Here is a 230,686-nt window from a genome sequence, read left to right as displayed (position 1 = left end):
AGCAGTTAACAGGCAAATGTATGGCAAGGGCGTCGCGTTAGCGACGCATCTGCCGTTATTTGTGCGCCAGCAGCGCCTTCACCAGCTTTTCGTCGATTTCGCCGGTCGCCTGCATCTTGTTGTCGGTCTGGAAAGCCATGATTGCGGTCTTGGTCTTGCCGCCCATCACGCCATCGGCGACGCCGGCATCGTAGCCGTTCTTGTTGAGGATGAGCTGGATGTTCTTGACCGCCTTCTTCATGTCGACGCTGGCGGTGGTCTGCGGCGTGCCTTCCTGCCAGGATTCAGGAATGTCGGCCGAGTTGGACGCCGGGTCGAGCGGCTTCGGCTTCCACAGTTCCGTGGCGGCGCGCGCCCGCTCCAGCTGTTCGGGGCGCAGCGCAGTGGCGACTTCGTCGCGCTTTGCAGCCGCATCCTTGTCGCCGGTCTTGGCGACGAGCGCGAACCATTTGTAGGATTCCTCCAGGCTCTGCTTCATGCCGACGCCCTTTGCCGCCAGGATGCCGAGATTGAACTGGCTGTCCTTGACGCCGACATCGGCCGCCGCCTGAAACCAGTGCGCGGCCGATTCATTGTCGGTCACGCCGTCGGCGGCCATGGCAAACAGAACGGCCAGATTGTGCATGGCGCTGGCATTACCCTGCGCGGCGGCGAGCTGGTAGAAGGTCTTTGCCTTCTTGACGTCGCGCGTGACGCCGATGCCCTTCTCGTAGAAATTGCCGATGCGGTATTCCGCCGGTGCGAAGCCGAGCTCGGCCGACTTTTCGTACCATTTGGCCGCTGCCGCCATGTCTTCCTTGACGCCGCGCGATTCAGCATAGCGCGAACCGAGCTCGAACAGCGCCTTGGCGTCACCGCCGGCAGCCGCGTCGCGCAAGGCTTGCGGGCCGGCATCGGCCGGAACGTCTATCTTGGCCACGACAGGTGCTACCGCGGCATCAGCCGGCGGAACGGCGCCGGTAGTATCCGAGGCCGTCGTATCCGAGGCCGAGGGCGCCATGACGGCGGCCGCAGGCTGCGCGTCGGCAGCCGCCGGTTCCGCAGTGGCGGTGGTCGGCAGCATTGCATTTGGCGCGGGGGCCGGATCGGCCAAAGCCATCGGCGCTGGCGCGGGCTCCACCGCCGGCACTTCGGGCCCGGCGACCGAGGCCGCATTCATTGGCGCATCGTTGCCAGCTGCCGGTTCCGTGGGCTCCGCCTGCCTGACGATCCGGGCCGGCACGTCCTGAACGGCCACCTGCTGTTCTGCCTTGGGTTGGCTGGCAGCGTTGACCGAGGCAGTCTCGACCGGCTGCGAGGCGACGATCGGCGCTGTATCGTTGCTTGCGACCTCGACCGGGTCGGCGAAGAAGGCCTTGCCCAACTGGAGGCCGGCAAGCGCCAGCATGATCGCGACCGCTCCCATCAGGATCGGCTTGCGCCGCGCCTTGAGCAGGTCACCGATACGAAGCGCCTTGACCGGGCCCTTCATGGTAGACTGGCGTTTCAACGCGTCGGCCTCGGCGGCCGCGGCCTGCGCCGCGCGCCTGGCCGCGGCAATGAAGTCGGATTTCGACGCATCGCCGGAGTTTTGGCGCACCGGTGGGCCACGTTCGTCGCGTACGCGCTTCATGATGGCGTTGAGGTCGGGCGCGCCGGAGCCCGGCTCCAACGGCCGGTTGGCGAGCTTCGGATCGAGCGGCTCGTCGAGATCGACGCTCGGCAGGTCGACATTGGGCCCCAAGCCGGCAAGCGGCAGCATGTCAGCCGGCTTCTTGCCCCTGAAGGCGCGCGCCAATCCACCGAACAGCGACTTCTTGGCCGTGCCTTCGCCTTTCTCGGCAATCCTGTCGGAACCGAGCGCTGCCTGGGCAGCGGCCGCGGCAGCCTCGGCTGGCGAGCGCCGCACGGGTTCGCTGCCCATGACCGGGTCGCTACGCGTACCCGGATCGCTGCGCATATCCGGCTCGCTGCGCATGATGGCGGCGGCGCGGCCGTCCAGGTCGGCCATGTCTCCGGTCAGCGGCAGCGGCTGGTCGATATCCATCGACGGCGCGTCCTGCACCGAAATCTTGGAGGCGCGTGCAGCGCGGGCCCGCCGCGCCGGCTCGGCCTGGGCATCCCGAAGCTCGCTCACCGCCTCGGCCGGTTCGCTGGTCTCCAGCGAGCCCAGACGATCGACGATCTTGAGCAACGTGTCGTGGATAGCCTCGAATGTCCGTGAATTGCGCTCGTCCGAACGGCGCGTCAGCGCTTCCAGCGTCTTCAGATCCTGGGCAAGGCCGGTAACGGCCGCGGTGTTGGCGTTGGAATCTGCCAGCGAGCGCACGGCGCTCTCGGCTGCTTCGCGTGCCGCGCCCATGATGGATTCGCGGGTTCCGGCCAGCGACTTCTCGATTTCGTTGAGGCGCGGGCTGATGTCCTCGAATTCCGGCAGCGGTGTGCCGGGCTTCGACAGATGCGCCGATAGGCTGGAGACCTGCGCCTCAAGGCTGCGGATCAGTGCCGGATCGATGCCGGCGACCTGCGCGGCCGACGATTCCAGCCGGCTTGAAATGTCTTCGAGCCGGCTTTCCAGGCCGCGGATCGCCGCCTCGTTGGCAGGATCGGGAATGCGCGTCTCCATGCGTTGGGCGAGCGCGGTGAAGCGTGCGTCGATGGCGTCCATGATGCCGGCGCTGTCAGCCTGCGGCTGGCGCTGGTCCAGCCGGTCGGCAACCTCGTCCAGCCGCCGCTCGAGATCGCGAAACAGCATGTTGCCCTGTTCGATGGCGTCGCCCTGCCGACGTTCCATCATGCCCGACAGCACGTCGAAGCGCTGTTCCAGACCCTGGAAGATATAGTCGGCGTCGGGCATGGCCGGGGCGCGATCGATCTTGTCGGCGATCATCGCGATCTGCTTGCCGAGGCGCTCCATCGCCTGTTCCGGCAGATTGGCGCGGCCGGCAAGCTCGTCGACCCTGTTCGACAGCGTGCTGAGACGGTCGAGAACCTCGCCGCTCGGACGAACCTGCACGACTTCCTCGATCTGCTGCGCCAGCGAGGCGATCCGCTTCTCGATGCGTTCAAAGGGTTCGGGGTCGAAGGAATTGGCCTGTGCGGCGACGGTCGAGGCGACGATGGCGCGCGAAATCTCGTCGAGCCGTTCGTCGATCAGGCCAAGCGTGTCGCCGCCGCGGTTGCTCTGCTGGCTGACGAAATGATCGACGGCGCCGGCAAGCGTGCGGACCTTTTCTTCCATCGAGCGCAGCGACAGCGATTCCGGCAGATTGTGGACCGCATTGCTGATCTGTTCGAGCCGGTCGGTCAGGGCCGAAAATCCGGGGCCGTCGGCGCGGTTGCGTTGGTCGGCGTCGACACGGTCCTCGAACGCGCTCCAGCGGCGGTCGAAATCGTCCCAGCGGCGGTCGACCTTCAGCACGCTTTCCTCGCGCGCCAATGTGTCGAGCGCCGTCTTTACCTGCTCGAGCTCGAGCCGCAGCATGTTGACGCTTCGGTCGTCGCTCTTCTCGGCCAGCGTCTGGATGGCGCCGGACAGCCGCTCGAATTCGACGCCGAGTTCGGCGCTGCCCTTGCCGGGCAAGCCGCCTGCCTGACCACCCGATTGGTTGCTCGCCTGGAAGGCCCGTTCGATGTCCTTGCGCAACGCGGCGAATTCGCGCTGCAGGCCGGCCGTCATCTGATGGCGCAGTTCCTCGCGCAGGCCACGCAATTCGCCGGCGATCTTGCCGACCACGGCGACGCTGTCTTCCTGGCCGCGCACGCGGTCGATGTCGCGCGCGATCGCCTGATAGTTCTGGTCGAAGCCGGCCGGCCCGGCGCCTTTCGGCCGCGGCGTGGGCTGCGGGTCCTCGTACCAGCGCGGCGGGGCGTAGGGCTGGGCGCTTGCGTAGCGCGGCTCTGCCGGCGGCCGGCGCGGATCGAAGCGCTCGGCGGCGTCCTCGCGCTTGCGCTCCAGCCGCTGCTCCAGCGTTTCCAGCGAGCGGTTCAATTCATCAAGTGTGGTGTTCGGCCTGCGCGGCCTGCCGGCGTTGAGTGTATCGAGATAGGACCGCTTGCTGTTCATCGATGCGTCCGTTTTTCAGAATGGCTGGCTTGCTGCCAGTTTCCCAAGTCCTTGTCGGGAACGAAGGCGGCCGCGCGGCACTGCTGCGGCGGAAGACGAGCTTCCCGGGCCAGGCCCGCTCTCCGAAAAACCGTGAAAAATTCGCTACAGGATAAACACGGGTGACCGACATCCGCACATTTCACCCATCGTGGTAAACAAGGTGTTAACCAACCTTAAGAAGTTACGGCATTGCTGAAATACAGGCGGTGCCCGTTCGGACCCGGCGCCGGGGGTGCGGCATAAGGTTTCGCAATCCCAGAACGCCCTTGCGTCATGCGGCGGCTATCGATATAGAATTGACGTAAACGTAAGAGGGGCGCCGTTCGTGCCTTTTGCGATGAATTAGTTGAAACCACGACTGGAAGCATGCCCCCGCTTCCACTCAGGCGTTGCAAGGTCCAAGACCGCGATGCCACGACAGGGGAAAGCCAGTGACTATGAAACTTGTTTCGCCCGGCGAAGCCGCGGCCAACACCAACAATATGTCTGCCGAAGCCGGCGAGGAGCTCGTGCGCATCGGCGAGATGGCCAAGAAATACGGCGTGACTCTGCGCACGCTGCGTTTCTATGAAGACAAGGGCCTGCTCAATCCAAAGCGCGATGGGGCGACGCGGCTCTACACGCGTCGCGACGAGGCGCGGCTGAAGCTGATCCTGCTCGGCCGCAAGGTCGGGTTCTCGCTACGCGACGTCAAGCAGATGATGGATCTCTACGATCCCACGGGATCCAACACCAAGCAATTACGGCTGGCTCTCGACAAGTCGGAGAAGCAGCTTGCCCGCCTGCAGAAGCAGCGCGCGCTGATCGACGACGCCATCAACGAGTTGAGCGGCTCGATGTCGGCCGTGCGCCAGATGCTGTCCGAGCGTTCGGCCCCGGCCAGCGCCGCCAGCTGATTTTGCTCCGCAGCTCCCGGCGAAAGCTTTGAACGGAAGAGCCGCGCGGCCGCCCGCGCGGCTCTTTTTGTTTGACCCCCCTCGCTTTGCGCAAAGCCATGCACCGCTCGTGCCGATAGGCTGGCATAGGTAAATTTTGTCCCGGCGACAAAATTGACGTTTACGCAAACGTCAATTTTTGCTATCTCGCTTTCGACATTGGCCGGCGTGCCGCCCCAACCTCATGTTCGGGGCCCGATCTCGCGGCCAAGACCCGCATGGTGGAGGAACACATGCCGATCTACAGGGCGCCGGTCCAGGACACGCTGTTCGTGCTCAACGAGGTGCTGGGTTATCAGCGATATTCCAACCTTCCCGGATTTGCCGACGCGACGCCCGACGTTGTCGAGGCGATCCTCGCCGAAGGCGCCAAGCTCGCCGAAAACGTTATGCATCCTCTGAACCGCGTCGGTGACATGGAAGGCTGCGTGCGCCATGAGGACGGCTCGGTGACGACGCCGAAGGGCTTCAAGGAAGCCTACGACCAGTATCGCGAAGGCGGCTGGATGGGACTGGCGGCGCCCGTCGAGTTCGGCGGCCAGGGGCTGCCCTATGCCGTGCACACCGCGGTTGCCGAATACATGGTTTCGGCCAACATGGCGCTGATGATGTATCCCGGCCTGACGCAAGGCGCGATCGCTGCGATCATCACACACGGCACCGACGAGCAGAAGGCGACATGGCTGGCGAAGCTGGTCGAGGGGTCCTGGACCGGTACCATGAACCTGACCGAGCCGCATTGCGGCACCGATCTTGGCCTGCTGCGCACCAAGGCGGTGCCGAACGGCAACGGCACCTACAAGATCTCAGGCCAAAAGATCTTCATCTCGGCCGGCGAGCACGACATGTCGGAAAACATCGTCCATCTCGTGTTGGCCCGCATCGAAGGCGCGCCGGCAGGCGTGAAGGGCATCTCGCTGTTCATCGTGCCAAAGCTGAAGCTCGATGCCTCGGGCAATCCGGGCGAGAAGAACACGCTCTCCTGCGGTTCGATCGAGGAGAAGATGGGCATCCACGGCAATTCGACTTGCGTCATGAATTATGACGAGGCCGAAGGCACGCTGCTCGGTGAGGCCAATGGCGGCCTGAAGGCGATGTTCACGATGATGAACGAAGCCCGCCTCGGCGTCGGCCTGCAGGGCCTGTCGCTGTCCGAGATCGCCTACCAGAACGCGGTCTCCTACGCCAAGGACCGGCTGCAGGGCCGCTCGCTGTCGGGCGCCAAGGCGCCGGACAGACAAGCCGATCCGATCATCGTTCATCCCGACATCCGCCGCTCGCTGATGACCATGAAGGCCTTCAACGAGGCCGGCCGCGCGCTGGCGCTGTGGACGGCGATCAAGTCCGACATCGCCCACCGCTCCGCCGACGACAAGGATCGCCAGGCGGCCGACGACTATACCGGCCTGCTGACGCCGGTGATCAAGGGCGTGCTCACCGACAAGGGTTTTGACCATGCAGTCATGGCGCAGCAGGTGTTCGGGGGCCACGGCTACATCGAAGAGCACGGCATGAGCCAGTTCGTGCGCGATGCCCGCATCGCCATGATCTATGAAGGCGCCAACGGCATCCAGGCGCTCGACCTCGTCGGCCGCAAGCTTGGTCTGAATGGCGGCCGCGCCGTGCAGGCCTTCTTCAAGGACGTCGGCGAGTTCTGCGAGGAGAACCGCGCCGACGAGAAGCTGGCGCCGTTCACCAAGGCGCTGAAGAAAGGCCTCAACGATCTGCAGGCGGCGACGATGTGGCTGGTGCAGAACGGCATGGCCAAGCCCGACAATGCCGGTGCGGCCTCGACCGATTACATGCATCTCTTCGGCCTGGTGGCGCTGGGCTACATGTGGGCGCAGATGGCCAAGGCCGCGCTCGGCAAGACCGGCGCCAATGGCTCCCAATCTGTCCACGAAAATGGGGCTTTCTACGACAACAAGGTGGTGACGGCGCGCTTCTTCATGGAGCGGATCATGCCCGAGACGTCGGCACATCTGGCCCGCATTTCCAGTGGTGCGGACACGCTAATGGCGCTGCCTGCGGAAGCGTTCTAGAAATGGCCAGCGTCCCCCTCCCCCTTGAGGGGAGGGTGGCCCGAAGGGCCGGGAGGGGTCCTGCGTGCAGTGCGCCGGCTGGTTGGCGCTTTGGTAGGAGATGATCGCAATGCCCCAAACCCGCGTCAATTCCGAAGATAAGGTCGAGCACGTCATCGGCGACCCCACCCGACCGCTTCGCGGCCACCCTCCCCTCGAGGGGGAGGGGGACGTTGGCGCGGGAGAAACGGCATGACAAATCCAGCCGAAGTGCTCTCTTTGCCGAAGCCCGCCTGGGCGGCGGACGAAGTCGGCATGCTCTACGACATGGCGCACCGCTTCATGTCGGAAGAGATCGCGCCGCGTTACGACGAGTTCGAGAAGAACGAGATGGTCGACCGCGAGAGCTGGCGCAAGGCGGGTGCCGCCGGCCTGCTCTGCGCCTCTATGCCGGAGGAGTATGGCGGCTCCGGCGGCACCTTCGCGCATGAGAGCGCCATCATCGAGGCGATTGGCCACGTCGGCGTCGACGGTTTCGGCATCGGCCTGCACAATGCGATCGTTGCCCCTTACATCCTTCATTACGGCTCCGAGGAGCAGAAGAAGAAATGGCTGCCGAAACTGGCGACCGGCGAATTGATCGGCGCCATCGCCATGACTGAGCCGGGCGCGGGATCCGACCTGCAAGGCGTCAAGACGCGGGCCGAGAAGGACGGCAACCAGTACAAGATCAACGGTTCCAAGACCTTCATAACCAACGGCCAGCTGGCCAATTTCATCATCGTCGTCACCAAGACCGACCCGGCCAAGGGCGCCAAGGGCACCTCGCTGATCGTCGTCGAGACCGACGAGGCCGAAGGCTTCGAACGCGGCCGCAACCTCGACAAGATCGGCCTGAAGGCCAACGACACGTCGGAGCTGTTCTTCAATGATATGCGCGTGCCGACCTCGAACCTGCTTGGCCACGAAGAGGGACAGGGCTTCATCCAGCTGATGCAGCAATTGCCGCAGGAGCGCCTGCAGATCGGCACCGGCGCGATCGCCATGATCGAACGCGCCCTGGCGCTGACCATCGACTACGTCAAGGATCGCAAGGCCTTCGGCAAAGCGATCATCGAGTTCCAGAACACCCAGTTCAAGCTCGCCGAACTGAAGACCGAGGCGACCATCGGCCGCGTCTTCTACAATGATTGCGTCACCCGCCACATCAATGGCGGCCTCGATCCGGTGACGGCGTCGATGGCCAAATACTGGCTCTCGGACCTGCAGGGAAAAGTCGTAGACGAATGCCTTCAATTGCATGGCGGCTATGGCTACATGAATGAATATCCGATCGCCCGCATGTTCCGCGACGCCCGCGTCCAGCGCATCTACGGCGGCACCAACGAGATCATGAAATTGCTGATCGGCCGCTCTCTCTGAGAGCCACGACCGGCAAAGCAAGGAGCAAGAAAAATGGCCGAAGCTTATGTCTATGACGCCGTGCGCACACCGCGCGGCAAGGGCAAGAAGGATGGCTCGCTGCACGAGGTGCCGGCGGTGCGGCTTGCGGCCAGGACGCTTGAAGCGCTGCGCGACCGCAACGGGCTCGACACCGCAAACATCGACGACATCATCTTCGGATGCGTGGACCCAGTGGGCGAGGCCGGCTCCGTCATTCCGCGTGCCGCCGCCTTCGAGGCCGGCTACGACAACAAGGCGCCGGGCATGCAGATATCGCGCTTCTGCGCTTCGGGTCTCGACGCCATCAATTTCGGCGCCGCCAAGATCGCTCAAGGCGCCGACGAGATCGTCATTGCAGGCGGCGTGGAATCGATGTCGCGCGTCGGCATGGGCGCCTCGGGCGGCGCCTGGTTCATGGACCCGTCCGTCGGCCTGCCCGGCTGGTTCGTGCCGCAAGGCATATCGGCCGATTTGATCGCCACCAAATATGGTTTTTCGCGCGACGACGTCGATGCCTATGCGGTCGAGAGCCAGAAGCGCGCCGGCAAGGCCTGGGCCGATGGCCGTTTTAAGAACTCCGTCATACCGATCAAGGACCAGAACGGCCTCACCATCCTCGATCATGACGAGCATATGCGGCCGTCGACCGACATGCAGTCGCTGGCCTCGCTCAACCCGTCCTTTGTCATGCCTGGCGAAATGGGCGGCTTCGACGCCGTCGCCGTGCAGAAGCATCCGGAAGTCGAAGAGGTCAACCACGTCCACCATGCCGGCAACTCGTCCGGCATCGTCGATGGTGCGGCCGCCGTATTGCTCGGCTCGAAGAGGGCCGGCAAGACGATGGGCCTGAAGCCACGCGCCCGCATCCGCGCCTTTGCCAACATCGGCTCCGAGCCGGTGCTGATGCTTACCGGTCCGGTCGACGTCACCGAGAAGCTTCTGAAGCGCGCCAAGATGAAGCTGTCGGATATCGACCTGTTCGAGCTCAACGAGGCCTTCGCCTCAGTGGTGCTGCGCTACATGCAGGCATTCGAAATCCCGCACGACAAGATCAACGTCAATGGCGGCGCTATCGCCATGGGCCATCCGCTCGGCGCCACCGGCGCGATGATCCTGGGCACGGTGCTGGACGAGCTCGAGCGCCGCGATTTGAACACCGCTCTGGTGACGCTCTGCATCGGCGCCGGCATGGGCACCGCAACGATTATCGAACGCGTCTGATTTTCGGCCGGAAGGAGAGAGACATGACTTATACAAACTTCACGGTCGACACCGACGCAGACGGCATCGCGCTGGTCACCTGGAACATGCCGGACCGCTCGATGAACGTCTTCACCGAAGAGGTGATGAACGAGCTCGAGAAGATCATCGACCAGGTGGTGGCCGACGCCGCCATCAAGGGCGCGGTGATCACCTCGGGAAAGGACAGCTTCTCCGGCGGCGCCGACCTGACCATGCTGCAGAAGATGCTGGCCGTATTTGCCAAGGAGAAGACCAAGGACCCGGAGAAGGCGGCACAGCTTTTGTTCGACAATGCCGGCCGCATGGGTGGCTTGTGGCGCAAGCTCGAAACGTCGGGCAAGCCTTGGGTCTCGGCGATCAACGGCACCTGCATGGGTGGCGCGTTCGAGCTGTCGCTGGCCTGTCATGGCCGCGTTGCCGCTGACTCCGAAAAGGTCAAGATGGCCTTGCCGGAAGTCAAGGTCGGCATCTTCCCCGGCGCCGGTGGCACCCAACGCGTGCCGCGCCTGACCGACCAGCAGCAGGCGTTGCAGATGCTGACCACCGGCCAGACGCTGTCGCCGCAGAAAGCCAAGGCGATGGGGCTGATCCACGAGATCGCCGAACCCGGCAAGCTGATCGAGACCGCCAAGGCGATGATCAGGAACGGCCTGAAAGCCGTCCAGCCCTGGGACGAGAAGGGCTTCAAGCTGCCTGGCGGCCAAATCTATACGCCGGCCGGCTTCAATCTGTGGCCGCCGGCCATCGCCATCCTGCGCCGCGAGACCTACGGCAATTATCCGGCCGCCGCGGCGATCCTGAAATGCGTCTATGAAGGCCTGCTGGTGCCGTTCGACACCGGTCTGCGGATCGAACAGCGCTATTTCACCGAAATCATGCAGTCGAAGGAAGCAGCAGCGATGATCCGCTCGCTGTTCGTCTCGCTGCAGGAGCTCAACAAGGGCGCCCGCCGCCCGGCCGGCGTGCCGGAGACCAAGTTCAAGAAGATCGGTATTCTCGGCGCCGGCTTCATGGGCGCCGGCATCGCCTTTGTCACCGCCAAGGCTGGCATCCCGGTCGTCCTGCTCGACCGCGACATGGCGTCGGCCGAAAAGGGCAAGACGCATTCCGACAGCCTGATCTCCGATCAGGTCAAGAAGGGCCGCGTCAAGCCCGAGGAGAAGGACAGACTTCTGTCGCTGATCACGCCGTCGGCCGACTATGCCGATCTCGCCGGCTGCGATCTGGTGGTCGAGGCGGTGTTCGAGGATTCGGCCGTCAAGAAGGCTGCCACCGAGCAGGCCGAAGCCGTGCTGAAATCGTCGGCGATCTTCGCCTCCAACACCTCGACCATCCCGATCACCGCACTGGCCAAGAATTCGGCGCGGCCGAAGAATTTCGTCGGCATCCACTTCTTCTCGCCGGTCGACAAGATGATGCTGGTCGAGATCATTTTGGGCAAGAAGACCGGCGACAAGGCGCTGGCCACCGCGATCGATTTCGTGCGCGCCATCAAGAAGACGCCGATCGTCGTCAACGACACGCGCGGCTTCTACGTCAACCGCTGCGTGCTGCGCTACATGTCGGAAGCCTACAAGATGCTGATCGAAGGCGTTCCGGCGCCGATGATCGAGAACGCCGCCAAGGCCGCCGGCATGCCGGTCGGCCCGCTGGCGCTGACCGACGAGACGGCGATCGACCTTGCCCAGAAGATCATGAAGCAGACCATCAGGGACCTCGGAGACAAGTCTGTCGACCCCAGGCAGATGGCGCTGATCAACACGCTGGTCGACACCCATGGCCGCTTCGGCCGCAAGAACGGCAAGGGTTTTTACGACTATCCGGCCAAGCCTGCCAAGAAGAAGCTGTGGCCGGGCCTGAAGGATCTCTATCCGCAGCTGGAGGCCGAGAAGGTCGACTATGAGGAACTGCAGCAGCGCCTGCTGGTAACCATTGCGCTGGAAGCGGCCCGGGTGATGGAAGAGGGCATCGTCACCGATCCGCGCGAGGCCGATGTCGGCTCGATCCTCGCCTTCGGTTTCGCGCCATTCACCGGCGGCGCGCTGTCCTATATCGACGGCATCGGCGTCGGGGATTTCGTCAGAATAGCCAAGGGCCTGCAGAAGAAATACGGCGCCGAGTTCAAGGCGCCCAAGCTGCTACTCGACCTGGCGGAGAAGGGCGAGACCTTCTACCAGCGCTTCGATCCCTATGCGAAAGGCGAGGTGCAGAAGGCCGCTTGAGCTAGCGCCCCATGTACGTCTGAGGGCGCCTTGCGCGCATGATGGCCACGGCAAGGCGCGCCGTGACCCTTACGCGGTCGGCAGCGAAAGTCGGCTGGCTTTTGCTGCCTGCCGACATCGACTTCAACCTCCATCTCAACAACGCCCGCTACATGATGCTCGCCGACCTCGCGCATGACCCCGAAAATCGGAATCGATTTTCGGAAAGGATCATGCGCCAAATCAAATGCTACTGCGTCCTTGGCGCGTCCGATAGGACGCTTGCCCGCTCCGTTCAACCGCGGCCGCCGACCGAGGCCGAGCGGGTTTGCATGACCTCCACCAAGGATTGCGCAGCCTGCCCAAGGCAGTTTGAGGCATCCATGACGACTTCGCCGCACGCAGCTTTTTGAGAGATCGGGCCGCGCGCCGGTGGACAATCGGATGACCGCGCGTTAGAAGGAAAAGGTATTTTTTCCTGTTTTGAGGAGAGCGAATTGCTCTCGCATGACCGAGTTTGGGCCGCCATCGACGCTCTCGCCGAGCGCTATTCGTTATCGGCCTCCGGCCTGGCCCGGCGAGCTGGTCTGGACTCCACCGCTTTCAACAAGTCGAAGCGGCTGTCCTCGGATGGGCGGCCGCGCTGGCCCTCGACCGAATCGCTGGCCAAGATCATCGAGGCGACAGGCGCTTCGCTCGACGAATTCACCGGGCTGGTCGAAGGCCGCGCCAAGACAGCTTCGGGCCCGTTAGCCTCGCAGCGTTCGGCGGTGCCGCTGCTCGGCTTCGCCCAGGCCGGCGCCGGCGGCTTCTTCGATGATGCCGGCTATCCCTCCGGCCAGGGCTGGGACCTTGTCGAGCTTCCGGCGCGGGCAACCGAAACCTCCTATGCGTTGAAGGTGCAGGGTGATTCCATGCTGCCGCTGTACCGCAATGGCGATGTGCTGATCGTCGAGCCGGGCGCCGCTACCCGCAAGGGCGACCGCGTCGTCGTCAAGACCAATGCCGGCGAAGTCATGGCCAAGGTGCTGGAGCGCCAGACGACGAAATCGATCGTGCTGATCTCGCTCAACCCCGACCACCCGGACCGCGACATCGCGATGCGCGATGTCGAATGGGTGGCGCGGATCGTCTGGGCAAGCCAGTAGGTCTCGCGGTGCGTCTGCTTCAAATCCTCATAGCCCTCCTGGCGATCCCAGTGATGGTCGCCATTGTCGTCGCCGGCGGTCGCGCGCTGCATCGCGAAAGCACCGCCATCACCGTCGACCAGATCGACCCGGACACCGAGGCCGTGCCCGAGGAGCCGGCGACGTCGGCGATCCCCGAGGTCCAGCCCGTCAAGCCTCCGATGCACTCGCCTCAGGTGCATTCGAGGGCGATCGATCCCGAGGCCATCGCTCCGCCGCCGCTGCCGGTAGAAGAACTTGAACGGGTTGAGCCACGCGCGCCGCTGAGCGACCTGGCGCTGGCCGGGCCGCCCAAGCCGCGTGGGCGCAGAGCGGTCGACGACTGGGGAGGAACAAAACTGTTCCAGCCGGTCGCGGCCGCCGCCGGCCTGATCGAAGCCAATGGTTATTCCGTGACGGTCTCCGGCATCGACATCGTCAGGCAAGACGAGACCTGCACCGAGGGCGGCAAGTCCTGGGCTTGCGGTATCAGGGCGCGCACCGCGTTCCGGTCTTTCCTGCGCGGCCGGGCCGTTGCCTGCAAGGTGCCGCCGGAGGCCGACCGTGCGCTGATCGCCGCCGAATGCCGCATCGGCAAGCTGGATGTCGGCCAGTGGCTGGTCGAAAACGGCTGGGCGCGCGCCACGGCAGGCGGCCCCTATGTCGAAGCGGGCGACAAGGCGCGCGCCGCCAAGAAGGGCGTCTTCGGCGCCGCGCCCGATCTTGGCGGCCTGCCACCGGCGCCAACGCCTGTTGCGGCACCGACGGCGTCGCAACCGATCCTCGATGCCCCGGCGATAGACACGCCGCCGGCCGGGACGGAAATTACGCCGCCAGCTGACCAGCCAGCGCCCGCTCAATGAGCGCGCGGGTTTCGGCGATGCCGTAGAGGGCTGCGAACGAACCGAAGCGCGGTCCGCGTTCCTGGCCGATCAGCACCTGGTAGATCATCTGGAAGAAAGCGCCCGAGACACCAGGGCCGCCGTCCGGGCTCTTCTTCGAATGGTCCTGATAGCGTTCGATCTTGCGCGCCACGTTGAGCGAAGCGTTCTGGATCGCTTCGCCGTCGGCGCCGGCCGGCAGGCCAGCAAGCGCGTTGCCAAGCGCTTCCAGCGCCACGCGTTCGACATCGTCGGCCGGCCGGAAGGTCTTCGTCGGCTTCACGAAATCGTCGAAGTAGCGGATGGCGAAACCGACCAGCTGGTCGAGTTCGGGATGCGTCGCCGGCGTCACGCCAGATGCATGGCGCGAGATGAAGCCCCACAGCACATCCTTGTTTTGCGCGTTGGAGGCGCTGACCAGGTTGAGCAGCAGCGAGAACGGCACCGGCATGTCGATGGAAGGCGGCTTGCCGTCATGCATGTGCCAGACCGGATTGCCCAGCCGCTCCTTCCAGTCCTGGCGCGGATAGGCGTTGAGGAAGGTGTAGTACTCGTCGACGGCGCGTGGGATGACGTCGAAATAGAGCTTTTTCGCCTGCCTTGGCCGCTGGTACATATAGAGGCCGAGGCTTTCGGTCGGCGCGTAGCGCAGCCATTCGTCGATGGTCAGCCCGTTGCCCTTCGACTTCGAGATCTTCTGGCCGTTCTCGTCGAGGAACAGCTCGTAGACGAAATGCTCCGGCGCGCGTCCGCCGAGAATGTTGCAGATGCGGTCGTAGATCACCGCATTGGTCTGGTGGTCCTTGCCGAACATTTCGAAATCGACGCCGAGCGCTGCCCAGCGCATGCCGAAATCCGGCTTCCACTGCAGCTTGACCTTGCCGCCGGTCACCGAAAGCGTGGTCTCGGTGCCTTCATCGTCGAAGGTGATGGTGCCGGCCTTGGCATCGACATGCTTCATCGGCACGTAGAGCACGCGCCCGCTCTTCGGCGAGATAGGCAGGAACGGGCTGTAGGTCGCCTGGCGCTCGGGTCCCAGTGTCGGCAGCATCACCGCCATGATCTGGTCGTAGCGCTCGGCTGCGCGCACAAGCATCGCATCGAAGCGGCCGGCCTTGTAGTACTGCGTCGCGCTGGCGAATTCGTAGTCGAAGCCGAACGTGTCGAGGAAGCGGCACAACATCGCGTTGTTGTGGTCGCCAAAGCTCGGATAGTCGCCGCCGAACGGATTGGGCACCGCCGACAGCGGCATATGCAGATAGGGCTCGAGCGCTGCGCGATCCGGCACATTGTCGGGGATTTTGCGCATGCCGTCCATATCGTCGGAGAAGCAGAGCAGCTTGGTCGTGACCTTGTTCCCGGTCAGCACGTGAAAGGCATGGCGCACCATCGAGGTGCGCGCGACCTCGCCGAACGTCCCGATATGCGGCAGGCCCGACGGGCCGTAGCCGGTCTCGAACAGGACGATCTCCGGGAAGTCGCCGCCCTTGTAGCGCTCGATGATCTTTTTGGCTTCCTCGAACGGCCAAGCCTTGCTTTCGGCGGCTGCCGCAAGCATTTCGGGGTTGAGATCGGCGATGTTTGATCCCGTCATGTCAAAGTTCCAGTCATGGCCGGCTTTCGCGGCTGGTAAGATTTTTCAACCGGGTCTCTAGGCGCGACAGGGCGGAGCGTCAACGATATCAGGCGTTTTCGTTGCGACGGCGCCGTAGCGTCCCTACCTTCGACCCTCACTATCAAGGAGTCTTGAATGCCGTTGCCGTCCACCCATGAAGCCCTGATCTACCTGATGGTCATCACCTCGGCTTCCGATCGCGACATGACCGATATCGAACTGGCGCGCATCGGCGACGTCGTCCGCAGCTGGCCGGTGTTCGAGGATTTCAAGCAGGACAGGCTGATCGCCATTGCGCAGGACTGCCAGAAGATGCTGCATGAAAAGGATGGGTTGGAAGGCGTGCTCGAGCGTGTCGCCGAGACTTTGCCCGAACGGCTGCACGACACCGCCTATGCCGCGGCCTTCGAGGTTGCCGCCGTCGATCTAGAAATGCGCATGGAGGAATTGCGAGTGCTGCAGTTGATCCGGCGTGAGCTCGATCTCGACACGCTGACCGCCGCAGCCATCGCGCGCGGGGCGAAGGCCCGCCTGCGCACGCTGACCTGATCCAGCCCCTAGAGGAAGCTGACCGGGACCGGATCAGAAAAAGCTGACCGGGAACCGGATCAGAAAAAGCTGACCGGGAAATAGCGCAGGTAGAATTCGGCGAAGGTGCCTTTCACCGATATCTCCTGCAGCGCGTAGTCCATGGCTGCGGCCAGCGCTGGGTCGCTGGCCCGGGTGGCAATGGTCATGCCGGACCCCAGATATTCCGGCGCGAGGTAGGGTCCACCGGCGAAGCGGCAGCAACCGGCGGCGTCCGTGCCGCCCAGCCAGAAGGAAAAGCGCATGCCGTCGCCGAAGGCGGCATCGATCTTGGCGCTCTTCAAGTCGCTGTAGAGGTCTTCCGGCCGTTGAAAGCGGATGATCTGCACGGTGCCGAAATAATCGCGCAGCATCTTTTCATGCGCCGAGCCGGCCAGCACGCCGACCCGCTTCGAGCGCAATTTGTCGAGGATCGGCTCGGCGAAGGCCTTGGTCTTCGGCATGATGAAGCGCGCCGGAAACTGTAGATAGGAGCGCGAAAAGCTGTACTTCGCCCGCGTCTCCGGCGTTGCGGCGATGCCGGCGATGATCGCCTCGCCTTCGCCCTTCTGCAACGCGTCGTCGAGTTCGGCCCAGGGCAGCGCCTGGATCTGGCATTTGTCGGCGATGTCGAGTTCGGCGCAAATCGCCCGCGCCAGGTCGATGTGGAAGCCGGACAGTCGGCCCGTGCCGTCGAGAAAATTGAAGGGCGGGAAATCGGTTGTGGTGAGGAACCTGAGCCTCGGCAGCGCCGAAAGGTCCGGCTTCGGCAGCCGCTCCTTGGCATCCCAAAGCACCGGCACCTGCGGTTCCGCTGCCCGCACAGCGCCGGCAAACGGCTGCACTCCGATCAGCATCGACAGCAAGGCGATGGTTATCCAGCGTGATGTCACAAAAAACTCCGCCCGTCTTGGCCGTTGGCTTGTGATACGAAAACGGCGCAGGCACAATTGTTTTTGATTTCAAAGGGCAAATTTCGGGTTATGCTTTGGCGAGGTTGCAAATAGCCGCACAGAGTCGGCCTGGGGTTGGCGGTCGCTGGCGTTAGAAAAGCTAAGGATGTGGCTTTGCAATCCGGGGTTGATGGCTAAGTGCGGGGCAGGCACGTAGCATCGGTCTCAAGAGCGGTAGGCAACATGGGGTAGATGTTGCGATGGGTTATTTTGACCGGACACTTGAATATATTGACCGGGTGCAGCGTGCCGACACGTCGGCTGCGGTGTGCGAGCAGCTACTTAGTGTCACCTCGAATTTCGGATTGACGGCCCTGATAGCCGCAACGGTGCCGCAGCCCGGTACACCAAGCAGCCAGACGAAGGACCATGTGCTGCTCTGCGATTGGCCTAGCGAATGGCTGGAGCGTTACTTATCGCGCAACTACGTCGACCACGATCCGGTCGTCAGCCATTTGAAGCAGTTTCGGGCGCCATTCCAATGGCGCGATGCCGTTCAAAGCATGCCCGCCGACAAGAGCAGCGCCGAGGTAATGCGCGACGCCCGCCAGTTCAAGCTGCGTGACGGCCTCGCCTTCCCGCTGATCACGCTCGAAGGCCAGATCGCGCTGGTCTCGGTGGGCGGTGAGGCGGTCGAACTGTCCGAAGCCGAATTCGCAATGGTCTCGCTGGCCTCCACCTATGCCATCGGCCGCGCCATGCAGCTTCAAACGACGGCCGGCAAATCTATCGATCACATTGAATTGACGCCGCGCGAGCGCGAATGCCTGCAATGGGCGGCGGTCGGAAAATCCGAGTGGGAGATTTCGCAGATCCTCGGCATCTCGGAGCATACCTCTGAGAAACACCTTCTCAACGCCAAGAGCAAACTAGGCGCCGCCAACCGTGTGCAGGCAGTCGCCGAAGCAGTCAGGCACGGCTATATCAGCTAGGCCGGTTCTGGCGGCCCGAAATTTATGGCCGCATTGTTGGCGTCATATCTTCAGAAAAGACCGGCCCCTGTCGTCCTCTTGAGACGGCTAATGCTTTCTTAACGCCAAAAGCAGACTCGGCGTCGCCAACAGGGCGCACGCCATCGCGGAGGCGTTTAGACGCAGCTATATTAGCCATGTCGGCTGTGGCAGCCTGGAAATCCTTGCCAACACCTTCGCGCAATTTTTTCGGGAAAGCCCGGCCGTATCTTCCTCTTAAGCCCAGGAGACGGCTAATGCTATTTTCCCTTACCACTCAACAACTGATGGAACGTCCCGACCTATGGGAGGCCGTCCATCGCCTGCGTTACAAGGTCTTCGTCGATGAGATGCGGTGGACCGATCTCGATCGCCCGGACGGCCTCGAAATCGATCAATTCGACCATGATGAGGCCGAACACCACCTTGTCATACGCAATGGCGAGCTTGCAGGCTATCATCGGATGCTGCCGACCACACGGCCGCATCTCCTCAGCGATGTGATGCCGGAACTCTGCGAGGGAAAGCGCCCTTCGGGACCGAATGTCTGGGAGCTAACCCGTTACGCGGTGGCGCCAGGCTTTCGCGATGGCAAGCGCGGCGTGTCTACGGTCGGCACCGAACTGATCGCCGGCTTCGTCGAATGGGGCCTTGCTCGCAATGTCGATCAGGTCATTATCGAGGTCGAGCCGGTGTGGGTGCTGCGGACGCTGCAGTTGCACTTCCTGGCGACGCCGCTCGGTTACCAGCGCACCTATGGCAACCAGCAGATCGTCGCCACACTGCTGACCTTCAACGAGCATACGCTGGATGTCGTGCGCTCGCGCCGCAACCATCACGCCCCGGTGTTGGCCAGGGGCACCCCCCACATGCTCGGCATGCGGCAGGCGTCGTGAGACTGTCTTCACCCGACGCGCTTTAATGCATGTCGCTCAAAGTGGCCCCGGTTTTGAGAGAACGACATGCATGAAACAAAGACCTAAAGCGCGTCGCGTGAATCCGTTCAAATGCGATGCGCTTTAGACAATGGCCACAGAGCCCACCTCCGTGTGGGGGTGGGCTCTGTAATTTCAGCCTCTGCCTATCGAGGCCAGTCTCTACTTCTCGAGAAACGACGGCCCTTCGCCGACGATCTTCTTATCTTCCTTGCCGATGGCGTCGAGATCGCGCCCATCATAGGGCAGTGACAACAGGATGCGCCGCATGACGGCCAGCCGCGAGCGTCGCTTGTCATTGGCCCGCACGATGATCCAGGGCGCGAACTGTTTGTGCGTGCGCTCGACCATCTGGTCGCGCGCCTTGGTGTAGTCGTCCCATTTGGTGATGCCGGCAATATCGATCGGCGAGAACTTCCAGTTCTTCAGCGGCGACCAGCGGCGGTCGTGAAACCGTTCGAGCTGGGTCTCGCGGCCGATGTTGAGCCAGAATTTGAAGAAATAGATGCCCTCATTGGAGATCATCCGCTCGAAATGCGGCGTCTCGTCGAGGAATTTTGCATGCTGTTCCGGTGTGCAGAAGCCCATCACCGGCTCGACGCCGCCGCGGTTGTACCAGGAACGGTCGAAGGTGACGAATTCGCCCGATGTCGGGAAATGGGCGACGTAGCGCTGGAAGTACCATTGCCCGACTTCGGTCGGGGTCGGCTTGGTCAGCGCCACGTTGCGCGCGGTTCGAGGATTGAGATACTGGCGCAGCACCGAGATGGTGCCGCCCTTGCCGGCGGCATCGCGCCCCTCGAACAGCGACATCACTCTGCTGCCGGTCGCCTGCAGCCAGGCCTGCGCCTTGACCAGTTCGATCTGCAGCCGCTCCAGCGTCTCGTCATACTCCTCGCTCTTCATTTTCTTGTCGTAGGGGTAGTCGCCTGCGGTCAGTTTGTGGTCCTCGATCCAGCTGGGAAGCTCGGGGTTTTCGATGTCGAACTCCCGCTCCTTGCCGTCCACCTTGATCTTCAGCGGCCCCTTTGCCGGCTCTGCGGCAGGACTTTCCTTGGCTTTTTTCATCGAGAGGAACCTTTCCAGCTTGCGGACTCATGCTATGGGGGGCCTCAAACCCGGTCCAGCGGAAGTTTCGGCGGGACCGGCGCAGAAGCACGGAAAGCACGAATGGCTGACACCGGCGCAGAGCGGACAACCACGGGGCAGGCCGTCGCCGGCCGGCTGTGGAACAGCCGATGGCTGCTTGCCGCCGGTGCGATCGCCATCATGGCCGTTTATGGGTTTGCCGGTATCTCCGCCTATGTCGTCCTGGCTGCGTTGACAGTGCTGCTGGCCGCCGCGCTTCTGCCAACCGGTGGCGCCAGCCGGTCTGCTGAGACCATTACCACGGTCGAGGCGAGCGGGCTGCAGCGGCTTTCCGGCGAATATCTTGCGGCTGCCGTTGCCGATCCGCTGATCATCTTCGACCGCACCGCCACCATCGTCCACGCCAATGCCGCCGCCTTTGCCGCCTTTGTCGGTATCGCGCCCGGCCTGTCGCTGTCGCTAAAATTCCGCGCGCCGGAAATGCAGGCCTTGCTGGACGGCGTGCTGTCGGGAACCGTCGCCTCCGATGCCGTCGACTACACCGAGAAGCTGCCGGTGGAACGGGCCTACCGGGTCAGCGCGTCCTCGGTCGGCCACGCCACCGATCTCTATGTGCTGGTATTCAAGGACCAGAGTGAGACGCGCCGCATCGACCGCATGCGCGCTGACTTCATAGCCAATGCCAGCCACGAGTTGCGCACCCCGCTTGCTTCAATCTCGGGCTTCATCGAGACGTTGCGCGGCCCGGCCCGCAACGATCCGGCGGCGCGCGAGCAGTTCCTGCAGATCATGCAGAACCAGACCGGCCGCATGGCGCGCCTCATCGACGATCTCCTGTCGCTGTCGAGGCTTGAAATGAAGCCTTACCTGAGGCCGGGAACCGAGGTCGATCTGCGCCAGACCATCGACAGCGTCATCGATTCACTAGGCCCGCTCGCCAGCGAGAACGGCGTCGTCATCGAACGCGACTACGCCGAAGGGCCGCTCGACGTGCCCGGAGACCGCGACGAGCTGTTCCAGGTGTTCGAGAATCTCTTGGAAAACGCCTGCAAATACGGCCAGCCTGGCGGACGCGTCACGGTGTCGATCGCGCGAGGCGAGGCCGGCCCGGAACCGGGCATCGATGTAACCATCAGGGACTACGGCCCGGGCATCCCGGAAGAGCACATACCGCGCATTACCGAGCGCTTCTATCGCGTCGACGTGGAGAGCAGCCGCACGCAGAAAGGCACCGGTCTTGGCCTGTCCATCGTCAAGCATATTCTGACGCGCCACAACGCCCGGCTTTCGATCAAGTCGGAGGTTGGCAAGGGCGCGGCGTTCACGGTCCATTTGCCGGCAGGCTGAGGCGGTACTATCTGCTAACTGCCTGTTTCTTCTTTCTGTCATCCGGCTAGCGTATCAGCACAGGGTCGAGGAAAACGACTCAAAAGGCCAAAGATTTAAGGAAGGCATTTCGCCCATGCAGTCCGTACACATTGTCAGCGCCTATGACGAAGAGCTGAAATACCTGGCGAAGCGCATCGCTGCGATGGGCGGCCATGCTGAGCGCATGGTCGAGCAGGCGATCCAGGCGCTGGTCAATGCCGATCCCGGCCTCGCCCAGAAGGTCATTCGTGACGACATCGTGCTTGACGATGGCCAGCGCGAAATCGACGACAAAGCCATCGTCATCATCGCCAAGCGCCAGCCCATGGCGACGGATCTGCGCGAGATCGTCGGCGCCATCCGCATTTCGGCCGACCTCGAACGGGTCGGTGACCTCGCCAAGAACGTCGCCAAGCGTGTGGTCAGCGTCATTGACGGCAGCCAGCCGACCAGCCTGTTTCGCGGCCTCGAGGCGCTGGCCGAACTCGCTTTGACCCAGCTCAAGGAAGTGCTCGACGTCTATGCCTCGCGCTCGGTCGAGAAAATAGGCTTCGTTCGCGACCGCGACGACCAGATCGACGCCATGTACACCTCGCTGTTTCGCGAGCTTTTGACCTACATGATGGAAGATCCGCGCAACATCACGCCGTGCACGCATCTGCTGTTTTGCGCCAAGAACATCGAGCGCATCGGCGACCACGCCACCAACATTGCCGAGACGATCTACTACATCGTCACCGGCGAGCAGTTGCCGGCCGAGCGTCCCAAGGGCGACAAGACCGACAAGATTGCCTTTCCGGCGCTGCCGGTGAAGTGATCGCGCACCCCTCGAACGCTTAATCATATTGCGCTAAACTACCCGGATGTTAGCGTCTCGGTTCCTGGCCAAGGCCAGGCGCTCAGGAGGCTGCGATGGAATATGTCCGAGAGTTCAAGCCGGCGCCGGCATCGTCCGGCATCATCGCGTCGAGCGTCTACACCGCCGGCAAGCGCATCGCCGACATTCCGATCGAGGAAGCCGGTGAATGGGCCAAGAAGTCGGGCCATGTCGTCTGGATCGGGCTGCTCGAACCCGACCGCGAGCTTCTGCTGCGCGTCAAGGCGCAATTCCATTTGCATGAGCTGGCGATTGAAGACGCCGAACATCCGCACCAGCGGCCGAAGATCGAGCAATATGGCGATGCGCTGTTCATCGTTGCCCGCACTGCACAGCTGATCGACGGACGCGTCACCTTCGGCGAGACGCATCTGTTCGTCGGCTCAGGCTATATCGTCAGCGTCAGGCATGGTCCCTCGACCTCATACGCCGCCGTGCGCCAGCACTGGGAAAGCTGTCCGCACTCACTGGCCAAGGGCGAGGATTTCGTCCTCTACGCCATTCTCGACTTCATCGTCGACAACTACATGCCGGTGCTCGAGCAGATCGAGGACGAGGTCGAGGCGATCGAGGACAGGGTGCTGCTGAAGCCGATGACCGGTCCCGACATCGAGCGGCTCTACATGCTGCGCCGCGATCTGTTGCGCCTGCGCAATGCGGCGCTGCCGCTGGTCGAGGTCTGCCGCCGGCTGACCAGCGCCGACCTGCCGCAGATCCATACCGCCATGCATCCGCTGTTTCGCGATGTCACCGATCATATCCGCACCGTGCAGGAAAAGATCGACAGCCTGCGCGAGGTTCTGGCCTTCGCTTTCGAAGCCAGCCTGCTGGTCGGCCAGAGCCAGGAAACCGCGAACACCAAGAAGCTGGCCTCATGGGCCGCGATCCTGGCGGTGCCGACGGCGCTCGCCGGCATTTACGGCATGAATTTCGACGACATGCCGGAGCTGAAGATGCAATACGGCTATCCCGTCGTATTGGTCTCGATCGCGCTGATCTGCTCGTTTTTGTATTGGCGATTTCGGAAGAGTGGGTGGCTGTGATGGTAGGCAGTAGGCAGTAGGCAGAATAAGGTAGCGCCTCACGAGCGCTACCCCATTCCCTACTGCCCAGTCCCCAATCCCTATTCCTAACTACCGGCTTCTGCGCCGCTCTGAAGCCGGCTGGAACGCCACCCTTGCGTGGTACTTGCAGTAAGGTCCGGTTTCAGCCGCCTCGTTGCCGCAGAAGTTGAAGTCTTCCGACAGCGGGTCGCCATTCGGCCATTTGCAGGTGCGCTCGGTGAGATCGGTGAGCTGCAGATGCCGCGAGATCGGCACGACGACGTTTTCGACCGGGCGGATGTAGTGGCGCGCCACTGGCTCGGCGTCGAACTGCGCCTGCAGCGCGTTCGCCCCGATCGACGTCGTGACATGGCGCTGCGTGGTTGCGGCGCGAGGCACCGATTTCTGGATCGAAGATCCCTGCGTTGTCTTCTTCTGACGCGCCGGCGTTGCGGTCGAGCGTCCGCGGCCCGACAGCTTCAGCCGGTGCACCTTGCCGATGACCGCGTTGCGGCTGACCCCGCCGAGTTGGGCGGCGATCTGGCTTGCGCTCAAGCCCTCCGACCACAGTTTCCTGAGAAGTTCGACCCGCTCGTCAGTCCAGTTCATGAGACCGCGCTCCTGCTATGTGTGCGGCAGCCGGAATCCGTTCCCGACCCGGCAATCTTTGCCGGGGCAGACACCACATATATTAGGTGATTAGGTCCGCCGCACGAAATCTAGTTATTTCCCGACTACAATTACCTCATGTGTTGACTCGGTGACAAGAGTCCCAGGTGCAACACGAATCGGTTTTTTAGGTTTTCCCCAACTTGCCCGGTCGCTTATGAGCCGGCGTCTCGTCGGGAGCTGGCCACGCGCCTCTGCACGACGTTTTCGTTGACTTCATGGCCGAAAAACACGATAAGCCGCAAAGGCCGCCGCTTTGGCGGCTTTTTTGATTTTTCCGGTACCGGAGACGCATATAATGAGCGGTTCGGCGCTTTACGAGACCTTTGCCCGCGCCCCTTTGGCCTTCGATCATGGCGAAGGCACCTGGCTGGTTACCGACAAGGGCGAGCGATATCTCGATTTCGCTGGCGGCATCGCGGTCAATTCGTTGGGCCACAGCCATCCGCATCTGGTCTCGGCGCTGACCGAACAGGCGGCCAAGCTCTGGCACGTCTCCAATCTCTACGAGATCCCGGGGCAGACCCGGCTCGGCGAGCGGCTGGCTGACGCCACCTTCGCCGACAAGGTGTTCTTCACCAATTCCGGCGCCGAGGCGCTCGAATGCGCGATCAAGACGGCGCGGCGCTACCAGTTCGTCAAGGGCCATCCCGAGCGCTTCCGGGTCGTCACCTTCGAAGGCGCCTTCCACGGCCGCACGCTGGCGACCATCGCCGCCGGCGGCCAGTACAAATATCTCGAAGGTTTTGGGCCCAAGGTCGAAGGCTTCGACCAGGTCGGCTTCGACGACATCGACGCCGCCGAAAAGGCGATCACACCAGAGACCGCCGCGATCCTGATCGAACCGGTGCAAGGCGAGGGCGGCATCCGCCCGGTGCCGACGCAATCCTTGAAACGGCTGCGGCAGCTCTGCGACCAGCACGGCCTGCTGCTGATCTTCGATGAGGTCCAGTGCGGTATCGGTCGCACCGGAAAGCTGTTCGCGCATGAATGGACCGGCGTGACGCCCGACATCATGGCGATTGCCAAAGGCATTGGCGGCGGCTTTCCGATGGGCGCGTGCCTCGCCACCGACGACGCTGTCGTCGGCATGACGGCAGGCGTGCATGGCACCACTTTCGGCGGCAATCCGCTGGCCATGGCGGTCGGCAACGCTGTGCTCGACGTCGTGCTGGAAGACGGCTTCCTCGAAGACGTCCAGCGCAAGGCATTGCTGATGAAGCAGGGCCTGGCGGCGGTCGCCGACGAATTTCCTGATGTCATCGAAGGCATCAGGGGCAGCGGCCTGATGCTTGGCCTGAAATGCGCCATGCCCAACACCAAGGTCAACATGGCGCTGCGCGACCAGCATCTGCTGGCGGTGCCGGCAGGCGACAACGTCATTCGTCTGCTGCCGCCGCTGACCGTCACCGACGCCGAGATCGGTGAAGCGCTCGATCGCATCCGCGCCGGCGCCAAGGGCCTGACCGACGCCATCGCCGCGGCCGCCGCGAAGTAATCCCGAGAACCATTCCCGATGAGCCTTCGCCATTTCACCGATCTTTCCGCCGTTTCCGAAGGCGATCTGCGCCTGATGCTGGACGATGCGGTGGTGCGCAAGGCGCGCCTCAAGGCCGGCGAACGGACCAGACCGCTCGAAGGCAAGGTGCTGGCCATGATCTTCGACAAGCCGTCGACGCGCACGCGCGTGTCCTTCGACGTCGGCATGCGACAGCTCGGCGGCGAGACCATCATGCTGACCGGCACCGAAATGCAGCTCGGCCGCTCCGAGACCATTGCCGACACCGCCAAGGTGCTGTCGCGCTATGTCGACGCCATCATGATCCGCACCACGTCGCATGAGCGGCTGCTCGAGCTGACCGAGAATGCCACGATTCCGGTCATCAACGGGCTGACCGACGACACCCATCCCTGTCAGCTGATGGCCGACATCATGACCTTCGAGGAGCATCGCGGTCCGGTTGCCGGCAAGACCATCGCCTGGACCGGCGACGGCAACAACGTGCTGCATTCGCTGCTCGAGGCCTCGGCGCGGTTCCGCTTCAACCTCAATGTCGCCGTGCCGGAAGGCAGCGAGCCGGCGCAGAAGCACATCGACTGGTCGAAGTCCAATGGCGGCAAGCTGCACTTCACCCGCTCGCCCGAGGAAGCCGTCGACCAAGCCGACTGCATCGTCACCGACTGCTGGGTGTCGATGGGCCAGGAACACCGCGCCCGCGGCCACAATGTCTTCTCGCCCTATCAGGTCAATGCGGCGCTGATGGCGAGGGCCAAGCCCGACGCCCTGTTCATGCACTGCCTGCCGGCGCATCGCGGCGAGGAAGTCACCGACGAGGTCATCGACGGTCCGCATTCGGTGGTCTTCGACGAAGCCGAGAACCGGCTCCACGCCCAGAAGGCGGTTTTGGCCTGGTGTCTGGGCGCTTGATCTCCAGGCGCTTGCTCTCCAAGCGCTTGATCCGGGGCGGCGCGATGCCTATTTGCGCCCCATCACGCAAATCAAGCGCGTTTGGACGCATGCACCCCTCCGGGCCGCATGGCCGCGCCCTGGAGCTTTGTCATGTTGGAAACGCATCAAGTGACTGAACATCACCCCAAACTCGGCGAGTTCGGCTATGCCGGCGACGATCATGTCGTGCCCTTCGAGGTAGGCCCGCTCGACGTGCGCGGCCGCACCGTGCAGCTCGGGCCGATGCTCGACGCCATCCTCAACCGTCATGACTATCCCGAGCCGGTCGCCCGCCTGCTGGCGGAAGCCTGTGTGCTGACGGTGCTGCTCGGCACTTCGCTCAAATTTGAAGGCAAGTTCATCCTGCAGACCCGCACCGACGGGCCTGTCGACATGCTGGTCGCGGATTTCTCCACGCCCTCGGCATTGCGCGCCTATGCGCGCTTCGATGCCGACCGGCTGGAGGCCCTGGTGGCCGCAGGCCAGACCTCGCAGCAGACGCTGCTGGGCAGCGGCGTTTTGGCGCTGACCATCGACCAAGGCGCGCACACGCAGCGCTATCAGGGCATCGTCCAGCTCGACGGCGAGACGCTGGAAGACGCCGCGCGCACCTATTTCCGCCAGTCGGAGCAGATCCCGACCGACCTCCGGCTGTCGGTGGCCAAGCTGCTGACGCCCGGCCCCGGCGGTGCGCGCGAGCAGTGGCGCGCCGGCGGTATCCTGGCGCAGTTCCTGCCGCAGTCACCCGAGCGCATGCGCGTGCCCGACATTTCGGGCGGCGACGGCGATCCGCGTGACGTGACGCAGGAGCCGGCCGACAATTCGTGGCGCGAGCTGGTGGCGCTGCTCGGCACCATCGAGCCGACCGAGCTGATCGACCCGACCATCGGCGCCGAGCGGCTGCTCTACAGGCTGTTCCACGAACATGGCGTGCGCGTCTTCGGCGGCGTGCCGGTCGCCGACCAATGTTCCTGCTCAAGGGACAAGATACGCGGCATCCTCGAGGGGTTTTCCGCGCAGGAGATCAAGGACAGCACCGAAGATGGCGGCATCCACGTCGCCTGCGAGTTCTGCTCGAAGCAGTACGACTTCGACCCGGCGGAGTTTGCAACTCAGTAGCATCTCTTCCTTCTCCCCGTTCACGGGGAGAAGGTGCCCGAAGGGCGGATGAGGGGCAGCGCGAACTTTGGTGAATGGCCGCGCATAGCCTACGTCATGTGCGTGGAAGATAACCTCATGAGTCCGGCGGCGCCCCTCGTTGCACTGCCGGGCATTCCTCCCCGTATAGAGATGGGGAGAAAACCCCTAATTCACCGTCCGCCGCGTCCCCGGCAGATCCAGCGAAAACGCGGGAATAGCGACGTCGAACGTCTCGCCCTTTTTGTTGCGCATGGTGTAGTGGCCGACCATGAAGCCGGAGGGCGTCGAGAGCGGGCAGCCTGACGTGTATTGATAGCTGTCGCCGGGATTGAGCTCAGGCTGGTCGCCGACCACGCCGGCGCCGCGCACTTCCTCGATCCGGCCGCTGCCGTCGGTGATGTGCCAGTAACGCGACATAAGCTGCACGAAATCGTCCGACTGGTTGTCGATCGTCACCTGGTAGCCCCAGACATAACGGTTCTCCGCCGGGTCCGAGCGGTCCTCCAGGTAGAACGGTCTGACCTGCACTTCGATGTTGCGCGTGACGGCGCGATACATGGGCTGCTCCGGTTGCGCGGCAAGGAACATTTGTCGCGCTATGCGGTTTGATACGCGCACAACGGCATGTCCTGCCAGCCTCAAAGCGGAGGTGCCGACAAACAATGTCATTTAAGTGACACATGACAATGTTGGTGTGCGCAAACCTTGCCGGCGACTCAAGGCCCATCTGTCGACTGACAAAGCAGCCGCGAGCGGCCTTTCCGGAGTGACCAGATCTCGATGGAACCAGCTCTCACAGCCGCCTTCGCCTCCTCCGCTTTGCTTCTTTCCAATCTCGCCAGCATCCTGCTTGCTTCGTCGAAACTGCAAGCGCGCCGTCTCATCCCCCCGCCGTCCAACGAGCAGCCACCGGTCTCGATCGTCGTGCCGTCGCGCGGCGTGGAGCCGTTCACACAAGAGACGCTGCAGCGAGCCTTCTCGCTCGACTGGCCGCGCTACGAACTGATCTTCTGCGTCGCTCACGCCGACGATCCCGTCGTCAAACTGATAAACAGGGCGATCGTCCTGTTTCCCAACGTGCCGGCCCGGCTGCTGATCGGCGACGACCGCGTCAGCAGCAACCCGAAGCTCAACAACTGCGTCAAGGGCTGGGAAGCGGCGCGCAATCATTGGGTTATTCTGGCGGATTCCAACGTGCTGATGCCTAGGGATTACGTCCAGCACCTGATGGCGGCCTGGCGGACCAATACCGGGCTTATCTGCTCGACGCCGATCGGCTCGCGGCCGGAAGGCTTCTGGGCCGAGGTCGAATGCGCGTTCCTCAACACGCTGCAGGCGCGCTGGCAATATGCCGGCGAGGCGCTTGGCCTCGGCTTTGCCCAGGGCAAGAGCATGCTGTGGAACAAGCCGATGCTCGATACCAATGGCGGTATCCGCGCGCTGGCCGCCGAGATCGCCGAGGATGCTGCTGCAACCAAGCTGGTCAACGGACTGGGCCTGCGCGTCAATCTCGTTGCCTCGCCTTTCGAGCAACCACTGGGGCAGCGCCGACTTGCCGACATCTGGTCGCGTCAGGCGCGCTGGGCGCGGTTGCGCCGCGTCACTTTCCCGCTGTTTTTCGCACCCGAGATCCTGACCGGCGTCGCCGTGCCGTTGGCGTTGGCGCTGGTGGCGGCAGCAAGTGCCGGCATCAGCCTGCCGGCCACGGTGTTGGCCGTGCTGGCGGCGGCCTACATTCCCGAATGCGCGCTGGCCGCGGCCAAGGGCTGGCATCTGTCGCTGCGCATGGTCCCGGCGATGATGGTCCGCGACATGATGCTTCCCGCCATCTGGGCGCGCGGCTGGCTGAGCGGCGCCGTCGATTGGCGGCAACACCATGATCATCGGCACCAAGACGGCCGAGCTGGAAGAGGCTTCGTCGGGAGCGTGACGCCTCGCGGCCTACCCGGCTGCCTTCAGCGCCTGCGCAACGTCCTCCAGCAGATCGTCCGTATCCTCAAGACCGACCGACAGCCTGAGCGTTCCCGGCCCGATGCCAAGCTCGGCGCGAGCTTCGTCGCTGAGGTTCTTGTGCGTGGTGGTCGCCGGATGGGTGATCAGGCTCTTGGCGTCGCCGAGATTGTTGGAGATCAGCACGATGTCGAGCGCGTTCTGCAAGGCGAAGGCCGCCTGCTTGCCGCCCTTCACGTCGAGGCAGATCAGCGTCGATCCGCCCGTCATCTGCTTCTTGACGATGTCGGCCTGCGGGTGGTCGGCGCGGCCGGGATAGATCACGCGGGCGATTTCCGGCCGTCCTGCCAGGAAATCCGCGATCTTGGCCGCGCTTTCCGTCTGCTGGCGCACCCGAACCGGCAGCGTCTCCAGGCCCTTGAGCAGCGTCCAGGCGTTGAACGGCGACAGGCTCGGGCCGGTGTGGCGGAAATAGTCGTGCAAATTCTCGTCGATCCATTTCTTGTCCGACAGGATGATGCCGCCGAGACAGCGTCCCTGGCCGTCAATGTGCTTGGTCGCGGAGTAGACGACGATATGGGCGCCGAGCTGCAAGGGCTTCTGCTGCAAGGGCGTGGCAAAGACATTGTCGACGATCAGCCTGGCGCCGATCGAGGTGGCGAGCGCCGCCACCGCTGCGATGTCGACCACTTCCAGCGTCGGATTGGTCGGGCTTTCCAGGAAGAACAGTTTCGTGTTCGGCCGCACCGCCTTTTCCCAGTTGGCGATGTCGGTGCCGTCGACCAGCGTTGCCTCGATGCCGTATTTCGGCGCCAGCGTCTCCACCACCCAGCGGCAGGAGCCGAACAGCGCGCGCGCCGCAACGATATGGTCGCCGGCCTTGGCGCTGCACAGGAGCGCTGCCGTCACCGCAGCCATGCCGGACGCCGTGGCGCGCGCATCTTCGGCACCCTCCAGCGCGCACATGCGCTTTTCGAACATGTCGACGGTAGGGTTGGCATAGCGCGAATAGATGAAGCCCGGCTCCTCGCCCTTGAAACGGGCCTCGGCAGCCTGCGCCGTCTCGTAGACATAGCCTTGGGTGAGGTACATCGCTTCGGACGTCTCGCCGAACTGGGAACGCAGCGTTCCCCCGTGCACGAGTGCGGTCTGAGGTTTCCAGTTACGCTTCTTGGTGCTCATCGCTTTTGTTCCAGACACAAAAAAACCGGCCGCGAAAGTCGCAACCGGTCCATATGGCCTTGCGGCCCGACGGTCCTTTAGCGACTTGTTTAACGTGGCTGCAAGCCGACCGGCCAAATCACCACGGGATAACGACCCTTTAGACCTCACCTGCGCTTGCGTCAATTGCCGGCTTCATTAAGAGGTTTGTACTAGGCAGGTTCCGCAACAATATCCAGCGGTTTTGCGGCAAGAACCTGCCACAAAGAGACCGACCTTGGAGCGGAGCCAGCCTTTTGCGGCAGACAGGCATTCTTCCCGATCAGGACATTTCCGCGCTGTTTCAGTCCGGCGCGCTGAAGTCGCCGCGCGCGCTCGATGTCGACCAGGTGCAGCCGGCGAGCCTCGATCTCAGGCTCGGCGACAAGGCTTTTCGCGTGCGCGCCTCCTTCCTGCCGGGTCCCGATCATCTGGTGGCCGACAAGCTTCACCGGCTGAAATTGCACGAATTCAGTCTCGCCGAGGGCGCGGTGCTGGAAACCGGCTGCGTCTACATCGTGCCGCTGCTCGAAAGCCTGGCGCTGCCCGCAAACGTGTCGGCCTCGGCCAACCCGAAGAGCTCGACCGGCCGGCTCGACATCTTCACCCGGGTGATGACCGATCGCGGCCATGAGTTCGACAAGATCGCCCCCGGCTATCACGGGCCGCTTTATCTCGAAGTCAGTCCACGCACCTTCCCGATCGTCGTACGCGCCGGATCGAGGCTGTCGCAGATCCGCTTTCGCACTGGCAACGCGCTGTTGTCGGAGGCAGAACTGAACGAATTGCACCGCGCCGAGATGCTGGTGGCGACCGAGCCGCCCAACATTTCCGGCGGCGGCATTGCGCTGTCGATCGATCTTGACGGCGACCAGAACGGCCTGGTCGGCTATCGCGGCAAGCATCACACCGGCTTGGTCGATGTCGACAAGCGCGCCGCCCAGGATGCCGTCGATTTCTGGGAGCCGCTCTATAAGAGCGGCGCCGGCGAACTGGTGCTCGACCCGGACGAGTTCTACATCCTGGTCAGCCGCGAAGCCGTGCACGTGCCGCCGCTCTACGCCGCCGAGATGACGCCCTTCGATCCGCTGGTTGGCGAATTCCGTGTTCACTATGCCGGCTTCTTCGATCCGGGCTTCGGCCATTCGGCCTCAGGCGGCACCGGCAGCCGGGCGGTGCTCGAAGTGCGCAGCCACGAAGTGCCGTTCATCCTCGACCACGGCCAGATTGTCGGCCGGCTGGTCTACGAACACATGCTGAAGCGGCCGCAGGCGCTTTACGGCACCGATCTCGGCTCGAATTACCAGGCGCAAGGCCTCAAGCTCTCCAAGCATTTCCGCCCCGCCGGCTGAACCTTCGATCACCGTCAGGCAAAATACTTGCCTGCGCTGCCTCACCATGCTTGGCTGCCTTTCGGTGGCCGGCAAGAGAACGGCGCGCAAGGGGAACCAAGATGCAGATTTCAAGATGGATCATATCGGCAGCGAGCGCTGCCATGCTGGTGATATCGGCCGGCTCGCTGGCTGAGGCGCAGGAGAAATTGAAGATCGGCACCGAGGGCGCTTATCCGCCCTTCAACACCATCACCGCGGACGGCAAGATCGAGGGCTTCGACATCGACATTGCCAATGCGCTGTGTGCGCAGATGAAGGTCGAGTGCGAGATCGTCACCCAGGACTGGGACGGCATCATCCCGGCGCTGCAGGCGAAAAAGTTCGACGCCATCATCGCCTCGATGAGCATCACCGAGGAGCGCAAGAAACAGGTCGCCTTCACCAACAAATACTACACGACGCCGCTGGCGCTGGTGGCGCCGAAGGACAGCGACCTCACTTCCACCGAACCGGCAGCCCTTGCCGGCAAGACGGTGGGCGCGCAGGCCTCGACCACCCAGGCCGACTATGCGCAGGACGCCTATGGCAAGGCCGGCGCCGAGGCGAAACTCTACCCCACCCAGGAAGAGGCGATCACCGACTTGCAGAACGGCCGTCTCGACGCCGTCATCTCCGACAAATTCGTGCTGATGGACTGGCTGAAGAAGGCGAGCGACGGCTGCTGCAAGCTTGTCGGTGACGTCAAGGGCACCGAGACGCAAGCCGGCATCGCTGTCCGCCTGGAGGACACGGCACTTCGCGACAAGCTCAACGCGGCGATAGACGCCATCGTCGCCGACGGCACTTACAAGAAGATCCAGGCCAAGTATTTCGATTTCGATATCTATTGAGTCCCGTCCGCCGGCGTCAGCCGCGAAAGAGATACGATTTCGCGGCGCCAAGGCAGGCATGAAAATGGCCGATAAACAGCAGTTCGCGTGCGGCCAAACGTTTCCTGCCCCAAAAGCCTTCGGTCAGTTTGACCTCGTCGAGCGAAGCGTTTGAGCCGCGCTTCAACGGGAACAACTGCTTGTCGAGGCAACCGAGGACATGGGCCTTGGCGGAGTCGATGCCGCAGACCTTGCCATTGTTGTTCAGCCTGTCGCCGCGAAGCGCTGATGTCATGTGATCCGTGTTGCGCATCAGAAAGCTCACCTGGGCTTTCGAATAGCCGGTTGCTAGAAGACGGCTCGTCATCGCCAAACGGGCTTCACGATAGGACTTCGGGCTGCACTGGCCGGCGCTAAAGGCCACCGACGGTTGGGTCAGGAACAGGGCCACGCCCGTGAACACAATGACAAGCCGCATTCCGTTCATTTCCGGCTCCCGAATTGTGATGCTGCCTCAAAGCGCCTTCACCGCCACCTTAACCGGCTGCTCAATCTCCAGCGGGTTGCGCAGCGGCAGGCCGAAATCCGCGGCCTCGATCTCGAAAACGTCGCCGGCCTGAGTCTTGATGCCGTCGGCAAAGGACAGCGTCGCCGTGCCGAACATGTGCACATGCACGTCGCCCGGCTGGCGGAAGGCCGAATATTTGAAGTGATGATGTTCGAGATTGGCGATTGTGTGCGACATGTTCGCTTCGCCCGACAGGAACGGCTTTTCCCACAGCAAATTGCTGTCGCGATAGATTCGCGATGAGCCCCTGACGTCGGCCGGCAGGTCGCCGATCAGGATTTCCGGCCCGAACGAGGCGTTGCGCAGTTTGGAATGTGCCAGGAACAGATAGTTCACCCGCTCGGTAACATGATCGGAAAACTCGTTCGACAGCGTGAAGCCGACGCGGAACGGCGCGCCGTCGTCGCCGATGACATAGATGCCGGCGATTTCCGGCTCCTCGCCGGCGTCCTGCGCAAAGGCCGGCGACATCAGTGCGGCGCCCGGCGCCACCGCCATGGTGCCGTTGCCCTTGTAGAACCATTCCGGCTGCACGCCGGTCTGGCCCTTGGCCGGCTTGCCGCCTTCGAGCCCCATGCGGAACATCTTCATGGAATCGGTAAGCTGCTCCTCGCCGCCATCGCTGAGCTTCTTGTGCATGGAATCGCGTGTCGCCGCCGAGCCGAGATGGGTCAGGCCGGTGCCGGTCAGATGCAGATGCGCAGGATCGGGATGATTGATCGGCGACTCCAGCCGGCCCTTCTTGTAGATGGCGTCGAGGTCTATCGCTTCACCGAACCCCTTGCGTTCGATCAGCGCGGCGAGGCCCGTTCCGGTGCGCGCGGCTTCCAGGGCCAGCGAATAGACGCTGCGGGCGCCGTTGATGATCCTGGTCTTGCCGCCGCCATTGCGGGCGACGACGCGGATGGTCTCGGCGTCGTCGAGGATCTGGGAGATTAGCATGATGAAATCCTCTCTCATGTGCTTGGCCTTGGATGCCTCTTGGCAAACCTTGACCTGCGCGGCTCGGACCTAGCCGCGCCACGGGTTGAACTCTTCGTCCGGATTGCGCTCGCGAGCTTGATCCCTCGGGGGACTTCTTATGCCGACAATTTGCCGGCTGCGCCGCGATCGTATGCCTCCTGCTTGCCTCGCCTGAAGCTTGTCAGGCCTTGTTCTTGTTGTAGACGTCGAAGATCACGGCGCCGAGCAGCACCAGGCCTTTGACCACCTGCTGCCAGTCGACATTGACGCCCATGATCGACATGCCGTTGTTCATCACGCCCATGATGAAGCCGCCGACGACCGCCCCGATAACCTGGCCGACGCCGCCCATCGCCGAGGCGCCGCCGATGAACACTGCGGCGATGACATCGAGCTCCGAGCCGAGACCCGCCGCCGGCACCGCCTGGCCGAGACGAGCCGCGATGATCAGGCCGCCAAGCGCCGACAGCACGCCCATATTGATGAACACCATCAGCGTCAGCCGCTCGGTGTTGATGCCCGACAGCTGCGCCGCCTTGGGATTGCCGCCCATGGCGTAGATGCGCCTCCCGATGGTCATGCGCTTGGTGACGAAGACGAACAGCGTGATCAGCACGCCCATGACCAGCAGCACCACGGGCAGGCCGCGGTAGCTGGCAAACTCATAGACCAGGAACAGCGCCAGCGCGCTGGCGACCAGCGTCTTGACGACGAACAGGGTGAAGGGCTCGGCCTCATAACCATGGCGTTCTCGTTTGCGCCGGGTGCGGACCCCGAAATAGGCATAGGCGAGCACGGCGATCAGCCCCAGCACGACCGTCGTCATGTGCAGGGTCACGCCGCTGCCCATGATGGTCTTGCCGGCTGCGTTCACGACCGGCGGGACGAGCGTCAGTGGGCCGATCACATCCGGGATGAAGCCGGAACTGAGCATCTTGAAGTCGTCGGGAAGCGGACCCACCGACGAGCCGCCGCCAAGCAACGCCTGGCAAATGCCGCGGAAGATCAGCATTCCGGCCAGCGTGACAATGAAGCTCGGTATCCGGTGATAGGCGATCCAATACCCTTGCGCGGCGCCGATCAGGCCACCCGCGACCAGGCAGACGATCGAAACCACCAGGGGATTGCTCAGCGGTCCGAGTTGCCAGATGACCATCATGTTTGCCGCCAGCGCGCCAATGAAACCGGCGACCGATCCGACGCTGAGGTCGATATAGCCCGATACGATCACCAGCAGCATGCCCAGCGCCATCACGATGATGAAGGAGTTCTGCTGCACCAGATTGCTGAGGTTGACCGGCTTGAACAACGTCCCCGACGTGGTGAACTGGAAGAACAGCATGATGACGATCAGGGCTATGATCAGTCCGTATTCGCGTAAATTCGTCGCCAGCGCCGAGACGGCGATGCGCGGGCGCTGTTCGTCGGCGACGTTGCCCTGCGGGGCGGGGGCGCTTTCGGTGCTCATGCTGCTTTTCCTTCTCCCCGGACGATGGCGCGCATTATCTTTTCCTGGCTTGCTTCCGCCGCCGGCATTTCGCCCACCATGCGCCCTTCGTTCATGACGTAGATGCGGTCGGTAATCCCCAGCAATTCCGGCATTTCCGACGAGATGACCACGATCGCCTTACCCTCCGAGGCAAGGCGCGCGATGATCGTGTAGATTTCATACTTGGCGCCGACATCGATGCCGCGTGTCGGCTCGTCGAGGATCAGCACGTCAGGATCGGCAAACAGCCATTTCGACAGCACCACCTTCTGCTGGTTGCCGCCGGAAAGATTGCCGGTCATCTGATAGACGCTTGACGCACGGATATTGGTCTTCTTGCGATAGTCGTTGGCGACCGCAAGTTCGCGCATGTCGTCGATCACGCTGTGGCGCGACACGCCGTCGAGATTGGCCAGCGTAATGTTATGCTTGATATGGTCGATGAGGTTGAGGCCGTAGGTCTTGCGGTCCTCGGTGACATAGGCGATGCCGTGTTGGACCGCCTTGCTTACCGAGGAGACATCGACCGGCTTGCCCTTGAGCAGCACTTCGCCGGTGATGCGGCGGCCATAGGAGCGGCCGAACAGGCTCATGGCGAATTCGGTGCGGCCGGCGCCCATCAGCCCGGCGATGCCGACCACCTCGCCCTTGCGCACATTGAGGTCGATGCCCTTGATCACCTGCCGCTCGGCATGGAGCGGGTGATAGACCGACCAGTTTTTCACCTCGAACACGACTTCGCCGATCTTGGGCTCGCGCGGCGGATAGCGGTCGTCGAGCGAACGGCCGACCATCGAGGTGATGATGCGGTCTTCGGAGATATCCTTCTTGGCCAGCGTCTCGATGGTGCGCCCGTCACGGATGACGGTTACCTTGTCGGCGACCCGGTTGATCTCGTTGAGCTTGTGCGAGATCAGGATCGAGGTCATGCCTTGTCGCTTGAATTCGAGCAGAAGATCGAGCAGCGCCTGGCTGTCTTTCTCGCTGAGCGACGCGGTCGGCTCATCGAGGATCAAAAGCTTGACGTCCTTGCTCAGCGCCTTGGCGATCTCGACCAACTGCTGCTTGCCGACGCCGATATTGGTGATCAGTGTCTTGGGGTCCTCCTTGAGGCCCACCTTCTTCAACAAGGCAGCGGTGCGCGCCTCGTTGGCATCCCAGTCGATGACGCCATATCGGGCGTTTTCGTTGCCGAGGAAGATATTCTCGGTGATCGACAGCATCGGCACCAGCGCTAGCTCCTGGTGGATGATGACGATGCCCTTGTGTTCGCTGTCATGGATACCTTTGAACTGGCATTCCTGACCCTGAAAAATGATCTGGCCGTCATATGTGCCGGCGGGATAGACGCCCGACAGAACCTTCATCAGCGTCGACTTGCCGGCGCCGTTCTCGCCAACCACGGCGTGGATCTCGCCTTCCTCGACGCTGAGGTTGACGTTCGACAGCGCCTTCACGCCGGGGAACGTCTTGGTGATGTCGCGCATCTCCAAAATCGTCGTCATCAGGGCAAGCTCCTCCTGTTGCATGTCGCTCAAAAGTGCTTGCGGTTTGAGACAACGACATGCACGGAAACAAAGTCCGGTAGAAACAATACCGGGGTCGCTTGTGAACGGAAAGGGGTCCTGCGTCGCGCAGGACCCCTGTCTTTATAAACGGATTACTTCAGTTCGTCGGCCTTGATGTAGCCGGAGTCGACGACCAGTGCCTGGTAGTTCGACTTGTCGACCTCATGCGGCGTCAAAAGGATCGAGGGGACGACCTTGACGTCGTTGTTGTAGGTCTTTTCATCGAGGCCGTCCGGCTTGCCGCCCGAGAGCACCTTGTCGACGAGTTCGACGGTGGCCTTGGCCAGTTCGCGGGTGTCCTTGAACACGGTCGAGTATTGCTCGCCCGTGATGATCAGCTTGACCGAAGCGGTCTCGGCGTCCTGGCCGGTCACGATCGGCCACGGCTGGGCGTCGGTACCGTAACCGACGGCGCGCAGCGAAGCGGTGATGCCGCGCGACAGGCCGTCATAGGGCGAAAGAACGCCATCGACGCGGCTGCCGTCCGAGTAGTTGGCCGACAGAAGGTTGTCCATGCGGGCCTGGGCGGTAGCGGCGAGCCAGCGCAGCGTGCCGACCTTGTCCATGCCGGTCTGGCCGGACTTGATCTTGATCGAGCCGTCATCGATCAGCGGCTGCAGCACCGAGATTGCGCCGTTGTAGAAGAAGAAGGCGTTGTTGTCGTCCGGCGAGCCGCCGAACAGTTCGACGTTCCACGGCTTGGTGTTCGGGAAGCGCTCCTTGAGACCCTTGACCAGCGAGTTCGCCTGGATCACGCCGACGCCGAAATTGTCGAAGGTGGTGTAGTAATCGACATTGGCGGTCTTCTTGATCAGGCGGTCATAGGCGACGACGACGACGCCGGCGTCGGCGGCCTTCTGCAGCGCGTCCGAAAGGGTGGTGCCGTCGATCGAAGCGATGATCAGCGCCTTCGGGCCCTTGGTGATTTCGTTTTCCAGCTGGCTGAGCTGGTTGGGGATGTCGTCCTGCGCGTACTGCAGGTCGACCGTGTAGCCGAGAGCTTCGAGCTGGGACTTGACGGCATCGCCGTCATTGATCCAGCGCTGCGAGGTCTTGGTCGGCATCAGCACGCCGACAAGACCCTTGTCGGCTGCGTGCGCCGAGTAGGTCATGGCAGCGATGCCAAGGGCCGCGACGGCGGCCAGTGTCTTGATGATTTTCACGTAAAACTCTCCCTGGTTGATGGACGCGACACCTCGGGGCTTCGCGGGCCGCGCAGTCGGACGGATGCGCCAAAGCGCTGCCGCCGTCATAATCGATCTCCGGTATCCTCCCAATCGGCCCTCAGTCCTGATTTAAATCGATACGATTTTGCTCGTCATCGACCGTCAAGTCTTGAGGACGCGCGAAAGTGTGACCCTTTGCCATAACTGTCAAATGCGATCTTCGGTGGTTGCTATACCAAAACCGGTATATGACTCGACCGGGCTGGAACAGTGGCGGAAGCGGGAAAAGGCATGGCGGCTTTACGAGGTCCTCAGGGAATTTCAAGCGGTTACGATGAATTGCCGGGCGATGGCGAGACACTTCTGCGTAGCGGCTTGAGCCTGCGTCACATGCGCATGATCGCAGCACTCGACGATCACGGTCGGGTGAGTGCTGCCGCCCAGGTGATGAACATCTCGCAGCCGGCGGCCTCGCGCATGATTTCCGAGATGGAAGCGGTGCTCGAGGTGAAGCTCTGCGAAAGGCTGCCGCGCGGCATCACACTCACCCCTTACGGCAAGGCGCTGGCCCGGCGCGCGCGCTCGATCCTGCTCGAAATGCGCGAGGCCGACCGCGAAATATCGGAGCTCAAGGCCGGCAAGGGCGGCTCGGTGTTCCTTGGCGCGGTGACGGCGCCGGCGATCGAATTGGCGGTCCCGGCGATCCGCGAGATACGCCGCCTCTATCCGCGCATCGAGATTACCATGCAGGTCGAGACGTCGAATGTGCTGGCGCGCGAACTGATCGCCACGCGCCATGATTTCATCATCGCCCGTGTTCCCGAAGACCTCAATCCGCGCCTGTTCGAATCCCGTGTCATCGGCGTCGAGAAGGCCTGCCTGATCGTGCGTCGCGGCCACCCGCTGAGCAATGGCCATCCTCTTAACAATGGGAGGGCGGTGCGGCTGGAGGACACCGCCGCCTTCGACTGGGTGTTCCAGTCGGGCGGGTCGCCGCTGCGCCAGGCGATGGAGAGCAATTTCCTGAACCGCAACATCGCCCTGCCGGACCGCATCCTCAACACCTCGTCGCTGCTGCTCACACTGGTCATGGTGGCGCAGTCCGACGCCATCGCCCCGGTGTCGATCCAGGTGGCAAAATTCATCCAGAACCCCGACGGTCTCGCCGGCGCCATCGATGTCGTCCAGACCGAGTTTGACATCGAGGTCCGCCCCTACAGCCTGATCACGGTGAAGAACCGCGTCCTGTCGCCGGCAGCCAAGATGCTGCACGATTTTATCTTGCGGGAGGTGGGATAGGAACTGGAGCGGGTAGAGGGAATCGAACCCTCGCGTTCAGCTTGGGAAGCTGACAAGCTACCATTACATCATACCCGCATTGGCCTCTCGATATCATGACGGGCGTGCTTCGGGCAATCGCCCTTGGACAGCTCTTCGGAAACGGCTGTTGGAAACCCCGACCGATTGCGCCAGTCCGCCTGCCTTGATGCGGGCGCAGCAAGTGCGTATTCGTGGGTTTGTACCCCGAATCCGGGCATACCAATCTGGAGGCAGCCCCTTGTCCACAGTGACGCGCTTTCTCGGTGACTCGCCCGTCAGGGTGATCGTCAAGCTGCTGGTCGTGTCGTTCCTCGTCGGCCTGGTCATGAATGCGTTCGGCTGGACGCCGATGGACGTCTTCTACCGCATCCAGGGTTTCTTCATCGATCTGTGGAACCTCGGCTTCAACGCGGTCTATCGCTTCTTGGGCTATATCCTGCTCGGCGCCGCGATCGTCGTGCCGGTGTTCATCCTGCTCAGGCTCGCGAACTACCGGAAGTGAAGCGGAGGCATGATCCCGAAAAGTGGCAACCGGTTTTCGGAAAAGATTGTGCTCAAACCGAAGGCCACTCAGGCAAAGTCCGACGCCACCTCGAACAGGATGGCGTGGCGCGCGGCCAGCGCTGCGACATCGGTCGAATAGCCGCCGCCGATGACACCGCAGACCGGGATGCCCAGCGCGCGGAAATGACCGATCACCATGGCGTCGCGGGCACGCACGCCGTCATCGCTGAGCGATAGCCGGCCGAGCCGGTCCTCGGCATGCACGTCGACGCCGGCATTGTAGAAGACGATGTCCCAGTGCGCCTTGGCCGAGAGCTCCGGCAGGAGGACACCCAGCCGTTCGAGATAGGCGCCATCGCCGGTGCCGTCCGGCAGGGCAACGTCGAGATCGGAGGCAATCTTGCGCACCGGATAATTGCGCTCGCCATGCATGGAAAAGGTGAACGCGCGTGGCTCGTCTCTCAGTATATCCGCCGTGCCGTCGCCCTGATGCACATCGAGATCGATGATCAGGATGTTTTGCACCGCGCCTTCGGCCAGCAGCACCAGCGAAGCGACGGCGACATCGTTGAAAGTGCAGAAGCCCGCGCCCTGCGCACGCCGCGCATGATGGCTGCCGCCGGCGCTGTTGCAGGCAATGCCGTTGATAAGCGCCAGCCGTGCTGCCAGCACCGTACCGCCGGCGGCGAGTTGCGCCCTGAGCGAAACGCGCGGAACCACGGGAAAGCCGATCTCGCGCTCGATCTTCTCAGGCACCGAACAAGCGATGACCTGGTCGACATAATCAGCCGCATGGGCAAGCTTCAGCCAGGAGGCCGGCGCCGGCTCGGGCATCGCCAGCGCCTCGGCGCGGATCAGGCCCCTGATATGCAAGGCCTGCATCAGCAACGGATACTTGCTCATCGGAAAGCGATGATTGACCGCGAAGCCGGCATCGTAGTCGGGGTGATGGACGATCTGCAAAGGCATGGCTAAAGCAATTCCAGGAAAAGTGGGCAGCGGTTTTCCCGGGAGAAGCGCGTAGCGCTTCCCCTTGGGAATTGCTTAAAACCAGTACTCGGATCCGGCGGGCTCGCGCCAGAAGAACATTTCGGTTGGCCGTCACGGCAAGAGTGATTGCGCGGTGGCCGGAAAATGGGGCACATCGGCTGTTCGATCAAGCCGCAATCAGCAAGGCAGCAGTCCCCTGGACACGGGTGCAATCCCAGCCGACGCGAGACCCTTCGCCGTCACCAACCGTTCGGTGCTCGCCATCGCCGTGCCGATGACGCTCGCCTACCTGACGACGCCGCTGCTCGGCATCGTCGACACGGCTGTGGTCGGGCAGTTCGGCGATGCCGCCCTGCTCGGCGGCCTGGCGGCCGGGGCGCTGGTCTTCGACGTGGTCTTCAGCACCTTCAATTTCCTGCGCTCCGGCACCACCGGCCTCGTCGCCCAGGCGTTTGGGCGCGGCGACGAACTGGAGGAGCAGGCGGTGTTCTGGCGCGCCGTGCTGATCGCGGTCGCCGCCGGCATCGTGCTTGTCGTCCTTGCGCCGCTGATTGCCATCGCCGGCCAGAAATTCATCGGCGGCGAAGCGCGCGTCGGCGAGGCGATGGGCGTCTATATCCACATCAGAATGCTCGCCGCCCCCTTCACGCTGATCAACTACGCCATCCTCGGCTATGTCCTTGGACGCGGCGAGGGCGGGCTTGGGCTGATGCTGCAGGCGGTGCTCAACGGCATCAACATCGTGCTTTGCATCCTGCTCGGCCTGAAGCTTGGCTGGGGCGTCGCCGGCGTGGCCTGGGCGACCGTCACCGGCGAATGTCTGGCCATGCTGCTGGGTCTCGCCATCGTTGTCTGGCGGTTCCGGGCCGCACCCCGCCTGCCGCGGCATCGCCTGCTCGACATGCCCGCTTTCCTGCGCATGCTGTCGCTCAACCGCGATATCATGATCCGCTCGTTCTCGCTGCTCGCCGCTTTCGCGCTGTTCACCCGCCAGGGCGCGCAGTTCGGCACGCTGACGCTGGCCGCCAATGCCGTGCTGATGAACTTCTTTCTCGTCGCCGGCTATTTCCTCGACGGTTTTGCCACAGCCGCCGAGCAGTTGGCGGGACGCGCGATCGGCGCACGCGCCGAGACGGCGTTCCGCCGGGCGGTGCGTCTGACCTTGTTCTGGGGGTTCGGCCTCGCCGGAACCGCGACGCTGATCTTCTGGCTCGGCGGCGCCGGCCTGATTTCTTTGATCACCACGTCGCAGGACGTTCGTGCTGCTGCCGACATCTATCTGCCGTGGGCGGCACTGACACCGTTGAGCGGCGTGCTGGCCTTCCAGATGGACGGCGTCTTCATCGGCGCCACGTGGTCGCGCGACATGCGCAACATGATGCTGGTGTCGTTCCTGGCCTTCAGCGCCGCATTGTTCAGCTTGGCGCCGTCTCTCGGCAATCGCGGCCTGTGGGCGGCGCTGCACGTTTTCCTGCTGGTGCGCGGCTTCAGCCTGCTGGCCATCCTGCGGCTCAGGCTGCGCACGGCTTTTTAGAGCGCCTTGGCAGCCCACTGATCGAGCCGGCTGTCGCGCAGTTCGCGCAAAGACGTCAGCCTTTCCTTTTCTGCAAAGCGCACCATGCCTGAAAGAATGCGGCCTGGCAGCGCGGGGCCGGCATAGATCATGCCGGTGTAGAGTTGCACCAGATCGGCGCCGGCGCGGATTTTTTCCAGAGCCGTCTCGGCAGAATCGACACCGCCGACGCCGATGATGGCGCACTCCGGCCCGAGCAGTTTGCGCATCTTGGCCAGCACGATCGTCGAGCGTTCGAACAGCGGCTTGCCGGAGAGCCCTCCGGTCTCGCTGGTGGTGCTACGCAATCCGGTCCGCGCCAGCGTCGTGTTGGAGACGATGACCCCGTCGATCTGCTTTTCGCTGACCTCGGCGGCGATGTCTTCAAGCTCGGCCTCGACCAGATCGGGCGCAATCTTGAGGAAGAGGGGCGGCTGCGCCGAAGCTGCTGCACGCACCGACATGACCCGAGACAACAGTTCGCCGAGCTGTTCGCGCGCCTGCATGGTGCGCAGGCCGGGCGTGTTGGGCGACGAGATGTTGACGGTGAGATAGCTGGCGTATTTCGCAAAACGGGAAACGCCCAACTCATAGTCACGGACACGATCGGCGCTGTCCTTGTTGGCGCCGATGTTGACGCCGACAATGCCGCCGCGTCCCTGGCGCGCGGCAAGGCGTTTTTCCGCCGCCTCGTGGCCCTCATTGTTGAAGCCCAGGCGGTTGATCACCGCATCATCCTCAGTCAGCCGGAAAATGCGCGGCTTCGGATTGCCGGCCTGCGGCAGCGGCGTCACGGTGCCGACTTCGGCAAAGCCGAAGCCGAGGCCAAGCAGCGCGTCGGGCACCTCGGCGTTCTTGTCATAGCCTGCGGCCATGCCGAGCGGATTGGGGAAGGCGATGCCACAGAGGCTGAGCTTCAACCTGTCGTCGCGCACCGTCCGCGCGCCGACCGGCAGACCGCATCGCAGCGCCGCGATCGACATGCCATGCGCCGTTTCCGGATCGAAGGTGAACAGCAGTTTCTGGCCGATGCGATCGAACACGATCATTCGGCCTCCAGCGCCGGGAATTGATGGGCGCCGTCGGCCCCGAGCGGCAGTGGCCGCACCCACAGCACGGCGCTCATATCGAGCACGCCATAGAGATGCGGGAACAGCGCGCCGCCCCGCGAGACCTCGTATTTCAGCGCGTCACCGAGCAGCGCCCCGTCGATGGCGATCAGCAGCAAATCCATCTGGCCGGCGAAATGCTTCGCCGCCGTCTCCCTGACCTGATCAGCGGTGGAGAAATGGATGAAGCCGTCGGCGATATCGATCGGAGCGCCGGTGAAACGGCCGTTTTTCTCGGCCTCGCGCCAAAGCGCTTCGGGCGCGATCTTGTAGATAATCTGAGACATGGTTGCGCTATAATCCGAACCGATCATGCGGGGAAGGGCAACTCGTCCGCATTTACGGCGCAAAGCTGTGATAGGTTGCGCATACTGGCTCGTGGAGGATGGAACATGCGTCTGCAGCACATACTGATCCCCGCCGCACTGGTCTCGCTGGTTGCGGCATCGGCCTGGTCCGAAGAGACCGACCGCTACCGGCTGGAAAAATCGGCCAACGGCTATGTCCGCATGGACACCCGGACCGGCGCCATGTCGATCTGCGAGGAGCGCTCCGGCCAGCTCGTCTGCAAGATCGCGGCCGACGAACGCGCTGCCTTCCAGGACGAGGTCGATCGTTTGCAGTCCTCGATGAAGGCCATGGACGAACGCGTCACCAGGTTGGAGAATTCGCTGTCGGCCCGTCTCGAATCGAAATTGCCGAGCGAAGAGGATTTCGACAAGACGATGAGCTATATGGAGCGCATGCTGCGCGGCTTCATGGGCATCGTCAAGGAGATGGACAAGGATAATGGCGACGGCGCCAAACTCAACTCGCAAAAGACCTGAACTGCCCGGCGGGGAAATGCCCCGTCCGGCCATTGCCGCTTGAAACAAAGCGCTTCGCCGCATAATCGTCCGGTCCCGTAAAAGCCGATAATCGATAAGGGATTTGGGAGGAAGATTTGCCGTCGGGTTACACCTTCGTCATTGCCGACGACCATCCGCTGTTCCGCGGCGCCTTGAAAGAGGCGCTTGCCGGCGTCGGCGATGTCGCCGCCATTCACGAGGCCGGCGATTTCGAAAGCGCCAAGGCCCTGGTCGTGGCCAATGAGGATGTCGACCTGGTGCTGCTCGACCTGTCGATGCCGGGCGCCAGCGGCCTGTCCGGTCTGATCGCGTTGCGCGGCATCCACCCGGCGGTGCCGCTGGTGGTGGTATCGGCCCACGACGACCCGGTGACCATCCGGCGCGCGCTCGATCTCGGCGCATCCGGCTTCATCTCCAAATCGGCCAGCATGGAGGAAATCCGCAGCGCTGTGCAATCGGTGCTGGTAGGCGATATCGCAGCCCCCGTCGGCATCGACCTCGGCGTCGAGCGCGACCCGGAAATATCCGACCTGATCAAGCGGCTGCAGGCGCTGACACCGCAGCAGACGCGTGTCCTCGGCATGCTGGCCGAAGGCCTGCTCAACAAGCAGATCGCCTACGAGCTCAGCGTCTCCGAAGCGACGGTCAAGGCGCATGTTTCGGCCATCCTGCAGAAGCTCGGCGTCGACAGCCGCACCCAGGCGGTGATCCAGCTGTCCAAGATCGGCAGCGATCCGTTGCAGCCAGCAGGCTAAAGCGCATCGCGCTGAACGGATTCATGCGACCCGCTTTAGCTCTTGTTCGATGCATGTCGTGGTCCCAGAACCGGGGCACACTTCTGGGCGACATGCATTGAACCCTACTCGGCCGCCGATGCCAGCGGCCTGACCCTTGCCATCATGGAACGCAGCACGGCCGGCTTCAGCGGCTTGTTGATCACCGGCACGTCCAGGGCGGCGGCAGCGGCACGGACCTCGGTGGAGCGGTCGGCGGTGACCAGCACGGCCGGCAGGTCCGAACCATGGATGTCACGCAGGCGGGCGATGATGTCGAGGCCGCTTCTGCCATCGAGATGATAGTCGGCAAGCACGATGTCGGGACGATCGGCCCTGCCAAAATCCTCCGAACCCGAAAACGTGCCGATGCTGCAGCCCCAGCCCTCGAGCAGAAGCCGCATGCCGTCGAGGATGCGGGCGTCGTTGTCGATGCACATGACGCGCAGGCCGGCCAGCGAATTCGCGGTGCGGGCAGGCGCCTTCGGCTCGACCTCGCGCCGCGGCGCCTCAACCGCCGCAACCGGCAGGATAACGGAAAAGCGCGTACCCTTGCCCGGGTTGGAAAAGATCTGGATCTCGAGCCGCAGCACCCGCGCGATGCGGTCGACGATGGACAGGCCAAGGCCGAGACCTTCGGCCTCGCGCACGCCTTCGTCCAGCCGGGTGAACTCGTTGAAGACCGTGTTCAGCTTGTCGCCGGCAATGCCGATGCCAGTGTCGATCACCTGGATTTCGGCGAGTTCGCCGCGCCGTCGCACGCCGACCAGGATGCGGCCATGGGGGGTGTATTTGATGGCGTTGGAGACCAGATTCTGGATCAGCCGGCGCAGCAGGTTGCGGTCCGTCAACACGCTGAGCGACGAGGCTATGATCGTCAGATCGAGTTTCTTTTCGGCGGCGAGCGGCTGAAAATCATTGCCGATCTGGCGCAGCAGCCCGTCCAGGCGGAAGGCGCTGTCGTCCGGCTTCATTGCGCCGGCGTCGAGGCGCGAAATGTCGAGCACGGCGCCCAGGATCGTCTCGACCGATTCGAGCGAGGATTCGATGTTGACGGCAGCCTTGCCCGCCGGCCCCTTGCCGGCTTTTTCGATCAGCGACGAGCAGTAGAGACGGGCGGCGTTCAAAGGCTGCAGGATGTCGTGGCCGGCGGCGGCGAGGAAGCGCGTCTTGCCCAGATTAGCCTCCTCGGCCAGCATCTGCGCCTGCGCCAGCTCCTCATTGACCCGGGTCAACTCCTCGTTGACTCTAGTCAGTTCGATGGTGCGCGTCTTGACCCGCTGCTCCAGCGATTCATTGGCCCGCTTCAGCGCCAAATCCTGTTCGACGCGTCCTGATATGTCGGCATAGGTGGCGACGATTCCGCCGTCCGGCATCGGGTTTGAGCGCAGTTCGAGGATGCGGCCGCTGGTCTTCAACTCCATCTGCCACGGGCTGACGAAACTGGTCAGCCGGTTGAGCATCGCCACGCGCTGGTCGGCCGGAATATCGCCGCGCTCGGCGAGGTGGCGCAGGATGCGGTCGAGCGAGACGCCGACCTGGCCCATCTCGTCGGGCAGGTCGAACAGCGCGCGATATTGTCTGTTCCAGCAGATCAGACGAAAATCGCGGTCGAATACGGTGATGCCCTGCTCCATCTGGTCGAGCGCGATCTGCAGCAGGTCGCGATTGTGCTGCAGCGCTTCGGTGGCGTCGTCGAGCAGGCGAAAGGCGTCCTTGGACTCGCGGTCGTTGCGGCGAAACAGCAGCGACAGGATCAGCCGCGCCGAAGACGAGCCGACCGCGCTCGCCAGCAGCTGCTCGGAAAAGCGGATGACATCCATGCTGGCCTGCTCATTGCCGTGCAGCGAGACGCCATTGCTTTTCTCGAAGGATTGGAAGGAGCGCTCGGTGCGCTCGACGCCGAGGTAGCGCGAGATGGTGTCCTTCAGCACGTTGACGGTGATGGCGGTGCGGAAGCGGCGCAGGCTGGGCATCGGGCCGGATTCGCGCGGCACGAAGATCGACGCCTGGATCCGCTCCAGCGGCACTGACGCGCGCGACAGCGAGCCGAGCACGAAGAACAGCGTGTTGACCGACAGGCTCCAGAGCACGCCGTGGTTCAACGGTTCGGCGACGGTGCCGAACAGAGCCTGCGGCCGCAGCGCCTCGAAACCGAACAACCCCTGCACGACGATGTCCGCGTCGGCTGCCGAGAGCGACGGCAAAAGCAGCGTATAGCCCCAGACGAGGATGCCGGCGACCATGCCAAGGGCCGCGCCGCGGCCATTGGCGCCGCGCCAGATCAGCCCGCCGATCAGCGCCGGCGCGAATTGGGCGATTGCCGCGAACGACATCAGGCCGATCGACGACAGCCGCGCCGAGTTGGTGCTTTCGCGGTAGTAGAGGAAGGCGATGAACAACAGGATGAAGATGGCGCCGCGCCGCACGTTGAGGATCAGCGTCGACCAATCCTCATTCTCAGAGGTCGTGGTCTTGAGCAGGCGGCGCACGAACAGCGGGATGACGAGGTCGTTGGAGATCATGATCGACAGCGCCACGCTTTCGACGATCACCATGGCGGTCGCCGCCGACAGCCCACCGATGAAGGCGGCCATGGCGAGGAAGTCATGGCCGCCGAACAAGGGCAGCGCCAGCACATAGAGGTCACTGGTGGTTTTGGCGCCGACCAGCGCCAGGCCGGCGAAGGCGATCGGCAGCACGAACAGGTTTATCGCCACGAGATAGAGCGGAAACACCCAGGTCGCGGTGCGCAGTTCGGCCTCGCCGCGGTTCTCGACGATGGTGACGTAGAACTGGCGCGGCAGCATGATAATGGCAAAGCCGCTCAGGCAAGTCAGCACCAGCCAGGTGGCGAGCGAGGTGTTGTAGCCCATGGCTTGCCGCACCTGGCTGTTTTCGGCCAGCTTGTCGATCATGTCGCCCGGGCCACCGAAGATCAGGAAGGTGACCATCAGGCCGATCGCCAGGAAGGCGGCGAGCTTGACCACGGTTTCGACCGCCACCGCCAGCACCAGCCCGTCCTGGTGCTCGGTGGCGTCGGCATGGCGGGTGCCGAACAGCACCGCAAACAGCGCCAAGAGCATGGCCACCACCAGCGAGATGTCGCTGACGAAGGGATCGAAGGAGGGCGGCGATCCCGTATAATGCTCGACCATCAGGCCGACCGAACCGGAGATCGCCTTCAATTGCAGTGCGATATAGGGCACCGCGCCGATGGTGGCGATCAGCGTGGCGATCGCCGAGACGGCAAAGCTCTTGCCATAGCGGGCGCCCAGGAAGTCGGCGATCGAGGTGATCTTCTCGCTCTTGGCCAGCCGCACGATGCGATTGAGCAGCGGAAAGCCGAACACGAACACCAGCACCGGGCCGGTATAGATGCCGAGAAATTCGAGGCCGCGCTCGGAGGACAGGCCGACCGAGCCGAAAAAGGTCCAGGAGGTGCAGTAGATGGCGAGGCTGAGTGCATACATGAAGGGCCGGGCGTGGCCGGGTCCCGACGCCGTCGACCGCCGGTCGCCAAGGCTAGCGATGGCGAACAGCAGCGTCACATAGGCGACTGCAATGATGACGATGAACCAGCCCTGCACGGCCCGAAAATCCTCCTCGGCCAGCTTTCACCCCGGCCTGCCCAGAGGCAATCACAGCTCTAAGGTCAAGTCCATCGCGGCTTTCGGCGCATGGTCGCGACGCTGCCCTGTCGAACCGTGAACCAAGGTAAGGAGAAAGCGGTGTTTTCCAGCTTTTGCTTCTGTTGCAACCGCAGGTTTTTGTTATGGTGCGCACGGGCCGACGCCGGAGGGACGGCGGCAGCGCGGTCCGTCATGACAAGGAGGGTCGAATGCTGAAAGAATTCCAGGAATTCATTTCCAAAGGAAATGTGATGGACCTTGCGGTCGGCGTCATCATCGGCGCGGCCTTCAGCAAGATCGTCGATTCTCTTGTCAACGACATCATCATGCCTTTCATCGGCGCACTTGGTGGCGTCGACTTTTCCAACTACTTCATAGGCCTCTCATCAACAGTGCATTCGACCAATCTTGCCGACGCGCGTAAGGAAGGCGCGGTGTTCGCCTACGGCAATTTTATCACCGTGGCGCTGAATTTCGTCATCCTGGCTTTCATCATCTTCCTGATGGTCAAGGCCGTGAACAACATGCGCAAGCGGCTCGAGCGGGAGAAGCCGGCCGCACCTGCGGCTCCGCCGCCGGCTGACGTCGCACTGCTCACCGAAATTCGCGATCTCCTCGCCAGGAAATAGACAAGGCCAGATTTCTGGACCAAAACCCCGGTCGTTCGCGGCCGGGGTTTTCTGTTGCCGCATCTGCTAAGACCATCCGCCAATGCATGTCGCCCAGAAGTGTGCAGCGGTTCTGGGATAACGACATGCATCAAAGCAGACATCAAAACGGATCTGTCCATGACCCTGATCGATAGCTTGCGCGGCGAAGCGGTGGCCGCCCCCGAAAGCGGCATTGTCGCCGTCGTCAATTACGGCCGTACGCGCGAGGGCATGATCCCGCTCTGGGCCGGTGAAGGCGATTTGCCGACGCCTGCCTTCATTTCGGAAGCCGCCGCCAAGGGGCTCGCCAATGGCGAGACCTTCTATACTTGGCAGAAAGGCATTCCGGAGCTGAGGCAAGCGCTTTCTCGCTACTATGCCAGGCATTTCGGCAAGAGCTTCGCCGAAGAGGAATTCATCGCCACCGGTTCCGGCATGCATGCCATTCAGTTGGCATTAGCCGCGGTCGCCGGCAGCGGCGACGAGGTGGTCTATCTCTCCCCGGCCTGGCCGAATTTCGCCGCCGCCGCCGGTATTTCCGGCGCTACCCCGGTTGCGGTCACGCTCGACCAGTCGGGCAATGGCTGGTCCTGCGATGTCGACAAGATTGCAGCTGCGGTGACGCCGCGCACCAAGGCGCTGTTCGTCAACACGCCATCGAACCCCACCGGCTGGACGGCCGATAAGGAAACGCTGCAGGCGATCCTGAATCTCGCCCGCCAAAAGGGCCTGTGGATCATCGCCGACGAGATCTATTCGCTGTTCCACTACGGCCACGGCCGTGCGCCGTCCTTCCTCGACATTTCGACCGCGGAAGACCGCATCCTGTTCGTCAACTCCTTTTCCAAGAACTGGGCGATGACCGGCTGGCGCGTCGGCTGGATCAAGACCCATCCCGAGCTGCAGCAGGTGTTCGAGAACCTGATCCAGTATTCGACCTCAGGCGTCGCCCAGTTCATGCAGCGCGGCGCCGTCGCGGCGCTGGACCACGGTGATGCGTTCATCGTCGAACAGGTTGAGCGGGCGCGAAAGGCGTGCGACCTGGTCTGCGATATTCTCGGCGCAACCGGCAAAGCGCGCTTCACCGTGCCGCAAGGCGCGTTCTATTTGTTTTTCACGGTCGACGGCATCACCGATCCGCGCCGGGCCGCTTTCGACATCGTCGACAAGGCCAATGTCGGCCTGGCGCCGGGCACCGCCTTCGGCCCTGGCGGAGAGGCGTTTTTGCGCCTGTGCTTCCACCGCCGCCTCGACCAGCTCGAGGAAGCGGCACATCGCTTGGCGGGATGGATGAGGACGGTTTGAGATAAATGGGCGGCGGCTTCAGCCGCCCGACTTCGGCACAAGCAGCGGCACAATCCGGTCGCTCTTGGCGACAGTGGGCCGCCCTGCGGAGCCATAGGGAATGCCGAGCGCATCCCATGTCTCGACCAGCGCGTCCTGAAGTCCCGCAATCAGCGCATCGGTATGGAACGGCGTCGGCGTGATGCGCAGCCGCTCGGTGCCGCGCGGCACGGTCGGATAGTTGATCGGCTGGATGTAGATGCCGTGCACGCCGAGCAGACGGTCGCTGGCCATCTTGCAGAGTTCGGGGTCACCGACCAGCACCGGCACGATATGCGTCGGCGATTCCATCACCGGCAGGCCGGCTGCAGAAAGAACCTCCTTGGTCCGCGATGCCTGCTGTTGCTGCGCATCGCGCTCGGCTTGCGAGCGCTTGAGGTGACGGATGGACGTGGTGGCGGCGGCGGCGATCGCCGGCGGCAGCGCCGTGGTGAAGATGAAGCCCGGAGCATAGGAGCGCACCGCGTCGATGACGGCGCTGTTGCCGGCGATATAGCCGCCCAGCGTGCCGAACGCCTTGGCCAGCGTGCCTTCGATGATGTCGATACGGTCGGCCAGCCCCTCGCGCTCGGTGATGCCGCCGCCGCGCGGTCCGTACATGCCGACGGCATGGACCTCGTCAATATAGGTCATGGCGTTGTAGCGTTCGGCCAGTTCGACGATCTGCTTGATCGGCGCGATGTCGCCATCCATCGAATAGACGCTCTCGAACACGATCAGCTTGGCGCGTTCGCGGCCCGCCACCTGCAGCAGGCTTTCGAGATGCGCGACGTCGTTGTGGCGGAAAATCTTCTTTTCGGCGCCCGAGCGCCGTACGCCTTCGATCATCGAGGCATGGTTCAACTCGTCCGAAATGATCAGGCAATTGGGCAAAAGCCGCGCAATGGTCGAGATCGAAGCCTCGTTGGAGACGAAGCCGGAGGTGAAGACCAGCGCCGCTTCCTTGTCGTGCAGGTCGGCCAGTTCCAGCTCGAGCTCGACGAGCGGGTTCGAGGTGCCGGAAATGTTGCGGGTGCCGCCGGCGCCCGAACCCATCTTGCCGGCTGCATTCTGGAACGCGGCAATGACATCGGGGTTCTGGCCCATGCCGAGATAGTCGTTGGAGCACCAGACGGTGATTTCCTCGGCGCGGCCGTTTGAACGCCAGATGGCGCGCGGAAACTTGCCGACAATGCGCTCGAGATCGGCGAAAACCCGGTAGCGCCGCTCGGCGTGGAGCTGGTCGATCGCTTCCTCGAAGAACCGCTGATAGTTCATGTCGCCTTCCCAGTTTTGCGCGGGATCATAATCGTTGGGCCATTCGTCGTCCACCGGGCCGTTTTGGTCAAAATGCCACGCCCCAAGCCTGTTCCTAACGATGCCAGATCGTGGCCTATTCCCTTGATGTGGATCAATTTTGTTTCCGTACGATGCCACAGGCCGGTGAGACTGTTACGGATTTAACATTCAGGCGTTTCTAATGGCCTTGCCGCAGGCTTTCCAGTAAGGCGGTGATTGAGACAGTTTCCGATAAATCATGAGTAAAAGAGGACGCGGATGACAGTTTTGGTAACGGGCGGCGCCGGCTATATCGGCAGCCACATGGTCTGGGAACTGCTGGATGCCGGCGAGAGCGTCGTCGTTCTCGACCGCCTTTCCACGGGCTTCGAATGGGCGGTAGCGCCGGAAGCCAAGCTTGTCGTCGGCGATGTCGCCGATAGGGAATTGGTCGGCCAGATCATCCGGGATAACAAGGTCGACGCGATCATCCACTTCGCCGGTTCCATCGTGGTGCCGGAATCGGTTGCCGATCCGCTCGCCTATTACGAGAACAACACCTCCAAGACCCGCACGCTGATCGAAACCGCCGTGCGCGAGGGCGTGCCGCATTTCATCTTCTCCTCGACCGCCGCCGTCTATGGCGGCGCCGGCCTGGAGCCGGTGCGTGAGGATGCCCGCCTGGCGCCGGAATCGCCCTACGGCCTGTCCAAGCTGATGAGCGAATGGATGCTGCGCGATGCAGCGCTTGCGCATCCCTTGCGCTACACGGCGCTGCGCTACTTCAACGTCGCCGGCGCCGATCCCAGGGGCCGGACGGGGCAGTCGACGCCTGGCGCCACGCATCTGATCAAGGTCGCCTGCGAGACCGCGCTCGGCAAACGCCCCTTCATGCAGGTGTTCGGCACCGATTATCCGACGCCGGACGGCACCTGCATGCGCGATTATATCCATGTCAGCGACCTGGCTGCGGCCCACCGGCTGGCGCTGCAGCGCCTGCGCGCCGGCGGCGGCAGCCTCGTCGCCAATTGCGGCTACAGCCACGGCTATTCGGTGCTCGAGGTCATCGACAGCGTGCGGCGCGCCTTCGGCCGGGATTTCGAGGTCAAGATGGGCGACCGGCGCCCCGGCGACGCCGCCGCCGTGGTTGCCAATTCGGACCTTGCACGCGCCGAACTCGGCTGGACCCCGCAACGCGACGACCTCGACCAGATCGTCGCCGATGCACTCGCCTGGGAGCGTATCCTCACCGGCAAGAACTCCGCGCGGGGCTGAGCCGGGCACTTCCGAGGGCTCGCAAGGCGCGCGGCGAAGCGCTATTGAAGCAATGGCGGTGCGGCGTGGAGGCGCTGTGCCGCGAAGAGGGGGTGGCATGAAGATAACGGTGCTTGGAGCCGGCGTTGTCGGTACCGCGGCCGCCTATTATCTGGCCGCCGACGGCCATGAGGTCACCGTGATCGAGCGCCATCCGGCGCCGGCGCGCGGCACCAGCCAGTCCAATGCCGGTCTGGTGTCGCCGGGCGACGCCACCGCCTGGGCCTCGCCGGCGGCGCTGAAGACCTTCCTGCGCGCTCTCTGGAACCATGATCTCGGCATCAAGGTCAGGCTGCGCTTCGACCCCTATTTCCTCGCCTGGAGCCTGCGCTTCCTGCGCCAGTGCACGGTGGAGCGCCTGCGCGCCAACAGCCAGGTCAAACTGCGCCTGGCGCTCTATTCGCGCGACTGCATCAACGCGCTCTCCGACGCCACCGGCATCCACTATGACGAGCGCAAGAAGGGCATTCTTTATTTCTTCCGCTCGCAGCACAGTCTCGACACCGGCACCGACAACTACCAGTTTCTGGCAAAGCATGGCCTACCGATCGAGATCGTCGGCCGCGACCGGCTGGTCGAACTTGAGCCCGGGCTCGCCGGAGTGAAGGTAAAGATCGCCGGCGGCGTTTATTCGCCAATCGACCAGACCGGGGATTCCAGGATATTCGTCGATGGGCTGGCCGCCTATGCCGCCGAAAAGCTCGGCGTCAGATTCCTGTTCGACACCACGGTCGAGGGGCTCGACATAGAGGGCGACTGGGTGCGTGCGGTCATGACGTCGGCCGGCCCGGTGACGGGCGACGCCGTCGTCATCGCCATGGGCCCCGAGAGCGGCCTGATCGGCCGCCGCTACGGTATCGACCTGCCCGTCTATCCGGTTAAAGGCTATAGCGCGACCATCCCGCTGGAGGACGAGAGCAAGGGACCGACCATGGGCGGCGCCGACGAGGACCGGCTGGTTGGTTACTCCAGGCTCGGAAACCGCCTGCGCATGTCCTCGACAGCCGAGTTCACCGGCTTCGACCGCAGCTTCAAGCCCAGCGACTGCAAGTCTATGCTGAGCACCGGCAAAGACCTTTTCCCTGGCGCTTTCGACGAGAAGAAGGCGCTGTTGTGGGCAGGTCTGCGGCCGATGATGCCCAACTCGGTGCCGGTCATCGGCAAGGCGAAATACAAGAACCTTTACCTCGACACCGGCCACGGCCATGTCGGCTGGACCATGGCCTGCGGCTCGGGCAAGTTCCTGGCCGACCTCGTCGCCGGCCGCAAGCCGGAGATCGACCCGCAAGGGCTGGTCTACGGGAACTGAGGGAGCTCTAGTCGTCGTGTTGGCATCGAGTCCATTCGCCGTGCACCCATTCGGCAAGCCATCCGCGCTCAAGCTGGCCAATCTGTGCCAAGTTTTCCTGCCTGGAGGTCAAATGGCCGAGACCGATAACTTCGAAATCTCCACAGTCCGCGGGATGATCATGTTCGCCGCAGGTCAGTTGCCACTCACCATCGAAATGATGAACGACCAGCGTCACCGGCCTCTCCGATCGAAAGACGTGCCCACATACAATTGCTCTGGTTTCCAACATTGAGGCCGTCACTGCGCAAAGTTAGACAAATATCGTACGACGATCTGGAAGATGCATCTGGCTGACAGATTCTACAAACCCTGAGTGACGAAATGTCGGGACCGCAAGTCGCTATCGACCTTGGCCGCATCGAGCGCAACGCCCGCACCATCGTCGAGCGCTGCGCGCTGTCCGGCATCAAGGTGTTCGGAGTTACGAAGGGCACATGCGGCATGCCGCAAGTGGCGCGGGCCATGCTGCGCGGCGGTGTTGCCGGCATCGCGGAATCGCGCTTCGAAAACATCCGCCGGCTGCGCGACAGCGGCATCAATGCGCCGGTCATGCTGCTGCGCAGCCCGCCCATGGCGCGCGTAGAGGAGGTCGTGCGCACCGTCGACATCAGCCTGCAGTCGGAACTGACCACCATCCGCGAGATATCGCGCATTGCCGAGCGCATGGGCCGCGTCCACGATATCATGCTGATGATCGATCTCGGCGATCTCCGCGAAGGCATCTGGCCAAGCGACCTGATCCCCACCGTCGAGCAGATCCTACAATTCAAGGGCGTGCGCATCGCCGGCATCGGCACCAATCTCGGCTGCTTCGGCGCCATAATGCCGACGCCGGAGAACCTTGGCCAACTCGTCGCCCATGCCTACAAAACCGAGCGCCTGTCCGGCAAAAGCCTCGACTTCATTTCCGGCGGCGCCTCGTCATCGCTGACGCTGCTGCTCGAAGGCAAGCTGCCGCCCGGCATCAACAATCTGCGCGTGGGCGAGGCGATCCTGCAAGGCGGTGTCGAAACCTTTCGCGACGTGCCGTGGCCCGAACTCGAACCCGATGCCTGCCGGCTGACCAGCGACATCATCGAGGTCAAACTCAAGCCTTCGCGGCCGATCGGCACATCCGGCTACGACGCCTTCGGCAACCAGCCGGTCTTCGCCGACGAGGGCGACCGGCTGCGCGCCATCGCCAATATAGGCCGCGAGGACGTGCTGGTCGAAGGGCTGACGCCGATCGCCAAGGGGTGAGGGTGCTCGGCGCTTCCAGCGACCATCTGCTGCTCGATGTGCAGGATGCCGATCCTCGGCCTACCGTCGGCGACCGTGTCGCCTTCCGCATGAATTATGGCGCCATGCTTCTGGCGATGACCTCGGAATATGTCGAGAAGGCGCCGATGCACGACGTCGCGGATTTCTCCGGCCGCAAGATGGTGTCGATCTCGGCCGAACCGGAAGCCGGCGGGATTATCGCCCGCGAGGGAACCGGCGCGCGGCTGGAGGCAATGAATTTCGACGTGGTCGAACTCGCCGACGTCGAGCGGCCGCCCTCGGGCCTCGTCCGTCTCGCCGCCGGCGCAGATCGCCGTATCGCCCACAAGGCGCTGACCGCAACGGCGCGCGCCACGCATTCCTTCGGCCTGATCTGGATCGATTCCCTCGCCGCCCTGATGCCCGAGGACGAGGAGGCCGAAGACATGCCTGAAGTCTCGGTGCTGGCCCGCGCGCTCGGTCTCGATCACAAGCCCGGCGCGCTGCAGCCGCAGCTGTCGCCGGAAAATGTCGTCATCGTCGGCCTGCGCCATGCCGATCCGGCGGAGGCAAGGGTGCTCAAGGATTCGCGTGTCTCGGCCTTCACCATGACCGACATCGACGCCATGGGCATGCGCGACCTCATGCATGAGGCGATCCGCATCGCGACGTCGGGCACGCAGGGCTTTCACGTCAGCTATTCGCCGACGGCGACCGAATTTACCGGCTGGGCTGCGGGCTCGGGCGGGCTGACGGTGCGCGAGACGCATCAGGCAATGGAGGCGATCTCGCTGTCCGGCGGTCTGCTGTCGATGGATGTTTCCGGGCTGACCGCCGGTCTGGAGCCGCGGATCGGCGCCGACGCCGTCAACTTCGTCATGTCGGCCTTTGGGAAGCGGATTTTGTGATCAGCCTTGCGCGTCGACTGCCGCGCGCCACGCGGTGACATAGGCCGCCCAGACCGGGTCGGTCTGCGGCTCAATTCTTTCGCCCTTGCCGTGCGTCACTGGCTGATCGGATGCGAGCAGTGCCGCGCCGATGCTGGTGCCGGTGGCCGCCTCGGAGGCGATGACGATGCGCGCGGTCGCTGCCGCCAGCATGCCGACAAAGAGCCGGTTGCGAGCAAACGGTCCTTCCACGGTGGTCGGGCCGTCGGCGCCGATCAGCTCGAGGCAGGTCGCCGTCATCAGTGCCAGATAGAAGGAAATGGCGGCGAACCGCTCGCCTTTGCTGATGCCCTCGGCACCAAGCCATGCCGCGGCATGGTGCGGGAACGGACCTGATCCCTGCTGGGTAGAAGGCAAAAGCAGCATCTTTTTTGTCAGAACGGCCAGCACCTCGCTGCCGCTGCAGTCCTGCGGCTTGTCCTTGGTCAGCTGGGAAAACTCGCGGCCACCCATGAACCGCGCCGAGGGGACGGGAGCGCCAAGCGCGCTGACATTGACCAGCGTGTCGCGCGCAGCATCGAGCGCAATCTCTCTGCCGCCGACCGCCATCGATACCACCCAGGTGCCGGTCGAGACGACCGAGAAGGGCGGCTCGTCGGACAGAAGATGCGGCAATAGGGAGGCGTTGGAATCGTGCAGTCCGCAGAAAACCGGGGTCTGCGGATCGAGCCCGGTGCGCGCGGCAAGCGCCGGCAGGATCGGGCCGAGCTGGTCCCTGGCCGGCCGCACCGATGCCATCAGCCTGCGCCAATCCAGCCTGTCGACCATCGAGGAAAAGTCCGCCTCCCAAGGGCTCCACAGATCGGTGTGGCAGCCGAGCGAGGTCACCTCGTTGGCGGCAACGCCGGTCAGGCGCAGCGCCCAGTATTGCGGATACATCAGCATCGCGGCGGCCCTGGCGAATTCGCTGGGAAAACGCTTCTCAAGCCAGAAGAATTGCGCACCGAGATTGAGGCCGAGCGGCAGGCGCGGCGTCCCGGTCTCAATGAAGGGCGGACGGATCGCACTATACTCTGTAGCCAGCCTGTCGGGGCCGTCGAACTCATAGTCGAGGACAGGCAGCACCAGTTCGCCCGCGGCGTCGACCAGCACGCCGGTCGCACCATGCGTGGTGATCGAAATCGCGTCGATACGCTGTTCGCGGTCGAGGCTGGCAAGGCTGTTGAGGATAAACGTCCACAGCGCCTCGACATCGTGATGCGGATAGGGCGCTTGTCGCAGCGGCGCGTTCGCCATGCGGCGCAACCCCACCTCGCTCAGCGTGACGAGATCGACCAGCGCCACCTTGGCGTTGGTCTTGCCGATGTCGATGACGGCGATGTGGCGCAGCGCACTCATGCCATATGGAACATTGTTTCCAGGGGGATGGCCACCGGTTGGTTGTCCGGCCTGGTCTCCATGATGTCGGCCATGTGCGCCCACCAGCGCTGCATCACCGGATGCTTCGGCAGGTCGGCCATGCCATGGTCGTCCCGCCGCCACAGCACGCCGAACAGGATGTTGGTGTCTTCATCGAGATGGATCGAATAATCGGCGACGCCGGCCTCTCTCAGCAGCGCCACCAGCGACGGCCAGATCTCATCGTGGCGCTTTTTGTACTCGGCTTTCATGCCGGGTTTGAGCTGCATCTTGAAGGCGTATTTCTCAGGCATCAGCTGTTACCACGCAGCTGTCGCCAGACGATCGGCAGCGCGATGACGAAGATCAAGAGCAGGCCGATGAAGATCGACATGACGATGCCGGGCACGTTGAGCAGGCCGAGGCCGAAGGTCACCAGCCCCATGATAAAGGCGGCGAGCACGACGCCAACAATGCTGCCGGAGCCGCCCAGAATGCTGACGCCGCCCAGCACCACCATGGTGATGACCTCAAGCTCGTAGCCCTGCGCGATGGACGGCCGCGTCGAGCCGAGCCGCGAGGTGATCAGCACCGAGGCGATGCCCGCCATCAGTCCGGTCATGCAAAACAGGATGAATTTGATGCGGCCGACGCGAACGCCGGAAAACTGTGCCGCGACCGGATTGTTGCCGATGGCAAAGACACGGCGGCCGAAGCTGGTGCGATGCAGCAGGAACCAGTAGGCGACGGCCGCGAGGAGGAAGAGCACCAGTTCGAACGACACCACCCACCAGACGTAACCCTGGCCCAAGAAAGCAAAACTCTCGGGATAGCCTTTGTAGGCCTGATCGCCCAGGATGATGAAGGCGATGCCGCGAAACAGGCTCATCGTGCCGATGGTGACGACGATGGAGGGCAGGCCGAGCCTTGTCACCAGGAGCCCGTTGAAGGCGCCGCAACCGAGCCCGACGACGATGCCGATAGCCACCAGCACCGGCGTGTCGGCGCCGGCCTGCACAGCCATGCCCATCATGGTCGAGGCGAGCGCTATGATGGCGGCGACCGACAGGTCGATCTCGCCCGAAATGATCAGCAGCGCCATCGCGAAGGCGATCAGGCCTTTCTCGGTGAAATTGAAAGTCAGATCCGACAGGGAGTAGGCGTCGAGGAAATAGGGCGAGGCGAAACTGTTGATGGCGAAGATGGCGACCGCCACGACGACCAGCAGCGCCTCCCAGGAAAAGATCGCCGAGGAGAGCGGCTTGTCGAGCCGGTCGGGAATGTGGCGCGGGGCGGGGGTGTCGGTCATGCCGCTTCCGCTTTCCTCAGGATAATCCGCCCCTGCTGACGTTCGCCACGCGCGTTGAGCACGACGGCCAGGATGATGGCGCTGCCTGAAATCGCCATCTGCCAGAAGGGCGAGATGTTGATGACGGGCAGCGCGTTGGAAATGATGCCGAGGAACAGCGCCCCTAACACCGCGCCCCCGACCGAGCCGATGCCGCCGGCAATCGAAATGCCGCCGATGACGCAGGCGGCGATGATGTTGAGTTCATAGCCGTTGGCGACCTCGACCGAGGCGATGACATAACGAGAAATCCAGAGATAACCGGCGAGCCCGCCGATCATGCCGGAAATGCAGAAGACGATGAATTTGGTTCGGCCGACATCGATGCCGGCATAGACCGACGCCGTCGGGTTGACGCCGATGGCATAGATCGAACGGCCAAGCGCGGTTCGCGTCATCACCACGAAGAACAGCGCGATGACCAGTATGGCGATCCAGGACAGAACCGGAATGCCCAGGAAAGCTGCGCGCTGGAAGCCGATGAACTCAGGGCTCATCTTGTCGGCATTGACCCATGCGCCGCCGGACAGGACGAAGGTGGCGCCGCGATAGATGGTGAGCGTGCCCAATGTCACCACGATCGAAGGGATGTTCAGCCGCCACACCAGCAGGCCGTTGATGGCGCCGAGCACCAGTCCGACGGCCAGCGCAATGACGATCAGCAGCGGGATCGGGATCGCCGGATGCGCGGCGTTCAGCATCGCCACCACCATGCCGGTGAAGCACAGGTTGGAGGCCATCGACAGGTCGATCGAGCGGGTCAGGATGACGACCATCTGTCCCAGCGCCAGGATCATCAGGATCGAGGTGTCGTTGAACACCTGGGCGAGATTGCCGGGGTCGGCAAAGGCCGGGAAGCGCGTCGAGATCAGAGCAATCAAAGCGACGATCGCCGCTGCCAGCCAGATCTCGCGGAATTTCAGGAGAGCCTTCATGCCGCGATCCCCGCTGCCGTCCGGACCAGCGTTTCGGCGTCCAGCCCCTTATTATCGTAGACCGCCGCAACCAGCCCTTCGCGCATGACGACGACGCGGTCGGACATGCCCAGAATCTCCGGCAGTTCCGACGACACCATGATCACCGACAGGCCCTGCGCGACGAGCTCGGCCATGAAGCCGTGGACGGCGGCCTTGGAGCCGATGTCGATGCCCTTGGTCGGCTCATCCAGGATGATCACCTTGGGCGCCGTCGCCAGCCATTTGGCGATGACGATCTTCTGTTGGTTGCCGCCCGACAGCGTGCCGACATCCTGGCTGAGCGAGGAGGCCCTGAGGTCAAGCCGCTCGGTGTAGGAGCGGGCGAGCGCGAATTCTTCCGACAATCGCAGCAGGCCGGATTTGGAGGTGCGCTTCAGCGAAGGCAGCGAGACATTCTGGAAGATCGGCAGGCCGATCACCACGCCCAGCTTGCCGCGCTCTTCCGGCACATAGACGATGCCGGCTTCGATGGAATCCGCCGCCGATTTCGGCGTGATCGTCTTGCCTTCCAGCGTGATCGTTCCACCCGATATGCGGGTGATGCCCGATATCGCCTGCATCACCTCTGACCGCCCGGCGCCGACAAGGCCGTAGAAACCGAGGATCTCGCCCTTGTGCAGTTCGAAGCCGATGTCGTTGAATTCGGTCGGGTGCGAAAGGCCAGCGACCGACAGCACCGGCGCGCCGATCTCGGCCTTGCGTTGCGGAAAGATGTGATCGACCGAGCGGCCGACCATCATGCGCACGATCTGGCTCTGGCCGGTATCCTTGATAAGGCCCTCGCCAACCATCTCGCCGTCGCGGAACACGGTGTAGCGATCGGCGATCCGATAGATCTCGTCGAACTTGTGGCTGATGAACAGGATCGCCTTGCCTTCCTCCTTGAGGAATTCGATCAGCAGGAAAAGCTCCTCGATCTCCTTCATCGAAAGGGCTGCGGTCGGCTCATCCATGATGACGATCTGCGCATCGATCGACATCGCGCGAGCAACCGCTACCAGATGCTTGTTGGCGATGCCGAGGTCTTTCAGCCGCGCATCGGCGTTGATATGGCCGGCATGCATGGTGTCGAGCACTTCGCGCGCGTGTTTTCGCATGGTGCGCCAGTCGATGGTGCCTAGCCGCGTGCGCGGCGCATGGCCGAGAAAAATGTTTTCGGCGACGCTCAGATCGTCGAACAGCACGGTTTCCTGATGAATGGCGGTGACGCCGTGGCCGAAGGCGGCATGCGCGCTGGGCAGGGTGACGGCCTGGCCGTCAATGCTGATCGTGCCGGCGTCGGGCTGGTAGATGCCGGTCATGATCTTGACCAGCGTCGACTTGCCGGCACCGTTTTCACCGATCAGCGCCGTAACCTGGCCGGGGTAAAGCGACAGGCTGACATTGTGCAGCGCGCGCACGCCGGGAAAGCTTTTGGAGACGCCGGACAGCGTCAGGCGCGGGGCAGGACCCGTGGGCTCCTCCTTCGCAATGCCGTGCTGGGCTGTCGTGTCCATATCCGTATCAAGCCCTGAAACAAGGTCCGTTTAAAGTCGCGGCGGGATTTTGGTCCCGCCGCGCTTGGTCCGAGACGTCCGAGATCAATAGATCTTGGAGAACTTTTCGATGTTGGACTTGTCGAACTGGAAGGGCGGAGCCATCGCAGCCGAGTTGCTGTCATCGAGCGTGACCTTGCCGACGCGGCCGATCGACAGCGTTGCGCCCGGCTTTGCCTCTTCCTTCTTCACCGCCAGATCATGAGCGAGGTAGACGGCGGAATAGCCGAGGTCGATCGGATTCCAGAGGGCAACCGCCTGGCTGGAACCGTTGTCGATGAACTTCTTGAACTCCGACGGCAGCGCCAGACCCGTGACATTGACCTTGCCGATCAGGTTCGCGTCGGTGACGACCTGGGCAGCGGCAACGACGCCGACGGTGGTCGGCGCGATGATCGCCTTGAGGTTCGGATAGGATTTCAGCAGGCCCTTGGCTTCGTCGGTGCTCTTGGCCGAATCGTCATCGCCGTAGACGGTGGCGACGAGTTTGATCTTGGGGAATTTCTCCGGCAGGATCTTCTTGGCCGCGTCGATCCAGGCGTTCTGGTTGGTCGCGGTCGACGAAGCCGACAGAATGGCGACTTCGCCGCCTTCCGGCAGATAGTCGGCGGCCAGCTTGATGATGGTCTCGCCGATCAGGCCGGTGTCGGACGGGTTGAGATGCAGCTGGCGGCCTTCCTTGGCGACGCCCGAATCCCACGAGATGACGGTGATGCCGCGCTCCATGGCCTTCTTCAGCACCGGCACCAGCGCGTCGGCGTCATTGGCCGAAATCGCAATGGCGTTGACCTTCTGCGCGATCAGCGAATTGACCACTTCGATCTGCGCTTCGGCGGTCGCCTTGGTCGGGCCGGTGTAGATGATGTCGACATCGCCGAGTTCCTTGGCCGCCTCTTCGGCGCCCTTGTTGGCGGCGTCGAAGAAGCCGTTGCCGAGCGACTTCACCACCAGCGCGATCTTGACGTTCTCGGCATAGGCGGCATTCACGAACATGGCGGCCGAGAACGCGGCCGTCACCATCAATTTCTTCAGAAAGCTCATCGTATTTCCTCCCTTGAGCGTTGCATTCCATCGTCGCTGCGGTTGGCCTCAGGCCTGCAGCGAGGATTCTTCCTTTGCCGACTTGCGGGCGACGATCAGCGTCACACCCGCGGCCTCCAGCATGTTGGCTTCGCGATCCTCGATGCCGTCATCGGTGATGACGGTGGCGATGCGCTTGAGCCCGCACAGGATCAGGCTCGAGCGCTGGCGGAATTTCGATGAGTCGACCAGCACCACCAGTTCGTCGGCCTGGTCGATCAGTTTCTGCTCCGCCTGGATCAGCAGCGGGTCGCCTTCCATCAGGCCAAGCGGCCCGAGCCCTTGAGCGCCCATGAACATGCGGCGCGCGTAGAAATTACGCGTCACGTCATTGTCGAAGGGCGAGAGGATGATGTTCTGCTCGCGGTAGATGGTGCCGCCCGACAGCATGACGGTGTTCTTCGAATGCTTGAGCAGGTGCTCGGCGATGGGGAACGAATTGGTGAAGATCGGCATGCGGCGTCCGGTCAGGAAATGCACCATCTGGAAGGTGGTGGTGCCGCCATTGATGATGATCGGTTCGCCGTCCTTGCACAGCTCCACCGCTTCGCGCGCAATCGCGCGCTTCTGCGAAGCGTTAAGCGTTTCGTTGACGGAAAAGGGCCGGCCGGCGAGGCCGATGAACTGCGGTGGCGAGATCGCCTCGGCGCCGCCACGCACGCGACGCAGGCGCTTTTGCACATGAAGAGCCGCGATATCGCGCCGGATCGTCGCCTCGGAGGAGTCCGTCAGGTCGACCATCTCCTGCACCGTCACCACAGGCTTTTCCTGGACGGCGGACAGAATGATCCTGTGGCGCTCTTTTTCGTGCATGGTTCCTCCCTGCATGGTCATGAGGCACTAGAAAACCACCAGTGTCAATCATTTCCGCTCATATAATTTCATTGTGCAGTGCAATATGATCGATCTTGATCGTTTATGATTGACAACCGAGATGCTTGCGTAGACATTTCCGGCAAAATGGACCGCGCCTTTTGCGTCCCAGGGAGGATAATCATGCTCGACAAGCGCTCCGGCTCGCGCCTTGCCAACCTTTGGGACGATGCTAAAGCCAAGGGGCTGAGCGAGCCTGAGCTTCTGGTCTATCGCTCCAACACGCTCGGCTCCGACAAGCGTGTCACCAATTATGGCGGCGGCAACACCTCGTCCAAGATCCGGCAGAAGGACCCGCTCTCCGGCGCCGAAGTCGAAGTGCTATGGGTCAAGGGCTCGGGCGGCGACAGCGCCTCGATCAAGCTGGACGGTTTCGCCACGCTTTACATGGACAAACTGCAGGCGCTGAAAGGCCTTTATCGCGGCGTCGCGCATGAGGACGAGATGGTGGGCTATCTTCCCCACTGCACCTTCAATCTCAACCCGCGCGCGGCCTCGATCGACACGCCGCTGCACGCCTATGTGCCGAAGCCGTTCGTCGATCACATGCATCCCGATGCCATTATCGCGATTGCCGCGGCCAAGGGTTCCAAGGCGTTGACCAAGGAGATCTTCGGTGACGCCATCGGCTGGCTGCCGTGGAAGCGGCCGGGCTTCGAACTTGGCCTGTGGCTGGAGAAATTCTGCGTCGAACACCCCGAGGCCAAGGGCGTCATCCTCGAAAGCCACGGCCTGTTCACCTGGGGCGACACACCCAAGGAGTGCTATGAGACGACGATCTCGGTCATCAACCAGGCGATCGAGTGGTTCGAGCGCCGCTCCGAGGGTCTCGCCATCTTCGGCGGCGAAGTCGTCAAATCGCTCGACGCCGCTGAGCGCCGCGCCATCGCGGCGAGACTGATGCCGAGGATTCGCGGCCTGATTTCGGAGAAGAGCCACAAGCTCGGCCATTTCGACGATTCCGCCGCCGTGCTCGAATTCGTCAACTCCAGGGATTTGCGCCCGCTGGCGGCGCTCGGCACTTCATGCCCGGATCATTTCCTGCGCACAAAAATTCGCCCGCTGGTTATCGAGTTCGACCCAGCGAAGCCCGACGTCGAAGCCGTTATCGCCCGACTCGCCGACGATATTGCTGAGTACCGTGTCGGCTACCAGGCCTATTACGACAGCTGCAAGCATCCGGACTCGCCCCCGATCCGTGACCCCAACGCCGTGGTCTACCTGATGCCCGGCGTCGGCATGTTCACCTTCGCCGGCGACAAGGCCACCGCCCGCATCTCTGGCGAATTCTACGTCAACGCCATCAATGTCATGCGCGGGGCCTCGACCGTTTCGTCCTATGTCGGCCTGCCGGCGCAGGAGGCCTTCGACATCGAATACTGGCTGCTCGAGGATTTGAAGCTGCAGCGCATGCCGAAGCCGAAGTCGCTCGCCGGCCAAATCGCGCTGGTCACCGGCGGCGCCGGCGGCATCGGCCGCGCCACCGCCAATCGCCTGCTGCGCGAAGGCGCCTGCGTCGTGCTGGCCGATATCGACGAGACCGCACTTGCCAACGCCAACGACGAACTGGCGAAAGCCTATGGCAAGGACTTCGTCCGGCCGGTGCTGATCAACGTCACCGCGGAGGAGCAGGTGATTTCCGGCTTCGCCCAGACAGCCGTCGAGTTCGGCGGCATTGATATTCTCGTCTCCAACGCAGGCCTCGCCTCCTCGGCGCCGATCGAGGAGACGACGCTGGCGCTGTGGAACAAGAACATGGACATATTGTCGACCGGCTATTTCCTGGTCTCGCGCGAAGCCTTCCGGCTGTTCCGGGCCCAGAAGATCGGCGGCAATGTCGTCTTCGTCGCCTCCAAGAACGGTCTTGCCGCGTCACCCAATGCCGCCGCCTATTGCACCGCCAAGGCGGCCGAAATCCATCTCGCCCGCTGCCTGGCGCTGGAAGGCGCGGAAGCCCAGATCCGGGTCAACGTCGTCAATCCGGACGCCGTGCTGCGCGGTTCGAAGATCTGGACCGGCGAGTGGAAGGAACAGCGCGCCGCCGCCTACAAGATGTCGACCGACGATCTGGAAGAACACTACCGCTCGCGCTCGATGCTGAAGCGCTCGGTGTTTCCCGAAGACATCGCCGAAGCGATCTATTTCCTGGCGTCCGACATGTCGGCCAAATCCACCGGCAACATCATCAACGTCGACGCCGGCAACGCGCAGAGCTTTACGCGCTGAGTTAAGGGCGGAGCGCTTCTCTTCTCCCCGTCACTATACGGGGAGAAGGTGGCCCGAAGGGCCGGATGAAGGGCAGCGCTGACTGAACGCATTGGGAGGAATAGCACTTGTCCGAAACCATCATCGCCGCCGATCTCGTCTCCAGCCACAACGCCCAGCGCAAACCCGACCTCGAGCGCGACTACGCGTCGCTCGGCGAACGCCTCGACCGCCGCGGCATCGCCATCGATGCCATCCGCGACAAGGTCGAGAAATTCGCCGTCGCCATTCCGTCCTGGGGCGTCGGCACTGGCGGCACGCGGTTTGCCCGCTTTCCCGGCGCCGGCGAGCCGCGCGACATTTTCGACAAGATCGAGGACTGCGCCGTCATCAGCCAACTGACACAGGCGACGCCGACCGTCTCGCTGCATATACCGTGGGACAAGGCCGATCCGAACCGGCTGAAGCAGGCGGCCTCGCGCTTCGGCCTCGGCTTCGACGCCATGAATTCCAACACCTTCTCGGATGCCAGGGACCAAAAACTGTCCTACAAGTTCGGGTCGCTGTCGCATGCCGATGCCGGCACGCGCCGCCAGGCGGTCGAGCACAATCTGGAATGCATCGAGATCGGCAAGACGCTGGGGTCCAGGGCGCTAACAGTGTGGATCGGCGACGGCTCGAATTTCCCCGGCCAGGTCAATTTCGCCAAAGCCTTCGAGCGCTATCTCGACGCGATGAAGGAGATCTATGCCGGACTGCCCGCCGACTGGAAACTGTTCACCGAACACAAAATGTACGAGCCGGCTTTCTACTCCACGGTCGTGCAGGACTGGGGCACCAACTACCTCATATCCAAGGAGCTGGGCGACAAGGCCTACTGCCTGGTCGACCTCGGCCACCATGCGCCCAACGTCAACATCGAGATGATCGTGTCGCGGCTGATCCAGTTCAAGAAACTCGGCGGCTTCCACTTCAACGATTCCAAATATGGCGACGACGATCTCGATGCCGGCTCGATCGATCCCTATCGGCTGTTCCTGGTCTTCAACGAACTGGTCGATGCCGAGCTGTCCGGCGCCGAGGGTTTCGATCCCGCCCACATGCTCGACCAGAGCCACAACGTCACCGATCCGATCGAAAGCCTGATGCTGTCGGCGGTCGAGGTGCAGCGCGCCTATGCGCAGGCGCTGCTGGTCGACCGCAAGGCGCTCGAGGGTTTCCAAGACGGCAATGATGCGCTGATGGCGACGCAGACGCTGAAAGCTGCCTACCGCACCGATGTCGAGCCGATCCTTGCCATGGCGCGGCTGAACACAGGCGGCGCCATCGATCCAGTCGCCGCATATCGCGCGGCGGGCTACCGGGCGAAGGTCGCGGCGGAACGGCCGGCGGTTGTGGGCGGTTCAGGCGGGATTGTTTGAGATTGGCTAATCTCCACCACAGGGGGAGATCAGCTTGCCTCTGCCGGCAGGCGAACATCAATATGTGTTCGCTCATATTGATGATGGACTCGGCCGCTCCATGTAGCTCTTCTAGGCACCGCACTTGGAGCACCGCCATGCCCTTGACCCGCCGGACGCTGATTGGCGTCACCCTTTCGCTCGCAATTGCGCTCGCGCCATCCGGCGCGCTCCATGCCGCCTCGCCACAACCGGCGAAGGGCGAGCACGGCATGGTCGTCACCGCCCAGCATCTGGCGTCGGAAGCCGGCGTCGAGGTGCTGAAGAAGGGCGGCAATGCCGTCGATGCGGCGGTCGCCGTCGGCTATGCGCTCGCCGTCGTCTACCCTAATGCCGGCAATATCGGCGGTGGCGGGTTCATGACCATCCGCTTCAAGGACGGCAAATCGACCTTCCTCGATTTCCGCGAGCGCGCGCCGCTGGCGGCAACCAAGACCATGTATCTCGACAAGGACGGCAATCCGGTGAAGGGCGCCAGCCTTGATGGCTACCTTGCGGTCGGCGTACCGGGTTCCGTGGCAGGGTTCGAGATGGCTCGTGAAAAATATGGCACGCTGCCACGCCAGGATTTGATGGCGCCGGCAATTGCCTATGCCAAGGATGGCTTCATCCTCGACCAGGGCGACGCTGCTTCATTCGCGAGCAATGCCGCACGGCTGGCGAAGGACCCTGCCGCCGCCGCCATCTTCCTGAAGCCGGACGGCAAACCCTATGGCGCCGGCGAGCGTCTCCTCCAGCCCGATCTTGCAGCCTCGCTCGCCGCCATCTCCGAAAAAGGCGCCGACGCCTTCTACAAAGGCGCCATCGCCGACGCCATCGTCAAGGCGAGCGGCGCCAAGGGCGGCATTCTGGCCAACTCAGACTTCGAGCAATATAAGGTACGCGAGCTGCAACCGGTGAGCTGCACCTATCGGGGCTATGAGATCACGTCCTCGCCGCCGCCAAGCTCCGGCGGCGTCATCATCTGCGAAATCCTCAACGTGCTGGAGGGCTACCCGCTGTCTTATCTCGGCGCCCGCTCGGCCGAGACCGTGCATGTCATGGTCGAGGCGATGCGCTACGCCTATGTGGACCGCAACTCGGCGCTCGGCGATCCCGATTTCGTCGACAATCCGGTCTCGAAACTGCTCGACAAGGGTTACGCCAAGGAGATCCGCGACAAGATCGACCCGTTCCGCGCCGGCGTCTCGCAGGATTTGATGCCGAAGGGCTTCGGCGAGTCGAAGGAAACGACGCACTATTCAATCATCGACGATGACGGCAATGCGGTCGCGGTCACCTATACGCTGAACGGTTCGTTCGGCGCCGGCGTGGTCGCCGACGGCACCGGCATCCTGCTCAACAACGAGATGGATGATTTCACCCAGAAGCCTGGCGTGCCCAACCTCTACGGTCTCGTGCAGGGAGAGGCCAATGCCATCCAGCCGAAGAAGACGCCGCTGTCATCGATGAGCCCGACCATCGTCGCCAAGGACGGCAAGCCGTTCATGGTTATCGGCAGCCCCGGCGGCTCGCGCATCATCACCATCACGCTGGAAGCCATCGTCAACGTCATCGACCACGGCATGAACATCCAGGAGGCGATCGACGCATCGCGCATCCACCATCAATGGCTGCCCGACACGATCTATGTCGAACCGTTCGGCCTGTCGCCCGACACTGAAAAACTGCTGGCCGGCATGGGCTACCACCTCGATCTCGCGGATTCTACCTGGGGTCAGGCGGCCGGCATTCTTGTCGGCGGCAAGAGCCTGGCGGAAATCGAGAAGGGCGGCGGCGCCCGCTACAACGGCGCCATCGACAGCCGCGCCGCATCCGGCGAGGCGATTGGCTACTGATCAAAACAAGAGATTGATCAGAGGACGAGCGTAAGCGTCGACCCGACGAGCATCAGCGCCGCGATCACGACGAACGCCGCGTAGATGCGGGGACGGTCGAGGAGCAGCGCATTGCCCGATATCCAGGCCGCGGTTGCGCCGCCAAGCGCAAACAGGAAGCCGTTCCGGTGACCAAAGGTCATGGAAGCGGCCATCAGCCCGCCAATGATCAGCGCGCCGAAGACGATGATCACGGCAACGGCGTATTTCTCGAAGTCGTTGCCGCCGCCCATGGCCGGGCCGATCGCGTTCAAATTCGTCAGATCGTCCGGATCGAACGGGTTGGTCGATCCATATTCATCTTGACCGACAGGTTCTCGCATCATTCATTCTCCGCTGACCGGCAACAAATCATCAACATCTGCCGAGCGCAACCGGATCGCGCCGTGCCGAAGGCCGCCGATGCGGTCTTCAACACTTTCTGATGCCGACTTGCCACGGTTTTTTTGCGCCGGTTCACAAAATCTACCCTGCTTTCGGGTCCACACGCCTGAATACCTGGAAAATGAATTACCTGGAAAAATCGCTGCGCACGATGCGGTGCCGCTGCAGCTTGTCGTAGAAGGTCTTGCGCGGAATGCCGAGCGCTTCAATCGTGCGCCGGACATCGCCGTCATTGCGGCCAAGCGCCTCGCGGATGACATTGGCTTCATAGCGTTCCAGCCGTTCCGGCAGTGAGCTGGCGTCATCCGGCTCCGCCGGGGCGGAAGGTGGCGCTTGCGCCGCTTCCTCGAGTCCCAGCACGAAACGCTCGGCGAAATGCGCGAGTTCACGCACATTGCCCGGCCAGTCGTGCTGGCTCAGATGGCGGTGCACTGAGGCAGGCACGGCTGGCATTTGCCGGCGGAAGCGGCCGGCTGCACGCTCGGCGAAGTAGAAGAACAGCAGGGCGACGTCGTCGCGGCGTTCGCGCAGCGGCGGGATCGAGATCGTCACCACATTGAGCCGGTAGTAGAGATCCTCGCGGAAGGCGCCGCGCCGGCTGGCGTCGCCGAGATCGACCTTGGCGGCGGCGACGACGCGCAGGTCGACCGGCCGGATTTCATTGGTGCCGAGCGGCGTCACCTCGCGCATTTCCAGCACCCGCAGCATCTGCACCTGGGTCGAGGCCGGCATGCTTTCGATCTCGTCGAGGAACAGCGTGCCGCCGCTCGAATGCTCGATCCGGCCGATGCGCTTCTTCTGTGCGCCGGTGAAGGCGCCGGCCTCATGGCCGAACAGCTCGCTTTCGATGACCGTGTCCGGCAGCGCGCCGCAATTCAGCGCCACGAAATTGCCCCTGGCGCGGCGGCTCCAGCGATGCAGCAGGCTCGCCACCACCTCCTTGCCGGAGCCGGTCTCGCCGGTCACCAGAACGTCGACATCGGTATCGGCGATTTGCCGCAGCGTCCGGCGCAATCGCTCCATCGCCAGCGTCTGCCCGATCAGCGGCAGGCCGTCCTGCGCCTGTTCGGCGCTTTCGCGCAAGGCGCGGTTCTCCATCACCAGCCGGCGCTTTTCCGCCGCCCGTGCCACACTTTGCGCCAGCCGGTCGGCGGCGAAAGGCTTGGTGATGAAGTCGTAGGCGCCATCCTTGATCGCCTTGACCGCAACCGCGATGTCGCCATGCCCGGTGACCAGGATTACCGGAATGTCGGCATCAAGCTGCAAGACGCGGTCGAAGAGCTGCAGGCCGTCAATGCCGGGCATGCGGATGTCGGACACCACCACGCCGGGAAAATTGGCGTCGAGCCCGGCCAGCGCCTCGTTCGCCACCGCAAAGGCCGAGACGGAAAAACCAGCGAGTTCCAGCGTCTGCCGCGTGGCCCTCCGCAATTCGCTATCGTCGTCGATCAATACGACCGGTGCGGTGTCCATCATGCTGCCCTGGCGAGGTGAATGGTAAAGCGCGTGCCGGCCTGGTCGCTCGCCACCTCGATGCGTCCGCCATAGTCGGCGACGATGTCCTGCGAGATGACGAGGCCGAGCCCGAGGCCTTTTTCCTTCGAGGTGTTGAACGGCGTGAACAATGACTTGAGGATGGCAGGCGAAATGCCCGGCCCATTGTCGGCGACGGCAAGCGCCACGCCGTCGGCCGTCTCCTGGGCCGACACCTGCACCCTGGCGCCGTCGCGCCCGTCCAGCGCTTCCAGCGCATTCTGGAACAGGTTGATCAGCACCTGTTCGAGCCGCAGCCGGTTGCCCATCACCTTGAGCGTTACCGGCGGAAGCGTGATATCGAGTGCGTCCAGCCGACCGGCAAAGCGGCTTCTGAGCAGCACCACGGCGCCCTCGATGACGCCGCGCAGTTCGACCGGTTCGGCTGCCGTGCGCCCCTTGCGGGCAAAGACCTTCAACTCTTCGGTGATGCCGCCGATGCGCTCGGTCAGCGCGGCAATCGCGCCAAGGTTCTCCTCGGCCGAGGCGGTCTGCTTGCGCTCCAGGAACACACGCGCATTGTCGGCATAGGCGCGGATCGTCGCCACCGGCTGGTTGATCTCATGCGCGACCCCGGCGGCAACCTGGCCGAGGGTAGCAAGACGGTTGGCCTGCACCAATTCCTGCTGCATGACCTGCAGTTTGGCTTCGGTGCTGCGGTGATCGGTGATCTCGGCCTGCAGCCGGTCGCGCGCCAGGCTGAGGTCATGCGTACGCTCGACGACGCGGCGCTCGAGCTCGATGCGCGCTGCCTGTTCGGCAGCGATGCGCATCTGCGCCGACTGACGGCGCCACAGGAGATAGCCGGCCAGCGCCAGCAACGGCACCACGACGCCCAGCGCCAGCAGCCGCATCTCACGCACCGCAGCCGCGATCGGCGCTTCGACCGGCACGAGATAATCGAGCCGCCATGGCGTCGATTGGACCAGTGTCGAAAGCCTGAGATATTCGGCATCGCTGCCGCCCGGTGTTATCGCATGCACCATCGACACGTCAGGGCTCAATGCCTCGGGGCGTGTGATCGGCAAGGGAATCAGCGGCGCGTTGCCGAATTGCTGGCTGCTCCGGATGGCGGCAGCCACCGGGCCGGCCAGCGGCGCGGTGGTCATGAAGCGCCAGGACGGCACGCTGGTGATCAGCACGACGCCGTGGTCGTCGCTGACATAGGCCGGCCGGTTGGCCTCATGCCAGTCGGCTTCAAGCTGGTCGAATTCCATCTTGACGACGACGACGCCGAGCGGCGCCGCCGCATTGCCGACGCGACGCGAAATGTAGAGGCCGGGGCGCTTGCTGGTGTTGCCCAGCGCAAAATATTCGGCCGTTCCCGATTGCATGGCGCCGGAGAAATAGGCGCGGAAGCCATAGTCGTTGCCGACGAAGCTGGTTGTTTCGCGCCAGTTGCTGGAGGCGATCGCAAACCCGTCGACGCCGGTGACGTAAAGCACCGAAGCCTTGGTGCCGGAGACCAGCCCTTCGAGCTTGCGGTTGAGCACGTCGATCGTGACAGCGCCCTTGTTCTGCAGGGCGTCATGCACCTGCTGGTCCTCGGACAAGAGCAGCGGCAGCGCCCGCGGGCTTTCCAGCACGGCGCGCAGCAACGCAACCTTCAGATTGGCATCGGTGCGGCCTTGCGCCGCCAGTGCCGCGACCTCGGCGCGGCGCGCGTAGAGGCCGGCGCCGGTGAGCGCCGTGGCAACGATCACCAGCGCGATCGCCGCAAACAGCAGCCAGGCGCGACGCGCGCGTTTGCCGAGTTGCTCGGGCGTCTGCGACAGGACCGCGGCAGGGCGTTGCAGCATTCCCTATTTGTGCATGATTTCGCACAAAGCACAATTCGATCATGCGGATGTCCGCACTTGCGGTTGCGGCGCACCAGCTCGGTCGACAAAAATCTCCAACAAAATCAATGGCTGCGGTATGCCGCACAGTCTGGCACGGCAGTTGCAGTGGCCAATACAGCAGTCGCAAGGCTGCGGAAAACAACTGCCCCGGGAGGTCGAGCTTTCGATCGGGGCGCCATGGAGGACGTCATGCAGCCAGCATTCGCTGCCGCCGAACCGCGCGGCAAGCTACCCTTTTACCGTCATCTCTACGTGCAGGTCCTGACGGCGATCGCCGCCGGCGTGCTGCTCGGTCATTTCTATCCCGAACTCGGTGCTTCGCTGAAGCCGCTCGGAGACGCCTTCATCAAGCTGGTCAAGATGGTGATCGCGCCGGTCATCTTCCTGACGGTGACGACCGGCATTGCCGGCGTTTCCGACCTGAAAAAGGTAGGCCGCGTCGCCGGCAAGGCGATGATCTATTTCCTGGTCTTTTCGACCCTGGCGCTGGTCGTCGGCATGGTCGTCTCCAACGTCGTCCAACCGGGCGCCGGCATGCACATCAATGCGGCGACGCTCGACCCCTCGAAGGTCGCCACCTTCACCGAGAAGGCGCATGACACGACCATCGTCGGCTTCCTGCTCAACATCATCCCCGACACCATCACCGGCGCCTTCGCGCAAGGCGACATCCTGCAGGTGCTGTTCTTCTCGGTGCTGTTCGGCATCTCTCTCGCTCTGGTCGGCGAGCGCGGCCGCCCGGTCGTCGATTTCCTGCAGGCGCTGACCTCGCCTATCTTCCGCCTGGTCGCCATCCTGATGAAGGCCGCCCCCATCGGCGCCTTCGGCGCCATGGCCTTCACCGTCGGCAAATACGGCATCGGCGCGATTGCCAACCTCGCCTTTCTGATCGGCACCTTCTACCTGACGTCGCTGCTCTTCGTGCTGGTCGTGCTCGGCGCTGTCGCTTGGTACAACGGCTTCTCGATCCTCGCCTTGATCCGCTACATCAAGGAAGAGCTGCTGCTGGTGCTCGGCACCTCGTCCTCGGAAGCCGCTCTTCCCGGCCTGATGGCCAAGATGGAGCGCGCCGGCTGCAACCGCTCGGTGGTCGGCCTGGTCATCCCGACCGGCTATTCCTTCAACCTCGACGGCACCAACATCTACATGACGCTGGCGGCGCTGTTCATCGCCCAGGCGACCGATACGCCGCTCACCTATGGCGACCAGATTCTGCTGCTGCTGGTTGCCATGCTGAGCTCCAAGGGTGCCGCCGGCATCACCGGCGCCGGCTTTATCACGCTGGCCGCCACGCTCTCTGTCGTGCCTACGGTACCCGTTGCCGGCATGGCGCTGATCCTAGGGGTCGACCGCTTCATGTCGGAATGCCGGGCGCTGACCAACTTCGTCGGCAATGCAGTGGCGACGATTGTCGTGGCGCGCTGGGAAGGCGAACTCGACCAGACCAAGTTCGCCGCCGCCATGGCCGGCACATTGTCCGAGGAAGCCGACCTGGCGCTGTCGCGCGATCTGCAGCCCGCCTGATTACTGAACGCAGACGTTCGCCACAAGGCCGCAGCCGGTTCGCCCGTTGCGGCCTTTTGTTTTGGCGCGCATGGCGGCTGGTGTTGGCCAAAGCTTCCCGGCTAGATGTCGGCGGTTTTCAACCGAAAGGCCGGCGAATGAGCAGTGCATACCCCGAGATCTATCTGGTCCGTCACGGCGAGACGGAGTGGAGCGCTTCGGGAAAACACACCGGCCGCACCGACATACCGTTGACGGCAAAGGGCGAGGCGGCGGCCCGCGGCGTGGCGGACCGGCTCAAGGATCTGTCCTTCCAGGCGGTGTGGTCGAGCCCGTCGCAGCGCGCCTACAGCACCTGCACGCTTGCCGGCTTCGGCGCTGCTGCCGTCAAGAAGGACGACCTGCAGGAATGGGACTATGGCGCCTATGAGGGCGTTAAGACCAAGGAGATTCTTGTGCAGCGCCCCGGCTGGCAATTGTTCCGTGACGGCTGTCCCGACGGCGAGTCGGTAGCGGATGTTGGCGCCAGGGCCGACAGGATCATCGCCGGGCTGCGGGCAATCGAGGGCAATGTGCTGGTGTTTTCAAGCTCGCATTTCCTGCGCGTGCTGGCCGCGCGCTGGCTCGGTCTGCCACCCGAAGGCGGTGCGCACTTCGTACTTGATACCGCGAGCCTCAGCATCCTCGGCTATGAGCACGATCTGAGCGAGCCGGTGATACGCAGGTGGAACCAGAAGTAGGGTTTCGCGGCAAGCCTGCCTCTTAACGCGCGAGCACCGCCAATTCCTCCGATGTCAGATGCCGCGCCTTGCCCTTGGCGAGTTCGCCGAGCTGCAAACCGCCGATCGCCACCCGAACCAGCCTCAGCACCTCGATATCGAATGCCCCGAGCAGGCGGCGGATCTGGCGGTTGCGGCCCTCGTCGAGCACGATTTCCAGCCAGGCAGTGCGGCCGCCGCTGCGCAGCAGTTCGATCGAACTTGCGGTCAGCAGTTCGCCGTCGACGATCGCTCCGTCGCGAAAGCGCGCCAGCATCGCATCGTCGGGCGCGGTACCGATCTGCACATGATAGGTCTTGGCGACATGCGAGGCCGGATCGAGCAGGCCGTTGGCCCAGCGCGTGTCGTTGGTCATCAGCAACAGGCCTTCGCTGGCCTTGTCGAGGCGGCCGACCGGCGACACGAAAGGCAACTCCAGATCCACCAGGCAGTCATAGACGGTGCCACGATCCTGCGGGTCATCGCGCGTGGTGACCTGTCCGCGCGGCTTATTGATCATCAGGTAGACTTTTGCCTCGCCGACGATCTGCTCGCCGTCGACAGCGATGCGGTCGCGGCCGAGATCGACACGCAGCGACGGATCGCGCACCACCTTGCCGCCAACCCGCACGCGCCCTTCGGCTATCAGCAGCTCGGCCTGCTTGCGCGAACACAGGCCGAGTTTGGAAAGCGCCCGGTTCAGGCTAACGCCTGCCTTGGCGGCCTGGTGTCGGGCGATGTCTGGTGGCCGTGCCATGTCCTGCTTGCCATCCCAATGATCGACAAATGCCACGCCCCGCATTGGCTTCGCAACCTGCCGCGGCATCAACATCACGGGTCGCGGGAGCGGGGCTGTTCTCAAATACGATGTGTCAGGGGGTCGGGCTCAACAGCCCGCCATGGAACGCTGCCCCGCGACGGACGTTGTTGCCGACGAGCGATTTGTCGCGAAAGGCACCGCCATGAAGAAAATCTACCAAAAGCCGACGCTCGTGAAGCGAGGCAGGCTCACCAGCCTGACGGCTCAGATCGTCGCTTCTGGGGTCATTCTGGGGGAATGATCCCCCAGATAACGGAAGGGATAAATCGATGAGCGAGCGCGGCGTTGATTTCCTGCAGGGCTGGATCCACGAGCACCTGCCGGGCGAACTGCCTGCCGACAAGGCAACGGCTCGAACCCTAACCACGCGAGCTGCCCTGGATGCTCGGCATTTAGGCCTTGAGGTCAGCGAGATCGAAGAGGATCTCGGTCCGCTGGAACGGGTGATTTTCGAGGCGCTGGATCAGCCCGATATCTGAGCCCCCGATATGAGCCCATTGCAGGCGATATTGGCCCATCGCCATCCTGGCGGGGGCTTTTCCGTGATGGCATCCGTGGGTGCGCAGCCCTAGGCAGCCCGCGCAGCTGACGCTCCCCGTGCCGGCGGCAATTCGAACACAGTGGCGCCGTTCTCTCGGCCGCGTTCGACATAACCGATGACACGGAACCATTTGCCGACGTCGGCCCGCTGCAGCCAGCTGCGCGAGTGGATGGGAAGGTTGCCGGCCAGCGCCTGAATGTGGCGGATGTGGCGCCTGCAGAAGCGGACCGTCGCGGCGCTGAAGAAACCCTCCTGCGCGGCAAACAGCGTGTCGGCGGCGTCGCTGTTCTCGTGCCAGGCGACGATCGCCACCGTCTTGTCGCCCTCGACCAGCGCGTGCGCTCGGCCTTCCTTCAAATTCATCATCAGATTGTCGTATGCGACCTTGCTGTCCTTGCCGGCGGCCACATACTCGTCCGACATCCGCGTGGACAGATCACGGAAGACACTTTCGAGATCGCCGATCGTAGCTGCGCGTGCTCGCATTTCTCCTCCTGCAGCCCCGGCAGGCAGTTTGCCCTAGGCAGAGGGGATCACCAAGCAAAGCGAATCCGCCATTTGGCCGATGGGCGCAAAGTGATTTCAGAAGGCGGGTTTATTGCGTTGGCAGATCGCTCCCGTGGAACCGAACTTGCCTCCCCCGAATTGACTCGCGATCGCGTTCGGGAGGGGAAGCATGCAAGATCAGCATTTCGATGAGCCGGTTCGCGTGGCGCTCGGCAGGTCCAGAAACACGATCTACAAGGTGGAGCGTGTCGCGCAGGCCGCTGACATCTTCATGAACCGATGGCCCGTGAAGACAGGCGGCTATCACGTTGCCGCCCGCAAAGCCTGCCTTGGCGTTCTGGAAGGCCTTCAAGAGGCGCGCTATGCCCGCGCCGCCTTCGTCAACGCGGCGATCGAGGCCGATATACTGGTCGAGCGCGACCGCGAGGGTTGAGCGGTCCATCGCCTCTTTGTTTGGCGTGAGGTAAACTGGCAGACCGGTCGGGAGCCTTCCATGTGCAACGACTATGAGCAGCATATTCTCTGGGCTGAATATTGCCGGATGCTGGAGTCGCTGGCACTTGAGATCCCGACCCATCAGACCGAACTTGACCTGCCGCGGGTTGATGACATCCATATCAACGATCCAGCCCCGATCATGCGCGCCGCCGGCGACACTGGCGTCGTTGAACTGACGTCGATGACGTTTGGATTTCCGCCGGCCGGCCCGAAAGGCGGACCAGTGTTCAACTTCCGCTCCGAAGGCAGGCAATTCGCCGGCAGCAAACGCTGCCTCGTTCCGGCATCCGCCTTCTTCGAGTTCACGGGCACGAAGTATCCGAAGGCAAAGCATCGCTTCACGCTCAACGGCTCGCCGTTCATGGCCATCGCAGGGCTTTGGCGTGAAGCTGCCGGCAACAAGCCGCCAACCTTCACCATGCTGACAACCGAGCCTGGACCGGATATTGCGCCCTATCACAGTCGGCAGGTCGTGGTGCTTCGGCCCGGCGATTGGGCGGCTTGGCTCAGTCTGATGAAGCCGGAAGCCGAACTGCTGCAGCCGCTTCCAGCCGGCTCGCTGCGCGTGGAGACCGTGCGCCCCGAAAGTTCATAACTCGGTTGCGCAGGCTTGCCGGCACAGCCGGCAGGCCGAAATCAGGAATCCGTCGGTGCGGCGCCAGGAAGTCAAGCCCTTGATGTTCAGAGAAAACTGGTGCCCAGAGGCGGAATTCAAGTGAAGAAAATCCCGTTTTGCTTTCAGATACTTAGGGGAATGTTAGCCGCATCTGCTACCAACATAAATACCAACAAAATATTCCTGTGGATTGGTTCGGTTCCTGCTATTTCTCTCAATGCCTTGCACCTGCACCTTGTCTCTTCCGGTTTAGTCTACATCCTTCTTGGTCATACCTCATCATGCGGGGTCGAGTGAAGACCACGGCTGGCCAAGACGACTTAATCAGAACGGATGGCCATTGCGCCCAATATCGGGATCGCTTTAGGCGGTTTCTGAAAGCCGACATCGTGCGAAGAACAGGTGGCTATTTACGGGTCCCGAGACCTTGGCCCATACACCGCTTTGTAGGGTGGACGCGGCGCAGCGAAAAGCGCGGCCAGCCGTTCCTCATGTTGCTTGACCAGTGAGGCAGCAATAACAGGTAACTCTGCGGCGGACCGGTGTAGTCGTCGAGGTCGATCGGATTAGACTTCATAGGTGCTCCGTCGATGCGTAGTAGACGGTCTCGTCCTACCAGCAGCCCAGCTTGGCCCAGTGCATTCTGGCTTTGCAGGCGCATGGCGGCAGAAATGATCTCGCGCCAGTGCCTGATACCGCCCTTGGCGATTTGGCCCTTGGTGAAGGCGAACTCCAATTCAACGCAGCCGAGAGACAGGATGTCGATTTGATGTCGGTCAATTGCGTAGCAGGCCATGGCATCGACCAACGCTGTCATATAACTGGCATAGTAGGATCGGCGCCTCGGAGGTGCCGGGCCACATCCACCCGCTTGGGCCGTCCCCAAGTCTGATATCTGTCAGGAGAGCCACAACTCGCTCCGGCTCACGATCGAAAGTCGCAATCGCTTGAAGGCCCTTTAAGCCGGCGACTACCTCGAACCCGGCCTCCCGGAGAGAGTTCTCGACGTCTCCACGATCAGCACGGAACCCGATGACATTGAAAGCCTGCTTCGTGCGCCCCAACAGTTGAACGGCTGCGAACTCTTAAGGTTCCTGGCGCGCAATAGCACTCGTTAATCCGGTGGAAAGCAGGTTGTGATCCAGCCGTTTCGAACAGGTTGCGGCAGGCGAAAAGGATTGAGGACAGCTGAACTTTGCGCGCATCATCGACGCACTGACCATTGGCCTTCGTCTCCTCTAGGCAGCGGGAACATTAGCGCCAACTAAAAGTTGGGAGCATACACGAACAGGTTCTTGATGGCACATGATCATTCTTTCAAAATGTTGATCCGCAAGCTCCAAGCCATCTCGGAACTCGCAGAATCAGACATTGCGACCTTGGGGAACATCTCGATTCAGGAGAAGAGATATCAGGCCAACGAAGACATTCTGCGCGAGGGCGATAAGCCGAGCCTTTCGTTCGTCGTTCTTGAAGGCTTAATAGGGTCGATCAAACTAACCGGGGAGGGGAAGCGTCAAATCTCCTCCTTTTTTGTTCCGGGCGACATTCCCGACCTGCATGGTTTGCATTTGTCGGTCATGGATTGCACTTTCACCCCTCTCATGCCCGCTAGGGTGGGCTTCATGCGGCACGACGAACTTCGCGCCGTTTGCGACCAGCACTCTTCGATAACGAGAGTGTTTTGGCGCTCGACGGTGATCGATGCGGCGATATATCGAGAGTGGGTCACCAACGTCGGTAGGCGCGACGCCTACTCGCGTATGGCTCACATTCTTTGCGAACTCATTGTTCGCCTTCGCTCGGTAGGCCGCATTGAAGATCATGTGGCCTATCTCCCCATAACGCAGGCTGCACTTGGCGACGCACTTGGCCTCTCTACCGTGCACGTGAACCGAGTGCTTCAGGACCTTAGACGCGACGGTCTGATATCCACCGTTGGCTCGCGTTTTCATGCGACCGACTGGGCAGGGCTCGTTCGCGCCGCAGATTTTGACTCTACCTATCTTCATCAAAGGGCTGCGCAGACGGGTGCCGGTTTCTGATCCTGCTGGGTCGCTCATGATCCGTTGAGCCCTCGCGATCCTCAAAACCGAATCTCCTGTAGAACCCGCACTCCAACAGGAATGTCGATCACCGCTTGAGAACTGGACCGCAGACTTACCTAGCGACGGCATGGCTTCTCAAAGATACGACCTCAGGAGGGACTCGACGAAACCTGAGCGGTGTTTGACGCGTTCACTGGCCAACCAGCCGAGGCGTGGGGCGATCCGGCTAAATATCTGGACGAGGAATATTCCCGCGATTTTGTAAGCCTTCTGACCGTGTCGACCTGAAGCGAAGTTTCGCCGGGAGGTAATCTCTAAAGTGCGACTGCCATGGAACACGTGCCGAGCGCCGGAGAGTGTCCAATTCCCCGGTCTGTGCATCCCGGGCACAAGCTCAGCCATAGTGGAGACGCGGCTTTGGCAACGTTCCTATAAATTGAACCCCAATTCGGTCGTTCCTGCGCCACCGCAGGACTGCCTGGTAGGCAACGCCGTCGGTCGGCACGTAAACCACGAACCGCTCAGGGACACGCGATTCCACCGGGACTTTGAGCTCAGCTCCGCCACTGTTTTGGTTCCGAATGGTGCAACTGATCTCGGAGTTTGTGATTCCGCTGATGATTGAGGCGCCTTTCAGCACCCGCTGCCTCCGTTCGCGGCGATGCTCTTCATCAACCATGTGACCTCCATCGGTCACCCGCGGCCCTATATGGTACGCGCACCGGCGAATAACTGTCCATCTAGGTCGTCGCTCGTTAGTGTCTCACTTTAAAGTTTGACGACGGAGACGGACAGCATAAATGCCCGTTGCGCCGGTGAATTCGCAACGCGAACAGACCCGAATGGGCTCGTCGTATAGCGTTGTTAATCCGGCAGCAGCATCTCCTCTTCATCGGCCGCGGCTTCGAACAGCAGCCGGAAGTCATTACCCGGCATTTTGCCATCCATCGCAGATAGGCAAGCTTCGGCCGCCAGCCGCCACTTGGGGCCACGATTGGACCACTTTAGGAGCTCCTCGGCGGCGGCATCAACCCGGTTGACACCAAGGCGAAGCCCCGGGCGCTCAGTCTTCACATAAACCGGAGGGTTGAACCAACGGTGGGGCATCACGCCTCTCGAACGTCAAAGGCGATGAACAGTCCCCAAACGGAGGCTGATTTGACGATCATTTCGACTAACTGGCAGTCAGTTTCGAGAAGATCGCCGCCGCGCTCACGGACCGCTACAATGGTCGCTTTGACGGAAATAATGTCGCCGGGTTGAGAGCCCAACAGGACCTCGCGGACCAGCTCCTTGGCCGTTTGCTGCGTAGGCCGAACAGGTGCTTGAATGTCCATCCCATCCTCCCAGAGAGATAGAACCTCAATCAGCTATTCTGTGGGTCACTTTCCGAAAAAGGCAAGAGTCGGAAACGTACAAAGTAGGTTCCCGCAAACACCGCCCTACGATGGCTAAATCCCGCGACAGGCGCTGATTTGCACCTCACCGTGTCAGCTGCCAGAGGCGGCCATACGGAGAGAGGACCGGCCTCCTCTCCCAAGTTCTCACGGACGAACGCGGACAACCGTCTTTCCTGCGCGTCGGTCCGTTGAGTTGAAGGTGCCGATGGCATCATCCAAGCTCGAAACCTTGCCAATGTTCGTCCGCAGTCGTCCATCGCGGATCCGCTGCACTATCTCAGAGAGCTGAGGGCGATCAGCCTCGACGACGAAGTCAACGGTCAGGCCATCGGCAGCTCGAATGTCCGTTGGTCCAACGACTGTGACAAGGATACCTCCGGCGCGGACGAGCGTTGCGGATCGCTTCTGGATATCGCCGCCGATGACATCGAACACCAGATCGACGCTGCCTACATCTTCAAGGGTGTCTTTTGCGAGGTCGAGGAATTCATTTGCACCGAAGTCGAGCGCTTTCTGGCGGTCGGCGGCCCGCCCGGTGCCGATCACATAGGCTCCGGCCTCCCTTGCAAGCTGCGCCACCATCGAACCGACGGCACCGGCAGCGCCATGCGCGAGAACGCTCTGCCCGGCCTTGATGCGGCCATGCTGAAACAGCCCCTGCCATGCGGTTAGGCCGGAGATCGGCAGGCTAGCGCCCACCGTAAAGTCGACATCGCCGGGCAGCTGATCCAGTTCAAGCGGATCGTGATCTGGTTGCTCGTGCCACATCACCTGGCGGAAATCGCGTTTGTCGACCTGCTGACCGATCGGGCATGCGTGAAATCGATCGTCACAGTCCTGCGGTTGGTGTGGCTTGCCGGGGATAGGCGGGTCCAAGGTCGGCTATTCTAGCCATGCGCGACCGAACAAGATGCTGCGGCAAAGTTCCGTCAGTTTGGTTTTCTCAGTTGGTGAAAGACATCGCACCAAAAGCGGTAGTCATCTGGTCGACCGTCGAAATGCGCCTCCAAAGCGCAGTGCGCCACGGCGGTCGGTGCTTCCATCCCATAAAGTTCGATCGCAGATTGAGCGGCCTGATCTCTGTCGACGAGATCGGCAATCTTCAAAGCGGCGAAATCAGCGCTCCGGATCGCGAGCCTCCGTGGACCAAATATTCCCAACACCTAAGGGTGACTATATGATCCCCTCATGGCAACTCTGCGGTACGACGAAAGGCAGGAACCGGATGGGACGTGGACGGTATTCGACGTGTTCACCGGGCTCCCGGCTATTGTAGCGGGCCACCCATCTGTCGACCTTCCCGACATGGAGTATGCCGAAGAGCTGGCCGCCATCCTGAATGCCAACGACCTGAAGCAGAGGCTATCTCACGGTAGGTTCCCCGGAGGGTTCGCCTGACCGAAGTGGCATTAGCACCCGATCGTATTGCCCATCCAGGTTGGTTCGTCCGATCCGAACAAGCAATTGTTATTGATCTACCGGCTACGACGGTTTTAAGTCGACTCGCCATTGCTTTTCGTAGGGAGGACGTGATGGGCAACGTGGTGCCAATCTGCAAGGCCGCGCCTTGCGTGGAAGTGGTCGGAGCCAGTGGCGAATGGGTCGTCCGCATCATTGAAACTGACCAGGAAATTACACGCTCATTCGCCCTGGAATCGTTCGCACTGGCCTTCGCAGAAGGCCAGCGGATACGCCTGCATCTCGACAAGGTTGTGCGGCTTTAGGACCCTCCTGCGGCTGGGTACCCTCAGGGCCGCGACGGTGATGGCCCATTGTTCCATTGCTGGTGAGGCTTGCGGTGTGACGTCTCTGTCGTCAGCCCGCGCGGCCGGAAGGGCGGCAGGCTTTTTATTGGTTGAGATCGAGCGGCTCGTGATCGGGCTGCTCGTGCCACATCACCTGCCGGAAGTCGTGTCGGTCTACCTGCTGGCCGCAGATGGGGCACGCATGGAAATGCTCCGGCCAGTCAGCGTCATGTGGCTTGCCGGGCTTAGGCGGTCCAAGGTCTGCGTATTTCGCAAAAACGGGACAGTCGTTCCGCTAAATCGCGGACAGCAGTTTCACTAACTCGCGGACAGCAGGATGGGGTCAGCCCTCGGTTGCCTGGTTGAACTCATTTGCGATTGATTTCGCCGTTTTCGGCGCCGGTCAAGAGCGGCGGTGTTTTTTGCTTTCTCATGCTGTCGCCTTCGAGGGTGAGGCGATGGGCGTTGTGGATGATCCGGTCGAGAATGGCGTCGGCGATTGTCGGCTCGCCGATCATGGCGTGCCACTGGGCGATCGGCAGTTGCGCGGTGATCAGCGTCGATTTCCGGCGATAGCGCTCCTCGAAGATTTCCAGCAGATCGAGACGCTGCTGGTCGGTTAGGCTGTGGGTGCCCCAGTCGTCAAAGATGAGCAGTTGCACCCGAGCCAGTTTGTCGATGAGACGGGGAAAGCGGCCGTCGAGACGCGCCAGGGCGAGATCCTCGAACAGACGCGGCATGCGCAGGTAGAGCACGGAATGGTCGAGCCGGGCGGCCTGACGTCCGAAGGCGCAGGCCAGCCAGGTCTTTCCGGTGCCGGTCTGCCCGGTGATGATGAGGTTCTCATGCGCCTTCAGCCAGGCGCCCTGGGCCAGCGACAGCGTATTGCGCCGGTCGAGCCCACGATGCGCGGCGAAGTCGATGTTCTCGATGCAGGCGTCGACAAAGCGCAGCCTGGCAACGGCGAGACGGTTGGTCAGACGCTTGTCGGCACGCATGGCGGCTTCACGATCGAGCATCAGGCCAAGCCACTCGTCGCGACTGAGATCGTCGGCGTTGCTCTGGTCGGCCAGGTCCCGATAGGCGGCGGCCATTCCGCCAAGGCCGAGAGCCTGCATCTGGTCGAGGGTTGGATGTGTCAGCATGGTTGGTTTCCTTCCTTCATTGATAATAGGAGCCGCCGCGGATGTTGGTGTGCGATGGCGTGGGCTTGACCGGCTCGGCCGCGGGCGGCACACGGTCGAGGCCGGATTTGAGGATGGCTTTGACGGAGGAGTAGGTGATCGCATTGATGGTCAGTGCCCGCGCGCAGGCTGCCTCGAGCCGATCCCGCTCGTAGCGACGGGCCAGCGAGAGGATGCCAAACGCGGAGCGGTATCCCTGCTCGGGATGGGGACGGTCGCGCATCATCCGCTCGACCAGGATGGCGGTGTTGGCGCCGATCCCGGCTGCCTGCCGGATCAGGTTCGCCGGCGTTGTGTTGGCATAGCGCTGGTGCGCCTTGGGCATGTGCTCGTTGACGGTGACATGGCCGCAGCGCTGCGAGCGGCGGACATGGCTGGCGACGCGCTTGTGATCATGGAAGAGCTCGACCACCCGGTGAGTGAGCCGCACATCCACGCGCCGCCCGATCAGCGCGTGCGGTACCGAGTAGAAGGTCCTGTCGATCTCGACATGGTAGTCGGGATGGACCTTCGCCGATTTCCACTCCGCATATTCGAACGGCGCCGGCGGCAATGGCGACAGGGCCGTTCGTTCGATCTCCTCGAACAGCTCCCGGCGGCTTTTGCCGACGTGGCGCATGGGGCGGTTGTTCAGATCCTCCAGCAACACCGCGATTGCGGCGTTGAGATCGCCGAGACTGAAGAAGCGCCGGTTGCGCAGCCGGGCCAGGACCCAACGCTCGACGATCAGCACCGCGCCCTCGACCTTGCCCTTGTCGCGCGGCTTGCGGCTGCGGGTCGGCAGGATCGTCGTGTCGTAATGTTCGGCCATGGCGGCGAAGGTCTGGTTGAGCGTCGGCTCGAACCACAGCGCCTTGGCGACGCCGGCCTTCAGATTGTCGCAGACGATCGCCTTAGTTACCCCGCCGAAGAAGGTAAGTGCCCGGCACTGGCCCTCGATCCAGTCCGGCAGTTTCTGGCTGAAGCTGGCATGGGCGAAGGTGAAGGACGACGCGCCCAACACCGCAACGAAGATCTGAGCCTGGCAGATGACGCCAGTATCGGGATCGACGACGGGCACGGTGTGGCCCGCATAGTCGGTCTGCATCACCGCGCCCGCCTCGTGGCGATTGCGGAACGTCGCGCTCGACCGGCGCTGGAAAGCGCCGAACCGGTCGCAAAACCAGGTGTAGCCATAACCATCGGGGTGCGCCGCGCGGTATTCCTGCCACAGAAGCGTCAGCGTTACGCCCTTGCGCTTCAGCTCGCGCGAGATCATCGCCCAATCGGGCTCGTCCAGATCCTGCGGCGGACGGCCAACCCGGCGAAACAGAAGCCGCTCGACCAATGCGTCATTGTCATAGCCCGGCGGCAGCGGCCAGCCTGAGATGCCAGCCTCACGCGCCCGCAACAGATAGGTCGAAACCGAAGTCTTGCTGATCTTCAGCCGTTCCGACACCGCACGCACCGAGAGGCCCTGCTCATGCGTCAGGCGCAGGATCGATCGTTGGTCTTTCACTGTCGTTCGTCTCGCTTGCTTCCGTCTTGGCATGGCCCCTCTCAACCGATGATGAGAGGGCAAAATGCCAGAACGGCGCTCCCGAGAACCGACCGTTATATCCGCCCCAAAAACTGTCCGGGAATTAGCGGAATCACTGTCCCGTAATTACTGAAATCGCTGTCCGCGAATTAGCGGAATGGGTGTCCGCGAATTTCTAAAACACGCACCAAGGTCAACAATTTTCGTCATCACCAACGAACACGGCGACCCGGCAAAAGTTCCGGGGGGTGTGTGTGCATGCGTTCGAAGGGCTGACAACAAGACCCCCACGCCGGAAGGTGAATGATGATCGCGACGCTAGCCTAGCCATTCCCCAACGGCTCGGACAAATCCGGTTCCCGGCGGCGTTCCCGTCGTTCTTCAAGGAACAGCTTCGGTGTGCTCGTCCCACTCAAGGGGCGTTGTCCCGCGCTCTTGACGAAACTTTCCAAACTCCTTGCGCAGGTCGGCAAGGTCCAATGCCCAAAGATGCTCACTGCTTCCGGGGTTCGACAAAGCGCTCACCAGTTCCGTCCGCTCTCTCGGAATTAAGTTGGCTTCGCGGTTGAGCCTTCAAGGTGGCATTGCGAGATAATTTGCTCGCTTGCTAATATGCCTATATCTTAGGCAGAGGAGTGGGGGTCTCATATCTTCCCGCAGTGGCCCGTGCGGTTAAGCCCCACAAGCACCCCCAACTGCACCGGCCATGTCCCACGGCAGGGTATGGTCTTTGCGCTCGGCATATCTTTTCAAGAGCTTCCGTGAAGCCTGACGCGAATTTGTTGCTGCTGCGAGCCGCACCCCCCGTTTGGCGGAGCTTCGTATATCTCTCGCTTTACGACGATCTTATCCGAAGTGATTAGGCGAGCTAGCCGCTTCAGCGAGCTGCCACTACCTCGTAGGCGTCCAAAGCTTCTTGGTGTGCCGATGCCGAAAAGCAACCCAGCGGCCGGTCAATAAACGGCCAGCAAGTCGAAGTCCTGGGCTCCATCCGTAGGATGGGTCGACGAGCGGGTCGAACAGTGGCGCGCGCGCCCCCGAGAGGAAGAGGGAATGTCTTATAACGGAGCGTCCGCAAGTGTCGGACGCTGACCGGGCTGCCCAGCGCAACCCTGCTGAACCCGACGCTTTGGTGTCACTTCCAAGTATACCCTGATGTGCAACAACAACATATGCGCAAATCGAAAGCCGTCCGGCTTACCGGTCAAGAACGGGAGCGCCGCTAAGACGAAAAAGCATCTCGCTGTAGGGTAGCCGAGCAAGGATCTTGCCGTGGTTGGCAATTGCCGCAGCTGTCATTCCTCTACATAGGAGACTGACGCCCCCTTGGGTTCGTTGGCAGATGGCATCCGGACTGTCAACGAGATGCAGATCCGGAACCCCATATACTATGGCAGTTACACCCTCAGGAATGGCTCCGATCGGTTGAACTACCAATATGCGCACACCGAGCAGCCACCCTATGATAATGGCGGCTACGCAACCAGTGCAGCCAAAGACTCCGAACTTCTTCATCGCATCGCACCTATTCCCCGCATCCCATCATAGTACCTGATGGCGTGATGGTGCATTCGTTGCCTTCAGTGTCCACGGAATGAGTTCCGGTGCTGTCTCTCCAGGAGCGAATGGAGTAGGAGTTTCCTTCGCTATCGCTACTGGTGACCTCTTGGCCTCCGTTCGGAAAGCGAAGAGTTTCGGTGTCAATCGAATAGTTATTCCCTTCGGTATCGTACGATCTCACATGTTGATCCCCATTTTTACCGGAATAGGAATCTGTGCAGACCCTGTAGTCGCTTTCACCCAAGCAATCAGCGTATGCGGAAGCGGTGCAGCCGAGTAGAAATGCTGCCGTCAATCCGATGACGTTTACTTTCATTGAATTTCCTCGATAAAAACACTAAAGCCCCATCAACAGTCATAACGGCTCTGGGCGCGAGGAACCGCAGCGGCTAGGTATCCTTGAAATTAAACCGCCTATCAAGCCAATCTGCGCCTCTGAAATATACCGCACTCGAGTGCCACGAGTTATTCAAGGTAAGCGTCCAGGCCCAAAGGCTTATGGATACAAGTGCACCAATCCACCCGTACAGCAGAGCTGCCGCAAAAAGCGATGGGGTCGACATAACGAGTATCCACCACTCCCAAATGAAGCGCAGGGTAATACCGACGCAAAAATAAACGGAGATGAAGAGTATAATCCCGACAACGACCCCTATAAATTCCATTATCCCGCCAGTATTTTTCTTTTTTGCTGTTCGAATTCTTGATCTGTGATGATTCCGTTCGCCTTCAAAGCGCCGAGACGCTCAAGCATTGACACCACGTCGGTACCCTGCGGTTGATTGTAGACTGGAGCTGGCTGCCTTCTCTGCTCCAGTGCATCCCTAACCTTATTGACGAATTTGACAACAGTCTTCTTCCAAACGTTGCTGATGTGCCGCTGCGAAGCTCCGTCTTCGATGGTGATCGAACCAAAGATGAGCCCCGTTTTGCCGCTAACAGCATTTACCTTGTCAAGGCCTATGCTGGCCTGCTTCAGGCCGTAGATCATTCCTTTGTCGAGAAAGATGATACGTCGGTCTGTCAGGGTGATGAGCCACGTGTCGCCGTCCATGAGCCCAGAAGTGAATGCCAATACCTGCTCACCGTCTGAAAGAATCTCCGGAAGGTGATTTAGCTCTTTCTTTGTAAAAAATTGATCGTCGCCGATTTCATCGGCGATACGTTTATACTCAATTCGAAGCTCCGCCTTGGACGCATTTTTAAAATCGAAGGTCATATTCTCTCCAATCGCTATCCGAGTCAGCAGCGCACAGATTGTATTTCTAAGATTTAGGCTAGGTTATCCCACCGGGCGAACGGCTTTCGTAATTTTCAACCAATCTGATGTTCTATTTTGTTTGAAACGCCGAGATATGGGAGCTTCGTGCAAGGTGGCTAGATGAAAAGAAGCCACCACATTCGGCGCGCTTGGAGCAGCTTGTGCACTCGTTCAAGTACGCATTTTTCCAGTCACTAATCGACCGCTTTGCATACTTGTGGATAGAGCCATCAAGAAGACAGAGCTGGTGATTGTAGACTGAAACATTGATCCTAGCCGCAGCCAGATATTGCACAGCCGCCCGCAACTCACTTCGATAGTCGTACGGGTCCATCCAGAGCTTATCCATATTTGCCCTTGTGAAGCCAGTGATCTCCAGTCCCATAAACGTCACGTGGTCTACGAAGGTGAGGTTTCTAAAAACGAAATCTGACAGGTCGACGAGACCTTCATAGGTCTGCTTGTGAACGACAACTCGTATCTCAACCTCACCCCCGACGGCCTTCAGGTTCATGATCCCGCGGATGGTCTCATCGAAGGCGCCTTTGGACTGAACCACGTAGTCGTGAACTTCCGGGTCGGCGGAATAGATCGGTATGCCGACCGAAAGACGAGGATGTCCAATCCCTTGATAGCGCTCTGCGAATTGCCGATCCTTGAACGTCCGGCCATTGGAAAGAATATGAACCGGCGTAGACGGAAGGTAGTCACGAGCTGATGACAAAATGTCAAAAAAGTCCTCACCCACCAGCGTTGGCTCACCGCCAGTGATCCCGAGAAACGGGGTCGTTACGGGCAGCAGGGGCAGCACATCCAAAATCTCCCTCGCCAACCAGCGATCATCAACGTCTTTGGGTGGCTGGGAGCACATCAAACACAGGTGGTTGCACCGCTCCGTTACGAGGAAATAGTTCGCGTTGGCATCCTTTCTGAACAGGACACGCACTGCCTTCCGATCCGGCACAAAGCGGATGACGTCTCCTTCGCTAAGGTAGTCGAACTCGTGGGGCAGAACGACTAGTCGTCGGTCTGAAAACAGTCGCTCAGCTTCCGGCCGATGCTCCTCAAAGGTGACAATCCACTGGCATTCAGGATGAAACGTCTGCCCCTTGAAAAGATACGCATCATGTTCTCGGTTAGGCGCTTGGTCAGCTTGGCCCGTCACGAGCCTAAGTGCCACTCGCTGTGAGAAATCACCGACGCTTGCTGACGCAGCGAAGCCACTCAGTCGCAACATCCTAATTCGCCCAACTTAGAAAGAGTTCTCGGGCGGTAACGTCCCTCTCCATAAGGTCGATCAGCCTCTTGGAGATCGACATATTGCGATTGCAGAATCCCGACCGCGTTTTGAGGCCAACAAAGTCGCCCTGCGTTGCGGTATGGAATACTGGATCGGAGCCACAGAACGGCTCGTAAGCGCAGTCGGCGCACATCGGTACGGAGCCTGCAAAAGATTGCTCGATAGGATCGAGGAGAGCGTCGGACCCGAAAATCTCGCCATAGGTGTTTTCGTGGACATTCCCGAGCAGAAATGTCTTGTCGCCCATTTCGGCCAACATTCGTGCTTCGTCGGACGCGTAGACGCTGGCGTCATAGTTATAGACAACGGCGGAGATACCGATGCCTGCCGGGCTCATAAGATCCACATATCCTGGCTCGAAAGGCGTGAGCATCTTTGTAAGGATGGTGGCCGCGTAAAACTCCTTGAAAGGAATGCCGTTACGGTTCAGTTCCAGGATGTAATTCAGCCCGTCGAAGTAGAAATCGAGCCAGCGGTCCACGTCATAGGCTGCGTACAATTTCGTCTTGACCGCGAAGCCGTAAGGGGAAAGCGGGCGAAGAAATATTCCGGGGAAATCTAGCCGCACGTATTCGTCAATGATCTCGCGCGCCAGTGGAAGACTGGCTTTGGTCGTTGTCATAAGTGCGCTGACGCGTTCATGGCCGAGAGCCAGTCTGGCCTTGTGGATACCTGCCACAGCCAATTCGTAGCTGTTCTTTCCCGGGCGCGGTCGATTGGCATTGTGAAGAGTGGCCGGTCCGTCGAGCGACGTTGAAATTAGAATCCTGTGCACGCGACAGAATTCCAAGGTTTCGTCGGTGATGACGGCGAGATTGGTCGTGATGACGAATTGCAGCGACCGCCCGGCGACCTTGTTGATCGCTTCAGCCCGATGCACGACGTGTTGGATCAACGGGAAATTCAGGAGCGGCTCGCCGCCTTGGAACTCGATCTTGATAGCCGGACTTGGAGACTGGAAAATGAGCGCCAACGCCTTCTCGGCAGTCTCCTCTGACATATCGAAGGCTGAACGATCTTCGCTTTGGCGAGATACCTGACAGTAGGGGCAGGAGTGCTCGCACCGCAAAGACACGACCATGATGTGAAGCGAGGTGAAGTTCTCAAGCCTTCTTGCCTTGGTCCGAACCTTCAGCGCCAGCAGCTCCTTGCCGATATTGGAGGATGCATCAAAGAGGAACTGCCTGCTGCGCAGGCGGGAGTAGGCGGGGTGTGTGCTGGGAAGCTCGTGCCTGATAAACGAAGCCAGCACGGCGCGCGGCAATACCAGATATTCGCCCGCTTGGTTGGTCAGCACATACCGCTCGTCGTCCAACTGGGAAAAACGAAAGTACGCGAGCTGATAAGTGTCGTCCAACGGTCGTTGGAACTCAGTTGCCGGAGCAAACTTAGTCATCGGACTGCAGGCCCGATCTGGAAAACGCAAGCGCCAGTATCGCGTTTCTAACAGTGGCGGTTTCGGCGGCGATGCTGCTACGCAGGTCCTGATCCAAGACCTCTAGCCGCAGTCTTTCTACCGCTGCGTCGGCCGAAGTTCGCGCGGCCGCCTTGCTGAAGTTGATCGTGCATACTGCGAAGCCGCCCTCGATCGTGATCTCAACCGCAGCGTTGCCGGTTACCCGATACGCTGCGCGCTTTACACAGTCGAGGCTGAAGACTGACAGATCAAACTTGACTTGGGCAGTCTGGACGAGCTCGCTCTCGCGAGGGGTGTCCGCCATCAACAATAGCTGTAGCCAGAGCAGTGAGACCCGTGACTAGCATGGCTCGAATGGCTGGTGTGGTACGCCATGATAACGTCCGTACCATTTGAGCGATCTAGCACCTCACCGTAGCCGAGGTCCGCCGGGACAGTGCCAGCTTCAGCGAGCTTGGTCGAAGGCTGATTTGCCGATTCGACAAGGACTGCAGCCTGAACTTGGCCGCCGAGAATCATCGTGGCCGACAAGGCCATTGGTGACAGGAAATTGCGTTTCGACATTATCCAAACCCCCGTTTGTACGGACTCAATAGCAAAACGCGCCAAGCCGGACAAGTACCGATTGTGGAGAAGTGCTTAAGGGACCACTAATGTTCCGGGTCAAATACTTGTATTGTGGAGTTGACGGGGTCCGTCTTCTGAGCGCAATCGATCGCAGAAGCGGCCCGACGATGCTATTGCAGCCGCTTCGGCTGCCGCCAGAAAGCGCTCGGATTTCAGCCCGAGACAGCTGTTCGGAAGGTTTGGTTCTGGGCCATTGGCGATCTCCGCTTGATGGGGGTTCGCCGCAACGCGGGCCATAGTCCTACATGCCACGCTGCCTGACCTCCGGGCCTACTCTCACGGGAGCGATAGGGCCAGGCGCCAAGCGCCACCATCAGGAGGGAAGCGGTCGTGCCGACCATGTCTCGCGCCTGTAGCGTCGCGGGCGCCGCATCAAGGAAGCGGGCTACAGCGCTGCGGCCTGATACTGGACTCCCGGCTTCAGACGATGCATTCTCGCCTCGGGGAAGGGATCATGGGCAATTCTGTTCATGCCAGGAGGTTGCAGAGGCGACGGCCTTGGTGGCGCTCGCTTTTCCGCTATCGTCTCGCCGCCGTTCTGGTGATGCTCGGGGCGACTTCCGCGGGCTATCTTGCAGTCGGCGACGATCGGCACGAGCTGCCGCGCGTTCACCATGGCGGCGATTCGTCGGCCAGCAACGCGGCTGTCCGCGAGGCGGGCTGCGATATCAAGGGCAATATTAACGAGCGCGGCGAGCATATCTACCATATGCCGGGGCAGGAATATTACTCTGCTACGCGTGTCAACCCAGCTCGAGGAGAGCGCTGGTTCTGCTCACAATGGGAAGCGTGGTGGGCGGGCTGGCGGAAAGCGAAAGTGTAGCCATTGCCTTTAGACTACACCTTCAGTTGCTCGATGCGCGTGCTCTTTATTGGAAGTTCGAACATCGCGCCGCCCGCGACAATTTCCGATTGCTTTTCGATCGTGCACCAAAGGGCGAGTAGCCGCTCCATTTGCTTGACGACCGGAGCCTTGTAGAGGCCCTTCGAAAGAAAAAACCCGACGAGCCGAGAGCTTCGAAATGCAGCATATTCGACCTTGTTCCGGGTAATGCGTCGATCGCCAGAGATGACGATCCAACGCCCCCTCCGTGCTCAGCTGGCCGATCCAGGCCACATCTTTCACGCCGGGGCCGAACTTCTCTCTGATATGGACGATCTCATGCTCCCCGGCGAACAGGGCATTTAGCGAACGGGCGAGAGCGGGCGACAGGTTTTCGTCGACCAGGGCTTTCACGCGGCACTCTGAAGGCTCTCTTCGAATTTCATGGCGTCTCTAACAGCGGTAGCTGAGACATCGAAAAGGCGCGCCACCTTTTCCACAAATCCTTCGGCTTCTACAGCTTGCGCAAGCGCCACGGTCGGGACGCCATATTTGGAGGCGATCGGCTGACCGAACGAACGATGGGGGTCGATCACGATGGACTGCTTGCCATTGAAGGGCCGCCAGCGCGCCACCGCGTCATCCTCGATATCCAGGTCTTTGAACGTCCGCTCTATGACCTGGCGGAAAACATACTGCCGCCTCTTCAGGTCGAGTAGCTTGGTTTCACCGGAACGCTCTATTCCTTCGAGGAAGATCGTTCTGCCGTCAGTCTGGAAGCGCCTGGTTGAGAACGGGCGCTCGTCATTGACACACTCACGTGCGTACTCGATGCAATTTCTAACCGCCAAAAGGCCGACGCCGGCCCCTGTGAATGCTTTGACAAAGCGGAGCTCGATCAGGTCACGGAATCCGATCTCGAGATGATTGTCGATGATCGGCCACTGCGATGACCATAGCGGCGCGATTCGATGCTCAACTTCTTCGCGGCGGAGGTGTAGCCCTTCATCCACCTCGAAATATTGAGCGCAGACGTCCCTATCAGGCGCGCGGCCTCTCCGACGGTGTAGGAGCCTACCCCGAAGAATTCTGCGTCTTGAATGTTCTGGCGTACCGACATGCCGGAAGAGTTATCCACCTTCCATAGACCGTGCAAGGGGTCACTGCCGCCGTCCAGCTGGCGGTATCTATCGGTCGCATCATCAGGATCGCAGAGGAGTGCACACGGTAGCCTGTGAGCAAGTTAATTCTGCCGGCGAGGGTTACGGCTGAAACACCATCGAAGTTTCGTCGATCTGAAAGGTGCCCTCGACCCGGACATTCATCGATGCGCCTAGCGTTGTTCGATAGGGTTTCTCGGCGTAGACCACTAGGGCCACCTCGAATTCAACAGGGACGATCGCCGGCGCGCCATCGTGAAAAGTGATGTAGACCGTGACATCGACGAAAGGCGGTCGCGAATTCCGGTCCTCCCATCCGTCTATGCGCACAATGCCTTTGATGGCCTCCTCACCCGAATGGCGTGCCAGTTGCTCGCCTGAGACGTTAATTCTGGAGATCGACATCCCGGCCGCCATCCGGCCAGCATCCATCCGGACGTCAAGGACGTCGGCTGGGACTTCCAGTTCACGATGTGAATGACGGCGTCCTCGAGGCCGTTTTTCACATGGGTCGCACTGAGCGTTGCCGGCGCGTAGCCCGGTGCGAATTCCGTCTGTCTGCGCTGCCCCGCAACTGACCTAGCAGCGGCCTGATCGCAACGGCGGCCGCACTCGCTGCCATCCATCCGCTTGCCGCGCCGATCCATTCTCGGGCGCAAATGGCGCCGCCTTGGCCATCTCGGCAGATCGTCGAGTAGTCGGGCTGCCTCCAAGCAGGAATGCAGCCAGAGCGACGCGGCAAAGCCCATCGGGACGCGCCAGCCTAGGTCTTCCTCCCCCCGCTGCATGCCAGACGTATTGTCCTTGGGCATCGCGCCGCTCCATCGGCGAGGCGTCAGTTCGTCTCGTCGACGATACTGTCATAGTCGCGGCCGATCAGTAGCAGCACGAAGCCGCAGGGCACTGTCACGCTGGTGAGGGCAATAAGGCCGAGCCATCCATAGTCCGGCTTCGCAAAATAGTAGTACCAGCTAATCGCCTGCACCAGCGGAGACACGATCAACATCCAAGCACCCCATTGCCATCCGTGTTGAGCCGGATCGTTGTCGTCGCTCGATATCTAATTGCCATACGTATGCCCTCCCGTTCCTCAAAAGGCAGCTTCGCGCCGGTTGAGCGCGAACGCAAGCGCCGGCCCGGCTACGGCTTTGCGAGCCTCACGCCGGCGCCTCCTCCATTCTGCGGAATGAGCTCAACCCCGGCAGCCTCCAGAGCGGCCTGCAGGTCGACCAACGTGCGGTCGTATGGCGTCCGCTTGCCAGCTTCGAAATTGGCAATGGTCGTCTTGGCCACCTGGGAGGCCGCTGCCAGCTGATCCTGCGACCATCCAACAAGCGCCCGGGCTGCCCGGCATTGAGATGGCGAAAGTGTCATTTTAGTTAAACCTTACATTAAAGTGACTGTACGATACGTGCAGCCTTATACCATTAGTGCAACGTTATCGCAAATGCAGACCCAAATGCCTAACACCCCTCTTCTGGAGGCCGGCGAAGCTATGGCCGCTGCCTTCCCTTAGAAGATTTTCCCGCGCCCTGCTCGGTGCCATCGCCTCTATTCCGGCCATAAGAGGCGCGGCCGCGGCGCATGTCTCGCCGCAACCGGCGCCTCTGCCCTCCGAGGAGGAACTGCTGCAAGCCTACAGTGAGTGGCTGTTCTTCGAACGTCTGCTGCTTATGCGCGACATCTACCCTCGCGAGCGCAACCCCTACCGCCAAACAGCCCTCGTGCCCTGCAACACTCTTGCGGCGCATTACCATTTCCCGCTACGATGACCGAGAGTTGTAGCCCGACATGGGAAACGGTGCCCTCGCCAGCCACGCGTGCGCTGCTCGTCTTGCAGACTGTCGGCGTTGACTTCAGGCCGCTGAGTGAACGGCAATGATCTTTCGTTCAGAAGGAAACTGCCATGCGAACGACCGAACGTGATCGACCGCCTTCCGGCTGGTTTGTGGTCGACGTGATGCGCCGCGAAGCCCGGAAGTGGGACTGGGCGGCGCTTGTGACCGATACGCATCCTGACGATCTAGAAGCTCGGATCTTTGCGAAGCAGTGCTGGGTCCCCATTCTCGGCAAGCACCGAAACCGAGATGCGGCTTGGGATATGTTCGAGGCGATGTCAGCCACGCGGCACTGACTGACTTTCATTCCGCATCAGAGAAACGAACAGCCCGCTGCGGCTGGTGGCGGGTTTTTCATGTCGCGTTTCATGTCGCGTCCATCAGCCGCGCACCAGTAAAAACCGTTGGAAACCAAGGATACTCAGTTGCAACATGAGCTGAATATTACAGAAACAAGCGGTGCCCAGAGGCATTAGGAAATGTCTGTGCTTTCAGATCTTACCACGCACATAGCATGCGGACAATCAACAGAAATAGCAACAATAGATTCCTGTGGGTTATTTCATTCCTCCCGGAATGTCCGACTGATTTGGTCCGACAGCGGCTTCACGAAATAGGAAAGCGCCGTACGCTCACCCGTCTGGACCATCGCTTCGGCCGGCATACCGGGCACGAGCGTCAGGCCCTTGAGCTTCGTCAGTTCCGCCTGCGGAACCGACAGGCGCACCAGGTAGTACGAAATGCCGTTTTTTTCATCCGTCGCCAGATCGGCTGCGATCCGGCTGACATATCCGTTCAATATCGGCGTGGTTCTCAGATTGAAGGCTGACATCCGCAGCACGGCCTTGTGACCAAGCTGGATTTGGTCGATGTCCTTCGGGGTGATTCGTACTTCAAGCGCAAGATCGTCGCCTTCCGGCACGATTAGCATGATCGGATCGGCGGGCGTGATCACTCCGCCGACCGTATGAATTGCGAGTTGTTGAATGGTGCCTGACTGCGGCGCGACGATATCGATCCGCCGCAGTTCCTGTTCAACCGCCACCTTGCGCTCAACATACTCCCCGACCTGCGCCTGAACCTCTCTGAGCTCCTGGCCCACTTCCGACTTGAAATCCTGATCGATCTGCGGGATCTGCAGGCGCGTTTCGGCTATGCGGGCTGCCGTCTGTGCCTGATCTGCGATCTTCTCACCGCGTTCGCCACCGAAAGTGGCAACCTGGATCTTCAGGCTGTTCAACCGTTGGTCCGAGACAATGCCTTGGTTGCGCAGCCCACTTAGAACAGCAATTTCCTTTTGGAGAACCTCGATCATTTTTTCACAGGCAATTTCCTGCGCCTTGAGTCCTTCGATCTCGTGGTGATATTGAGTAATGCGTTCCGCCAATTGCGCCTGCTTCCCGTCGCGGGATTGCCTGCGGAATTCGAACAGCAACGTCTCGCTCTCTATTGCCGAAGCTACGTCCGGAACATCTCTTCGGGCGAGTAGCCAGTCCGGGAAGGGGATTTCCGCGAGATCGTCACGCTCAGCATCGAGTCGTGCCAGGTAGGCGGCCAGCTCATCGAGCCGCTTGGTGACTATGGCGAGATTAGCGCGCGCCTGGGTGGCATCGAGCCGCATGAGGATGTCGCCGGCTTTTACCTTGTCGCCTTCGCGCACCAGGATTTCTCCCACCACCCCGCCAGTCGGGTGCTGCACCTTCTTGACATAGGAAACGACGACAAAGTGTCCGGACGCTACAACCGCACCGGAGAGATTCGTGAAGGTCGCCCAGGCTCCGGCTCCTCCCACAAAGATCACGCTCGCCAGAAAGCCCGCCACCAGGTGGCGGCGAATGGAGCTTGAAACGTCATTGTTCTGATGAATGCCGGACACCGGTATCCTCCATGTCAGCGCGCTCTGCCACGTTATCCTGTGTAGACTCGATGGCCTTCAGGACTTTGGAAGGCGCACCGAATGATCGCTGCCGTCCACCTTCCATCACCAACACCAAATCCACGGCGCGGATGACGCTCGGCTGATGGCAGACAACAACCGCAATGCCCTTGCGCTCGCGCACGGAGGCGATCGCCTTAGCGACTGCAGCTTCGCCTTCCGCGTCGAGATGGATATTGGGTTCATCCAGCACAACAAGGAAAGGGTCTCGATAAAGGGCACGGGCAAGACCGATAAGCTGGCGCTGCCCGGCGGAAAGTGCCGATCCGACCTCACCAATCGGAGTTTCGTATCCGTGCTCAAATCGGAGGATCAGTTCGTGCGTGCCCGCTGCTTTCGCCGCGGCGACAATAGCCTCAGGGTCAGGATCATGTTCAAAACGAGCAATGTTTTCGGCAATGGTGCCGTCGAACAGTTCAACACCTTGCGGCAGATAGCCGATATGGCGGCCTAGTGCTTCCCGGTCCCATTGATCGAGGCTTGCGCTGTCGATGCGAACCTTCCCGGCGACCGGCGTCCATGCGCCGACGATGGCGCGCGAGAGTGTCGACTTGCCCGAACCCGATGCGCCGATGACCCCAAGTGCGCTTCCCGCCTGAATGGCAAACGCAAGGCCGGTCACGGTCGGCTTGCTTTCACCGGGCGGAACGATTGTCACGCTTTCGAGGCGCAGTTCGCGTTCAGGTGCAGGCATAGGCACAACAGGAGCGGTTTCAGGAACCTTTTCCAAGAGGTCCTCCAGCCGCGCCCAACTCTGGCGCGCAATGAGGAAGGGTTTCCAGCTTGAAATGGCCAGATCGACCGGAGCCAGCGCACGCCCCATCATGATCGAACTGACAATCATGACCCCGGCCGTAGCCTCCTGCCTGACGACAAGGTACGCACCTACGGTAAGAATGGCCGATTGCACCTGCAGGCGCAAGTCGGCATTGCAACGCGCTGCTTGCAGCAGACCATTGCGTGCCATGTTGTGGGCAACGGTATCGCTTATCGGCCCTTGCGAGAGAGTGTTGGCAAGGAGTGTCAGAGATGTGAGACCGACCGCCCCGATAAGTGCCGTCATGCCGATCCAGAAATGAAGGAGGAAGCAAATGCCAAGATAAAACAGCATCCATGGCAGATCGAAGAACGCTGTCGGACCGTTTCCACCTAAGAAGCCGCGAACATTGTCGAGATCGCGAAGCGGCTGCAAGCCGTCGCCCGGCATGCGCGTTGAAAGCGGAAGGCGAACGATCGCATCGTGAACGCGTCCGGAAAACTGTCCATCGAAACGCTCGCCAATCCGCAGCAGCACGCGAGCGCGCAAAATGTCGAGCAGGCATTGGAACGCATAAAGCCCCGCAGCAAGCACGACGAGCCCCACTAGCGTGGATACGCTGCCACTTGCCAGAACGCGGTCATAGACCTGAAGCATGAACAGCGGCGAGATGAGCGCAAGCACGTTGACCACGCCGCTGATCAACACAATGCCCCAAATCGCGGAAGTCAGAGGGAAGGGTCTCAAAGCTGAATCCTTTAAGGAATGGTTGTCACGTAAGTCTCCGGAGGCTGGCGACCCAGCTCCCTATATTGCTCCCCGACCGGCAACCGACTGCATCCGCTCGCTGGTTCAGGATCAGTGCTCCCGCCGAATATGTTTGGTCCCGGCATTTAATGGAGCGCGTCAACAACACCGTCCGGCTGAAGGTTTGGAAGGGATTCATCGTGGTCGGCCGCAAGGGCCCGAACAGGCTTCCGCCTCCACACCTTCAGTGGGATTTCGGTGCACGACCAGCGCGACGCGCAGGGCTTCGTCACTGTACACGCTGACTGCTCCCGGGCGCCCCGGCCCATGGCAAGTAGCGGAAACGGGAAAGCGCCCGCCCAGGGGGGCGGGGCGGGCGCGGTTCCGTATGGGTTTTCTGGATCAAACGAAGGTGAAGTCGGACGCGGTCAGGCCCAGGTCTGCCACGGTGACCACACCGCCCAGGTGGGCGAACTCGTGCGCGCTGCCGTCGGCGGTGACATAGGCCAGAGTTGCGAGTCTGTCGGTGTAGCTGCTTTGGTAGACAATGATGTCGCCGGCGTGCTCGCCGGAGATCGCACTCGCCGCCTCATTAGCAGAGTTGAAAGATTCGCCAGTGATCACCACGACGTGTTCGCCGTTCGCACCCGAGGCCGCACCGCTGTAGAAGCTGCTCACCGGGTAGCCGGACTGTATGCTGGCGTTGTTGACGAAGTTCGCGCCAAAACCATCGTTGTAGAGGCCCACCGCATCGAAGGCGAACTTGTCCTCCGCCGGGTTGAAATCGGTGATAGTGGTAATGTCCGACGTCGACCCGACAACCCCAGGCACCGGATTGTGGAACTGGAACACGAACGTGTCACTGTCGCTGCCCCCGGTCAACGTGTCCTGGCCGTCACCCACGTAGAGGACATCCTGGCCGGGTCCGCCGCTGAGCCTGTCATTGTCCTCACCGGAGACGCGCGCGTTGAAGCGGCCGTTGTCGCCGGAGAGATCGTCCCAGCCATCTCCGCCGAAGATGCGGTCGTTACCCTTGCCGCCGATGGCTCGGTCACTGCCCGCGCCACCCGAGATCTCGTCGTTGCCGCCACGACCGTCAAGCCAGTCACCGCCCTGGTAACCCTCGATCCAGTCAACACCCTCGGTGCCGAGGAGTGTTTCGGAACCCGGGCCACCTTCGATAATCTTTGCCATTGAAAATACTCCTAATGATGCCCCTGCCTGAGTCGTTCATATTCGTCATCGGACAATTGGAGAAATCGATTGCTTGGATAGGCATACATTTACGAAATGGATGCATTCTCGTTCACTTCGCCCTTCTGCTGAGCAGTTGCGGGCTCGCAGGCGGCGGGGACACGCCCCAGGCAATCGGCCCGAACATTCACACTCAAAGAACGGTCCAGGAAAACTTGGCAACCGGTCGTCCTGGTTGGGCCGCCCTCGGAAGAACGGGCATGGGGCTGTGTTGCCGAGTCGCGCCGGCACTGCCCATTGCGAGCAATGGAACGTTAGGGAGCGCGTTCGCGCGAGCCGAGATCGGAACTGACAGGCGCACCAGGTAGTACGAAATGCCGGGTTCACCAGGATTTCTCCGACCACCCCGCCAGTCGGGTGCTGTATCTTCTCACTAGGAAACGACGACAAAGTGTCCGGACGCTACAACCGCACCGGAGAGATTCGTGAAGGTCGCCCAGGCTCCGGCTCCTCCCACAAAGATCACGCTCGCCAGAAGGCCCGCCACCAGGTGCCGGCGAATGGACTCGAAACGTCATTGTTCTGATGAATGCCGGACACCGGGATCCTCCATGTCAGCGCGCTCTGCCACGTGATCCTGTGTAGACTCGATGGCCTTCAGGACTTTGGAACGCGCACCGAATGATCGCTGCCGTCCACCTTCGATCACCAACACCAAATCGACGGCGCGGATGGCGCTCGGCCGATGGGCGACGACAACCGCAATGCCCTTGCGCTCGCGCACGGAGGCGATCGCATTAACGACTGCAGCTTCGCCTTCCGCGTCGAGATGGGCATTGGGTTCATCCAGCACGACAAGGAAAGGGTCTCGATAAAGGGCCCGGGCAAGACCGATAAGCTGACGCTGCCCGGCGGAAAGTGCCGATCCGGCCTCACCAATCGGAGTTTCGTATCCGTGCTCAAATCGGAGGATCAGTTCGTGCGTGCCCGCTGCTTTCGCCGCGGCGACAATAGCCTCAGGGTCAGGATCATCTTCAAAACGAGCGATGTTTTCGGCAATGGTGCCATCGAACAGTTCAACACCTTGCGGCAGATAGCCGATGTGACGGCCTAGTGCTTCCCGGTCCCATTGATCGAGGCTTGCGCTGTCGATGCGAACCTTCCCGGCGACCGGCGTCCATGCGCCGACGATGGCGCGCGAGAGTGTCGACTTGCCCGAGCCCGACGGGCCGATGACCCCGAGTGCGCTTCCCGCCTGAATGGCAAACGCAATGCCGGTCACGGTCGGCTTGCTTTCACCGGGCGGAACGATTGTCACGCTTTCGAGGCGCAGTTCGCGTTCAGGTGCAGGCATTAGCATAACAGGAGCGGCTTCAGGAACCTTTTCCAAGAGGTCCTCCAGCCGCGCCCAACCCTGGCGCGCCATGAGGAAGGGTTTCCAGCTTGAAATGGCGAGGTCGACCGGAGCCAGCGCACGCCCCATCATGATCGAACTGGCAATCATGACCCCGGCCGTAGCCTCTTCCCTGACGACAAGGTACGCACCGACGGCAAGAATGGCCGATTGCAGCAGCACGCGCAGCGACTTTGAAATGGCACCCAGCCCACCTGCCACGTCCCCAGCTTTCCGGTTGGCGGCCAGACACTTGGCATTGGCCTTTTGCCATCGGGCAGCGATCCGCTTTCCAAGACCGAGAGCTTGCACGACCTCGGCATTGCAACGCGCTGCTTGCAGCAGACCATTGCGTGCCATGTTGTGGGCAACGGTATCGCTTATCGGCCCTTGCGAGAGAGTGTTGGCAAGGAGTGTCAGAGATGTGAGACCGACCGCCCCGATAAGTGCCGTCATGCCGATCCAGAAATGAAGGAGGAAGCAAATGCCAAGATAAAACAGCATCCATGGCAGATCGAAGAACGCTGTCGGACCGTTTCCACCTAAGAAGCCGCGAACATTGTCGAGATCGCGAAGCGGCTGCAAGCCGTCGCCCGGCATGCGCGTTGAAAGCGGAAGGCGAACGATCGCATCGTGAACGCGTCCGGAAAACTGTCCATCGAAACGCTCGCCAATCCGCAGCAGCACGCGAGCGCGCAAAATGTCGAGCAGGCATTGGAACGCATAAAGCCCCGCAGCAAGCACGACGAGCCCCACTAGCGTGGATACGCTGCCACTTGCCAGAACGCGGTCATAGACCTGAAGCATGAACAGCGGCGAGATGAGCGCAAGCACGTTGACCACGCCGCTGATCAACACAATGCCCCAAATCGCGGAAGTCAGAGGGAAGGGTCTCAAAGCTGAATCCTTTAAGGAATGGTTGTCACGTAAGTCTCCGGAGGCTGGCGACCCAGCTCCCTATATTGCTCCCCGACCGGCAACCGACTGCATCCGCTCGCTGGTTCAGGATCAGTGCTCCCGCCGAATATGTTTGGTCCCGGCATTTAATGGAGCGCGTCAACAACACCGTCCGGCTGAAGGTTTGGAAGGGATTCATCGTGGTCGGCCGCAAGGGCCCGAACAGGCTTCCGCCTCCACACCTTCAGGCGCGTTCATATTCGTCATCGGACAATTGCAGAAATCGATTGCTTGGATAGGCACACATTTACGAAATGGATTCACTCTCGTTCGCTTCGCCCTTCTGCTGAGCAGTTGCGGGGTCGCAGGCGGCGGGGCATCGCCATCCATGCCTCCTCTCATAGTCGAGGGGGGGGCATTTTCTCAATTTGGGGACAACTGAGACGTCCGGTGCTCTTAGGCAGAGGAATCATACGAGATCCCTCCTGCAACATCATTTCCCGCATCCACAGGCTTGCCGGATCACTATTGTGGAGCGCAGGCCATTGAACGGCCTCCGTGAATGCGGGAGGAAGTGGCGGCGGAAGTTTGACAATCCGCAGGGGTGTTGTTTTTGCGAAATGCTGCGCCAGCCGTAAGGGCATGGTCCCGATGCGGCTGGTGCCTGATACAACGGGCGGGATCAGGCTAAAGCCGTGTACGACAACTTCGATGCGTCTCTCGAAACCGTGCTCGAGCAAATACCATTCCTCCATGGAGAGCTGCCGGGTGTCCCCGAATTTGAACACAACCTGCCCCATCGATAAGTATCGCTCCAATGTAAGTGGCTCTGACAGCTGCTTGTTCGTGCCGCAGCCTACGCACACGAGCATATCTTCGAACAGGGCTGCGCGAGGATGTTTCGACATGAATACTTCCGGCATAATTAGAAAATCAACGTCGCCGCGCCGGAGAAGCTCCTCGGGGTCGTCGGAAATAGGGAGACATTCAAAGCGGACGGCGGGAGCTTCCCGCGCAGCACGTTCTACGATCTTCTTAAAAAATACGAGCGTGATGTAATCGGAAAGGATAATCCGGAAGCGACGATCCGATTGGGCTGGGTTGAAGGCGTCCCAGGAAATAATCGATAGCTGGATGTGCAGCAATGCCTCCCTGACTGCTGGGGCGAGCCCCTCAGCGCGAGGTGTCAAAATGAGCTCGCGGCCGCTCATCGTAAATAGCTCATCGCTGAAATAGGCGCGTAACCGAGCAACGGCGGCGCTCATTGCCGGCTGGCTCAGGTTGATACTGCGGGCCGCCGCGGTGACTTTACGTTCCCTGACCAGAGCGTCCAACACGACGAGGAGATTCAGATCGAGTCCCTTAAAACGCATGTCTTGATCTAGGCGGCGTGTGAATGGGTTGCGACCAAACATTCAATTCGAATGGTGAGTAGCGTCAACGCATCAGCCTTCGACGAAAAAGAGCAATCGAAAAGAAGAAGGGCAAAACTGTGTATATGCAAAGCGCGCCGATATGCAGGCCCATTTTGTCAATCGGACGGCCAAGCATCGCTGGACGAATGAGGTCGATTGCATGTGCGAGCGGTAATAAGGAGGCAGCATACTGAAAAGCGCCGGGCAATTGGTTGACCGGAAACATCGCGCCGCAAAGGAACAGCATGGGTGTAATAACAAGCGTATTATAAAATATGAAATATTCATAACTGGGCGCAAGCGCCGTGACGACCATCGCTAGACTCGCGAAGGCGAGGCCATTGAGAGCGATGACTGGCAGCAAGCAGAGGATGGATGGCCACGATGCGTAGCCGAGCGTGGTAGCAACAATAGTGATTGCTGTGCCCGCCATGAGGGCCTTCGTGGCTGCCCACGCCAATTCGCCGAGTAAGATATCGCCGAGCGTCAGCTGAGTGCATAGCATTCCTTCCCAGGTGCGCTGGTCGCCCATGCGGCCGAAACTCCCGTAGACCGTTTCAGCGGTCGCCGATGCCATCACGCTTGTGGCAACCATGCCAGCCGCGAGAAACGCAATGTACGAAGTGCCCTCAACAGGACCTATCATTGTTCCGATGCCAAAGCCGAGACCGAACAGATAGATCATCGGATCGGCGAGGTTGCCGAGAACCGATGCAAGCCCGATTTTCTTCCATCCAAGATAGTTGCGGCGCCAAACCGCGACCCAATTCCACGCATTGGCGGGCATGCCCGCCGCATAACGTTCGCCCATTGTTCAGTCCTCCATCTCGCGCCCGGTTAACCGCAAAAACACATCCTCGAGATTGGGGGGACGCTGCAGAAGGCGTAGACCCGTGCGCCCGCGTAGCTGCGCCAGCACCTGCTCCGGATCGGGTGCATAGCAAAAAAGCGTCTCACCGCTCACCTCGATGCGCTGTGCGTACGGCCGGATCAGCGCACCCAGTTCATGCGGATTGCCGCCGTAGACCTCCACCACGTCACAGCCGATCTGCTCGTCAATGAGTTCGGACGGGCGACCTTCGGCGATCTTGCGCCCCTCCTCCATAACGCACAGCCGATCGCACAGCCGCTCGGCCTCTTCCATGAAATGGGTAGTCAAAAGAATAGTCTTGCCCCGCGCCAGCAGCCATCGCAGCCGATCCCAGATCAGGTGGCGGGCCTGCGGATCGAGGCCGGTGGTCGGCTCGTCCATCACCAGCAAGTGCGGGTCATTGATGAGCGCACGCGCGAGCGTCAGGCGCCGCTTCATGCCGCCGGACAGTTCGGCGACGCGCGCATCCGCTTTGTTCTCGAGGCGGGCGAACTCAAGCAGCGATGGTATGACCGCATCGATCTGGCGTCTGCTCATCCGGAAGTAGCGCCCGAACACCAACAGGTTCTCGCGTACAGTGAACGCGGCATCAAGATTGTCGAACTGCGGGACCACGCCGATGCGCATACGTGCCAAACGCGCGCGCGCCGGCACTGGAGCGCCGAGCACAGTAATCTTCCCCGCATCAGGCGATGTCATGCCGAGGACCATACGCGCAATCGTGCTTTTGCCCGCGCCGTTCGGTCCCAAGAGCCCGAAGCATTCCCCCGCCGCAACGCGGAACGACAGCCTGTCGACAACGAGCTTGTCATAAGTTTTGCTTACGTCAGTAAGGTCGATCGCTATCATGGACATGGGTTCATTTTACCGAGAGGGACGACAAAACTGGCGGTCGCTTGGTTCCCTGCCGATCTGAAACTGTGACTCGTCTTCGCCATCCCCGCCGTCGATAACGAACTGATCGACATCACAAGGATCTAGCCGCTGCTCCGCTAAAGCGGCGACAATTGCGTCGAGATTATCGATGGATTGGTAACGCGGATCGTTGTGCCGCTTTTCCTGGTCATCGCAGAAGACGAGCCGTCCATCCTGGACCAGGGCGATCGCCCCATCATGGGTCAGCTTGGTACCACAGATGCGCATAGTGTCTCCACGTTAACGGCGATAGATTCGAGATTCATCAGGAAGCGGAAATCGGGTTCCGGAAACGGACGAGCAAGCAGTCTTCGTTGACCGACTCGCCCCGACACTCAAGCCGCTCTACCTCGATCAACGTTTCGTTCAGCATGGCGATGACCGGCTCAGCACCAGCGGCGTGACCCCAGCGACGGCAATTAGCATCCCTTGCCGATCCGAAGATCAGATGCCCGCCTGGCGCAAGCACCCGCACCAGGTTTTTGACGGCCGCGCGCATCTCGGCTATGTCTCCGAGGTAGTAGAGGACCTCCGCCACAACGATCACGTCAAACAACTCGTCGGTCGAAAACTGTTGAACATCGCAGACTATCCAGTTGATGCGCGACGGCTCCTTTATCCGTTGACGTGCTCGAGCAATCGCTTGCGCCACGACATCGATGACGGTGAGCCCTTGGCAGTAGGGGGCTAGTTTTTCCGTGAATGCGCCGGCAGCGCACCCGACTTCGAGGGCATTTGTAATGGAGCCTTGGGCAAGCGCCAGCTGGAGCATTTGCGTGTGGCGCTTCCGCTCGAATGGATTGCCGTCGAGGCCCCACGGATCGTCGGCGGCCAATTCCCGATCAAGCAACTGATGATTCACGTTCTGGGTCAAACTCGTGCACCTTTCGTCCATTAGGTATTTGCGATCAATCGTCGCCGCAAATGTTGTCCGACAGGACTAATTCCGAAGAATCCCGCGCAAGACTGAGCCTGCGAAGCGGAGCCGAATGGGGCGAGAGTTCTGCCCTGCTGGAACCAGTGATCGGAGCTTGGGTGGGGGCCTGTTTTCCCCCAGTGTTCGATGTAGCGACAGCAGAGCTTCGCGACAGCCAATCGCTATTGCTCAAGGTACACAGCGCGTAGGCCTTCAACGGAAGCAAGAGAAAGACGTTGATGAACGTGTGCAGCGAAAAGCCAAGAAATCGAAATTGTCGAGCACGAAATGCTACCACGCTGCATCGGAGCATGGTCATGGACACAATCATCAGTCCTGTCCACCAAGGCACAGTGCCTGTCAGTGCGAAATGTGCGAGGCCCGTTAATACCGATAGGGCGAGGAGTAGCGCGCCGAGATTCTGTCCGACCACGTCCAACGTGAGATAGCTATTTAGGCTAGGCAGCAAGCGCAGCCCAAGCAGTGTGTCCCGGAATGTGCTTCGTGCCCAACGGAGTTGTTGGCGCAGATACGGTCCGAGTCTGTTCGGAACGACTGTGGCCGCGATGGCGCTCGGAACGTATTCGGTTCGAAAGCCTGCTTTCAGCATCAGGATAGTGAGATGGCGATCCTCACCGAAGTCGCTTGGCTTGCCCCGAAAAAATTGCGACTCGTACTGGTCCAGTAACAAAAGGAGCGCAGACCGGCGGTACATGGCACATGGGCCGCAACAGCACATAACGGCACCGAAGCGAGCCTGTGCCGCGCGCTCCTCGTTGCAAGCCAGCCAGTACTCCATGTCTATCAGCCTGGTCAGCCAGCTCTCGGTTCGGTTACTGGCCGTCAACTGACCCATGACTGCGCCGACCGCTGAATCTCGCATCTTCGGTACAAGCTTGGAAATGACGTCGGGCGCGAGTACCGTGTCTGAATCAACGTTAAGCACCAGATCCCCTGATGAGCGTCGTATCGCGGCGATCTGCGCCTTGCGCTTTCCAACATTCTCGGGAAGCAAAATGATGTCGAACCTGGGGTCGCGCGCGTAGTCTTCGTGGACAGTTCCTAAGGCTTCGCGATTTCCAGAACCGTCATCAACCAAATAGACCCGAAGTCTTCCGGCGTATTCTTGGTCTGCAATGGAAGCCAGGCACTCTGAAAGCGTGCGCGGATCCTCGTTGAAGCAGGGGACGATGACATCGACGCTGGGCAGTTTGTCGGAGCCGGCGAGAACCTCCAACGCCGACGAATCCTTTGTCGGCATAGCATAAAGCCCTTGCATGCTCTTATAGGCAGTCGAGAGCAGTGCATAAAGCGAAATGGCCACAGTGCTGGTTGTACCAAGAAGAGTCATGGGATCTCGTTGTTCAGTGATGTTGAGGAAGTGAGCGGATTACAAATCCGCGCTCACGCAGTGCTGGAATCAGCCGGGACAGCGCCGTGACCGTCTGGTCGCGCATGCCGGCGTGAGCGCCCTGGCTCAACTCGCCGGGAGGGCATCCGTCGTGCAAGAGTACAATTGCGCCCGGCCGGACGGAGGCGAGCACTTTATCGATAATCGCCTCGACTCCAGGGCGAGACCAATCTCGAGGGTCGACGGACCAATGAAGGGCCGCCAGCCCGGCGATCTGTGATGCTGTGCAGACTTCTTCGCTCCAGGCGCCGTAGGGCGCGCGAACAAAGCGGACCGAGGCCTGCGGGCACGCTCTCATGATGGCGTCGTTCGCTTCAAAGACCTCACGTTGCACTTCGCCGAAACCGCATTGGTACAGATCCGGATGAGACATCGTGTGGTTGCCTACCTCGTGCCCTTCTGCGATCATCCGTTGGATTAGATATGGGTGCTCTAAGGCGTAGGCGCCGATGACGAAGAAAGTCGCCGGCACCCGCTGCTCTGCCAGCACGTCGAGAATCTCCGGTGTGAAAAGTGGATTGGGACCGTCGTCAAACGTCAGATAAACGCTTCGACGGCCGGTGCCGTCAGAGCACTCACGGCGCACTTCGTACAAGCAATCGGACCGGCTCATAGCTCTGGTCCGTTCCGATCTATCATCGTGCCCGTGGGCCATTCGCTGATCGGCCGTCCAACTGGCAGAACAATTGTGAGTGCGTCATCGATGCGTGTGGGCGGCAGGTCGAGGCGGGCCTCTGGTCGGGTGGAGCGCACGCGAATTCCCGACAAAACGGCCATAGGGCTGTATCGCCGTCCGAACCTCTCAACATGATTCCGCATCGCGTCCCTGACCGTTCCGAAAGCGAATGGAACGCCAAGCTCCTGCAGTATTGGAAGCATGACATGGATTGAATGGGCGATTCCCAGACCCTCAAGGTCCGGACGTACCCCGTACAGGCCCAGTTCAGCCACCAACAGGTCGACCGCGTCGACCTTGATGAAACGGCGCAGTATGCCCATGTGAGCCGCTACACCGCTTGAATCATAGGCGATTACGCGGAGTTCAGGCCTGGCTCCGGCCCAGCTTCGACTACCTTCGAACGGTTCTGCGTTGGACGCCCCAGTCGGCCCGTACGTATCACGAAAGAACTCGGCGAGCTTAACGTGATCGGAGAGCTGCAACTCGTTTTCCCAGCACAACTTCCACTGCACCTGATGGCGCATTCAGGACCTCTCTTCATATTGGTTTTTGTGGCCGCATTACTCGACCAAAGCGGCGTTGGTGGCTGCACTCAGCCGTTGTCGTTGGCGAAGGTGAGCCAGACGCTCTCTCGAGTTCCGGCCCGTGTCGTCGATTTGAGCTTGACGTCGCTCACTTTCCGTTCCTCTAATGCATGGCTCGTAAATTCGTAAAATTGATTGTTTGAATGATACGCATCCACACGTTGGATAGAACATGACATGCGTTTTAAAGGGCTGGATCTAAATCTCCTCGTTGTGCTGGACGCTCTGATGAGGGAGCGTAAAGTCACTGCCGCGGCTCGCAGTATCAACCTGAGCCAGCCGGCCATGAGCGCCGCCGTTGCTCGGCTACGCGCCTATTTCAACGATGAGCTATTTACGATGAACGGCCGCGAGCTCATTTTGACGCCGCGCGCCGACGGGCTCGCCCCAGCAGTCCGGGACGCATTGCTGCACATCCAGCTATCGATTATTTCCCCCGACGCCTTCAACCCGGCCCAATCGGATCGTCTCTTCCGAATCATGCTTTCCGATTACATCACGCTCGTATTTTTTAGGAAGATAGTAGAGCGCGCTGCGCGGGAAGCTCCCGCCGTTCGCTTTGAATGTCTGCCTATTTGCGACGACCCCGAGGAGCTTCTCCGGCGCGGCGACGTTGATTTTCTGATTATGCCGGAAGTGTTCATGTCGAAACATCCTCGGGCAGCCCTGTTCGAAGATAAGCTCGTAGGCGTAGGCTGCGGCACGAACAAGCAGCTGTCGGAGCCACTTACATTCGAGCGATACTTGTGCATGGGGCATGTTGTGCTCAAATTCAGGCACACCCGGCAGCCCACCATGGAGGAATGGTATTTGCTCGAGCACGGTTTCGAGAGACGTATCGAAGTTGTCGTACAGGGCTTTAGCCTGATCCCGCCCGTCCTGTCAGGCACCAGCCGCATCGGGACTATGCCCTTACGGCTGGCGCAGCATTTCGCAAAAACAACACCCCTGCGGATTGTCCAACTTCCGCCGCCACTTCCTCCTCCTGCATTCACGGAAGCCGTCCAATGGCCTGAGCTTCACAATAGTGATCCGGCAAGCGTGTGGATGCGGGAAATGATGTTGCAGGAGGCATCTCGCTTGGCGCCTTTGCCTGAAATTATTGAGCGTCTCGGGCACGCCGATCCGACCTTTCGTTTCTTGGTACCGACTGCCACCTCGAAATCGCGTGCGAAGTCCCGGAAGATGTTGAGCCCCACCTAATCACCGCCTGTAATACAGGCTGATCAGCATGTTCGACAAGCGCCGGCGCGGCGCGTGTAACCTACGTTCTGGGGCTGATCTCAGGCGAGTTGCTCGTCGAGGATGTGTGGCAGAGTGATGCCAGCTGCCTTGATTGCCCGCTTTGGCCGTAGGTGGTGACGACGCGAGCATTCTTTTCGATGGCGGCTTCTGGAGGCGGACGCGATCGCGTAGGAGCGGTCGCCCTTCGGGCGTCGGGCCTTTGGCCCGGCAGAGCGGCGCAGTTCCTTGCTAAGTGCGAGGGGCCGGAACGAGCAGAACACACGCCCGGGCTGCTACTGAATTGACTGCCGCCTCGATTTGCGTGCGAAGTCCCAGAAGATGGTTAGCCCGGTTAAATTCCTACCTTGCCGGCTGTGCCGCGGCTTTTCACGTGCAGCCAGGCGAGGAGATGGCGGTCGACGAGGTCGACCCCAAATGGACTGTGCTGGCCTCGCTCGGCTCTTGCCGTGCGGGATCATTGACCACACCCCCTGCACGAGAACGTGGGGCATGTTGGCAAGTGAAGCCGGTGGAGGTTGACGCTGCGGATCTAGGCAATCTACCTCGCGCTTCCGCCTTCATATATTTTCCGGCAGATGGATGTCGAACGGCAGAAATGTCTGTCCGGGTGTTTCAGCGGTGCCGGTCTCGATAGCCCGTGTCATCAGCGTTATCAGCTCCTGGCAAAGCCGGCGCATTGGCGTGGCGACCGCCATCGTGACGATGTTATCTGCAAGCGCTGCCCGAGACTCAGGTGTGATTTCATTCACGATCGCGACGAGATCCCGACTTTTGCCCTCTTCTCGGAGCGCGGAGATCGCGCCCTCCATGCCGCCGCCGGCGACATAGAAGCCGACGAGCTCGGGCTCCCGCTGCATGAGATCAAGCGTTGCCTCGTAGGTGATCTGCCGTTTCTCGAGGTTCATGACCGGATCCAGCACCTCGAACGTGGGCGCGTTCTCACGGCAATAGGAGCGAAAGCCGACGTCACGGAGCTCGTGCCCCTGGAAACGATGGCTGCCGACAAACACCGCCACTTTGCCGGGCCGTTTTGCGACCTTGGACACCATCCAAGCGGCCGTGCGCCCCACCTTGCGGTTGTTAAGGCCGATATACCCCTGTCGCACGCCGGCGGCGAAGTCGGAAAGCAGCGAGAAAACCGGAATGCCCTTGGCCTTGAGGTCCTCAACCGCTGCTGTGATTTTCGGGTGGTCCGGTGCCACCATCGCGATTGCATGGCAGCGTGCGCCCAACTCCTTGAGCGGCGCGATCAGGTCGCTCGGCATATGTGACGGGGCGAATTCGACGAGCGGAATGCCGTGGAAGGACTGGGCCAAATTGACCGATGCTTCGACCTCGCGCGCTAAATCTTGGTAGAAATGCTGGGCCGGTTTTCTCAAGATGAAGCCCAGACGGTAGTGCGGTAGGTCTCGCCGCAACCGCTGCTTGATTAGCCCGGCAGCATGATAGCCGATCGCCTGGGCGGCGTCGTGGACCCGCCGCGCGGTCTCCTCGCGCACCGGATGGCGGGCGTTCAGAACCCGATCGATCGTTGCTACGCTGACTCGGGCTTCGCGGGCGAGATCGGCAATTGTGGGGCGCTTGGTCATAGGTCCTATTCTGATTGGTTTTTGACGCGGGCCGGCTCTCTGTCCGCCTAACGCGTTTCGGTTTCGGGTGGCAAAGTGAAGACGTCCCCATACGAATGGGCACAGCGTGTTGGACGAACATCATTGCAGACGTAAACCGGCCGGGTATACTGAAAGGCTCATTCGCTTAAAGGGCGGTGACGATTTGCACTCACACATTTAGCGCTTCTGATACATGGTCCGTGAGGAGCCGTTTAGAGGCTGCGGGTCGGTCGTTCAGTTATGTGACCAGCTAAGCGACTTCACAGGTCGTGGGCCGCCCATCTTACTTGCAGGAGGGTAGCCGGTTTGATGCCTCGGTAAGCTGATGACCGCTGAAGGCAGCTTTCATCTGTGCTCGGTCCAACTCTCCTTCCCAGCGTGCGACGACGAGGGATGCCACTGCGTTGCCGACGCAATTCGTGAGCGCCCGGCATTCGGACATGAATCGGTCGATGCCGAGTATCAGTGCCATCCCAGCAACGGGAACACTCGGAACTACCGCGAGCGTAGCCGCCAGGGTGATGAAGCCCGCACCTGTCACACCTGCAGCGCCCTTGGAGGAAAGCATTGCTACGAGCAGCAGCAGCACCTGATCGCCGATGGACAGATCCGTGTTCGTCGCCTGTGCGATGAAGAGAGCCGCTAGCGTCATGTAGATATTCGTGCCGTCCAGATTGAACGAATATCCGGCCGGGATGACGAGACCCACAACCGAACGCCTGGCGCCCGCCTTCTCCATTTTCTCCATCAGCGACGGGAGCGCCGCCTCCGAGGAGGACGTTGCGAGGACAAGCAGCAGCTCTTCTTTGATGTAACGAATGAGAGAACAAATCGAAAAGCCGTTGTAGCGGCAGACTGCGCCGAGAACCCCGAACACGAAGAGGAAGGCGGTGAAATAGAACGTCGCGACCAGCATCGCGAGGTTGACTACCGAACCGATGCCATATCTGCCGATGGTGAAGGCCATCGCGCCAAAAGCGCCGATCGGCGCGGCCTTCATCAGAATTCCGACGAGCTTGAAGACAGGCACAATGAGCGCCTGGAGGAAGGAAACGACAGGCTTGCCCGTCTCTCCGGCCATCGCAAGCGCCATGCCGAACAGAACCGAGAAGAACAGCACCTGCAGGATGTCGCCTTCCGCGAAGGCACCGACGATCGTTGGCGGGATGATGTTCATCAGGAAGCCGGTGACCGACTGCGCTTTGGCTTTTGCGGCATAGGTATTCACGGCCTGGACATCGAGCGAGGCCGGATCGATGTTCAGGCCGTCGCCAGGCTGGACGACATTGGCGACGATGAGGCCGACGATCAGCGCGAGCGTTGAGAAGGTGAGGAAATAAACCATTGCCTTGCCGGCGACCCGGCCGACCTTATGAAGATCGTTCATGCCGGCAATGCCGGTCGCAATTGTCAGGAAGATGACAGGCGCGATGATCATCTTGACCAGCTTGATGAAGGCATCACCCAGCGGCTTCAGGCTCTCGCCGGTCTCCGGATAAAAATAGCCAATTGCGACGCCGAGCGCGATGGCGGCAAGCACCTGGGCGTAGAGCTTGGTGTAGAAGGATTTGCGGGGCGCGGGACTCGCGCCGCGGACTTGTGCAGCTGACACTGTTTCTCTCTCCCTGACCGGATCGAGGTGGCGTGACTTCTCCCGGGCTTCTCCCTATCGCGGCGCTCCGGTCGAACGCTGCACCAACGCCGCCGCAATACCCATGCCAGATGAATCCGCATCACCTGAACTGACGTGGGCTCGCCAATGATGGAGGAATGCGGTGTCAGACCAGCGGGCAAGGTCGCGGTCCGAACGCCCTTGATGGTCTCTGGCAGAGTGCTGCCGGTCGATCCCTCTGGCTAGCGGTTTGCTGCACAGAGCGTGGTGGGTTCCTCGTTAGCCGGCTTTGGACCGGGCCCCATCGTGTCGCCTGTTCAAGGCCGTCCAGATGACAGGCTAACTTACCCCTGTTCGGAAGCGCTCGTTTCTGGACAGCCTACGACCGTGCAGCCACTGCAATGCACAGAATAAATTCGGACGGTCCTTTGGACGACCCATTTTGCAAATCAACGCCCGCAGCAGGGGCAGCCGTTTTCAAGCGGTCGCATCGTAATCTGTTCAGACTTTTCGATACGCTCATTGAGTGTGCCGATTTCGGCCCCAGGCTGGTGATGGTGCTGACCACGACGATGCGATTCAGAAGTTGCGAGCACCGCCTACGAAGTCGTACTCGACGCCAGCTTCGCGCCTTCACACCCGACATCGCCGCCGCCTGATCAACTCGAGAAAGATGGCGGTTGCCGCAACCGACCAGTGCCGTTGGCGGTTATTCTCGCTCCCGCCCCTCCTTCGCGGGCGCTGGTGAATGGCACGGCCCCGCATTTACACTCCGCGCGGTCAGCCGCTCGGGCAACGCATGGCCGGCCCAGGTATTTCTGCTTCAACGCAAAGATAGAACTGATGAATCCTATCATAGGCCGCGAGGTTTCCTTTCACAGATGAAAGAAAGCTCGATTGACTATGCCGCCTCGCTCCAGTCTTTTGAAAACAACGTGTGTTTGCCCGGGGCAAGCCAATAACATGGCCAAGCTTCGTGGAGGGAGTAGCCAAGCGATGCGTCAGGGCTAGACCCGCTTTGCACTCGACCACACGGCGGCGGCACGAGTTCACGTCGGAGCATATTCGCGCGTGCCCGCGACGTCGCGGGCGCACATGCCGCCAGCCTAGATTTGATGGCGCGAGATCGAGGATCACATGCACCACAACATTAGCAAGTCAGAACAGAATGCCCGCGACTGCGGCATATCGCTGCCGAATGCGATAAAGGGTTGTCCAAAGCCCGACACGAATCCTGCGAATGTGGCATTGCACGAGCGCGCGCTAACCGGCATCTTCGAAATATCGAAAGTACTCGCCGATGCCGCCCGGCTCGAACTCAAGTTGGCCAAGGTAGTCGACCTCCTGCACTCGTTTGTGCAGATGCGGCACGGCATCATCGCTCTCTGCGATGCCGAGGGCGGACTGGACATCACAGTGGCCAGCGGCTGCGGCACGAACGGCAATGAGCCCTCCCGGTCGCGCCTGCCGCGCAACGCCATCGATCAGATTGTGACGACCGACACGCCGCTCGTCGCCGACGACATAGCGATGCATCCGACCTTCACTGCCACTGATATCGAGGTGCTTGGGGCCTCCGACACCGTGTCGTTCATCGGCGTTCCCATTCGTGTTGATGGGAACGCCATAGGCGCGCTGACTTTGGACCGGGTTTTGGAAAGCAGGTCAAGCTATGGGCTCGACGATGATGTCCGGCTGCTCACCATGATTGCCAACATGGTGGGACAGACAGTCAAGTTGCATCGCTTCTCCGCGGCCGACAGCGAGCGAGCGCCGGAGCTGGAACATCGGCTGCAAACGAAATTTTCTGATGTTAAGCACCCTGCACCCCGGCGCAAAAAGGTTCACGTCGAGGGGATGATTGGTGACAGTCCGGCGATAAGCGCCCTGCTGGAGAAGATCGCGGTCGTAGCGAAGGCAAAAACCACAGTTCTGTTGCGAGGTGAGTCCGGTACCGGGAAGGAGCTGGCTGCCAAGGCAATTCACGAGTTGTCGCCGCGCGCCAAGCGGCCCTTCGTTAAACTCAATTGTGCAGCGCTCCCAGAGACAGTCCTGGAATCCGAATTGTTCGGTCATGAGAAGGGTGCCTTCACAAGCGCATTCAATTCCCGCAAGGGGCGCTTTGAGCTCGCTGACAAGGGGACGTTGTTTCTGGATGAGATTGGCGAGATCTCGGCCTCGTTCCAGGCAAAGCTACTGCGCGTGCTGCAGGAGCAGGAGTTTGAGCGCGTCGGCAGCAATCAGACCATCAAGGTCGATGTTCGCGTGATTGCCGCCACGAACAGGAACCTGGAAGAGGCGGTTGCAAGGAATGAGTTCCGCGCCGACCTGTACTACCGCATCAACGTGGTTCCCTTGCTGGTACCAGCATTGCGCCAAAGGCGCAGCGATATTCCGCTCCTCGCAGCTGAGTTTCTCAAGAAGTTCAACGACGAGAACGGCTGTACGCTCACCTTCGATCCGCGTGCGATTGAAGTGCTGATGAAATGTGAGTTTCCCGGCAACATTCGCGAGCTTGAAAATTGCGTGCACCGGACAGCGATCCTGGCCGAGGGACTGTCAATCGGGAGAAACGACTTTGCCTGCTCCCAAGGCCAATGCTTTGCCGAGGCGCTGTGGAAGTGCAGATCGGGCAAGGCCGCGCTGCAACCACCGCCGATCCTGCCGGAGTCAGCGAATTTGGCCACGCCCCCGGACGAGGCCGCCAGTTCGGCCGCGACTACAGGCCCGCTTGCCGGCGCAACCCACCCAATTGGCGCGAGGACGCCCGATATAGAGCGCGTCATTGCTGCCATGGAAAGATGTGGCTGGGTGCAGGCAAAGGCAGCGCGCTTGCTTGGGCTGACCCCGCGCCAGATTGGCTACGTGCTGAGGAAATACGGCGTCGAGATCAAGCGTCTTTGAAAGCATGACCCTGGGCATGAGCTGAGCCGCTTAGCGCCTTGGCGCCGCGCAGCGATGCAGATCCGCGTGCGCGTCAACTCGATTCGACCGAGGACAGCCTGGCTGAATTCCCATCTCAGCTGGCGCTGCGACCATTGTGTGAAAGGCAACCCTGCCATCGTCAATCCCGTCCGCCATGTTGCTCTCGTTGCGAGCTCATACGCATGCCCCCTGTACTGAAACGGAGTCAAATATGTCCGACGCAAAACTGCAAACTGTGCTTTCGGCTCTTTCGCAAGTGACACGACAGTTGGATGCTCTGCCGTCCAACGGACCAGCGCCGGACGCAAATTTTATCAAGCTGAATACGAATGAGAACCCGTTTCCGTTGCCGCCAATCATAATGCAAAGTGCAGTGGCGGCCCTCAAGCGCCAGTATCTATATCCGGATGACGATAACTTAAGATTGAGGGAAGCAGCGTCCAGCACCTATGGCGTTTCCAGGGATCAGGTCATCGCTGGCAACGGGTCGTCTGAACTGCTCGGACTGATCTACAGAGCTTTCCTCGCACCCGGCGACAAGGTTGCGATGATGTCGCCAGGGTTTTCGTTCAACCGCAAACTTGCCATGCTTCAGGGCGCTGAGTTCCTCGAAATCGGATGTCAAGCTCATTCCCTGCCAATGGAGCAATTGCTTTCCGTTGCGGCAAAAGACGCCAAGTTTATTATGTTGGCCAATCCAAACAATCCGACCGGAACATTCCTCCCGATCAGCGATATCGAATGCCTCGTAGCACAATCGGACCGCTTGATTGTCCTTGATGAGGCATACGTCGACTTTGCACCCGATCACGGACTGCGCCTCATCAACCGGTATTCGAATCTTCTGATCTTGAGGTCATTCTCGAAAAGCTATGCCGCCGCCGGCATTCGCGTCGGTTTCGGTTTCGGTCACCCTGAAATTATTGGAAGGCTGCGAAACATCCAGAACGTCTTCAACATGAACGTGATCGGGCATGCCGTTGGTATCAGCGTGCTTGCGCATCGCGGCGCCTACGCAGACAACCACAAGCACATCAAGGATGAACGAGAGCGAGTGGCAGTTGCACTATCGCAACTCGGATTTTCCGTAACACCCTCCCGCGCAAATTTCTTGCTGGCCCGTGTGCCCGCGGGACAGGACGGCTCATGGTGGCAAGCAGCATTGGAGAGGCAAAAGATACTTGTCGCGTTTTTTCCGGACAAAGGCTTGGAACACTGTATCCGCGTCAGCATCGGCACAAAAGAGCAGATGGATGAATTTCTTGCTGCCGCTGGCGACATTGCTGGAAGCTTAACGGTGCCAAGCTCCAGAGGCAGGGAAGCGTCAGGCTCTGCTTCTTCGTTACGCTGACGCTAATCGGCGATCACACACATCTCTTCCGACTTGCTGGTGATCCCAGCAAGAAAACAGCCTGCTTTTAAAATCGGGGACTTAAAGAGTGACAAACGTCTTTCCTTCAAACCTGGCTTTCGGCATCTTCGATCATTTGGATGAGGATGGCCGCGATATAGGCCGGCAGTACGAAGATCGCCTGATATTAGCAGAGGCGTGCGATCAGCTAGGGTTCTATGCCTATCATCTCGCAGAACACCACTGTACTCCCCATGGGAGAGGTCCATCGCCGAATCTGTTCTTATCGAGCGTCGCCCAGCGCACCCGGCGCTTGCGTCTCGGACCCTTGGTGATGCTGCTTGCGCTTTATCATCCGCTGCGTGCGTTCGAAGAGATCTGTATGCTGGACCAGTTGAGCGGTGGCAGGCTCGAACTGGGCATAGGGCGCGGTGCTCTCCCGACCGAATTGGGCTACTTCGGGATTGGTGCGGACGCGGTGCCGGGCCGTTATGCCGAAGCCAGCGAAATTCTTATGCAAATACTTTTTAATTCGAGGGAGGTCGGCACGCTATGCTATCAAGGCCGCCATTTTGATCTCAATGACGTTCCTTTGACGCTAAGACCTCATCAGCGTCCACATCCGCCCACATGGGTCGCTGCCAATCGACCCGAGTCCACAGCTTGGGCCGCTGCGAATGGAACAAATATCGCGTGTGTGGGACCTTCCTCTTCTGTTCGCAAAACTACTGATGCGTTCCGCGCCTATCGAGAGGACAACGCAGGCGGGGGGGATCAAGGGAGATTTGTCGGATTGCTCCGCATGGTCGTGATTGGGCGTTGTGACACACATGCCTATTCGCTCGCGGCACCTGCTTACGCACGCTGGCTCAAGAGCTTCCAATTCCTTTACGAGCTTAACGCTATCCCCACTCCACCAAACTTGCCGCTGACCTTCGATGCGGCAGTCGAGAGTGAATTGTGCGTGGTAGGATCAGCAGAGTCTGTGCGAAAAGCTCTGCTAGATCAGTTGGAAGAGGCAGGTGCCAACTACCTGCTTTGTCAAATGGCATTTGGAAATCTGCCGCTAGATGCTTCCCTTTACACCGCGAGGATGATTCAGTCCGAAATCATGGCTCGACTTGGCTGACCATGAAATTCGCGGTCTGAGGTTAAATCGTTGTGCAGCGCTCTCACACTCACGTGATCGAGCGTGCACGTGGTGGGGCGGGCAATCGAGAGGAGGCCAAACTGACGACGAGCAGGCGGCACAGGATACCAGCTTGTGCGTCGGCTGGCGTCTGGGCCATCGTGTGAACATGCACGATCCTAAGGAGAGGGTAGCCGAGCGCGTCACGATGCCGGCACGCGTCTGCTCGTCGCGCTGGCGCTAGTCGTTGCCCATAGCCAGCCGCAGAAGGTTCTCCTCGCCCGGGGCGGCGTCGGTGCGGCACCCACTAATCCAGCTTCATCAGCGGCCCGTCGGTGGCAAAGCCGTCACTCGCTACGGCGCTATTGAGGGCGCGCTCGCGAGCGGCTTTGCGACGCCCAGCCAACACCTCCAGCGAGCTCGCCCGATGATGGTGGTGCACCGCGGTCGGATACGATGCTGGAGGAAATCGTTCGCAGCCGGTCTTCACGAATTGCGAGGAGTGCTCGTTCTTGAATGCTGGCTGCTGGCCGGATGCGGTGGCCTGAGTGGTCTGCCGACACGCCCGAAAGTCAACGCCACTACCACAAGGCCGCCAAGATGTCAGGTCTGAGAGCCAGCTTGGACGGTGGTATCGTGTTCGGGAAGGTCGTCGAAGGAGGCGTAGTTGAGATAGTAGAGTTTGGAATACAGGCCGCCCATGGCTATTAACTCATCGTGGTTGCCAGTCGCAATAACTTGGCCATTCTGAAGCACGATGATGCGGTCGGCCCCCCGGACCGTGGCGAGACGGTGGGCGATGACGAGGCCAGTCCGCCCTTCAAGCAGCTTGATCAGAGCCTTCTGAATCTGCAATTCCGTGTAGCTGTCGATGTTGGCGGTAGCTTCGTCGAGCACGAGGATCTTGGCGTCAGCGACGAGGGCGCGGGCGAAACTGATAAGCTGGCGCTGGCCGAGAGATAAGTTGTCGCCGCGTTCGCCAAGTTGGGTCTCATACCCGTCGGCGAGGCTCATGACGAAGTCATGCGCGCCGACAGCCTTGGCCGCCTCGATCACCTTGTCGCGCGTGGCTTCCGTCTTCTGGTATCGAATGTTCTCGAAGACCGTCCCGGTGAACAGGAACGGCTCCTGCAGCACCATGGCGACCTGGCGGCCGAGCGATTCCTGGGTGAGGTCGCGTACATCATGTCCGCCGACCAGCACCTGACCCTGCTGAACATCATAGAAGCGGTGGACCAGGGCCATCGCACTCGATTTGCCAGAACCGCTCGGTCCGACTAGTGCGACCGTCTGGCCCGGATTGACCTTGAACGAGACATTTTTCAGAACCGAACGGTTCGGATCGTAGCCGAAGGTGACCTCCCTAAACTCGACCGAGCCGTCCATTTCGGGCGAAAGCACCTCGGCATTGGGTTTGTCCCTAACATCGATCTTGACGTCGAGCACATCGGTCAGGCGCTTGCCTGAGGCCATGGCGCGCTGCATGACCGAATATTGCAGGGTGAGTGAGCGGATCGGGTCAAAGAAGCGCTGGATGTAAAATAGGTAGGCTACCAACACGCCCACATCTATACGGCTATTCATGACCATCGAGCCGCCGACCACAATAACGGCGGCCAAGGCGAGGCCGGTGATGCCATCGACGATGGGCACCATGACCAGTGCATATCTGGCAGCGATCAGGTGGGTCCTGAGGTTGGCATGGGCCCGATCGTCAAAAAGACTGAAATTCACCTGCTGGCGGTCCATTGACTGTATGGTCCGCACGCCGTGAATGGCTTCGGCCAGCGCGCCATTGACGACGGAATTGGTTTCGTGTGCAGCCATGAAGGCGTCGCGGGCACGCGGCAACCAGACAATGCGGACGATCACCAGGATCGGCAGAACCGATAGCGTCAGGAGGCCGAGGCGAAAGTCGAGCCACAGCATTACGAAAACGATGCCGAAGAGAAGCGCAACATCGCCTAGGGAATATACCGAGGTTTCCAGGAACTCCTGTATGGAGTTAACGTCGCCTTGCAGGCGCGACATCAGGCGTCCGACCTCGGTCTTGTCCATGAAAGAGAGCGAAACCTTTTGCAGATGGCCAAACATGGCGCGGCGGATGTCGAACAGGACAGTTTCGGCCATTTTCCCATCCAAGGCTTCCTGCATGTAGCCGGCGGCGAAATTGACCAAAATCGCCGAAAGGAACGCGCCGACGGCCGCAAGCTGGGCTGAGCGATCGGGCCTTGCCGGGTTCATGCCGAGGTCGATCGCGTAGCGGATGATCAAGGGGATGAGAAGCTGCGTCCCGGTGAAGATCAGCATCGCGACAATCGTGACAACTACCTTTGCCCGGTAGGGATGGACGAAGCCCCAGATGCGACGGAGGATGCTCTTGTCGAAAGCCCGGCCGAACATCTCCTCCTCGATCCGGTGCGAGCCGACGACCGCGCGCGGAGGGCGTCTCCCGTCGTCAGGTTCGGCTTCGAGTTCGCCGCGGCCCTGGTCCATCAGCGGGCGCCCCCATCCTGGCTAATAATGCTATCACCCGGGCACGTCTGGAGATCGTAAAGGGCCCTGTAGCGTCCCCGCTTCGCCAGAAGCTCTTCATGCGTGCCGCGTTCTACGATTTCGCCTTTATCGACAAAAAGGATTTGATCGGCATGCTTAAGCGCACTCAGCCGGTGCGCGATGATGATCGTCACCCGATCCTTTGCGAAGCGCCGCATCGCCGCGCGAATGCGCAGCTCGGTGCCGGCATCGATCGCGGCCATCGAGTCGTCGAAAATGATGACGGAGGGGCGCAGCATCATGGTGCGAGCAATCGTGAGACGCTGGCGCTGGCCGCCAGAGAGAGAAACGCCGCGTTCGCCCACGACCGTCTCATACCCTGCCGGGAGCCCGAGGATGTAGTCGTGGAGCTGGGCGAATTCTCCAGCGCGTTCAATTCGCTGTCTCTTCGCCCAGGGATCGCCATAAGCGATGTTGTTCTCGATCGTTGTGGTGAATAGGAACGCATCCTGCTGTACAACCGCGACCGCCTTGCGAAGGCTCTCGAGGGTGACATTGCGTATGTCCTGGCCGTCCAACGTGATGGCGCCACCGGTCACGTCGTAAAAGCGGGGGACCAGATGAGCCATTGTCGATTTGCCGGAACCCGGCGGACCGACGATAGCGATCGTCTCGCCTCTCCGGGCCTCAAAGCTGAGGTTCTTCAGAATGGCGCGGTTTTCGGCGTTGGGGTAGGCAAATGAGACATTGTGGAAGCGCAGAGTGCCGTCACTTATCTCAAGCGGTCTGGCCTCGAGAGCATCCCTGATGGTGATCTCCTGATCGAGGAGACCGAAAAGCCGCGAACCGCAGCTAGAAGCGCGGGCAAACGCATTGACCATGAGACCGATCTGGCGGACTGGCATTTGCAGCATGGTCATGAAGGTCAGGAAGGTCGCCATGGTTCCGACGCTGATCTCGCCAGCGACGAGCTTGTTGCCACCGATCCCAAGCACCAATCCCATTGCGAAAAAGTAGGACAAGGTCATCGCCGACGTGTTGGGTACGTAGATGTCAACGAGATCGTTGGCGAGGTCGAGCGCGTTCTTGGAAGCGCCGTCGAACTTCAGCATCTCATAGGATTGAGCCGCAAAAGCGCGGACCACACGGATACCTGCGAGATTTTCCTTCATCACGCGGCTTAGTACCGAAAGGCGCTCATAGAGGTCGAGCCAGGTGGCGCGCAGCTTAAGCTGTGTGGTCGATGAGCGCCAAGCGACAAAAGGCACGAAGCTGAGCGCGGCCAAGCCGAGCATCGGATCGGTCGAGATCATCATGTAAGCGCCAATCCCGATCAGCATCGTCAGCAGGAGCACCCGCATGAGCCCGGTGGAAAAATACATCCGCACGCCTTCGAGATCGAGCATTCCGGCGGTTATCAGATCGCCTGAATGGACCCGGTCGTGAAAGGAAAAGCTGAGACGCTGGATCTTGTCGTAGTAGGCGAGCCGCAATTCGTACGCGACATGATGCCCGACGGCTTCGGCAAAATAGTTCTGCGCCATCGTGAAAACGCCGCGTAGCGCGCTGACGGCGAGCAGCAGGAGAGCCGGGGCCCAGAGCGCTTGTCCTGCCGCAGCCCCCGCGACACCACCCCCGATAGCTGTCTGGGTCTGGTCGACAGCCCGGCCGAGAAGCTGGGGAATGAGCAACTGGAGGATTGCCGCCATGATCGTCGAGCCCATAGCGAGGGCAACCTGCCACGGATGGCGCAGATTCATACGCGTGATGCGCAACAGCGTACTCAAATCCCGGCCCCAGCGCGCCGCTTCAACATGGGCCAACGAATTCAGTGCGTTCGTTGCGCCGCTGACAGCTTCACTGTTCACGGGCGTATTCCCGACTGCATTTTGCGCCTTCGAGGAAAGCCGAAGCAGACATCATCAAAGGCATCCGCCATTGTTAATCCCGTCCTCAACCTGCAGCCGTGCCCGTTCCCACAAGCCGAGCCGCCGCTTGACTTAGTGGCATGTCGATCACCGTGATTCCGCTTGCCGCAAGAAAACGCGCTTCGTTTCTGGTCAGGGTTTCCGCGTCCATTACGGTGCAATAGGGACCGCGGGAGCGCTTCATGATCTGTCTGGCGTAGGTGCGCAGCATCTGATCGTTGAAGCGGCAGCCAACGAAGAAAAATCCACGGGTGATGCGCCGTTCCTTCACAGCGTCTGGGATCGGTGTCTGGATATCAATTTCGGACAGGACTTCGACGTAGTCGGAATCTGCGACGAGAAAGTTTTGCGCGGGCGTAATACTCCCGTGAGGTGAATAGAGAACCGTCTTGGCCCCCAATCGGGGGTCGAGCTCCCTCCCGGACAAATCGTAGGTTTTCGTCCAAATGTTGCCGATTTCATTCGCGCGCGTGACGCCTTGTATCTCAACGACGTCCGTTCGGCCGGTCTCTACCAGAGCCGTGCGCATCGCGCTGTCATACCAGCTGTCGATGATGAGGGAAAGTGGCAGCCTTGCGAGCCAGGCGTGGAAGGGGGTCGGCCCCACCGGCGCTGCGAATATGTCGGTCATCCAAGCTTGAAGCGTCCGGCGATGCCGGCGCTGTTCGATGAACTGCGCAACCGACCACATATTGGTGCGGATCCTGGAAGGCGCTGGAGCCCGTGCATTGAGTGCCGCGGCAACAACCTCCGGGGTATGCGGCACAGGCGGTTCCACACAGTTCAACTCAAGAAGACCCGGACCGAGATAGGGGATCACCTCATCGGCGGCGAGCGCTCCCTTCGCCAGGTCAAGCAGCTTTTCAGCAAAACTGTCCCGCACAATGACGAGGTGGCCCGATGTCAGGATCGTGTTCATCTCGTTTCCTCGCGACGCACCTAGGGGCAGCATCAGCCCTCTTCGGAAATCTTCCTTGCCTCGACGGTGATCGGCAGACGCGTATCATGTGGGAGATCGGGTAGGAGGAGCCGCCACCCGTTCCTGAGCGTGACCGTTCCGCCCCACAACTCTTCCTTCTCGAGTTTGATGATCGGCTCTTCGAGGTCCTTTTTGGGGACATACGCTGACAAACCAGCATCGGTCCTGCGGATCATGACTTTCATCTGGCCATCCCTTCATTGGTATTGCTTTCAGCACTGCAGGGCGCCTCGGCCTCGTCGAGGCTCATCAGTTCACGCGCTCGCATACCGACTACGGTGCCACGGTCGATCCACTCGACCGCATAGATGAAGAACTGCTGGAGAAAGGTGCCAATGTCGCGCACATATCCCTCGTCCCCCTTCCGCACGAGATTTTCGCCGATCTCCCTGCCAGGATAGGTGCCGTCATTCTTTATGTGGCGAGTGGCACGTACCCGCTCTCCCGGCATGAATCGTGGAGGCCTGCGGATTTCGATCTCCTCTTCGCGTCCGAGCGACATGTCCGTTCCCTGATTTCTCTTGCGGCTGAGATTGCGAACAAGGCGTTCCAGGCGTCCTGCGTAGGCAGCCCCCAACCATGTCGGCAGTCCAATGTCCGTTACGCAGGAACGCAGGTCTTCGGCACCGGACATACCGAGGCACATTGCTGCGCATCGAAGACCCCCTCGCATTCGGTGCACTTCTGTGACTCGATCACGTAGCTCTCGCCTTTGAACTTGATCGCGCCGGAAGGACATTCGAATTCGCAGGCGCCGCATTGGGTGCATTGGGATGCGATGATCTTGAAAGCCATTTTAACTCCTGGTCCGAATGAATGAGACAGCTCAGGCCGTCGCCGCGAGTGTGGGGGTCCCAGATGCGGCGATGTAAATCGCGCTGATTGCTGTCTCGATATAGTCATGGGCACAGGCGTCGGTGGCTCTGATTCCAGCCTCCGCGAGCTGATCCTGCGGGCAATTTCCAATCTTGGCGCACAGCACGATATCTATGCCTTGAAGCGCTGCGATGACGCCATCGAGGGCGGCTTCTGCGCCCCAGCCGCCAAGGCAATACTTGTCCACCTTCCGATGCCCGACGAAGCTGATCCCTTTCAGCGAGGCTTGATAAACCTGGAATTCCTTCGCATGGCCGAAATGCTCATTGACGCGGCCGCCGCCCTTGGTCGCCACCGCGAAGAGAAGGGACTTGCCGGGGCTCGCTGCCTTGACCAATCCGATCGCTTCTCTCCTAGCCTCGACGTGATCACGGCGCTCCTCCGCGACCAGCTCCCAATAGGCCTTGCGTTTGCTGGCATCGTAGGTGACCTCGCCGGGAATCCGGTCGACTGTGAATTCCTGGCCACGATCTTCTCCGAGCAGGCCCACGGCATCTGCCCGGCACTGCCGGCAGTGGCGCATCAACTGGGCGCCGTTTTCGACACGATCCTGAAGAGCCTTCATCTCCATTGCGTTTGGGCCGCGCTGCCCGCTCAGACCGTAGTGCGTGCCGTGGGCCGGGTCCGAAATCAGCGGCATAAGGTTGTGCAGGAACGCGCCTCGCTCCTTAATCCATCTATTCACCTCGATCAGATGCTCATCATTCACGCCCGGGATCACCACCGAGTTGATTTTGGTGAGGATGCCCCGCGCGGTCAGCATCTCCAGGCCCAACATCTGCCGCTGGTGCAGGATCCGGGTGGCTTCAATGCCGACGTAGCGGCGATGATCGTGAAAGATCCAAGGATAGATCTTTGCACCGACCTCAGGGTCGACCATGTTGATCGTGATCGTCACGTGATCGACATTCATGTCAGCAAGCTCATCGACATGGTCGGGCAGCGCCAGCCCATTCGTGGATATGCAAAACTTGATGTCTGGGATTTCCCTGGCGACCCTGGCGAAGGTCGCCTTCGTCTTCTTCCAGTCGTAGCAGGCGTCGCCCGGTCCGGCGATGCCGAGCACGGAAAGCTGCGGCACCTCATTGGCGACCGCGATCACCTTGCGTAGCGCCTGATCGGGCGTCAGCTTTTCAGAGGCCACCCCAGGCCGGCTTTCATTGGCGCAGTCATATTTGCGATTGCAGTAGTTGCACTGGATGTTGCAGCCCGGCGCGACCGCGACGTGCATACGCGCGAAATAGTGATGAGCCTCTTCTGAAAAGCAGGGGTGATCCTTGATCTTCTCCCAGACAGCCGGATCCGTGTCGTCGGGCTTTGTCGACGAGCCGCAGGACGAAGACGCGCAGCCCCCGAGTTTCATGGTGCCAAGCAACTGGTCACCGAATGTCGTGCTGAGGCTCTCAAGCGAAATTGCCGGTGCAGACATGAACGGCTCCGTTGCTGCGTGATGTCGCAGTTCAAAGCGCAAGAGCTATGCCAGCCCAAAGAGCTGTTTCGGTTCATGAATAGGCTTCCCGTGTCACATTCCTTCGGATTGCTCCGACACACCTGTCGGGCTTACGACAGTGGACAGGCAAATAGGGTCGCGAGGCTAGCAGCCTCGGGCGCGCAGAGTGTGAGCGAGACCACTCCGGGCTGCTTACGCTTGACGTCATCACGACGTCCCGAATTTCTTAACCTTGATACCATGCCGGCGCAGGGCGTAGCCGATTATCCAGGGCGTGAGGCCAGGGATACGAGCCGCCCTGGCAAAACCCAACCGGCCTTGTCAATCGCGTCGATCAGCCACTAGCGTTCCGTCAGATGCGGGCGACAAGCGGCATGGTTCGGACGCCGGCCGTAAGGGGAGATACCTTGCTGCGGAGGCGCCGATGCGACTGGCCGGCAGCCGCAATCCGCTCGATCTGGTACAGCCTGTGGTATGAGGCGGCGAGTGCCTGATTGAGGTGCGTGGGTGTTGCCGGCAGTGGCGGCAACCTCCGGCTCTCCTTCAGCGTCCAGACGACGACTTCTCCATCACCCGTCTGCAGAAACGTGGGCAGGACGTTCACGACAATTGCCCAGCGTATGGCGAGCGTAATCTCCAGCTCGCTTGGCGCGGTCAGCACCTTCACATATCGTAGAGTCCCTGAGCGCGGTATCTGCTTAGGGCATGCGTGCGCCGGTCATCCGAATTTGAAGAGGATTCCGAAACCGCCGCGTGGATAGTTCCACTCGATCTCACCAGTCGTCCCGCACAAAATACGGCAGGTGCCGCACTCCATGCAGCCGTCGGCAGTGATCTCCACTTGACCCTTGTCGTTCAACTCATAACATTTCGCCGGGCAGACGTGGGTCAGCGCGAGCAAATTCGCGCTCGGCTTCTGGTGCGGTCGCACTTTGATGTGCGGGCGGCCGGAATCCACCAAGTAGCGGTTCTGGTAAAGCTTGTCCTCGACACGTGACTTCGTCGCTGCGCTGCTCATTTCGTCTCCCCTCAGCGCCACGCCAATGCAAGGCGGACCGCGTCGCTGACCAGCCCCCAGCGCGAGCGCGCCTTGATGAAGGCCGCCGTGGTCGCCTTTTCCTTCTCGATCTTCGGCGTGCCGTCGACACGCATGAAGTTCTGCGCAGCTTGCGACATCAACCGCGGATAAGTCGTGAAATAATTGCATGAATTGGTGTGGAGCAAGGCCGGCATGTCTTTGTATTTCCTCAGGTCCTTGACCACGAAGGACTTGTCCAGCATGGCTTTGTAAAGGGCGAGATTCCGTTTGTTCATCGGACCGTTGCGGCTCTTGACCTCGACGATTGCCTCAGCCGCAATGCGGCCGGAGGTCATGGCGAGGTTCGAACCCTCGCGGTGAATGGCGTTGTTCAGTTGCGCGGCATCGCCGACCACGACCCAACCATCGCCAAAGAGCTGCGGAATAGCCTTGTAGCCGCCTTCGGGAATGAGGTGTGCGGAATATTCTTTCACTTCCGAGCCGGCGATCAGCGGCCGGATCGAAGGATGGCTCTTCAAGGCATCAAGGAGAACGTAGGGGCTCTCGACCATCGCGGCAAAATCGGAGACGAGGCAGCCAATGCCCAGTGAGATGGACTCCTTGTTGGTATAGAGGAAGCCGAGCCCGGCCATGCTGCGGGAGGTCGTGCCCACCGCCTCGATCACGCAGCCCTCATCGCCCTTTACGCCGAACCGCTGCTCAATGACCTCTTCGGGCAAGAAATGCATTTCCTTGACGGCGAGGGCCACGGTTTGCGGCTTTGGCATCTCGCGCAGGCCGGCTCGAGTGCCAAGCAGTCCGCAGACACCTTCTGCGAGAACGACCACGTCCGCGTAGATGGCTCCGCCCGCCCGGTCTGTGCGGACGCCGATCACCCTGTCATTGGCATCACGGATGAGTTCCGTCACGGTCGTCTCGCACAGAACGGTCGCGCCGGCCGCGCGCACCTTACGCGAAAACCATTTATCGAACTGGGCACGGATGATCGTGTACCGGTTGGGCTTCGCCTCATTGAAGTCGTCCGACCTATAGTGAATCCCTGTATGGGATGTGTCGTCCATCACCCAAAGCCGCTGTTCAACCAAATGCCGCTCGAGAGGCGCATCATCCCGGAAATCCGGGATGATCTTCTCCAGCATGTTCGCGTACATGATGGCACCCTGGACATTCTTGGAGCCCGGATATTCACCCCGCTCCAACTGCAGCACCTTCAGGCCATGGCTGGCCATGGTGTAAGCAGCTGCGTTTCCGGACATGCCTGCCCCAACAACAATGGCGTCGAAGTTTTCCTCGATCATGTCCATCCCCTTAGCTCGAAAGCTTATCGCGACTGTGGGGCGACAGCCGCCGGGTGAAGGCTTCCGTCAGTGCGGGCAGGAAGCGGATCGCGTCGGTGACGATTCCGAGGTGAGCGAAATCGAAAATCGGCGCGTTCGGGTCGGTGTTGATGGCCACGATGAGATCCGCCCCCTCCACGCCAACCCGATGCTGGACGGCGCCGGAAATCCCGGCCGCTATGTAAAGCTTCGGCCGGATCGTCTTGCCAGTTTGGCCGATCTGCCGATCAGCTGGCATCCAGCTCTTCTGGACCAACGGACGCGAACAGCCGTGCTCGGCGCCGATTGCTCGTGCGAGGTTCTTCACAAGCTGCAGGTTCTCCGCCGCGCCAAGACCAAGGCCTCCCGCAACCACGACGTCGGCATAGGCAAGGTTTGCCTTCGCCGACTGATTGTCCGGCAGGAAGCCGAGGACTTTGGTAGCGATCTCGTCCTCGGCAAGCGAAAGCTTGTGCCGGATGACACGCCCGACCGGTTTATCCGTCCGCTGCGGCATGGGCATGACCCTCGGCCGCACGGTCGCCATCTGCGGGCGGAAATTGAGCGTATAGATCGTGCACAACAAGGAACCGCCGAAAGTCGGACGCGTGGCGGCGAGCGAACTGTCGGTATCCACATCGAGTTCGGTGCAGTCGGCCGTGAGCCCCGTCTGCAAGGTCGTCGCCACGGAGCCGGCAAGATCCCTGCCCAGTGTGGTGGCACCGAGAAGAAGGATTTCGGGTTTGTGGGTATCGACCAGATCCGTCAGCGCCTTGGTGAAAGGTTCATTCCGATAGTCGGCGAGCAGGGGCGCCTCGGCGATGTAGACAAGGTCAGCGCCATACGCGAATGCTTCGGCAACGGCGTTCCCGACGGCCTCTCCCGGCGGTCCAAGCACGACGCCTGCAAGCTGGACCTGAAGCTTGTCTGCTAAGTTGCGGCCTTCGCCGAGCAGTTCGAATGATACCGGATGGACCTCGCCACGTTCGAGCTCGATGAAAACCCAAACGTGCCGATAGTCCTTGAAATGGGCGGGCAATTCCTTCTTTATGCCGGCGCGGCCGGCGGCAGGGCGAGGGGTTTCTCCGTTCGCGGTCGACATCGTTTTGCTCCTTGCCGTCACGCGCCGCCGTTAAAGGCGAGCTCATGTTCCAGCGCCGGCTGGCGGGTGAAGATTGCGGTGATGAGTTCGTCAGCGACATCGCGCAAGGCCTTCTCGGCGGTGTCGATTTGTGCCGCCTTTTCAGCTCGAGCAGGAGGGGCGAAAACACGTTTGACGACCGTCGGTGAACCGCGCAGGCCGCATTTGGTGAGATCCTCAATGCCGGCGTCGGCCGCGCTCCATTTCAAGACCTTGCTGCGCGCGGCGCACAAGGCGTCCTGGATCGAGCCCCGGCGGATCTCGTTTGTGCCTTCCAGCATGGTGATGAGGCAAGGGAGCCTGCTCTTCAGCATCTGTGTGCCGCCTTCGGAACGGCGCTCGACCTTGATCTCGCGTGCAGCAAGGTCGACAGACGGGATCTTCGCGACATAGGTCAGTTGCAGGAGTCCGAGGCGCTTGGCGATGCCGGGCCCGACCTGGGCGGTGTCGCCATCGATCGTCTGCTTGCCGGTGAAGACGAGGTCTGGCGTGCCGAACGTCTCGCCAATCTTCGCGATTGCCTGGGAAAGGGCGAACGAGGTTGCCAGCGTGTCGGAGCCGGCAAAATAGCGGTCGGTCAAGAGCACCGCTCGGTCGGCGCCGTAACCGAGCGCCTTGCGCAGCGCGTCCTCTGCCATGGGCGGACCCATGGTGAGCACAGTGACTTCGCCGCCATGTGCGTCGCGCAGTCTGAGCGCTTCTTCGAGGGCGAACAGGTCGTAAGGGTTGATGATGGTCGGAACACCCTGGCGCATGATCGTGTTCGTGACCGGATGGACCCTTATCTGTGCCGAGTCCGGCACCTGCTTGATGCAGATTACGATGTGCATTGGCGGTTTCTCTAGGCTCCTGTCCGGGTCCGGCATTGCGGTTATCTCCTTTGTCCGCATTATTCGTGCCAAGTCTCTTGCGCTCCCCCTTTCCTACAACTTCGGCTGGTTGCTTCTGACGGCGCTGTGGTGATGACCGCATTTGGCGGCTGCTCGACATTGTCGCGTCGCACCCTTGTCGCCGATCATTCCCGTCCGAACCGCTTCAGTACCGAGTCGAACGGAACAAAGGTGTGACCCGGCGCGGCAGGTTTGTTCGGATCGTGGTCCTTGAGCACCTTGAAAATCCGATGCGTGAGCGGCGAGGAAATCGCAAAGTCCTCGTAAGCTCGTTCGAGCGTCGCGCGCACCCTCGCGGCAATCACCTGGTCGGGCAGACCGGAGAAATCTTCTTCGGCGAGGTATTGGCCCACACGCTTCATGATATGGAGCCGCGAGACATTCAGTACCTTCGGGTCATAGGCGACGCCTAGGACTGAGAAGAATTCCTCTGCAGCCGACAAGCGCTTCAGTCGTGCGAGGATGTCGGTGACATCCATGGGGCGGCTGTCAGCGGAACAATTCATTGCATTCTTCCTGGTCGCAAAACTGTGGCCTCTGTGCGCTCGCGCACGGCTGACTTGGACCCGCACAGCTCGATGAGGGATGGCTCGCTGCACATTCCATCGTAGAGCTCGACCAGTCGAGTTGCAGTGACGGTCGATTTGGTCTCGGCCGCCTCGCGTCGGACGCGGGCCAACATCGCGGCTGCCAGATCCGGGTCGAGATCGCGACCGCTTTCGCTCAGCACATGGGCAATCGCAGTGGCGCCGGAATGCTTGCCGATGACGATCCGCCGGCAGCGGCCCACGAGAGTCGGATCGAGCCCCTGATAAGTACGCGAGTCCTTCAGCAGCCCTGCGACGTGAATGCCGGATTCGTGGGTGAAAACATCGGCGCCGACGATCGGCTTAGTGGCTGCGGTCTGCCGGCGGGCGGCCCAAGCCACCTGGGCGGCGAGGCCGGGCAATGCGGTCAGCTCAATGCCGGTGTCTGCGCCGTCGAAGACTGCCATTGCGGCGGCCACCTCCTCCAGCGCGGCATTGCCCGCACGCTCGCCGAGCCCCAGCACGGTGACGGAGGCATGGCGCGCGCCTGCGCGGATCGCCGCCAGCGTGTTGGCGCCAGCAAGTCCGAGATCGTTGTGCGCATGAAATTCGAGGTCGATTGGAGACTGCACCACGAGCTGGGCGACAAGTTCGAAGGTCGAAAACGGGTCGAGAACACCGACTGTGTCGGCCAGCCTCACGCGGCTTGCGCCGGCGCGTGCGGCCGTCTCGATGACGCGGGCGAGATGATCCCGATTGGCCCGCGAGGCATCCTCGCAGCCCACCGCGACGAAGAAGCCGGCATCGGCGGCGCGCCTGACCATATGATCGATGACCTGGAGCGCTCCCGCCTTGTCGAGGCCGAGCTTGGCGGCAAGTTGGATGTCCGACGCAGGCAGCGACAAATTGACCGCTTGGACGCCGCTCTCGATCGCTGCATCGAGATCCAACGACGTCATCCGGCACCAGGCCATGAGCCGAACCGGAAGACGCCGCGCTACCACGGCGCGAATTGTTTCCATCTCGTCGACGCCCATGACCGGCGTGCCGATCTCGATCTCTGTCACGCCAGCCGCCGCAAGAGACTCAGCGATCTCCAGCTTTTCCGTCGTGGTGAAGGCGACGCCCGGCGCCTGCTCGCCATCGCGCAAGGTCGTATCGTTGAGGGAGACACGACCGGTCATGACAGGCAGCCTGTTCTTCTGCGGCTCACGCATAGACCGGACTACCCGGCCCAGAACCGGAAAAGCTGCGCAGCTTCCCCACGATTCCCGGCATGACCTCGAGCACCCGGTCGATGTCCTCTTCGCTGTTGTCCCGCGCCAAGGAGAAGCGGACTGCCGCGTGTGGCGTTTTCATCGCGCTTAGGACATGGCTTGGTTCCAGAGAGCCGGAGGTGCAGGCCGAGCCAGAGGAACACGCGATGCCAATGCGGCTGAGGAGAAGTGGAATTCCATCACTTTCGACATGTTCGAAGGAGATGTTTGCGGTGTTGGGCAACCGTTGCAAGGGATCACCAGTGACACAGGTGCTTGGGATGCGCTGGAGGATCCCGCCCTCCAGGCGATCGCGGAGCGACTTTACCCGTGTGGTCTCGTCGTCCATGAATTTCAAGGCGAGTTCGGCCGCCGTGCCGAGCCCGGCTATGCCGGGCGTATTCTCGGTTCCAGCACGCCGGTTGTGCTCTTGGTGACCCCCCTTGATCAGCGAATGGAAATCGACGCCACGTTTTACGAAAAGCGCACCGATCCCTTTCGGCCCGTGCAGCTTGTGGCCGGAGAGCGACAGCATGTCGATTGCGGTCGACTTCAGGTCCATCGGAAGCTTGCCGACCGCCTGCACAGCATCGGTATGGAATAGGGCGCCCACTTCCTTGGCCAACTCGGAAAGCCTTGCCACGGGGAAGATCACACCAGTCTCGTTGTTCGCCCACATTATTGACACGATTGCAACCTGTGGGGTGAGGGCGGCCATATAGGCGTCGAGATCGAGCCGACCACGGCAATCCACCGGGATCCTGTGCACCTTGAGGCGGCGGGTCTTCTCAAGATGCGCGCAGAGCGTCAGCACGGCGGGATGCTCGACCGCGGACGTCACGATCTCGGTTCGGTTGGGCGCCGCCTCGAGCGCTGAAAGAAGCGCTGCATTGTCGCTTTCTGTCCCACCCGAGGTGAAAGTGATCTCATCCTCGAACTCCGCGCCGATCAGAGCTTGCAACTGCCTCCGCGCCTTTTTCACCGCCGCACTGACTGAGGCGCCAAGAGCGTGTGCCGACGAAGGGTTGCCGAATTGATCCCTAAAGAACGGCAACATCGCTTGCACGACCTCAGGATCGACCCGTGTGGTTGCGTTGTTGTCGAGGTAGACAGGCTTCATAGGTGCGATCCTCAGTTAAACAGAATGACGCGAGCGCTAGACCGACTCGTTGAGCCTCTGGCGCATGCCGTTGATGATCATTTGAACTGGCAGCGCGCGCAGGCGCCCGGAGTGTTTGACGTAAACCGGATCTCCGTCGATATGGACATGTTCGCAGTGGCCGTAGGTCAGCCGGCAGGTAAGGACGCCCGAACGCGATAACGCTACCGATGAGCCGAATTTGGCGCAGCGGCGCGATTTGTCCGCAAGCAGCTCGGGTGCCACCAGGAACCGAGCTGCTTCGGGAGGCGACGTTCTTTGAATCCTACTGGGAGCGAATGGCGGTCCCGAGATCGGCTTTGACCTTGTCTTGTTTTTTAGGACGGGGACATCTGTTGTGCCGGCCATATAAGTCTCCTCTGCCGCAAAATCACTCTGTCGGCCGCACAGGCGCTTCGGGCGTTTAACTGAAGGACTTGCCGCAGCCGCACTTTTCGCGCGCATTGGGGTTATCGAAGACAAAACCGGAAGATTGGAGCCCGGTGAGGAAGTCGACGGTCATGCCGGCTACATGGGGTTGGGAGCCCGCGTCCACGAACAGCTTGACCCCATCTGTGTCAGTGATCGCGTCGCCCTCGCGCGACACGCTCTCCAGGCCCATTAAGTATTTGAAGCCTGCGCAGCCGCCGGCCTCGACCATAATGCGAAAGCCTTCCGCCGGCTCGCTGGCACGGCAAAGAGCAGTCTTGAAGGCGGCAACAGCGTTGTCGGTGAGCGTAATCATGGCTCCATTCTCCTCAGTCCGCGACCTGCTTGCCCATCACGTTGCATGCACCGTGCCAAAGCCAAAAAACGTTTCAACACAGCGCGGCATCTCTCGCACTGGTGCCTCTTGATTGCTGATAAGGTGTCGGCCAATCGACACGTGCTGTCGGGTTTGTCGGGTCCGGCACGAGGGATGTTGGCCTGAGTTCTTGGGTGAACTCACATCACCAAGGACAGAACTTCTTCTGAGCTTGCCTCGGCGCAATTGGCACGGTTTTTGAAGCTCCGTTTGGCGAGACGGCAAGAGCATGCCGATCCACAACCATGCCGTGGGTGCCATCGCGATGGATGGGGCGAAGCAAGGGAGTAACATGTCAGGACCGTGGTCAGATACGCGTTGTTGGCAAAGCAGCGCCGCTCGTGGCATCCGAATGCCCGCTTGGCCGATTGCGACAACATCCATACTGGCTCACCACCGCCCAGTAGCCGCCGACCGGCTCGATGGGATGCCATCGGCATGTGGCTGCTCGCCGGTTTTCGCATCGGTGCGACGCCGTGCGCACGCTGTCCAGCGACACCTTGTTCATGGGCCAGCAGCAGATCAGGATCGAGCATTTCGGCGCGCCTTATCGGCTGAAGATTCCCGGGCAGGGCAGATGATCCTCACACGTCGTAGAAACAGGGGTAAGCATGGACCAACGCGAGAAACCGTCGCCCGACGAAATCCGGCGGGCGTGCAAAGACAATCCGAAGATCCGGGAGCATGATCTCGCCGCTCGATTGGGCATTTCGGAAGCCGAGTTGGTCGCGGCGCATTGTGGTCACGGCGCGGTGCGCATCGAGCCGCGCGTCGATGATCTGCTGACCGGCCTCGAAGCGGTCGGCGAGGTGATGGCGGTCACCAGCAACGAAAGTGCCGTGCACCAAAAGATTGGCGTCTACGGCAAAGTGGTCACCGGCAACCAGCATGCCATACTGCTCGGCGACGAGATCGACCTGCGCATCTTCCCGAAAGCGTGGGCGTATGGCTTCGCCGTCGAGAAGCGCGAGGGGGCCGAGATCCGCCGCAGCCTGCAATTCTTTGATGCCACCGGCGAGGCGATGCACAAAGCTCATCTCACGCCCGCCTCGAACCTGCAGGCCTATCAGGATCTGACGGCAGAGCTTGTATCCCCGACCAGGAGCCGATCATATCGCTCGAGGCGAGCGGGGCGCGCGATAACGCAGTGAGTCCAGACCACGCCACCACGGTCGACGACCTACGCGAGCACTGGGGCCGGCTAAGCGACGTGCATCAGTTCTACCATATGTTGAAGACACTGAAGCTCAGCCGCTGCCAGGCGATGCGTATGGCCGACGAGGATGACGCCTGGCTACTCGACAATGATGCCATTGGCGCCCTGTTCCAACAGGCGGCCGAAGACGAGATGCCGATCATGTGCTTTGTCGGCAATCGTGGTTGCATTCAGATCCATTCCGGCCCGATCAGGTCGGTCAAGCAGATCGGGCCGCGGATCAATGTGCTCGAAGAGACCTTCCATCTGCATCTTAGGACCCATCGCATCCGCGAGGTCTGGGCCGTGCGCAAGCCGACGAGGGATGGTCACGTTACGTCCATTGAAGCCTATGGCGCGGACGGCAAGATGATCATCCAGTTCTTCGGCACGCGCAAGGAAGGCGAACGCGAGGGCAGCGACTGGCGGTTTCTGGCCGAGAGTCTGCCACGCGTTCCCGGTCCGACCTCCAGGGGTGTGTTGACTGCCGACAGGTCCTCGGATTGAATTGGCCGCGATAGGACTCAGCACCACGTTCCGACAGCGGCTCGCGAGCAAATCTAGGTCCATGAGCGGAAAGGATGCCGTCGTAGCGCATGCGCATGGTCAGGTGATGCACGCCGGAATGGACCGCATCTATACAGTCAAGCTGGTCGCCGGTCGGCACCGGTGCGCACGAGTGCATCGCCGTCTGCCGGAAAAGCCTTGCAGCGCCTGCGAGCGATAAAACGCATACGCCATCAGCGCCGAACCGAAGCGCGGCTTGACCTTTTTGATATTTCCGATCGTCTCGCGCAAGCGCCGTCGGGTCTTCTCGGACCGCACCCGATCCTTGCGCTGGATCGCGTCATTGCTCAATCCGGGCCGTGCGAGCGATCTACTCGCTCGTCGACCGGCAGGCTGTGCAGCAACAGCCAAGCCGAACAGCCCGATGTCGCGGGCTCGACAAAACCGACCACGGATGTCGGTTGTCGGACGTTGTCATAAGAATGATGGACAGGTGATCATCAGCGGCAGACCCAGCGCAGGCTGGCATTGCTTGGTGCACCGCCATGGCTACCCTATCCGGCACGCGACTTGCTTCGACAATTTGATCAGCAGGGCAGAGGTGATTGACCAGTCTCTCAACCCTAACGGGGAAGCAGCCGCTTTGCTTCATGACCGGAGCGCGGCGGAGATGCCCCTCTGATCGACTTCGCAACCCATCTCATCCGCGCTGGTGCAGGTGGGCTGTATCAGGCGACAGAATCTAGAAGGCGCCCGACAAGAGACGTGCCCATGCTGGAAATCGACTTTATGAACAGCGGTGCAATCTCAATTGAGCCATGAACGCCAATGTAGAGAAAACAAAATGGCGACCAACCCCGTTCCAGATCATGTCCCGCCCGAAATGGTGAGGGACTTCAGCCTGTTTACATCGCCAGGGATGCCACCAACACCCAACGGGGATCCACACGCAGCTGTCGCTTGCGTACATGACGGGCCTCCGATCTTTTACTCCCGCTACAACACGCAAGATGGCCGGGGTACCTGGGTCATCACCCGTGCCGCGGACCAGCGGAAGGTGCTGCAGGACGCAGAGACTTTTTCCAGCCATCGCAGCATCTTCTCCTCCATACTGGGTGAGAACTGGCCGACGATCCCGCTTGAGCTCGATCCACCGGCCCATGGCGTCTTTCGCTCACTGCTTAATCCGCTGCTTTCGCCAAAGCGGGTGTTGGCTTTGGAACCGGCTGTCCGCGAACGGGCGGTCGAGCTGATCGAAAGGATCGCCGCGTCGCGCACAAGCTGCGACGTGATGAAGGATTTTGCCTTTCCTTTCGCGGTGAGCACCTTTCTTCGCTTTCTGGGGTTGCCTGATGACCGACTCGATACATTCGTCGGCTGGGGGAAAGATCTGCTCCACGGCGACGATAAGGAACGACCTGTGGCTGCCCGGACGATCGTGGCATTCATCGACGAACTTGCAGCCATGCGCCGCGATGAGGCGGTTGACGATTTCATGACCTTTATAGTGCAGGCACAGGTCGAGGGCCGCCGGCTGACTGACACCCAAGTCCGCGGCATCGGCGTGCTTGTCTTCGTCGCTGGGCTCGACACGGTCGCAGCAGCTATAGGCTTTGACTTGGCGTACCTCGCACGCAACCTCAAAGATCAGCAATTGCTGCGGAGCGAACCGGACCGCATCCCGCTCGCAACCGAAGAATTGCTGCGGGCCTATCCGCCCATTCAGTTGATCCGCGTGGCCACGAAAGATATCGACTTCGAAGGCGCGCCGATCCGGAAGGGGGACTATGTTTCCTGCGCCACGATGATTGCCAATCGTGACCCGGCGGAATTCGAATGCCCCAACACGATTGATTTGGAGCGGGGGGACAACCGCCACGCAGCGTTTGGCTATGGTCCCCACCGTTGCCTTGGCTCACACCTTGCCCGGCGCGAGATTGTCATTGGCCTGGAGGAGTGGCTGGCGCGCATCCCGGCTTTCAGGATCAAGCAGGGTACGGCGCCGATAACTTCTGGCGGCCATGTGTTCGGGATCGAAAATTTGATCCTGGACTGGTCTTAGGCCCGCCCCGAGCCCGGGCACAGACAATGGAGGCAGCGCCATGCGCATCATCGTCCAAAAGGCCAAATGCCAGGGCCACGCGCGATGCGCGGCGCAAGCGCCGGACATCTTTAAACTCGATAATGACGGTTACATCCTGCCTGGTGACATTGAAGTTGCGGAAGGGGAGGAACTGCCTGCATCACGAGGCGCGCGATCCTGTCCTGAACGTGCGCTGGAACTCACCCGCTGACGCTCTGGATGAGACGGCATTCAACCGTGAGTCTGGCTTGAACCATGTGGCCGCACTCAGCACGCGACCTCTGTCCCGCACGGTTCACGTCCAACTCTGCGGGGCAAATTCCGGCGCCAGTGTTCCCCGTGAGGCGCAAACGGCAGGGCCGGGGTTCGCGAACCTCTTCGAATCACAGAATTTGCGCCAGAGCCGATGGACCAGACGAGAATTGCCGAACTACTCGACGCGAGGCGACCCGGAGTGCCGTACCGAAGAACTGCCCGACCCATGTTGCGGCAGGCCGGGTCTCTGCATGATTTGATAGGGCGAAACCAGGAGAACGCACCATATTTGCCCAACATTATGCCCGGCTCAGCACCGGCCAATGGCCGCAGCTGGAGAGAAGGTTCGACCAGCATGTGCTTGCCTGTGTGCTTTCACGTGCGCTCGAGGAGATCGAGGCCGGCGAGGCGACGGCGACGGAGGCAACCGGACTTTCGCGCGCCGAGTTGCGCGATGTCCTGTCCCGCTGTTTCCCTGCTTTTCCTATCAACGCGTTTGCCTTGGAAGAGGGGAGCGAGCCTGAGCCGGATCTGGAAGAAGAACTTCTGCGCGGACTGCTGCTGGCGCATGCCCGGCCCGACGACAAGGCAAGCGCCCGCTTCGCCAAGATCATCGCCCGGCGTGCCATGCGCAATGACCACCTCTGGCAAGACCTTGGCCTTTTTAGTCGAAGCGACCTCGGCCGCCTGCTCGCCTCGCATTTTCCGACGCTGGCGGCCGGCAACACCCAAAACATGAAATGGAAAAAATACTTTTACCGAAAGCTCTGCGAGGCCGAAGGCTTTTCGCTGTGCAGCTCCCCCAGTTGCCGGGACTGCAATGATTTCGAAAGCTGCTTCGGCCCGGAGGAAGGCGAAAGCCGCCTCACACGGACCAAGGACAACGCCCAGGATTGAGAGCCGCTTGCGTCAGTCGTACAGCGTCAGAGCTCGCGCCGCGCCATCTGTCTGTTGTCAAATCTCGACGGACGCCTTGGGGGATTTGAATACTGTGCGCTCGCGATGCTCGCTTCGGCGGGTCGTCGTCATGGCAGGCGCGAGTCGAATGTTTGTTAGATGCCGCCACAACCTAAGCCGGCATCATCAATCGCTACAAGCGCAAGGAGTTGAAGGACACGTTGCGCGATCTTGAGCAGGCCGGACTTGGTGACCAGCTCGTTAGGTTTTCCAATTCATGAGTGGCTAGAGCGATGGCTGTACTGGCGTTCGATCTCGTTTATTTTTCCGGCCTGACGGCAGACCAACTGCTAGGCAGCGTCATCTCACTTCTGGCGTGTTTGCTCCTTTATAACGCTCTGGCTCCGGACCGAGTTAATCGATAGGTCGGCGGCCGCTCGGCGTCACTGCTAATGCCCTGATACGATTTTAGGAAACGGGGTCTGCAGTGTTTTCTTCCGCTTCGGCGCCACATAGCTTTCAACCAGGCGAAATGCTCGACGTCGACAGTTACCAGCGGCCGTAGGTTGATGGTCACCGTGTTTGGCGCTCAGAACTTCCTGCGTGCTAGTCAATGGCGAGCATCGGAAGCGATTTTGCAGGTTTTGCGCTGACGGGATTCTGGCTCGGCCCGCCGGTCGGGTTCGTCAAAAGGTGCTAATATAGCGTTGTATGTCCGATCGGCGGTAGTAGCCGCTTACTGATCGCCGGACGGTCATCCCTGAACCTTGTTGCACCGCACCTGGAGTGCTTAGGGAATGATATTATCTGACAAATGGAAAAATCACGTAGGAGCCAAAGTAAAATTTTATTATATCTGACTCCTGAGAATTACCAAGTACTGATCCAAGAACGAATCTTTCGCGGGCCGTTAAGTTGTTTTTCAACTCTAGTGCGTCACTATGGGGTCCGTAGGTCCCAAAAAATGTCCCATCCTTTGCAGGGCAAAAAGGAGGCGTACTATGGCAAGAATTTTTGAAATTCTTACGGGCAGTCTGACTGCCGGATCTGTTCTCGTAATTCTTTGCATGCCAGCGACTGCAGCTGGAATTAATGTCGGAGGCGTCGGCGGGGTATCCGTCGGCAGCGGAGGCGCCAGCGCTAATGTGGGCGGCAACAGCGGCGCTACGGCTAGCGTATCCCTAGGCGGTTCTGGGGCAAATGCCGCAGCCTCCGTCGGCGGCACTGGCGGAGCGACTGCTTCCATCGGCACCGGCGGCGCCAATGTCGGTGTCGTCACCGGGGTCGGTACCGACGTAAATGTCGGCGTTGGAACCAATCCAGCCGCCAACCCCAGCAACCCGACCGCTTCGAGCAACCCGAATCTGGCTAGCGTTGTCGGCGATATGTCGAACGCCCAGGTCACTCGGATGAAGAAGCGCTGCGTCGAAGTGCTTAGCAACGAAGATACCTATGATCGTGAGCTGCGCCGGCTCTGCTTGCTGATCTCGCGCCGCTAACCAGCGACCCCTTTCCGACCTGTCGGGGCTGTCGACATGACACTCTCCAGTTCCGGCAGTGGAAGCCCGCCCGCCGAAAGGTTGGCGGGCTTTTACAGTCAGCGTTTTTCCATCCGCAGCAGGCAGGATTTTTAGGCACTTTCGCGTATGTAAACGTTGACACTTAAGGCGCTTTCGCCTCGTAGGCAAGTTGTGTAACGCCTTGTTCTTGAACAAAAAATGTGAGAACGCCTAGTTGCTTAAGCGAAAAGCGCCTTACCGAGCGGATATCAAAAATAAACATTGTAGCGATCTTGCAACCGCCCGAGGCCGCTTTTACGCGTTCGGAGCAAGTCTAAGGCCGATAAGTCATCGTTTTGCTTATGTTTCTTCACGTCACGGTGGCGGTAGGTGTAGCCGGGAATGTCCTGCAAATGGAACGTATTGCCGGGAGGCGAGTAGCGGTAGATAAATCCGAATTGGTCGGTGATCCCGTTGACGCTCGAATAAGTGATCTCGCCATACAGATACATATGGAAGGGAACCCGCCCCTATGTGAGTATCGGACAGGAAAAGCTCATTCAGCACATTGTTTGTGATAGGGCCGCCGCGATCAAAAGCTGCAGGGCTAAGAGCATCGTCTGCCCCGAGCACCCGTTCAACGTCATTGATTTCTCCGGGATGGTAATGCGGAGTTGGCGGCAAGTTGCAAAGCCGGAGGCTCGCCCGAATCTCGTTTATGATGGCAGGAGTGCGTCCGAAATTCTTGATCGAGTATGCCGCTTCCGGAATTGGTCTTTTGTTGTCGGGCTTGTCAGCCCAATCGTGCGTCACCCCCACCAACGGTTTGGTGGCGGTGACGAACAAATACGGGCGCTCGATATCGAGCAAAGCCTTTTCGGCAATGTCGGCGCTGCGCTGGGTGTGCCTAGCAGCCTCTTTGGCGTAGTAAGCAGCGGCCATAGCAGCGGCGAGCGTGAAAGCACCCACGATAGCGCCAATGGTGGTCCAGTTCGCCGACTGTTGGGCAGCGTCGGCAGCGTTCCACTGGGCACACAGATCGGAACTGCGATCATCGTGACCTGCTTGGCATGGGTTAGTGTAACTTGGGGGTTCATTTGCCTGTTGGACTGGCGGAGGGCTTGCCGCAACAGGGTTGCCTATGGTCTCTTGATGCTGTTCGGAATGTTGGGGCTGAGTGCTCTTGCGCTCGTCTGGCGGTAAAGCCGCCCCGAGTAAAACTACTCCGAAAGCCGCAATGAGGATGCCCCGATAGCGTCTAAGCATTGCAGTAAGAACGCAGCGCTAAAGCCCCCGGGCTTATTTTGTTGTTCAAAATACGCTCGGTTTCGTGAATGTCCATAGTCGCCAATTTTTCGGCGAGTTGGGCATAGGTAACGCCCTTCCGCTTCAACTCTGACTTCAAAAGGTTCTTGGCTTTCGTCTCGTATTCGACGGTCTGCGGGTCGTCCTTGCCTGCCATAGCCTCGCCTCAAAAAATATCATCACAGTCGGTGGTACAGGCCCCTGTATTTGGCGATACAAGCCCCGCATATAACCGGATATGATGACAATAGCCCAACACTTCCTCCTTTCCGCCGAAAGCCGCTCCCTTTCTCTAAAAGAGATTTACAAGGGTGGCGAGGAAAAGGCTTACGACGCGTTCAAGCGCCTTCGCTGCGCTTCGACTCAAGGCGAGCCTGTTTGCCGGAAATGCGGGTGCCTGGATCATTACGACATTCCGACCCGTCGCAAGTTCAAGTGCGCCGCTTGCGGGGGCGCAGTTCTCGGTTACGAGGGCACGATCTTCGCCTTGGCGCAAGCTGTCGTTTGTCGATCTGCTCGCCGCGATCTGCCTGTTTGTTAACGGCGCGAAGGGCATGTCGGCGGTCCAGTTCTCTCGCGATCTGGACGTGCAGTACAAGACCGCCTTTGTGCTGGCTCACAAGCTGCGCGAAGCCTGTCGGCTGAAACCAAGAACGAAACCCTTGAAGGCGAGGTCGAGATTGACGGCGCTTACTTTGGTGGCGTGGTGCGCGCCGAGGGCGCGCGCTTCTGCTACTGCGCGAACGCCTCTGGAGTCGATTTTTAGCAGCTCATTGGCGTGATCTTCAGTTCCTTCGCCACAAAGCCCGGCGGAGAAGAGTATGCTGCCTGGCCTATTCATTGGCCCAAGTCCGCTTGCCACGGCAGCTATCGTTGTCATTTTTACATCAGACGATCGTCTCGTGAGCAGTGGACCGCAAAGTTGCGAAGACGCAGTTGCCCTTTGCTTCTACTGTGCATAGAAGCCATTTGTGCGGGCAGAGGTAAAAAAATGGGTGCGGTGCTGTGGGAATAAAATTCGAAAAGCTAAATAAACTGCGGGAGTCTCTACTAGAGGCAAATCACGATTTCCGCGCCAGCACCCAATTGTTCAATAGCTTGGATGTCGCGAAAATTGATCGCGAAATGGATCTTGAAGGTCGTGGAACGCAGCGAGGCGAGGCTAACCAGCCCCCGAAAACGGCCAAGAATTTCGACGATATAGAGCACACAGTTATCGAGAGGGTCGAGGACGAAAAGAAGGCCGCACATCACACACTCGAAGACAGCCTACAGCTACTCTCCGGCCGATTGGCTGGCCTCGACTTTGAAGAGCAGTTTGGTCTGATCCGTCAGGCGAACGCCGCCAGTGTTTCCGATTTCAAGGCCTCGATCGCGGTGGGCCTGGACGAACTTCACGGATTGCGCAAATCGCTCAACGATGCGGAGAAAGAACACGACTGGTTCAAACAGAAGCACGGGCTTGTCCGGGCTGTGAGGGTTCAACACGGAGCGGCCCATGTTTTCCGAGTGTCCCTGCTAATCTTCCTGTTCCTCATTGAAACGGCGATGAACGGAAATTTCCTCGCAAAGGGAAATGAACAGGGATTCTTTGGCGGGCTCCTCGAAGCCGCCGCTTTCTCGTTTTTGAACATCGGCGCCGCTCTGCTGTTCGCAATATTCTGTGCACGCCTGGTGACTCACAGATCGCTTTTTGTGAAGTTGATCGGCACGCTGTCGATAGTGGCCTATATCGGCTTGGCATTGACCATAAACCTAGCGCTTGCGCATTACCGCGAGGTTAGCGGGTCCTTTGTGGACGGAGCCGGCGTCGAGGTCGTGCGCAGCATGCTCGCCAATCCGGCTGGCCTTATGGACGTGAAATCCTGGCTTCTGTTCGGCATTGGTCTCATGTTTTCGATCTTTGCGTTTATCGACGGCTGGTTCGTTCTCGACCCATACCCGGGCTATGCGGGTGTCGAAAACAGATTGGTGGCTCGCCGGGAAGACTACATCGAGCGCAAGAGCGAGCTCATCGAGGCTCTGCAAGAGGTGCGCGATGAGCACAACGAGAAGGTGGAGGACATCGTCAAGCGGCTGGGGAGCAGACGCAGGGAGCATCGAGCGATCATCGACCATCGGTCGAGGCTGCTGACGCTCTTTGCGCAGCATCAAGACCAGCTGGAGCGAGCCTGCAACCAGCTTCTCTCAAAGTACAGGGAGGCCAATTTCCAGGCCCGCACAGAGCCAGCGCCAAAACATTTTGCCACACCCTACAAACTTGAGCGCATAAAACCCCTGATATCGTCCGACGATGAATGGAGCGAGAAGGACCTGGGCGCCTCAATTCGTGACGCGCAGGAAGAACTCAATGCTCAGGTGCGGCTCATCGGGCTGGAATGCGAGCGCGGGATCGAACAGTACCGAGATCTCGACAAGCTTCATCCGGATAGCGTGAATGGCTAGGCGGGGTCGCAGAAGAAAGAAAGGCAGTGGCGGCACAATTGTCGCAGCAGCCGGATTGGCCGTACTGTCGGCTGTGATGCTGGCCGGTTTTGTTTGGATGTGGTCGAGATCCGGGAAGGACCAAATCGACATCAGCACGAATTGCCCACTGAACGGACCTGTGAGCCTGACAGCGGTCTTGATCGACGCCACCGACCCGATTTCGCCGATAACCATGGCGGATTTGAAGAATGAATTCCGCAAGACCATTGGGCGCGTCGAGCCTGGCGGCTATCTCAAGATATTGACGCTGGGCGCGAGGCCCGGCGACCTGACTGTGATGTTTGATGGATGCAATCCGGGCGACGGCTCGACGGTCGACAGCTGGACGAACAATCCGTCTCGGCGGCAGAAGAAATGGGAAGATGCGTTCGAGGACCCTTTGACGAACCTTCCCGACCAGATTCCCAATGGAGAATCCGCGAGCCAATCTCCGATCATGGCCGGAATTCAGAAAATCAAACTGTCGCTATTCGATAGCAGTTTGGCGAAAGAGAAGACCGCTAAGCGAATAATAGTCGCGTCAGATATGATCGAACATACGGCGCTGTACTCACAATATCGTTCGGGTCTCGATTATCAGAAGTACCTTGATAGCGCGGCTGACAGGACTTACGGGACATCGCTCGATGGCGTCGGGTTTACGATACTCTACGTCGATAGGGCGAAGAAGCCATTTGGCTCTTTCGAACATGCAGAGTTCTGGACCCGGTGGGTTCAAAGCCATCATGGTGATTTTGAGAAGCTGGTAGGGTTGGAGGGGTTAAACTAATGGCCAAGAAGCGAGGGGAGTCGTTCTTAGGACATCCGAGCCTGCCCCTTTTCGTCTTTGCGACGCTAACCCTGGGTGGCTGCGTGTTCATCGCAATAGCCAAGCTGTCGGGCGTAGACCCTATAATGGCGGCGAGCGCACCGGTGTGCCTGATGCTCATCTATCTTGCCGCGTCCGTCTTCACCGGCAAGCTACGGCTCCACGATGAGCAAACAGGCGACAATCTCTACTACATGGGTTTCCTGTTTACGTTGACGAGTCTCGGCGTATCGCTGTTTCAGTTTGGTTCCGAAGGATCCACCGACACAATCGTGAGGAACTTTGGTATCGCGGTGACGTCGACGATCACGGGCATTGCTTTGCGGATCTTTTACAATCAGATGCGCCGCGATCCTGCCGACATCGAACGGACGGTCAGGCACGAACTCGCGGATATGACGCGGCGTGTAAGAGCCGAGATGGAAAGTGTAACCAGGGAATTCGCTGACTTTCGCCGCGTAAGCAATCAGATGTTGGAGGAGGGTTTTGCCGAAATCGCCGTTCAAGCGGAGCGGAACGGAGAGCACATAAGATCGGCCCTGGATAAAATCGCGATGGAATCGATCAGACCAGTTCAAGAGGCCTCGGGAAAGCTCATCAATGCTTTGAGCCACAATTTTGGGCAGATCGAAAGTCAGTTCTCGTCGATCGCACAGCGCGTCGAGGCGGCAGCCGATCTGCTCGACAAAGCCAACAGCTCAATGTCCTCTTCAGTTGGCAGACTGGGTGAACAGGCCGAAAGCGTAGCCACCAAGTTGGAGAAGGTTGTCGTCCCTGATGAGGTCCTTAAGAACGATCTGGCGCCGATGGTGAAACTTCTTGGCAGCGCGGTCGCTCAGTATGCTGTCAAAACAGAGACGGCTTCGCAGGAACAGCAAGCCCGCATGGCGGGCCTCGTTGATGCTGTGGCTAAAGTGGCCGCAGGTGTGGAAAAGGCTGTGGCAGCCGCAGAGCAAACAGCGGAGAGCGTCCAAGCGCAACAACGCTTGACCCAGGCGCTTGCCGCAGTGGTGCAAAAGCAAAGCAAGGACACCGGAGACCTTGTCGCAACCTTGGCAGGAAGAACCCTTCACGCGCCGAGGCCTGTTCCCCCTCTCAACGCTCCTATCGCGATTGAACAGCCACTGGCAGATCTGGCCGCAAATGACACCGTCGAGAGCGCACCAATTCGGGTCGAGCCTGAGCCCCAACCAGACGCTTTCCAAACTCTGGGAAGCGAGCCTCCCGCCGAACGAACGGAACCGCCTAAGCGAACCAGTTGGTGGGGCAGGTGAGTGACGCTGGCGGGACTTCGGTCGCCTTCGAGCGCAAGGGTTTTGGCCGCGGTTTGATACTGGGCCTGACCATGGCCGAGACGATGCTGCTTTTGGTGTTCTGCCTGTTGCTAGCAGCCGGTGCTATCATCACGAAAAAGCAGAAAGAGACCGATGAGGCACTGCGAGCCACTCAATCAAACAAGGAAAACGTGCAGAGGCTCGAAGCCGAGAACAAGCGGCTTCTGGCTCAGATAAAAGCGGTGTTTCAGCCCACGAGGGGAGGAACCGTTCCCGACGAACAATGGCGCGAGCTGGTCCTGGCCAAGGATGCTGTTAAGTCGGTCAAGGAAGCAGGTATTTCTCTGGAGGAGGTCGTGCGAAATGCCCCTGTCGCGAAAGTCCTTGCGGACAACGACATAAGCATTGATCAGACCAAGGCCATGATAGATGCGGCGAAGGTTTTGAGAGAATTCGGTTACGCCGGCACCGACAAAGGGCTGCAGGATCTGGCTGATGTGCTCAAGGAGGCTGCAGAGCCGACGCAAGCAGCAAAACCTCACGATTGGCCGCCGATCATCAGTCTCAGCGAACTGGATGGCTATAATTTCGATACCGGAAGCGCAGAGCTTTCGAATGCCTTCAAAACAAAGTTGCGCGATCTTGCGAAGACCATCGCCGGGACTGCGACCTCGTACGGTGTCGACGTGATTGAGGTAATTGGACACACGGACGAACAGGCAATGGCGGGCGAATCCTCCAACATGGACAAGGGGCTCCAACCGGTCCTGTCAGGGAAAGTGGAAATCGGCTCACTCCATCCCGCCGACAATGCCGGTCTTGGGCTGGCCCGCGCGATTTCAGTTACAAGTGTGCTCAGTGACATGCCCGCATTAAAGGGGTTTACGATTTTGCCGATGTCTGGTGGTCAGCTCATCCTGCCCGGCGATCATCTCACCGACGGAGCGCAGATTGGCGATGTACGGGCTCGAAGGCGCATCGAGATTAGGGTGAGGCAGCGATCAAAATTGGCGCCGGTTGGTGGCGCCAAGCCATGAATGGGGACGAGAGACTGGCGCCTTAGTCGGTACGGCAGTTGAGTTGGGGGGATTGGGCTATGGGGTTTTACGTTCGAAAATCGATCAGTGCGGGACCATTCCGCTTTAACTTTTCGTCCGGTGGGGTTGGGGCTTCCGTTGGCGTGAAGGGCCTCCGCATCGGCACTGGGCCAAGAGGTCACTACATCCACGCCGGCGTGGGTGGGCTCTACTATCGTGGCACTTTAGGCAAGGCCAGCGCGAAGAAGGTAGTTCAGCTCTCTCAGACCCCATCTGCGCCGCAACCCCGTCCACAATCCTCGCGCCCGGAATACGTCTCTGACGGCGTCGTGATGAGAGAAATCGAGTCCCGCGATGTGGTGGAAATGCGTGACGAGACATTCGCCAATGTGCTCGATGAAATCAATGCCAGGCAATCGCAGACGCGGCTGTCCGTAGCACTCGCGGTTTTGTTCGGGATTGCAGGTTTCCTTGTGGGGACCAAGCTCGGAGGTGCCGCACCGGTGCTGGGCATCTGTGCCTTTGTGCCGGGTATGCTCATTGGCAAATGGTTTGACAGTTACCGCCGGGTGAGCGTGCTCTATTACGATCTGGAAAAAGACGCGGAGGCCGCCTACGGGCGACTTGTCGGCGCGTTCGAAACTCTCACCGGCTGCGCAGGGAGATGGCATGTCGCTGCCGGCGGCAAGATAGAGAATCTGACTGCTTGGAAGCGAAATGCCGGGGCCAGCATGCTGGTCGACAAAAAGCCCACGACACTTACAAGCTCCTTGCCGAAGGTTGTACGCAGCAACGTTACTCCTCCTTCAATCCATGTGGGTCGGCAGGTGCTCTTCTTCATGCCTGACCTAGTGCTGGTGAAGGACGGAAACCGATACGGCGCAGTCGGATATGCCGATCTGCAGACCCAATTCGCCCCGAGTAATTTTATCGAGACCGGCAAAGTTCCATCTGATGCGGAGATCGTGAGCTACACCTGGGCTCACCCAAACAAAAACGGCGGGCCTGACAAGCGCTTCAAAGACAATCGGCAGATCCCTGTATGCCGCTACGAAGCGTTGCGGTTTTCTAGCCCGTCCGGACTTAACGAGTTGGTGGAATTTTCCAAGACAAACGTCAGCCAGCCCTTTTGCCAGGCTCTATCGGCACTCGCGCAATTGCATCGAAGCTCCGACCGCCAATTCATAACGCTAAATGCGCACACTAGGGAGTGATGGTTGGGGATGGGCTCAAAGCGTGAGCCCAGGTCAGCAAACGCCTTCGCACGGAATCCCGTCGCTATCTCGATCCAACTTGCTCCCCCATGAGCAGTTGGCGAGATACCAACGTGCTTCTTCGCAAGATGAAATCTGCGTGCACAAGCGGCGAGGTTGGCATGAGTAGCTCTGTGCTACTTGGCGACGGCTGACAAGCCCAAGGGGGCTTTTGGTTGGGCTCGCAGATTCGGCATGTTGTTCGCGCCAATCCCAAGGGTTGTCAAACGTCCCAATCCAGATTCCAACCTTTGCGGTTTCAGCATAAGTTTGCTGTTGCGCATAGGCGCCGTGGCTATAGCGGGGCCAGTCCAAGGCTTGGCCATGTTCGACCATCCAGGACGCGACGCTGACACCGTCCGCGCGCCGACAATCACCGACGAAGCGACGGTACCGATCCCATGAAACAAATGTGCATTGGACAGGCTGCGAAGCCGCAAGGAAATTTGCCAATGCTTCGGCCGCCCGGCGCCCGCAGGGGTATTGATGTGCGCTAGCGTCATTGCAGTATTGGCGGCTTTCGGGTGCATCGATGCCGTTGAACCGGACGCGCTGCCCGTGGATCTCTATCGTGTCTCCATCAATCACCGATGCTATGCCTACTATCGGCGCCCGTCTCAACCCGGCCGAGTTTGCTATATCGAGACCACGTAACTGGTCACCCGAGCCTGTAAAATAGTGGGTCGCGTAAGCAGCCAAGGCCACCACGATCACCAGGATCAGAGGCAAGCGCACATCTGGAGAGAAACGTCTGCGGACGATTGGTTCAGCGCCGCGCCTTGGTCGCGCGCGGCGACGATGAGAATAGCGATTGTTATTCAATTTCCGATCCTTTGCGAAACGCAAGCTGCATGATTTGCAACGTGCCTCTGCACCATTCATAGGCGCCTTTTTCGCTGGCGCTGGTTTGCCTTGTAGTTCGGCGCTTTGAACATCATGGTGCCTTCGCAGATCAGCCCGAAGTCACGACTTTGTAGTTACCTTTTCCGTAAACACGACCATCTTTCCGCGCTGGAGCCTACAAGTTTTCTCGGAATGAAATTAGGAGGCCGATTCAAAAAGAAGTCGGCTTGGGCGCCAGTTGGTCGTGGCCGGCGAGGCGGATGCCAGAGCTGCCAACACCTCGTCCACACGTATGATGGCATTTTGTCCGAAAGGGAACCTCGAGATCAAGGTGGGGATGCGAAGTGTTCGGAACATTAAACAAACATCCGCAATTTTTCCACCAAGCCGCAGTGCTCACAATACTAAACGATTGAAGTGTTGGTGGTTGCCATTCGAGGTTGAAAAACCAGCATTTTATGTTGCGGACAGCCCTTGTCTAGGCTCTATGTGTCCAGCCTATCAGGGGGGTGTGAGTGTCGGAAGTTGAAAAATCGGTCTTTCAAAGCGATCTGCCTTTAAAGGAAAAGCTCGAGCGAGCCAGGATGGAATTGCTCGACCTTTCTGCTCGCAACCGACTTTTGAATGTGCCACGGTTTTCAAAGAGCGCGAAGACGATCGATATTGTCGACGAGAGGTCGTCTGAGATCTATCGATTGCTGGTGAGCGAAGGAAAGGCTTTTACCTTCCTGGCCGGCAAGCCGGATCGGCCGAAGGCAGGCCAGGTTGAAAGCAGCCCTCCAGACGAGGAAATCGACTATTCCCCCGTTGCTCTTGCTCAGCCTGAGGACGAAGGATTCGACGATAGAGGGGTATCTGCGCGACATTCTGACACCAAGCTTCAGACGAGGATGACCCCAACGGGGCTGCAGCGCCGGCTCCTTGATCTCTACCACGATGCCCGCACACTTGAGGAAGAGCAGGGCGTCAATATCCTCTTTCTGGCCCTTGGCATGCTGAAGTGGATTGACCCGAGCAACAAAGAAAACATCCGCCAGGCTCCTCTCATTTTGGTCCCGGTACGGCTGGAGCGAGGGGCCGCTGGAGAAAAGTTTCGGCTGCGAGCTCGTACGGAAGATCTTACCGCAAACCTCTCCTTGGAACTCTATCTCGACCGCATTCACAAGCTCGCCCTGCCGCGTTTTGAAGTAGGAGACGACTTCGACGTCTCGGCCTATCTCGATGCCGTTGCCGAAGCAGTGTCGACCAAAGAGGATTGGCAGGTGCTTGCCGATGATATGGTGCTCGGCTTCTTCTCGTTCGCTAAGTTCTTGATGTACCGTGACCTGGATCCGGATCTCTGGCCGGATGGCGCAAAGATTATCGAACAACCGAAGATCCGCTCGCTTCTTTCAGATGGTTTCGAAACACGCGAACCGCTGATGTCGGACGACATTGCGATTGATCCGCATATCGCGCCTGCCGAAATGTTGCATATCGTCGACAGTGACAGTTCTCAGACGCTGGCGATCCATGATGCAAGAAAGGGTCGCGACCTCGTTATCCAAGGTCCTCCCGGGACAGGAAAATCGCAGACGATCGCAAACATTATCGGGTCGGCCGTTGCCGATGGAAAGACCGTGCTGTTCGTTGCGGAAAAAATGGCCGCACTTGAGGTCGTGAAGCGACGGCTTGACACTGCGGGGGTGGGGGACGCCTGCCTTGAGCTCCATAGCAACAAGGCAAACAAGCGCATGATGCTGGAGGAGTTGCGGCGCACCTGGCAACTCGGATCGCCTCGCGGACAGCTTGCTTCTTCCCTTACTGAACGCCTGCTGGAGGCTAGGGACAAACTCAATGCACATGCTACAAGGATGCATGTTCCATTTGGAACGTCCGAACTCACTCCATACCAAGTTCTTGGCCAGCTAACCCGACTAAGGCAGAACGGGCAAAAGCCAGTTGACATTGAACTTGAGGATGCCACCGCTTGGACGAATGACGGTGTCTCGCAACGTCGCAAACTTCTCGATGACGTGTCTCAGCGGATCAACGAGATCGGCTTGCCGATCCACCACCCATGGCGGGGAGTTGGCCTGGATGTCGTTCTACCAACGACCATTGAGAGGCTCGTCCCACGCATTGCGTCGTCGCTGGATCAAGCAAAGGCTCTGCACGCCAAACTGGCCGATATTGCTGAGCGGATCGAGGCGAAGCCTCCGCAAATCCTCAGCGACAGCGGCGAGGTAGAAGATCGCGCTGAGCTTCTCGCGTCCGCACCTGGACTTCCTGCCGAGGCGCTAGTCTCGCCGGTTTGGGATGAGCGTCCAAAGGACATTGCATCGCTTCTCTGGACAGGAACAGATTTCAACCGCAAATCCGAGGAACTGTCGGAGCAGTTGGTGGCGACGGCTATCGACACGCCACTTGAAGGTCTCGAGACAGAGCTTGCTAAGCTTCCTTCAGACTTTCCGAAAGATGGTTTCGTTCGTGCGCGCCAGCTAACCGTGTTGCTCCCACGCTTAAGAGAAGAAGCTGAGCGGCTAAATCAAGAACTGGGGTCTACGGTTTTACCGGACACGCTTGCAGGACTCCTCAGGTTAGTGATGACCGGCGAGAGAGTTGCGGCAGCCCCCGATGCGAGCCCTGAGGCATTCGCAGCCACAGTTTGGGACTCCGGGCTGGAACAGGCTGGTGACCTTGCCGACAGCGTAGCAACGCTAGAGACTGCTAGAGCCGAGCTTCAGGGCAAAGTTGTTGATGCCGCGTGGAGTACCAACGTGGCCGCGGCGCGGCAAGCGCTCGCCGAGCACACGGGAATATTGAAAGCATTGAATGGCGACTACCGTCGTGCCACTGCACTTGTGCGGACTATTTTGGTGGCCCCTAGCGCGCCTGCGGCGGAGATAGTGGGTCTCCTCGACATTCTAATGAAGGGCCAAGCGGCCGCAGCAAAAGTGTGCGAAGGCGACGCCTTTGGCGCTTCCGCCTTCGGAGCCGATTGGCGCGGTGAGAGATCGTCTTCGGCACCACTCCAGGCCTTAGTGGAGTGGATGCGCACGCTGAGGGGACTTGGCTCGGAACCGCGAATGATAGCCGGGCGGATGGCGGAGCGCTCTGAAGCGGGCGCGCGTGCGGTCCGAGTTCGTAAGGTGATCGACATCGGTCAGCCGATTATCGAGGGGTTTTGGAACGATTTAGGCCACCTTGCGTCGTCCATGCAAGGTGACGTGGCTTCCGCCGAGCGGGCCTCGCTGCAAATGATGGAAGCGAAGGCAAGCACTGTAGCTCAAGCCGATGACGCGTCACGACAGGTTCTGACTGACGTTCCAGATCTGATCAGTGAGCGGGTGGAGATACTGCGCCGACTAGGCAGACTACAAGCGCTTGATCAAGAGATCGAGGATGGGGAAAGCCTTGGCAAGTTCGCATTCGGCTCGTCGTGGCTCGGTCGAGGATCCGATTGGGCCGCTCTCGCGCAAGCCGAACTTTGGCTGAGAGAAAATGGCTCAATCCGGCATTTGGCTGCGCGGTTGCCTGAAAGAAAAGAGATCGCAAACTTGGCGCGTTCAGCGCGTGAAGCGGCCCAAGCGGCAGCGCGGGAATTGAAGGCGCTTGCAGGGGATTTGAAGGCCGATGCTCCCTCCTTGTTTGGAGTAGACGATTTTCCAGACGTCGCGATAGTCGAGGTTGTTTCTCGGCTGGAGGGGTGGCTCGATCATCAGGAACAGCTCTCGAAATGGGTTGCCTATGGAGAGCGATCCGAAACAGCCCGAAAGGCTGGACTGGGACAGTTGATAGACGGCCTGGCCGACGGCCAGATTACAACAGGATCGGCGCGATCAGTCTTCGATATGGCCTACTACGAACGAATGTTTCTAGCGATGGCGACCGATGAGCCGGAGCTGGCAAGGTTCGACGGGGAATTGCATTCCAGGGCTGTACGTGACTTCGCGGATCTGGACCGACAGAGGATCAAGGCCGGTGCCATCGAAGTTGTGACGGCTCATCACCGAAAAATTCCTTCAAGAGACGGCGGAGCTGGACCAGTCGGACTGCTTCGTTCTGAGATGGCGCGCAGACGGGGCCACATGCCTATCCGGCAGTTGATGCAGAAGGCAGGGCCTGCCATCCAGGCACTCAAGCCAGTGTTCATGATGAGCCCGCTTTCGGTGGCCCAATTCCTGTCGCCCGGCAGGATGTCCTTCGATCTTCTTGTGATGGACGAGGCGTCTCAGATACAGCCTGTGGACGCGCTCGGCTCGATCGCCAGGGCCAATCAGGTGGTCGTTGTTGGCGACGAACGCCAACTGCCACCCACGACATTCTTCGCCAAGGTGACAGGCTCGCAGTCTGAAGATGACGAGGGTGAGGGCGCGCAGGTCGCCGACATCGAAAGCATCCTCGGCCTGTTCACGGCCCGCGGCTTGCCGCAGCGTATGCTCCGCTGGCACTACCGTAGCCGTCACCAATCTCTGATCGCCGTATCGAACAGCCAGTTCTACGAGAGCCGGCTTTTCATCGTGCCAAGCCCCTATACCCAAGAGGCAGGCATGGGGTTGCGGTTTCATCATGTGCCAGAGGGGGTCTTCGATTCCGGTGGCACAGGAACCAATCCGGTAGAGGCGAGAGCAGTAGCCGAAGCGATCATCCGTCATGCGAAGGTGAACCCGCGAGAGACTCTAGGCGTTGCAACATTTTCGGTTAGCCAACGCCGCGCGATCCAGGATGAACTCGAAGGGCTGCGGCGACTAAATCCCGATACGGAGGAGTTCTTTCACGCGCACCCCAGCGAGCCATTCTTTGTCAAGAGCCTTGAAAATGTTCAAGGCGATGAGCGCGACGTGATCATGATCTCAGTGGGGTATGCCAAGAATGCGCAGGGGTACATGGCCATGCGTTTCGGCCCTCTTGGTGCGGAAGGCGGCGAGCGTCGGCTCAACGTCCTCATAAGCCGCGCCAAGCGCAGCTGCGAAGTATTCGCGTCCATCACAGACGAGGACATCGACCTGGAGCGTGGCAAAGGGAAAGGCATCTTCGCCTTCAAGCTCTTCTTGCACTACGCGAGAACAGGGCGAATTTCGCTTGCCCAGGCCACGGTTCGCGAAATGGATTCAATCTTTGAAGAGCAGGTAGCCAACGCGCTGATCGGAAAGGGTTACCAGGTTCATGCTCAGGTTGGCATTGCAGGCTTCTTCATCGATCTCGCGGTTGCTGATCCGGAGAGGCCAGGCCGCTATATTCTTGGCATCGAATGTGATGGCGCAGAATATCATTCATCGCGCTCGGCCCGAGATCGAGACCGGCTACGGCAGTCTGTTCTGGAAGACCATGGTTGGATAATCCATCGCATCTGGAACGCTGACTGGTTTCAGAGGCCACGCGAGCAGCTGGAGCGAACCATATTAGCGATTGAGGCTGCGAGAAAAGAGCTCGATGAGCGGGCCGAATTGGGGGTCCAGAGAAATCGTGCTGTAGCCGTGCAGGTTGTTACGGTCGACAGAGGCAACGTGACGGAAATCGGTCTCGAAAGCACAAAGGGATCCGAGATACCCAATCGAGCCTACGAAGAGGCCGAACTAAACCGACCGGGATCGTTCGAACTCCACGAGACGCCCAGCGGAATCATGGCCGGACTGGTCGAGCAGGTGGTGGCTATAGAAACACCAATCCATGTCGACGAAATAGTTTCGCGTATTCGGGGCGCGTGGGGTCTGCAGCGGGCCGGTGGCAGGATTCAGGATGCAATCGAGCGAGGGGTAGGCCTAGCGCAGAGAGGTGGTGCAGTAGCCCGTCGAGGCAGCTTCTGCTTCAAGCCAGGTGCTCCTGTTCGTCTCAGGGATCGCAGCGGCGTCGTGTCCGCTGGATTGCGCAAGCCCGAAATGATTGCGCAGGACGAAGTCGCCCAAGGCGCCATGGAAGTCGTGAAATCCAACCTCGGTGCGACGGAGGAAGAAATCGCAATAACCGTTGCGAGAATGCTGGGCTTCAAAGCCACAAGTGCACAATTGCGGCAGTTGATTTCAGCTGGGGTCGCCGATTTGATTGCCAAGGGCTTGCTGCGGCCCCAAGACGGTTTGTTGGTGGCCGGCGAGTCCGCGAGCGAGGCATTAGCTGAAGTGTGACCGGGCATTGTAGAGCCCTCGTTGCAATCTCTGTTGAAGCTCGGAACACCTCTTTTGCTGGCGGAGGCCGAATGGCATTTCGATTCGTACACACGGCCGATATTCATCTCGACTCGCCGCTGCGTTCGCTCGCGATGCGTAATCCCGATCTTGCCGGGCTCGTGGGCGACGCCAGCCGCCAGGCATTCGTTTCGATAGTGGATCTCTGCCTAGAGGAACGCGTGGATGCGTTGGTAATAGCCGGCGACCTATACGATGGTGATCAAACCTCGATGAAGACGGCGCGGTTCCTGGCAGCGCAGATGACACGCCTGCACCAGGCCGGCATCAGGGTTTTCAAGATCCGCGGCAATCATGACGCCCTGTCGCGGATTTCCAAACAGCTGGTGTTTCCTGACACCGTGACCATTTTTGGCGGTCGTGCTCAGTCGGTATTGCAGACAGCCGGCGGTGTGGACGTCGTTTTCCATGGTTTGAGCTTTGCGAACCCTAAGGCGCCGGACAGCCTGCTGCCCAAATATCCGGCTGCTCGCGAAGGAGCCGTCAATATTGGCATCATGCATACCAGTCTGGCCGGATCGCCCGGTCACGACGTTTACGCGCCCTGCAGCATCGCTGACCTGCACGCCCACGGTTTCGACTATTGGGGGCTTGGCCACATTCATCTTCGCCAAGTCCATTCCGGCGCAAGCACGGTGGTGATGCCGGGAATACCGCAGGGGAGGGATATCAACGAGGCCAGTGAGAAATCAGTCACCCTTGTGACGGTGCGAGACGACCGTTCGTTGGAGATCGAGGAAAGGCTGACCTGCGTTGCGCAGTTCGAAAGGGTCAGCGTCGACCTTACGGGAGCAGTGGAGTGGTCCGAGGCCGTCGCGCGTGTTCGAAACGCACTCGAAGAGATGCGGGCCGCCGTCCGGTCGCGTCATGCTGTGGCCCGCGTTGGCCTAACAGGAACATCACCATTGTTATGGGCGCTGATCCGCGACAGAGATCTCCTTCTTGCCGAAGCCGAACAGGCTGCGGAACAGCTAGGCCATACGTGGGTGGAGAAGCTCGAGCTTGACCTCGCGCCACCTCGGGCGGAGACGGCCGAGGATATTGCTGATCCGATTTTCGAACTCGAGCAATCCATGCGCGCCGATGCCACCTCGGATGCCTTCCGCGCCGAGGCGAGGGCGTTCGTCCAAAGGATGGTCGCCGACCTTCCGGCCGACGGACGGGATTTTGCTGGGAAGGACGAAGCCGGGCTGGAACGGTTCCTCGATCAGGTGCTTTCCAAGGGCGCAGACTTGGTGACTTCCCGCCTTAAGTCCGGTGGAGCGTCATGAGGCTGCAGCGCCTTGACCTCATTCGCTATGGAAAGTTCACCGATGGTACGATCGACTTCGGACCCAAACCGGAATCCGGACCTGATCTGCATATCGTGTTTGGCCTGAATGAGGCCGGCAAATCGACAGCGCTTTCCGCCTATCTAGATTTGCTGTTCGGCATCGAGGAACGGAGCCGCTACAACTTCCTGCATGAGTACAGCGCCATGCGCATCGGTGGGGTGCTGGAACTGGCCGGCTCCGAGCACACGTTCACGCGTACGAAACAGCGTACTAATTCGCTATTGAACGCGACGGGCCAATCGATGAGCGAGGTGGCGATCACGGCGCATCTCGCCGGACTGTCGCGTGACGCTTACACGACTATGTTTTCACTCGATGACGAGACGCTGGAAGCCGGCGGAAAATCGATCCTGGAATCGCGGGGCGACCTCGGCAAGCTCCTCTTCACGGCCAGCGCCGGTCTTGGGAACGCAAGCGATACGTTGAACGCCCTCGAGGCCGAAGCAGACGCGCTGTATCGGAAGCAGGCGCATGGCACCGAACTGGCGCTGCTGAAGAAGCGCCTTGTTGACGTGAAGTCGCGCAGGGATGCGATCGACACACTTGCATCGACCTATGAGGGGCTGGAGGCCGAACGTCTCGATGCATCGCAGCAGTACGGCCGAACCATCAGCGATCGGGCGGTGCTGGTGGCCAGGCTGGATACCATTGCTCGTTACGTACGTGCTGCGCCGATGCTGGCGGATATGCGCCGCAAGATTGCCCGGCTGGATCAGCTGCCGGACATCACCTCCCCAGCCCGGACATGGACGGGAAGTGTCACCGAACTAATCGAGGACGATGCCAGCCTCAGAACGCGACTGTCCGCAAACATCGATGAGGTCGAGCGGCTGTCGGCAAAAGTCACTGCGGTCGACGAGGACGAACGGATCCTGTCGATTTCCGAACGCATTCGCAGCCTGGCGGAGGGCAAGGTGCGCCATACCGCGGCTGGCTTTGACTTGCCCACTCGCAGGATGGGGCTGCAAATCCTCAACAACACCGTGGCAAGCTGCCTTGCCGCCTTGGGCCGGTCTTCCGAGCCGGATCCTGCCGCACTGCTTCTGCCTGCCGTCACAGTTGGCGTCGTTCGCGCTATGGTCGAGCAGAGGTCCGGTATTGCTACGGGCGCGCGCGCCGCCCGCGACGAGGCGGCGGCAGCACTCGATGCGTTGCAGGTGGCAAGGCAGCGGGTCGGCGAGGAAAGGGCGGTGCCCGAACCCGCCAGGGCAAGGCTGGGCTCGGCTTTGTCGAAAGCGCGAGCAAGCGGACACAAGGCAGAGATCAAGACGGCTCGCGAGGCGGGAGATGCGGGAACAATCCGATGGAAGGCATCGCTGGCTCGCTTGCGTCCATGGAACGGAGATGCCCTCGCTCTCGTCAACGTTGCGGTTCCGAGCGCCGGGCAGATTGCCGCCTGGAAGACAGTAGCGTCAGTACTGGCAAGGAACACCGCGGTACTTGCCGAACGCCTCGCCGAATACGAGGGCCACCATGCAATGCTCGCCGCACGATTGGATGCCCTTCGAGCCTCGGTCGACGTTGTCGACGATGAAGCGGCTGCCGCCATCCGCCGTCTCCGCGATGATGCGTGGGCAACGCACCGCGCAGTGTTGACTGGTGACACCGCTGACGATTTCGCCGTGGCACTGACGCGCGATGACGTTGCCAGCGCAGGCCGGCTGGCCGGCGCGGCGGATCTGGCCGAGATCCGGGCAATGACGCGTGCCCTGGCCGAGGCCACGGCCAACCTGTCACGAAACGGCATCCAAAGCCAACAGCTCGTCAAGGATGCGGATACCCAATTGTTGGAAATCCGTGTGGCCGCCAGCGACCTCCTCGGAGAAGCCCTGGAACCTTCGTCTGAGCGCCTGATCGAAAGGATCGAGGATCAGATCGAGGCGCGCAGCGATGCGCTCGCTGCCTGGGAGCAGATCGAACTTGCTCGCTTGAAAGCCGAGCGAGCCGCTGACGCCGGCGAGCAGATACACTTGGAAATGAGAGCGGCGCTGGAAAGTGTCGGCATAGTATCAGAGCCCGGCGACACCCTCGAAGCAATCATGGCCATCGCGGAGCTGTTTCTGGACCGGCAGCGCAAGGTGGACGCCGAGTATGCCGAGGCGCTCAGGATGGTGAGTTCCAAAGAAGAGGATCTAGCTGCCCGACGGGTTGCGGTAGGGGTGGCGGAGCGTCGCGAGGAGGAATGGCTGGCCGGCATTACCGAAGCGCTCAAGGGAACGTGGCTCGAAAGCGGTCTGTCCGCGTCAGGCGTTGGCGCTGTGCTCGATCAATTGGCCGAACTGTCAAGAAGCCTGCAGGAACGGGAGGATCTGCAGCTGCGTATCGACAAGATGGAGGCCGACAGGGCCAATTTTCTGGTCGAGGTCATCGCCGTTGCGGTCGAAGCCGACGAGCCGACGAAGGATGGCGAGCCGGAGCAGTTGGCCACCCGCCTTGCCGAGCGCCTGGAACGTGCCGAGCGGACACGTGAAACGAAGGCAAGCCTCGGCAACGAGCTGAAGCGCCTCAAGGAGGCGCGCGAAATCCTCGACACCGAGATTTCGGCACACGAACGCCGCAAGAATGAAGTGCTGGGCGTCTTTGGCGTCGCCACTCTGTCCGAGGTAGTCGAACGCGACGAGCTGCTGCGTGAGCGCGACGGCTTGCGCACTACCGTCGCCGAACTTGAGGAACGGGTAGTGGCGGAACTCGCAGTCGATGGATTCGACCAGGCACGCTCGATCCTGGAAGCGATCGATTTCGACAGCCTCGCGGTCGAGAAGGCTGAGGGCGAGCAGCGGCTTCGCCAGTTCGATGAAATCATCCAGCAACAGCTGATCCGACAGACCCGCGCGGCAGACAAGTTGGACGCCATCGGCGGTGACAGCGCGGTTGCCCGCCTGGATGCCGAACGGCGCACAACCCTGTTGGAAATCGAGGAGAAGGCCGTTCGCTACATTGAGCTGAAACTTGGTATCATGTCGGCTGGAAATGCTTTGCGGATCTACCGTGAGAACCACCGTTCGGGGATGATGGCGCGTGCATCGGACGCATTCAAGCTAATGACCGGTGGGCAGTATTCAGGCCTTACAACCCAGCCCGTGAAAGGCGGGGAGGTTCTCATCGCGGTGCAGCGCGACGGGCAATCCAAGCTCGCTGACGCGCTTTCGAAGGGCGCGCGCTTTCAGCTCTACCTCGCACTGAGGCTCGCCGGTTATTACGAGTTCGCGCAATTCCGGCCCTCGGTTCCCTTCATCGCCGACGACATCATGGAAACCTTTGACCATATTCGCTCGGAGGAGGTTTTCAGATTGTTTGGGGAGATGGCGAACACAGGTCAGGTCATCTATCTCACGCACCACAAGCACCTATGTGAGATCGCCAAGACTGTTGTGCCAGCATCTACCATCCACCAGCTGGGATAGGCTCGATTAGAATTCGCCTCAAACGATGCGGTTCAACTAACCAACTCGTCTGACATAGGAACTTTCGATCGAATTCCGTCTGACGTCCTTCGATAGAGGTTGAGAAATGCCTATCTTGGTCTGCCTATGTTGCGCGAGGCCATCCGTACCTTCGACACGACGGCGTTCCCGCTTCCCAGCTCACCTGTTAGCTTAGGTGCCACGGAGGTGCCGGGGGAATGCCCATTGTCCCCAGACAAATAACGAACCCGACTGGTTAAAGTTGAAGGGGCTGGTTATAGTCCGCCGATATTTGGGGGATAACATGCAGACGACGATTCCAGAAGATCACGGGCTCTCTGACAAAGTTTTAGGCAAGCCGGAACTTCTACCCGAAGCGGGTCTCATGCCGCTTCTTACGGATATTCAGTTTGAAGCGCTAGAAGCCGGAGTAGCTCGTGGCGAAAGCGTTCTGGTTAGTGCTCCGACATCTACCGGCAAGACGCTGATTGGTTGGTGGACTGTAGCCTCGGCTATTGAGGCAGGCCATACCGCCGTTTATCTCGTGTCTCACAGGGCATTGGCCAAACAGAAATTTGAGGAAGCGAAGAGGCTATTTCTAAACGACTTCCTAGAAAATGATCGATCTGCCATTGTCTGCGCGACAGGAGACAGTGTTGAAGATGCGGCAGGCAGGAAGACAAATGCCCCCCTTTCTTCGGTTATATTAGTTGCCACATACGAAAAATTTCTTGGCTGTCTTTCGGTTGGCGGACCGCCTCGCGACCTTACCAACATCTGCTTCGTTTGCGATGAGGTACAGTTGGTGGGGGACAAACAGCGCGGTCAAAATGCTGAGCTACTTCTCACGTTGATGCGACGAGCCGGGTGGCGACAGTTTGTTGGCTTATCGGCGGTTCTGAGCCCCGGTGACGGGCAGGCGCTAGCTAACTGGTTGGGCATACGGTTGCTCAGAAATCCCAATCGCGAGAAGGTATTGACGCTAGAGTGTAGGACTTCCTCGGCAACGTTGTCGGTGTCATCTGGCCCCGGCTTCGAAGGGTTGCGACAACACGAGCCAGCAAATCGAAACCGCGACGTGACGGCAATCGTCGGAGAGTTGCTTCAACAAAAGCGGAACCCCGTTATCGTATTTTGCATGAAGATCGATGACACTTATGACTTCGCAAGAGCGTGGGCGCAAAATCGTCCGACGATACAACTGGATGCGCCGGCGGGAGTGGACATCGAACAGCCCCTTCTAGAAGCGCTGCGCAGGCGAACAGCATATCACAACGCTGAGCTAACGGAGGACGAACGACTATTTGTTGAGGATCGCCTAGCTATGGGCGGCGTCGATGTCGTCTTCGCAACTTCAACACTCGCTGCCGGCGTCAACTTTCCCTTGGGGAGCGCGGCGTTTGCCAGCTGGAAAAGATGGGATTTTGACCGCCGAATGCATGTGCCAATTGACCGAGCCGAGTTTCAAAACATGGCTGGCCGTGTGGGCAGGATGGGGCAAGCTGCCGCTCAAGGTCATGTTGTGCTTGTGGCGGAAGGGATTCAGGATACCAAGCAGGCCCAGGTACTCATGGATCTTTCCACACAATCCCCACTGGGCCTCGGCATCACGCCAGAAGATTTTGGGACCCTTACGCTTCAGGTTTTCGCTGGGAAGTTGTGCACCAGTCGTGAGGACGCATTTGATCTAATTGGGTCCACACTCACAGCATCCAGAGAGCGCGAGCGGAATCGGAGTGGGATCGATCATTGGCGAGACAAGCTATTCGGCCAAATAGACCGACTTGTTGATATCGGCTGCCTTATAGAACTGCATGGCCAAATCACGGTGACCACGTTTGGTGTTGCCGTTGCGCAATCTGGTCTAAAGCCGGAAACGGCGATGTTCTTTATTGAGGGCCTGAAGAGGTCCGCCGCGCAACTCACGCAACTAATCGACCAAGCTGGTAACAGTGTAAGCGAAGACGATTTCGCCTTTGTGCTCAGCCATGCAGCAATTCGATCCCCGGAGTTCAACATAATTGGTGGTAAGGCCACGCGTAAACTCAACTGGCGCATAGGACAGAATGGTCCGGTGCCGAACCCTTATGCGACGAGATTGAACTCAATCTTGTTTGATCAGCCGTGGGTGGCGGATGCGGGAGCTGCCAATGGGGCCCTGCAGTTAACGGAGTGGGCCGCTGGAACGGTTCGGGGCCAAATTGAACGGATCGTAGCAGGTGTGAGATTAGGAACCGTTCAAGGGGTTGCTCGCGATGTGTCGTGGGTTCTCACAGGAGTGTCTGAAATTATCGCAAGCGTTACATCCCCCACTTTGGCAGATGAAAGCAAACCAGTCGCGCTCCGAGGAGACGCCGAAGACGTTCAAGCCGTGAGGCGGCTTGCCCGCGCTATCCGCCGCCAGTCGCTGAGGCTGGGAGTAGGGGTTCCCAGCGATGTGCTTTGGATGTCTGAATTACGGCTGCCCGGCCTTCAGGCACGTCTCCGGCGCGATGATATTATGAGCTTGAGAAGAGCAGGTCTTTGTAGGCCTCTAGATTTGATGGATGGTAGCGATCAAGCCGACGAACGCCGCCGTATTGCACTTGGGCTCAAAGAGCGTGGTGGCATAGCCAACCTCATTCGGAATGCCGCGCGGGCTTGGCGGCAGGACGACCGAGCCCACTCAAAAACGCTGCACCTTCGGCGGGCTGATCGGTTGATGAAACGCGATCAGATAGCAGCGCTGTATGAAAAGCGAGGAACCGATCTTGAGCATGCGTTCAGTATTTCGCTAGCGGGGCTTGGGATACCCTGTCAGGCACTCGATCAAACTGGTCGCCAAGGCTATCCCGACTTCCTCGTATCCGTTGAGAACTACATTCCGATTGTAGTCGAGGTGAAGTCCAAAATAAGCGAGGAAGAGACGGTTCCTTTAAACGCTGCTACCGAGGTTCTGGCGGCTTCAGAACTAGCCGGCCTTCGGAACAACCCTTGCGTCACTTTATGCAGCCCCGGTGTCGACCCCAGCGTTCCAACGTTTATCGAAGCAGCCAAGCGTCTTAGCGTCGTTGACATTTCCGATCTCAGCGAAGCCATCCTGCGATTGCACGAGGGGACGCTTACGAGGGGTGGGTTTTATAACTGGCTGACAACACCCGGCGTTGCGCTAGCCGAAACCTTACCTTCGCCAGCGACCCGCTAGCGGTCATTGGGAGACGCGATTTCGAAAGAGGATGCAGTCTTCGCGCGGATAGGCGCGGCTGCTTGGTTCTTAATAGCTATTCACAAATTGCCTGCCCTCGTTAGACTGTTTGGGAATAGCTCAGGAGCGAACCCGTGTCCAACACCGTCACCACCCCCTCTTCGTGTCCTATCTGCGCGTCTCAACGGCCCGCCAAGGCGCATCAGGCCTCGGCCTTGAGGCCCAACGCGAAGCTGTAGCCGCCTACATCCGAAGCCGCGCAGGGCCGCCGCTGAGCCGTTGAGGGAGTATGTCGAGGTCGAGAGCGGAAAGGCCAACGACCGGCCCCAGCTTCAAGCAGCCCTGCGCCACGCTAAGCATGATCAGGCTATGCGCGAGCCTCTAAGGTGGCTGTACGTTGGTTTTAACGGTGCGGCAGATGCCGGTGTCGGCCGCCATGGCCCGGAGGTGAAGCCGGCGAAGCGCTTCCGCTGGTCCATGCAAGCGGAGGATCGCGCCGCGCCGTGCATCGCATCTCTTGTCCCGCTGCGCTGCTGAGACCTCTCTCCTGTCAGGCGGTTTAGGTTTCGCGCTTCGGGCCGAGCACGAACACTATGAGGGCAGCGACGAACGTGGCAACAGCACTGTAGGCAATGGCGCTGGTAATCCCCGCATTCTCCACCAATAGTCCGCCGAAAATCGCGCCGGCGGCGATTGCCACTTGGAATACTGTGACCAGCAGCACACCGGCGCTTTGGGCCTGCTCGGGAACAGCCCTCCGTACCATCCACGTCTGCAATCCCACTGGCACCGCGCCGAAGGCAAACCCCCACGCGGCAACAGCAATCGCCGAGGCCAAGGCCGATGCTCCCGCCGTCAGCAGCGAAACAGCGGCTATCGCTATGAGCAGCGGTGCAAGGGCCGCGACTGCCTTGAGACTGTACTCGGCCAGAAGCCCGCCGGCCAGATTGCCGAAAAATCCGCCGATGCCAAAAGCAAGCAACACAAGCGAGATCGTTTCTACATCCAGCGCGGGAATCTTCTCGAGGAAGGTGCGGATATAGGTGATTCCGGCGAAGTGGCCGGAAGCGACCAGCAGGACGACCAAAAGCGCAATTTTGACCATCGGGATCTTGGCTACATCCAGCAGGCTGCGGAAGCTAGCCACTCCAATCGGAGGCAGTCTCGGAATGGTTATGAGTTGCACCAGCAGTGTAGCGGCGGCGCCGGCTGCGGCGAGCATGAAGGCGCTTCGCCATCCCCAGATATCGCCGACATAGGCGCCGATTGGAGCTGCGCAGACGGTAGCTACGGAAACGCCGGTGAGGATGATCGACATAGCGCGCGGCAGGAGGTGGCTTGGAACGAGCCGCATCGCCAGTGCTGCCGACATTGACCAGAAGCCTCCGAGCGCTATGCCGAGCACGACGCGTGCAGTCAGGAGAACCGCCAGCGACCACGCGCCGGCCGCCAGAACGTCCGACAGGATCAGCAGCAGCGTCATGGTCCACATGACGGTCCTGCGGTCCAGGCGCTTTGTGATGATGGCCACCGTCGGCGCCGAGATCGCCCCGACGATAGCTGTCGCCGTCATCGCCTGTCCAGCCGCTCCCTCGCTGATACCGAGATCACGCGCGAGGGGCGTGAGCAGGCTGACAGGCAGAAACTCTGCCGTGACCAGCCCGAAGGTGCCCAATGAAAGCGAAATGACCGCACCCCATGCGGGACCAGACGGTGGGACGGGCTTTTCTGGGTGCAGAACAGCGTCCATGACACCTGCTGCGGATTGGGTCATGAACGAAGTCTCCACTTTGATGCAATGCAACGTGATGTTGGCTGCCTTGACCCAAATCTAAAAACACAAGCGCATTTCCCGGCGGCGTTGCACGGAGGAGGGGATGTTCATTGCTTCGCGATATTTTGTGACGGTGCGGCGCGCAACATCGATGCCGGTTTCCTTCAGCCGGACAGCGATGTCCTCATCGGAAAGCACGTCGCCGGGAGATTCTGCGGCAATGATCGCTTTGATCCGATGCCGGACAGCTTCGGCGGAGTGCGCATCGCCGCCTTGGCAGGACGCGATCGCGACGGTGAAAAAATACTTCAGTTCAAAGACTCCGCGCGGGGTAAGCATGTACTTGTTCGAGGTCACCCGGCTTACCGTCGACTCGTGCACGCCGATCGCGTCAGCGACGGTTCTAAGATTGAGAGGCCGCAGGTGGGCGACGCCATTTTCCAAAAAGGCATCCTGCTGACGCACGATTTCAGCCGCAACCTTGACAATGGTCTTGGCGCGCTGATCGAGGCTGCGGATTAGCCAGTTCGCATTTTGTAAGCATTCGTCGAGAAATGCTTGATCTTTCGAATTTTGGGCAGTTTGACGCGAGACTTCGGCATAGTAGCTTTGATTGATCAGCAGCTTTGGCAGCGTGGCGGGATCAAGTTCGATCTGCCACCCGCCTTGCGGCGAGGGCGTGACCCAGACGTCGGGTATGATTGATTCAGACGCACCGGATTGGAATCGGTTCCCAGGCTTGGGATCGAGCGCCCGAATCTCATGCATCATGTCGAGAAGGTCTTCTTCATCGACGCCGCAATGCTGCTTCAGTGCCTCAAAATCGCGTCGTGCAAGCATTTCAAGATTGGCAACCAAAGCTGCCATTGCCGGGTCGAGCCGATTTCGCTGGCGCAACTGGATCTCGAGGCATTCTCTGAGACTTCGCGCAAAAACTCCCGGTGGATCAAATTGCTGCAAGGTTCCGAGAACCCGTTCCACAATAGCCTCATGGATATTCAGGCTCTCGGCCAGCTCCAACAGGTTTGCCCGAAGATAGCCAGTGTCTTCTAGATCGGCGGCAAGCTGGCCAGCGATCAGCCGCTCCTGTGGTGTGAACGCAGTGAGGGCGATCTGACGAGCGACATGGTCGTGCAATGTTTCGGCGAGGGTGGCAAACTCGTCGAGGGAAGGGCCACTGCCCGGCGGGTTGTTGGTCGTGTTGCGAAGTGATTTCCATTGCCCGAGCCGTTCAGGCGAGCCTGCCCCGGTCGGTCCTTCAACGGCGTTTGTGCCAGGGCCGACAGGCTGATCCGCTCCCGAAATCGAAACGTCGTCAAAAGGCCCGCCATCGCTTGATGCAGATTCCAAAAGCGGGTTCTTCTCGATTTCCCGCTCCACGAACTGATGCAGTTCAGTATGCGCCAGTTGCAGCAGGCGAATCGACTCAATGAGTTGAGGCGATGCGACCATGGATTGCTTCTGGCGCTGAAGCAGGCTTGCTGAGGATTGCATGGTGAGCGCGATAATCCTGTCGAGGAGCCTCTTGGGGCCGGCAATGGCACCAGTGAGACGTATTCTAGGTCATGCGGCGGCTTTCAGCGTTTCGAGAACGTTTTGCGGGGACGAGACGCCATAGGGATCGGCCTCGCAGTTGTCGGAGAAACCTTCCTCCTCGAACCAGTGCTCCACCACGCCATTGTTGATCAGGGCGGCGTAGCGCCAGGAGCGCATCCCGAAGCCGAGATTGTCCTTGGCGACCAGCATGCCCATTTTGCGTGTGAACTCGCCTGAGCCATCGGGGATGAGCTCGACCTGCTTCAGGCCCAAGGACTTCCCCCACGCATTCATGACGAAGGCGTCGTTGACTGAGAGGCAGTAAATCGCGTCAATTCCCTCCTTCTCAAACTCATCATAGAGCTCTTCGAACTGGGGCAATTGGTAGGTCGAGCAGGTTGGTGTGAAGGCGCCAGGCAGCGAGAACAGGATGACCCGCTTGCCGGCAAAGTAGTCGTTAGATGTCTTTTCTTCCCAGCGATATGGATTTGGCCCCTGGACTGACTTATCGTGAACGCGCGTGAGAAAGGTGACGAAGGGAACTTTCTTTTGATCTGTCATCAAGTTGCTCCTAAAGAAGAAAACTGGCGCTGAATTCTGGCAGAGGCTGGCGCAATTCCGAGCAAAGGCTCGTATGCTCGGGCACGGAATGAGGGCCTCGGCGGCTCGCAACCTCCTTTTCCCTCGCGACGTATGGGAACGTCTTGGCGGCTGGTCTTGGCCACCCGAACGCAATCGATCTGAGCGAGCTGGACACCGTCGAGCCGCTTGCTTTCCACGGCTATGGCGCCGGAAGCGGGATCGGTCACCCGCGATCGTGCCCGGGGAAAAGGGATAGCGGCCGGAAGTAGCCAATATCGCAAGCATGTGGGGGCCTGAAATGTCACTTCACGCAACAGACCCGCGTCACTGGACTGGTTCAGCGTGTTGTCGATATGTGGCAGTGACCCGCCGGCCTTGGCTTGGGTGACCCTTTGACGGGGCTCTTGGGCACTCACATGATGAACAGAACCGGTAAACGGCATTTTCGCGAGCGGCCCGTGTTGGCGTGCCGGCATCGGACCAGCCATGCGCAAAGCGGCCACCGAGAACGGACTTCCGGAGGAGACGATGTCCCGATGTTCAGCGGGAACGGGCACCGTCTCCTCAGGCCACTGTCTAGAGCTTCGCGCGTCTGGCATGGTTCAAGTCGCTTTCATCGTGATTTGATGGTGCTCTAACCAGGAGCAGCAAGCGGCGTGCCATTTGGAATAGAGGGGCTGTTGGACCGCCCCTCCTTCTCGAAGGCCGTGTCTTAGAAGATCGGGCGGGCGCTATAACCGCCTCGTCACACAGGCAACAACGATGCTGTATGGTGCGGATATTCGGCGCTTCAGCCCCGGCTGGGCAAAGACGAACCGGAAGCCGAGCCGATGCATTACCTGAGCCTGGAGGGCACTCCAGTCATTGCGTAACGTGTGGCGCTAGCGTTCATTGGTGCGCCGGCACGGCTATCGCGAACATGCGCCTGTCGCAGCGACCATGAGCGGGCGCTCTTGGGCAAGCGCCTTGGCCCCGTGAGGATCGAATTCCCCAATCGTGTCTGTTCGCCGCCTCTTATGTTCGAAACTGGACCAGAATGTCGCAAGCCCGACCTAAAGGTCGCCGAGGCGTTCTGTCCGACACTTTTCCGTCGCCTTTGTTGGCCCGCGACACCGGCCTATTTCGCCTAGCTCTTCTCTGGCCTCAGGCTAAGCCCCTAAAAGCATCACAGATTTTTTCTTCGGTTGGCCAAATTGGCACGAGTTTTGAAGCCGCTTCGTTGCGGGCCGGGAGCCGCCGACCGACTTTCATTTCGTGGATGGCACGAATGGAACGAAGAAAGAAAAGCAAAATGTCAAATCCGCGTCGGATAGCGTCTATGGGCATGGGGTCCTCGGCGAAACCGCCCTTACCCAACAGCTCGCCGCTCTTGTCGACCCTTGCGCAGGAAATCTTGGCCGGCGGCGAGTCAAAGGCCCACCACACCGACTTTATCCTGACCTCGAAGGTACAGGATAACGTTCTGCATCTCGCCGCGCGTTTGCCTAGGCAGTTAAGCGTTAGCCGATCCTGATAATCGGTCTGCCTTCCGACGACGTCGTCTACATGCCGTCTTAGGTCTTCTCTACCGCAGCGCCCGCCGGTCACCTTCCGCCCTCGCTATAGAGTGAAGTGCCACCATGTCCGAACAACCCTTGCCGACGCTGCCGATGTGGCGCGTCGATCACATTGAGCCATCCCCCGAGATGTTGGCGCTACGCGCCAATGGTCCGATCCACCACGTGCGCTTCCCGTCCGGGCACGAAGGCTGGTGGGTCACAGGCTATGACGAGGCCAAGGCGGTATTGACCGACGCGGCGTTCCGGCCCGCGGGAATGCCGCCGGCGGCATTCACCCCGGATTCGGTGATTCTCGGTTCGCCAGGATGGCTGGTCTCGCACGAGGGGGGCGAGCATACGCGGCTACGCACGATCGTGGCGCCGGCCTTCAGCAACGGCAGGTTGAAGCAGCTCGCGCAGCAGGTGGAGGCGATCGCCGCGCAGTTGTTCGAGACGCTGGCGGCCCAGCCCCAGCCCGCCGATCTGCGGCGCCACCTCTCCTTTCCGCTTCCTGCGATGGTCATTGGCGCGCTGATGGGCGTGCTCTACGAGGATCACGCCTTTTTTGCAGGGCTGTCCGACGAGGTGATGACGCACCAGCATGAAAGCGGCCCGCGAAGCGCGTCGCGCTTGGCCTGGGAAGAACTCCGCGCCTACATTCGCGGCAAGATGCGGGACAAGCGCCAGGATCCGGGCGACAACGTGCTGACGGATCTGCTCGCGGCGGTCGACCAGGGCAAGGCGACCGAGGAAGAGGCGATCGGCCTGGCGGCAGGCATGCTGGTGGCGGGGCACGAGAGCACCGTGGCACAGATCGAATTTGGCCTGCTGGCCATGTTCCGCCATCCGCAACAGCGCGAACGCCTGGTGGGCGATCCATCCCTGGTGGACAAGGCCGTGGAGGAAATCCTGCGCATGTACCCGCCGGGCGCCGGCTGGGACGGCATCATGCGCTATCCGAGGACCGACGTGACCATCGCGGGCGTGCATGTTCCCGCAGAGAGCAAGGTGCTGGTCGGCCTGCCGGCGACGTCGTTCGATCCGCGCCATTTCGACGACCCGGAAATCTTCGACATCGGACGTGACGAAAACCCGCACCTGGTGTTCTCCTACGGGCCGCACAGCTGCATCGGCTTGGCGCTAGCCAGGCTGGAACTAAAAGCGGTGTTCGGTTCGATCTTCCAGTGCTTTCCCGCGCTGCGCCTGGCGGTGGCGCCCGAAGAACTGGAGTTGCGCAAGGAGATCATCACTGGCGGGTTCGTGGAGTTCCCGGTGCTCTGGTGATGCGCGGACGCCACGAGGAATCGCGATGTCCTCGAATTGCCGGCGCCCCTGCCGCGCGCCGATCAGATCAGCCAACCAACAGGTGACCAAGATGGACGTGCAAGAAACCACGGCAGCATGCCGGGACGCCTTCGCCGAACTGGCGTCGCCAGGGTGCATTCAGGACCCGTACCCATTCATGCGGTGGTTGCGCGAGCACGATCCGGTACATCGCGCGGCGTCGGGCCTCTTTCTGTTGAGCCGTCACGCCGACATCTACTGGGCGCTCAAGGCCACGGGCGATGCTTTTCGGGGACCGGCGCCGGGCGAACTGGCGCGCTATTTCCCGCGTGCGGCGACCAGCCTGTCGCTAAGTTTGCTGGCGTCCACTTTAGCGATGAAGGAACCACCAACGCATACGCGTCTGCGCCGGCTGATCTCGCGCGATTTCACCATCGGCCAGATCGACAACCTGAGGCCGACCATCGCTCGCATTGTCGCAGCGCGCCTGGACGGCATGGCGCCCGCGCTGGAGCGCGGGGATGCGGTGGACCTGCATCGGGAATTCGCGCTGGCCTTGCCCATGCTGGTTTTCGGCGAACTGTTCGGCATGCCCCGGGACGACATGTTCGGGCTCGTCGCCGGCATCAGCGCCATTCTGGAAGGCCTGAGCCCGCACGCCAGCGATCCCCAACTCGCCGCGGGCGACGCGGCCAGCGCCAGGGTGCAGGCCTACTTCGGCGACCTCATACAGCGCAAGCGCACCGATTCCAGCCACGACATCGTGTCAATGCTGGTCGGCGCACACGACGGCGATGCCGAGATACTGTCGGATGCGGAATTGATCAGCATGCTGTGGGGCATGCTGCTGGGCGGCTTCGCCACCACTGCCGCGGCCATCGGCCATGCGGTCCTGGCGATGCTGGCGTATCCCGAACAGCGGCATTGGCTGAAGGGAGATGCCGTGGGGGTGAAGGCATTCGTCGAAGAAGCTCTGCGCTACGACGCGCCCGCGATGTTCAGCTCCATTCCGCGTATCGCCCAGCGCGACATCGAACTGGGCGGCGTGGTGATCCCGAAGAACGCGGACGTGCGCGTGCTGATCGCCGCCGGCAATCGCGACCCGGACGCCTTCGCCGATCCCGATCGCTTCGATCCCGTGCGGTTCTACGGCACCAGTCCTGGCATGTCGATCGACGGGAAGATCATGCTGACCTTCGGCCATGGGATCCACTTCTGCCTTGGTGCGCAACTGGCCCGGGTGCAGTTGGCCGAGAGCCTGCCGCGGATCCAGGCGCGCTTCCCCACGCTGGCATTGGCCGAGCAGCCGACCCGGGAGCCCTCCGCGTTCCTTAGGACATTCCGCGCGCTGCCGGTACGGCTGCATGGGCAGGAGGGCTGAGATGCGCGTCGTGGTCGATCAGGATCTGTGCGGAACGACCGGGCAGTGCGTGCTGACGCTGCCGGGCACCTTTCGCCAGCGCGAACCGGACGGCGTGGCCGAAGTGTGCGTGGCGACGGTCCCGCAGGCGCTGCACGCCGCCGTGCGGCTTGCGGCCAACCAGTGCCCGGTCGCCGCCATTCGTGTCATCGAAAGCGACGCTGGCCATGACGAGCGCGCCAGCGCCGACCCTGGTGGAGGCCGAGCGGCATGCTGCGAAAGACCAATGCAATTCAGGAGACACGATGGGACGGTTTGAAGGCAAGGTGGCCGTGGTGACCGGCGCCGGCGCCGGCATCGGCAAGGCATGCGCTCTCGCCATCGCGCGCGGGGGCGGCAGAGTGGTGGTGGCCGACATTGATGGCTCGGCGGCCATCGCCTGCACTGCGCAGATCGCGGCCGAAGCAGGCCACGCGCTGCCCATAGCCATGGATATCGCTGATGAGCAGGCGGTGGCAGCGCTGTTCGAGACGGCGAAGCGGCACTTCGGGGGGGTCGACCTGCTGGTGAACAATGCGAGCGCCGTGCATCTGACCCCGCGCGACCGCGCCATCCTCGAGCTGGACCTGGCGGTATGGGACCAGACCATGGCGACCAATCTGCGCGGCACGCTGCTCTGCTGCCGGCAGGCCATCCCACGGATGATCGCCCGCGGCGGTGGCGCGATCGTCAACATGTCGTCGTGCCAGGGGCTCAGCGGTGACACGGCGCAGACGTCCTACGCCGCGTCGAAGGCAGCGATTAACATGCTGTCGGCCTCGCTCGCAACCCAGTACGGTCACTCTCAGATCCGCTGCAACGCGGTTGCGCCGGGTCTTATCATGACCGAGCGTCTCCTCGCCAAGCTGGACGAGTGCATGCAACGCCATCTGCGTCGGCACCAGCTCCTGCCGCGCGTCGGCCGTCCCGAGGACGTTGCCGCGCTGGTGGCGTTCCTGCTCTCCGACGATGCTGCGTTCATCACCGGCCAGGTCGTGTGCATCGATGGCGGCATGCTGGCGCATGTGCCGACATACGCCGACGGTGGCAACAGCTGCGCCGCGCGCCCTGCCGGCGACACCGGATCGGCGGCGGCGGCGCGCTGCTGATGGACATGCTGCTCAACCCACTCAACCGTCGGCACCGGCTGCGATGCGACATCCCGGTCATGCCTGGCGCTTTCCCCCTGGTCGGGCATCTTCCTGCCATTGTCTGCGACCTGCCGCGCCTGCTGGAGCGCGCAGAACGGACGCTGGGCAGCCACTTCTGGCTGGATTTCGGCCCTGCCGGACATCTGATGACCTGCGTGGATCCGGATGCATTCGCACTGCTCAAGCACAAGGACGTGTCCTCGGCGCTGATCGAAGAGATCGCGCCCGAATTGCTTGGCGGAACGTTGGTTGCCCTGGACGGCGGCGCGCACCGGCAGGCGCGCGATGCCATCAAGGCAGCGTTCTTGCCCAAGGGGCTGACCCAGGCCGGGATCGGCGACCTGTTCGCGCCCGTCATCCGGGCGCGGGTGCAGGCATGGCGCGCTCGCGGCGAGGTACCCATCCTGCGCGAAACCGGCGACCTGATGATGAAGCTCATCTTCAGCCTCATGGGAATCCCCGCGCAGGACCTGCCGGGATGGCATCGCAAGTACCGGCAATTGCTGCAGTTGATCGTCGCGCCACCGGTCGACCTGCCCGGACTGCCTTTGCGGCGCGGCCGCGCCGCCCGCGACTGGATCGACGCGCAGTTGCGCCAGTTCGTCCGCGACGCGCGCGCGCATGCCGCGCGCACCGGGTTGATCAACGACATGGTGAGCGCCTTCGACCGCAGCGACGGTCCGCTCTCCGATGACGTCCTGGTCGCGAATATTCGCTTGCTGCTGCTTGCCGGTCACGACACCACTGCCTCGACGATGGCCTGGATTGTAATAGAGCTGGCGCGGCAGCCTCTGCTGTGGGACGCCCTGGTTGAGGAGGCGCAACGCGTGGGCGCGGTGCCAACCCGGCACGCGGACCTGGCGCAGTGTCCGGTCGCCGAGGCGCTGTTCCGCGAGACACTGCGCCTGCATCCGGCGACCACGCTCCTGCCGCGTCGCGCGCTGCAGGAATTGCAACTCGGCCAACGGCGCATTCCCGCGGGCACCCACCTATGCATTCCGCTGCTGCATTTCTCGACCTCGGTGCTGCTGCACGAGGCGCCTGATCAGTTCCGCCTGGCGCGGTGGCTGCTACGCACAGAACCGATCCGGCCCGTGGACATGCTGCAGTTCGGTACCGGCCCACACGTCTGCATCGGCTACCACCTGGTATGGCTGGAAATGGTGCAGTTCTGCATCGCCTTGGCGCTGATCATGCACAAGGCCGGGGTGCGGCCGCAGTTGCTGAGCGACGTCGAAAAAGGCCGGCGCTATTACCCGACCGCACATCCGTCCATGGCAATCCGCATAGGCTTCTCATGAGCTGGCATCGCATGCCCTGTGTGGCAAGGCAGCGGCGCCGGCGGGGCGCGGCATTGCTGCACTCAGCGCACGTACTCGTGTGACGCCGGCAACACCGTGACGACTTGCGCTCGCCGTGGCCATCTCAGCTACAAGGACATCAACAACATGCAGACCGGTTCCACTCCACGCGACCGAATTGGCGTTTCCACATTCGGCGGATTGGGCGCGCAGGCGCGCGGCGCCTCTGGCGGGCTGCTCCCGGAGATCTGGATGCACGACGGCGCAAAGCGGGTCGAACAGGCTCTGGGGCGTCTGCTCTGCGCCAAAGACGACGGTAAGACAGAGCTGATGGCGGCCATGCGCTACGCCACCTTGCATGGCGGGAAGCGCACCCGCGCCTTGCTCTGTCTGGCTGCCGGCGCACTGGCGGGCACGCCGGCGCCCATGCTCGACGACGTCGGTGCCGCGATCGAGATGATGCACGCCTGTACCCTGGTCCACGACGACCTGCCCGCGATGGATGACGACGTGCTTCGCCGCGGCCTTCCGACCGTGCACGTAAAGTTCGGCGAAGCCACTGCGATCCTGGTCGGCGATGCGCTGCAGGCCCACGCCTTCCTGACCCTGACGAGCCTGGATGCGCCGGGCGACAACCGTATCGCGCTCGTGCGCGAACTAGCGCAGGCGGTGTCCGCCGAGGGTGCCGCAGGCGGACAGGCAATGGATCTGTCCCTGGTCGGAAAGCACGCCGGGCTGGACAGGATCCTAGCGATGCACCGGATGAAAACCGGAGCGCTAGTGCGCGCGTCGGTTCGCATGGGCGCGCTATACTCCATCACGGAGGATGCCGCGCACGCTACGCTTTACTGTGCGCTCGATCGATACACCGCCTGTTTTGGCCTGGCGTTGCAGGTGGCCGACGACATTCTCGACGCGACGGCGGATACCGCGACTCTTGGCAAGACCCCCGGCAAGGACGCGGCGGCGCAGAAGCCGACCTGCGCGTCAATCATGGGGCTGCAGGCAGCGCGCCAGTTCGCGCTGTATTTGTTGCACGACGCCGGGGAGGCCATCGCCCCTCTGGGGCCGCGTGCGGAAGGGCTGGCTCAGATGCTGCAGCGGGCCAACGTCTATCTGTCCGCGCCATACGCATGAGCGCCCCATCCGTAAGTACTCGCCCCTGTGCTGGTGCGATCGGCCGGCGGGCGCTGCATGCTGCACTGTGTCCGTGTCGGCGGCGACGTGCGCGGCGTCTGCCCGTTTCTGTTCTCGTTAGCCCTCTGCAGAAGGAACATCCCGCGTGAACGCGCTGTCCGAACAGATCCTTTCCGAATTGCGCCACCTGCTGAACGAGATGAGCGACGGCGGCAGCGTCGGCCCGTCCATCTACGACACGGCGCGAGCTCTGCAGTTCCACGGCAACGTCACCGGTCGGCAGGACGCGTACACCTGGCTCATCGCGCAGCAACAGGCCGATGGCGGATGGGGAAGTGCGGACTTCCCGCTGTTTCGCCATGCGCCTACGTGGGCGGCGCTGCTGGCATTGCAGCATGCCGATCCTCTTCCCGGGGCTGCCGACGCAGTCCAGGCTGCAACCCGGTTCATCGAGCGCCAGCCCGATCCCTACGCGCATGCGGTGCCGGAAGACGCGCCCATCGGCGCGGAGCTGATCCTGCCGCAGTTGTGCGACGAGGCCGCATCCTTGCTGGGCGGCTTGTCGTTTTCGCGCCACGCGGCGCTGTTGCCGTTGCGGCAAGCACGCCTGTTCAAGCTGGGGGCTGTGGCGACGTTGCCGAGCGGCCATCCGTTGCTGCACTCCTGGGAAGCCTGGGGGACGTCGCCGGCCACCGCATGCCCGGACGACGACGGCAGCATCGGCATCAGTCCGGCGGCCACCGCCGCGTGGCGTGCGCACGCCGTCACACAGGGAAGAACGCCGCACGTCGGGCGCACGGGCGGGTATCTGCAGGCGGCATCGCGGGCGACGCGCACCGGCATCGAAGGTGTCGTTCCCAACGTCTGGCCAATCAATGTGTTCGAGCCATGCTGGTCGCTGTACACCCTGCATCTGGCCGGTCTGTTCGCGCATCCCGCGCTCGCCCAGGCGGTGCAAGTGATCATCGCGCAGCTCGACGCCCGCCTGGGCGTGCGCGGTCTGGGCCCTGCCTTGCACTTCGCGGCCGATGCGGACGACACCGCCGTTGCGTTGTGCGTCCTTCGCCTTGCAGGCCGCGACCCGGCGGCCGACGCCTTGCGCCAGTTCGAAACCGGCGAGCTCTTCGTCACCTTCCCCGGTGAGCGCAATGCCTCGGTGTCGACCAACATCCATGCCCTGCATGCGTTGCGAATGTTGGGAAAGCCCGCCGCCGGCACCAGCGCCTACGTCGAGGCCAATCGCAACCCGCACGGTCTATGGGACAACGAAAAATGGCACGTTTCGTGGCTATATCCCACCGCGCATGCGATTGCTGCGCTCGCGCAAGGCAAGCCCCAGTGGCGCGAGGAGCGCGCGCTGACAGCGCTGCTGCAGGCGCAGCGCGATGACGGCGGCTGGGGCGCCGGTCGCGCGTCCACATTCGAGGAAACCGCCTATGCGCTGTTCGCGTTGCACGTGATGGACGGGAGCGAAGAGCCGGCAGGACGCCGGCGCATCGCGCAGGCGGTGGCGGGTGCGCTGAAGTGGATGCTCGCCCGCCACGCAGCGCACTCACTGCCCCAGACACCGCTGTGGATCGGCAAGGAACTGTATTGCCCCACCCGGGTGGTGCGCGTGGCCGAACTCGCCGGGTTGTGGCTGGCGCTTCGTTGGGGGCGGCGCGTCTCGGCCGAGGGAGCAGGAGCGGGGCCATGATCCCGACCCATCGCGCGCTGCAACAGGTGCTGGAGTGGGGGCGTTCCCTGACCGGGTTCGCCGACGAGCATGGCGTGGAAGCAGTCCGGGGCGGCCAGTACATCCTGCAGCGCATCCAGCCGAGCCTGCGCGACACCAGCGCCCGCACCGGCCGCGACCCGCTGGACGAGACGCTGATCGTGGCGTTCTATCGCGAACTGGCGCTGCTGTTCTGGCTGGACGATTGCAACGACCTTGACCTGATCGCGCCGGAGCAGCTCGCCGCGGTGGAGCAGGCGCTGGGGCAGGGCGTGCCGTGCGCGCTCCCCGGATTCGAGGGCTGTGCCGTGCTGCGCGCTTCGCTCGCCGCGCTCGCCTACGATCGTCGCGACTATGCCCAGCTTCTCGAGGATACCCGGTGCTACTGCGCGGCGCTGCGTGCCGAACACGCGCAGGCGGCAGGGGCGGAGCGATGGTCCTACGCCGAGTACTTGCAGAACGGCGTGGACTCGATCGCCTACACGAACGTGTTCTGTTGCCTGTCGTTGCTGTGGGGGCTGGACATGGCGACCTTGCGCGCGCATCCGGCGTTTCGCCAGGTCCTGCGGCTCATCTCCGCGATAGGGCGCTTGCAGAACGATCTGCATGGACGCGAAAAGGATAGGTCGGCCGGCGAGGGAGTTAACGCGGCGATCCTGCTGCTGCAGCGCTATCCGGCTATGCCTGTGGTGGAGTTCCTCAACGACGAGCTGGCCGGCCATACGCGCATGCTGCACCGGGTGATGGCGCAAGAACGCTTTCCCGCGCCGTGGGGACCGTTGATCGACGCCATGGCGGCCATCCGAGCGCAGTACTACGAGACCTCAACCAGCCGCTACCGCAGCGACGCTGCGGAGGGAGGCCAGCGTGCGCCGGCCTGAACGCGCGGGAAGCGGCGGCTTGCGCGCGCTCCCGTCGGTCCGATCCGACGCAACGCCGTCGCCCGATGCGGCGGATGGAGCGAGCATCAGCGACACCAACCTGAGCCGGCGCAAGGACGACCACCTGGACATCGTGCTGGATAGTCGAACGGCACGGGCCAAGGCCGCCGGCTGGGAGTACATTCGCTTCGAACACTGCGCATTGCCCGAGTTGGATCTGACGCAGATCGACCTCAGCGCCTCGCTGCTGGGCAAGACCATGCGCGCGCCTCTGCTGATCAGCTCCATGACCGGCGGCATGCCACGCGCCGAGGCCATTAACCGGCATCTGAGCGAGGCAGCGCAAGCCTTGGGGATCGCCATGTGCGTCGGTTCGCAGCGCGTGAGCCTGCAATCCCGCAACTCCCAGGGGCTGACGCGCGCGCTGCGCCGCCTCGCCCCAGACGTTCCCTTGCTGGCCAATATCGGCGCCGCGCAACTGCGCCAGCCCGACGGCCTGGACCTTGCCCGCCGGGCGGTGGATGCACTGGAGGCCGATGGACTCATCGTCCATCTCAATCCGCTGCAGGAAGCGGTACAGCCGGAGGGCGACCGCGACTGGCGCGGCGTCCTGGCCCAGATCGCTCGCGCCGCACGTAGCGTCGGCGTGCCGGTCGTGGCCAAGGAAGTGGGGTCGGGCCTCTCTCCCTCGGTGGCTTGTGCGCTCGTTCAGGCGGGCGTGGCGGTGATCGATGTCGCCGGCGCCGGCGGCACCAGTTGGGCCGCGGTGGAGGGCGAGCGCGCCCGCGATGCCGCCGACCGCGCAGTGGCGATGGCGTTCGCCGATTGGGGGATTGCGACCCCGGCCAGCGTGCAGGCGGTACGTCGGGCGCTGCCAGCGGTGAAGCTGATCGCGTCGGGCGGGATCAGCGACGGCGTCGACGTAGCCAAGGCTATCCGCCTCGGCGCGGACATCGCCGGGCAGGCAGCCGGCGTGCTGCGCGCGGCTACGGTATCCACCGAGGCAGTTGTCGCGCATTTCGAGATCGTCATCCGCCAGTTGGCCGTCGCCTGCTTCTGCACCGGCTCGGCTGATCTGGGGGCGTTGCGCCAGGCCCGCTTATTGCCCTCGGCCCATCTGCCCGCCGGTTGATGCCGGCGTAGCCCGCAGGTGGCGGCGGGCGCATAGCCTTACTGAGTGAGAAAGTCTCGGAAGCGGGGACACGCTGGTCACGGGCTTGTTCGGGTGCTGCTTCGTCATCAGGGAAGCGCCCCGCCACGCCCGACTGGACAGCCGAGAGTAAAGCGGTATTCGACGGCTATGTCGATGCTTGATCAGGGTGGTCACGCCGATCGAGCCGAGCCCCTGAAAGGGCCGGAACACCAGGTGCGGCGGGAGACCGGCAGGAGCAGATGGCGCAAATCCATTGCAATGAAGGAGTATTCCTGCAAGCAACGGAGAAGGTAAGCCAGCCTCAATCCCTTGTGTTTGCTTGGCGTTACGCCAATTAGGCACCGATCCACATCTGCCCCGGTAGTGTGCTGAGAGTTCTGCAAATTCGCTGAGAGGGGGCGGTCATGGCAGGCTGGTGATTGTTCACGTCACCTGATTTCCCGCGAAGGAACGCCACCGTGACCAAGACTGACTAAGACCGCCGGCGCTTGCTGTCAAAGACATTTTGCTTTCGAACCCGGATGGATTGCACGAAGTTCTCCGTGCGGTGATGCAGGAGGTGCTCGAGGCCGAGATGGAATGCCGGGTGTTGGGCTGGGCTCCGAGAAACTCGTCACAGGCACCACACAGCGATGCTCAACCCCAACGGTACTGCTGCCAATGGCCGTATTGTGGGTTGCGGATATTGGTCGTGCCGTAGTCGGCCTTGCCCTTGACCCGTTCGAGCGGTGTCGGCATTCCCCAAATCAGGTTGGCGACTTCACGTTGCCCGTCTGCCGCATTGCGGACCACCGGACCGGGCTGGTTGGGGGCTGGTTGGGGTAGATGTCGATGGACGGTTCAGGTTGCCTGAGATGGTCGCGCAGAGCCCTGGTGCACTGGCGTATGGCTTCTTGCGACGTGGTGATGTTGTGCAGATTGCACATCTAGGAAGGAGCAACCCCGTTCTTTTTGGCAAGCATGGAAAGGGCTTTTTCCTTGATATCTGCCGCGACCAAAGTCAGAGCTTCGTCGCGGTCCTTGAAACTTGCGATCGATGTACCCTTGAGGGTCGCCTGAAAAGAGCCGAAGAGCTCTTCCTGCCACAGGCAATTTCTCGCGATCACTGGAATAACAACCGTCGTGTTGTTGGCCTCTCTCTCCATCGCGTGAGTTAGCTCAATCTGGTTGCAATAACGCGAGTTGATAAAGTCAACGCTTATCAGGAGGATGATAATGTCGGCGCTCTCTAGATTGCCCTTGATGGCGTCCGCCCATTTGTCGCCAGTCTCGATTTCGCCATCGTGCCAAGCCTCGACAAGACCAAGTCGGCTCAGCGGCGTAAGGTGCTTTAGAAGGTCAACCTTGATAGCCGCATCTGCATGCGAGTAGGAGATAAACGCCTTGAGAGGCTTGGGACTGGGGCTAGCCGCATTTTGGGGGAGGGACATAGTCCCACCGGGACCTCCTCTTATCAGTCCATTCTTCCTCAGGCGGTCCTTAGTTGTCGTGTAACGTTCTTCTATCCAACCCAGTTTATTGAAAAGGGCTGCGTTCTTAACGCTCACTTTTCCGCCCCCCGACAATTCTCTAACGGCGTCCATAAACCGGTCTTCTAGAGTTCCAACGCGCTTCCGCGATTTTGCCTTGCTTGCCATTTTATGGAGCCCCCCGAATCTAGGTCGACACTTCCAGCGAAAGTCTTTTGCAGTCAAGTCGACGCTGGAAATTAAGCCGGGAAATCCTCTAATTGGGGAGCCGGCTTGTTGCCATCAATAAACTCGAACGGTGCGTTGCGTCTTTGTGTTAGCTTGTCGGGTCGGAGGTCTAGCCAGCCTGAGTTAGAGCCTTCTCAAGCGCCGGTCTGGGCACCTCACGCTGCGCCTTGTCGCCACCCCATAGTCGTCCCCGACGCTGCGAGCCGTCCAAGGGTTGTCAGCTCTGGTGATGCTGACACGGGGCCTAGCTTACGCGCTTACCGTCATCTCAGCCCCTGTCGGTTATGTCCGCGGCCAGGGCATCGATATTCCGTCGAATTGCTCTCCCAGGTCGCACCGCTCCTTGGCTCATATCGCATTCACCAGACTATCTCTGGAACGAGATTGACCGACCCGGGAACGCTCCAGGCCGATCCGAGCTAACCGGTCAATCCAAACAACTTCGAATTACCTTAGCGGGTATTATTCTAAAAATGCCCACGGTGCCCCGGTTACAGGCAGCCCGCGAACGCGGGCGAAAGGGTGGACGCCGTCCGAAACAAACCCAATCAGCGCTCCGAAATCACTCGACTCAGCTAAATGAAGGCTGTGCGGCATCTGAAGCAGCCCGTCTCTTTCATAGGACCACCGTCGAGTGCATCGGCGCCGAGGTCAAATAGCCGTTGGCTGAATGTTCTTTCAGTTGGCCGTCTGCAGCGACGCATGCACTAGGCCTATTACGAAGAAAAGCCGGTGGACGGTGGCCACAGCAGCTGTATGAACCGTGCTCGCCGGCGTGCCTTCGGACGTGGCAACCGCATCGGTCGAGCCGATCTGGAAGGTGCTGCCGATCGCCCCGTCGAGCTACCACGACCATGTCGCCAAGCGCATCGATCCTTCCCGGCTGTCGGCTCGGGCGAAGCGGGATGAGGCCATGGCCTTGAAGGATGAGGTCCGACGCGTGTTCGAGGCCAACTTCCGCGTCTACGGCGTTCGCAAGGTCTGGCGGGAGTTACAGCGTGAGGGCTCGACGTCGCCCGCTGCACGGTTGCCCCACTGATGAGGGCCATGGGTCTTGAGGGCATCATCCGCGGCAAGCCGATCCGCACCACGGTGAGCGACAAGGCCGCACCTTGCCCTCTCGATCACGCTAATCGCCAATTCCATGCCCCGGCGCCGAACATGCTGTGGGTCTCCGACTTGACCTGCGTCGCGACCTGGACGGGCTCCGTCTATGTCGCCTTTGTCATCGACACCTATGCGCGAAGGATCGTCGGCTGGCGGGTGAGCCGGACGGCGCATGCCAGCTTCGTTCTGGACGCTCTGAAACAGGCTCTCCATGGTCGGCGGCCCGTGCAGGGGGGCAGGCTGATCCATCACAGCGATAGAGGCCGCCCAATACGACTCTATCAGATACACCGAGCGCCTGGCGGAGGCCGGCGTTGAGCCTTCGGTAGGCAGCGTCGGCGACAGCTACGACAATGCTCTCGCCGAAACGATCAACGGCCTTTACAAGGCCGAGGTGATCCATCGACGCGGACCATGGCGCGACTTCGAAGCCGTCGAGTTCGGTAGCTCGATTGGGTCGATTGGTTCAACAATCGCCGGCTGCTGGAGGCCATCGGCAACATTCCGCCGGCCGAAGCTGAGGAACGCTGCTACGCCATTCTGTATGACCCAGCCATGGCCGCGTGACTCAACGAAACGGCCTCCGGAAAACCCGGTGCGGTTCAGTTCTCGGAGGAACGACGTTGCCGCGCGGCGCTAAAGAGAGAGGAAGATTGATCTCTTTCCATATCATTTTCTTCACATATGATACGTAAACAGATCATAACGCATTGAAACTACTCGCTGGATGAGATACCTTTGCGTACCATCGCGCATTGGAATAGATCGTATAGGTTGCGTTATGGACTCTAAATCGGAAATTCTATGGGAAATCGGTGGGTTTTTCAGGCAGGCGAGGTTGGCCGCTGCGATGACGCAGGAGCAGGTCGCCGATTTGGCCGGTATATCCCGTCCCCGATATCGCGACATCGAAAAGGGAGCCGCAGCCGCGCGTGCGACGACGCTCATGAATATCGCTCGCGCGCTCGGTCTGGAAATGATGCTGGTTCCGCAAGCCATGGTGCCGGCTGTCCAGGCTCTATTGCGTCCGCATGATGATGACGATCGACCCGCCTTTGTTTCTCAACCTGACGATGACGATCATGGCTCCAGTCTTTCGCGCACCTAAGACGATCCCGTCACTGGACGTGCTCTTGAATGCAGTGAAGATCGGCACAATCGTCAGGACGCCGGGCGATTTCAATGCGTTCAACTTCGATGACGCCTACCGCGCGACGGGCGGCTTTCCGGTTCTCAGCCTGTCGTTCCGGGCAGCGACGGGAGGATTGCGGAAAGATGCAAAGCCTCTGGCAAGCGCCTTGCCCGCTTTCTTCGCGAACCTCCTGCCGGAGGAGAAATTGCGGGAGGCGATGGAAAGGCATCACGAAGGCAATGTGCGGCCAGGCAATGATTTCGATCTTTTAGCGGCACTGGGCGCCGATCTGCCGGGAGCCGTACGGGCGTTGCCCAGTGACGGCGCGATAACGGTTTCGAAGGATGGCTCAAAGGATCACCCCAAGGCACGGTTCTCGCTTGCCGGCGTGCAGATGAAGCTGTCAGTCATGAAGAACATTGGAAAAGGCGGCGGCCTTACCTTGCCGATGGACGACGAGCAGGGCCGGTACATTGCCAAGTTCCCTTCGACGGCGTTTCCGGGCGTTTCCGAGAACGAATTCGCCAACCTGGCGCTGGCAGCAGCAATCGGCATGGAGGTTCCTGAATGCGAACTGGTCGAGAAGTCCGATTTTGAGGGCGTTCCCGAAGAATTCAATACGCTGTCGGAGGGCAAGGTCCTTCTCGTCAAACGCTTCGATCGCGGCGCCGGTGGCGAGAGGATACACATCGAGGATTTCGCTCAGGTCTTCGGTGTCTACCCCTCGCGCAAATATGAGGGGGCCGCTTATCACGACATAGCCTTGGCTCTTGGCGTGGCCGTCTCGCCTACGGCGGCTCTCGATTTCGTCCGCCGCCTGGCACTGAGCGTCATCACCGGCAATGGCGACATGCACCTGAAGAATTGGTCTTTGATGTATCCCGGAAACGGCGACAAGCCGGCGCTTGCACCAATCTACGACGTCCTGTCCACTGTGCCATATATTCCCGCCGACGCCATGGCGCTGTCGCTTGGAGGAGAGCGCTCGTTCAAGGCGCTAGCAGCACCGCGATGGAAAGCATTTGCGAACCGCGCAAGGCTTCCGGAGCCGGCAGTCCTAAAGGCAGTGGTCGAGACGGTCAAACTCGTCAACGAGTACTGGTGGCATCTCCCTGAGCGCGACGTTGTCGCAGCGAAAGTGCTCGAGCGGATGGACGAACATGTGAAGGCGATGACGCCGATACTGAACTCCTGCGCCGATAAGTGAGCCGAGTCCCCTCGGGTTGCTGATATAGCGGAACTTTCGATCCGCGGCCCTATGGATGGCTGGATCGAAGGCATGCCAGCGTGGCGCAAGATTCCGCGGAGTGTCCACGATGACACGCGTTAGCAATCACGTCAGCTCGCCGGAACAGACAGCATCCCGCAATTCACCCAACAGGATCGAGCTGCTGTTCGTCCACTTCAACATAACGACGCGGTTCAAACGAATTCGGTGACTGAGGATCGCGATCCGACGCTTTGTGTCGCCATTGTCGGGTCCGCTACACGGTCTGTTGCGACGATCCTTTCTTTGGCCCTCAGGCTAAACCCCTGAAAAGCAACCATCAAATTATTCTTCGGTTCGATCAGCCAAATTGGCACGAGTCTTGAGATCCTTAGGTGCGAGGCGGCTACAGCTGCCCGACCGGCATTCATGTCGCGGCAGCCGCGATGAATGGAACTAAGGAAGGAAAGCTACATGTCAGGTTTGCGTCAGATCGCCTTTTACGGCAAGGGCGGCATCGGCAAGTCCACCACCTCCCAAAATACGCTCGCCGCCCTTGTCGACCTCGGGCAGAGAATCCTCATCGTCGGCTGCGACCCCAAAGCCGACTCCACCCGCCTGATCCTGAACGCGAAGGCGCAGGATACGGTGCTGCACCTCGCGGCAGAGGAAGGTTCGGTGGAAGACCTGGAACTCGCGGACGTGCTCAAGGTCGGGTACAAAGGCATCAAATGCGTGGAGTCGGGCGGGCCCGAGCCGGGTGTCGGCTGCGCCGGCCGCGGCGTGATCACCTCAATCAACTTCCTCGAGGAGAACGGCGCCTACGACGACGTCGACTATGTCTCCTACGACGTGCTCGGGGATGTGGTGTGTGGCGGTTTCGCGATGCCGATCCGCGAGAACAAGGCCCAGGAAATCTATATCGTCATGTCCGGCGAGATGATGGCGCTCTATGCCGCCAACAACATCGCCAAGGGTATCCTGAAATACGCCCATTCGGGCGGCGTGCGGCTCGGCGGCCTGATCTGCAACGAGCGCCAAACTGACCGCGAACTCGACCTCGCCGAGGCGCTTGCTTCCAGGCTCAATTCCAAACTTATCCACTTCGTGCCGCGCGACAACATCGTCCAGCACGCCGAGCTCAGGAAGATGTCTGTGATCCAGTATGCGCCGGACTCCAAGCAGGCCGGCGAATACAGGGCGCTGGCCGAGAAGATCCATGGGAATTCGGGCCAGGGCACCATCCCGACCCCGATCACCATGGAGGAGCTCGAGGACATGCTGCTCGACTTCGGCATCATGAAGACGGACGAGCAGATGCTTGCCGAGCTTCAGGTCAAGGAAGCGGCTAAGGCGGCCGCACAGTAGCGACCACTGCCGACATGAGGCGCCGCCTGACCTGGTGCGTCTTTCAAAGAACGGCGCCTCGTCGGTGAGGCGTCACCCTGAACCTTGAAAGGGGTCCCATGAGCCTGGAATACGAGAATGACGGTGGCCTCCATGCGAGGCTAATCGAGGAAGTGCTGTCGCAATATCCTGACAAGTCGGCGAAGCGCCGCAAAAAGCACCTCAGCGTCGCAAAAAGCGGCGACGAGGCTGGCGAGGAAAGCGAGGTCCTTTCCGAATGCGAGGTCAAATCGAACATCAAGTCCATCCCCGGCGTGATGACAATTCGCGGCTGCGCCTATGCCGGCTCGAAAGGCGTGGTGTGGGGTCCAGTCAAGGATATGGTCCATATCTCGCACGGCCCGGTAGGCTGCGGGCAATATTCCTGGTCTCAACGCCGCAACTACTACCTCGGCACGACCGGCATCGACACGTTCGTCACCATGCAGTTCACCTCCGATTTCCAGGAGAAGGACATTGTTTTCGGCGGCGACAAGAAGCTCGAACGGATCATCGACGAGATCGAGGAACTGTTTCCGCTGAACAAGGGCATGACTGTGCAATCCGAATGCCCGATTGGCCTGATTGGCGACGACACCGAAGCTGTATCCCGCAACAAGGCCAAGCAGCACGGAAAGACAATCGTGCCGGTGCGCTGCGAGGGCTTCCGCGGCGTCTCGCAATCCCTCGGCCACCACATCGCCAACGACGCGATCCGCGACTGGGTGTTCGAGAAGAAGGACCTCGAGTTCGAGGCCGGCCCGTACGATGTCAATGTGGTCGGGGACTATAATATCGGCGGCGACGCCTGGGCTTCGCGCATCCTGCTCGAGGAGATGGGTCTGCGCGTGGTCGGCAACTGGTCGGGCGACGCTACGCTGGCCGAAATAGAGCGAGCGCCAAAGGCGAAACTCAATCTCATCCATTGCTACAGGTCGATGAACTACATCTGCCGGCACATGGAGGAAAAGTATGGCATCGCCTGGATGGAGTACAATTTCTTCGGCCCCTCCCAGACCGAAGCCTCTCTGCGCAAGATAGCCAAGCACTTCGGGCCGGAAATCGAGGCCAAGGCCGAGGCGGTCATAGCCAAATACCGGCCGCTGGTCGAGGCGGTCATAGCCAAGTACCGGCCGCGCCTCGAAGGCAGGACGGTGATGCTTTATGTCGGCGGGCTGCGCCCCCGTCACGTCGTCACGGCATATGAGGACCTGGGTATGGTGATCGTCGGCACTGGCTACGAATTTGGCCATAACGACGACTATCAGCGTACCGGCCACTACGTGAAGAAGGGCACTCTGATCTACGACGACGTGACTGGTTACGAGCTGGAGAAGTTCATCGAGGGGATCCGTCCTGATCTCGTTGGCTCCGGCATCAAAGAAAAGTACCCGGTCCAGAAGATGGGCATACCGTTCCGTCAAATGCATTCCTGGGATTATTCCGGCCCGTATCACGGCTACGACGGGTTCGCCATCTTCGCGCGCGATATGGATCTGGCCATCAACAACCCGGTCTGGAACCTCTACGACGCCCCCTGGAAGAAAAAAGCCGAGCCGTCGGCGGCGATCGCAGCCGAATGAAACCCTGGCCTCCCGGAAGCCGGGAGGCCATGAACGCCTGTGGCCGCTTGTCCGCGGGAGACCTGAAACTTTCGACGTCCCTGTGCCGCCGTATGGCGGACCAGATGCAAAGAGGTAACCGCCCATGCCGCAGTCGGCTGAAAAAGTTCTCGACCACGCGCCCCTGTTCCGCGAGCCGGAATACAGGCAGATGCTCGCGGAGAAGAGGCTGAATTTCGAATGTCCTCACCCGGACCAGGTCGTTACCGACCAAGGCGAATTCACCAAGACGTGGGAATACCGCGAAAAGAACCTTGCTCGCCAAGCCCTTGTCGTGAACCCCGCCAAGGCCTGCCAGCCGCTCGGCGCGGTGTTCGCGGCCGCAGGCTTCGAGCGAACCATGTCCTTCGTCCATGGCAGCCAGGGCTGCGTGGCCTATTACCGCTCGCACCTGTCGCGCCATTTCAAGGAGCCTGCTTCGGCGGTTTCCTCCTCGATGACCGAGGACGCGGCAGTGTTCGGCGGCCTGAAGAACCTGGTCGATGGGCTCGCCAACACGTACCAACTCTACGACCCAAAGATGATCGCCGTCTCGACCACTTGTATGGCGGAGGTCATTGGCGACGATCTGCACAGCTTCATCGAGAACGCCAAGGACGAAGGCTCGGTCCCGCGCGACTTCGACGTGCCTTTCGCCCACACTCCGGCCTTCGTCGGCAGCCATGTCGACGGCTATGACGTTACGGTCAAGGGCATTTTGGAGCATTTCTGGAAAGGGGAGGAGCGAACGGAAGCCGAGGGGACCATCAACGTCATTCCGGGCTTCGACGGATTCTGTGTTGGCAACAACCGGGAACTCAAGCGCCTGCTCGACCTGATAGGCGTATCCTACACCTTCATCCAAGACGCCTCTGACCAGTTCGACACGCCGTCCGACGGCGAATACCGCATGTATGACGGCGGCACGAAGATCGAAGACGTGAGGAAGGCACTCAACGCCGAGGCGACGCTGTCGCTGCAGCATTACAACACCCGAAAAACACTGGAGTATTGCGAGGAGGCCGGACAGGCGACGGCCTCGTTCCATTACCCGCTCGGCGTCCAGGCGACCGACGACTTCCTGATGGAGGTCTCCGCGATTTCCGGCAAGCAAATCCCCGAGGCAATCCGCCTGGAGCGCGGCCGACTTGTTGACGCCATGGCGGACAGCCAATCCTGGCTGCACGGTAAGAAATACGCCCTTTACGGCGATCCGGACTTTGTCTACGCCATGGCCCGCTTCATCATGGAGACGGGCGGCGAGCCGACCCATTGCCTTGCCACCAACGGCACGTCGGCATGGGAAGCGGAGTTGAAGGAACTGCTTGCATCATCGCCCTTCGGCAAGGATGCTCAAGTCTGGGCCGGCAAGGACCTCTGGGCGATGCGCTCGCTGCTCTTCACCGAGCCGGTGGACCTGCTGATCGGCAACTCCTATGGCAAGTATCTGGAGCGCGACACCGGCACGCCGCTGATCCGGCTGACGTTTCCGATCTTCGACCGCCACCATCACCATCGGTTTGCGCTGATGGGCTACCAAGGCGGGTTGCGCGTGCTGACGACGATCCTCGACAAGATCTTCGACAAGCTCGATCGCGAGACCAGCGAGACGGGCGTGACGGACTATTCGTATGACCTCACCCGCTAAGCTTGACGGTCGGCTTTGGCCGGTCGTCTTCCCGAGGGACTTTGGAGACCGACGCAATGTCCTTGCTCAGAGCCAAAATCCAGGATGTCTTCAACGAGCCTGGCTGCGAAAAGAACCGCGGCAAGGATGCCAAGGCGCGCAAGGAGGGCTGTTCGAAGCCACTGATCCCCGGGGCGGCGGCCGGCGGCTGTGCCTTCGATGGCGCCAAGATCGTGCTGCAGCCGATCACCGACGTCGCACACCTGGTCCATGGGCCGCTCGCCTGCGAGGGCAATTCCTGGGACAACCGCGGTGCGGCTTCGTCCGGGCCAACGCTGTGGCGCACGAGCTTCACGACCGACCTCACCGAACTCGATGTTGTCATGGGGCAGGGCGAGCGGAAGCTCTTCAAAGGGATCCGCGAGATCAAGGAAGCGTATGGGCCGCCGGCGATCTTCGTCTATCCGACCTGCGTGACGGCGCTGATCGGCGACGACATCGACGCCGTCTGCAAGCGCGCGGCGGAAAAGTACGGCTTGGCGGTTGTACCGGTCAATGCGCCGGGCTTCGTCGGCTCCAAGAATCTCGGCAACAAGCTTGCCGGCGAGGCGTTGCTCGAGCATGTCATCGGCACGCTCGAGCCCGACGATGCCGGCCCTTACGACATCAACATTCTTGGCGAATTCAACCTCTCGGGCGAATTCTGGCTGGTGAAGCCGCTGCTGGATCGGCTCGGGATCCGGGTGCGCGCCTGCATTCCGGGTGACGCCCGTTACGTCGACATTGCCTGCGCGCACCGCGCCCGGGCGGCTATGGTGGTGTGCTCGACCGCGCTCATCAATCTCGCCCGCAAAATGGACGAGCGCTGGGACATCCCGTTTTTCGAGGGCTCCTTCTACGGCATCACCGATACCTCGGATGCACTCCGGAACATCGCTGAGCTGCTCGTAAAGCAGGGTGCTGATCCGGAGATCCTCGGCCGCACCGAGGTATTGATTGCAGAGGAAGAGGCGATCGCCTGGAAGAAGCTAGCGGCCTACCGGCCGAGGCTCGCAGGCAAGCGCGTGCTGCTCAACACCGGCGGCGTGAAGTCCTGGTCGGTCGTCCATGCGCTGATGGAGATCGGGATCGAGATCGTCGGAACCTCTGTCAAGAAGTCGACCGTCGAAGACAAGGCGCGCATCAAGCAGATCCTCAAGGACGACAACCACATATTTGAGCAGATGGCGCCGCGCGAGCTCTACGCCATGCTCTCAGAACGCAAGGCGGATATCCTGCTGTCGGGCGGGCGCACGCAATTCATCGCGCTGAAGGCCAAGACACCCTGGCTCGATATCAACCAGGAGCGCCAACACCCTTACGCCGGCTATGACGGCATGGTGGAACTCGTACGCCAGATCGACATCGCCATTCACAATCCGATCTGGGCGCAGCTGCGGGAGCCGGCACCATGGGATTGCCAGCCAACGGTGAGGGAGGAACGGCCGCGCACGAGAAGCGAGACCGCGACTTTGCATGTTGTCCAGGAATTCGCCGGCACAACGGCCAACGATTTCGGCGAGTGTTGAGGAAAGCCGATGGGCCGCATCCTTCCCCAGACCAAAGCGGCGGCGGTCAATCCGCTGAAGTCATCGCAGCCGTTGGGTGCCGCCTTGGCCATTCTTGGCGTCGACGGCGCGATGCCCTTGTTCCACGGCAGCCAAGGCTGCACCAGCTTCGCGCTCGTGCTCTTCGTGCGACATTTCAAGGAAGCCATTCCCTTGCAGACAACCGCGATGGACGAGGTGGCAACGATCCTCGGCGGGGCAGACCATCTGGAAGAGGCGATCCTCAACCTCAAGGCCCGCACAAAGCCAACGCTGATCGGGGTTTGCACGACCGCGCTGGTGGAAACCCGGGGCGAAAACTGCGCAGGAGATATCGCCAATATCGGGCTGAAGCGCACCAAAGAGCTCGCGGGTACGGAGGTGGTGCTGGCCAACACGCCAGATTTCGATGGTGCGATCGAAGAGGGCTGGGCCAAAGCTGTCACCGCGATGATCGAAGGGATTACACGGCCCGGCGAGCAGGCGCGGCAATCGAAGAAGATCGTGATCCTGCCTGGCTGGAACCTCACTGTGGCTGACATCGAGCATTTGCGTGAGATGGTTGAGAGCTTTGGACTGAAACCGGTGATTTTGCCGGACGTCTCCGGCTCGCTCGACGGTACGGTGCCCGACCGTTGGGTCACGACCACCTATGGCGGCACCAGCGTCGAGGATATCCGCGAGCTTGGCACGGCTATGCAATGCGTCGCCATCGGTGAGCATATGCGCCGCCCGGCCGAGCTGCTGCACAGGTTAACCGGCGTACCTTACGTGCTGTTTCGGTCGCTGACTGGATTGAAGGACGCAGACCGGTTCGTCTCGCACCTATCGGCGGTTTCGGGCGCGGCGGCGCCGGCTGGGGTACGCCGTCGCCGGGCGCAGTTGCAGGACGCCTTGCTCGACGGACATTTCCACTTTGGAGGTAAGAAAATTGCGATCGCTGCTGAACCAGACCAACTCTACCAACTCGCGAGCTTCTTCATCGGCATGGGCTCCGAAATCGCGGCGGCGGTCACAACGGCCGCTATGTCGAAAATTCTGGAGGAAGTGCCGGCGCAGTCGGTTCAAATCGGCGATCTCGGCGATTTGGAAGCGCTTGGCGCCGGCGCTGATCTTCTCGTTACTCATTCCCACGGCCGCCAGGCGGCCCAGCGCCTCGGCATTCCGCTCATGCGGGTCGGCTTCCCGATCTTCGACCGGCTCGGGGCCCAGCACAAGCTCACAATCCTCTACCAAGGGACCCGCGACCTGATCTTCGAGGTCGCCACCATTTTCGAAGCCAACGGGCGCGCGCCGACGCCTGAGGCGCTTGATCCACTCCGTAAGCGGGAAATGCCAGATGAGCTCCGTCCGTCGCCTCTCGCTCGTCACTGACCAGGTTCACGCACCGACGCCGGAACGTCAGGCCGGCGCATTGCGCGTGGCCATCGCCACGCAGGACATGAAGAACCTCAACGCCCATTTCGGGTCGGCCAGGCGCTTTGCTGTCTACGACGTGATGCGCGAGGAGTGGAATCTCGTGGAAGCCGTGGCCTTCGATGATGTTTCCGACGAGAGCGGGAAGCACCGAACTGAGGGCGACGACCGCATCACCCGAAGGTGGAAGCGCTAAAGGGCTGCCATCTCCTGTTTTGTCTGGCGATCGGCGGACCTTCGGCAGCCAAACTTGTTTCCGCAAAGATCCATCCGATCAAAGTGCCGCAGCCCCAGACCATCCAAGAGGTGCTGTTGCGCACGCAGATGATGCTCAGGACGTGTCCTCCCCCTTGGCTGCGCAAGGTGCTGGCGCAGGCAGGTGTCGCTGATCAGAAACCCTCCCTCGAGGACGAAAGCTGAAATGAGGAGTGGGCGAAATGTTTGAAGCCGCTGTTGGCCCTGCCGCCACCGAGGACGAGGCGGCCCTTGCCACCCCGTTCGTCAAATGCCTCGTGCGGCTGATCCGTGCCAATGATTCCCACGGGTCATGGGAAGGCAAATCGGACGCCGAGCTGCTGGGCGACTTCATCATCACCAGGGAACAGCGCCGTGCAATTCCAATCATCGGCGATCCCGATCCGGACGTGCTGTGGAGGCTCGATAAGTTCTACACCGCCGTCGGGCTTGCGATTGAGGAACGCTCCGGCCTGATGGCATGCCCGATCATGGAGATGAGCCATGAGGGCTTCGGGCGCGTGCTTTTCACGGCCGGGCGGTTGGTCGTTCTGTCGAAAACCCTGCGCGACGTCCACCGGTTCGGTTTCGAGACGTTCTGGAAACTCGCCGCGGCCGGTACTCAACTGGCCGGCGACGCCACCGCAGCCATTGAGGCTTATCCCGAGGTGGCGCGGGCGTGATGGAACCGATTTTTGATCAAGCGGATCATGTCAGGCTCGAGGACATGCGATCGCCAGCCCTCTCAATCGAGGCAGTCGAGGCCGATGTGGTTCTTGGGGTAGCGCTGATGAAGCCACTGGTCCTGATCTGTTCGCAAGATGCGGAGTTGTGTCTGTACTACAGCCACATTCTGGGGGTGGATGGCTTCAGGATTGAACTGGCCAGAAGCGTGGAGGAAGCGCTGGCATTAGCCAGTGAACGGGAGCCGCAGGCCGTGGTGCTGGACTGCCAGCCGGCAAGCTCGACAGGGTCAACCATCTGTGCCCAGCTCAAGGCGGAGTTCCGGAACAGAGGCCTGCTGGTTATTGCCCTGATCGCGCCCGGCGCCGAAAACCAGCACCTCGATCTCTTGAAGGCAGGAATTGACGAGAGCTTTGTGCGGCCCTTCGGGCCGGCGATGCTGCTCGACTGTCTACGGACGAAGCTGGCGCTGCCAAAGCCGGGTTCAAACGGGATCGAAAACGGCAGCTCGCTCCGCTGTGGTAGGCTAGAGATGAACGTCGATGCCCGCCGAGTCCGTGGTAACGGCCACGACATCCACCTTGGACCGATCCAGTTCAAGCTGCTGCGGCATTTGCTCGAGACTCCCCGCATGGTGTTCAGCCGATTCGAGTTAAAGAACGCAGCTTGGGGGGAAAAGATCCATGTCGGTGAACGCACCGTCGATGTCCATATCAGCCGGATCAGAAAGGAGCTGGAGAGGACGTCGGCCGGGAGCGTCATTCGAACCATCAGGTCCGACGGCTACTCGCTGGAGGAGGCGGACGTTGAGCCTGAAGCTGACGGTGAATACGCATCGGTGCGCTGCCACTCGCTCGAGTGGCCGGACGGCTGAACAGCGAACTGATGTAGTGCCACCCCCATCTCCGTCGTGCTGAGGGCAAGTCTTGCGGCTTCGAAACGCGCCTACAGATACGACATACTTAGAAAGAAGCAGTCAGATGGCCTTCAAAAGCGTACTTAGTGTGACGGGAGTTGACCACTCCCCTCAAGATGTCAGGACAGCTGCCCGATGTCGCCTCCGCCGCTCGTGATGGTCAGCTCGGCCTCTAGGCGGTGGCATCCCCGAGTGGCCGCCTGGACAACGCTCACACGCCATTGCCGCACTGGAACAACGGTACAGGCAAAGAGATTTTCACAGGACACGGCTAGTTGGGGGAAACATCCAGGGACATTCACAAACTGCTGAAAGCCACGTGGCGGTGCTATGATGTCGATATTGCGAACTGTCATAGGGCCAGCATCGGTGACGCGGTGCGACAGTGGGCGCTCTGCAACGATCTGACAATCGTCGGCCCCGCACTTCTCAACGACATTAACGTCGGTCCTCTTGTTATCGACGGCAGCCCTGTTCGACACCGGAAAGCCGGTGCTTGTCGTGCCGGAGGGCGCTGAGGCGACTATGTCTCCAATCCGGCTGCCCTCGGCGACGCGACCCGGGCGAAGTCGCTGCGGTCCGCCGCACTGAACGAGATCAGCCAGGCCGGCGCACATTGCGTCGGATGGGGCCATTGGTGATGTGGACGCGCACCCGGCATGATCATGAGGTATCGTTCCAGAAGGGGCTCGGCGGCGCTTGTCTGCACCGCCAGATTGCGAGCGTGATCATCGGCTCTCCGCAGCATGGGCAGCGATGCGTTACCGCACGACGCTCGGCGGTGACAGCGGCGCTTCCGGCCTTCTGTGCTACATCGTCTTACTGCGGACTGGCCAGCAGCCTGCGGCACAGGTCGATCCTGACGGCGCGATGGGCATTGGTGAGGAAGCCGTAATGGCGGATGCGATGGAACATCGGGCAACGTGTGCAGGAGGAAGTGGCCGATGAACTCATGCGCATAGAGCGTCATGACCTTCGTCTTGCCGCGGTGGCGATAATCCCTCCAGCGGAACGACACCTTGTCGTCGGCCAAGCTATCAGCCGGGAATGGCAATGGCGACACCATGGGTGTAGCGGCCGAGATAGGAAAGCACCTGCTCCGGCGCAGCGAAGGGCGGCTTGGCATAGACCACCCAGTCGAGGCGGCGCATCTTGGCCAACAGGCGGGTGAAGGCAGCTGGCTCGGCCAAGCCGGCGAGATCGCCGAAGGACTTGAGGATGCCCGCGTCGAAGCCCGCCCGCAACTCTTCCAGAAAGAGGCGGCGGAACAGGCGCGACAGCACGCGCACGGCAGGAAGAACCCCGGCCTGCACGAGATCCAGCGCCTTCCATCAAGCGAGATGCCACCGGCCGGCACGATGCAATGAAGGTGGGGATGATAGTGCAGGTTCTGGCCCCAGCTGTGCAGCACCGAGATGAGGCCGATCTCGGCGCCGAGGTGCTTGGGATCGGCGGCAATGGTGCGCAGCGTCTCGGCCGCAGCCTTGAACAGGATCGTGTAGATCGCCGTCTTGTTCTGGAAGGCGATCGCGGCGGACCTCGGCCGGCAGCGTGAACACCACGTGGAAATAGGCAACGGGCAGAAGCTCGCCTGCCGTGCGGCCAGCCGGTCCCGGCATCCCTTCCGCTGACATTTGCGGCAGTGCTGGTTGCGGCAGGAGTTGTAGGCCACGCGGATCGCCCCGCAGGGCCGGCAGCCCTCGACATGGCCGCCGAGTTCGGCCGTCCGGCAGAGCTCGATCGCGCTCATCACACGCCGCTCGACACGTCCGAGATGGCCGTCATGAACCTGCCGATACGCCTCGCCATGCCGGCGCAAGATATCCGCCGCCTCCAGTCTCGCCGACATAGGCGGGACCGGTCAGCCGGCGGCACGACCTCGATGTTCAGCCGGTCGAGCGGGCTCATATTGGCCATCTCATTGCTCCTGATCCAAAGATTGCGCTTCAACAGCCGCAATCCTTCAAACAGAAAATCCGCAACCGGTCCCGCCAAATGCCGCGTCAGCGGCTTCGTTCAATTCTGAATGTCGATTGGCCCTAGAGCTCCCTCGCGTTAAGCCGTCTGCCCAGCAACCCGTAGCCGACCTGCCGACCTATTTTGGTCGGGCTTGCGACATTCTTGTCGAGCTTCGGACACAAGAAGGTTTGCGGATAGACACCACACGAAGAGAGAACGAGCGAGGCACTCGGCTATGTCAGCGACCCGAGCTCACACTTGCTGCGGATGACGTTCCCGATGAAAATCCAGTCGTCGAAGCGCTTGGCGTTAGAACCATGGCAAGCGAGATGGCGTTCTGGCGCGGACCAATAGTGTTCGCGCTTGCCGAGGATGCCGCCCCAAATCGAGATGAGACGGGATGCTGGTGGGCTCAAGATTTGATCTGCATTGCAGGCTGATCCCGGTTGGCAGACTATGGTCGCAAGGTCTGTCCAAAGACTATACCTGTTCCAGCATTCCTGGCACAACGTCTGGCAACCCACACCTACAGTCGGGTCGTCGAGCTCGCGACACGGGACTTTTCGACTTGATCCTGCTGCATCATAATTAGGTCGTTGCACCATATATAGAACTCTTTTCTGAAACCATTTCAGCCAAGTAGGCATGATTTTTGAAGCTCCTTTGTCGCCGAGGCGCCAGGAGTTGCCGAACTCCTCCCGCCGCTGACTGCGCAGACGGCCGTGGACCGCTGATGGCGCCGAAGTCGCCGCCTTGGCCTGACGGATCAGTGACGCCGCGGCTAGCTAAAGGGCGGAGGGGTCTGACCAACTTGAGTGCGCCTTGGGTCGTGCTTTGCCTGCCGTATTAATAACAGGTTGGTTTGATAGTGGAGAAAATCTATGAATGCCACATGCGAGACAGCTGCACACAAAATCGGCAACCATGACGCTATAGCTGAAAAATTACTTGAACTTCACAATACTTTCGCTGGTAGGCGCGCCAGTCACCTGGGCTACCCGTACAATCTCGAATTTGATGCCGAGCCAATCTCCGAGTTTGCCAAATTTCTAATCAATAACTTGGGTGATCCATATGTCGGTTCACACTATGCTACTGAGGTCTGCGGCTTGGAGCGCGAAGTGGTCGACTGGGTCATGCGGGTCTGGGATTGTGCTGATCCGGAAGAATATTGGGGGTCAGTGGGCGCGAGCGGAACTGAGGGTAATCTTCGGGCCATGTACCTTGCGCGCGAGACGCTTGGTGATCCGATTTTAATACACTCCACAGAGGCGCAATTCTCTCCCAAAGGCGGCGAAAATCCTCCGGATCGAGGCTTTGACGTGCGAGGCCGACGATACTGGCGCCATCTGTCCGGATGCTCTGCGGGAGGTTGTTCAGGCAAATCGCCATCGCTGCGTCATTCTCGCATTGACCTGTGGAACGACCATGAAAGGGGCGTACGATGATATCGCGTCCTGCGTCAGCGTTCTGGACCAGGTCGGGATCGATCAGAGCCGCCGCTTTGTCCACGTTGATGGAGCGCTGAATGCAATGGTCCTTCCCTTCGTTGATGGCTCGCCGAGTGGTATCCGCCCCTCCTTCCGGCACGGGATCGATAGTATGTCAACCTCGGGCCACAAGATGATCGGTACGCCAATGCCCTGCGGCGTCCTGGTAGTCCGACGCGAACATGTCCATCGAGTGGCCTCCACCGTGAGCTACTTGCGCTCCGATGATACGACCTTGATGGGTTCGCGAAACGGCCACGCTGTTCTCGCGATATGGAACCGGCTGATGCGCCTCGGTATCGCCGGTTTCCGTCATAATGCCCGAACCTGTATCTCATTGACCGCTTCGTCGGCGACTATATTGCTGAGTTGTCCTGCCATTCTTGGCAAAAGGCGTTTTCATAAAAATTCATGATGGCCGATCTGCACCAAGATAAAAGAGATGTCCCTCTGTCTCGCGCACGAATTCCCGTATCGTATTTGGCACAAAGAAGAGCGAAGGCGCGGGGGTTCTGAAAACCCTTAGATCGCCCACGTGCATGTTGCCGTAGTCCTTGAGGAAGCGAGTCGACAAAACCTCAACGAACTTGCGTTCTTCCGCTATATACATATCAAGCGACAGAAGAATGTTCTCGCCAATGCTGGTGCAATAATATTCCAGTAATTACCGCGCCCTTGTCAGGGGCAAGAATCCCTGACTCTATAGGGATATGGATCGCACTGATTTGCAGCGTCTGACGAAGGAAGAGCTGATCGATCGGGTGCTGCTGCAGCGCCAGAGAAGACATCACGCACGTCATCCAAGCCACGTTCGAGCGATCGCAAGGCGCGTCGGGTCAGGGCAAAGCCGGTGGCCCCAAGGCGGGTCATGAAGGTCACAGCCGCACCATGAGTGAGGATGCCGATCGCATTATCGGTCATCACCCCGACCAATGCCTTTGCTGCCGCGCCAACTTGTCGAGCGACCTTGCTTTGATTGAGCGCCATCGGCGTCTGGCAGTCCGTTGCCCGTCCTGCGGCACGCTGGTCGTCGCGGCGGTGCCGGGATGCGGCGAAGGGGACGCCGTTCGGGCCACGCGTGCACGCCGTAGCGACCTATCTCAAGACTTTCCAGGCCCTGTCCTACGAGCGGCTGCAGGGCGCGTTCGCGAACCTTTTCGGTCTCACCATCAGCCCGGGCGGACTGATGTGTCGTGTTGCCTCACCTAATTTCGTTACCGAGTGGACTGCAGCAGGCCGGCGTTGTTCGCAGGGTTCCTCGCTACTATGACGGAATAAGGCTCCTCTGCTACGGCTCCTCGCCTCCCCGATGCAGACCAGCCATGGCACGCCATGCTGGCCATCACGAGGTCTCCCGGTTCTCGCGCAAGGAGCGTCCATGCATGCCAGGGTCTACGACCACGCCGGGTCGGGCAGGCACTTGCGATATCGCACCCTTCCGTATTGCCTATCCGCTGGATAGATGGCGTCGGCACCCGGGATAAGATCTGTTTCGCGGCTCAATGGCTGGCCTGCATGCTCCCCTGTCAACGCTTCTCACAGCCTCACGGCTGCCGGCGCATGACTTGGGGCCAATGTGGATCGCTACTCCTTCATCGTGATGGACTTCCACCATCTGCTCCCTGCCGGTTTGTACCGGCGCTCCTATCCGTTTTGATCTTGGAGCAATCTTCGTCTCATTGGAATTAATTCAATCGAAATGGCTGATCATCTCGCTATCGCAGGGTGGCGGCGAGCAGAGGTCGAAGCATATAGTGGATGGCGGCGATGTCGGCGGCATGCTGGATCGATTTGCCGAGCTCAACAGGAAGGCGCAGGCACGGACCGAGCAGTACTTTCTCATCACCGTGATCCAGGACGCCGGGCTCGATGGCTTCTGGCCATCGCGTCCTGCAGGCCTTGGGGATCGAAGCCACGTCGTCGATCCGGCGTCGATTGCGACCTCGCGCCGGCGGCGCCGGGCAAAGACCGACAAGATTGACGGCGAGGCGCTGGTTCGGGCGTTGCTGGCCTACAACCGGGGCGAGCCGCGGGTGTGCGCGATGCTCCGGGTGCCGACGCCTGCGGAGGAAGACCGGCGTCGTATCTCGGGTGAGCGCAAGGCATTGACGAACGAGCGGATCAGCCACGTCAACCGCATTAAGGGCCTGCTGTTCAGCCAGGGCGTATCCGGGTACGAGCTGATTCGCCGCGATCGGCGAAAGCAACTGAAGGAACTTCAGACCGGCGACGGCCGGCTATTGCCTGCACATCGGAAGATGCAGATCAGCCGTGAACTCAACCGGCTCGAACTGCTGCTCGAGCAGATCAAGGCAGTCGAGGCCGCGCGCGAAGCCATACTCGCTGCCGCGCAGTTCGTCTCGCCAGCACCGGCGATGCTGCTCAACCTGAATCGCATCGGGCCTGAGTTTGCTGCTGTCTTGTGGTCGGAAGGGCTGTCGCGTCACTTTGAAACCGACGACAGGTTGCCGCCTATGGAGGCCTCGCGCGGTCACCCTGGCAGAGCAGGTCGGTCGATCACGACCAGGGGGGTTCGAAAGCCGCCAATCCAAGGCTCCGAACGACGCTGATCCAGCTCACCTTGTGGTTCGAGAACCGGGTCAAGCAGAACGGCGGCCGTCTCAAGAAGACGACGATTGTTGCGCTCGCCCGCAAGCTGCTCGTCGCGCTGTGCAAGCACGTCAACGCGGGCGTCGTCACGAGGGCCGCAGTCATGCAGACCGCCTGATGCGTTACCCTGAATCGTGCAATTTTCCGGGGCCCGATCAGTCCTGGCGAATCCAGGTGGACGAACCGAAACGTTGTTTGGCCCGAAATGCCGCTACCCAGAATGGTCCCGTCCTCCTGAGCCCTTGTCCGCCGCAAGCGGGACTGGTGCAGCTGTCTCGAGCAGCGACCGTATATAAGTTGGACCTGGCTCTGGGAACGAGCCGCGTCATGCTATCGGGCTCAGACCGTGGATACCGCAGAAAATCGACGTATAGCAAAAATGTCACCCTAGACACGTTCCGCATTGACCCTCCTCATATAAGCATCGCTGGTCCTTAGTACGGGGAAGGAGCTCATCGAGCCCATTCCAGAAGCCAAGCGCGCCGTCGCCGACGAACAAGATCGGGCGCGATCTGCAGGCCACGACGCTTGACGTCGACCAGCAGCTCGCGCCAGCTCTGTGCGCTCACGAATGCCGGTCTGGAGCCGAGCAGCTCCTCGGATATGAAGTTTTCATCGTTGATCGGCACCGCGAGCCAGCGGCAATACCAGCTTCGCTAATGGCGCGCAGCTGTCCTACTCATTCGTCGCTCCCTTGCGTCGCCGGACACGCTCGCCAAGCTCCCGGGCCTGATGCTGTCATCGGCAGCGCCGATCCGGATTCGGCCGACATACGATGCTGCCTTCATCCGCTGGGACTGAAATTTCTGGCGGCCTGCAACGATCAAATGGTCGCAGAGGCTGACGCGTCCACAATTGGCGTTAGGCGCGTTGAGTCGTTCGGTCCTGGCGGATCTCACGTAAGGGGAGGGGCTGTCATTCGGACTACGCACTCCGGGCAAGCTCGTCATACATCGCAAGGGTAGGTTTTCGAGACTGCCAAACTGCAGGCCGAGCGTCAGGCGCGGGAAGTCAGCACAGAACAAGAAGTACTCTCGGCCGAAGCCTGCCTTGCATTTGAGCCATCCTTGAAGCTGAAGCCCCACGACCTGGCGGGCGGCGTCTACACCCGTAGCGAGCAAGTCGGCGATGCCGGCTGTTCTGCGAAGATCTCGCCATGCGGTTGCGGAAACGGAACAACGTCATCTGGCAGCTTGGCACACATGTGCAGCTTGGCAATTCGAGGCGGGCGGGTCTACTCGATCGACACCAGTCAAGGCGAGATCGACACAGATTTCATAGTGCTAGCCCTTGGCGCCAGCGCGCCACAACTCGCTCGGCAGGCGGGGTTCCGCCTGCCGATCTACGATGAAGGGCTATTCGATCACAGCGCGTCCCAGCCCCGGCTCGACCCCACTGCGTCACTCGGTGACCGACCTTGACCGCAAGATCGTCTATGCCCTTCTCCCTGAAGACGGAGCAGATGTCGTCCGAGTAGCTGGGATTGCAGCCCACCAGTCGATGGCCCGAAGCAGCCTAGTTTCAGATCGGAAGCACGTCACGCATCAGGCTGTTTGAACGATCGCGCGGTCGGCTCTTTCCAACCCCTGAAGCAAACTATCTTAAGAATGTGGCGAACTCGGTCTTGAACCAACTGAACGAGGCCACGCGCTTTCTTCAGGATTACGGCAACATGCGGGCTGGCGACCTGCGGGTCATGAGCATCCCCAGGACCGTCGCTCTTCTTTTTGCCCAACCTGATTAATGAGTTCGTCCCAGCGCTCAGCCAGGTGAACGCATCGCTCATGGCTTGGAACAGCTCAAGTATCGTCAACTGGATATCCAACCATCAATCGGGCGTCGGGCTGGTAGAGATCTATGAGCCGAATCCGTTCCTTAGACTGGAAGCGTTAGATCTGCGATGTGTGTGTGCGCTATCGAAACTCCACAAACTGGCGACGAAAGAGGTGATAACACCAAACGATCTGTCTGGCGAAATTTGGCTCTGATTGTCTCGGATCATCCTTTGTTCGAGGATATTCACGATGTATTCAAAGCCTCGAATTGTCAAATGAACGTCAGGTTTCAAAGCGACCTCTTCGTTCCTCAATTCGCGATGATTGAAGAGCGCGGATTGATTGGCATCATCGATCCCATCAACGTTCGGAACTATGAAATCTACAGCCGCCAATCGGACGACATCGTGTTCCGAAGATTCGAACCAAGAGTTAAATTGACGGTTGTCTCACCGTCGTTGCGTCCGCTGTCGGCGCTTGAGAACGAATTTCGAAGCGTTCTAGTCGGCGAGCTCGCGAAAGTTTCGGAGCACCCATCTCGCTTGCCCTGAAACGCAGCAACGCCCACCTCCGAACCGTCGTCGAGGCCCTGTTCGACGACAGAAAAACATCGTCAGGCGGCAGGCGACTAATGGCCGTCCTCGCCACAAACGAGCGAGGGCGGTCCACTACGGCGCGGCAATTAACCTGGGAAAAGCGTCAATCAGGATGGGAGCGTCGCGAGGGACGTCACGGAGGGAGGGCGTAGCCCCGACTGGAGGGACGTTCCTGGCGACGGCGCGAACCCACACAGGGTTCACGCCGTCTGGTGATCGCGATGTATCGGTGCATTTCTTCTTCCGTAAGACCGTATATCCGCTTCTGCCGGTGAGGTGGCTCGCCCTACACTGCGCGTCCGAGGGTTGCTCGGGCGGGCCGAGCCGATCCTCATCACAGGAGGACGAGCCGTGTCAGATTATAGGGAAGCATTTGTCGGAATCGATGTCGCAAAGCTTAGGAACGCCATCCCGATTGCGGATGCCGGCCGGGAGGGAGAAGTTCGCTTCATCGGCGAGGTCGACGCCTCGGATGAGAGCATGCGCCGAGTTATCCAGCGGATCGCCAACAGGTTCGATCGCGTTCATTTCTGCTACGAGGCCGCCCGACGGGCGGCCGCAGTTGAGACACTTCGGGTCCACCGGCAGCATGTGCGCGCCTTCATGCTCAAGCACCGACCTATCTCTCCGCGCAAAGACGCTCAAGCCGGTGGCGGAAGCGGACGATGATGACGGGCCTGGCGCGGCAGCCAACGCAGTCATGATGTCCATCTGCTCGGTCCCGTCCCTCGGCCCGAATACATGTGTAGTCATCCGTGGCCAGGCTTTCGTGCCGGCCCGAAGCGCCAAAGGCATGTCCAAAACCAGACAGCGGCAGGAAAACATGTCGACTTCAATACAAACGGCCATCTTGGATTGGAGCTTTTCTAAGCCATTAGTGCGCTTGCTGCCCGCTGAGCGCGCCGGCACGGCCTTTGCGAAGTGTGATGCGGCCACACTGAGTGAAGGCTGGTTGCACGCAGACGCGCGTGACTCTCCTTTGCTTGACCCGTGCCCCTCCCTAAGGGGGAAACAAGCTCGCGCATAAGTCGCGCAGCCTTTGGCAATAGTTTTGGAGAGCAACATGGTATTGCAGATGGACTCACCGGCTCCTCCGATCCAACTGGAGAACTGGCTGCGTGGCGAGCCCCTCACGAACTTCCAGCCCGCCAAATTGTATGTCGTCGAATTTGGGCAACTTGGTGCGGAGGTGACGGCGATGCCCCATCTGATGCAGCTGCAGGAGAAATACAAGGACAGCGGACTTGAGGTCGTCGGGATCGCGGCGGATGAAGATGCTCCAACGGCCGTCGAGGCCCGGACCAAGTTGGACGCGTGGTTGACCGAAAAGTGCTCGCATCTGAACTATCGGATCGCGTTCGACTACACAGCTGAAATGTACAAGCTTTGGAGGGGACCCAGCTTTTGCGTCGGGGTTCCGACCTCGTTCGTAGTCGACCGAGACGGCTGCATCGCCTTTATCGGTCATCCGAGCCAACTCGGTGAGGTTTTGCCGAAAGTGCTCAACGGCAGCTGGCCTACCAGCAACAAAGCGAAAGCGGCCGATCAGGAGCGGATCGCAACAAGCGAACCCCTGGCGCGCGGACAAGCGTTGAAGAAGCCGATCGATGACAGGTTCTGGGCGGCGGTGAAGTTGGAAGATTGGAAGACCGCGCTCTGGGCTATCGAAGAAGCGTCGGCGGTTTTGCCGAGTTGGATGGTGCCAAGAGAGAGTTCGCTGCAATGAAGAAGTTACGATGAGGAGCACATTCACCACCCGCGATGGCTCCGGATGGATGCCGGAATATCTCACCGCTATAGACGGCGCGACCTGCATCGGCTGCGGCCGCTGTTTCAAAGTCTGCTCGCGCGAGGTGATGCATCTTTACGGTGTCGATGACGCGGGTGAAATCCTCGGTGCCTGCGACGGCGAAGAACATGATTTCGATGGCGAGCTGAATCGCATGATCATGGTCGTCGATCATGCCGGCCGCTGCATTGGCTGCGGGGCCTGCGCCCGCGTCTGCCCGAAGAACTGCCAGACCCATGTTGCAGCCGATCAGGTCGCAGCGTGATCTGAGGAGACAGAACCAGGAGAACGGCGTTGCCCTTTAGAATGTTTTTTCGAGTCCTGGGGGTGGTGCTGTGCAGCACCGCACTGACCGTCTACTTCGCATCTCATTCCATCGGCACCGTAGTCGTCACGACCCTGGCTTGTTCCCTGCTCCTTCAGCTGGCGTATTTCGCAAGCGTGCTCTTTCTGATCTGGCGGTCTGGCCGCGATAGCCGAATTAGCCAAAGGGCTGAGCATTTCGACAGTTGCAAGGAAGCTGGAGCTTCGCCGCCACACCTTGATGAGGTGACGAATGAATCCGCAGATTTGCTCCAGCGCGATCAAATGCTGGCCATATCGCTGCTGCTGCCTTGAGGCGCCATGACAAGGTCAGAGCTGACGTGCTCCCGTTTTGTGCGTTTATTTTTGGTCGCCCGGCCGGAACTTCCGGGGGTGATGGTTTAGGGCGGCACGCACGCCGATGAGCCTTTTATGAGCGATATCGGCGGCTAATTCACCAGAACCGGGCGGACATTGATCACGATCAGTTGCGGGCGTTTCGGGGGTGGCTGGGCCGTACCAGCGAAAATCGAAGGCCAGTGTGGCGGCTGAGCTAAAAGCAGGGGTCTTGTGGAGATCAGTGATAACGACTAGCCAAAGTTCAAGAGCGAAGCCTTTGATGCGATCCACATTGCCGTGGAAGGCATGTACCCGGGCCGGAACGATCGACAAGGCGACGCTGCGCAGCTTCGACGGCAGTGAGCGGTGCCGCTAGAATTCACACCGCAAAAATCAAGGCGCTGCGTGTGACGGGCATTCTTGTGGATGTTCATTCGGACCCTCCGGTGAGTGCTGAAGCGTGGTAACTCCAGTCTCCCCGGACCGGCTCGAATGGACAATCTCCCGAAAGCTTACAGCTAGGCGTTTTGCCGCTACGTGCGATAAGGCAAGCTTACCGGACATAACGGCCTGTCGACAGGCGCGGCGGTTTTGGGTGTCATGCCTTGTAAAAAGCGCCGCGTGAATTCATCCTGTCGGGGATGATTCTTCGCCCCAAACCCTCCCCGCGCCATCCTGCCCAGCCTCCCGGAACCGAGCCGTTCGCGCCGGCGGCGCCGGTGCCGGCTTGGCTGCGCAAGGCAGTCGAGACGGCGCAAGCCTGCGCCCCAAAAGGCCTCGAGAATGCTGCGATCGTCGCCGGTGCCGCGCTCGGCGCCCTCGATGCGGTCGTGCGCCGGCACGAAAAATGGGCCGGCGCCTGGCGGCAGCGGCTGGCGCTTTCGGCGGCCGCGATGACGGCAAAGCAGGCTGGCCGCGTTGAGGACGAAAGCGCGTTGCGCGACGCCGTGCTGCTCACGCGACCGGGCGACAATGTCGGGCCCGCCGGCCGTTTTCTCCTCGCCTGGCGCCGGCTGGCCGGAACGCCTGCGGAGAAACTGCTGACCGCGGCGAGCATCGCCAGGGTTTTGGAGAATCTTGGCCATGTCCGAGACGACAAGGCGGTCAGCGACCTGGCAGATGAGCTTCGGCAGCTTGCCGTCAGCGCCGGCACCGTCGGGATGCTGACCGGCGCGTTCATGGCCGCCAAACGACATAGCTTCGGACGCACGGTCGGAGCCTGGCTCGCCGACGCTCTGCTGGCGCAGCGGCTGGGTTGGACGCAGGCGATGCCATTGATGGGCGCGGAGGGTGGCTTTGGGCTCAAGTCCGGGCCGGTCCCCCCGCTCGATAAGTGCCATTGCGGCGAGCACCGAGGATGAAGCCGAACGTGCGAAGAGCCTGCTCGCCGCCCAGGCGCGGGCCGCGTTGCGCGCCGTCGATCTGTCCGCCGAACTCGAGCGCCGCGCGGACCGGCTGCTTGCCGTGGCCCCGAAACTCAGGGCCAAGGCGCCGGACACTGTTGTCGAAAAGCTCCTGTCCGACGATGCGATCGTGGCATCGGAAAATATCGCCGGCATGAGCGATCGCGGGCTGCGCCGGCTGTTCGACCGGCTCCTCGAACTCGGCGCGGTTCGTGAACTGTCCGGCCGCCCGACCTTTCGCATCTACGGGCTGTGAAAATGATGGCTGAAGCGACGGCCCGAAGAGGAACTAGGGGCCGGTCAGATGACCGTCGATCAGGCGACCGCCGTCCAAATGACCATTTGTTCGACCGCGAGCTCGATCAACTGCCGGCGGAGGTTCGCTGGCGCGAATGGATGCATCGCGTCGAGGCGACGATCTTTGCTGCCAGTGAACCAGTCGGCCGCGAGACTCTGGCTCGCATCGTCGGCAAAAGCTGCAGCATTGATCTTCTCATCGACGACATTCGCGAGGAGCTGCGCGGACGGCCCTATGACCTCGGCGCCGTCGCTGGCGGTTTTCGGCACCTGACGCGGTCGGTTTATGCCGACGCCATCCGCAGTGCATTTGGCAGTGCATTTGGCACAGCCGTCGGCGGGGGCGGGCGGGCGGTCGACCTGACGCCGTCGGACGTGCTGGTGCTGATGTGCATCGCCTATTTCCAGGCGACGGGCCTGTTTACGAACAGACCCTATCAAGATTGTCGGCATCGACGACTGGGCCTATCGCCGTAACCATCGCTACGGCACGATCGTCTGCGATCTGGAGCGACGGCGGATCGTAACGTTGTTGCCCGGACCGTGAAGTTGCCATCGTGGAGGCTTGGCTTGCCGACCACCCTGAGATCGAAACCGTCTCGCGCGACCGCGCCGTTCGCAAGTCGATACGGATAATCCGCACTGCGATCGGCGCTACGACGATCAATCCCGACTTGCTCACCTACGTGGAGAGGCTGCAATACGAAGGCTATCTGCGGCGTGAGGAGACAAACGCGGCAATCATGAAACTTGCCGGCGAAGGCAACCCATCAAGGAGATCGTGCGCCGCACCGGTCACAGTCGCAAACTCGTACGCCAAGTGATCCGTGGCCAGCGAACCGAATTTCCGCGTCCGGCAGAGTTCGCTCGGGGCATGGTTGCCGTTCCTGGATAGGCAATGGATATCGGGCTGCCACAATGCAAGCGAGCTCTGGCGCGGCGGCTGAAGACAAAAGGCTTTCGGGGACGGCTGGGCGTCGTCAGCGAATGGACAAGGCGACGGCGTCGCGCCGAGCAGGCATCCGATCAGCAACTCCGCAAGGTGCCGTCAGCCAGAACGATCGCGCGGCTGATGACGACGGCCCGTGATCATCCAAGCAAAGCCGACACGGTTATGATCGTCGCCATCGAGCTGGGCGTGCCCCTGCTGGTGGAAGCACGCAACCTGATCGCCGGTTTCCATTCCATGATCCGCAAGAAGCTTGCCGATGAACTCGAGCCGTGGATCGCCGACGCCGGAAAAAGCCTCATCGCGTCTTTCGTCAAAGGCATCATTCGCGACCATGCTGCCGTCCGCGCCGCGATCACCGAACCATGGTCCAACGGTCAAACAGAGGGACAGATCACCAAGCTCACGCTTGTGAAGCGGCAGATGTATGGACGCGGAAAGCTCGACCTCCTGCAAGCCAGGCTGATCGGTGCAGTATGATCCCAAACTTCATCGAGAGTGCGTCAGCCCCCCGATTCCGTGGTCATTGACAACAGGCGTAGCTCCGCGGCAGTGATCGATTGCGCTTCGGCGGGGTCCGGACCCATTCAGGATCTTGTCGAGCTCGCGCGCTGTTCGGCGCGCGCCGATTACTCATCAGTCGACGATAGGGAGGCTGGGGCCGACCTTTGGACGTGCAGTCGGTTCGGCAAGATCGAGCAGTCAATGAAATTGTTAGCGAAAAATCAAGCCATTTCTAGCGCGCAAATCTAACCGTCACATGTCGTTCCTGCATTTGAGATCGGGAAGTAAAAGCGACAGAGGTGCGTTAGGTTCGACTATTTTTCCGGATGAGGACACCAAGAAAGTGCTCATGGGTTTTTCCCTCGTTCCATAATTGCGTCATCACTGCGGCCGTGACCGGCAAGGCAGAGGGCCGTCGCTCGCTTTGCCACCAAGCCTATGCCTTGGCTCGGCAACGTCACCCCGCCGCAGGTGGTGACGGCAGCATGAAGTATCTTCGCGGAGCCTCGGATAGCCAGTGCGATGCGTTCTTTCGTGGTGCGAAGCTCAACAATGTAGAGGAATGGGGACTCTGGCACGGCCGGCGTAGGTGCTCGCGCTCCTCGTGGTGCCTTGCATCGGCTGCCAGTTCGTCGTCGGCGAGGTTTGCGGCATCGTGGTCATAGCCGCTTGTCCGTCGGGGCGCTCATCTTCTCGGGCACCTGGAAGACCCAATAGTGTGCGTCTTCCTCGGCGACGTATCTGCCGTTCCTTAGACACTGTGCCGGTATAAGAACGCCTTCATCCTGCATACACCGCACCTGATCTTCAAAGGATGTAGTCTCCACATAGCTCTTCCGCGTGCTTGCAACGATGAAGCCGTTCGGGCGGGTGACGCGAGCCAGCTCGCGCAATCCATCCGGTCGGACGTGTCCGAGCGTTAGGACGCCGCAGCAGACGGTCAAGTCATAACTCGCACTGGAGTAGTCGGAGAGCTGCCCGTTAAGATCGACATCGCCTCGGGCCCGGCGGTAGACACCGGTTTGCCGGGCCTTTTCAGCCATCTCTTCGGAGAGATCGAACCCGTCAATCAACCGGAAGCCGAGGCGTTCCAGTTCCACGCCGACGAGCCCTGTTCCGCAGCCAGCGTCCAGGATTGCGATGGCATTCCGCTTCCCGGCCAAGTAGGCCGTCTGCACAGCCCCTGCCAGTTCCGCCACGATCTTCGGCCCGCAGTACCCGACGCGGCCCTGGTCCAGATCGAAGGCACTCGCCCATCCGCGATATAAGTCGGCCAAGCGACCGGCGTCGCCATCGAGGACATGGGATGCTTTCATGCGCTCCCGTGCGGCTTCCTCCGGTGTTGTCTGCTGATCCAGGGTCTTCATTGAGTTCCTCCTTGTAAGGGCAGATGAGTGCGGCACTGCATTAATGGGCGCGCAATGGCAACGATTGAAACCACAAACGTTTCTTTTCCACCATGCGAAGCATGGTTGTTTGACCATGCGAAGACTTCTAGACGCAAGGAATCAAGTCGAGATCCTCTAGCGGAGACATATGTTCATCCGGCTCGATCCGCCCGGCGGGGTTTGTCAGCAATTCTTGACCTGATTCTGCCGGTCCTATCGACGCTTTCCACGATAAGCCATCGACATTCCTAAGACGGTTAGCAGAAAGAGTCGATCTGGCATTCTCAAGAGTGACTGTAACAGCGGATGCCGGAACAAAAACCTGTTTTTTGAGAATTTTATATTACGTTAAGTTACAACGTCGAAATATCCGTATTTACATAAAGTTCATCTTCCGCAGGAAACGGTGACCGGGTTGCACCTCGTTAACATGACGATACGCGCGCATGTCGATCCACAAACCTTTTTGTCCGAAACTAGACAAGAGTGTTGGAAGCCCGACAAAACGGCCGGCCGGGCTCGACTATCGGTTGGGACGAGTGATGCGATTCAGAACAATGCAGTAGTCGGCACGCAACTTGCTGGCTCAAAGCTGACAGCCCCGCAGTGATGTCAGGGAGGCCGGGAGTGGGTAACCAGCCTCTCAACTTAGACGCGTGCAGCCTTGGCGACAGTCCTTTATGGGCCAGGGGACGACGTGGATACGGTTCGCGACTGCTGATCTGATTGGAGTGTTCAATGGATCATCCCTATCATGGTCTCCCGTTCCTCAGTGCCATTGAGGTATTCGAGGCATTGGCACGCCATCTCTCGTTCAAGATTGCGGCTTGCCAGCTAAACCTGACAGTGGGAGATATCCGTTGGCAGATCAAAGTCATTGAAGACGAGCTCGGCGTTCCCCTGTTTATGGTACTGGGAGCGGACGTCGTTCTTACCGCCCCTGGCAAAGACCTTTACACTGTGCTGGAAAGCATTTTTTCCAAGACGTGCGATGTCCTCGCGACGATTAAACGCGGCGGTCGATCCCAGATGTCACCATTGCCTCCACAGATGCGTTCGGGCCGATCTGGCTGATACTGCGCGCAGCAGGTCCCGAAGGTCTTGTCGATCAATGGTCGCTTGGTCCGCCGTCGTCTGCCGCCTGAACAGCAAGCCGACCTGGCCGCAAAAGTCCGGACCGTACTGGTGTCGTGCGCTGGCGGCGCGTCGATCTGAAGTGCGTCATCAGGGAATCGCTTCGGCGTGGACTGCCACAAGCGCTTTGTCGGAATCCTGCTGCACAGGCTCGGCTTTTCGCACGTCAGCGCACGTCCGCTGCATCCGGCACCGGACGCCCACGTTCGTCGAGGAATTGAAGGCACATCTTTGCGACCTTCCACTCGAACGAAAGTGGAGCTGTGGTTCCAGGGCGAAGCCAGAATTGGTCAGAAGAACGGGATCGTGCGGCAATGGGCAAGGCGTGGAACGCGGCTCTGCCAACCGGCTGACCAGCGCTACAAAAGCGCCTACCTGTTCGGCGCAATTTGCCCGGCGCTCGGCATCGGCGCTGCTCTCGCGCTTCCATTTGCCGACACCGAGGCGTCCCGATTGAAGTGATTGACATCTAAAACAGCGAGCAGTTGCTGCTAAGCATGCGGCAGCGATGATGCCTCATAGCTGTCGAAGGCCGAGAGTGGGCCCACATCGGTCAAATCCCATGACTCTTAGCATAACTCGCCTCAGCAAGAACTTAAGCTGCTTACCCAACGCTGTCTTCAGCGTCGGAGGCCGTATCGGCGTGCATGAGACACAAATGTAGCGAATCCGACGTAAGAGCAAAACCGACGTTTTTTCAGCAGGGCTATCATGTTGTTTTAAGCGGATTTTTCGTTTTGGCACGACACATGCTTGGCTATCTGCAACGGTGCCAAGAAGGGTGCATAAGAGAATGGATTTAGGGCTTAACGGCAAGGTGGCAATAGTCGCGGCCGCCTCCAGCGGCCTAGGTTTGGCCACAGCCGAGGAACTGGCTAACGAAGGCTGCCGCTTGTCCATCTGTGGGCGGGATTCGGGGCGGCTAGAAAGAGCAGTGGATCGGTTACGCGGCAAAGGCGCCGAAGTGGTGGCGCGCGCGACCGATGTGACTGACTGCGCGGATGCAGCAGCTTGGGTTGCCGAAACAGCAGAGCATTTTCGGTGTATCGACATCTTGGTGACGAATTGCGGCGGCGTTTCTGCCGGGCCACCCTCGGCCATGACGCCCAAGGACTTCGACGATGCGTTTGACCGAGTGCTTTTACCTTCGATCAATCTGGTTACGGCCGCCTTGCCGCATCTGCGGCGCTCGCCGGCGGGGCGAATATTGATGCTCGCTTCCGAGGCTATTGTACGGACTCCGGTACATTTCGCGCTGTCGGGTGTCGCACGAGCAGGGCTAGTGCCTTACTGCCACACGCTCGTACAAGAATTGTCGGGGGAGAGCATCACGGTAAACGTGCTTGCTCCTGGAGCACACAGCACCGCGATTCACGAAGCCAATCGCCTCGGCGACCACGCCGAAGCCATCCGTGCGCTCGAGGATAGGACCCCGGCCCGACGCCTTGGCGATCCCTCGGAATTCGCAGCAGTTGCTGCATTCTTGGCCAGCGCCCGCGCGGCCTATGTCAGCGGCGCTCTGATCGTCATCGATGGTGGGCTGAGTGCAACCGTCTGAACCATTCATCGCACTAGGAGCCATCGCATGAACGAAGCCAACGCAAACAGAGCCGTCATCGATCTCGGCCGTTCAATCGCACATGCGTGTATTCATAGCTGGATTGGGTAATCTCTATGTCAGATACAGCTCATAATTATGCGACTGGTGCAGAAGGATACCAAGAGCTCTTCGGAGTCGATGGCAAGGTGGTCTGCATTTCAGGCTCGAGCCGCGGTCTAGGGAAGTCGCTCGCCGCCTGCTTTGGACGATTGGGCGCGAAGATAGTCCTTTCCTCGCACAATGTTGAAGAGCTGACCGAAGCAGAGGCCGAACTTGCGGGCCAAGGAATCGACGTGACGGCTATCCGCGCTAATGTGCGGTCGCACGACGATTGCAAAGCTTTGATCGGTGGCACGGTCGACCGGTTCGGGCAGATCGATGTGATGGTCTGCAACGCAGGTATCGACATCATTAAGCCAGCGCAGTCATATGAAGAGCCGGAATGGGACGAGGTCGTCGATACCAATCTGCGGGGCTATTATTATTGTGCGAAGTTTGCCGCCCAGGCAATGCTGGAACAAGGCGGCGGCAGCATCATCATGACTTCTTCGATCGCCAGTTCCCTCGGCATACCGGGCTTGGCTGTCTATGCTGCGAGCAAGGGGGGCGTCAATCAATTGACGCGTACCATGGCGGTAGAATGGGCTGATAAGGGTATTCGTGTGAACGCCGTCGCACCTGGGTTCATCAACAACTTCATGGATGGAGTGCATCCTAATCTCGATACCCCTTATCAGCGCCGCGCAATGGAACTCACTCCGATGCGACGCCGCGGCGATCTGTCCGAGTATTTTGGGCCTTACATTTTCCTCGCGAGCCCAGCAGCATCGTTCGTAACAGGCGAGATTCTTTATGTCGATGGGGGCTATGCCGCGAGCTGATGCAGCATGCTTCGATGTTGTGGCGGTATTTGGAGGAGGATGGGTAATGGTAAACACAATGCCAGACGAAGTGAACTTCCTAGATTGCACTTTGCGCGACGGTGGCTACTACACAAATTGGGATTTCGCGCCGGAGCTGGTGTCTGACTATGTCGCTACTATCAACACTCTCCCAGTGCGCATGGTTGAGCTGGGGCTCGCCGGAAAGCCTGAGAGCCACGGATATTTCGCCAGTGTGACGAGTTCTAAGGCCCAACAGGTGGCTGCCGGTCTCCTGATCAAGGCTTGCGTCATGATCGATGCCAAGGATGTGCTTGCGAGCGAACTGCCTGTAGCCCTTGCCGTGACCCGCCTGACAGAGGGACTAGAGCCAGGGCATATCACGACCATCCGAGTGGCGGCGCATTACAGCAACTTGGCCGCCTACCGGAACATTTTCGCTGAGTTGTCTCGCAGGGGCTTCCGTGTGTTTTTGAATCTCATGCAGCTCGATGCCGCAAATGCTGCAGAAGTTGAAATGTGCCTGAAGGAGGTAACGCAGATCGACACCATCGATGTGCTTTATATTGCCGATTCCTTTGGCTCTATGAAGCCGACCCGCGTTCAGGAATTGATCAGCCGGTTTGCGGACCGAATTGAGCCTGACATTGGATTCCATGGCCATGACAACCGCGGATATGCTCTGGTCAATTCAGTGGCCGCCGCGACGGCGGGAGCGACCTGGATAGACTGCACCATGGGCGGCATGGGCCGGGGCGCAGGAAATACGGCTAGTGAGCAGCTCCTACCGCTTTTCACTCACCTCGAAACATCCACGGAACGGGCACTCATCGAGCACGTCTTGCGTCACTTCGATCCGCTGCGCAAACGGTATGGCTGGGGCAGCAGCGCGGCATATCAATTCGCGGGCGCAAACTTCATCCATCCGTCCTATGTTCAAAAGCTTTGTGAAGGCGGGGCTTGGTCTGACGCAGCGATTATCAGGCGCCTTTCGAATCTTCGCGCAGATGAACGGACGAGTTTTGCCGATGAAAAGCTGTCGGCGCTGATGGCGGACATCGCCTGATCGCAGACATCTCTGTCGAGGTGCCTCTTTTTCCCAACTTGGAGGAAGCCATGACCCTGCCAAACGCGGTAGCAAAACCATCGGCCCTCCCGTCCGATCCACGGTTTTCATCAGGCCCTTGCCGTAAACATCCCGGTTGGAACGTGCACCCAACTATGCTGCGCTATGTTGGACGGAGTCACCGGAGCCCCGAGGGAGCAGAAAGGCTTGGAGAAGTAATCAGGCGCATGGCCTCTTTGCTAGAACTGCCTGATAGCTGGCTCTGCGGAATCGTGCCCGGTTCAGGCACTGGAGCCTGCAGCATGGCCTTACAAAATCTGCTTGGCCCGTTTCCAGTCGAGACATTCTTGTCAGACAACTTCTCGCAGTATTGGGCAAATGAGATCGATACGTTAGGGCTTGCCCCCCAAAGCCGGCACATTTGTGCTTTCGGAGATTTTCCGAGCACGAGCGGGATCGACCCCACTCACGACATCGTTTTAGTGCTAAACGGCACCAACAGCGGCGTCTGTCCACCGGATCTTGACTGGATTCTTCCTGACCGTGCCGGGCTTGTGATCGCGGATGCCGTCTCGGCAGCTTTTACGAGTCCCATCGACTACGATCGGATCGATGTTCTGTGCTGGTCATGGCAGAAGGCGCTTGGGGGCGAAGGCGGCCATGGCATGATCGCACTCTCGCCTCGGGCCCAGGCACGGTTGAAAGCGAGCGGACGTAAGCCCGTAGCCAGGCTCATGAGACTGCACAACGCCGACGGATCTGTAAACAAGGCGTTCTTTGGCGGCCGCACGATCTCAACCCCCAGCATGTTCGCCGTCGAGGATATCCACTCTGCGCTCGACTGGGCCGAAGCGTGCGGTGGACTACCAGCACTTCTGAAAAGGGTTGCCAATAATTATGCTGTGATGGACGACTGGGTGAACTCTACTCCCTGGATCGATTGGACTTGCACCAATCCGGCAGCACGCTCCACCTGTTCAATTACTCTTCGGCTTGTGCGAGAGCAGCACGCTGCCGGCGAGAAAGAGGACGACGGCAAAATCGTTGCTGAGATGATCCGTCTACTCGAAGCCGAAGGCGCGGCTTTTGACATTTGGAGCTACGGTGACGCGCCGCCGGGATTTCGGATATGGGCGGGGCCTACGGTCGAGGCAGATGACTTGGCGTTCTTATGCGAGTGGCTGGCCTGGGCGTATAGTGAGACGTGCGCGGCCAGCATACCACCCGAAGCGGGGGTCGTGCGTCACGGCTACTTTCCGCCCCCTAAGGCGCGCGCGGTTCAGCCAAGGACGGAGTCGGCGCGTCCTCATACCGCGGCCCCCGAAAGCCCGCCTCCCCGGACACTGGCAGATTGCTATGACGCGATACTTTTCGACGCGACCGGGGTCCTGATCAGCCAAAATGAAGCCCTGCCTGGCGCTGCTGATATCTTGGCCCGACTTAATACGTCCGGTCAGCCATACTACATCGTGACGAATATCAGCAGTGGGTCGGAGGAAACGATATTAGAACGTCTCCGCGGTGCGGGACTTCCGATTCCGGCGGTCGACCGTATCGTGTCCGCGGGAGGTGTTGCGCGACATCGCGTACTCGAAGAGCTGGCGGCCGGGCGGGTAGTTTCGTATCTGGGCAGCGCACACGCTGCGCACGATATCTTCGGCAAGCATCCAAATCTCCATTGCGCTGACACGGTCGAGACATTCGAGACGCTCGTAGTGCTCGATGACGAAGGTTTCAATTTTAAACGGGCGGCCGATCACCTCCTGTCCACTTTTCGACGCAGACTGATCGAGACGGGCGAAATGCCCCGTATGATAGCGGCAAACGCGGACATCATTTATCCTGGCAAGAATGGCACACTCGTCTTTGGACCAGGTATAATAGGACCAATGCTTCAAGCTGGACTGGCGCCCTTCGGTGCTCCTCCAATCTCAGTAGAGATCATGGGCAAGCCAGGAAGAGCGATTTTCGAAGAATGCATCGCTCGGGCAGGTACCGATCGTCTTTTGATGATCGGCGATCAGGTTGATACCGATATCAAGGGCGCAAAGGCTGCAGGGCTCGACGCACTTCTCGTAACCACTGGCCTCAACAATTGCGGCGAGTTGCGTCAAGGTGAGAACAGCGCTTCCGATTTCGTCGCAAAGAACCTTGGTCAGATCTTCGACGGCAGTTCGTTTGCAGACCTTCGATCGGCGATGCATTCCGGCACAACAGAGCAGGTTTAAGCAGCTTTGAGCGAGAAACTCGGAGCGGACAAGGATCATCTTGGCGGCTGCGGTTGAACCGCCAGCATGGTTAGGAGGGAGATGGCGACGATCGTTTCGACTATTTCGGCGGGAGGTTGTGATGGTGAGAGGTGCGCCACGACTAACCGAAGCGTTTGTAAAACTGACACCGCGTTCGGTATCTTGCTGGCCAGCCTTCTACCACTAGACCTCATTATTTCTAATGGGCAATCATTACCATGACGCATTCCAAGAAAGTAGTTATCGTTACTGGGGCAACGTCGGGGATAGGGGAGGCTGTCGTAGAGGCCTTCGCCGCGACAGGGGCGTCACTGGTTTTGGTCGGCCGCGATCGAGAGCGGGGCCAAAGAGCGTTGGAGTCGGTTCAGAAATTCAATTGTCAGGCCGAATTGATGCTAGGCGATGTGGCTGACTCCTCCTTCGCCGACCAGGTGATTAATTCCAGCGTAGAGCGGTTCGGAAAGGTTAGCGTGTTGGTGAACAGCGCCGGGATTATCCGGCGTAGAAGCGTCCCCGAAACCACGGACGATGATTGGCGTCAGACATTCGACGCCAATGTCAGCGGTGTTTTCTACTTCAGCCGCGCTGCCGTGAAGGCTATGAGGAAAACCGGCGGCGGCAGCATTGTCAACATAGCCTCGAATGTGGGGTTGGTTGGCCGTCCCGGGCTGGCTGCCTATTGTGCGTCAAAGGGTGCCGTCGTTCTGTTGACAAAAGCGATGGCGCTCGATCACGCCAAAGAGCAAATCAGCGTCAATGCGGTCTGCCCCGGTGCTGTGGATACACCCATGCTTGTTTCGGCCCATAACAAACCAGTTAGCATTGACGAGGTCCTCCAGATGAACATCGATTCAACCCCCCAGGGCCGCGTTGCTACTGCGAAAGAAATCGCAGGTCTGACGCTCTACCTCGCGAGCGAGGAAGCTAGGCACATCACAGGGGTTGCTATTCCAATAGATGGCGGGGTCACGGCAGGATAGGAGGAATTCTTGGGTAATCGGCTAACAGGCAAAGTTGCCATTGTCACCGGTGGCAATCGGGGCATTGGCCGGGCGATCGCAGACAGGCTCGCTGATGAAGACGCCGCGGTTGTCGTCGGCGACTTGCGTGACGATCACGCCGTAAATTCCGGCGGCGTCGAGAGGCTCACTTTCATATCTCTTGACGTCACAAAAGAGGTCTCGGTTCGGACATTCGTTGACGCGGTCCTCGAGAAGTTTGGCAGGATCGATGTACTGGTCAACAATGCCGGCACGGTCATTCATAAGTCGATCGACGAACAGACCGCCGAGGATTGGGACAGGCTTATGGCGGTCAATCTCCGCGGCCCGTTTTTAATGGCCAAGTATGTGGTCCCGGAGATGAGACTCGTGGGCTCAGGCACGATCGTCAACATCGGGTCCGTCGAGGCCTATATGGTCAACCCATGGCATACTGCCTACGCGGCCACGAAGGCCGGCGTCCATGGCCTTACGCTGGGACTGGCCGTTGATCTCGGGCCTGATGGCATCCGTTGCAATACCGTATGCCCCGGTTGGATCGATACCGATCTGAACCGTGCGTACGTCGAGATGCACCCGGACCGAAGCTTGATCGAGCGGGAGTTGGGTCAACTTCACCCGGTCGGACGAATCGGCGCTCCAAAGGAGATAGCCAATGCGGTCCTGTGGTTGGCTAGTGAGGATTCCAGTTTCGTCAGCGGTGAAATGATCTCTGTCGACGGAGCGCGAACCAAAAAGATATCCCTCCCCACCATTTTGGATGAGGAGTATCGGGCCAAGCTGACGAAGACCCTTCCATAGTGGTGCGTTGGCAACCTCGAACGGGTGGATCGGGGTTGTAGACTGGAGCGGGTAAGTTCGGCGGGACCGTGAAAAATGACCTGGGCCTTCATCGACAAAGCTTGGAGCGCCTTAAGTACCACAATCCATGGAGGGAAGAGCCATGATCCTCATCACCGGAGCCTCGGGCCAGTTGGCGTCGCAGATCGTAACACGGGCGCGGCAGAAGGGCATTGCGATTCTCGCCGGCAGTAGAGCAACCACTGCTGATCGGCACATAGACTTCGACAGACCTGAAATGTTTGACTTCACCGGAGTCGAGACCATGTTCCTGACTTCGGCTGGCTCTGCCGAAGACGATAGCGTGATGCGTCGGCATGGTGCCGTTCTGGCTGCTGCCCGTGCGCAGGGAGTGAAGCACGTCGTTTATACGAGCCTCACTTATGCTAGCGATCATCTCGGCTTTGCACTGGCTCATCGTTGGACCGAGCGCGAGCTTCGGGCAAGCGGCATGGCCTGGACCATCCTTCGCAACGGTCTCTATGCAGAACTGATTGGCGCTCTCGCCGCGCCGCGCGGCGGGGTGGTTGCCACGCCATTTGGCGAGGGTCGGATTTCCGCAGTCGCAAGAGCGGATCTGGCCGAAGCGGCGCTTGCTGTGCTGGGTGATCCGGCTAACCATGCCGGCCGCTGCTACGAGTTGTCGGGAGCTACCGCATTTTCAATCCCGGATCTCGCGCAGAAGATAGGAGCCGCTTATGAGCCGAGCAGCTTTGAGGAGGAGCGCGCGCGGCTTTCGTCCCTGCCACTCTACGCCTTTCAACCGCCGATGCTGATGTCCATTTCGTCCGCCGCGGCGGCCGGATTCCTGGAAACACATGCAACAGATCTGACGGAGTTGGTGCCTATGCCACTAGACGCGCTAGAGATTGCAAGCGCCGTTGCTCGACAATCGGCACAATAGCTTCTGGTGCACACGAGAAGCGTTACAAGTCGTCTCGCCCTTGTGGTCACGACGGGTCCCTCGCACCTCAGCATCACAAGTAGACGCCGGCATCCCAACCGGCCTGCGCGATCGCCTTCATGCGCGCGCGAAGCTTGCGGTCGTTGGGGCCTGCTGGTCTCGTAGCGAATTGTCATGCGGCGACAGCACATCGCTTTTTACGCTCAGCGGTCGCTCATCCCGAAGGTTCCTTTAGGCGAGCGACAGCTTTCCGCTTGTCCGCTCGGCTGCGGGCGTCACCCCTAATGGGATGGTCCGCTCCGTCCTCCCGCAGCATCTGGGCAGTCACACCAAAGGAGGTTGCAATGTCCCCACGCAATGCGCCGCGCCCTGCGGCCGTCTATGGAATTGATATCGGCAAGAACGTCTTCCACGTCGTCGGTTTGGACACCGACGGTGAGCCAGTCCAGCGAGCTCGCTTTCGACCCGATACGTTGCTGCAGTTCTTTGAGCGGGCAGCAGCGCGCCTGTGATCGTGGGGATGGAGTTGTGCGCGGGATCATAATGGATCGCCCGGAGACTGCAGGCACTGGGGCACAAGGTTCGCCTGATCCCAGCGCAGTTCGTGAAGATTCCATGAGGGTGCGCCGGGAGACCGGCAAGGAGTAGATGGTGAAAGTCCATTACGATGAAGGAGTAGCGATCCACGTCGGCCCCGAGCCGTGCGCAGGCATCCGCGAGGATGTCGGCGAAGCATCGGTAGGGGAGCATGCAGGCCAGCCATTGAGCCGCGAAAGGGATCTTATCTCGGATGCCGATGCTGTCCTCATAGCGGAAGGCAATATGGGAGGTGCGCTATGCGAGTGCCTCACCAATCCGGCGCGGTCTTTTAGGACCCTGGCATGCATGGACGCTCTTTGTACGGGAACCGGGAGATCTCCGGGTCGGCCATGGCCTCTTTGGAGGACATGGTCCGCAGCGGGAAGGCGAGGATATCGCCAGCGAAGGACCATTGCTCAAAGCTGTCGTGGTTCATCAGCTCAGGCGACGCTTCGTCTATGGGAGGTGCTTCATATTCTTTGTAAGCGCTCATTTCCCCGCACATTGACGGCCCTTGCAACAACTGATCGCTTTCAGACGGACGCGTCGGGTCAGGCTGCGGCGGCTTTGAGGAAGTTGAAGGGCAGGAGATCGTCGATAGCCACGTTCTCGGGGCGCTGAGGCAGTTCAGTGAGGACGTGGCGCAACCACGCTAACGGCTCGACGCCACAGGCGCGGCAGGTCAACGTCAGGCTGTAGATGACGGCGCTGGCCTTGGCTCCGTCGACGGTATCGCTGAACAACCAACTCTTCCTGCCAGTTGCAAAAATCCTGATGTCACGCTCGAGAAGATTGTTGTCGATCGGCATGCTGCCGTCCTCGGTGTAACGCGTCAGATATCCCCATTGGTTCAGGGTGTAGGACACGGCGTCGCCGAGCTTGCTGTCCGGCAAGACTTTTGGGGCGATGTCGTCGAGCCATGCCTTGAGAGCCTGGAGGATGGGGACACTATGTTGCTGGCGGAAGCGGCGAATGCAGTGATCTCGCGTTTCGCCGTCATCGGGGATTTCGTTCCGCGCCTGCCTTTCAACCCGATAGAGCTGTTCGAAGAACCGGAGTGCCTGTTCCGGCGGGCCGCCGCCTTTCTTCCTCGCCTTTAGGGCATCGACGAAGCGCCGCCTCGAATGGGCCATGCAGCCAAGATGCGTTGCCCCTTCCAGCGTGCGCCAAGCGGAATAGCCGTCGCTCATGACGATGCCGCGGTAATCGCCCAAGAAAGTCTGCGGGTGTATCTGGCCGCGACCCGGTTGATAATCGAGCAGCACGATCGGCTCGTCACTGTCGTGGCCGCTCCGGTATGCCCACATGTACGAGGTGCTGGCGGCCGCTCTGTCCATTTCCTTCAGCACCTGGACCGTGGTCTCGTCGCCATGGATGAGGGGCTGCGATCTGAGCCGCAGCTTCAGGGCGTCATAGATGCGGGAGAGATGCTTTTCGCTCGAGCCGATCACCCAGTGGCCCAGAGCGCCACGGCTGACAGGAACACCCGCGCGCTCGAAGGCCTGCGCCAGGCGGTAGAGCGGTGTGCCGTCGACGTACTTATGAACGAGCGCGAAGGCCAGCGTCGAAGCCGTGGCGATGCTGCCCGGCAAAGGTTGCGCGGGCATCGGCGCGGTCACGACCGGCGTGTTGATGCCGGTACGCTCACAATGGCGGCAAGCATATTTGAACCGCACATTCTGCAGAACCTTCGCCTTCACCTCGATATGAAGCTGCTCGGTAACGGCCTCGCCCATGCGATGCATCTGATGACGGCAGCAAGGACAAGCCTTCTGGTCGTCGGGAAGGTCGTACTCGACACGCTCGCGCGGCAGGTTTTCCGGCAAGGCCTTGCGGCCGCGCTTCTTTCCCGTCGCCCCTTCGGTCGCCGGCAAGCCCGTGTCCGGCAGGACAACGACATCGCCATCTTCGCTGTCGGCGTCATCCTCATCCGCGGCCTGTTCGGCTTCATTGAAGAGGCGGTCAATGTGCTTTTCGCTCTTCGGCGCAAAACGATGCAGTCGTGCAAGCGCCAGCTCTTCCTCGAGTTTGACGACCCGTTCGGCGAGTTGACGGTTCTGCGCCTGCAGCGCAGCAATGCGCGCCATCAACTCTTCAACAGTCGGTTCGCCGGGTCGATTCATCAGATTCTTGAATCGAAAGCATGCCGCCGCGTCAATCGCTCAATTCGAGAGCCCTCAACCGGCAACCTGATATTGCCGCACCGGATGGCGGACCATCGCATCGATATCGATGCCATCGAGGATCCAGTGCAATTGCTCGGTCGTAAGCGTGATCACCGCTGCCTCCCGGCGCGGCCACCTGAACCTGTCCTCGGTCAGCCGCTTCAGGACCAGCACAAAGCCCGACCGATCGAAGAACAGGAGCTTCATCCGGTCGCGACGGCGATTGCAGAACGCAAAAACTGCCGGAGCAAACGGATCGAGCGCCATCGTCTCTTGGACCAGAACCGCGAGGCTGTTGATGCCGGCCCGGAAGTCGATCGGCTCGCGGTGCAGGTAGACTTTCAGGTCAGCGCCCAGTCTGAACATGACCCAGTGCTCCGATGGTCGCCGTCAATGCATCCAGATCACCGCATTCCAGCGTCAACGTCACGCCGTTCGGCAGCGACGCGCTCACCTTGGCTGGAGAGGACAAATGCGCTGTCCTTTTCGATGCCGACCAACGCACCCCATCGCAAGTCTCCGGCAAATCCACCGCAGCCATGCTGCTCTGTCGCAGCAAGGCCCGATCGGAAGTGCTTTCAATCTGAACCGGGATGAACGCAGGTGGCGGGGACGGCGGGAGGGACTGGGTCTCCGCGCGCTTCTTTATCCACTTCCGAAGAAGGTTCGCATTGACCCCATGTTCGAGCGCGAGCCTCGATACCGACACGCCAGGCTCAAGGCAGGCCGAGACAAGACGCTCCTTCGATGCGGCCTCGTATCGGCGTCGCCCGTCCCGACCGACAAGCCTCACCCGCAGTTTCTGCTCATCTTCTTCCATCACAAGGTGTCCACCTATTTCGGTGGACACCTGCATGCATCAGAGCACTCAACAGCAAAAGGTGCGGGGAAATTCGCGCTTACTGTTCTTTCAGGGCCCGCACAGCTGCATCGCGCCCCCGAACGTTGGCGTCCTTGGCGGATGCGCGATGAGCGTGGATACACACCGGCGACGGTTGAGCAATGGACCCGTGCGATTAGCAAGTTCCTGCGCCGGTGCGACCAGACGAACCGGCAACTGAGGAGTCTTCAGCCCGAAGACGCCGATGCTTATTTCGTAACCAGGCAACGGGACGATGGTCCCACGTGTCGGTGGCCAACACGGTGTCGGCGTTGCGTGGAGTCCTGCGCTACGCGGCCGAGCGGGGCATGTGCATGAGCACATCGCGGCCTCAATTAGCCGTCCTCGGCTCTATCAGCAACAGAGGCTGCCGTACGCCCCGGATTGGTCGGACGTGCAGCGCATGTTGGACATCCGTGATCGTGCGATCCCGCTGCTGCTTGCGGTCTATGGGAGGCGCAGCGGCGAAGTGGCGGCATTGCGCCGCTATCATCGTACCCGGAAGTATTCCTCTGCATGCAGGCGACTTCCCACGCCCGAAATCATTGCCTTAGCACAGCGGCACAATGGAAGCCGTGGCGCTGCAGCTTGCTTGAAAAGCACCGCGTGGATCTCGTGTGGATTTCAAACAATGCGCCGGTATCAGGCTCACCCGAGGCGTTGCACTCGCCGCGCTATACGCGCGACGAATTGCTTCCGGGGAGAGTTCTTCCGGGGCACCACATGCCGAGTGGGAGCTATAGTTTGCGCATGCTTCAAAAAGCCGAACACTTACTGCAACTCTCGCGCGCGTCCGCCGCCGTTCCCCTCTTCCCAGACTAATTCGAAGTTGCGCAGCATCTTTTCTTCGACTCTGAAGGTTTGCTTTCCCTGTCGCGAAGTCAGGCGAGCGTCGATGTCGGGATAGATAAAGAATGGAAGGGAAATTCGTTCGGCCGGACCACTGTGCACCACCTGATGCGGTGTACTCTTGAACCGGTCATCGCTCAAGGCCTGAAGCATGTCGCCCAGATTGACCACCAGACTGTCGGGCAAGCTCGGCGCCGGCACCCAGCGCCCTCCGAACCACACCTGCAAGGAGCGCGTCGGGAGTTCCTCCTGCAACAGCAGCGTGAAGAACCCACTGTCGGTATGCTTTCCGGCCGTGCCGCCAGTAGATGGATATCGGATCACGCGCTGCAGGACCGTCGGCGGGCTGAAATGGCGTCGGAACCAGCCCTTTTCCATACCGATCAGGTCGGCCAGAGCGCCCCCCAACTGCGGCACAACCTCGCTGAGCACTGTAGCTTGCAATGCAAGTAGGCTCCGCGCGAAACCAGGAGCCACCGCATCATCCGGAAGGCGCGTGATTCCGGCAAACGGACGCCGGTCGCCCTCTTTCTCAATTCCGAGATCGAATATTTCCTTTGGATCGGGGCCGGCATCCGGATGTAGCATTTCACCGTGCAACGGAATGTATCCTCGAGCGGTAGCGGGGTACACGTCTTGAGAGGCGTGACCGTAGCGCTCCTTCGTAGCCTGCGGCAACGCGAAGAAACGCCGGGAAGCGTCGATCGCTTCTGCGATCTGTTCTTTCGGGATTCCGTGCTCGAGGTAGAAGAACCCGTACTGCTCGCAGGCCGTGCGTAGGTGCTGTTGCTCTTCATGTCGCGTTGCATCGGCTGCGAGTTTCATCAGTGAGATTTGCGGTAGCGTGGTCATAGCTGCTTCTCCGTTGGTGCGTTGGCTTTGTCGGTCACTTGAACCACCCAGTAATGCGCGCACTCCTCGGTGATGTATTTGTCGTCGTTTAGACACTGTGCCGTCACGAGGGCGCCCCCATCCTGCAGACGCCCCGCCTCATCCTCAAAGGATATGGCCTCCGCATAGCTCTTGCGGGTGCTTGCGATGATGAATCCGGTGGGCGCGCGTAACGCGAGCCGTGCGCAGCGCATCCGGTCGGACGTGGCCGAGCGTGAACACGCCGTAGCAGACCGTAGTGTCGTACATCGCACTGGAGTAATCGGAGAGCGCCCCGTTAAGGCCGACATCGCCTTGGGCATGGGCGGCAGACGCGGGTTTGTAGGTCATTCCTAGTGGTTTCCGCTTAACACAAGAGTCCGGCTTGGGATTCCCTTTCGCGAGTGCGCATGCGAGTTTGGCGCATGCGCACAGGAATATCCCTCACCGTTTCGCCGATTGATCGCCAGCGCCTGAGCGCGCTGATCAGGGATCGCAATGCGCCGCAGAAGCATGTTTGGCGCGCCGAGATCATTCTGTTGAGCGGCGACGGTGTGGGCACCGTCGAGATCATGCGGCAAACCGGCAAATCCAAGACCTGCGTATGGCGTTGGCAGGAGCGCTTCGCCACGGAAGGCTTCGAAGGACTGTTGCGCGACAAGACGCGGCCCTCGCGCATTGCGCCTCTCGGGCCTGAAGTAGCCGAGCGTGTGGTGGCGCTGACGTTGCAGGACCCGCCTGGCGAGACGACGCACTGGACCGCCGACATGATGGCGGCCGCGGCCAGCATCAGCCCCAGTGCGGTGCGTCGCATCTGGAAGGCGCACGGGCTGCAGCCCAACCGCTGGCGCCAGTTCAAGCTCTCCAACGATCCGCAGTTCGTCGACAAACTGCGCGACGTCGTCGGCCTCTATGTCGATCCGCCGGCTCACGCCATCGTGCTGTCGGTCGACGAGAAGAGCCAGATCCAGGCGCTCGACCGCACCCAGCCCGGCCTGCCCATGAAGAAGGGCAGGCTCGGCACCATGACCCACGACTACAAGCGGCATGGCACGACCACCCTGTTTGCCGCTCTCAACGTGCTCGACGGCACCGTTATCGGCAAGAACATGCAGCGGCATCGCCATCAGGAATTCATCCGCTTTCTCAACGCCATCGACGCCGAGGTGCCGACCGGCAAGGCCGTCCACGTCGTCCTCGACAACTACGCCGCTCACAAGCACCCCAAGGTGCGTGCCTGGCTCGGCCGCCATCAGCGCTTCACCTTCCACTTCACACCGACCTCATGCTCGTGGCTCAACGCGGTCGAGGGCTTCTTCGCAAAACTGTCGAAGCGTCGCCTCAAACGAGGCGTCTTCCACTCCGTCGTCGACCTCCAGGCGGCAATCAACCGCTTCCTCCAAGAGCACAACCAGCAACCCAAACCCTTCTCTTGGACCGCCGACCCCGAAAAAATCATCGCCGCCGTCAAACGCGGGCACCAAGTGTTAGACTCTATCCACTAGCTATCTCCTGTAACGGCCGGCCCCACTAGATTTTTAGGCAGATTTTTAGGCACACATTAATCCACCATTACAAGCAATATGCGGATGTTAACGTATAATTCTCTATTACAACGGTATTAATTTCAAGTCCTATCAAATTTTTCGGCCATCTACGATACCTAATAACGTTAGTTATATGAAAAAATTATTAAACATTTTTAACTTAAGTTTAAAGTCCGTCGAAAAAAATGCGTTATACTTCGTACACAAGAAGTTGACGTTGGAGGGACTTTCCTGCATATCCTGTTCAATGATACGCCGAAGATTGGCCTCAAATCTCTCGAATTTCATGAGACCGGGCGATTTGAACTCACAAACGAAGCCGCATTGTTACTGTTCTGCGTGCTTTCCCCTGATCGTGGTCGAGTAGCTCAGCCATTCGGCTTTCTCCCTCACAGATCCGGGCGGGCGGATTTCACGCATCAAATGTGTTCGAGCACATTTGGTGCGGGAAATGTGGCTTCGGTAGAGATGTGGCGTCGGCCGCCGCGGGCCAGAGGCGGCAGGCCGGTGAGGATGCCGAGCGCCACATAAAAAGAGGGTTACAGGGACCGAAGGAAGTCCATCAGCGCCGGTTGATCACGCCATCGTTTTGGGATCTTGCCGAGACTCGGCGCCTCGCATTTTTCGAGCGCCTTAGCCTTGGTCTCGAAGTCGACCTCTGCATAGACGTTCGTGGTGTCCAGCGAGACGTGCCCGAGCCATCCGCGGACTGTGTTGATGTCGACGCCGGCGCGCAGGAGATGGGTCGCCGTGGTGTGGCGGATGGAGTGAGGGCTTACGCGCTTTGTCGCCAACGACGGCATTTTGGCGACGACCTTGAGGCCATAACGCTCGACGGCGGAATGGATCCCGAAGCGAGTGATGGGTTGGCCGCAGCGATTGAGGAAGACGGATCGAGAAGGGGCTCCGTCAGCGACGAGTGCCCGTAACTCGATGACGGTGGCGGTCCACAATGGGCAGTATCTCTGCTTGCCACCCTTGCCATGGATTTTGACGCTGGGGGCGTTCAGGTCCAGGTCCGCCACCTTGACGCCGACCGCCTCTGACGCTCTCGCACCAGTGTTGTAGAGGAACAGCAGCAGGGCGTAGTCGCGCCGACCCTGCTCCGTCCGCCGATCTGGAGCGGCGAGCAAGGCGTCGATCTCCGCCTTTTCGAGGTAAGGAACGACCGCCTGATCGGTCTTCTTGAACGGGATCGAACGGATCTGGCCCGACCATTCGATGTGGACGGGGCTATGCTCGCCGACAAAGCCAGCGAATGCCCGAACGGCGGCAAGACGTTGATTGCGGGTGGCGATCGAACATCGACGCGTCACTTCGATATCGGTCAAGAAGGCGCGGATTAGCTCGGCCGATAGATCGACGACATTCAGGCGATCAATAGACTTGCCGACCCGCTTCGCAACGAACGGGAGAAGCTGGCATAAGCCGTCGCGGTAACCCTGCTGGGTGTTGCGGGCGAGATTGCGTTCGGCAACCACGTGTTCGACTAGGAACCGCCGGATCCAGGGGCCAAGGAGCGCCTCGTCACGCATTGGGCATCTCCATGGCGTAATGCTCGAAGCGCGCGCTGGCCTCACGCAGAAGTTCCGGGGTTAGGGTTAGGTATCGCTGCGTGCCCGAGATGTTGACGTGGCCAAGGTAGGTGGAGAGCTTGGGCAGAAGCCGTTGGACGTCGGCGCCTTGGCGATACCAGGAGAGGAGGCGGTGAACTGCAAAACTGTGACGAAGGTCATGCAAGCGAGGCTGACGTCGCGGCCCGGCGCCGGCGCACACGACACTCGCTTTGACGCGTAATCGGCAGAACACTCTCTCAGCGTGTTGCAGGGTCACAGGGGCGCCCTGGCGCGTGAGGAACCAGAGGGATTCTGCAGACTGGCCTTCGCGGCGGCGAGAAGCGTGCCGGGATAAGATGCGCACGAGGTCGTGGCCGACCGGAGCCAGTCTGGTCTTGTAAAACTTGCTCTCGCGGACGCACAGGACCCCTTCCTCGAGGTCGACGTCGGCTAATGTGAGGGACAGTGCCTCGCCAAGGCGAAGCCCCGCGCCGTAAAGGAGAAGCAGGAGCGTTCGGTATGTGTCCGGATCAATAGGACAGCGAGGATGGTCGATCAGGACGACGGCGTCGAGTAAACGACCGATCTCCTCGCGGGAGTAAATATAGGGAACGAAGGCTTCCGTCGGCTTGGGGACTGCGCGTGGCAACGGCCATATGTTTGTATGCCCCCGGGCCATCGCGAACCGATAGAACCCCGCCAGAACAGAATGCTTTCGTTCCCAGAAACGGGTCACCGGGCCGCGTCCCGCCAGAAAGGCCAACACTCGGTCGGCCGTCACCTCCGGCAGAGGTCTGTCGCCGACGAAGCGACAGAACGACTTGAGCGTGCGCACCTCCGTGCAGAAGCGCATTCCGATGGCTTGCCGGTGATCGACAAAGCTGGCGATAATTTCTGAAAGGATCATGCCAGTCCTCCCAGATCGAACGCCCCGACCTCGCGCAGTCCGGCAAGGTCGACCCTGGCGTAGGTGCGGGTCGCAAAGGCGCTGCGATGGCCGAGATGGTCCCCGATCTCCT

196 protein-coding genes, 1 tRNA gene, 20 pseudogenes and 1 riboswitch (1 of these 218 only partly in view) are annotated in these 230,686 nt (G+C 60.7%); of the genes and pseudogenes, 112 read left to right on the top strand and 105 right to left on the bottom strand.

What is annotated here, in order from left to right:
* Positions 1 to 55: 55 nt before the first annotated feature.
* Positions 56 to 4,045 (bottom strand): SEL1-like repeat protein, encoded by a 3,990-nt coding sequence (locus tag NKL04_RS21285; RefSeq protein ID WP_023699498.1) that lies wholly within the window; start codon positions 4,043 to 4,045, stop codon positions 56 to 58.
* Between the two features lie 479 nt (positions 4,046 to 4,524).
* Between NKL04_RS21285 and NKL04_RS21280 the strand changes: the two genes are divergently transcribed.
* The 8 genes from NKL04_RS21280 to NKL04_RS21245 all read left to right on the top strand — a co-directional run bounded on the left by NKL04_RS21280 (position 4,525) and on the right by NKL04_RS21245 (position 13,958).
* Positions 4,525 to 4,983, top strand: a complete 459-nt coding sequence (locus NKL04_RS21280) for a MerR family transcriptional regulator (RefSeq protein WP_023699499.1) — start codon at positions 4,525 to 4,527, stop codon at positions 4,981 to 4,983.
* 272 nt (positions 4,984 to 5,255) lie between these two features.
* Positions 5,256 to 7,064 carry an acyl-CoA dehydrogenase gene (locus NKL04_RS21275; protein ID WP_023699500.1) on the top strand — a complete coding sequence of 603 codons (1,809 nt, stop codon included), beginning with the start codon at positions 5,256 to 5,258 and terminating at the stop codon, positions 7,062 to 7,064.
* 231 nt (positions 7,065 to 7,295) lie between these two features.
* The gene (locus tag NKL04_RS21270) at positions 7,296 to 8,465 is read left to right on the top strand and encodes an acyl-CoA dehydrogenase family protein (RefSeq protein WP_352724345.1); all 1,170 of its coding nucleotides are present in this window, start codon (positions 7,296 to 7,298) and stop codon (positions 8,463 to 8,465) included.
* Between the two features lie 33 nt (positions 8,466 to 8,498).
* On the top strand, positions 8,499 to 9,707 hold the full coding sequence (locus NKL04_RS21265) for an acetyl-CoA C-acetyltransferase (RefSeq protein ID WP_023699502.1): 1,209 nt from the start codon (positions 8,499 to 8,501) through the stop codon (positions 9,705 to 9,707).
* A 23-nt stretch (positions 9,708 to 9,730) separates the two neighbouring features.
* The gene (locus tag NKL04_RS21260) at positions 9,731 to 11,950 is read left to right on the top strand and encodes a 3-hydroxyacyl-CoA dehydrogenase NAD-binding domain-containing protein (protein WP_023699503.1); all 2,220 of its coding nucleotides are present in this window, start codon (positions 9,731 to 9,733) and stop codon (positions 11,948 to 11,950) included.
* Between the two features lie 38 nt (positions 11,951 to 11,988).
* Complete coding sequence (locus NKL04_RS21255; protein ID WP_023699504.1) at positions 11,989 to 12,342, top strand: hotdog family protein; 354 nt, start codon at positions 11,989 to 11,991, stop codon at positions 12,340 to 12,342.
* An 84-nt stretch (positions 12,343 to 12,426) separates the two neighbouring features.
* Positions 12,427 to 13,077 carry a S24 family peptidase gene (locus tag NKL04_RS21250; protein ID WP_023692544.1) on the top strand — a complete coding sequence of 217 codons (651 nt, stop codon included), beginning with the start codon at positions 12,427 to 12,429 and terminating at the stop codon, positions 13,075 to 13,077.
* Positions 13,078 to 13,085: 8 nt separating this feature from the next.
* A complete protein-coding gene (locus NKL04_RS21245; RefSeq protein ID WP_023699505.1) occupies positions 13,086 to 13,958 on the top strand; it encodes a thermonuclease family protein in 873 nt (290 codons plus the stop codon).
* On the opposite strand, the gene NKL04_RS21240 is transcribed toward NKL04_RS21245, so the two are convergent.
* Entirely contained in the window at positions 13,921 to 15,570 is a 1,650-nt protein-coding gene (locus NKL04_RS21240) for a lysine--tRNA ligase (RefSeq protein ID WP_352724342.1), read from the bottom strand. The genes NKL04_RS21245 and NKL04_RS21240 overlap by 38 nt on opposite strands.
* 156 nt (positions 15,571 to 15,726) lie before the next feature.
* On the opposite strand from NKL04_RS21240, the gene NKL04_RS21235 reads away from it, so the two are divergent.
* Entirely contained in the window at positions 15,727 to 16,140 is a 414-nt protein-coding gene (locus NKL04_RS21235; RefSeq protein WP_023688697.1) for a tellurite resistance TerB family protein, read from the top strand.
* A gap of 59 nt (positions 16,141 to 16,199) precedes the next feature.
* Here the strand turns inward: NKL04_RS21235 and NKL04_RS21230 are convergent, their stop codons facing one another.
* Positions 16,200 to 17,015, bottom strand: coding sequence for an ABC transporter substrate-binding protein (locus tag NKL04_RS21230; protein ID WP_050593518.1), 816 nt, complete (start codon positions 17,013 to 17,015; stop codon positions 16,200 to 16,202).
* A 296-nt stretch (positions 17,016 to 17,311) separates the two neighbouring features.
* Here NKL04_RS21230 and NKL04_RS21225 point away from each other — a divergent pair, with 296 nt between their 5' ends.
* Entirely contained in the window at positions 17,312 to 18,043 is a 732-nt protein-coding gene (locus tag NKL04_RS21225) for a helix-turn-helix transcriptional regulator (protein ID WP_023699508.1), read from the top strand.
* Between the two features lie 275 nt (positions 18,044 to 18,318).
* On the top strand, positions 18,319 to 18,957 hold the full coding sequence (locus NKL04_RS21220; protein WP_023699509.1) for an acyl-homoserine-lactone synthase: 639 nt from the start codon (positions 18,319 to 18,321) through the stop codon (positions 18,955 to 18,957).
* Positions 18,958 to 19,158: 201 nt separating this feature from the next.
* Here the strand turns inward: NKL04_RS21220 and ppk2 are convergent, their stop codons facing one another.
* Entirely contained in the window at positions 19,159 to 20,064 is a 906-nt protein-coding gene (gene ppk2 / locus NKL04_RS21215; RefSeq protein WP_023699510.1) for a polyphosphate kinase 2, read from the bottom strand.
* A gap of 102 nt (positions 20,065 to 20,166) precedes the next feature.
* Between ppk2 and NKL04_RS21210 the strand changes: the two genes are divergently transcribed.
* From NKL04_RS21210 to NKL04_RS21200, 3 genes are all read left to right on the top strand, one after another.
* On the top strand, positions 20,167 to 21,432 hold the full coding sequence (locus tag NKL04_RS21210; RefSeq protein WP_023699511.1) for an ATP-binding protein: 1,266 nt from the start codon (positions 20,167 to 20,169) through the stop codon (positions 21,430 to 21,432).
* 115 nt (positions 21,433 to 21,547) lie between these two features.
* The gene (gene phoU, locus NKL04_RS21205; RefSeq protein WP_023699512.1) at positions 21,548 to 22,270 is read left to right on the top strand and encodes a phosphate signaling complex protein PhoU; all 723 of its coding nucleotides are present in this window, start codon (positions 21,548 to 21,550) and stop codon (positions 22,268 to 22,270) included.
* Between the two features lie 95 nt (positions 22,271 to 22,365).
* A complete protein-coding gene (locus NKL04_RS21200; RefSeq protein WP_023669626.1) occupies positions 22,366 to 23,373 on the top strand; it encodes a magnesium and cobalt transport protein CorA in 1,008 nt (335 codons plus the stop codon).
* Positions 23,374 to 23,463: 90 nt separating this feature from the next.
* Here the strand turns inward: NKL04_RS21200 and NKL04_RS21195 are convergent, their stop codons facing one another.
* The gene (locus NKL04_RS21195) at positions 23,464 to 23,982 is read right to left on the bottom strand and encodes a GcrA family cell cycle regulator (protein WP_023669627.1); all 519 of its coding nucleotides are present in this window, start codon (positions 23,980 to 23,982) and stop codon (positions 23,464 to 23,466) included.
* Between the two features lie 358 nt (positions 23,983 to 24,340).
* Here NKL04_RS21195 and NKL04_RS21190 point away from each other — a divergent pair, with 358 nt between their 5' ends.
* From NKL04_RS21190 to NKL04_RS21180, 3 genes are all read left to right on the top strand, one after another.
* The gene (locus NKL04_RS21190) at positions 24,341 to 25,540 is read left to right on the top strand and encodes an aspartate aminotransferase family protein (RefSeq protein WP_023669628.1); all 1,200 of its coding nucleotides are present in this window, start codon (positions 24,341 to 24,343) and stop codon (positions 25,538 to 25,540) included.
* A gap of 18 nt (positions 25,541 to 25,558) precedes the next feature.
* A complete protein-coding gene (gene argF, locus NKL04_RS21185) occupies positions 25,559 to 26,470 on the top strand; it encodes an ornithine carbamoyltransferase (RefSeq protein ID WP_023699513.1) in 912 nt (303 codons plus the stop codon).
* A gap of 108 nt (positions 26,471 to 26,578) precedes the next feature.
* Entirely contained in the window at positions 26,579 to 27,610 is a 1,032-nt protein-coding gene (locus NKL04_RS21180; protein WP_031195623.1) for an Hsp33 family molecular chaperone, read from the top strand.
* Between the two features lie 186 nt (positions 27,611 to 27,796).
* On the opposite strand, the gene apaG is transcribed toward NKL04_RS21180, so the two are convergent.
* Entirely contained in the window at positions 27,797 to 28,189 is a 393-nt protein-coding gene (gene apaG / locus NKL04_RS21175; RefSeq protein ID WP_023681948.1) for a Co2+/Mg2+ efflux facilitator ApaG/CorD, read from the bottom strand.
* 222 nt (positions 28,190 to 28,411) lie between these two features.
* Between apaG and NKL04_RS21170 the strand changes: the two are divergent.
* A pseudogene (locus NKL04_RS21170) lies at positions 28,412 to 29,561 on the top strand (ceramide glucosyltransferase).
* An 11-nt stretch (positions 29,562 to 29,572) separates the two neighbouring features.
* Here the strand turns inward: NKL04_RS21170 and NKL04_RS21165 are convergent.
* The gene (locus NKL04_RS21165; RefSeq protein ID WP_023669633.1) at positions 29,573 to 30,763 is read right to left on the bottom strand and encodes an O-succinylhomoserine sulfhydrylase; all 1,191 of its coding nucleotides are present in this window, start codon (positions 30,761 to 30,763) and stop codon (positions 29,573 to 29,575) included.
* 57 nt (positions 30,764 to 30,820) lie between these two features.
* Positions 30,821 to 30,898: riboswitch (SAM riboswitch) on the bottom strand.
* Between the two features lie 140 nt (positions 30,899 to 31,038).
* Here NKL04_RS21165 and NKL04_RS21160 point away from each other — a divergent pair.
* Together NKL04_RS21160 and NKL04_RS21155 are read left to right on the top strand one after the other, a co-directional pair.
* A complete protein-coding gene (locus NKL04_RS21160; protein WP_023699517.1) occupies positions 31,039 to 32,133 on the top strand; it encodes a 2'-deoxycytidine 5'-triphosphate deaminase in 1,095 nt (364 codons plus the stop codon).
* Between the two features lie 101 nt (positions 32,134 to 32,234).
* Positions 32,235 to 33,005, top strand: a complete 771-nt coding sequence (locus NKL04_RS21155; protein ID WP_023699518.1) for an ABC transporter substrate-binding protein — start codon at positions 32,235 to 32,237, stop codon at positions 33,003 to 33,005.
* Between the two features lie 16 nt (positions 33,006 to 33,021).
* On the opposite strand, the gene NKL04_RS21150 is transcribed toward NKL04_RS21155, so the two are convergent.
* The 5 genes from NKL04_RS21150 to chvE all read right to left on the bottom strand — a co-directional run bounded on the left by NKL04_RS21150 (position 33,022) and on the right by chvE (position 38,735).
* A complete protein-coding gene (locus tag NKL04_RS21150; RefSeq protein ID WP_031208887.1) occupies positions 33,022 to 33,471 on the bottom strand; it encodes a hypothetical protein in 450 nt (149 codons plus the stop codon).
* Between the two features lie 27 nt (positions 33,472 to 33,498).
* Positions 33,499 to 34,494, bottom strand: a complete 996-nt coding sequence (gene araD1, locus NKL04_RS21145) for an AraD1 family protein (protein WP_023699520.1) — start codon at positions 34,492 to 34,494, stop codon at positions 33,499 to 33,501.
* 202 nt (positions 34,495 to 34,696) lie between these two features.
* Positions 34,697 to 35,983, bottom strand: coding sequence for a multiple monosaccharide ABC transporter permease (mmsB, locus tag NKL04_RS21140; protein ID WP_023669637.1), 1,287 nt, complete (start codon positions 35,981 to 35,983; stop codon positions 34,697 to 34,699).
* Positions 35,980 to 37,512, bottom strand: a complete 1,533-nt coding sequence (mmsA, locus tag NKL04_RS21135; RefSeq protein WP_031203726.1) for a multiple monosaccharide ABC transporter ATP-binding protein — start codon at positions 37,510 to 37,512, stop codon at positions 35,980 to 35,982. Before mmsA ends, mmsB begins: the two co-directional genes overlap by 4 nt.
* 152 nt (positions 37,513 to 37,664) lie before the next feature.
* The gene (gene chvE / locus NKL04_RS21130) at positions 37,665 to 38,735 is read right to left on the bottom strand and encodes a multiple monosaccharide ABC transporter substrate-binding protein (RefSeq protein WP_023681943.1); all 1,071 of its coding nucleotides are present in this window, start codon (positions 38,733 to 38,735) and stop codon (positions 37,665 to 37,667) included.
* A 294-nt stretch (positions 38,736 to 39,029) separates the two neighbouring features.
* Between chvE and NKL04_RS21125 the strand changes: the two genes are divergently transcribed.
* Complete coding sequence (locus tag NKL04_RS21125; RefSeq protein WP_023669640.1) at positions 39,030 to 40,037, top strand: LysR family transcriptional regulator; 1,008 nt, start codon at positions 39,030 to 39,032, stop codon at positions 40,035 to 40,037.
* Between the two features lie 4 nt (positions 40,038 to 40,041).
* On the opposite strand, the gene NKL04_RS21120 is transcribed toward NKL04_RS21125, so the two are convergent.
* Positions 40,042 to 40,115 (bottom strand) — tRNA-Gly (locus NKL04_RS21120).
* 181 nt (positions 40,116 to 40,296) lie between these two features.
* Here NKL04_RS21120 and NKL04_RS21115 point away from each other — a divergent pair.
* Complete coding sequence (locus tag NKL04_RS21115; protein WP_023696688.1) at positions 40,297 to 40,560, top strand: DUF6460 domain-containing protein; 264 nt, start codon at positions 40,297 to 40,299, stop codon at positions 40,558 to 40,560.
* Positions 40,561 to 40,628: 68 nt separating this feature from the next.
* On the opposite strand, the gene NKL04_RS21110 is transcribed toward NKL04_RS21115, so the two are convergent.
* Positions 40,629 to 41,531 carry a histone deacetylase family protein gene (locus NKL04_RS21110; RefSeq protein ID WP_023699521.1) on the bottom strand — a complete coding sequence of 301 codons (903 nt, stop codon included), beginning with the start codon at positions 41,529 to 41,531 and terminating at the stop codon, positions 40,629 to 40,631.
* 217 nt (positions 41,532 to 41,748) lie between these two features.
* Here NKL04_RS21110 and NKL04_RS21105 point away from each other — a divergent pair, with 217 nt between their 5' ends.
* Entirely contained in the window at positions 41,749 to 43,086 is a 1,338-nt protein-coding gene (locus tag NKL04_RS21105; protein ID WP_023699522.1) for an MATE family efflux transporter, read from the top strand.
* Here the strand turns inward: NKL04_RS21105 and NKL04_RS21100 are convergent.
* A complete protein-coding gene (locus tag NKL04_RS21100) occupies positions 43,083 to 44,153 on the bottom strand; it encodes a quinone-dependent dihydroorotate dehydrogenase (RefSeq protein WP_023699523.1) in 1,071 nt (356 codons plus the stop codon). The two genes, NKL04_RS21105 and NKL04_RS21100, sit on opposite strands and share 4 nt — an antisense overlap.
* The gene (locus tag NKL04_RS21095; protein WP_023669645.1) at positions 44,150 to 44,500 is read right to left on the bottom strand and encodes a DUF952 domain-containing protein; all 351 of its coding nucleotides are present in this window, start codon (positions 44,498 to 44,500) and stop codon (positions 44,150 to 44,152) included. The genes NKL04_RS21100 and NKL04_RS21095 overlap by 4 nt, the downstream gene beginning before the upstream one ends.
* Before the next feature lie 105 nt (positions 44,501 to 44,605).
* On the opposite strand from NKL04_RS21095, the gene NKL04_RS21090 reads away from it, so the two are divergent.
* Entirely contained in the window at positions 44,606 to 45,040 is a 435-nt protein-coding gene (locus NKL04_RS21090) for a hypothetical protein (protein WP_023669646.1), read from the top strand.
* A gap of 116 nt (positions 45,041 to 45,156) precedes the next feature.
* Positions 45,157 to 45,816, top strand: coding sequence for a response regulator transcription factor (locus NKL04_RS21085; RefSeq protein ID WP_023681935.1), 660 nt, complete (start codon positions 45,157 to 45,159; stop codon positions 45,814 to 45,816).
* Positions 45,817 to 45,920: 104 nt separating this feature from the next.
* Here the strand turns inward: NKL04_RS21085 and NKL04_RS21080 are convergent, their stop codons facing one another.
* Positions 45,921 to 49,424: a PAS domain-containing hybrid sensor histidine kinase/response regulator gene (locus NKL04_RS21080; protein ID WP_023699524.1), complete on the bottom strand. Its 3,504-nt coding sequence runs from the start codon at positions 49,422 to 49,424 to the stop codon at positions 45,921 to 45,923.
* 251 nt (positions 49,425 to 49,675) lie between these two features.
* Here NKL04_RS21080 and mscL point away from each other — a divergent pair, with 251 nt between their 5' ends.
* A complete protein-coding gene (gene mscL, locus NKL04_RS21075; protein WP_023681933.1) occupies positions 49,676 to 50,095 on the top strand; it encodes a large conductance mechanosensitive channel protein MscL in 420 nt (139 codons plus the stop codon).
* Positions 50,096 to 50,254: 159 nt separating this feature from the next.
* A complete protein-coding gene (locus NKL04_RS21070; RefSeq protein ID WP_023699525.1) occupies positions 50,255 to 51,421 on the top strand; it encodes a pyridoxal phosphate-dependent aminotransferase in 1,167 nt (388 codons plus the stop codon).
* A gap of 18 nt (positions 51,422 to 51,439) precedes the next feature.
* On the opposite strand, the gene hemA is transcribed toward NKL04_RS21070, so the two are convergent.
* Entirely contained in the window at positions 51,440 to 52,717 is a 1,278-nt protein-coding gene (gene hemA / locus NKL04_RS21065; protein WP_023699526.1) for a 5-aminolevulinate synthase, read from the bottom strand.
* Positions 52,718 to 52,996: 279 nt separating this feature from the next.
* On the opposite strand from hemA, the gene galE reads away from it, so the two are divergent.
* Together galE and NKL04_RS21055 are read left to right on the top strand one after the other, a co-directional pair.
* Positions 52,997 to 53,992: a UDP-glucose 4-epimerase GalE gene (galE, locus tag NKL04_RS21060; protein ID WP_023669652.1), complete on the top strand. Its 996-nt coding sequence runs from the start codon at positions 52,997 to 52,999 to the stop codon at positions 53,990 to 53,992.
* A 97-nt stretch (positions 53,993 to 54,089) separates the two neighbouring features.
* The gene (locus tag NKL04_RS21055) at positions 54,090 to 55,340 is read left to right on the top strand and encodes a D-amino acid dehydrogenase (protein WP_023699527.1); all 1,251 of its coding nucleotides are present in this window, start codon (positions 54,090 to 54,092) and stop codon (positions 55,338 to 55,340) included.
* Positions 55,341 to 55,347: 7 nt separating this feature from the next.
* Here NKL04_RS21055 and NKL04_RS21050 read toward each other — a convergent pair whose 3' ends face one another.
* Positions 55,348 to 55,557, bottom strand: coding sequence for a hypothetical protein (locus tag NKL04_RS21050; protein WP_031203497.1), 210 nt, complete (start codon positions 55,555 to 55,557; stop codon positions 55,348 to 55,350).
* Positions 55,558 to 55,703: 146 nt separating this feature from the next.
* Between NKL04_RS21050 and NKL04_RS21045 the strand changes: the two genes are divergently transcribed.
* Together NKL04_RS21045 and NKL04_RS21040 are read left to right on the top strand one after the other, a co-directional pair.
* Entirely contained in the window at positions 55,704 to 56,621 is a 918-nt protein-coding gene (locus tag NKL04_RS21045; RefSeq protein ID WP_352724334.1) for an alanine/ornithine racemase family PLP-dependent enzyme, read from the top strand.
* A gap of 2 nt (positions 56,622 to 56,623) precedes the next feature.
* Positions 56,624 to 57,529 carry an arginase family protein gene (locus NKL04_RS21040; RefSeq protein WP_352724332.1) on the top strand — a complete coding sequence of 302 codons (906 nt, stop codon included), beginning with the start codon at positions 56,624 to 56,626 and terminating at the stop codon, positions 57,527 to 57,529.
* Here the strand turns inward: NKL04_RS21040 and NKL04_RS21035 are convergent, their stop codons facing one another.
* The 7 genes from NKL04_RS21035 to NKL04_RS21005 all read right to left on the bottom strand — a co-directional run bounded on the left by NKL04_RS21035 (position 57,530) and on the right by NKL04_RS21005 (position 64,659).
* Positions 57,530 to 58,906: an FGGY-family carbohydrate kinase gene (locus NKL04_RS21035; RefSeq protein WP_023699529.1), complete on the bottom strand. Its 1,377-nt coding sequence runs from the start codon at positions 58,904 to 58,906 to the stop codon at positions 57,530 to 57,532.
* Positions 58,903 to 59,220 carry an L-rhamnose mutarotase gene (gene rhaM, locus NKL04_RS21030; protein WP_023681927.1) on the bottom strand — a complete coding sequence of 106 codons (318 nt, stop codon included), beginning with the start codon at positions 59,218 to 59,220 and terminating at the stop codon, positions 58,903 to 58,905. The genes NKL04_RS21035 and rhaM overlap by 4 nt, the downstream gene beginning before the upstream one ends.
* Positions 59,220 to 60,215: an ABC transporter permease gene (locus NKL04_RS21025; protein ID WP_023699530.1), complete on the bottom strand. Its 996-nt coding sequence runs from the start codon at positions 60,213 to 60,215 to the stop codon at positions 59,220 to 59,222. Before NKL04_RS21025 ends, rhaM begins: the two co-directional genes overlap by 1 nt.
* Complete coding sequence (locus NKL04_RS21020) at positions 60,212 to 61,189, bottom strand: ABC transporter permease (protein WP_023699531.1); 978 nt, start codon at positions 61,187 to 61,189, stop codon at positions 60,212 to 60,214. Before NKL04_RS21020 ends, NKL04_RS21025 begins: the two co-directional genes overlap by 4 nt.
* Positions 61,186 to 62,727, bottom strand: coding sequence for a sugar ABC transporter ATP-binding protein (locus NKL04_RS21015; protein WP_023732398.1), 1,542 nt, complete (start codon positions 62,725 to 62,727; stop codon positions 61,186 to 61,188). Before NKL04_RS21015 ends, NKL04_RS21020 begins: the two co-directional genes overlap by 4 nt.
* An 84-nt stretch (positions 62,728 to 62,811) precedes the next feature.
* Positions 62,812 to 63,807: a rhamnose ABC transporter substrate-binding protein gene (gene rhaS / locus NKL04_RS21010; RefSeq protein ID WP_023669661.1), complete on the bottom strand. Its 996-nt coding sequence runs from the start codon at positions 63,805 to 63,807 to the stop codon at positions 62,812 to 62,814.
* A 48-nt stretch (positions 63,808 to 63,855) separates the two neighbouring features.
* Positions 63,856 to 64,659, bottom strand: coding sequence for a DeoR/GlpR family DNA-binding transcription regulator (locus NKL04_RS21005; RefSeq protein ID WP_023669662.1), 804 nt, complete (start codon positions 64,657 to 64,659; stop codon positions 63,856 to 63,858).
* Between the two features lie 183 nt (positions 64,660 to 64,842).
* On the opposite strand from NKL04_RS21005, the gene NKL04_RS21000 reads away from it, so the two are divergent.
* The 3 genes from NKL04_RS21000 to ggt all read left to right on the top strand — a co-directional run bounded on the left by NKL04_RS21000 (position 64,843) and on the right by ggt (position 70,222).
* Positions 64,843 to 66,945, top strand: a complete 2,103-nt coding sequence (locus NKL04_RS21000; protein ID WP_023669663.1) for a bifunctional rhamnulose-1-phosphate aldolase/short-chain dehydrogenase — start codon at positions 64,843 to 64,845, stop codon at positions 66,943 to 66,945.
* A 107-nt stretch (positions 66,946 to 67,052) separates the two neighbouring features.
* A complete protein-coding gene (gene rhaI, locus NKL04_RS20995; RefSeq protein ID WP_023669664.1) occupies positions 67,053 to 68,345 on the top strand; it encodes an L-rhamnose catabolism isomerase in 1,293 nt (430 codons plus the stop codon).
* Between the two features lie 137 nt (positions 68,346 to 68,482).
* The gene (ggt, locus tag NKL04_RS20990; protein WP_023669665.1) at positions 68,483 to 70,222 is read left to right on the top strand and encodes a gamma-glutamyltransferase; all 1,740 of its coding nucleotides are present in this window, start codon (positions 68,483 to 68,485) and stop codon (positions 70,220 to 70,222) included.
* Positions 70,223 to 70,239: 17 nt separating this feature from the next.
* Here ggt and NKL04_RS20985 read toward each other — a convergent pair whose 3' ends face one another.
* The 3 genes from NKL04_RS20985 to NKL04_RS20975 form a co-directional block, all read right to left on the bottom strand.
* Positions 70,240 to 70,587, bottom strand: a complete 348-nt coding sequence (locus tag NKL04_RS20985) for a hypothetical protein (RefSeq protein WP_032885862.1) — start codon at positions 70,585 to 70,587, stop codon at positions 70,240 to 70,242.
* Positions 70,588 to 70,771: 184 nt separating this feature from the next.
* The gene (locus NKL04_RS20980) at positions 70,772 to 72,121 is read right to left on the bottom strand and encodes a sigma-54-dependent transcriptional regulator (RefSeq protein ID WP_023669667.1); all 1,350 of its coding nucleotides are present in this window, start codon (positions 72,119 to 72,121) and stop codon (positions 70,772 to 70,774) included.
* Positions 72,118 to 73,977 carry a sensor histidine kinase gene (locus tag NKL04_RS20975; protein ID WP_023699532.1) on the bottom strand — a complete coding sequence of 620 codons (1,860 nt, stop codon included), beginning with the start codon at positions 73,975 to 73,977 and terminating at the stop codon, positions 72,118 to 72,120. Before NKL04_RS20975 ends, NKL04_RS20980 begins: the two co-directional genes overlap by 4 nt.
* Before the next feature lie 231 nt (positions 73,978 to 74,208).
* Here NKL04_RS20975 and NKL04_RS20970 point away from each other — a divergent pair, with 231 nt between their 5' ends.
* Positions 74,209 to 75,543 carry a dicarboxylate/amino acid:cation symporter gene (locus NKL04_RS20970; RefSeq protein WP_023699533.1) on the top strand — a complete coding sequence of 445 codons (1,335 nt, stop codon included), beginning with the start codon at positions 74,209 to 74,211 and terminating at the stop codon, positions 75,541 to 75,543.
* Between the two features lie 137 nt (positions 75,544 to 75,680).
* On the top strand, positions 75,681 to 76,262 hold the full coding sequence (locus NKL04_RS20965; protein WP_023699534.1) for a histidine phosphatase family protein: 582 nt from the start codon (positions 75,681 to 75,683) through the stop codon (positions 76,260 to 76,262).
* Between the two features lie 22 nt (positions 76,263 to 76,284).
* Here NKL04_RS20965 and NKL04_RS20960 read toward each other — a convergent pair whose 3' ends face one another.
* Positions 76,285 to 77,037 carry a pseudouridine synthase gene (locus tag NKL04_RS20960; protein ID WP_023699535.1) on the bottom strand — a complete coding sequence of 251 codons (753 nt, stop codon included), beginning with the start codon at positions 77,035 to 77,037 and terminating at the stop codon, positions 76,285 to 76,287.
* A gap of 142 nt (positions 77,038 to 77,179) precedes the next feature.
* Between NKL04_RS20960 and NKL04_RS20955 the strand changes: the two genes are divergently transcribed.
* Positions 77,180 to 77,341: a hypothetical protein gene (locus tag NKL04_RS20955; RefSeq protein ID WP_023669672.1), complete on the top strand. Its 162-nt coding sequence runs from the start codon at positions 77,180 to 77,182 to the stop codon at positions 77,339 to 77,341.
* 28 nt (positions 77,342 to 77,369) lie between these two features.
* Positions 77,370 to 77,579, top strand: coding sequence for a DUF768 domain-containing protein (locus NKL04_RS20950; RefSeq protein WP_023669673.1), 210 nt, complete (start codon positions 77,370 to 77,372; stop codon positions 77,577 to 77,579).
* Between the two features lie 89 nt (positions 77,580 to 77,668).
* Here the strand turns inward: NKL04_RS20950 and NKL04_RS20945 are convergent, their stop codons facing one another.
* Positions 77,669 to 78,127 carry a hypothetical protein gene (locus tag NKL04_RS20945; protein WP_023669674.1) on the bottom strand — a complete coding sequence of 153 codons (459 nt, stop codon included), beginning with the start codon at positions 78,125 to 78,127 and terminating at the stop codon, positions 77,669 to 77,671.
* 190 nt (positions 78,128 to 78,317) lie between these two features.
* Between NKL04_RS20945 and NKL04_RS20940 the strand changes: the two genes are divergently transcribed.
* Together NKL04_RS20940 and NKL04_RS20935 are read left to right on the top strand one after the other, a co-directional pair.
* Positions 78,318 to 78,581, top strand: coding sequence for a DUF982 domain-containing protein (locus tag NKL04_RS20940; protein WP_023699536.1), 264 nt, complete (start codon positions 78,318 to 78,320; stop codon positions 78,579 to 78,581).
* 60 nt (positions 78,582 to 78,641) lie between these two features.
* Complete coding sequence (locus tag NKL04_RS20935) at positions 78,642 to 79,241, top strand: SOS response-associated peptidase (RefSeq protein ID WP_023699537.1); 600 nt, start codon at positions 78,642 to 78,644, stop codon at positions 79,239 to 79,241.
* A gap of 427 nt (positions 79,242 to 79,668) precedes the next feature.
* Here the strand turns inward: NKL04_RS20935 and NKL04_RS20930 are convergent, their stop codons facing one another.
* Entirely contained in the window at positions 79,669 to 80,079 is a 411-nt protein-coding gene (locus tag NKL04_RS20930) for a patatin-like phospholipase domain-containing protein (protein ID WP_023699538.1), read from the bottom strand.
* A gap of 481 nt (positions 80,080 to 80,560) precedes the next feature.
* Here NKL04_RS20930 and NKL04_RS20925 point away from each other — a divergent pair, with 481 nt between their 5' ends.
* Positions 80,561 to 81,307, top strand: a complete 747-nt coding sequence (locus NKL04_RS20925) for a Crp/Fnr family transcriptional regulator (protein ID WP_023699539.1) — start codon at positions 80,561 to 80,563, stop codon at positions 81,305 to 81,307.
* Between the two features lie 397 nt (positions 81,308 to 81,704).
* Here NKL04_RS20925 and NKL04_RS20920 read toward each other — a convergent pair whose 3' ends face one another.
* The 5 genes and pseudogenes from NKL04_RS20920 to NKL04_RS32170 all read right to left on the bottom strand — a co-directional run bounded on the left by NKL04_RS20920 (position 81,705) and on the right by NKL04_RS32170 (position 83,873).
* Positions 81,705 to 81,989 (bottom strand): PilZ domain-containing protein, encoded by a 285-nt coding sequence (locus tag NKL04_RS20920; RefSeq protein ID WP_023834289.1) that lies wholly within the window; start codon positions 81,987 to 81,989, stop codon positions 81,705 to 81,707.
* 185 nt (positions 81,990 to 82,174) lie between these two features.
* Entirely contained in the window at positions 82,175 to 82,417 is a 243-nt protein-coding gene (locus NKL04_RS20915; protein ID WP_023669677.1) for a DUF982 domain-containing protein, read from the bottom strand.
* Entirely contained in the window at positions 82,417 to 82,647 is a 231-nt protein-coding gene (locus NKL04_RS20910) for a hypothetical protein (RefSeq protein WP_023669678.1), read from the bottom strand. The genes NKL04_RS20915 and NKL04_RS20910 overlap by 1 nt, the downstream gene beginning before the upstream one ends.
* A 207-nt stretch (positions 82,648 to 82,854) precedes the next feature.
* Positions 82,855 to 83,442: pseudogene (locus tag NKL04_RS20905) on the bottom strand (zinc-binding dehydrogenase); the annotation flags it as partial.
* Positions 83,443 to 83,639: 197 nt separating this feature from the next.
* Entirely contained in the window at positions 83,640 to 83,873 is a 234-nt protein-coding gene (locus tag NKL04_RS32170) for a Y4oE-related protein (RefSeq protein WP_023699541.1), read from the bottom strand.
* 25 nt (positions 83,874 to 83,898) lie between these two features.
* Between NKL04_RS32170 and NKL04_RS20900 the strand changes: the two genes are divergently transcribed.
* From NKL04_RS20900 to NKL04_RS20890, 3 genes are all read left to right on the top strand, one after another.
* Complete coding sequence (locus tag NKL04_RS20900; protein WP_023672260.1) at positions 83,899 to 84,108, top strand: hypothetical protein; 210 nt, start codon at positions 83,899 to 83,901, stop codon at positions 84,106 to 84,108.
* Positions 84,109 to 84,242: 134 nt separating this feature from the next.
* A complete protein-coding gene (locus NKL04_RS20895; protein WP_023672259.1) occupies positions 84,243 to 84,434 on the top strand; it encodes a hypothetical protein in 192 nt (63 codons plus the stop codon).
* 127 nt (positions 84,435 to 84,561) lie between these two features.
* A complete protein-coding gene (locus NKL04_RS20890; RefSeq protein ID WP_023699543.1) occupies positions 84,562 to 84,777 on the top strand; it encodes a hypothetical protein in 216 nt (71 codons plus the stop codon).
* Positions 84,778 to 84,823: 46 nt separating this feature from the next.
* Here NKL04_RS20890 and istB read toward each other — a convergent pair whose 3' ends face one another.
* The 7 genes from istB to hxsD form a co-directional block, all read right to left on the bottom strand.
* Complete coding sequence (gene istB / locus NKL04_RS20885; RefSeq protein WP_023699544.1) at positions 84,824 to 85,600, bottom strand: IS21-like element helper ATPase IstB; 777 nt, start codon at positions 85,598 to 85,600, stop codon at positions 84,824 to 84,826.
* A gap of 16 nt (positions 85,601 to 85,616) precedes the next feature.
* On the bottom strand, positions 85,617 to 87,170 hold the full coding sequence (gene istA / locus NKL04_RS20880) for an IS21 family transposase (RefSeq protein ID WP_023699545.1): 1,554 nt from the start codon (positions 87,168 to 87,170) through the stop codon (positions 85,617 to 85,619).
* 1,513 nt (positions 87,171 to 88,683) lie between these two features.
* The gene (locus NKL04_RS20875) at positions 88,684 to 89,034 is read right to left on the bottom strand and encodes a hypothetical protein (protein ID WP_156951533.1); all 351 of its coding nucleotides are present in this window, start codon (positions 89,032 to 89,034) and stop codon (positions 88,684 to 88,686) included.
* Positions 89,035 to 89,382: 348 nt separating this feature from the next.
* A complete protein-coding gene (locus NKL04_RS20870) occupies positions 89,383 to 89,937 on the bottom strand; it encodes a PH domain-containing protein (RefSeq protein WP_023672256.1) in 555 nt (184 codons plus the stop codon).
* Positions 89,938 to 90,049: 112 nt separating this feature from the next.
* Positions 90,050 to 91,216: a His-Xaa-Ser system radical SAM maturase HxsC gene (gene hxsC / locus NKL04_RS20865; protein ID WP_023703251.1), complete on the bottom strand. Its 1,167-nt coding sequence runs from the start codon at positions 91,214 to 91,216 to the stop codon at positions 90,050 to 90,052.
* 1 nt (position 91,217) lies between these two features.
* Positions 91,218 to 92,636, bottom strand: coding sequence for a His-Xaa-Ser system radical SAM maturase HxsB (hxsB, locus tag NKL04_RS20860; RefSeq protein ID WP_196815062.1), 1,419 nt, complete (start codon positions 92,634 to 92,636; stop codon positions 91,218 to 91,220).
* Between the two features lie 31 nt (positions 92,637 to 92,667).
* On the bottom strand, positions 92,668 to 93,000 hold the full coding sequence (gene hxsD, locus NKL04_RS20855) for a His-Xaa-Ser system protein HxsD (RefSeq protein ID WP_023672253.1): 333 nt from the start codon (positions 92,998 to 93,000) through the stop codon (positions 92,668 to 92,670).
* A gap of 777 nt (positions 93,001 to 93,777) precedes the next feature.
* Here hxsD and NKL04_RS20850 point away from each other — a divergent pair.
* Complete coding sequence (locus NKL04_RS20850) at positions 93,778 to 94,146, top strand: sunset domain-containing protein (RefSeq protein WP_023750018.1); 369 nt, start codon at positions 93,778 to 93,780, stop codon at positions 94,144 to 94,146.
* 9 nt (positions 94,147 to 94,155) lie between these two features.
* Here NKL04_RS20850 and NKL04_RS32165 read toward each other — a convergent pair whose 3' ends face one another.
* The 5 genes and pseudogenes from NKL04_RS32165 to NKL04_RS20820 form a co-directional block, all read right to left on the bottom strand.
* Complete coding sequence (locus tag NKL04_RS32165) at positions 94,156 to 94,560, bottom strand: PIN-like domain-containing protein (RefSeq protein WP_245266100.1); 405 nt, start codon at positions 94,558 to 94,560, stop codon at positions 94,156 to 94,158.
* The gene (locus NKL04_RS20835) at positions 94,557 to 95,159 is read right to left on the bottom strand and encodes a hypothetical protein (protein ID WP_023703256.1); all 603 of its coding nucleotides are present in this window, start codon (positions 95,157 to 95,159) and stop codon (positions 94,557 to 94,559) included. The genes NKL04_RS32165 and NKL04_RS20835 overlap by 4 nt, the downstream gene beginning before the upstream one ends.
* Before the next feature lie 249 nt (positions 95,160 to 95,408).
* Positions 95,409 to 95,723: a hypothetical protein gene (locus tag NKL04_RS20830; RefSeq protein WP_155924075.1), complete on the bottom strand. Its 315-nt coding sequence runs from the start codon at positions 95,721 to 95,723 to the stop codon at positions 95,409 to 95,411.
* Between the two features lie 418 nt (positions 95,724 to 96,141).
* Positions 96,142 to 96,312: a hypothetical protein gene (locus NKL04_RS20825; RefSeq protein ID WP_023703258.1), complete on the bottom strand. Its 171-nt coding sequence runs from the start codon at positions 96,310 to 96,312 to the stop codon at positions 96,142 to 96,144.
* Positions 96,313 to 96,452: 140 nt separating this feature from the next.
* Positions 96,453 to 96,680: pseudogene (locus NKL04_RS20820) on the bottom strand (helix-turn-helix domain-containing protein); the annotation flags it as partial.
* 532 nt (positions 96,681 to 97,212) lie between these two features.
* On the opposite strand from NKL04_RS20820, the gene NKL04_RS20815 reads away from it, so the two are divergent.
* Positions 97,213 to 97,440 (top strand): hypothetical protein, encoded by a 228-nt coding sequence (locus NKL04_RS20815; protein ID WP_155924076.1) that lies wholly within the window; start codon positions 97,213 to 97,215, stop codon positions 97,438 to 97,440.
* A gap of 266 nt (positions 97,441 to 97,706) precedes the next feature.
* Here the strand turns inward: NKL04_RS20815 and NKL04_RS20810 are convergent, their stop codons facing one another.
* From NKL04_RS20810 to NKL04_RS20750, 13 genes and pseudogenes are all read right to left on the bottom strand, one after another.
* A complete protein-coding gene (locus NKL04_RS20810) occupies positions 97,707 to 99,020 on the bottom strand; it encodes an HlyD family type I secretion periplasmic adaptor subunit (RefSeq protein WP_352724321.1) in 1,314 nt (437 codons plus the stop codon).
* Positions 98,995 to 100,494, bottom strand: coding sequence for a type I secretion system permease/ATPase (locus tag NKL04_RS20805; RefSeq protein WP_352724912.1), 1,500 nt, complete (start codon positions 100,492 to 100,494; stop codon positions 98,995 to 98,997). Before NKL04_RS20805 ends, NKL04_RS20810 begins: the two co-directional genes overlap by 26 nt.
* A 492-nt stretch (positions 100,495 to 100,986) precedes the next feature.
* Positions 100,987 to 101,778, bottom strand: a complete 792-nt coding sequence (locus NKL04_RS20800) for a calcium-binding protein (protein WP_023686103.1) — start codon at positions 101,776 to 101,778, stop codon at positions 100,987 to 100,989.
* Between the two features lie 369 nt (positions 101,779 to 102,147).
* Positions 102,148 to 102,378 (bottom strand): annotated as a pseudogene (locus tag NKL04_RS20795) (HlyD family type I secretion periplasmic adaptor subunit); the annotation flags it as partial.
* Complete coding sequence (locus NKL04_RS20790) at positions 102,353 to 104,068, bottom strand: type I secretion system permease/ATPase (RefSeq protein ID WP_352724319.1); 1,716 nt, start codon at positions 104,066 to 104,068, stop codon at positions 102,353 to 102,355. The gene NKL04_RS20790 and the pseudogene NKL04_RS20795, both read right to left, overlap by 26 nt.
* A gap of 398 nt (positions 104,069 to 104,466) precedes the next feature.
* Entirely contained in the window at positions 104,467 to 105,441 is a 975-nt protein-coding gene (locus NKL04_RS20785; RefSeq protein ID WP_023703124.1) for a LysR family transcriptional regulator, read from the bottom strand.
* 64 nt (positions 105,442 to 105,505) lie between these two features.
* The gene (locus NKL04_RS20780) at positions 105,506 to 106,294 is read right to left on the bottom strand and encodes an ABC transporter permease (RefSeq protein ID WP_023687364.1); all 789 of its coding nucleotides are present in this window, start codon (positions 106,292 to 106,294) and stop codon (positions 105,506 to 105,508) included.
* A 3-nt stretch (positions 106,295 to 106,297) separates the two neighbouring features.
* Entirely contained in the window at positions 106,298 to 107,209 is a 912-nt protein-coding gene (gene nodI, locus NKL04_RS20775) for a nodulation factor ABC transporter ATP-binding protein NodI (protein WP_023703125.1), read from the bottom strand.
* A gap of 54 nt (positions 107,210 to 107,263) precedes the next feature.
* Positions 107,264 to 107,497 (bottom strand): annotated as a pseudogene (locus NKL04_RS20770) (carbamoyltransferase N-terminal domain-containing protein); the annotation flags it as partial.
* A gap of 37 nt (positions 107,498 to 107,534) precedes the next feature.
* Positions 107,535 to 108,164: a nodulation methyltransferase NodS gene (nodS, locus tag NKL04_RS20765; protein WP_023685032.1), complete on the bottom strand. Its 630-nt coding sequence runs from the start codon at positions 108,162 to 108,164 to the stop codon at positions 107,535 to 107,537.
* 13 nt (positions 108,165 to 108,177) lie between these two features.
* Positions 108,178 to 109,536, bottom strand: coding sequence for a chitooligosaccharide synthase NodC (gene nodC / locus NKL04_RS20760; RefSeq protein ID WP_023687361.1), 1,359 nt, complete (start codon positions 109,534 to 109,536; stop codon positions 108,178 to 108,180).
* Between the two features lie 13 nt (positions 109,537 to 109,549).
* A complete protein-coding gene (gene nodB, locus NKL04_RS20755; RefSeq protein ID WP_023672235.1) occupies positions 109,550 to 110,209 on the bottom strand; it encodes a chitooligosaccharide deacetylase NodB in 660 nt (219 codons plus the stop codon).
* Complete coding sequence (locus NKL04_RS20750; RefSeq protein WP_023685029.1) at positions 110,206 to 110,799, bottom strand: NodA family N-acyltransferase; 594 nt, start codon at positions 110,797 to 110,799, stop codon at positions 110,206 to 110,208. The genes nodB and NKL04_RS20750 overlap by 4 nt, the downstream gene beginning before the upstream one ends.
* Positions 110,800 to 111,036: 237 nt before the next feature.
* On the opposite strand from NKL04_RS20750, the gene NKL04_RS20745 reads away from it, so the two are divergent.
* Positions 111,037 to 112,062: a LysR family transcriptional regulator gene (locus NKL04_RS20745; protein ID WP_023698291.1), complete on the top strand. Its 1,026-nt coding sequence runs from the start codon at positions 111,037 to 111,039 to the stop codon at positions 112,060 to 112,062.
* Positions 112,063 to 112,142: 80 nt separating this feature from the next.
* Here NKL04_RS20745 and NKL04_RS32160 read toward each other — a convergent pair.
* The 3 genes and pseudogenes from NKL04_RS32160 to NKL04_RS20735 all read right to left on the bottom strand — a co-directional run.
* Positions 112,143 to 112,370, bottom strand: a pseudogene (locus NKL04_RS32160) (IS1634 family transposase); the annotation flags it as partial.
* 291 nt (positions 112,371 to 112,661) lie between these two features.
* Positions 112,662 to 113,693, bottom strand: a complete 1,032-nt coding sequence (locus NKL04_RS20740) for a LacI family DNA-binding transcriptional regulator (RefSeq protein ID WP_023703127.1) — start codon at positions 113,691 to 113,693, stop codon at positions 112,662 to 112,664.
* Between the two features lie 304 nt (positions 113,694 to 113,997).
* Positions 113,998 to 115,326 (bottom strand): dicarboxylate/amino acid:cation symporter, encoded by a 1,329-nt coding sequence (locus NKL04_RS20735; RefSeq protein WP_031209948.1) that lies wholly within the window; start codon positions 115,324 to 115,326, stop codon positions 113,998 to 114,000.
* A gap of 1,137 nt (positions 115,327 to 116,463) precedes the next feature.
* Between NKL04_RS20735 and nifA the strand changes: the two genes are divergently transcribed.
* The 3 genes from nifA (at position 116,464) to NKL04_RS20720 (ending at position 120,731) form a co-directional block, all read left to right on the top strand.
* Positions 116,464 to 118,230, top strand: a complete 1,767-nt coding sequence (gene nifA / locus NKL04_RS20730) for a nif-specific transcriptional activator NifA (RefSeq protein ID WP_023703128.1) — start codon at positions 116,464 to 116,466, stop codon at positions 118,228 to 118,230.
* Between the two features lie 232 nt (positions 118,231 to 118,462).
* Positions 118,463 to 119,602 (top strand): histidinol-phosphate transaminase, encoded by a 1,140-nt coding sequence (gene hisC / locus NKL04_RS20725; protein ID WP_352724318.1) that lies wholly within the window; start codon positions 118,463 to 118,465, stop codon positions 119,600 to 119,602.
* Between the two features lie 88 nt (positions 119,603 to 119,690).
* A complete protein-coding gene (locus NKL04_RS20720) occupies positions 119,691 to 120,731 on the top strand; it encodes an LLM class flavin-dependent oxidoreductase (RefSeq protein ID WP_023703130.1) in 1,041 nt (346 codons plus the stop codon).
* Positions 120,732 to 121,334: 603 nt separating this feature from the next.
* Here NKL04_RS20720 and NKL04_RS20715 read toward each other — a convergent pair.
* The 12 genes from NKL04_RS20715 to NKL04_RS20660 all read right to left on the bottom strand — a co-directional run bounded on the left by NKL04_RS20715 (position 121,335) and on the right by NKL04_RS20660 (position 132,786).
* Positions 121,335 to 123,227 (bottom strand): ABC transporter ATP-binding protein, encoded by a 1,893-nt coding sequence (locus NKL04_RS20715; RefSeq protein ID WP_023703131.1) that lies wholly within the window; start codon positions 123,225 to 123,227, stop codon positions 121,335 to 121,337.
* Entirely contained in the window at positions 123,227 to 125,095 is a 1,869-nt protein-coding gene (locus NKL04_RS20710; RefSeq protein ID WP_031209952.1) for an ABC transporter ATP-binding protein, read from the bottom strand. Before NKL04_RS20710 ends, NKL04_RS20715 begins: the two co-directional genes overlap by 1 nt.
* A gap of 85 nt (positions 125,096 to 125,180) precedes the next feature.
* Positions 125,181 to 126,074: an SIR2 family NAD-dependent protein deacylase gene (locus NKL04_RS20705; protein ID WP_023712674.1), complete on the bottom strand. Its 894-nt coding sequence runs from the start codon at positions 126,072 to 126,074 to the stop codon at positions 125,181 to 125,183.
* Between the two features lie 32 nt (positions 126,075 to 126,106).
* Positions 126,107 to 126,319: a putative nitrogen fixation protein NifT gene (nifT, locus tag NKL04_RS20700; RefSeq protein WP_023672220.1), complete on the bottom strand. Its 213-nt coding sequence runs from the start codon at positions 126,317 to 126,319 to the stop codon at positions 126,107 to 126,109.
* A complete protein-coding gene (locus NKL04_RS20695; RefSeq protein WP_023703134.1) occupies positions 126,316 to 126,636 on the bottom strand; it encodes a nitrogen fixation protein NifZ in 321 nt (106 codons plus the stop codon). Before NKL04_RS20695 ends, nifT begins: the two co-directional genes overlap by 4 nt.
* A 98-nt stretch (positions 126,637 to 126,734) precedes the next feature.
* Positions 126,735 to 126,929 (bottom strand): 4Fe-4S dicluster domain-containing protein, encoded by a 195-nt coding sequence (locus NKL04_RS20690; RefSeq protein WP_023672218.1) that lies wholly within the window; start codon positions 126,927 to 126,929, stop codon positions 126,735 to 126,737.
* 31 nt (positions 126,930 to 126,960) lie between these two features.
* Entirely contained in the window at positions 126,961 to 128,439 is a 1,479-nt protein-coding gene (gene nifB, locus NKL04_RS20685) for a nitrogenase cofactor biosynthesis protein NifB (protein WP_023703135.1), read from the bottom strand.
* 373 nt (positions 128,440 to 128,812) lie between these two features.
* Entirely contained in the window at positions 128,813 to 129,127 is a 315-nt protein-coding gene (locus NKL04_RS20680; RefSeq protein WP_023672216.1) for a hypothetical protein, read from the bottom strand.
* A gap of 51 nt (positions 129,128 to 129,178) precedes the next feature.
* Positions 129,179 to 129,478 (bottom strand): ferredoxin family protein, encoded by a 300-nt coding sequence (locus tag NKL04_RS20675; protein ID WP_023712673.1) that lies wholly within the window; start codon positions 129,476 to 129,478, stop codon positions 129,179 to 129,181.
* An 11-nt stretch (positions 129,479 to 129,489) separates the two neighbouring features.
* Positions 129,490 to 130,797, bottom strand: a complete 1,308-nt coding sequence (locus NKL04_RS20670; RefSeq protein WP_023712672.1) for an FAD-binding protein — start codon at positions 130,795 to 130,797, stop codon at positions 129,490 to 129,492.
* A gap of 10 nt (positions 130,798 to 130,807) precedes the next feature.
* Positions 130,808 to 131,917: an electron transfer flavoprotein subunit alpha/FixB family protein gene (locus tag NKL04_RS20665; protein ID WP_023685019.1), complete on the bottom strand. Its 1,110-nt coding sequence runs from the start codon at positions 131,915 to 131,917 to the stop codon at positions 130,808 to 130,810.
* Positions 131,918 to 131,934: 17 nt separating this feature from the next.
* Entirely contained in the window at positions 131,935 to 132,786 is an 852-nt protein-coding gene (locus NKL04_RS20660; RefSeq protein WP_023702842.1) for an electron transfer flavoprotein subunit beta/FixA family protein, read from the bottom strand.
* Between NKL04_RS20660 and NKL04_RS20655 the strand changes: the two genes are divergently transcribed.
* On the top strand, positions 132,710 to 132,919 hold the full coding sequence (locus tag NKL04_RS20655; RefSeq protein ID WP_023708822.1) for a hypothetical protein: 210 nt from the start codon (positions 132,710 to 132,712) through the stop codon (positions 132,917 to 132,919). The genes NKL04_RS20660 and NKL04_RS20655 overlap by 77 nt on opposite strands.
* A 52-nt stretch (positions 132,920 to 132,971) precedes the next feature.
* Here the strand turns inward: NKL04_RS20655 and nifW are convergent, their stop codons facing one another.
* The 5 genes from nifW to NKL04_RS20630 are packed head-to-tail and all read right to left on the bottom strand — an operon-like array spanning position 132,972 to position 136,512.
* Complete coding sequence (gene nifW, locus NKL04_RS20650) at positions 132,972 to 133,352, bottom strand: nitrogenase stabilizing/protective protein NifW (RefSeq protein ID WP_023687348.1); 381 nt, start codon at positions 133,350 to 133,352, stop codon at positions 132,972 to 132,974.
* Positions 133,349 to 134,557, bottom strand: coding sequence for a homocitrate synthase (nifV, locus tag NKL04_RS20645; protein ID WP_032997499.1), 1,209 nt, complete (start codon positions 134,555 to 134,557; stop codon positions 133,349 to 133,351). The genes nifW and nifV overlap by 4 nt, the downstream gene beginning before the upstream one ends.
* 25 nt (positions 134,558 to 134,582) lie before the next feature.
* Complete coding sequence (gene nifS, locus NKL04_RS20640; RefSeq protein WP_023702840.1) at positions 134,583 to 135,749, bottom strand: cysteine desulfurase NifS; 1,167 nt, start codon at positions 135,747 to 135,749, stop codon at positions 134,583 to 134,585.
* A 36-nt stretch (positions 135,750 to 135,785) separates the two neighbouring features.
* Entirely contained in the window at positions 135,786 to 136,136 is a 351-nt protein-coding gene (locus NKL04_RS20635) for a hypothetical protein (RefSeq protein ID WP_156940485.1), read from the bottom strand.
* 55 nt (positions 136,137 to 136,191) lie between these two features.
* Entirely contained in the window at positions 136,192 to 136,512 is a 321-nt protein-coding gene (locus tag NKL04_RS20630; RefSeq protein WP_023672207.1) for a HesB/IscA family protein, read from the bottom strand.
* A 536-nt stretch (positions 136,513 to 137,048) separates the two neighbouring features.
* Between NKL04_RS20630 and hemP the strand changes: the two genes are divergently transcribed.
* The 6 genes and pseudogenes from hemP to NKL04_RS20600 all read left to right on the top strand — a co-directional run bounded on the left by hemP (position 137,049) and on the right by NKL04_RS20600 (position 143,008).
* On the top strand, positions 137,049 to 137,153 hold the full coding sequence (gene hemP, locus NKL04_RS20625; RefSeq protein WP_023685012.1) for a hemin uptake protein HemP: 105 nt from the start codon (positions 137,049 to 137,051) through the stop codon (positions 137,151 to 137,153).
* A 30-nt stretch (positions 137,154 to 137,183) separates the two neighbouring features.
* Positions 137,184 to 138,274 (top strand): annotated as a pseudogene (locus NKL04_RS20620) (hemin-degrading factor).
* An 844-nt stretch (positions 138,275 to 139,118) separates the two neighbouring features.
* Positions 139,119 to 140,336: a cytochrome P450 gene (locus tag NKL04_RS20615; protein WP_031209857.1), complete on the top strand. Its 1,218-nt coding sequence runs from the start codon at positions 139,119 to 139,121 to the stop codon at positions 140,334 to 140,336.
* A 40-nt stretch (positions 140,337 to 140,376) separates the two neighbouring features.
* Positions 140,377 to 140,568: a ferredoxin gene (locus NKL04_RS20610; protein WP_081725572.1), complete on the top strand. Its 192-nt coding sequence runs from the start codon at positions 140,377 to 140,379 to the stop codon at positions 140,566 to 140,568.
* A gap of 329 nt (positions 140,569 to 140,897) precedes the next feature.
* On the top strand, positions 140,898 to 141,509 hold the full coding sequence (locus tag NKL04_RS20605; RefSeq protein WP_023687343.1) for a nitrogen fixation protein NifQ: 612 nt from the start codon (positions 140,898 to 140,900) through the stop codon (positions 141,507 to 141,509).
* A 1,001-nt stretch (positions 141,510 to 142,510) separates the two neighbouring features.
* A complete protein-coding gene (locus NKL04_RS20600; protein ID WP_023715661.1) occupies positions 142,511 to 143,008 on the top strand; it encodes a hypothetical protein in 498 nt (165 codons plus the stop codon).
* Positions 143,009 to 143,277: 269 nt separating this feature from the next.
* Here the strand turns inward: NKL04_RS20600 and NKL04_RS20595 are convergent, their stop codons facing one another.
* Positions 143,278 to 143,520 carry a hypothetical protein gene (locus tag NKL04_RS20595; RefSeq protein ID WP_023702834.1) on the bottom strand — a complete coding sequence of 81 codons (243 nt, stop codon included), beginning with the start codon at positions 143,518 to 143,520 and terminating at the stop codon, positions 143,278 to 143,280.
* Between the two features lie 22 nt (positions 143,521 to 143,542).
* On the opposite strand from NKL04_RS20595, the gene NKL04_RS20590 reads away from it, so the two are divergent.
* Complete coding sequence (locus NKL04_RS20590; RefSeq protein WP_023702833.1) at positions 143,543 to 144,211, top strand: hypothetical protein; 669 nt, start codon at positions 143,543 to 143,545, stop codon at positions 144,209 to 144,211.
* A gap of 55 nt (positions 144,212 to 144,266) precedes the next feature.
* Here NKL04_RS20590 and NKL04_RS20585 read toward each other — a convergent pair whose 3' ends face one another.
* Positions 144,267 to 144,470, bottom strand: a complete 204-nt coding sequence (locus NKL04_RS20585; protein WP_023698275.1) for a DUF6471 domain-containing protein — start codon at positions 144,468 to 144,470, stop codon at positions 144,267 to 144,269.
* Positions 144,471 to 144,560: 90 nt separating this feature from the next.
* On the opposite strand from NKL04_RS20585, the pseudogene NKL04_RS20580 reads away from it, so the two are divergent.
* The 6 genes and pseudogenes from NKL04_RS20580 to NKL04_RS20555 all read left to right on the top strand — a co-directional run.
* Positions 144,561 to 145,040: pseudogene (locus NKL04_RS20580) on the top strand (transposase); the annotation flags it as partial.
* A gap of 284 nt (positions 145,041 to 145,324) precedes the next feature.
* A complete protein-coding gene (locus NKL04_RS20575) occupies positions 145,325 to 146,758 on the top strand; it encodes a hypothetical protein (protein ID WP_031209855.1) in 1,434 nt (477 codons plus the stop codon).
* 55 nt (positions 146,759 to 146,813) lie between these two features.
* The gene (locus tag NKL04_RS20570) at positions 146,814 to 147,569 is read left to right on the top strand and encodes a hypothetical protein (RefSeq protein WP_023709441.1); all 756 of its coding nucleotides are present in this window, start codon (positions 146,814 to 146,816) and stop codon (positions 147,567 to 147,569) included.
* Positions 147,569 to 148,882 (top strand): methyl-accepting chemotaxis protein, encoded by a 1,314-nt coding sequence (locus NKL04_RS20565; RefSeq protein WP_023702830.1) that lies wholly within the window; start codon positions 147,569 to 147,571, stop codon positions 148,880 to 148,882. Before NKL04_RS20570 ends, NKL04_RS20565 begins: the two co-directional genes overlap by 1 nt.
* A complete protein-coding gene (locus NKL04_RS20560; RefSeq protein WP_031198374.1) occupies positions 148,879 to 149,919 on the top strand; it encodes an OmpA family protein in 1,041 nt (346 codons plus the stop codon). Before NKL04_RS20565 ends, NKL04_RS20560 begins: the two co-directional genes overlap by 4 nt.
* A gap of 59 nt (positions 149,920 to 149,978) precedes the next feature.
* Positions 149,979 to 151,133, top strand: a complete 1,155-nt coding sequence (locus NKL04_RS20555) for a DUF4236 domain-containing protein (RefSeq protein WP_023698269.1) — start codon at positions 149,979 to 149,981, stop codon at positions 151,131 to 151,133.
* Positions 151,134 to 151,166: 33 nt separating this feature from the next.
* Here the strand turns inward: NKL04_RS20555 and NKL04_RS20550 are convergent, their stop codons facing one another.
* Positions 151,167 to 152,054, bottom strand: coding sequence for a thermonuclease family protein (locus NKL04_RS20550; RefSeq protein WP_084558323.1), 888 nt, complete (start codon positions 152,052 to 152,054; stop codon positions 151,167 to 151,169).
* Positions 152,055 to 152,530: 476 nt separating this feature from the next.
* Here NKL04_RS20550 and NKL04_RS20545 point away from each other — a divergent pair, with 476 nt between their 5' ends.
* The 5 genes and pseudogenes from NKL04_RS20545 to NKL04_RS32155 all read left to right on the top strand — a co-directional run.
* Positions 152,531 to 158,119: a DUF3320 domain-containing protein gene (locus NKL04_RS20545; RefSeq protein WP_023702828.1), complete on the top strand. Its 5,589-nt coding sequence runs from the start codon at positions 152,531 to 152,533 to the stop codon at positions 158,117 to 158,119.
* Between the two features lie 71 nt (positions 158,120 to 158,190).
* On the top strand, positions 158,191 to 159,450 hold the full coding sequence (locus NKL04_RS20540; protein WP_023702827.1) for a metallophosphoesterase family protein: 1,260 nt from the start codon (positions 158,191 to 158,193) through the stop codon (positions 159,448 to 159,450).
* Complete coding sequence (locus NKL04_RS20535; protein ID WP_023702826.1) at positions 159,447 to 162,917, top strand: ATP-binding protein; 3,471 nt, start codon at positions 159,447 to 159,449, stop codon at positions 162,915 to 162,917. Before NKL04_RS20540 ends, NKL04_RS20535 begins: the two co-directional genes overlap by 4 nt.
* Positions 162,918 to 163,221: 304 nt before the next feature.
* Positions 163,222 to 166,101: a DEAD/DEAH box helicase gene (locus NKL04_RS20530; protein WP_023702825.1), complete on the top strand. Its 2,880-nt coding sequence runs from the start codon at positions 163,222 to 163,224 to the stop codon at positions 166,099 to 166,101.
* A gap of 115 nt (positions 166,102 to 166,216) precedes the next feature.
* Positions 166,217 to 166,458: pseudogene (locus NKL04_RS32155) on the top strand (recombinase family protein); the annotation flags it as partial.
* A 202-nt stretch (positions 166,459 to 166,660) separates the two neighbouring features.
* On the opposite strand, the gene NKL04_RS20525 reads toward NKL04_RS32155, so the two are convergent.
* The 4 genes from NKL04_RS20525 to NKL04_RS20510 form a co-directional block, all read right to left on the bottom strand.
* The gene (locus NKL04_RS20525) at positions 166,661 to 167,875 is read right to left on the bottom strand and encodes an MFS transporter (RefSeq protein WP_286460933.1); all 1,215 of its coding nucleotides are present in this window, start codon (positions 167,873 to 167,875) and stop codon (positions 166,661 to 166,663) included.
* A 57-nt stretch (positions 167,876 to 167,932) separates the two neighbouring features.
* Positions 167,933 to 169,369, bottom strand: coding sequence for an RNA polymerase factor sigma-54 (gene rpoN / locus NKL04_RS20520; protein ID WP_023713580.1), 1,437 nt, complete (start codon positions 169,367 to 169,369; stop codon positions 167,933 to 167,935).
* A gap of 69 nt (positions 169,370 to 169,438) precedes the next feature.
* Positions 169,439 to 169,972 (bottom strand): peroxiredoxin, encoded by a 534-nt coding sequence (locus tag NKL04_RS20515; RefSeq protein ID WP_023702821.1) that lies wholly within the window; start codon positions 169,970 to 169,972, stop codon positions 169,439 to 169,441.
* Between the two features lie 1,164 nt (positions 169,973 to 171,136).
* Complete coding sequence (locus tag NKL04_RS20510) at positions 171,137 to 171,418, bottom strand: hypothetical protein (protein WP_023702820.1); 282 nt, start codon at positions 171,416 to 171,418, stop codon at positions 171,137 to 171,139.
* Positions 171,419 to 171,612: 194 nt separating this feature from the next.
* Between NKL04_RS20510 and NKL04_RS20505 the strand changes: the two genes are divergently transcribed.
* The 9 genes from NKL04_RS20505 to fni all read left to right on the top strand — a co-directional run bounded on the left by NKL04_RS20505 (position 171,613) and on the right by fni (position 181,530).
* A complete protein-coding gene (locus NKL04_RS20505; protein WP_023702819.1) occupies positions 171,613 to 172,815 on the top strand; it encodes a cytochrome P450 in 1,203 nt (400 codons plus the stop codon).
* 91 nt (positions 172,816 to 172,906) lie between these two features.
* Positions 172,907 to 174,196, top strand: a complete 1,290-nt coding sequence (locus NKL04_RS20500; RefSeq protein ID WP_023715665.1) for a cytochrome P450 — start codon at positions 172,907 to 172,909, stop codon at positions 174,194 to 174,196.
* Between the two features lies 1 nt (position 174,197).
* Entirely contained in the window at positions 174,198 to 174,494 is a 297-nt protein-coding gene (locus NKL04_RS20495; protein ID WP_245271476.1) for a ferredoxin, read from the top strand.
* The gene (locus NKL04_RS20490) at positions 174,481 to 175,323 is read left to right on the top strand and encodes an SDR family oxidoreductase (RefSeq protein ID WP_023702816.1); all 843 of its coding nucleotides are present in this window, start codon (positions 174,481 to 174,483) and stop codon (positions 175,321 to 175,323) included. The genes NKL04_RS20495 and NKL04_RS20490 overlap by 14 nt, the downstream gene beginning before the upstream one ends.
* Positions 175,323 to 176,666: a cytochrome P450 gene (locus tag NKL04_RS20485; protein ID WP_023702815.1), complete on the top strand. Its 1,344-nt coding sequence runs from the start codon at positions 175,323 to 175,325 to the stop codon at positions 176,664 to 176,666. Before NKL04_RS20490 ends, NKL04_RS20485 begins: the two co-directional genes overlap by 1 nt.
* Positions 176,667 to 176,813: 147 nt before the next feature.
* Positions 176,814 to 177,803 carry a polyprenyl synthetase family protein gene (locus NKL04_RS20480; RefSeq protein WP_023715667.1) on the top strand — a complete coding sequence of 330 codons (990 nt, stop codon included), beginning with the start codon at positions 176,814 to 176,816 and terminating at the stop codon, positions 177,801 to 177,803.
* 145 nt (positions 177,804 to 177,948) lie between these two features.
* Positions 177,949 to 179,499, top strand: a complete 1,551-nt coding sequence (locus NKL04_RS20475; protein WP_023702813.1) for a hypothetical protein — start codon at positions 177,949 to 177,951, stop codon at positions 179,497 to 179,499.
* Positions 179,496 to 180,398 (top strand): terpene synthase family protein, encoded by a 903-nt coding sequence (locus NKL04_RS20470; protein ID WP_023702812.1) that lies wholly within the window; start codon positions 179,496 to 179,498, stop codon positions 180,396 to 180,398. The genes NKL04_RS20475 and NKL04_RS20470 overlap by 4 nt, the downstream gene beginning before the upstream one ends.
* An 85-nt stretch (positions 180,399 to 180,483) precedes the next feature.
* Positions 180,484 to 181,530, top strand: coding sequence for a type 2 isopentenyl-diphosphate Delta-isomerase (gene fni / locus NKL04_RS20465; protein ID WP_031198378.1), 1,047 nt, complete (start codon positions 180,484 to 180,486; stop codon positions 181,528 to 181,530).
* Between the two features lie 657 nt (positions 181,531 to 182,187).
* Here fni and NKL04_RS20460 read toward each other — a convergent pair.
* Together NKL04_RS20460 and NKL04_RS20455 are read right to left on the bottom strand one after the other, a co-directional pair.
* Positions 182,188 to 182,343 carry a hypothetical protein gene (locus NKL04_RS20460; RefSeq protein WP_245261225.1) on the bottom strand — a complete coding sequence of 52 codons (156 nt, stop codon included), beginning with the start codon at positions 182,341 to 182,343 and terminating at the stop codon, positions 182,188 to 182,190.
* 134 nt (positions 182,344 to 182,477) lie between these two features.
* On the bottom strand, positions 182,478 to 183,188 hold the full coding sequence (locus NKL04_RS20455) for a toll/interleukin-1 receptor domain-containing protein (protein ID WP_023727169.1): 711 nt from the start codon (positions 183,186 to 183,188) through the stop codon (positions 182,478 to 182,480).
* Between the two features lie 862 nt (positions 183,189 to 184,050).
* Here NKL04_RS20455 and NKL04_RS20450 point away from each other — a divergent pair.
* From NKL04_RS20450 to NKL04_RS20400, 11 genes and pseudogenes are all read left to right on the top strand, one after another.
* Positions 184,051 to 184,922: pseudogene (locus NKL04_RS20450) on the top strand (IS3 family transposase); the annotation flags it as partial.
* A gap of 214 nt (positions 184,923 to 185,136) precedes the next feature.
* On the top strand, positions 185,137 to 185,463 hold the full coding sequence (locus tag NKL04_RS20445; RefSeq protein ID WP_023703016.1) for a helix-turn-helix domain-containing protein: 327 nt from the start codon (positions 185,137 to 185,139) through the stop codon (positions 185,461 to 185,463).
* Complete coding sequence (locus tag NKL04_RS20440; RefSeq protein WP_031209907.1) at positions 185,438 to 186,694, top strand: type II toxin-antitoxin system HipA family toxin; 1,257 nt, start codon at positions 185,438 to 185,440, stop codon at positions 186,692 to 186,694. The genes NKL04_RS20445 and NKL04_RS20440 overlap by 26 nt, the downstream gene beginning before the upstream one ends.
* A gap of 474 nt (positions 186,695 to 187,168) precedes the next feature.
* A complete protein-coding gene (nifH, locus tag NKL04_RS20435) occupies positions 187,169 to 188,062 on the top strand; it encodes a nitrogenase iron protein (protein WP_023706403.1) in 894 nt (297 codons plus the stop codon).
* A 98-nt stretch (positions 188,063 to 188,160) separates the two neighbouring features.
* Entirely contained in the window at positions 188,161 to 189,663 is a 1,503-nt protein-coding gene (gene nifD / locus NKL04_RS20430) for a nitrogenase molybdenum-iron protein alpha chain (protein WP_023703020.1), read from the top strand.
* Between the two features lie 124 nt (positions 189,664 to 189,787).
* The gene (gene nifK, locus NKL04_RS20425) at positions 189,788 to 191,329 is read left to right on the top strand and encodes a nitrogenase molybdenum-iron protein subunit beta (RefSeq protein ID WP_023703021.1); all 1,542 of its coding nucleotides are present in this window, start codon (positions 189,788 to 189,790) and stop codon (positions 191,327 to 191,329) included.
* A 56-nt stretch (positions 191,330 to 191,385) separates the two neighbouring features.
* Positions 191,386 to 192,876 carry a nitrogenase iron-molybdenum cofactor biosynthesis protein NifE gene (gene nifE / locus NKL04_RS20420; protein ID WP_023703022.1) on the top strand — a complete coding sequence of 497 codons (1,491 nt, stop codon included), beginning with the start codon at positions 191,386 to 191,388 and terminating at the stop codon, positions 192,874 to 192,876.
* A gap of 9 nt (positions 192,877 to 192,885) precedes the next feature.
* Positions 192,886 to 194,268, top strand: coding sequence for a nitrogenase iron-molybdenum cofactor biosynthesis protein NifN (nifN, locus tag NKL04_RS20415; RefSeq protein WP_023703023.1), 1,383 nt, complete (start codon positions 192,886 to 192,888; stop codon positions 194,266 to 194,268).
* Positions 194,234 to 194,730 (top strand): annotated as a pseudogene (nifX, locus tag NKL04_RS20410) (nitrogen fixation protein NifX). Before nifN ends, nifX begins: the two are co-directional and overlap by 35 nt.
* Before the next feature lie 17 nt (positions 194,731 to 194,747).
* Positions 194,748 to 195,227 (top strand): NifX-associated nitrogen fixation protein, encoded by a 480-nt coding sequence (locus NKL04_RS20405; RefSeq protein ID WP_023703025.1) that lies wholly within the window; start codon positions 194,748 to 194,750, stop codon positions 195,225 to 195,227.
* On the top strand, positions 195,227 to 196,102 hold the full coding sequence (locus NKL04_RS20400) for a response regulator transcription factor (protein ID WP_023703026.1): 876 nt from the start codon (positions 195,227 to 195,229) through the stop codon (positions 196,100 to 196,102). Before NKL04_RS20405 ends, NKL04_RS20400 begins: the two co-directional genes overlap by 1 nt.
* Before the next feature lie 1,079 nt (positions 196,103 to 197,181).
* Here NKL04_RS20400 and NKL04_RS32150 read toward each other — a convergent pair.
* Positions 197,182 to 197,457 (bottom strand): transposase, encoded by a 276-nt coding sequence (locus NKL04_RS32150; protein WP_023703029.1) that lies wholly within the window; start codon positions 197,455 to 197,457, stop codon positions 197,182 to 197,184.
* Positions 197,457 to 197,993: pseudogene (locus NKL04_RS32145) on the bottom strand (IS91 family transposase); the annotation flags it as partial. The gene NKL04_RS32150 and the pseudogene NKL04_RS32145, both read right to left, overlap by 1 nt.
* A gap of 1,427 nt (positions 197,994 to 199,420) precedes the next feature.
* Between NKL04_RS32145 and NKL04_RS20390 the strand changes: the two are divergent.
* From NKL04_RS20390 to NKL04_RS20380, 3 genes and pseudogenes are all read left to right on the top strand, one after another.
* Positions 199,421 to 200,008 carry a pyridoxal-dependent decarboxylase gene (locus NKL04_RS20390; protein ID WP_245271487.1) on the top strand — a complete coding sequence of 196 codons (588 nt, stop codon included), beginning with the start codon at positions 199,421 to 199,423 and terminating at the stop codon, positions 200,006 to 200,008.
* Positions 200,009 to 200,303: 295 nt separating this feature from the next.
* A pseudogene (locus tag NKL04_RS20385) lies at positions 200,304 to 200,782 on the top strand (IS66 family transposase); the annotation flags it as partial.
* Positions 200,783 to 201,215: 433 nt separating this feature from the next.
* Positions 201,216 to 202,321: pseudogene (locus tag NKL04_RS20380) on the top strand (transposase).
* 303 nt (positions 202,322 to 202,624) lie between these two features.
* Here NKL04_RS20380 and NKL04_RS20375 read toward each other — a convergent pair.
* Together NKL04_RS20375 and NKL04_RS20370 are read right to left on the bottom strand one after the other, a co-directional pair.
* Positions 202,625 to 202,769: pseudogene (locus tag NKL04_RS20375) on the bottom strand (transposase); the annotation flags it as partial.
* A 971-nt stretch (positions 202,770 to 203,740) separates the two neighbouring features.
* Positions 203,741 to 204,016: a hypothetical protein gene (locus NKL04_RS20370; RefSeq protein ID WP_156951526.1), complete on the bottom strand. Its 276-nt coding sequence runs from the start codon at positions 204,014 to 204,016 to the stop codon at positions 203,741 to 203,743.
* Positions 204,017 to 204,208: 192 nt separating this feature from the next.
* On the opposite strand from NKL04_RS20370, the gene NKL04_RS20365 reads away from it, so the two are divergent.
* The 5 genes and pseudogenes from NKL04_RS20365 (at position 204,209) to NKL04_RS20345 (ending at position 206,981) form a co-directional block, all read left to right on the top strand.
* Complete coding sequence (locus tag NKL04_RS20365; RefSeq protein WP_023703040.1) at positions 204,209 to 204,529, top strand: type 2 periplasmic-binding domain-containing protein; 321 nt, start codon at positions 204,209 to 204,211, stop codon at positions 204,527 to 204,529.
* 396 nt (positions 204,530 to 204,925) lie between these two features.
* Positions 204,926 to 205,210 (top strand): annotated as a pseudogene (locus NKL04_RS20360) (hypothetical protein); the annotation flags it as partial.
* A 427-nt stretch (positions 205,211 to 205,637) separates the two neighbouring features.
* Positions 205,638 to 206,300, top strand: coding sequence for a TlpA disulfide reductase family protein (locus NKL04_RS20355; protein ID WP_023703042.1), 663 nt, complete (start codon positions 205,638 to 205,640; stop codon positions 206,298 to 206,300).
* Positions 206,301 to 206,310: 10 nt separating this feature from the next.
* Positions 206,311 to 206,628, top strand: coding sequence for a ferredoxin III, nif-specific (fdxB, locus tag NKL04_RS20350; RefSeq protein ID WP_031209913.1), 318 nt, complete (start codon positions 206,311 to 206,313; stop codon positions 206,626 to 206,628).
* A 29-nt stretch (positions 206,629 to 206,657) separates the two neighbouring features.
* Positions 206,658 to 206,981 carry an exopolysaccharide production repressor protein gene (locus tag NKL04_RS20345; protein WP_031209915.1) on the top strand — a complete coding sequence of 108 codons (324 nt, stop codon included), beginning with the start codon at positions 206,658 to 206,660 and terminating at the stop codon, positions 206,979 to 206,981.
* A 45-nt stretch (positions 206,982 to 207,026) separates the two neighbouring features.
* Here NKL04_RS20345 and NKL04_RS20340 read toward each other — a convergent pair whose 3' ends face one another.
* The gene (locus tag NKL04_RS20340) at positions 207,027 to 207,338 is read right to left on the bottom strand and encodes a hypothetical protein (protein WP_156951528.1); all 312 of its coding nucleotides are present in this window, start codon (positions 207,336 to 207,338) and stop codon (positions 207,027 to 207,029) included.
* Positions 207,339 to 207,724: 386 nt separating this feature from the next.
* Between NKL04_RS20340 and NKL04_RS20335 the strand changes: the two genes are divergently transcribed.
* From NKL04_RS20335 to NKL04_RS20320, 4 genes and pseudogenes are all read left to right on the top strand, one after another.
* Entirely contained in the window at positions 207,725 to 208,366 is a 642-nt protein-coding gene (locus NKL04_RS20335; RefSeq protein ID WP_280938728.1) for a DUF1403 family protein, read from the top strand.
* Positions 208,367 to 208,412: 46 nt separating this feature from the next.
* On the top strand, positions 208,413 to 208,664 hold the full coding sequence (locus NKL04_RS20330) for a DUF1403 family protein (protein ID WP_023703046.1): 252 nt from the start codon (positions 208,413 to 208,415) through the stop codon (positions 208,662 to 208,664).
* Positions 208,665 to 208,669: 5 nt separating this feature from the next.
* A pseudogene (gene scpB / locus NKL04_RS20325) lies at positions 208,670 to 209,113 on the top strand (SMC-Scp complex subunit ScpB); the annotation flags it as partial.
* Between the two features lie 40 nt (positions 209,114 to 209,153).
* Positions 209,154 to 210,134 (top strand): annotated as a pseudogene (locus NKL04_RS20320) (transposase); the annotation flags it as partial.
* A gap of 683 nt (positions 210,135 to 210,817) precedes the next feature.
* Here NKL04_RS20320 and NKL04_RS20315 read toward each other — a convergent pair.
* The gene (locus tag NKL04_RS20315) at positions 210,818 to 211,525 is read right to left on the bottom strand and encodes a class I SAM-dependent DNA methyltransferase (RefSeq protein ID WP_023703051.1); all 708 of its coding nucleotides are present in this window, start codon (positions 211,523 to 211,525) and stop codon (positions 210,818 to 210,820) included.
* Between the two features lie 759 nt (positions 211,526 to 212,284).
* Here NKL04_RS20315 and NKL04_RS20310 point away from each other — a divergent pair.
* From NKL04_RS20310 to NKL04_RS32140, 10 genes and pseudogenes are all read left to right on the top strand, one after another.
* The gene (locus NKL04_RS20310) at positions 212,285 to 212,620 is read left to right on the top strand and encodes a LysR family transcriptional regulator (RefSeq protein ID WP_023703052.1); all 336 of its coding nucleotides are present in this window, start codon (positions 212,285 to 212,287) and stop codon (positions 212,618 to 212,620) included.
* A gap of 8 nt (positions 212,621 to 212,628) precedes the next feature.
* Positions 212,629 to 213,136: pseudogene (locus NKL04_RS20305) on the top strand (winged helix-turn-helix domain-containing protein); the annotation flags it as partial.
* Positions 213,137 to 213,473: 337 nt separating this feature from the next.
* Positions 213,474 to 214,238 carry an SDR family NAD(P)-dependent oxidoreductase gene (locus tag NKL04_RS20300; RefSeq protein ID WP_352724301.1) on the top strand — a complete coding sequence of 255 codons (765 nt, stop codon included), beginning with the start codon at positions 213,474 to 213,476 and terminating at the stop codon, positions 214,236 to 214,238.
* 116 nt (positions 214,239 to 214,354) lie between these two features.
* Positions 214,355 to 215,161, top strand: coding sequence for an SDR family NAD(P)-dependent oxidoreductase (locus tag NKL04_RS20295; RefSeq protein ID WP_023703231.1), 807 nt, complete (start codon positions 214,355 to 214,357; stop codon positions 215,159 to 215,161).
* A 58-nt stretch (positions 215,162 to 215,219) separates the two neighbouring features.
* On the top strand, positions 215,220 to 216,227 hold the full coding sequence (locus NKL04_RS20290) for a hydroxymethylglutaryl-CoA lyase-like TIM-barrel protein (RefSeq protein WP_023703290.1): 1,008 nt from the start codon (positions 215,220 to 215,222) through the stop codon (positions 216,225 to 216,227).
* A 302-nt stretch (positions 216,228 to 216,529) separates the two neighbouring features.
* Positions 216,530 to 218,455 carry an HAD-IA family hydrolase gene (locus NKL04_RS20285; protein WP_023703289.1) on the top strand — a complete coding sequence of 642 codons (1,926 nt, stop codon included), beginning with the start codon at positions 216,530 to 216,532 and terminating at the stop codon, positions 218,453 to 218,455.
* 239 nt (positions 218,456 to 218,694) lie between these two features.
* Positions 218,695 to 219,456, top strand: a complete 762-nt coding sequence (locus NKL04_RS20280) for an SDR family NAD(P)-dependent oxidoreductase (RefSeq protein WP_023703288.1) — start codon at positions 218,695 to 218,697, stop codon at positions 219,454 to 219,456.
* Positions 219,457 to 219,465: 9 nt separating this feature from the next.
* Positions 219,466 to 220,278, top strand: a complete 813-nt coding sequence (locus tag NKL04_RS20275; protein ID WP_023703287.1) for an SDR family NAD(P)-dependent oxidoreductase — start codon at positions 219,466 to 219,468, stop codon at positions 220,276 to 220,278.
* A 142-nt stretch (positions 220,279 to 220,420) separates the two neighbouring features.
* Positions 220,421 to 221,221 carry an NAD(P)H-binding protein gene (locus tag NKL04_RS20270; RefSeq protein ID WP_031210022.1) on the top strand — a complete coding sequence of 267 codons (801 nt, stop codon included), beginning with the start codon at positions 220,421 to 220,423 and terminating at the stop codon, positions 221,219 to 221,221.
* Between the two features lie 344 nt (positions 221,222 to 221,565).
* A pseudogene (locus NKL04_RS32140) lies at positions 221,566 to 221,831 on the top strand (IS110 family transposase); the annotation flags it as partial.
* A gap of 520 nt (positions 221,832 to 222,351) precedes the next feature.
* On the opposite strand, the gene tnpC reads toward NKL04_RS32140, so the two are convergent.
* The 5 genes from tnpC to NKL04_RS20240 all read right to left on the bottom strand — a co-directional run bounded on the left by tnpC (position 222,352) and on the right by NKL04_RS20240 (position 226,915).
* The gene (gene tnpC, locus NKL04_RS20260; RefSeq protein WP_023700918.1) at positions 222,352 to 223,923 is read right to left on the bottom strand and encodes an IS66 family transposase; all 1,572 of its coding nucleotides are present in this window, start codon (positions 223,921 to 223,923) and stop codon (positions 222,352 to 222,354) included.
* 54 nt (positions 223,924 to 223,977) lie between these two features.
* Positions 223,978 to 224,331: an IS66 family insertion sequence element accessory protein TnpB gene (tnpB, locus tag NKL04_RS20255; protein ID WP_023700917.1), complete on the bottom strand. Its 354-nt coding sequence runs from the start codon at positions 224,329 to 224,331 to the stop codon at positions 223,978 to 223,980.
* On the bottom strand, positions 224,312 to 224,785 hold the full coding sequence (gene tnpA, locus NKL04_RS20250; protein ID WP_023700916.1) for an IS66-like element accessory protein TnpA: 474 nt from the start codon (positions 224,783 to 224,785) through the stop codon (positions 224,312 to 224,314). Before tnpA ends, tnpB begins: the two co-directional genes overlap by 20 nt.
* An 831-nt stretch (positions 224,786 to 225,616) precedes the next feature.
* The gene (locus NKL04_RS20245) at positions 225,617 to 226,546 is read right to left on the bottom strand and encodes a 2-oxoglutarate and iron-dependent oxygenase domain-containing protein (protein WP_031210036.1); all 930 of its coding nucleotides are present in this window, start codon (positions 226,544 to 226,546) and stop codon (positions 225,617 to 225,619) included.
* A 144-nt stretch (positions 226,547 to 226,690) separates the two neighbouring features.
* Positions 226,691 to 226,915: a hypothetical protein gene (locus NKL04_RS20240; protein WP_245271496.1), complete on the bottom strand. Its 225-nt coding sequence runs from the start codon at positions 226,913 to 226,915 to the stop codon at positions 226,691 to 226,693.
* A 74-nt stretch (positions 226,916 to 226,989) separates the two neighbouring features.
* Here NKL04_RS20240 and NKL04_RS20235 point away from each other — a divergent pair, with 74 nt between their 5' ends.
* Positions 226,990 to 228,069, top strand: a complete 1,080-nt coding sequence (locus NKL04_RS20235) for an IS630 family transposase (protein ID WP_023703300.1) — start codon at positions 226,990 to 226,992, stop codon at positions 228,067 to 228,069.
* Positions 228,070 to 228,650: 581 nt separating this feature from the next.
* Here the strand turns inward: NKL04_RS20235 and NKL04_RS20230 are convergent.
* The 3 genes in view from NKL04_RS20230 to NKL04_RS20220 are tightly spaced (each overlapping or abutting the next) and all read right to left on the bottom strand, a layout consistent with a single transcriptional unit that may run on beyond the window.
* Complete coding sequence (locus NKL04_RS20230) at positions 228,651 to 229,646, bottom strand: tyrosine-type recombinase/integrase (protein ID WP_023703302.1); 996 nt, start codon at positions 229,644 to 229,646, stop codon at positions 228,651 to 228,653.
* Positions 229,639 to 230,574 (bottom strand): tyrosine-type recombinase/integrase, encoded by a 936-nt coding sequence (locus NKL04_RS20225; protein ID WP_023703303.1) that lies wholly within the window; start codon positions 230,572 to 230,574, stop codon positions 229,639 to 229,641. Before NKL04_RS20225 ends, NKL04_RS20230 begins: the two co-directional genes overlap by 8 nt.
* Positions 230,571 to 230,686, bottom strand: partial view of a tyrosine-type recombinase/integrase gene (locus NKL04_RS20220; protein WP_023703304.1) — the 3' portion only. Its footprint extends 70 nt past the window's final position; only the last 116 of its 186 coding nucleotides appear in the window; its start codon lies beyond the right edge, outside the window — the gene reads right to left on this strand; the stop codon is at positions 230,571 to 230,573. The genes NKL04_RS20225 and NKL04_RS20220 overlap by 4 nt, the downstream gene beginning before the upstream one ends.

It is taken from the genome of Mesorhizobium sp. C264A, assembly GCF_040324515.1.
Lineage (GTDB): Bacteria > Pseudomonadota > Alphaproteobacteria > Rhizobiales > Rhizobiaceae > Mesorhizobium.
The sequence above is the reverse complement of the archived record's forward strand: the minus strand, read 5'-3'. Positions and strand labels throughout refer to the sequence as shown.

What these genes read in the sequence shown, in the direction of transcription:
- NKL04_RS20535 (WP_023702826.1), top strand. Translation starts at nt 159,447, where the DNA reads ATGAGGCTGCAGCGCCTTGACCTCATTCGCTATGGAAAGTTCACCGAT.
- NKL04_RS21255 (WP_023699504.1), top strand. Translation starts at nt 11,989, where the DNA reads ATGATGGCCACGGCAAGGCGCGCCGTGACCCTTACGCGGTCGGCAGCG.
- NKL04_RS20815 (WP_155924076.1), top strand. Translation starts at nt 97,213, where the DNA reads ATGCGAACGACCGAACGTGATCGACCGCCTTCCGGCTGGTTTGTGGTC.
- hemA (WP_023699526.1), bottom strand. Translation starts at nt 52,717, where the DNA reads ATGAACTATCAGCGGTTCTTCGAGGAAGCGATCGACCAGCTCCACGCC.
- tnpC (WP_023700918.1), bottom strand. Translation starts at nt 223,923, where the DNA reads ATGAATCGACCCGGCGAACCGACTGTTGAAGAGTTGATGGCGCGCATT.
- nifS (WP_023702840.1), bottom strand. Translation starts at nt 135,749, where the DNA reads ATGAAGCCTGTCTACCTCGACAACAACGCAACCACACGGGTCGATCCT.
- NKL04_RS20490 (WP_023702816.1), top strand. Translation starts at nt 174,481, where the DNA reads ATGGGACGGTTTGAAGGCAAGGTGGCCGTGGTGACCGGCGCCGGCGCC.
- NKL04_RS20780 (WP_023687364.1), bottom strand. Translation starts at nt 106,294, where the DNA reads ATGGGCGAACGTTATGCGGCGGGCATGCCCGCCAATGCGTGGAATTGG.
- nifN (WP_023703023.1), top strand. Translation starts at nt 192,886, where the DNA reads ATGGGCCGCATCCTTCCCCAGACCAAAGCGGCGGCGGTCAATCCGCTG.
- NKL04_RS21070 (WP_023699525.1), top strand. Translation starts at nt 50,255, where the DNA reads ATGACCCTGATCGATAGCTTGCGCGGCGAAGCGGTGGCCGCCCCCGAA.
- NKL04_RS20715 (WP_023703131.1), bottom strand. Translation starts at nt 123,227, where the DNA reads ATGGACCAGGGCCGCGGCGAACTCGAAGCCGAACCTGACGACGGGAGA.
- NKL04_RS20850 (WP_023750018.1), top strand. Translation starts at nt 93,778, where the DNA reads ATGGGCAATTCTGTTCATGCCAGGAGGTTGCAGAGGCGACGGCCTTGG.
- NKL04_RS20615 (WP_031209857.1), top strand. Translation starts at nt 139,119, where the DNA reads ATGGCGACCAACCCCGTTCCAGATCATGTCCCGCCCGAAATGGTGAGG.
- NKL04_RS20705 (WP_023712674.1), bottom strand. Translation starts at nt 126,074, where the DNA reads ATGAACACGATCCTGACATCGGGCCACCTCGTCATTGTGCGGGACAGT.
- NKL04_RS20235 (WP_023703300.1), top strand. Translation starts at nt 226,990, where the DNA reads ATGCGCACAGGAATATCCCTCACCGTTTCGCCGATTGATCGCCAGCGC.
- NKL04_RS20985 (WP_032885862.1), bottom strand. Translation starts at nt 70,587, where the DNA reads ATGATGCGAGAACCTGTCGGTCAAGATGAATATGGATCGACCAACCCG.
- nifH (WP_023706403.1), top strand. Translation starts at nt 187,169, where the DNA reads ATGTCAGGTTTGCGTCAGATCGCCTTTTACGGCAAGGGCGGCATCGGC.
- NKL04_RS21200 (WP_023669626.1), top strand. Translation starts at nt 22,366, where the DNA reads ATGGAATATGTCCGAGAGTTCAAGCCGGCGCCGGCATCGTCCGGCATC.
- NKL04_RS20610 (WP_081725572.1), top strand. Translation starts at nt 140,377, where the DNA reads ATGCGCATCATCGTCCAAAAGGCCAAATGCCAGGGCCACGCGCGATGC.
- hisC (WP_352724318.1), top strand. Translation starts at nt 118,463, where the DNA reads ATGTCCGACGCAAAACTGCAAACTGTGCTTTCGGCTCTTTCGCAAGTG.
- NKL04_RS21280 (WP_023699499.1), top strand. Translation starts at nt 4,525, where the DNA reads ATGAAACTTGTTTCGCCCGGCGAAGCCGCGGCCAACACCAACAATATG.
- NKL04_RS20915 (WP_023669677.1), bottom strand. Translation starts at nt 82,417, where the DNA reads ATGCCCCACCGTTGGTTCAACCCTCCGGTTTATGTGAAGACTGAGCGC.
- NKL04_RS21020 (WP_023699531.1), bottom strand. Translation starts at nt 61,189, where the DNA reads ATGAAGGCTCTCCTGAAATTCCGCGAGATCTGGCTGGCAGCGGCGATC.
- NKL04_RS20355 (WP_023703042.1), top strand. Translation starts at nt 205,638, where the DNA reads ATGGTATTGCAGATGGACTCACCGGCTCCTCCGATCCAACTGGAGAAC.
- NKL04_RS20635 (WP_156940485.1), bottom strand. Translation starts at nt 136,136, where the DNA reads ATGGCCGGCACAACAGATGTCCCCGTCCTAAAAAACAAGACAAGGTCA.
- NKL04_RS20470 (WP_023702812.1), top strand. Translation starts at nt 179,496, where the DNA reads ATGATCCCGACCCATCGCGCGCTGCAACAGGTGCTGGAGTGGGGGCGT.
- nodC (WP_023687361.1), bottom strand. Translation starts at nt 109,536, where the DNA reads ATGACTCTTCTTGGTACAACCAGCACTGTGGCCATTTCGCTTTATGCA.
- NKL04_RS20480 (WP_023715667.1), top strand. Translation starts at nt 176,814, where the DNA reads ATGCAGACCGGTTCCACTCCACGCGACCGAATTGGCGTTTCCACATTC.
- NKL04_RS21025 (WP_023699530.1), bottom strand. Translation starts at nt 60,215, where the DNA reads ATGACCGACACCCCCGCCCCGCGCCACATTCCCGACCGGCTCGACAAG.
- NKL04_RS20955 (WP_023669672.1), top strand. Translation starts at nt 77,180, where the DNA reads ATGGAACGCTGCCCCGCGACGGACGTTGTTGCCGACGAGCGATTTGTC.
- NKL04_RS20455 (WP_023727169.1), bottom strand. Translation starts at nt 183,188, where the DNA reads ATGGCAAGCAAGGCAAAATCGCGGAAGCGCGTTGGAACTCTAGAAGAC.
- NKL04_RS20950 (WP_023669673.1), top strand. Translation starts at nt 77,370, where the DNA reads ATGAGCGAGCGCGGCGTTGATTTCCTGCAGGGCTGGATCCACGAGCAC.
- NKL04_RS20495 (WP_245271476.1), top strand. Translation starts at nt 174,198, where the DNA reads ATGCGCGTCGTGGTCGATCAGGATCTGTGCGGAACGACCGGGCAGTGC.
- NKL04_RS21165 (WP_023669633.1), bottom strand. Translation starts at nt 30,763, where the DNA reads ATGAGCACCAAGAAGCGTAACTGGAAACCTCAGACCGCACTCGTGCAC.
- nifB (WP_023703135.1), bottom strand. Translation starts at nt 128,439, where the DNA reads ATGTCTGCACCGGCAATTTCGCTTGAGAGCCTCAGCACGACATTCGGT.
- rhaM (WP_023681927.1), bottom strand. Translation starts at nt 59,220, where the DNA reads ATGCCTGAGAAATACGCCTTCAAGATGCAGCTCAAACCCGGCATGAAA.
- NKL04_RS20485 (WP_023702815.1), top strand. Translation starts at nt 175,323, where the DNA reads ATGGACATGCTGCTCAACCCACTCAACCGTCGGCACCGGCTGCGATGC.
- NKL04_RS20555 (WP_023698269.1), top strand. Translation starts at nt 149,979, where the DNA reads ATGGGGTTTTACGTTCGAAAATCGATCAGTGCGGGACCATTCCGCTTT.
- NKL04_RS20935 (WP_023699537.1), top strand. Translation starts at nt 78,642, where the DNA reads ATGTGCAACGACTATGAGCAGCATATTCTCTGGGCTGAATATTGCCGG.
- NKL04_RS20910 (WP_023669678.1), bottom strand. Translation starts at nt 82,647, where the DNA reads ATGGACATTCAAGCACCTGTTCGGCCTACGCAGCAAACGGCCAAGGAG.
- NKL04_RS20830 (WP_155924075.1), bottom strand. Translation starts at nt 95,723, where the DNA reads ATGGCGGCCGGGATGTCGATCTCCAGAATTAACGTCTCAGGCGAGCAA.
- NKL04_RS20300 (WP_352724301.1), top strand. Translation starts at nt 213,474, where the DNA reads ATGGATTTAGGGCTTAACGGCAAGGTGGCAATAGTCGCGGCCGCCTCC.
- NKL04_RS21155 (WP_023699518.1), top strand. Translation starts at nt 32,235, where the DNA reads ATGCAGATTTCAAGATGGATCATATCGGCAGCGAGCGCTGCCATGCTG.
- NKL04_RS20870 (WP_023672256.1), bottom strand. Translation starts at nt 89,937, where the DNA reads ATGACCTTCGATTTTAAAAATGCGTCCAAGGCGGAGCTTCGAATTGAG.
- NKL04_RS20630 (WP_023672207.1), bottom strand. Translation starts at nt 136,512, where the DNA reads ATGATTACGCTCACCGACAACGCTGTTGCCGCCTTCAAGACTGCTCTT.
- apaG (WP_023681948.1), bottom strand. Translation starts at nt 28,189, where the DNA reads ATGTATCGCGCCGTCACGCGCAACATCGAAGTGCAGGTCAGACCGTTC.
- NKL04_RS20975 (WP_023699532.1), bottom strand. Translation starts at nt 73,977, where the DNA reads ATGCTGCAACGCCCTGCCGCGGTCCTGTCGCAGACGCCCGAGCAACTC.
- NKL04_RS20940 (WP_023699536.1), top strand. Translation starts at nt 78,318, where the DNA reads ATGCAAGATCAGCATTTCGATGAGCCGGTTCGCGTGGCGCTCGGCAGG.
- nifA (WP_023703128.1), top strand. Translation starts at nt 116,464, where the DNA reads ATGCACCACAACATTAGCAAGTCAGAACAGAATGCCCGCGACTGCGGC.
- NKL04_RS20290 (WP_023703290.1), top strand. Translation starts at nt 215,220, where the DNA reads ATGCCAGACGAAGTGAACTTCCTAGATTGCACTTTGCGCGACGGTGGC.
- NKL04_RS21015 (WP_023732398.1), bottom strand. Translation starts at nt 62,727, where the DNA reads ATGGACACGACAGCCCAGCACGGCATTGCGAAGGAGGAGCCCACGGGT.
- NKL04_RS20240 (WP_245271496.1), bottom strand. Translation starts at nt 226,915, where the DNA reads ATGACCTACAAACCCGCGTCTGCCGCCCATGCCCAAGGCGATGTCGGC.
- NKL04_RS21240 (WP_352724342.1), bottom strand. Translation starts at nt 15,570, where the DNA reads ATGACGGGATCAAACATCGCCGATCTCAACCCCGAAATGCTTGCGGCA.
- NKL04_RS21195 (WP_023669627.1), bottom strand. Translation starts at nt 23,982, where the DNA reads ATGAACTGGACTGACGAGCGGGTCGAACTTCTCAGGAAACTGTGGTCG.
- tnpB (WP_023700917.1), bottom strand. Translation starts at nt 224,331, where the DNA reads ATGTTCAGACTGGGCGCTGACCTGAAAGTCTACCTGCACCGCGAGCCG.
- NKL04_RS20270 (WP_031210022.1), top strand. Translation starts at nt 220,421, where the DNA reads ATGATCCTCATCACCGGAGCCTCGGGCCAGTTGGCGTCGCAGATCGTA.
- NKL04_RS20900 (WP_023672260.1), top strand. Translation starts at nt 83,899, where the DNA reads ATGGCAACTCTGCGGTACGACGAAAGGCAGGAACCGGATGGGACGTGG.
- mmsB (WP_023669637.1), bottom strand. Translation starts at nt 35,983, where the DNA reads ATGAGCACCGAAAGCGCCCCCGCCCCGCAGGGCAACGTCGCCGACGAA.
- nifK (WP_023703021.1), top strand. Translation starts at nt 189,788, where the DNA reads ATGCCGCAGTCGGCTGAAAAAGTTCTCGACCACGCGCCCCTGTTCCGC.
- NKL04_RS20440 (WP_031209907.1), top strand. Translation starts at nt 185,438, where the DNA reads ATGGCTCCAGTCTTTCGCGCACCTAAGACGATCCCGTCACTGGACGTG.
- NKL04_RS20550 (WP_084558323.1), bottom strand. Translation starts at nt 152,054, where the DNA reads ATGAATGGTGCAGAGGCACGTTGCAAATCATGCAGCTTGCGTTTCGCA.
- NKL04_RS21275 (WP_023699500.1), top strand. Translation starts at nt 5,256, where the DNA reads ATGCCGATCTACAGGGCGCCGGTCCAGGACACGCTGTTCGTGCTCAAC.
- NKL04_RS21045 (WP_352724334.1), top strand. Translation starts at nt 55,704, where the DNA reads ATGTCGGGACCGCAAGTCGCTATCGACCTTGGCCGCATCGAGCGCAAC.
- NKL04_RS20750 (WP_023685029.1), bottom strand. Translation starts at nt 110,799, where the DNA reads ATGCGCCATCAGGTGCAGTGGAAGTTGTGCTGGGAAAACGAGTTGCAG.
- nifE (WP_023703022.1), top strand. Translation starts at nt 191,386, where the DNA reads ATGTCCTTGCTCAGAGCCAAAATCCAGGATGTCTTCAACGAGCCTGGC.
- phoU (WP_023699512.1), top strand. Translation starts at nt 21,548, where the DNA reads ATGCAGTCCGTACACATTGTCAGCGCCTATGACGAAGAGCTGAAATAC.
- NKL04_RS20930 (WP_023699538.1), bottom strand. Translation starts at nt 80,079, where the DNA reads ATGACAGCGTTGGTCGATGCCATGGCCTGCTACGCAATTGACCGACAT.
- NKL04_RS20660 (WP_023702842.1), bottom strand. Translation starts at nt 132,786, where the DNA reads ATGCACATCGTAATCTGCATCAAGCAGGTGCCGGACTCGGCACAGATA.
- NKL04_RS21180 (WP_031195623.1), top strand. Translation starts at nt 26,579, where the DNA reads ATGGCCGCGCCCTGGAGCTTTGTCATGTTGGAAACGCATCAAGTGACT.
- NKL04_RS21265 (WP_023699502.1), top strand. Translation starts at nt 8,499, where the DNA reads ATGGCCGAAGCTTATGTCTATGACGCCGTGCGCACACCGCGCGGCAAG.
- NKL04_RS20245 (WP_031210036.1), bottom strand. Translation starts at nt 226,546, where the DNA reads ATGACCACGCTACCGCAAATCTCACTGATGAAACTCGCAGCCGATGCA.
- NKL04_RS20225 (WP_023703303.1), bottom strand. Translation starts at nt 230,574, where the DNA reads ATGATCCTTTCAGAAATTATCGCCAGCTTTGTCGATCACCGGCAAGCC.
- NKL04_RS21260 (WP_023699503.1), top strand. Translation starts at nt 9,731, where the DNA reads ATGACTTATACAAACTTCACGGTCGACACCGACGCAGACGGCATCGCG.
- NKL04_RS20875 (WP_156951533.1), bottom strand. Translation starts at nt 89,034, where the DNA reads ATGAAAGTAAACGTCATCGGATTGACGGCAGCATTTCTACTCGGCTGC.
- NKL04_RS21100 (WP_023699523.1), bottom strand. Translation starts at nt 44,153, where the DNA reads ATGATCGTGTTCGATCGCATCGGCCAGAAACTGCTGTTCACCTTCGAT.
- NKL04_RS20665 (WP_023685019.1), bottom strand. Translation starts at nt 131,917, where the DNA reads ATGTCGACCGCGAACGGAGAAACCCCTCGCCCTGCCGCCGGCCGCGCC.
- NKL04_RS20540 (WP_023702827.1), top strand. Translation starts at nt 158,191, where the DNA reads ATGGCATTTCGATTCGTACACACGGCCGATATTCATCTCGACTCGCCG.
- NKL04_RS20745 (WP_023698291.1), top strand. Translation starts at nt 111,037, where the DNA reads ATGCGTTTTAAAGGGCTGGATCTAAATCTCCTCGTTGTGCTGGACGCT.
- NKL04_RS20800 (WP_023686103.1), bottom strand. Translation starts at nt 101,778, where the DNA reads ATGGCAAAGATTATCGAAGGTGGCCCGGGTTCCGAAACACTCCTCGGC.
- NKL04_RS21225 (WP_023699508.1), top strand. Translation starts at nt 17,312, where the DNA reads ATGGGTTATTTTGACCGGACACTTGAATATATTGACCGGGTGCAGCGT.
- NKL04_RS20285 (WP_023703289.1), top strand. Translation starts at nt 216,530, where the DNA reads ATGGCCTTACAAAATCTGCTTGGCCCGTTTCCAGTCGAGACATTCTTG.
- NKL04_RS20445 (WP_023703016.1), top strand. Translation starts at nt 185,137, where the DNA reads ATGGACTCTAAATCGGAAATTCTATGGGAAATCGGTGGGTTTTTCAGG.
- tnpA (WP_023700916.1), bottom strand. Translation starts at nt 224,785, where the DNA reads ATGGAAGAAGATGAGCAGAAACTGCGGGTGAGGCTTGTCGGTCGGGAC.
- NKL04_RS20655 (WP_023708822.1), top strand. Translation starts at nt 132,710, where the DNA reads ATGATCGTGTTCGTGACCGGATGGACCCTTATCTGTGCCGAGTCCGGC.
- NKL04_RS20565 (WP_023702830.1), top strand. Translation starts at nt 147,569, where the DNA reads ATGGCCAAGAAGCGAGGGGAGTCGTTCTTAGGACATCCGAGCCTGCCC.
- NKL04_RS21235 (WP_023688697.1), top strand. Translation starts at nt 15,727, where the DNA reads ATGCCGTTGCCGTCCACCCATGAAGCCCTGATCTACCTGATGGTCATC.
- NKL04_RS20895 (WP_023672259.1), top strand. Translation starts at nt 84,243, where the DNA reads ATGGGCAACGTGGTGCCAATCTGCAAGGCCGCGCCTTGCGTGGAAGTG.
- nifD (WP_023703020.1), top strand. Translation starts at nt 188,161, where the DNA reads ATGAGCCTGGAATACGAGAATGACGGTGGCCTCCATGCGAGGCTAATC.
- nodB (WP_023672235.1), bottom strand. Translation starts at nt 110,209, where the DNA reads ATGAGCCGGTCCGATTGCTTGTACGAAGTGCGCCGTGAGTGCTCTGAC.
- galE (WP_023669652.1), top strand. Translation starts at nt 52,997, where the DNA reads ATGACAGTTTTGGTAACGGGCGGCGCCGGCTATATCGGCAGCCACATG.
- NKL04_RS21285 (WP_023699498.1), bottom strand. Translation starts at nt 4,045, where the DNA reads ATGAACAGCAAGCGGTCCTATCTCGATACACTCAACGCCGGCAGGCCG.
- NKL04_RS20965 (WP_023699534.1), top strand. Translation starts at nt 75,681, where the DNA reads ATGAGCAGTGCATACCCCGAGATCTATCTGGTCCGTCACGGCGAGACG.
- NKL04_RS20405 (WP_023703025.1), top strand. Translation starts at nt 194,748, where the DNA reads ATGTTTGAAGCCGCTGTTGGCCCTGCCGCCACCGAGGACGAGGCGGCC.
- NKL04_RS21150 (WP_031208887.1), bottom strand. Translation starts at nt 33,471, where the DNA reads ATGAACGGAATGCGGCTTGTCATTGTGTTCACGGGCGTGGCCCTGTTC.
- NKL04_RS20525 (WP_286460933.1), bottom strand. Translation starts at nt 167,875, where the DNA reads ATGACCCAATCCGCAGCAGGTGTCATGGACGCTGTTCTGCACCCAGAA.
- NKL04_RS20315 (WP_023703051.1), bottom strand. Translation starts at nt 211,525, where the DNA reads ATGAAGACCCTGGATCAGCAGACAACACCGGAGGAAGCCGCACGGGAG.
- NKL04_RS20695 (WP_023703134.1), bottom strand. Translation starts at nt 126,636, where the DNA reads ATGTCGCTCGGACGCGAAGAGGAGATCGAAATCCGCAGGCCTCCACGA.
- NKL04_RS21230 (WP_050593518.1), bottom strand. Translation starts at nt 17,015, where the DNA reads ATGCTGATCGGAGTGCAGCCGTTTGCCGGCGCTGTGCGGGCAGCGGAA.
- argF (WP_023699513.1), top strand. Translation starts at nt 25,559, where the DNA reads ATGAGCCTTCGCCATTTCACCGATCTTTCCGCCGTTTCCGAAGGCGAT.
- NKL04_RS21035 (WP_023699529.1), bottom strand. Translation starts at nt 58,906, where the DNA reads ATGAGTGCGCTGCGCCACATCGCCGTCATCGACATCGGCAAGACCAAC.
- istB (WP_023699544.1), bottom strand. Translation starts at nt 85,600, where the DNA reads ATGCTGACACATCCAACCCTCGACCAGATGCAGGCTCTCGGCCTTGGC.
- NKL04_RS21090 (WP_023669646.1), top strand. Translation starts at nt 44,606, where the DNA reads ATGCGTCTGCAGCACATACTGATCCCCGCCGCACTGGTCTCGCTGGTT.
- NKL04_RS20600 (WP_023715661.1), top strand. Translation starts at nt 142,511, where the DNA reads ATGGCAAGAATTTTTGAAATTCTTACGGGCAGTCTGACTGCCGGATCT.
- rpoN (WP_023713580.1), bottom strand. Translation starts at nt 169,369, where the DNA reads ATGCAATCCTCAGCAAGCCTGCTTCAGCGCCAGAAGCAATCCATGGTC.
- NKL04_RS21125 (WP_023669640.1), top strand. Translation starts at nt 39,030, where the DNA reads ATGGCGGCTTTACGAGGTCCTCAGGGAATTTCAAGCGGTTACGATGAA.
- istA (WP_023699545.1), bottom strand. Translation starts at nt 87,170, where the DNA reads ATGCCAAGACGGAAGCAAGCGAGACGAACGACAGTGAAAGACCAACGA.
- nifW (WP_023687348.1), bottom strand. Translation starts at nt 133,352, where the DNA reads ATGAATTGTTCCGCTGACAGCCGCCCCATGGATGTCACCGACATCCTC.
- fdxB (WP_031209913.1), top strand. Translation starts at nt 206,311, where the DNA reads ATGAGGAGCACATTCACCACCCGCGATGGCTCCGGATGGATGCCGGAA.
- NKL04_RS21000 (WP_023669663.1), top strand. Translation starts at nt 64,843, where the DNA reads ATGCTCGACAAGCGCTCCGGCTCGCGCCTTGCCAACCTTTGGGACGAT.
- NKL04_RS21190 (WP_023669628.1), top strand. Translation starts at nt 24,341, where the DNA reads ATGAGCGGTTCGGCGCTTTACGAGACCTTTGCCCGCGCCCCTTTGGCC.
- NKL04_RS20595 (WP_023702834.1), bottom strand. Translation starts at nt 143,520, where the DNA reads ATGTATCTGTATGGCGAGATCACTTATTCGAGCGTCAACGGGATCACC.
- NKL04_RS20515 (WP_023702821.1), bottom strand. Translation starts at nt 169,972, where the DNA reads ATGACAGATCAAAAGAAAGTTCCCTTCGTCACCTTTCTCACGCGCGTT.
- NKL04_RS20500 (WP_023715665.1), top strand. Translation starts at nt 172,907, where the DNA reads ATGGACGTGCAAGAAACCACGGCAGCATGCCGGGACGCCTTCGCCGAA.
- NKL04_RS20310 (WP_023703052.1), top strand. Translation starts at nt 212,285, where the DNA reads ATGGATCATCCCTATCATGGTCTCCCGTTCCTCAGTGCCATTGAGGTA.
- NKL04_RS21270 (WP_352724345.1), top strand. Translation starts at nt 7,296, where the DNA reads ATGACAAATCCAGCCGAAGTGCTCTCTTTGCCGAAGCCCGCCTGGGCG.
- NKL04_RS21005 (WP_023669662.1), bottom strand. Translation starts at nt 64,659, where the DNA reads ATGCACGAAAAAGAGCGCCACAGGATCATTCTGTCCGCCGTCCAGGAA.
- NKL04_RS20945 (WP_023669674.1), bottom strand. Translation starts at nt 78,127, where the DNA reads ATGCGAGCACGCGCAGCTACGATCGGCGATCTCGAAAGTGTCTTCCGT.
- nodI (WP_023703125.1), bottom strand. Translation starts at nt 107,209, where the DNA reads ATGTCCATGATAGCGATCGACCTTACTGACGTAAGCAAAACTTATGAC.
- hxsD (WP_023672253.1), bottom strand. Translation starts at nt 93,000, where the DNA reads ATGGCGGACACCCCTCGCGAGAGCGAGCTCGTCCAGACTGCCCAAGTC.
- ggt (WP_023669665.1), top strand. Translation starts at nt 68,483, where the DNA reads ATGCCCTTGACCCGCCGGACGCTGATTGGCGTCACCCTTTCGCTCGCA.
- NKL04_RS20505 (WP_023702819.1), top strand. Translation starts at nt 171,613, where the DNA reads ATGTCCGAACAACCCTTGCCGACGCTGCCGATGTGGCGCGTCGATCAC.
- NKL04_RS20670 (WP_023712672.1), bottom strand. Translation starts at nt 130,797, where the DNA reads ATGATCGAGGAAAACTTCGACGCCATTGTTGTTGGGGCAGGCATGTCC.
- araD1 (WP_023699520.1), bottom strand. Translation starts at nt 34,494, where the DNA reads ATGCTAATCTCCCAGATCCTCGACGACGCCGAGACCATCCGCGTCGTC.
- NKL04_RS21110 (WP_023699521.1), bottom strand. Translation starts at nt 41,531, where the DNA reads ATGCCTTTGCAGATCGTCCATCACCCCGACTACGATGCCGGCTTCGCG.
- nodS (WP_023685032.1), bottom strand. Translation starts at nt 108,164, where the DNA reads ATGGACGAAAGGTGCACGAGTTTGACCCAGAACGTGAATCATCAGTTG.
- NKL04_RS20970 (WP_023699533.1), top strand. Translation starts at nt 74,209, where the DNA reads ATGCAGCCAGCATTCGCTGCCGCCGAACCGCGCGGCAAGCTACCCTTT.
- NKL04_RS20530 (WP_023702825.1), top strand. Translation starts at nt 163,222, where the DNA reads ATGCAGACGACGATTCCAGAAGATCACGGGCTCTCTGACAAAGTTTTA.
- NKL04_RS20925 (WP_023699539.1), top strand. Translation starts at nt 80,561, where the DNA reads ATGGCACATGATCATTCTTTCAAAATGTTGATCCGCAAGCTCCAAGCC.
- NKL04_RS21095 (WP_023669645.1), bottom strand. Translation starts at nt 44,500, where the DNA reads ATGTCTCAGATTATCTACAAGATCGCGCCCGAAGCGCTTTGGCGCGAG.
- NKL04_RS20280 (WP_023703288.1), top strand. Translation starts at nt 218,695, where the DNA reads ATGACGCATTCCAAGAAAGTAGTTATCGTTACTGGGGCAACGTCGGGG.
- NKL04_RS20400 (WP_023703026.1), top strand. Translation starts at nt 195,227, where the DNA reads ATGGAACCGATTTTTGATCAAGCGGATCATGTCAGGCTCGAGGACATG.
- NKL04_RS20740 (WP_023703127.1), bottom strand. Translation starts at nt 113,693, where the DNA reads ATGACCAAGCGCCCCACAATTGCCGATCTCGCCCGCGAAGCCCGAGTC.
- NKL04_RS21220 (WP_023699509.1), top strand. Translation starts at nt 18,319, where the DNA reads ATGCTATTTTCCCTTACCACTCAACAACTGATGGAACGTCCCGACCTA.
- NKL04_RS20785 (WP_023703124.1), bottom strand. Translation starts at nt 105,441, where the DNA reads ATGCGTTTTAAGGGACTCGATCTGAATCTCCTCGTCGTGTTGGACGCT.
- ppk2 (WP_023699510.1), bottom strand. Translation starts at nt 20,064, where the DNA reads ATGAAAAAAGCCAAGGAAAGTCCTGCCGCAGAGCCGGCAAAGGGGCCG.
- hxsC (WP_023703251.1), bottom strand. Translation starts at nt 91,216, where the DNA reads ATGTTGCGACTGAGTGGCTTCGCTGCGTCAGCAAGCGTCGGTGATTTC.
- NKL04_RS20980 (WP_023669667.1), bottom strand. Translation starts at nt 72,121, where the DNA reads ATGATGGACACCGCACCGGTCGTATTGATCGACGACGATAGCGAATTG.
- NKL04_RS20230 (WP_023703302.1), bottom strand. Translation starts at nt 229,646, where the DNA reads ATGCGTGACGAGGCGCTCCTTGGCCCCTGGATCCGGCGGTTCCTAGTC.
- NKL04_RS20675 (WP_023712673.1), bottom strand. Translation starts at nt 129,478, where the DNA reads ATGAGCAGCGCAGCGACGAAGTCACGTGTCGAGGACAAGCTTTACCAG.
- NKL04_RS20825 (WP_023703258.1), bottom strand. Translation starts at nt 96,312, where the DNA reads ATGTTGATCGTGTCTCCGCTGGTGCAGGCGATTAGCTGGTACTACTAT.
- NKL04_RS20295 (WP_023703231.1), top strand. Translation starts at nt 214,355, where the DNA reads ATGTCAGATACAGCTCATAATTATGCGACTGGTGCAGAAGGATACCAA.
- NKL04_RS21210 (WP_023699511.1), top strand. Translation starts at nt 20,167, where the DNA reads ATGGCTGACACCGGCGCAGAGCGGACAACCACGGGGCAGGCCGTCGCC.
- NKL04_RS20920 (WP_023834289.1), bottom strand. Translation starts at nt 81,989, where the DNA reads ATGGTTGATGAAGAGCATCGCCGCGAACGGAGGCAGCGGGTGCTGAAA.
- rhaS (WP_023669661.1), bottom strand. Translation starts at nt 63,807, where the DNA reads ATGAGCTTTCTGAAGAAATTGATGGTGACGGCCGCGTTCTCGGCCGCC.
- nifT (WP_023672220.1), bottom strand. Translation starts at nt 126,319, where the DNA reads ATGAAAGTCATGATCCGCAGGACCGATGCTGGTTTGTCAGCGTATGTC.
- nifV (WP_032997499.1), bottom strand. Translation starts at nt 134,557, where the DNA reads ATGACCGGTCGTGTCTCCCTCAACGATACGACCTTGCGCGATGGCGAG.
- mscL (WP_023681933.1), top strand. Translation starts at nt 49,676, where the DNA reads ATGCTGAAAGAATTCCAGGAATTCATTTCCAAAGGAAATGTGATGGAC.
- NKL04_RS20805 (WP_352724912.1), bottom strand. Translation starts at nt 100,494, where the DNA reads ATGCTTCAGGTCTATGACCGCGTTCTGGCAAGTGGCAGCGTATCCACG.
- NKL04_RS20585 (WP_023698275.1), bottom strand. Translation starts at nt 144,470, where the DNA reads ATGGCAGGCAAGGACGACCCGCAGACCGTCGAATACGAGACGAAAGCC.
- NKL04_RS21055 (WP_023699527.1), top strand. Translation starts at nt 54,090, where the DNA reads ATGAAGATAACGGTGCTTGGAGCCGGCGTTGTCGGTACCGCGGCCGCC.
- NKL04_RS20690 (WP_023672218.1), bottom strand. Translation starts at nt 126,929, where the DNA reads ATGGCTTTCAAGATCATCGCATCCCAATGCACCCAATGCGGCGCCTGC.
- NKL04_RS20960 (WP_023699535.1), bottom strand. Translation starts at nt 77,037, where the DNA reads ATGGCACGGCCACCAGACATCGCCCGACACCAGGCCGCCAAGGCAGGC.